The organism is Streptomyces sp. NPDC048269 (genome assembly GCF_040652395.1).
GTDB lineage: Bacteria > Actinomycetota > Actinomycetes > Streptomycetales > Streptomycetaceae > Streptomyces.
Map to the genome: position 1 here is coordinate 1 of NZ_JBEZLW010000002.1, position 225,254 is coordinate 225,254.

General features: G+C 72.0%; 205 protein-coding genes, 1 tRNA gene, 5 pseudogenes and 1 riboswitch (1 of these 212 running past the window's edge). Of the genes and pseudogenes, 97 read left to right on the forward strand and 114 right to left on the reverse strand.

From position 1 onward, the window contains the following. Positions 1-557: 557 nt before the first annotated feature. Positions 558-1,199 carry a DNA-3-methyladenine glycosylase gene (locus tag AB0D48_RS02110; protein WP_362389801.1) on the reverse strand — a complete coding sequence of 214 codons (642 nt, stop codon included), beginning with the start codon at positions 1,197-1,199 and terminating at the stop codon, positions 558-560. Between the two features lie 108 nt (positions 1,200-1,307). On the opposite strand from AB0D48_RS02110, the gene AB0D48_RS02115 reads away from it, so the two are divergent. From AB0D48_RS02115 to AB0D48_RS02125, 3 genes are all read left to right on the forward strand, one after another. Continuing rightward, positions 1,308-2,090, forward strand: coding sequence for a sporulation protein (locus tag AB0D48_RS02115; RefSeq protein ID WP_362389803.1), 783 nt, complete (start codon positions 1,308-1,310; stop codon positions 2,088-2,090). A 52-nt stretch (positions 2,091-2,142) separates the two neighbouring features. Then, the gene (locus tag AB0D48_RS02120; protein WP_362389805.1) at positions 2,143-2,676 is read left to right on the forward strand and encodes a YbhB/YbcL family Raf kinase inhibitor-like protein; all 534 of its coding nucleotides are present in this window, start codon (positions 2,143-2,145) and stop codon (positions 2,674-2,676) included. A 150-nt stretch (positions 2,677-2,826) separates the two neighbouring features. Beyond that, positions 2,827-3,330: an HNH endonuclease gene (locus AB0D48_RS02125; RefSeq protein ID WP_362389807.1), complete on the forward strand. Its 504-nt coding sequence runs from the start codon at positions 2,827-2,829 to the stop codon at positions 3,328-3,330. A 70-nt stretch (positions 3,331-3,400) separates the two neighbouring features. On the opposite strand, the gene AB0D48_RS02130 is transcribed toward AB0D48_RS02125, so the two are convergent. The 4 genes from AB0D48_RS02130 to AB0D48_RS02145 form a co-directional block, all read right to left on the reverse strand. Next, a complete protein-coding gene (locus AB0D48_RS02130) occupies positions 3,401-4,171 on the reverse strand; it encodes a sulfite exporter TauE/SafE family protein (RefSeq protein WP_362389809.1) in 771 nt (256 codons plus the stop codon). A gap of 90 nt (positions 4,172-4,261) precedes the next feature. Beyond that, complete coding sequence (locus AB0D48_RS02135) at positions 4,262-5,239, reverse strand: SPFH domain-containing protein (protein ID WP_362389811.1); 978 nt, start codon at positions 5,237-5,239, stop codon at positions 4,262-4,264. A gap of 84 nt (positions 5,240-5,323) precedes the next feature. Then, complete coding sequence (locus AB0D48_RS02140; protein WP_362389813.1) at positions 5,324-5,755, reverse strand: NfeD family protein; 432 nt, start codon at positions 5,753-5,755, stop codon at positions 5,324-5,326. Between the two features lie 54 nt (positions 5,756-5,809). Then, complete coding sequence (locus AB0D48_RS02145; RefSeq protein WP_362389815.1) at positions 5,810-6,604, reverse strand: ABC transporter ATP-binding protein; 795 nt, start codon at positions 6,602-6,604, stop codon at positions 5,810-5,812. Between the two features lie 133 nt (positions 6,605-6,737). Here AB0D48_RS02145 and AB0D48_RS02150 point away from each other — a divergent pair, with 133 nt between their 5' ends. Further along, complete coding sequence (locus AB0D48_RS02150; protein WP_362389817.1) at positions 6,738-7,523, forward strand: hypothetical protein; 786 nt, start codon at positions 6,738-6,740, stop codon at positions 7,521-7,523. 280 nt (positions 7,524-7,803) lie between these two features. Here AB0D48_RS02150 and AB0D48_RS02155 read toward each other — a convergent pair whose 3' ends face one another. From AB0D48_RS02155 to AB0D48_RS02165, 3 genes and pseudogenes are all read right to left on the reverse strand, one after another. Continuing rightward, complete coding sequence (locus tag AB0D48_RS02155) at positions 7,804-8,049, reverse strand: chaplin (protein ID WP_362390436.1); 246 nt, start codon at positions 8,047-8,049, stop codon at positions 7,804-7,806. 152 nt (positions 8,050-8,201) lie between these two features. Then, positions 8,202-8,846 (reverse strand): annotated as a pseudogene (locus tag AB0D48_RS02160) (response regulator transcription factor); the annotation flags it as partial. Then, positions 8,839-9,972 (reverse strand): GAF domain-containing sensor histidine kinase, encoded by a 1,134-nt coding sequence (locus AB0D48_RS02165; protein ID WP_362390438.1) that lies wholly within the window; start codon positions 9,970-9,972, stop codon positions 8,839-8,841. The gene AB0D48_RS02165 and the pseudogene AB0D48_RS02160, both read right to left, overlap by 8 nt. Positions 9,973-10,156: 184 nt before the next feature. Between AB0D48_RS02165 and AB0D48_RS02170 the strand changes: the two genes are divergently transcribed. From AB0D48_RS02170 to AB0D48_RS02180, 3 genes and pseudogenes are all read left to right on the forward strand, one after another. Further along, on the forward strand, positions 10,157-10,882 hold the full coding sequence (locus AB0D48_RS02170; protein ID WP_362390440.1) for an SDR family oxidoreductase: 726 nt from the start codon (positions 10,157-10,159) through the stop codon (positions 10,880-10,882). 95 nt (positions 10,883-10,977) lie between these two features. Beyond that, positions 10,978-12,047 (forward strand): annotated as a pseudogene (locus AB0D48_RS02175) (S-adenosylmethionine:tRNA ribosyltransferase-isomerase). Positions 12,048-12,356: 309 nt separating this feature from the next. Beyond that, complete coding sequence (locus tag AB0D48_RS02180) at positions 12,357-13,028, forward strand: transglycosylase SLT domain-containing protein (protein WP_362389819.1); 672 nt, start codon at positions 12,357-12,359, stop codon at positions 13,026-13,028. 116 nt (positions 13,029-13,144) lie between these two features. Here the strand turns inward: AB0D48_RS02180 and AB0D48_RS02185 are convergent, their stop codons facing one another. Further along, the gene (locus AB0D48_RS02185; protein ID WP_362390442.1) at positions 13,145-15,661 is read right to left on the reverse strand and encodes an FHA domain-containing protein; all 2,517 of its coding nucleotides are present in this window, start codon (positions 15,659-15,661) and stop codon (positions 13,145-13,147) included. A 269-nt stretch (positions 15,662-15,930) separates the two neighbouring features. On the opposite strand from AB0D48_RS02185, the gene AB0D48_RS02190 reads away from it, so the two are divergent. The 3 genes from AB0D48_RS02190 (at position 15,931) to serB (ending at position 18,457) form a co-directional block, all read left to right on the forward strand. After that, the gene (locus AB0D48_RS02190; RefSeq protein WP_362389821.1) at positions 15,931-16,071 is read left to right on the forward strand and encodes a hypothetical protein; all 141 of its coding nucleotides are present in this window, start codon (positions 15,931-15,933) and stop codon (positions 16,069-16,071) included. Next, positions 16,068-16,970 carry a streptophobe family protein gene (locus AB0D48_RS02195; RefSeq protein WP_362389823.1) on the forward strand — a complete coding sequence of 301 codons (903 nt, stop codon included), beginning with the start codon at positions 16,068-16,070 and terminating at the stop codon, positions 16,968-16,970. Before AB0D48_RS02190 ends, AB0D48_RS02195 begins: the two co-directional genes overlap by 4 nt. 287 nt (positions 16,971-17,257) lie before the next feature. Beyond that, entirely contained in the window at positions 17,258-18,457 is a 1,200-nt protein-coding gene (serB, locus tag AB0D48_RS02200) for a phosphoserine phosphatase SerB (protein WP_362389825.1), read from the forward strand. Positions 18,458-18,532: 75 nt separating this feature from the next. On the opposite strand, the gene AB0D48_RS02205 is transcribed toward serB, so the two are convergent. The 4 genes from AB0D48_RS02205 to AB0D48_RS02220 all read right to left on the reverse strand — a co-directional run bounded on the left by AB0D48_RS02205 (position 18,533) and on the right by AB0D48_RS02220 (position 20,992). Beyond that, positions 18,533-19,054, reverse strand: a complete 522-nt coding sequence (locus AB0D48_RS02205) for a histidine phosphatase family protein (protein WP_362389828.1) — start codon at positions 19,052-19,054, stop codon at positions 18,533-18,535. Positions 19,055-19,174: 120 nt separating this feature from the next. Further along, positions 19,175-19,414, reverse strand: a complete 240-nt coding sequence (locus AB0D48_RS02210) for a hypothetical protein (RefSeq protein WP_362389830.1) — start codon at positions 19,412-19,414, stop codon at positions 19,175-19,177. 145 nt (positions 19,415-19,559) lie between these two features. Further along, on the reverse strand, positions 19,560-19,679 hold the full coding sequence (locus tag AB0D48_RS02215) for an SGM_5486 family transporter-associated protein (RefSeq protein ID WP_362389832.1): 120 nt from the start codon (positions 19,677-19,679) through the stop codon (positions 19,560-19,562). 5 nt (positions 19,680-19,684) lie between these two features. Then, positions 19,685-20,992, reverse strand: a complete 1,308-nt coding sequence (locus AB0D48_RS02220) for an MFS transporter (RefSeq protein ID WP_362389834.1) — start codon at positions 20,990-20,992, stop codon at positions 19,685-19,687. 125 nt (positions 20,993-21,117) lie between these two features. Here AB0D48_RS02220 and AB0D48_RS02225 point away from each other — a divergent pair, with 125 nt between their 5' ends. Further along, positions 21,118-21,795 (forward strand): FadR/GntR family transcriptional regulator, encoded by a 678-nt coding sequence (locus AB0D48_RS02225; RefSeq protein ID WP_362389836.1) that lies wholly within the window; start codon positions 21,118-21,120, stop codon positions 21,793-21,795. Between the two features lie 7 nt (positions 21,796-21,802). Here AB0D48_RS02225 and AB0D48_RS02230 read toward each other — a convergent pair whose 3' ends face one another. From AB0D48_RS02230 to fabG, 3 genes are all read right to left on the reverse strand, one after another. Further along, positions 21,803-22,081 carry a hypothetical protein gene (locus AB0D48_RS02230; RefSeq protein ID WP_362390444.1) on the reverse strand — a complete coding sequence of 93 codons (279 nt, stop codon included), beginning with the start codon at positions 22,079-22,081 and terminating at the stop codon, positions 21,803-21,805. Between the two features lie 407 nt (positions 22,082-22,488). After that, a complete protein-coding gene (gene fabI, locus AB0D48_RS02235) occupies positions 22,489-23,259 on the reverse strand; it encodes an enoyl-ACP reductase FabI (RefSeq protein WP_362389838.1) in 771 nt (256 codons plus the stop codon). 4 nt (positions 23,260-23,263) lie between these two features. Beyond that, on the reverse strand, positions 23,264-23,983 hold the full coding sequence (gene fabG / locus AB0D48_RS02240; RefSeq protein ID WP_362389840.1) for a 3-oxoacyl-[acyl-carrier-protein] reductase: 720 nt from the start codon (positions 23,981-23,983) through the stop codon (positions 23,264-23,266). 184 nt (positions 23,984-24,167) lie between these two features. Here fabG and AB0D48_RS02245 point away from each other — a divergent pair, with 184 nt between their 5' ends. From AB0D48_RS02245 to tyrS, 3 genes are read left to right on the forward strand one after another with little or no spacing between them, the layout of a single operon-like run. Continuing rightward, positions 24,168-25,691, forward strand: a complete 1,524-nt coding sequence (locus AB0D48_RS02245; protein WP_362389842.1) for a TldD/PmbA family protein — start codon at positions 24,168-24,170, stop codon at positions 25,689-25,691. Beyond that, complete coding sequence (locus AB0D48_RS02250) at positions 25,688-27,091, forward strand: metallopeptidase TldD-related protein (protein ID WP_362389844.1); 1,404 nt, start codon at positions 25,688-25,690, stop codon at positions 27,089-27,091. Before AB0D48_RS02245 ends, AB0D48_RS02250 begins: the two co-directional genes overlap by 4 nt. A 52-nt stretch (positions 27,092-27,143) precedes the next feature. Further along, positions 27,144-28,412: a tyrosine--tRNA ligase gene (gene tyrS / locus AB0D48_RS02255; RefSeq protein ID WP_362389846.1), complete on the forward strand. Its 1,269-nt coding sequence runs from the start codon at positions 27,144-27,146 to the stop codon at positions 28,410-28,412. 100 nt (positions 28,413-28,512) lie between these two features. On the opposite strand, the gene AB0D48_RS02260 is transcribed toward tyrS, so the two are convergent. Further along, positions 28,513-28,791, reverse strand: a complete 279-nt coding sequence (locus tag AB0D48_RS02260; protein WP_362389848.1) for a GlsB/YeaQ/YmgE family stress response membrane protein — start codon at positions 28,789-28,791, stop codon at positions 28,513-28,515. Between the two features lie 177 nt (positions 28,792-28,968). On the opposite strand from AB0D48_RS02260, the gene AB0D48_RS02265 reads away from it, so the two are divergent. Together AB0D48_RS02265 and AB0D48_RS02270 are read left to right on the forward strand one after the other, a co-directional pair. Further along, the gene (locus AB0D48_RS02265) at positions 28,969-29,310 is read left to right on the forward strand and encodes a DUF3099 domain-containing protein (RefSeq protein ID WP_362389850.1); all 342 of its coding nucleotides are present in this window, start codon (positions 28,969-28,971) and stop codon (positions 29,308-29,310) included. Between the two features lie 133 nt (positions 29,311-29,443). Next, on the forward strand, positions 29,444-29,683 hold the full coding sequence (locus AB0D48_RS02270) for a hypothetical protein (RefSeq protein WP_362389852.1): 240 nt from the start codon (positions 29,444-29,446) through the stop codon (positions 29,681-29,683). A 21-nt stretch (positions 29,684-29,704) separates the two neighbouring features. Here AB0D48_RS02270 and moaA read toward each other — a convergent pair whose 3' ends face one another. The 3 genes from moaA to AB0D48_RS02285 all read right to left on the reverse strand — a co-directional run bounded on the left by moaA (position 29,705) and on the right by AB0D48_RS02285 (position 32,849). Continuing rightward, complete coding sequence (gene moaA, locus AB0D48_RS02275; protein ID WP_362389854.1) at positions 29,705-30,694, reverse strand: GTP 3',8-cyclase MoaA; 990 nt, start codon at positions 30,692-30,694, stop codon at positions 29,705-29,707. A 164-nt stretch (positions 30,695-30,858) separates the two neighbouring features. Continuing rightward, entirely contained in the window at positions 30,859-32,487 is a 1,629-nt protein-coding gene (locus tag AB0D48_RS02280; protein ID WP_362389856.1) for a cation acetate symporter, read from the reverse strand. Next, positions 32,484-32,849, reverse strand: a complete 366-nt coding sequence (locus tag AB0D48_RS02285) for a DUF485 domain-containing protein (RefSeq protein WP_362389858.1) — start codon at positions 32,847-32,849, stop codon at positions 32,484-32,486. Before AB0D48_RS02285 ends, AB0D48_RS02280 begins: the two co-directional genes overlap by 4 nt. Before the next feature lie 258 nt (positions 32,850-33,107). Here AB0D48_RS02285 and AB0D48_RS02290 point away from each other — a divergent pair, with 258 nt between their 5' ends. After that, positions 33,108-34,664: a S8 family serine peptidase gene (locus tag AB0D48_RS02290; protein WP_362389860.1), complete on the forward strand. Its 1,557-nt coding sequence runs from the start codon at positions 33,108-33,110 to the stop codon at positions 34,662-34,664. Between the two features lie 94 nt (positions 34,665-34,758). Here the strand turns inward: AB0D48_RS02290 and AB0D48_RS02295 are convergent, their stop codons facing one another. From AB0D48_RS02295 to AB0D48_RS02305, 3 genes are all read right to left on the reverse strand, one after another. After that, positions 34,759-35,802 (reverse strand): zinc-dependent alcohol dehydrogenase family protein, encoded by a 1,044-nt coding sequence (locus tag AB0D48_RS02295; protein ID WP_362389862.1) that lies wholly within the window; start codon positions 35,800-35,802, stop codon positions 34,759-34,761. Positions 35,803-35,832: 30 nt separating this feature from the next. Continuing rightward, a complete protein-coding gene (locus tag AB0D48_RS02300) occupies positions 35,833-36,468 on the reverse strand; it encodes a lysoplasmalogenase (protein WP_362390446.1) in 636 nt (211 codons plus the stop codon). Positions 36,469-36,539: 71 nt separating this feature from the next. After that, the gene (locus AB0D48_RS02305) at positions 36,540-37,484 is read right to left on the reverse strand and encodes a sterol desaturase family protein (RefSeq protein WP_362389864.1); all 945 of its coding nucleotides are present in this window, start codon (positions 37,482-37,484) and stop codon (positions 36,540-36,542) included. Positions 37,485-37,577: 93 nt separating this feature from the next. Here AB0D48_RS02305 and AB0D48_RS02310 point away from each other — a divergent pair, with 93 nt between their 5' ends. Beyond that, positions 37,578-40,655: an NACHT domain-containing protein gene (locus AB0D48_RS02310; RefSeq protein ID WP_362389866.1), complete on the forward strand. Its 3,078-nt coding sequence runs from the start codon at positions 37,578-37,580 to the stop codon at positions 40,653-40,655. 22 nt (positions 40,656-40,677) lie between these two features. Here the strand turns inward: AB0D48_RS02310 and AB0D48_RS02315 are convergent, their stop codons facing one another. The 4 genes from AB0D48_RS02315 to AB0D48_RS02330 are packed head-to-tail and all read right to left on the reverse strand — an operon-like array spanning position 40,678 to position 44,888. Beyond that, positions 40,678-41,898 (reverse strand): amidohydrolase family protein, encoded by a 1,221-nt coding sequence (locus AB0D48_RS02315; protein ID WP_362389868.1) that lies wholly within the window; start codon positions 41,896-41,898, stop codon positions 40,678-40,680. After that, complete coding sequence (locus AB0D48_RS02320) at positions 41,895-43,193, reverse strand: amidohydrolase family protein (RefSeq protein WP_362389870.1); 1,299 nt, start codon at positions 43,191-43,193, stop codon at positions 41,895-41,897. The genes AB0D48_RS02315 and AB0D48_RS02320 overlap by 4 nt, the downstream gene beginning before the upstream one ends. Before the next feature lie 11 nt (positions 43,194-43,204). Beyond that, entirely contained in the window at positions 43,205-44,089 is an 885-nt protein-coding gene (locus AB0D48_RS02325; protein ID WP_362389872.1) for an SDR family NAD(P)-dependent oxidoreductase, read from the reverse strand. Between the two features lies 1 nt (position 44,090). Continuing rightward, the gene (locus tag AB0D48_RS02330) at positions 44,091-44,888 is read right to left on the reverse strand and encodes an acetoacetate decarboxylase family protein (protein WP_362389874.1); all 798 of its coding nucleotides are present in this window, start codon (positions 44,886-44,888) and stop codon (positions 44,091-44,093) included. Positions 44,889-45,024: 136 nt separating this feature from the next. Here AB0D48_RS02330 and AB0D48_RS02335 point away from each other — a divergent pair, with 136 nt between their 5' ends. The 6 genes from AB0D48_RS02335 to AB0D48_RS02360 all read left to right on the forward strand — a co-directional run bounded on the left by AB0D48_RS02335 (position 45,025) and on the right by AB0D48_RS02360 (position 51,588). Further along, a complete protein-coding gene (locus AB0D48_RS02335) occupies positions 45,025-45,717 on the forward strand; it encodes a TetR family transcriptional regulator (RefSeq protein WP_362389876.1) in 693 nt (230 codons plus the stop codon). A gap of 145 nt (positions 45,718-45,862) precedes the next feature. Next, positions 45,863-48,508, forward strand: a complete 2,646-nt coding sequence (locus AB0D48_RS02340) for an MXAN_6230/SCO0854 family RING domain-containing protein (protein ID WP_362389878.1) — start codon at positions 45,863-45,865, stop codon at positions 48,506-48,508. Positions 48,509-48,552: 44 nt separating this feature from the next. Continuing rightward, on the forward strand, positions 48,553-49,548 hold the full coding sequence (locus tag AB0D48_RS02345) for a DEDDh family exonuclease (protein ID WP_362389880.1): 996 nt from the start codon (positions 48,553-48,555) through the stop codon (positions 49,546-49,548). A gap of 125 nt (positions 49,549-49,673) precedes the next feature. Beyond that, a complete protein-coding gene (locus tag AB0D48_RS02350; protein WP_328925016.1) occupies positions 49,674-49,907 on the forward strand; it encodes a hypothetical protein in 234 nt (77 codons plus the stop codon). 106 nt (positions 49,908-50,013) lie between these two features. After that, positions 50,014-50,823 carry an SURF1 family protein gene (locus AB0D48_RS02355; protein ID WP_362389882.1) on the forward strand — a complete coding sequence of 270 codons (810 nt, stop codon included), beginning with the start codon at positions 50,014-50,016 and terminating at the stop codon, positions 50,821-50,823. A gap of 9 nt (positions 50,824-50,832) precedes the next feature. After that, positions 50,833-51,588: an SDR family oxidoreductase gene (locus AB0D48_RS02360; RefSeq protein ID WP_362389884.1), complete on the forward strand. Its 756-nt coding sequence runs from the start codon at positions 50,833-50,835 to the stop codon at positions 51,586-51,588. An 18-nt stretch (positions 51,589-51,606) separates the two neighbouring features. Here the strand turns inward: AB0D48_RS02360 and amaP are convergent, their stop codons facing one another. The 8 genes from amaP to AB0D48_RS02400 form a co-directional block, all read right to left on the reverse strand. Next, positions 51,607-52,173: an alkaline shock response membrane anchor protein AmaP gene (amaP, locus tag AB0D48_RS02365; RefSeq protein ID WP_362389886.1), complete on the reverse strand. Its 567-nt coding sequence runs from the start codon at positions 52,171-52,173 to the stop codon at positions 51,607-51,609. Then, a complete protein-coding gene (locus AB0D48_RS02370; protein WP_362389888.1) occupies positions 52,170-52,763 on the reverse strand; it encodes a DUF6286 domain-containing protein in 594 nt (197 codons plus the stop codon). The genes amaP and AB0D48_RS02370 overlap by 4 nt, the downstream gene beginning before the upstream one ends. After that, on the reverse strand, positions 52,760-53,134 hold the full coding sequence (locus AB0D48_RS02375; protein WP_362389890.1) for a hypothetical protein: 375 nt from the start codon (positions 53,132-53,134) through the stop codon (positions 52,760-52,762). Before AB0D48_RS02375 ends, AB0D48_RS02370 begins: the two co-directional genes overlap by 4 nt. A gap of 7 nt (positions 53,135-53,141) precedes the next feature. Continuing rightward, positions 53,142-53,327, reverse strand: coding sequence for a hypothetical protein (locus tag AB0D48_RS02380; RefSeq protein WP_362389892.1), 186 nt, complete (start codon positions 53,325-53,327; stop codon positions 53,142-53,144). A gap of 17 nt (positions 53,328-53,344) precedes the next feature. Then, on the reverse strand, positions 53,345-53,776 hold the full coding sequence (locus AB0D48_RS02385) for an Asp23/Gls24 family envelope stress response protein (RefSeq protein ID WP_362389894.1): 432 nt from the start codon (positions 53,774-53,776) through the stop codon (positions 53,345-53,347). 332 nt (positions 53,777-54,108) lie between these two features. Beyond that, entirely contained in the window at positions 54,109-54,888 is a 780-nt protein-coding gene (locus AB0D48_RS02390) for an enoyl-CoA hydratase/isomerase family protein (protein ID WP_362389896.1), read from the reverse strand. A 168-nt stretch (positions 54,889-55,056) separates the two neighbouring features. After that, on the reverse strand, positions 55,057-55,278 hold the full coding sequence (locus tag AB0D48_RS02395) for a helix-turn-helix domain-containing protein (protein WP_030010789.1): 222 nt from the start codon (positions 55,276-55,278) through the stop codon (positions 55,057-55,059). 335 nt (positions 55,279-55,613) lie between these two features. Beyond that, positions 55,614-57,212, reverse strand: a complete 1,599-nt coding sequence (locus AB0D48_RS02400) for an ABC-F family ATP-binding cassette domain-containing protein (RefSeq protein WP_362389899.1) — start codon at positions 57,210-57,212, stop codon at positions 55,614-55,616. A gap of 276 nt (positions 57,213-57,488) precedes the next feature. On the opposite strand from AB0D48_RS02400, the gene AB0D48_RS02405 reads away from it, so the two are divergent. Beyond that, positions 57,489-58,379 carry a neutral zinc metallopeptidase gene (locus AB0D48_RS02405; protein WP_362389901.1) on the forward strand — a complete coding sequence of 297 codons (891 nt, stop codon included), beginning with the start codon at positions 57,489-57,491 and terminating at the stop codon, positions 58,377-58,379. A gap of 60 nt (positions 58,380-58,439) precedes the next feature. After that, a complete protein-coding gene (locus tag AB0D48_RS02410) occupies positions 58,440-58,835 on the forward strand; it encodes a VOC family protein (RefSeq protein WP_362389903.1) in 396 nt (131 codons plus the stop codon). Between the two features lie 44 nt (positions 58,836-58,879). On the opposite strand, the gene AB0D48_RS02415 is transcribed toward AB0D48_RS02410, so the two are convergent. Beyond that, positions 58,880-60,280 carry a hypothetical protein gene (locus AB0D48_RS02415; protein ID WP_362390448.1) on the reverse strand — a complete coding sequence of 467 codons (1,401 nt, stop codon included), beginning with the start codon at positions 60,278-60,280 and terminating at the stop codon, positions 58,880-58,882. Positions 60,281-60,531: 251 nt separating this feature from the next. Beyond that, complete coding sequence (locus tag AB0D48_RS02420; protein WP_362389905.1) at positions 60,532-61,662, reverse strand: alpha/beta fold hydrolase; 1,131 nt, start codon at positions 61,660-61,662, stop codon at positions 60,532-60,534. 310 nt (positions 61,663-61,972) lie between these two features. On the opposite strand from AB0D48_RS02420, the gene AB0D48_RS02425 reads away from it, so the two are divergent. From AB0D48_RS02425 to AB0D48_RS02455, 7 genes are all read left to right on the forward strand, one after another. Next, positions 61,973-63,244, forward strand: a complete 1,272-nt coding sequence (locus AB0D48_RS02425) for an inorganic phosphate transporter (protein ID WP_362389907.1) — start codon at positions 61,973-61,975, stop codon at positions 63,242-63,244. A gap of 25 nt (positions 63,245-63,269) precedes the next feature. Beyond that, positions 63,270-63,491, forward strand: coding sequence for a hypothetical protein (locus AB0D48_RS02430; RefSeq protein ID WP_362389909.1), 222 nt, complete (start codon positions 63,270-63,272; stop codon positions 63,489-63,491). Between the two features lie 169 nt (positions 63,492-63,660). Beyond that, positions 63,661-63,744: riboswitch (cobalamin riboswitch) on the forward strand. A gap of 58 nt (positions 63,745-63,802) precedes the next feature. Next, positions 63,803-64,774 (forward strand): cobalamin biosynthesis protein, encoded by a 972-nt coding sequence (locus tag AB0D48_RS02435; protein WP_362389911.1) that lies wholly within the window; start codon positions 63,803-63,805, stop codon positions 64,772-64,774. Beyond that, the gene (locus tag AB0D48_RS02440; protein ID WP_362389913.1) at positions 64,771-66,291 is read left to right on the forward strand and encodes a cobyric acid synthase; all 1,521 of its coding nucleotides are present in this window, start codon (positions 64,771-64,773) and stop codon (positions 66,289-66,291) included. Before AB0D48_RS02435 ends, AB0D48_RS02440 begins: the two co-directional genes overlap by 4 nt. Positions 66,292-66,517: 226 nt before the next feature. Continuing rightward, a complete protein-coding gene (locus AB0D48_RS02445; RefSeq protein ID WP_362389915.1) occupies positions 66,518-68,626 on the forward strand; it encodes a putative cobaltochelatase in 2,109 nt (702 codons plus the stop codon). Further along, complete coding sequence (gene cobO, locus AB0D48_RS02450) at positions 68,626-69,225, forward strand: cob(I)yrinic acid a,c-diamide adenosyltransferase (RefSeq protein ID WP_362389917.1); 600 nt, start codon at positions 68,626-68,628, stop codon at positions 69,223-69,225. Before AB0D48_RS02445 ends, cobO begins: the two co-directional genes overlap by 1 nt. Next, complete coding sequence (locus tag AB0D48_RS02455) at positions 69,219-70,709, forward strand: cobyrinate a,c-diamide synthase (protein ID WP_362389919.1); 1,491 nt, start codon at positions 69,219-69,221, stop codon at positions 70,707-70,709. Before cobO ends, AB0D48_RS02455 begins: the two co-directional genes overlap by 7 nt. A 2-nt stretch (positions 70,710-70,711) precedes the next feature. Here AB0D48_RS02455 and AB0D48_RS02460 read toward each other — a convergent pair whose 3' ends face one another. Then, entirely contained in the window at positions 70,712-71,446 is a 735-nt protein-coding gene (locus tag AB0D48_RS02460) for a ZIP family metal transporter (protein WP_362389921.1), read from the reverse strand. 97 nt (positions 71,447-71,543) lie between these two features. On the opposite strand from AB0D48_RS02460, the gene cobC reads away from it, so the two are divergent. Together cobC and AB0D48_RS02470 are read left to right on the forward strand one after the other, a co-directional pair. Beyond that, entirely contained in the window at positions 71,544-72,995 is a 1,452-nt protein-coding gene (cobC, locus tag AB0D48_RS02465; protein WP_362389923.1) for an Rv2231c family pyridoxal phosphate-dependent protein CobC, read from the forward strand. 225 nt (positions 72,996-73,220) lie between these two features. Next, a complete protein-coding gene (locus AB0D48_RS02470) occupies positions 73,221-74,447 on the forward strand; it encodes a CapA family protein (protein WP_362389925.1) in 1,227 nt (408 codons plus the stop codon). 149 nt (positions 74,448-74,596) lie between these two features. On the opposite strand, the gene AB0D48_RS02475 is transcribed toward AB0D48_RS02470, so the two are convergent. After that, positions 74,597-75,508, reverse strand: coding sequence for an SCO1860 family LAETG-anchored protein (locus tag AB0D48_RS02475; RefSeq protein WP_362389927.1), 912 nt, complete (start codon positions 75,506-75,508; stop codon positions 74,597-74,599). A gap of 272 nt (positions 75,509-75,780) precedes the next feature. Further along, entirely contained in the window at positions 75,781-76,866 is a 1,086-nt protein-coding gene (locus AB0D48_RS02480) for an amidohydrolase family protein (RefSeq protein ID WP_362389929.1), read from the reverse strand. Positions 76,867-76,930: 64 nt separating this feature from the next. Between AB0D48_RS02480 and AB0D48_RS02485 the strand changes: the two genes are divergently transcribed. After that, complete coding sequence (locus tag AB0D48_RS02485) at positions 76,931-78,013, forward strand: aminotransferase class V-fold PLP-dependent enzyme (RefSeq protein ID WP_362389931.1); 1,083 nt, start codon at positions 76,931-76,933, stop codon at positions 78,011-78,013. A gap of 76 nt (positions 78,014-78,089) precedes the next feature. On the opposite strand, the gene AB0D48_RS02490 is transcribed toward AB0D48_RS02485, so the two are convergent. The 3 genes and pseudogenes from AB0D48_RS02490 to AB0D48_RS02500 form a co-directional block, all read right to left on the reverse strand. Further along, positions 78,090-79,142 (reverse strand): aminotransferase class V-fold PLP-dependent enzyme, encoded by a 1,053-nt coding sequence (locus tag AB0D48_RS02490; RefSeq protein ID WP_362389933.1) that lies wholly within the window; start codon positions 79,140-79,142, stop codon positions 78,090-78,092. A gap of 69 nt (positions 79,143-79,211) precedes the next feature. Further along, positions 79,212-79,803 (reverse strand): annotated as a pseudogene (locus AB0D48_RS02495) (DsbA family oxidoreductase); the annotation flags it as partial. 97 nt (positions 79,804-79,900) lie between these two features. Beyond that, positions 79,901-80,104 (reverse strand): antitoxin, encoded by a 204-nt coding sequence (locus AB0D48_RS02500; protein ID WP_362389935.1) that lies wholly within the window; start codon positions 80,102-80,104, stop codon positions 79,901-79,903. A 172-nt stretch (positions 80,105-80,276) separates the two neighbouring features. Here AB0D48_RS02500 and AB0D48_RS02505 point away from each other — a divergent pair. After that, positions 80,277-80,354, forward strand: a pseudogene (locus tag AB0D48_RS02505) (DNA-binding protein); the annotation flags it as partial. Between the two features lie 241 nt (positions 80,355-80,595). On the opposite strand, the gene AB0D48_RS02510 reads toward AB0D48_RS02505, so the two are convergent. The 6 genes from AB0D48_RS02510 to AB0D48_RS02535 all read right to left on the reverse strand — a co-directional run bounded on the left by AB0D48_RS02510 (position 80,596) and on the right by AB0D48_RS02535 (position 86,792). Beyond that, on the reverse strand, positions 80,596-81,087 hold the full coding sequence (locus AB0D48_RS02510) for a GNAT family N-acetyltransferase (RefSeq protein ID WP_362389937.1): 492 nt from the start codon (positions 81,085-81,087) through the stop codon (positions 80,596-80,598). Positions 81,088-81,149: 62 nt separating this feature from the next. Continuing rightward, the gene (locus tag AB0D48_RS02515) at positions 81,150-82,598 is read right to left on the reverse strand and encodes a penicillin-binding protein 2 (RefSeq protein WP_362389939.1); all 1,449 of its coding nucleotides are present in this window, start codon (positions 82,596-82,598) and stop codon (positions 81,150-81,152) included. A gap of 62 nt (positions 82,599-82,660) precedes the next feature. Continuing rightward, positions 82,661-83,305: a response regulator transcription factor gene (locus AB0D48_RS02520; protein WP_362390450.1), complete on the reverse strand. Its 645-nt coding sequence runs from the start codon at positions 83,303-83,305 to the stop codon at positions 82,661-82,663. A gap of 218 nt (positions 83,306-83,523) precedes the next feature. Beyond that, a complete protein-coding gene (locus AB0D48_RS02525) occupies positions 83,524-84,798 on the reverse strand; it encodes a histidine kinase (RefSeq protein WP_362389941.1) in 1,275 nt (424 codons plus the stop codon). Then, positions 84,795-85,778: a hypothetical protein gene (locus AB0D48_RS02530; protein ID WP_362389943.1), complete on the reverse strand. Its 984-nt coding sequence runs from the start codon at positions 85,776-85,778 to the stop codon at positions 84,795-84,797. The genes AB0D48_RS02525 and AB0D48_RS02530 overlap by 4 nt, the downstream gene beginning before the upstream one ends. 231 nt (positions 85,779-86,009) lie before the next feature. Continuing rightward, the gene (locus AB0D48_RS02535) at positions 86,010-86,792 is read right to left on the reverse strand and encodes an IclR family transcriptional regulator (RefSeq protein ID WP_362389945.1); all 783 of its coding nucleotides are present in this window, start codon (positions 86,790-86,792) and stop codon (positions 86,010-86,012) included. Positions 86,793-86,919: 127 nt separating this feature from the next. Between AB0D48_RS02535 and AB0D48_RS02540 the strand changes: the two genes are divergently transcribed. From AB0D48_RS02540 to AB0D48_RS02555, 4 genes are all read left to right on the forward strand, one after another. Continuing rightward, the gene (locus AB0D48_RS02540; protein ID WP_362389947.1) at positions 86,920-88,452 is read left to right on the forward strand and encodes an aldehyde dehydrogenase (NADP(+)); all 1,533 of its coding nucleotides are present in this window, start codon (positions 86,920-86,922) and stop codon (positions 88,450-88,452) included. Positions 88,453-88,586: 134 nt separating this feature from the next. Beyond that, entirely contained in the window at positions 88,587-88,808 is a 222-nt protein-coding gene (locus AB0D48_RS02545) for a hypothetical protein (RefSeq protein ID WP_362389949.1), read from the forward strand. 89 nt (positions 88,809-88,897) lie between these two features. Then, complete coding sequence (locus tag AB0D48_RS02550; protein WP_362389951.1) at positions 88,898-90,157, forward strand: TerD family protein; 1,260 nt, start codon at positions 88,898-88,900, stop codon at positions 90,155-90,157. 104 nt (positions 90,158-90,261) lie between these two features. Continuing rightward, positions 90,262-90,438: a hypothetical protein gene (locus tag AB0D48_RS02555; protein ID WP_362389953.1), complete on the forward strand. Its 177-nt coding sequence runs from the start codon at positions 90,262-90,264 to the stop codon at positions 90,436-90,438. A 164-nt stretch (positions 90,439-90,602) separates the two neighbouring features. Here AB0D48_RS02555 and AB0D48_RS02560 read toward each other — a convergent pair whose 3' ends face one another. Both AB0D48_RS02560 and AB0D48_RS02565 read right to left on the reverse strand, forming a co-directional pair. Continuing rightward, a complete protein-coding gene (locus tag AB0D48_RS02560; protein WP_362389955.1) occupies positions 90,603-92,042 on the reverse strand; it encodes an alkaline phosphatase PhoX in 1,440 nt (479 codons plus the stop codon). Positions 92,043-92,361: 319 nt separating this feature from the next. Further along, positions 92,362-93,894 carry a hypothetical protein gene (locus tag AB0D48_RS02565; protein WP_362389957.1) on the reverse strand — a complete coding sequence of 511 codons (1,533 nt, stop codon included), beginning with the start codon at positions 93,892-93,894 and terminating at the stop codon, positions 92,362-92,364. Positions 93,895-94,294: 400 nt separating this feature from the next. Between AB0D48_RS02565 and AB0D48_RS02570 the strand changes: the two genes are divergently transcribed. The 3 genes from AB0D48_RS02570 (at position 94,295) to AB0D48_RS02580 (ending at position 97,102) form a co-directional block, all read left to right on the forward strand. Further along, on the forward strand, positions 94,295-96,133 hold the full coding sequence (locus tag AB0D48_RS02570; protein WP_362389959.1) for an endonuclease/exonuclease/phosphatase family protein: 1,839 nt from the start codon (positions 94,295-94,297) through the stop codon (positions 96,131-96,133). A 102-nt stretch (positions 96,134-96,235) separates the two neighbouring features. Continuing rightward, positions 96,236-96,691, forward strand: a complete 456-nt coding sequence (locus AB0D48_RS02575; protein WP_362389961.1) for a GNAT family N-acetyltransferase — start codon at positions 96,236-96,238, stop codon at positions 96,689-96,691. A 156-nt stretch (positions 96,692-96,847) separates the two neighbouring features. Further along, on the forward strand, positions 96,848-97,102 hold the full coding sequence (locus AB0D48_RS02580) for a hypothetical protein (RefSeq protein WP_362389963.1): 255 nt from the start codon (positions 96,848-96,850) through the stop codon (positions 97,100-97,102). A gap of 78 nt (positions 97,103-97,180) precedes the next feature. Here AB0D48_RS02580 and dapD read toward each other — a convergent pair whose 3' ends face one another. Together dapD and AB0D48_RS02590 are read right to left on the reverse strand one after the other, a co-directional pair. Then, complete coding sequence (gene dapD, locus AB0D48_RS02585; protein WP_362389965.1) at positions 97,181-98,161, reverse strand: 2,3,4,5-tetrahydropyridine-2,6-dicarboxylate N-succinyltransferase; 981 nt, start codon at positions 98,159-98,161, stop codon at positions 97,181-97,183. Between the two features lie 126 nt (positions 98,162-98,287). Then, entirely contained in the window at positions 98,288-99,541 is a 1,254-nt protein-coding gene (locus AB0D48_RS02590) for an MFS transporter (RefSeq protein ID WP_362389967.1), read from the reverse strand. Positions 99,542-99,635: 94 nt separating this feature from the next. Here AB0D48_RS02590 and AB0D48_RS02595 point away from each other — a divergent pair, with 94 nt between their 5' ends. Continuing rightward, a complete protein-coding gene (locus tag AB0D48_RS02595; protein ID WP_362389969.1) occupies positions 99,636-100,514 on the forward strand; it encodes a winged helix-turn-helix transcriptional regulator in 879 nt (292 codons plus the stop codon). A 101-nt stretch (positions 100,515-100,615) separates the two neighbouring features. Here AB0D48_RS02595 and AB0D48_RS02600 read toward each other — a convergent pair whose 3' ends face one another. Then, entirely contained in the window at positions 100,616-101,155 is a 540-nt protein-coding gene (locus AB0D48_RS02600; protein WP_362389971.1) for a TetR family transcriptional regulator, read from the reverse strand. Then, entirely contained in the window at positions 101,155-101,475 is a 321-nt protein-coding gene (locus AB0D48_RS02605) for a multidrug efflux SMR transporter (protein WP_362389973.1), read from the reverse strand. The genes AB0D48_RS02600 and AB0D48_RS02605 overlap by 1 nt, the downstream gene beginning before the upstream one ends. Positions 101,476-101,607: 132 nt before the next feature. Between AB0D48_RS02605 and AB0D48_RS02610 the strand changes: the two genes are divergently transcribed. Continuing rightward, entirely contained in the window at positions 101,608-102,420 is an 813-nt protein-coding gene (locus AB0D48_RS02610) for a hypothetical protein (protein ID WP_362389975.1), read from the forward strand. On the opposite strand, the pseudogene AB0D48_RS02615 reads toward AB0D48_RS02610, so the two are convergent. The 9 genes and pseudogenes from AB0D48_RS02615 to AB0D48_RS02655 form a co-directional block, all read right to left on the reverse strand. Then, positions 102,407-102,721 (reverse strand): annotated as a pseudogene (locus AB0D48_RS02615) (hypothetical protein); the annotation flags it as partial. The gene AB0D48_RS02610 and the pseudogene AB0D48_RS02615 sit on opposite strands and share 14 nt — an antisense overlap. A 189-nt stretch (positions 102,722-102,910) precedes the next feature. Continuing rightward, positions 102,911-103,255 carry a metal-sulfur cluster assembly factor gene (locus AB0D48_RS02620; RefSeq protein WP_030009139.1) on the reverse strand — a complete coding sequence of 115 codons (345 nt, stop codon included), beginning with the start codon at positions 103,253-103,255 and terminating at the stop codon, positions 102,911-102,913. Then, positions 103,252-103,713, reverse strand: coding sequence for a Fe-S cluster assembly sulfur transfer protein SufU (sufU, locus tag AB0D48_RS02625; RefSeq protein WP_362389978.1), 462 nt, complete (start codon positions 103,711-103,713; stop codon positions 103,252-103,254). The genes AB0D48_RS02620 and sufU overlap by 4 nt, the downstream gene beginning before the upstream one ends. A 26-nt stretch (positions 103,714-103,739) precedes the next feature. Then, complete coding sequence (locus AB0D48_RS02630; RefSeq protein WP_362389980.1) at positions 103,740-104,996, reverse strand: cysteine desulfurase; 1,257 nt, start codon at positions 104,994-104,996, stop codon at positions 103,740-103,742. Continuing rightward, entirely contained in the window at positions 104,993-105,760 is a 768-nt protein-coding gene (gene sufC, locus AB0D48_RS02635; protein ID WP_266577883.1) for a Fe-S cluster assembly ATPase SufC, read from the reverse strand. Before sufC ends, AB0D48_RS02630 begins: the two co-directional genes overlap by 4 nt. A 7-nt stretch (positions 105,761-105,767) precedes the next feature. Further along, the gene (locus tag AB0D48_RS02640) at positions 105,768-106,085 is read right to left on the reverse strand and encodes a bifunctional 3-phenylpropionate/cinnamic acid dioxygenase ferredoxin subunit (RefSeq protein ID WP_362389983.1); all 318 of its coding nucleotides are present in this window, start codon (positions 106,083-106,085) and stop codon (positions 105,768-105,770) included. Next, positions 106,085-107,263 carry a Fe-S cluster assembly protein SufD gene (gene sufD / locus AB0D48_RS02645; RefSeq protein WP_362389985.1) on the reverse strand — a complete coding sequence of 393 codons (1,179 nt, stop codon included), beginning with the start codon at positions 107,261-107,263 and terminating at the stop codon, positions 106,085-106,087. The genes AB0D48_RS02640 and sufD overlap by 1 nt, the downstream gene beginning before the upstream one ends. Before the next feature lie 63 nt (positions 107,264-107,326). Beyond that, positions 107,327-108,742, reverse strand: coding sequence for a Fe-S cluster assembly protein SufB (gene sufB, locus AB0D48_RS02650; RefSeq protein ID WP_214930288.1), 1,416 nt, complete (start codon positions 108,740-108,742; stop codon positions 107,327-107,329). Beyond that, positions 108,739-109,500: a metalloregulator ArsR/SmtB family transcription factor gene (locus AB0D48_RS02655; RefSeq protein ID WP_362389988.1), complete on the reverse strand. Its 762-nt coding sequence runs from the start codon at positions 109,498-109,500 to the stop codon at positions 108,739-108,741. Before AB0D48_RS02655 ends, sufB begins: the two co-directional genes overlap by 4 nt. Before the next feature lie 368 nt (positions 109,501-109,868). Here AB0D48_RS02655 and AB0D48_RS02660 point away from each other — a divergent pair, with 368 nt between their 5' ends. Genes AB0D48_RS02660 through AB0D48_RS02675 form a run of 4 tightly spaced genes read left to right on the forward strand, consistent with a single transcriptional unit; the run spans position 109,869 to position 113,769 of the window. After that, entirely contained in the window at positions 109,869-110,795 is a 927-nt protein-coding gene (locus AB0D48_RS02660; protein WP_362389990.1) for an ABC transporter ATP-binding protein, read from the forward strand. Continuing rightward, positions 110,792-111,574 (forward strand): ABC transporter permease, encoded by a 783-nt coding sequence (locus AB0D48_RS02665; RefSeq protein WP_362389993.1) that lies wholly within the window; start codon positions 110,792-110,794, stop codon positions 111,572-111,574. The genes AB0D48_RS02660 and AB0D48_RS02665 overlap by 4 nt, the downstream gene beginning before the upstream one ends. A gap of 49 nt (positions 111,575-111,623) precedes the next feature. Next, a complete protein-coding gene (locus AB0D48_RS02670; RefSeq protein ID WP_362389995.1) occupies positions 111,624-112,775 on the forward strand; it encodes a hypothetical protein in 1,152 nt (383 codons plus the stop codon). Between the two features lie 25 nt (positions 112,776-112,800). Beyond that, complete coding sequence (locus AB0D48_RS02675) at positions 112,801-113,769, forward strand: COX15/CtaA family protein (RefSeq protein ID WP_362390452.1); 969 nt, start codon at positions 112,801-112,803, stop codon at positions 113,767-113,769. Between the two features lie 234 nt (positions 113,770-114,003). On the opposite strand, the gene AB0D48_RS02680 is transcribed toward AB0D48_RS02675, so the two are convergent. The 3 genes from AB0D48_RS02680 to AB0D48_RS02690 all read right to left on the reverse strand — a co-directional run bounded on the left by AB0D48_RS02680 (position 114,004) and on the right by AB0D48_RS02690 (position 116,592). Further along, a complete protein-coding gene (locus tag AB0D48_RS02680; RefSeq protein ID WP_362389997.1) occupies positions 114,004-115,098 on the reverse strand; it encodes an amidohydrolase family protein in 1,095 nt (364 codons plus the stop codon). 192 nt (positions 115,099-115,290) lie between these two features. Beyond that, positions 115,291-115,626, reverse strand: coding sequence for a hypothetical protein (locus tag AB0D48_RS02685; RefSeq protein ID WP_362389999.1), 336 nt, complete (start codon positions 115,624-115,626; stop codon positions 115,291-115,293). A 24-nt stretch (positions 115,627-115,650) separates the two neighbouring features. Continuing rightward, entirely contained in the window at positions 115,651-116,592 is a 942-nt protein-coding gene (locus AB0D48_RS02690; protein WP_362390001.1) for a heme o synthase, read from the reverse strand. A 298-nt stretch (positions 116,593-116,890) separates the two neighbouring features. On the opposite strand from AB0D48_RS02690, the gene tkt reads away from it, so the two are divergent. The 5 genes from tkt (at position 116,891) to pgl (ending at position 123,718) form a co-directional block, all read left to right on the forward strand. After that, positions 116,891-118,978, forward strand: coding sequence for a transketolase (tkt, locus tag AB0D48_RS02695; protein ID WP_362390003.1), 2,088 nt, complete (start codon positions 116,891-116,893; stop codon positions 118,976-118,978). 34 nt (positions 118,979-119,012) lie between these two features. Further along, positions 119,013-120,131, forward strand: coding sequence for a transaldolase (gene tal / locus AB0D48_RS02700; RefSeq protein ID WP_362390005.1), 1,119 nt, complete (start codon positions 119,013-119,015; stop codon positions 120,129-120,131). A 5-nt stretch (positions 120,132-120,136) separates the two neighbouring features. Next, on the forward strand, positions 120,137-121,663 hold the full coding sequence (gene zwf / locus AB0D48_RS02705; RefSeq protein ID WP_362390007.1) for a glucose-6-phosphate dehydrogenase: 1,527 nt from the start codon (positions 120,137-120,139) through the stop codon (positions 121,661-121,663). Continuing rightward, entirely contained in the window at positions 121,660-122,694 is a 1,035-nt protein-coding gene (gene opcA / locus AB0D48_RS02710) for a glucose-6-phosphate dehydrogenase assembly protein OpcA (protein ID WP_362390009.1), read from the forward strand. The genes zwf and opcA overlap by 4 nt, the downstream gene beginning before the upstream one ends. Positions 122,695-122,938: 244 nt before the next feature. Continuing rightward, on the forward strand, positions 122,939-123,718 hold the full coding sequence (gene pgl, locus AB0D48_RS02715; RefSeq protein ID WP_362390454.1) for a 6-phosphogluconolactonase: 780 nt from the start codon (positions 122,939-122,941) through the stop codon (positions 123,716-123,718). Positions 123,719-123,783: 65 nt separating this feature from the next. Here pgl and pgi read toward each other — a convergent pair whose 3' ends face one another. From pgi to AB0D48_RS02780, 13 genes are all read right to left on the reverse strand, one after another. Next, positions 123,784-125,439: a glucose-6-phosphate isomerase gene (pgi, locus tag AB0D48_RS02720; protein WP_362390456.1), complete on the reverse strand. Its 1,656-nt coding sequence runs from the start codon at positions 125,437-125,439 to the stop codon at positions 123,784-123,786. Positions 125,440-125,590: 151 nt separating this feature from the next. After that, positions 125,591-125,878 (reverse strand): RNA polymerase-binding protein RbpA, encoded by a 288-nt coding sequence (locus tag AB0D48_RS02725; RefSeq protein ID WP_030197743.1) that lies wholly within the window; start codon positions 125,876-125,878, stop codon positions 125,591-125,593. Positions 125,879-126,106: 228 nt separating this feature from the next. Then, the gene (secG, locus tag AB0D48_RS02730; protein ID WP_150522109.1) at positions 126,107-126,337 is read right to left on the reverse strand and encodes a preprotein translocase subunit SecG; all 231 of its coding nucleotides are present in this window, start codon (positions 126,335-126,337) and stop codon (positions 126,107-126,109) included. Positions 126,338-126,478: 141 nt separating this feature from the next. Continuing rightward, complete coding sequence (gene tpiA / locus AB0D48_RS02735) at positions 126,479-127,267, reverse strand: triose-phosphate isomerase (protein ID WP_362390011.1); 789 nt, start codon at positions 127,265-127,267, stop codon at positions 126,479-126,481. A 6-nt stretch (positions 127,268-127,273) separates the two neighbouring features. After that, the gene (locus AB0D48_RS02740; protein WP_362390013.1) at positions 127,274-128,485 is read right to left on the reverse strand and encodes a phosphoglycerate kinase; all 1,212 of its coding nucleotides are present in this window, start codon (positions 128,483-128,485) and stop codon (positions 127,274-127,276) included. A gap of 138 nt (positions 128,486-128,623) precedes the next feature. Then, positions 128,624-129,631: a type I glyceraldehyde-3-phosphate dehydrogenase gene (gene gap / locus AB0D48_RS02745; protein ID WP_362390015.1), complete on the reverse strand. Its 1,008-nt coding sequence runs from the start codon at positions 129,629-129,631 to the stop codon at positions 128,624-128,626. A gap of 208 nt (positions 129,632-129,839) precedes the next feature. Then, positions 129,840-132,815 carry a M14 family zinc carboxypeptidase gene (locus AB0D48_RS02750; protein WP_362390017.1) on the reverse strand — a complete coding sequence of 992 codons (2,976 nt, stop codon included), beginning with the start codon at positions 132,813-132,815 and terminating at the stop codon, positions 129,840-129,842. 142 nt (positions 132,816-132,957) lie between these two features. Then, positions 132,958-133,953, reverse strand: coding sequence for a DNA-binding protein WhiA (whiA, locus tag AB0D48_RS02755; protein ID WP_030009075.1), 996 nt, complete (start codon positions 133,951-133,953; stop codon positions 132,958-132,960). Next, positions 133,944-134,999 carry a uridine diphosphate-N-acetylglucosamine-binding protein YvcK gene (yvcK, locus tag AB0D48_RS02760; protein ID WP_362390019.1) on the reverse strand — a complete coding sequence of 352 codons (1,056 nt, stop codon included), beginning with the start codon at positions 134,997-134,999 and terminating at the stop codon, positions 133,944-133,946. Before yvcK ends, whiA begins: the two co-directional genes overlap by 10 nt. Further along, on the reverse strand, positions 134,996-135,943 hold the full coding sequence (gene rapZ, locus AB0D48_RS02765) for an RNase adapter RapZ (RefSeq protein ID WP_030720410.1): 948 nt from the start codon (positions 135,941-135,943) through the stop codon (positions 134,996-134,998). Before rapZ ends, yvcK begins: the two co-directional genes overlap by 4 nt. 33 nt (positions 135,944-135,976) lie before the next feature. Beyond that, positions 135,977-137,974 carry an excinuclease ABC subunit UvrC gene (gene uvrC, locus AB0D48_RS02770; RefSeq protein ID WP_362390022.1) on the reverse strand — a complete coding sequence of 666 codons (1,998 nt, stop codon included), beginning with the start codon at positions 137,972-137,974 and terminating at the stop codon, positions 135,977-135,979. Between the two features lie 779 nt (positions 137,975-138,753). After that, positions 138,754-139,533: a hypothetical protein gene (locus AB0D48_RS02775; RefSeq protein WP_362390459.1), complete on the reverse strand. Its 780-nt coding sequence runs from the start codon at positions 139,531-139,533 to the stop codon at positions 138,754-138,756. Between the two features lie 5 nt (positions 139,534-139,538). Continuing rightward, complete coding sequence (locus tag AB0D48_RS02780) at positions 139,539-140,174, reverse strand: papain-like cysteine protease family protein (RefSeq protein WP_362390024.1); 636 nt, start codon at positions 140,172-140,174, stop codon at positions 139,539-139,541. Between the two features lie 229 nt (positions 140,175-140,403). Here AB0D48_RS02780 and AB0D48_RS02785 point away from each other — a divergent pair, with 229 nt between their 5' ends. Beyond that, positions 140,404-141,336 (forward strand): hypothetical protein, encoded by a 933-nt coding sequence (locus AB0D48_RS02785; protein ID WP_362390026.1) that lies wholly within the window; start codon positions 140,404-140,406, stop codon positions 141,334-141,336. A gap of 79 nt (positions 141,337-141,415) precedes the next feature. Here AB0D48_RS02785 and AB0D48_RS02790 read toward each other — a convergent pair whose 3' ends face one another. Then, positions 141,416-141,847 carry a Rieske (2Fe-2S) protein gene (locus tag AB0D48_RS02790; protein WP_362390028.1) on the reverse strand — a complete coding sequence of 144 codons (432 nt, stop codon included), beginning with the start codon at positions 141,845-141,847 and terminating at the stop codon, positions 141,416-141,418. 75 nt (positions 141,848-141,922) lie between these two features. On the opposite strand from AB0D48_RS02790, the gene AB0D48_RS02795 reads away from it, so the two are divergent. Continuing rightward, a complete protein-coding gene (locus AB0D48_RS02795) occupies positions 141,923-142,798 on the forward strand; it encodes a carbohydrate kinase (protein ID WP_362390030.1) in 876 nt (291 codons plus the stop codon). 3 nt (positions 142,799-142,801) lie between these two features. Here the strand turns inward: AB0D48_RS02795 and AB0D48_RS02800 are convergent, their stop codons facing one another. Next, the gene (locus AB0D48_RS02800) at positions 142,802-143,428 is read right to left on the reverse strand and encodes a helix-turn-helix domain-containing protein (protein ID WP_362390032.1); all 627 of its coding nucleotides are present in this window, start codon (positions 143,426-143,428) and stop codon (positions 142,802-142,804) included. A 68-nt stretch (positions 143,429-143,496) separates the two neighbouring features. Between AB0D48_RS02800 and AB0D48_RS02805 the strand changes: the two genes are divergently transcribed. Then, positions 143,497-144,147: an NAD(P)H-binding protein gene (locus tag AB0D48_RS02805; RefSeq protein WP_362390034.1), complete on the forward strand. Its 651-nt coding sequence runs from the start codon at positions 143,497-143,499 to the stop codon at positions 144,145-144,147. 238 nt (positions 144,148-144,385) lie between these two features. Here AB0D48_RS02805 and uvrA read toward each other — a convergent pair whose 3' ends face one another. Beyond that, positions 144,386-147,385 (reverse strand): excinuclease ABC subunit UvrA, encoded by a 3,000-nt coding sequence (uvrA, locus tag AB0D48_RS02810; RefSeq protein ID WP_362390036.1) that lies wholly within the window; start codon positions 147,383-147,385, stop codon positions 144,386-144,388. Between the two features lie 190 nt (positions 147,386-147,575). On the opposite strand from uvrA, the gene AB0D48_RS02815 reads away from it, so the two are divergent. The 3 genes from AB0D48_RS02815 to AB0D48_RS02825 all read left to right on the forward strand — a co-directional run bounded on the left by AB0D48_RS02815 (position 147,576) and on the right by AB0D48_RS02825 (position 150,440). After that, positions 147,576-148,265, forward strand: coding sequence for a maleylpyruvate isomerase family mycothiol-dependent enzyme (locus AB0D48_RS02815; RefSeq protein WP_362390039.1), 690 nt, complete (start codon positions 147,576-147,578; stop codon positions 148,263-148,265). 10 nt (positions 148,266-148,275) lie between these two features. Then, positions 148,276-148,932, forward strand: coding sequence for an MBL fold metallo-hydrolase (locus AB0D48_RS02820; protein ID WP_362390041.1), 657 nt, complete (start codon positions 148,276-148,278; stop codon positions 148,930-148,932). A 194-nt stretch (positions 148,933-149,126) separates the two neighbouring features. Next, entirely contained in the window at positions 149,127-150,440 is a 1,314-nt protein-coding gene (locus tag AB0D48_RS02825; RefSeq protein ID WP_362390461.1) for an MFS transporter, read from the forward strand. A gap of 46 nt (positions 150,441-150,486) precedes the next feature. Here the strand turns inward: AB0D48_RS02825 and AB0D48_RS02830 are convergent, their stop codons facing one another. The 4 genes from AB0D48_RS02830 to uvrB all read right to left on the reverse strand — a co-directional run bounded on the left by AB0D48_RS02830 (position 150,487) and on the right by uvrB (position 156,696). Continuing rightward, positions 150,487-151,479, reverse strand: coding sequence for a TerC family protein (locus AB0D48_RS02830; protein ID WP_362390043.1), 993 nt, complete (start codon positions 151,477-151,479; stop codon positions 150,487-150,489). Between the two features lie 270 nt (positions 151,480-151,749). Further along, entirely contained in the window at positions 151,750-153,744 is a 1,995-nt protein-coding gene (locus AB0D48_RS02835) for a TerD family protein (protein ID WP_362390045.1), read from the reverse strand. Positions 153,745-153,879: 135 nt separating this feature from the next. Then, entirely contained in the window at positions 153,880-154,458 is a 579-nt protein-coding gene (locus tag AB0D48_RS02840) for a TerD family protein (protein ID WP_030010820.1), read from the reverse strand. 87 nt (positions 154,459-154,545) lie between these two features. Continuing rightward, complete coding sequence (gene uvrB, locus AB0D48_RS02845; RefSeq protein ID WP_362390048.1) at positions 154,546-156,696, reverse strand: excinuclease ABC subunit UvrB; 2,151 nt, start codon at positions 156,694-156,696, stop codon at positions 154,546-154,548. A 279-nt stretch (positions 156,697-156,975) separates the two neighbouring features. Between uvrB and AB0D48_RS02850 the strand changes: the two genes are divergently transcribed. The 3 genes from AB0D48_RS02850 (at position 156,976) to AB0D48_RS02860 (ending at position 160,086) form a co-directional block, all read left to right on the forward strand. Continuing rightward, entirely contained in the window at positions 156,976-157,881 is a 906-nt protein-coding gene (locus tag AB0D48_RS02850) for a glycerophosphodiester phosphodiesterase family protein (RefSeq protein ID WP_362390050.1), read from the forward strand. 121 nt (positions 157,882-158,002) lie between these two features. Next, positions 158,003-158,575 carry a methylated-DNA--[protein]-cysteine S-methyltransferase gene (locus tag AB0D48_RS02855; protein WP_362390052.1) on the forward strand — a complete coding sequence of 191 codons (573 nt, stop codon included), beginning with the start codon at positions 158,003-158,005 and terminating at the stop codon, positions 158,573-158,575. 215 nt (positions 158,576-158,790) lie between these two features. Continuing rightward, the gene (locus AB0D48_RS02860) at positions 158,791-160,086 is read left to right on the forward strand and encodes an MFS transporter (RefSeq protein WP_362390054.1); all 1,296 of its coding nucleotides are present in this window, start codon (positions 158,791-158,793) and stop codon (positions 160,084-160,086) included. Here the strand turns inward: AB0D48_RS02860 and AB0D48_RS02865 are convergent. Continuing rightward, complete coding sequence (locus AB0D48_RS02865; protein WP_362390056.1) at positions 160,076-160,453, reverse strand: cupin domain-containing protein; 378 nt, start codon at positions 160,451-160,453, stop codon at positions 160,076-160,078. The genes AB0D48_RS02860 and AB0D48_RS02865 overlap by 11 nt on opposite strands. Positions 160,454-160,630: 177 nt before the next feature. Here AB0D48_RS02865 and AB0D48_RS02870 point away from each other — a divergent pair, with 177 nt between their 5' ends. Further along, the gene (locus tag AB0D48_RS02870) at positions 160,631-161,575 is read left to right on the forward strand and encodes a pseudouridine-5'-phosphate glycosidase (RefSeq protein ID WP_362390058.1); all 945 of its coding nucleotides are present in this window, start codon (positions 160,631-160,633) and stop codon (positions 161,573-161,575) included. Beyond that, a complete protein-coding gene (locus AB0D48_RS02875; protein WP_362390060.1) occupies positions 161,572-162,486 on the forward strand; it encodes a PfkB family carbohydrate kinase in 915 nt (304 codons plus the stop codon). The genes AB0D48_RS02870 and AB0D48_RS02875 overlap by 4 nt, the downstream gene beginning before the upstream one ends. Before the next feature lie 43 nt (positions 162,487-162,529). Here the strand turns inward: AB0D48_RS02875 and AB0D48_RS02880 are convergent, their stop codons facing one another. After that, positions 162,530-163,177, reverse strand: coding sequence for a uridine kinase (locus AB0D48_RS02880; RefSeq protein ID WP_362390062.1), 648 nt, complete (start codon positions 163,175-163,177; stop codon positions 162,530-162,532). Between the two features lie 10 nt (positions 163,178-163,187). Beyond that, a complete protein-coding gene (locus AB0D48_RS02885; RefSeq protein ID WP_362390463.1) occupies positions 163,188-163,568 on the reverse strand; it encodes a cupin domain-containing protein in 381 nt (126 codons plus the stop codon). Positions 163,569-163,718: 150 nt separating this feature from the next. Here AB0D48_RS02885 and AB0D48_RS02890 point away from each other — a divergent pair, with 150 nt between their 5' ends. Further along, on the forward strand, positions 163,719-164,375 hold the full coding sequence (locus AB0D48_RS02890) for a DUF2293 domain-containing protein (RefSeq protein WP_362390064.1): 657 nt from the start codon (positions 163,719-163,721) through the stop codon (positions 164,373-164,375). Here the strand turns inward: AB0D48_RS02890 and AB0D48_RS02895 are convergent. Then, a complete protein-coding gene (locus AB0D48_RS02895) occupies positions 164,368-165,186 on the reverse strand; it encodes a chaplin (protein WP_362390066.1) in 819 nt (272 codons plus the stop codon). The genes AB0D48_RS02890 and AB0D48_RS02895 overlap by 8 nt on opposite strands. A gap of 34 nt (positions 165,187-165,220) precedes the next feature. On the opposite strand from AB0D48_RS02895, the gene AB0D48_RS02900 reads away from it, so the two are divergent. The 4 genes from AB0D48_RS02900 to AB0D48_RS02915 all read left to right on the forward strand — a co-directional run bounded on the left by AB0D48_RS02900 (position 165,221) and on the right by AB0D48_RS02915 (position 169,866). Continuing rightward, positions 165,221-165,760, forward strand: coding sequence for a hypothetical protein (locus AB0D48_RS02900; protein WP_362390068.1), 540 nt, complete (start codon positions 165,221-165,223; stop codon positions 165,758-165,760). Between the two features lie 153 nt (positions 165,761-165,913). Then, complete coding sequence (locus AB0D48_RS02905) at positions 165,914-166,750, forward strand: vWA domain-containing protein (RefSeq protein WP_362390070.1); 837 nt, start codon at positions 165,914-165,916, stop codon at positions 166,748-166,750. Next, positions 166,747-167,655 carry a hypothetical protein gene (locus AB0D48_RS02910; RefSeq protein WP_362390072.1) on the forward strand — a complete coding sequence of 303 codons (909 nt, stop codon included), beginning with the start codon at positions 166,747-166,749 and terminating at the stop codon, positions 167,653-167,655. Before AB0D48_RS02905 ends, AB0D48_RS02910 begins: the two co-directional genes overlap by 4 nt. Before the next feature lie 3 nt (positions 167,656-167,658). Further along, a complete protein-coding gene (locus AB0D48_RS02915) occupies positions 167,659-169,866 on the forward strand; it encodes a hypothetical protein (protein ID WP_362390074.1) in 2,208 nt (735 codons plus the stop codon). A 7-nt stretch (positions 169,867-169,873) separates the two neighbouring features. Here the strand turns inward: AB0D48_RS02915 and AB0D48_RS02920 are convergent, their stop codons facing one another. The 3 genes from AB0D48_RS02920 to AB0D48_RS02930 all read right to left on the reverse strand — a co-directional run bounded on the left by AB0D48_RS02920 (position 169,874) and on the right by AB0D48_RS02930 (position 175,375). Beyond that, on the reverse strand, positions 169,874-171,079 hold the full coding sequence (locus AB0D48_RS02920) for an SWIM zinc finger family protein (protein WP_362390076.1): 1,206 nt from the start codon (positions 171,077-171,079) through the stop codon (positions 169,874-169,876). Next, positions 171,076-173,916 carry a DEAD/DEAH box helicase gene (locus AB0D48_RS02925; protein ID WP_362390078.1) on the reverse strand — a complete coding sequence of 947 codons (2,841 nt, stop codon included), beginning with the start codon at positions 173,914-173,916 and terminating at the stop codon, positions 171,076-171,078. The genes AB0D48_RS02920 and AB0D48_RS02925 overlap by 4 nt, the downstream gene beginning before the upstream one ends. A gap of 88 nt (positions 173,917-174,004) precedes the next feature. Further along, on the reverse strand, positions 174,005-175,375 hold the full coding sequence (locus AB0D48_RS02930; protein ID WP_362390080.1) for a helix-turn-helix transcriptional regulator: 1,371 nt from the start codon (positions 175,373-175,375) through the stop codon (positions 174,005-174,007). Positions 175,376-175,578: 203 nt separating this feature from the next. Here AB0D48_RS02930 and AB0D48_RS02935 point away from each other — a divergent pair, with 203 nt between their 5' ends. After that, entirely contained in the window at positions 175,579-176,196 is a 618-nt protein-coding gene (locus AB0D48_RS02935) for a hypothetical protein (RefSeq protein ID WP_362390082.1), read from the forward strand. Positions 176,197-176,253: 57 nt separating this feature from the next. Further along, positions 176,254-176,514 (forward strand): DUF6343 family protein, encoded by a 261-nt coding sequence (locus tag AB0D48_RS02940; protein ID WP_362390084.1) that lies wholly within the window; start codon positions 176,254-176,256, stop codon positions 176,512-176,514. Between the two features lie 2 nt (positions 176,515-176,516). On the opposite strand, the gene AB0D48_RS02945 is transcribed toward AB0D48_RS02940, so the two are convergent. From AB0D48_RS02945 to rpsA, 4 genes are all read right to left on the reverse strand, one after another. After that, positions 176,517-176,918, reverse strand: a complete 402-nt coding sequence (locus tag AB0D48_RS02945; protein ID WP_362390086.1) for a tetratricopeptide repeat protein — start codon at positions 176,916-176,918, stop codon at positions 176,517-176,519. Positions 176,919-176,968: 50 nt separating this feature from the next. Further along, complete coding sequence (gene coaE / locus AB0D48_RS02950) at positions 176,969-177,634, reverse strand: dephospho-CoA kinase (protein WP_362390088.1); 666 nt, start codon at positions 177,632-177,634, stop codon at positions 176,969-176,971. A 79-nt stretch (positions 177,635-177,713) separates the two neighbouring features. Further along, positions 177,714-178,652 carry a PAC2 family protein gene (locus AB0D48_RS02955; protein WP_362390090.1) on the reverse strand — a complete coding sequence of 313 codons (939 nt, stop codon included), beginning with the start codon at positions 178,650-178,652 and terminating at the stop codon, positions 177,714-177,716. A gap of 178 nt (positions 178,653-178,830) precedes the next feature. Continuing rightward, complete coding sequence (rpsA, locus tag AB0D48_RS02960; RefSeq protein ID WP_030010959.1) at positions 178,831-180,339, reverse strand: 30S ribosomal protein S1; 1,509 nt, start codon at positions 180,337-180,339, stop codon at positions 178,831-178,833. Positions 180,340-180,691: 352 nt separating this feature from the next. Between rpsA and AB0D48_RS02965 the strand changes: the two genes are divergently transcribed. After that, entirely contained in the window at positions 180,692-181,540 is an 849-nt protein-coding gene (locus AB0D48_RS02965) for a class I SAM-dependent methyltransferase (protein WP_362390093.1), read from the forward strand. Between the two features lies 1 nt (position 181,541). After that, a complete protein-coding gene (locus AB0D48_RS02970; protein ID WP_362390095.1) occupies positions 181,542-184,532 on the forward strand; it encodes an ATP-dependent helicase C-terminal domain-containing protein in 2,991 nt (996 codons plus the stop codon). On the opposite strand, the gene AB0D48_RS02975 is transcribed toward AB0D48_RS02970, so the two are convergent. From AB0D48_RS02975 to AB0D48_RS02985, 3 genes are all read right to left on the reverse strand, one after another. Then, on the reverse strand, positions 184,522-185,508 hold the full coding sequence (locus AB0D48_RS02975; protein WP_362390097.1) for a DUF3068 domain-containing protein: 987 nt from the start codon (positions 185,506-185,508) through the stop codon (positions 184,522-184,524). The genes AB0D48_RS02970 and AB0D48_RS02975 overlap by 11 nt on opposite strands. 14 nt (positions 185,509-185,522) lie before the next feature. Then, positions 185,523-185,663: an SPW_0924 family protein gene (locus AB0D48_RS02980; RefSeq protein WP_215149930.1), complete on the reverse strand. Its 141-nt coding sequence runs from the start codon at positions 185,661-185,663 to the stop codon at positions 185,523-185,525. Positions 185,664-185,740: 77 nt separating this feature from the next. After that, positions 185,741-187,003, reverse strand: a complete 1,263-nt coding sequence (locus AB0D48_RS02985; protein WP_362390100.1) for a lytic transglycosylase domain-containing protein — start codon at positions 187,001-187,003, stop codon at positions 185,741-185,743. 110 nt (positions 187,004-187,113) lie between these two features. Between AB0D48_RS02985 and AB0D48_RS02990 the strand changes: the two genes are divergently transcribed. Continuing rightward, positions 187,114-187,968, forward strand: a complete 855-nt coding sequence (locus AB0D48_RS02990; protein ID WP_362390102.1) for a DUF4184 family protein — start codon at positions 187,114-187,116, stop codon at positions 187,966-187,968. Positions 187,969-188,012: 44 nt separating this feature from the next. On the opposite strand, the gene polA is transcribed toward AB0D48_RS02990, so the two are convergent. Next, positions 188,013-190,736: a DNA polymerase I gene (polA, locus tag AB0D48_RS02995; protein WP_362390104.1), complete on the reverse strand. Its 2,724-nt coding sequence runs from the start codon at positions 190,734-190,736 to the stop codon at positions 188,013-188,015. Between the two features lie 131 nt (positions 190,737-190,867). Here polA and AB0D48_RS03000 point away from each other — a divergent pair, with 131 nt between their 5' ends. From AB0D48_RS03000 to AB0D48_RS03040, 9 genes are all read left to right on the forward strand, one after another. Then, on the forward strand, positions 190,868-193,153 hold the full coding sequence (locus tag AB0D48_RS03000) for an FdhF/YdeP family oxidoreductase (RefSeq protein WP_362390106.1): 2,286 nt from the start codon (positions 190,868-190,870) through the stop codon (positions 193,151-193,153). Between the two features lie 54 nt (positions 193,154-193,207). Then, on the forward strand, positions 193,208-193,666 hold the full coding sequence (locus AB0D48_RS03005; protein ID WP_362390108.1) for a hotdog fold thioesterase: 459 nt from the start codon (positions 193,208-193,210) through the stop codon (positions 193,664-193,666). Positions 193,667-193,722: 56 nt separating this feature from the next. Further along, entirely contained in the window at positions 193,723-194,139 is a 417-nt protein-coding gene (locus AB0D48_RS03010; protein WP_362390110.1) for a hypothetical protein, read from the forward strand. A 128-nt stretch (positions 194,140-194,267) separates the two neighbouring features. Continuing rightward, positions 194,268-194,768, forward strand: coding sequence for a Tat pathway signal sequence domain protein (locus tag AB0D48_RS03015; RefSeq protein WP_362390112.1), 501 nt, complete (start codon positions 194,268-194,270; stop codon positions 194,766-194,768). A 299-nt stretch (positions 194,769-195,067) separates the two neighbouring features. Then, a complete protein-coding gene (locus AB0D48_RS03020; RefSeq protein WP_362390114.1) occupies positions 195,068-196,300 on the forward strand; it encodes a branched-chain amino acid ABC transporter substrate-binding protein in 1,233 nt (410 codons plus the stop codon). A 117-nt stretch (positions 196,301-196,417) separates the two neighbouring features. Further along, positions 196,418-197,347, forward strand: a complete 930-nt coding sequence (locus tag AB0D48_RS03025; protein WP_362390116.1) for a branched-chain amino acid ABC transporter permease — start codon at positions 196,418-196,420, stop codon at positions 197,345-197,347. 5 nt (positions 197,348-197,352) lie between these two features. Beyond that, a complete protein-coding gene (locus tag AB0D48_RS03030; protein ID WP_362390118.1) occupies positions 197,353-199,176 on the forward strand; it encodes a branched-chain amino acid ABC transporter permease in 1,824 nt (607 codons plus the stop codon). Between the two features lie 3 nt (positions 199,177-199,179). Then, positions 199,180-200,163, forward strand: a complete 984-nt coding sequence (locus AB0D48_RS03035; protein WP_362390120.1) for an ABC transporter ATP-binding protein — start codon at positions 199,180-199,182, stop codon at positions 200,161-200,163. Beyond that, positions 200,160-200,876, forward strand: a complete 717-nt coding sequence (locus AB0D48_RS03040; RefSeq protein WP_362390122.1) for an ABC transporter ATP-binding protein — start codon at positions 200,160-200,162, stop codon at positions 200,874-200,876. Before AB0D48_RS03035 ends, AB0D48_RS03040 begins: the two co-directional genes overlap by 4 nt. Positions 200,877-200,941: 65 nt before the next feature. Here AB0D48_RS03040 and AB0D48_RS03045 read toward each other — a convergent pair whose 3' ends face one another. Next, a complete protein-coding gene (locus AB0D48_RS03045) occupies positions 200,942-201,595 on the reverse strand; it encodes a response regulator (protein ID WP_362390124.1) in 654 nt (217 codons plus the stop codon). Positions 201,596-201,693: 98 nt separating this feature from the next. Between AB0D48_RS03045 and AB0D48_RS03050 the strand changes: the two genes are divergently transcribed. The 3 genes from AB0D48_RS03050 (at position 201,694) to AB0D48_RS03060 (ending at position 202,954) form a co-directional block, all read left to right on the forward strand. Continuing rightward, positions 201,694-201,768: transfer RNA gene (locus tag AB0D48_RS03050), tRNA-Leu, on the forward strand. Between the two features lie 110 nt (positions 201,769-201,878). Continuing rightward, complete coding sequence (locus tag AB0D48_RS03055; protein WP_362390126.1) at positions 201,879-202,640, forward strand: transcriptional regulator; 762 nt, start codon at positions 201,879-201,881, stop codon at positions 202,638-202,640. A gap of 62 nt (positions 202,641-202,702) precedes the next feature. Beyond that, the gene (locus AB0D48_RS03060; protein WP_362390128.1) at positions 202,703-202,954 is read left to right on the forward strand and encodes an EF-hand domain-containing protein; all 252 of its coding nucleotides are present in this window, start codon (positions 202,703-202,705) and stop codon (positions 202,952-202,954) included. Positions 202,955-203,080: 126 nt separating this feature from the next. Here the strand turns inward: AB0D48_RS03060 and pyk are convergent, their stop codons facing one another. Beyond that, the gene (gene pyk / locus AB0D48_RS03065) at positions 203,081-204,508 is read right to left on the reverse strand and encodes a pyruvate kinase (protein WP_362390130.1); all 1,428 of its coding nucleotides are present in this window, start codon (positions 204,506-204,508) and stop codon (positions 203,081-203,083) included. A 156-nt stretch (positions 204,509-204,664) separates the two neighbouring features. Then, on the reverse strand, positions 204,665-205,366 hold the full coding sequence (locus AB0D48_RS03070; RefSeq protein WP_362390132.1) for an SIMPL domain-containing protein: 702 nt from the start codon (positions 205,364-205,366) through the stop codon (positions 204,665-204,667). A gap of 128 nt (positions 205,367-205,494) precedes the next feature. Between AB0D48_RS03070 and AB0D48_RS03075 the strand changes: the two genes are divergently transcribed. Next, entirely contained in the window at positions 205,495-207,279 is a 1,785-nt protein-coding gene (locus tag AB0D48_RS03075; RefSeq protein WP_362390134.1) for a 5'-nucleotidase C-terminal domain-containing protein, read from the forward strand. A 96-nt stretch (positions 207,280-207,375) separates the two neighbouring features. Continuing rightward, positions 207,376-207,810 (forward strand): nuclear transport factor 2 family protein, encoded by a 435-nt coding sequence (locus AB0D48_RS03080; RefSeq protein WP_362390136.1) that lies wholly within the window; start codon positions 207,376-207,378, stop codon positions 207,808-207,810. A 6-nt stretch (positions 207,811-207,816) separates the two neighbouring features. On the opposite strand, the gene AB0D48_RS03085 is transcribed toward AB0D48_RS03080, so the two are convergent. From AB0D48_RS03085 to AB0D48_RS03110, 6 genes are all read right to left on the reverse strand, one after another. Continuing rightward, the gene (locus AB0D48_RS03085; protein ID WP_362390138.1) at positions 207,817-209,226 is read right to left on the reverse strand and encodes a SidA/IucD/PvdA family monooxygenase; all 1,410 of its coding nucleotides are present in this window, start codon (positions 209,224-209,226) and stop codon (positions 207,817-207,819) included. Further along, positions 209,223-210,620 carry an aminotransferase class V-fold PLP-dependent enzyme gene (locus AB0D48_RS03090; RefSeq protein WP_362390140.1) on the reverse strand — a complete coding sequence of 466 codons (1,398 nt, stop codon included), beginning with the start codon at positions 210,618-210,620 and terminating at the stop codon, positions 209,223-209,225. Before AB0D48_RS03090 ends, AB0D48_RS03085 begins: the two co-directional genes overlap by 4 nt. Positions 210,621-211,159: 539 nt before the next feature. Further along, entirely contained in the window at positions 211,160-213,676 is a 2,517-nt protein-coding gene (gene pepN, locus AB0D48_RS03095) for an aminopeptidase N (RefSeq protein WP_362390142.1), read from the reverse strand. 40 nt (positions 213,677-213,716) lie between these two features. Then, the gene (locus tag AB0D48_RS03100; RefSeq protein ID WP_362390144.1) at positions 213,717-214,040 is read right to left on the reverse strand and encodes a chorismate mutase; all 324 of its coding nucleotides are present in this window, start codon (positions 214,038-214,040) and stop codon (positions 213,717-213,719) included. A gap of 300 nt (positions 214,041-214,340) precedes the next feature. Continuing rightward, the gene (locus AB0D48_RS03105) at positions 214,341-214,529 is read right to left on the reverse strand and encodes a hypothetical protein (RefSeq protein WP_362390146.1); all 189 of its coding nucleotides are present in this window, start codon (positions 214,527-214,529) and stop codon (positions 214,341-214,343) included. Between the two features lie 232 nt (positions 214,530-214,761). Beyond that, positions 214,762-215,514, reverse strand: a complete 753-nt coding sequence (locus AB0D48_RS03110; protein ID WP_362390148.1) for a serine protease — start codon at positions 215,512-215,514, stop codon at positions 214,762-214,764. 152 nt (positions 215,515-215,666) lie between these two features. Here AB0D48_RS03110 and AB0D48_RS03115 point away from each other — a divergent pair, with 152 nt between their 5' ends. Together AB0D48_RS03115 and AB0D48_RS03120 are read left to right on the forward strand one after the other, a co-directional pair. Further along, positions 215,667-216,563, forward strand: a complete 897-nt coding sequence (locus AB0D48_RS03115) for a hypothetical protein (RefSeq protein ID WP_362390150.1) — start codon at positions 215,667-215,669, stop codon at positions 216,561-216,563. 185 nt (positions 216,564-216,748) lie between these two features. Beyond that, positions 216,749-217,426 (forward strand): HAD family acid phosphatase, encoded by a 678-nt coding sequence (locus tag AB0D48_RS03120; protein ID WP_362390152.1) that lies wholly within the window; start codon positions 216,749-216,751, stop codon positions 217,424-217,426. 194 nt (positions 217,427-217,620) lie between these two features. On the opposite strand, the gene AB0D48_RS03125 is transcribed toward AB0D48_RS03120, so the two are convergent. After that, on the reverse strand, positions 217,621-219,036 hold the full coding sequence (locus AB0D48_RS03125; RefSeq protein WP_362390154.1) for an MFS transporter: 1,416 nt from the start codon (positions 219,034-219,036) through the stop codon (positions 217,621-217,623). 109 nt (positions 219,037-219,145) lie between these two features. Here AB0D48_RS03125 and AB0D48_RS03130 point away from each other — a divergent pair, with 109 nt between their 5' ends. Beyond that, on the forward strand, positions 219,146-219,619 hold the full coding sequence (locus AB0D48_RS03130) for a MarR family transcriptional regulator (protein ID WP_362390156.1): 474 nt from the start codon (positions 219,146-219,148) through the stop codon (positions 219,617-219,619). Positions 219,620-220,091: 472 nt separating this feature from the next. On the opposite strand, the gene AB0D48_RS03135 is transcribed toward AB0D48_RS03130, so the two are convergent. Together AB0D48_RS03135 and AB0D48_RS03140 are read right to left on the reverse strand one after the other, a co-directional pair. Continuing rightward, positions 220,092-221,003, reverse strand: a complete 912-nt coding sequence (locus AB0D48_RS03135; protein WP_362390159.1) for an SDR family oxidoreductase — start codon at positions 221,001-221,003, stop codon at positions 220,092-220,094. Between the two features lies 1 nt (position 221,004). Then, entirely contained in the window at positions 221,005-221,775 is a 771-nt protein-coding gene (locus tag AB0D48_RS03140) for an SDR family oxidoreductase (protein ID WP_362390161.1), read from the reverse strand. Positions 221,776-221,831: 56 nt separating this feature from the next. On the opposite strand from AB0D48_RS03140, the gene AB0D48_RS03145 reads away from it, so the two are divergent. The 4 genes in view from AB0D48_RS03145 to AB0D48_RS03160 are tightly spaced (at most 3 nt apart) and all read left to right on the forward strand, a layout consistent with a single transcriptional unit that may run on beyond the window. Next, the gene (locus AB0D48_RS03145) at positions 221,832-222,581 is read left to right on the forward strand and encodes an enoyl-CoA hydratase family protein (RefSeq protein WP_362390163.1); all 750 of its coding nucleotides are present in this window, start codon (positions 221,832-221,834) and stop codon (positions 222,579-222,581) included. Next, entirely contained in the window at positions 222,578-223,447 is an 870-nt protein-coding gene (locus tag AB0D48_RS03150; protein WP_362390165.1) for a CoA-transferase, read from the forward strand. The genes AB0D48_RS03145 and AB0D48_RS03150 overlap by 4 nt, the downstream gene beginning before the upstream one ends. Beyond that, positions 223,444-224,178, forward strand: coding sequence for a CoA-transferase (locus AB0D48_RS03155; protein WP_362390167.1), 735 nt, complete (start codon positions 223,444-223,446; stop codon positions 224,176-224,178). The genes AB0D48_RS03150 and AB0D48_RS03155 overlap by 4 nt, the downstream gene beginning before the upstream one ends. 3 nt (positions 224,179-224,181) lie before the next feature. Continuing rightward, a protein-coding gene (locus AB0D48_RS03160) for a nitronate monooxygenase (protein WP_362390169.1) crosses the window boundary here: on the forward strand, positions 224,182-225,254 show its 5' portion. The gene runs 1 nt beyond the window's last position; 1,073 of the gene's 1,074 nt are visible here — the first part of the coding sequence; the start codon lies at positions 224,182-224,184; its stop codon straddles the right edge of the window (only 2 of its three bases are visible, at positions 225,253-225,254).

Genomic DNA, 225,254 nt, shown 5'->3' on the forward strand with positions numbered 1-225,254 from the left:
CCATGAATGTTTACCCGTAATCGGGTGCACACATCACTTAGAGCGGGCACGTCATGTCGGAATAAGACCGACGCGCCACAACGTCCTCGCTGTGTAATTGCCTGCAAGTGCTCCACGAGGAAGCCTCACAGGTCTTTTTCAAAGGAACCTCATCCACCGAAGTGGACGGGGTATCAACTTCTGGCGTTGATTTTTGGCACGCTGTTGAGTTCTCAAGGAACGGACGCTTCCTTTGTACTCACCCTCTCGGGCTTTCCTCCGGGCTTTCGTTCTGTGTTCTTGCGTTTCCGACTCTACCAGATCATTTCCGCGCCGTTTACCGGACTTGGATTTGAATTCAGTGACCGTTGGGGGTCTTTGCCTTTCGGCGCTCCACCACATTAGCGCTTATCCCTTGCGGCTCATAATCGAGCCACTGGCCAGGAATTCGGACATGCCGAATGGAACCCCGCCAGGGGTAAGTCGTAGTGAGTTGGGGTTGGCCGCTCCGGGGGGCTGCTGATGGCAGTGCCCCGTTCAAGCGGCTCGGGCTACGTTAGGCGTCCGCCAGGGGCGAGTCAAGTTGAGCGGCGGCGTGGCGCGTGGGCGCGGTACGGGCTCACCGTCGGGTCGTGGGTGATCCAGAAGCGGAACGGGTGGGTGGCGCCGGCGCCGCCCACTCCCGTGCGCGGGCCGCTGCTGACCTGGTCGGGCGAGGTGGGGGTGCCCGTGAGGAGGGAGAGTGGGGAATCGGGGCCCCCGCAGAGGTCGGTGCCGTCTAGGGAGCGGTCCACGTCCAGGGCGGTGGCCAGACGGGCCGGGCCCTTGGCCAGTTCTCTCGGATATCTGGCGGAAAGTCGCCGTTTGGCAGCCAGGTCGGCGCCCACCGTGATCTCGCCGGCGCGCACCAGGACCCCGCTCGCGTGGTCGGGCGGGCCGCACACCAGGTTGAGGCTGAACCACATGCCGTAGATGAAGTAGACGTACGCGTGTCCGGGCGGACCGAACATCGACGCGTTGCGTGCCGTGCGGCCGCGGTAGGCGTGGGAGCCCGGGTCGGACTCCCCTTCGTACGCCTCCACCTCCGTGATGCGCAGTTCGATGGGGCCGTCCGGCGTACGGCGCACCAGGGTGCGGCCCAGGAGGTCCGGGGCCACGGCAAGGACCGGGCGGTCGAAGAAGCTCCGGGGCAGGGGCGTACGGTCGGGGCGCGCGCTCATCCGGTCGAGCGTAGTGGAACGCGCGCACCTGCAACCGGGGCCTAAGGTTCCGCGTATGTAAGGGGTAGTCGCGGCGTAGTCGCCAGATCCTTCAAGGGGAGTTTGAGCATGGGGTTCAAGAAGCTGTTCGCGAGCCTGGGTGCCGGTGGTGCTTCGGTGGACACGATCATCACAGAGCCGAACGTCGTGCCGGGCGGGATCGTCCAGGGCGAGGTCCGGATCCAGGGCGGCTCCGTGGAGCAGCAGATCGAGGGGCTGTCCATCGGGCTGCAGGCGCGTGTGGAGGTGGAAGGCGGTGACCAGGAGTACAAGCAGGACGTCGTCTTCACCAAGCAGCGCCTCGGCGGTGCGTTCCAGGTACAGGCCGGCGCGCTGCACGTGGTGCCTTTCGGGCTGGAGATCCCCTGGGAGACGCCGATCACCCACTTCGGGGGTCAGCACCTGCACGGGATGAACATCGGGGTCAGCACCGAGCTGGAGATCGCGCGCGCGGTCGACGCGGGCGACCTCGACCCGATCAACGTGCACCCGGTGCCGGCGCAGCAGGCGATCCTCGACGCGTTCCGCCAGCTGGGCTTCTCGTTCCGCAGTGCGGACATGGAGCGCGGGCACATCCGGGGGACGCGGCAGACGCTGCCCTTCTACCAGGAGATCGAGTTCCTGCCGCCCTCGCAGTACCGGGGTCTGAACCAGGTCGAGCTGACCTTCGTCTCGGACGGCCGGGAGATGGACGTCGTCCTGGAGATGGACAAGAAGCCGGGGCTGTTCAGCGAGGGCAGCGACACCTACCGCTGCTTCCAGGTGGGCCTGCAGTCGTACCAGGGCACCGACTGGGCGGCGTACCTGAACCAGTGGATCGCGTCCGTCGGTTCCCAGCGCAACTGGTTCTAGGCTCCTAGGCTCGGAGCGGTACACGTATCCGATCCGAGCAGGAGGGTCAGCAGTGACCGAGCAGAACAGGGCTCCTCTTCCGCACGACTTCCACCCCGAGGTGCACGAGTTCACCGTGACCAGCACGGATCTCGCGCCCGGCGCCGATCTGGGCGACGCCCAGGTGAAAGCGGGCGGGAACGTCTCGCCGCAGCTGCGGTGGGAGGGGTTCCCGGAGGGGACGAAGAGCTTCGCAGTGACGTGCTTCGACCCGGACGCGCCCACGGGCAGCGGGTTCTGGCACTGGGTGCTCTTCGATCTGCCGGCCTCGGTCACGGAGCTGCCGGCCGGGGCGGGCGGCGGGAAGTTCGAGGGGCTGCCCCCCGGGGCCGTGCACGTGCGGAACGACTACGGGACCAAGGACTTCGGCGGGGCGGCTCCGCCGGCCGGGGAGCGGCACCGGTACGTCTTCACCGTGTACGCGGTGGATCAGGAGAAGCTCGGCCCCGGCGAGGACGTCTCCCCCGCCGCGGTCGGGTTCAACCTGCGGTTCCACACGCTCGGACGGGCCCAGCTCATCGGTGAGTACGAGTCCCCCGCGCGCTGATCTCTTCTCCCGCTGTTTGCCCGGTCCTGGTCTAAAGAAGGCCAGGACCGGGCATTTTTATTGCGTTGTCCCGCGTGGCGCGCCCGGCCAGAGTGGTCGCGGGCCCTGCCGCAAGGGTGGTCGCGGGCCTGCACACGGGAGGTGGGCGAGATGCGGGACACGCTGGTGCTGAATGCGAGCTTCGAGCCGCTGTCGACGGTGACGCTGAACCGGGCGGTGGTCCTGGTGCTCCAGGACAAGGCCGTGGTCGAACAGTCGCATCCCGAGTTGCGCGTGCGCGCGGCCACCATGGAGCTTCCGATGCCGCGGGTGATCAGGCTCTGCAGGTACGTCCGGGTGCCCTTCCGAAGACATGCTCCCTGGTCGCGGAGGGGGGTGTTGGTCCGGGACCAACACCGGTGCGCGTACTGCGGGAAGCGCGCGACGACCGTGGACCACGTGCTGCCGAGGGCCCAGGGGGGTGGGGACACCTGGCTGAACACGGTGGCCTCCTGCGCCGAGGACAACCACCGCAAGGCGGCCCGGACTCCGGAGGAGGCGGGGATGCCGCTCCTCCGGAAGCCCTTCGTGCCGTCTCCGGCGGACGCCATGCTGCTCGCCCTGGGGGTGGCCGGGCGCGAGGCGCTGCCGGAGTGGCTGGAGCGCTCCGCGTAGTCGTGTGCCCGGGCTGCCCCCGGTTATCGCGTAGCCGGGGGCGCTGGGCGGCGTAACTCTGCTACGTCGCTCAGCGGACCAGCAGCTGGACGATGGCGATGACGCCGACCGTGACGATGACCGCGCGCAGGGCGGTCGGCGGGAGACGCCGGCCGACCTTGGCGCCGATCTGGCCGCCGATGGTGGAGCCGACGGCGATGAGGACGACGGCCGTCCAGTCGAATTCGGCGACGAACAGGAACAGGACGGCCGCGATGCCGTTCACCAGGGCGGCGATGACGTTCTTCACGGCGTTGATCCGCTGCAGGTCATCACGGAGCAGCAGGCCCATCAGGCCGAGGTAGAGCACGCCCTGGGCCGCCCCGAAGTAGCCTCCGTACGCGCTGGAGAGCAGCATGCCGGACAACAGCGCGGGTCCGCCGTCGGGGTGGCCGGTGTCGCCGCCCGCGGCCTCCTGGCGCCGGCGCAGGGCGGCGGCGAGGCGGGGCTGGAGGACGACGAGCACGAGGGCGAGTCCGATGAGGACGGGCACGATCGTGTCGAAGGAGTCGGACGGCAGGGTGAGGAGCAGGACGGCGCCCGCGAGCCCGCCGAGGAGCGACACCGAGCCGAGCCGGATGATGCGGGCGCGCTGGCCCTGGAGCTCCTTGCGGTAGCCGATGGCTCCGCTGATGGAACCGGGCACCAGGCCGAGGGTGTTGGACACGTTGGCGGTGACGGGCGGCAGGCCGGTGGCGAGCAGCACCGGGAAGGTGATCAGGGTGCCGGAGCCGACGATGGTGTTGATGGTGCCGGCGCCGATGCCGGCGGCGAAGACCGCGAGTGATTCCCAGATGGACATGGACTGGGCCATCCCCTTTGCATGAGTGAGTCGCCTCCCCGCCATGAAGGTCGAGGGGCCTCACTGATCATGCAGGAGGGGATGGGCCGTTCAGTCGATGGGGGGCTGTTCGCGGCGGCCCGCGCCGCCCTTGTCCGTCACGTTGCCGCCGTCCTTGCCGGAGTTCTGCGGGTTGAAGCCGGAACCGCCGCCCATGGGACCGAAGTTGCCCATGGCGCCGGAGAGGCCCTTGAGGGCGTCGCCGATCTCGCTCGGCACGATCCAGAGCTTGTTGGCGTCGCCTTCGGCGATCTTGGGGAGCATCTGGAGGTACTGGTAGGCGAGGAGCTTCTGGTCGGCGTCGCCGGCGTGGATGGACTCGAACACCGTACGGATGGCCTGGGCTTCACCCTCGGCGCGCAGGGCGGCGGCCTTGGCCTCGCCTTCGGCGCGGAGGATGGAGGACTGCTTCTCGCCCTCGGCGCGCAGGATCTCGGACTGGCGGACACCTTCGGCCTGGAGGATCGCGGCGCGCTTGTCGCGGTCGGCGCGCATCTGCTTCTCCATCGAGTCCTGGATGGAGGTCGGCGGCTCGATGGCCTTGAGCTCGACGCGGTTGACGCGGATGCCCCACTTGCCGGTGGCTTCGTCGAGGACCCCGCGCAGGGCGGCGTTGATCTCCTCGCGGGACGTGAGGGTCCGCTCCAGGTCCATGCCGCCGATGATGTTGCGCAGCGTGGTGACGGTGAGCTGCTCGATGGCCTGGATGTAGCTGGCCACTTCGTACGTCGCGGCGCGGGCGTCGGTCACCTGGTAGTAGATGACGGTGTCGATGTTGACGACCAGGTTGTCCTGGGTGATGACCGGCTGCGGCGGGAAGGGGACGACCTGCTCGCGGAGGTCGATCCGGTTGCGGATCGAGTCGATGAACGGGACGACGATGTTGAGGCCCGCGTTGAGGGTGCGGGTGTAGCGGCCGAACCGCTCGACGATGGCGGCGCTGGCCTGCGGGATCACCTGGATCGTCTTGACCAGTGCGATGAAGACCAGAACCACCAGAATGATCAGGACGATGATGATCGGTTGCATGCGGTTCCCCGTGCCCTTCCGGCTGTCTGTGCTGCCCCGTTGAACGGAGTCTCGCAGACCCGCGGGCTGCGAGCAGGCTGCTTGTCACATGACGACGGCGGTCGCCCCGTCGATCTCCACGACGTCGACGGACTGGCCGGGTTCGAAAGTGCTGTACGCGTCGAGGGTGCGCGCGGACCAGATCTCGCCGGCGAGCTTGATGCGGCCGCCACTGCTGTCGACGCGTTCGAGGACGACGGCGCTGCGGCCCTTCAACGCGTCGATTCCGCTGCGGTGTTGGGGCCGCTGGTCGCGGTGCCGGTTGGCGATCGGCCGGACGACGGCGATGAGCGCGACCGACACGATCACGAAGACCAGGACCTGGGCCACCATTCCCCCGCCGACGGCCGCGGTGACGGCCGCCGCCACCGCTCCGACGGCGAACATGCCGAACTCGGGCATCGCCGTCAGGACGAGGGGGATGCCCAGTCCGACCGCTCCGACGAGCCACCACACCCATGCGTCGATGTCGTCCACATGGTCATGGTAGGTCCGGTGGGCGCGGTCGGGACAGGGTGCGGGGGGCTCGCACTAGCCGAGGGGAAGGCCCTGGGCGGTCCAGCGGTCGTTGTCGTTGCGCTCGACGACCAGCGGGAGGCCGAAGCAGAGCGACAGGTTACGGGAGGTCAGTTCGAGGTCGATCGGGCCCGCGGTGACGACCTTGCCCTGGCGGATCATCAGGACGTGGGTGAATCCGGGGGCGATCTCCTCGACGTGGTGCGTGACCATGGCCATGGAGGGCGCGAGCGGGTCGCGGGCGAGGCGGCCGAGGCGGCGTACGAGGTCCTCGCGGCCACCGAGGTCCAGGCCGGCGGCGGGCTCGTCGAGGAGCAGCAGCTCGGGGTCGGTCATCAGGGCGCGGGCGATCAGCGTGCGCTTGCGCTCGCCCTCGGAGAGGGTGCCGAACTTCCGGTCGAGGTAGTCCGTCATGCCGAGGCGGTCGAGGAAGGCGCGGGCGCGCTGCTCGTCGACGTCCTCGTACTCCTCCTGCCAGGTCGCCGTCATGCCGTATGCGGCGGTGAGGACGGTCTGCAGGACGGTCTGCCGCTTGGGCAGCTTGTCGGCCATCGCGATACCGGCGATGCCGATGCGGGGGCGCAGCTCGAAGACGTCCACCTTGCCGAGGGTGCTGCCGAGGATGGTGGCGGCGCCCTTGGTCGGGAAGAGGTAGCTGGAGGCGAGGTTCAGCAGCGTGGTCTTGCCGGCGCCGTTGGGGCCGAGGATCACCCAGCGCTCCCCCTCCTTCACCGACCAGGAGACCTGGTCCACCAGAGCCCGGCCCTCGCGGACCACGGATACGTCCACCAGCTCCAGAACATCGCTCATGAGCGTGTTGTCACCCCTTGCAGTCACGGTTCTCTGTGCGCCGGCAGGCGCAGCCCCAGGGGAAAACCTACGCCACTCGCGGAGGGGTCCGGGGCCGGGGCCGGGCCAGAGGGCGGGTCCGTAGAGTTGGGGGATGCTTTTCGAACCACGTTCAGGGCGGCTGGCCGCCTGGGGGAACGCGCTGCTGGCCGGTCTGGTCTCGCCCGACGAGGCCGTGTTGTCGATCGTGGGCGAGGACGCCGTGCACCGGGTGGCCGGGCTGCCCGGGGAATCGGGTCCGGTGGGTCTCACGCTGGCGCTGGGGCGGATGCGGGCGCTGGGGGTGTCGGGGCTGCGGGTGGCGCTGCCGGCTCCGGGGCATCCGCTGGGGCTGAGCGGGCCGCCGGAGTTCAACGCGCGGGCGCTGGACGCGGAGGAGGCGGTCGTCGCGGTGGGTGCGGCGCTGGGTCTGGTGCCGGAGGTGTACGAGGCCGGGCCGGCCGGGGACGTGCACGTGTCGGTGACCTGGCACTGCCTGCCGGTACGGGAGGCCCCGCCGGCGGACGTGCCGTCGCTGGGCGAGGCGGAGCGGGAGCTGGCGGAGGCGCTGCGCGAGGCGACCGTGGTGCTGACGCGGCTGGACGTGGCGGGGTCGGGCCCGGCGGCGGAGGCAGCCCTGTCGGCGTACCGGGCGCGGGCGGAGGCGGGGCGGGAGGTGCTGGCTCCGGGCTATCCGGCGCGGGCGGTACGGGTGCTGGCGCTGGCGCAGCGGGTGGACCTGATGGTGTCGCTGGCGTACGAGAACGGGCACGGGGGTGCGGTGGCCGCCTCGGAGATGGCGGCGCGGGCCGAGGCCTTGCGGCCGGTGGAGCGGGTGGCCCGGCGGGCCCTTGTCGCGGCGTACAACTCTGCCGTCGAGGAGCGCGAGCGGGGGCGCTAGCGGGGGCGCTAGCGGGGCTCCTGTGCCGGGGCTCCTGGGGCTCCGCCCGGGACCCCGCGCCTCGATCGCCGGCGAGGCGATGTGGCCGGGCGGCGCCGGAATGCCGGACCGCGGCTGCGCCCGGCAGCTGGGGGCTCCGCCCCTGACCCCCGCGCCTCACTCCCCCAGCTTCCGCTGGGAGGTGCCCCCACGGGGGCTGAACGTGCGCCCGGCGCAGGAACGGCGGCGGCCCCGCTTCCCGGGGAGAGGGGGGAAGCGGGGCCGCGGTGTCGGGCCGGGGTCAGGCGTTCACGCCGGTGTTGCCGAAGGCCGGGTTGAGCAGGCCGATCACGGTGACCGAGTTGCCGACCACGTTCACGGGGACGTGGACGGGGACCTGGAGCAGGTTCCCGGAGGCCACGCCGGGCGAGTTCAGGGCCTCGCCCTCCGCCGACGCACCGCCGTGCGCCGAGGAGACACCGGCGCCGGCGGCCACGAGGCTGCCCGCGATCATGGTGACGGCTGCGGCCTTCTTGAAGTTCTTCACGTTCTCGTCCTCCAGTACGTCTGCCACGACCAGCCGTCGCGGCACGCCATGGAGAACGGTCACCCGGCGATCGGGATACGCCATGTGGGCTACATACACCCGACCGTATGAATCTCAGACCGGAACGAGCTGGTCCGATTCTTGCGCCGCTCGGCGATTCCGTGCCTGACCGCCCACAACGCCGCCTGCGTCCGGTCGGACAGGTCCAGCTTCATCAGGATGTTCGAGACGTGGGTCTTGACCGTCTTCTCGGAGAGGACCAGGGCGCGGGCGATCTCCCGGTTCGACCGGCCGTCGGCGATGAGGCCCAGGACCTCGCGCTCGCGGTCGGTCAGTGAGCCCGGCCGGCCGGCGGAGGGGGTCTGGTCCTCCTGGGAGAGCAGGGTCACCGCCACCTCCGGCTGGAGGAGGACGTGGCCGGCGTGGACGGAGCGGATGGCTCCGGCGAGGGCGTCGGGGTCGATGTCCTTGTAGACGTACCCCGCCGCGCCGGCCCGCAGGGCGGGGACCACGGTCCGCTGCTCCGTGAAGCTGGTGACGACCAGCACCCGCGCGGGGTTCGTGAGCTCGCGCAGCCGGCGCAACGCCTCGATGCCGTCGGTGCCCGGCATCTTGACGTCCATGAGGATCACGTCGGGCCGCAGCTCCTCGGCGCGGGCGATGCCCTCCTCGCCGTCGGAGGCCTCTCCGACCACCTCGATGTCGTCCTGGACCTCCAGGAACGTGCGCAGGCCCCGGCGGACCACCTGGTGGTCGTCGACCAGCAGTACGCGGATCCGGCCGGGGGTATCAGCCACCGGGGACCTCCATCTCGATCGTGGTGCCCTTGCCGGGCTCCGAGTGCACGGTGAGCCGGCCCCCGACGCCGCCGGCGCGGTCCCGCATGGAGACCAGGCCCAGGTGGCGGCCGGCGCTGCGGACGGCCCGGGGGTCGAAGCCCTTGCCCGAGTCGACGACCGTGAGGACCGCTCCCCCGGCCGGGCTCTTGGCCAGGGTGACCTCGACCCGGTCCGCCCCCGAGTGGCGCAGGGCGTTGTGGAGGGCCTCCTGGGCGACGCGCAGGAGGGCTTCCTCCTGGGTCGAGGGGAGGGCCCGTACGCCGTCACAGGTGAAGGTGACGTGGGCGGTGTGCGCGCGGTCCAGTACGTGGACGTGGGTCCTGAGGGTGGCGACCAGGCCGTCCTCGTCCAGCGCGGCCGGGCGGAGCTCGGTCACGGCGGCGCGCAGCTCGTCGGCGGCCTCCGCCGCCAGTACGGCGACCTGCTGGAGCTCGTCCTTGGCGCGGGCCGGGTCGCGGTCCACGAGGGCGGCGGCGGCCTGGGCGGTGAGGCGCAGTGAGAAGAGCTTCTGGCTGACGGCGTCGTGCAGCTCATGGGCGAGGCGGGAGCGTTCCTCGGCGATGGTGAGCTCGCGGCTGCGCTCGTAGAGCCGGGCGTTGGTGAGGGCTATCGCGGCGTGCTGGGCGAGGAGGGAGAGGAGTTCCTCGTCCTCGTCGGTGAAGCCGCGCGAGCCCTTCTTGTTGGCGAGGAAGAGGGCGCCGAGGGTCTCCTCGCCGTCCCGGACGGGCAGGCCGAGGAAGTCGGACATCTCGGGGTGGGCGGCGGGCCAGCCCTCGAAGCGCGGGTCCTGGCGTACGTCGGCCAGCCGCTCGGGGCCGTCCTGGTGGAGCATCGCGGCGAGGATGCCGTGCTGGCGGGGCAGTGGGCCGATGCGGCGCCACTGCTCGGCGCTGATGCCGTCCACGACGAACTGGGCGAAACCGCCGTGGTCGTCCGGGACGCCCAGGGCCGCGTACTCGGCGTCCAGGAGCTCTCGGGCCGAGACGACGATCGTGCGCAGGACGTCGCGGGCCTCCAGGCGGCGGCTCATGGCGAGCAGCGCGGTGCTCACGGCGGCCAGGCCGCTGCGGGGTCCGCCGTACATGGGACTACCGGTCATGGCCTCACCGTACCGGCGGCCGTGACCTGCGGGATCGGGCGATGGGCGGAGCGGTGGACGTAGGTCCAACGGACCGGTACGGGTGGGCCGCGCGACCGACGCGGCGGCGGGTGCGGACTTCCTAGGTTGGGGGCATCTGCTGATCGGTACGGAAGGCGAGGGTGCGGTCATGTCGGTGGCGGTGGTGACGGGGGCGTCGAGGGGGCTGGGCCGGGCACTGGCCGGGGAGCTGGCGGAGCGCGGCTGGGACCTGGTGCTGAGCGCGAGGGGCGCGGCGGCGCTGAAGGAGGCTGCGGCCGGGCTGGAGCGGACGGCCGGGGTGCGGGTTGTGGCGGTGGCGGGGGACGTGTCCTCGGGGGAGCACCGGGCGGCGCTGCTGGCGGCGGCGCGGGAGCTGGGCGGGCTGGACCTGCTGGTGAACAACGCGGGGGTGCTGGGGGCGGAGCCGCTGGTGCCGCTGGCGGTCCATCCGCTGGAGGGGCTGCGGGAGGCCTTCGAGGTCAATGTGGTCGGGCCGCTGGGCCTGGTCCAGGAGGGGCTGCCGCTGCTGCGCGCCTCGGCGGCCGGGGCGGTGCTGAACATCAGCTCGGACGCCGCGGTGGTCCCGTACGCCACGTGGGGTGCGTACGGGGCCACCAAGGCGGCCGGGGATCTGCTGTCGGCGGTACTGGCGGTCGAGGAGCCGGGGCTGCGGGTGTGGTGGGCGGATCCGGGCTCGATGCGGACGCGGATGATGGCGGCGGCCGAGCCCGGGGAGGACCTGGCGGGGCTGCCGGCGCCGGAGGAGGTGGCTCCGATGCTGCTGCGGCTGGTGGCGGACGGGCTGCCGAGCGGGCGGTACACGGCCGAGGGGCTGGCGGCGGGGGCCGGCGCGGGAGCGGGAGCGGGGCGGTGAGCGGGGCCGTGAGCGGAGCCGTGAGCGGAGCCGTGAGCGGAGCCGTGAGCGGAGCCGTGAGCGGGCGTCCGGCACTACGGCAGAAGAGTCCCTATATAAGGGACATTCCGCCCGACCTGCTGGCCCGCGTACCGGCCGAGCAACGCGGGCCCGGGCTGGGCCGGGACGCGGTGCGGCTGCTGGCCTCACGGGGCAGTAGCGAGGTGTCGCTGCACGCCTTCCGGGAGCTGCCGGAGCTGCTGCGGGCCGGGGACGTGCTGGTGGTCAACACCTCGGCCACGCTGGCGGCCGCCGTGGACGCCCGGCTGGGCGGCGCGGCGGCAAGGGCGGCGAGGCACTGGTGGTGCACTTCTCGACCCGGGGCGCCGGGGGCCGGTGGTCGGTGGAGCTGCGGACCCCGGCCGGGCGGGGCACGACCGGGCCGCGTGCCGGGGGGCCGGCCGGTGCGGTGGTGGAGCTGCCGGGCGGACATCACCTCGTACTGGAGGAGCCCCTCGCGGCGGGCGCGGACCGGCTGTGGTGGGCGCGGCCCTCGACGGATGACGTGCCCGGCCTGCTGCGGGCGTACGGGCGGCCGATCCGGTACGCGTACACGGAGCGGGACCAGCCGCTGTCGGCGTATCAGACGGTGTTCGCGGTGCCGAGGACCGACGGGGCGGGATCGGCGGAGATGCCGAGCGCCGGGCGGCCCTTCACCGCCGAGCTGGTGGCGCGGCTGGTGAGCCGGGGGGTGCAGTTCGCCCCGCTGACCCTGCACGCGGGCGTGGCCTCGCAGGAGGCGCACGAGCCGCCGTACCCGGAGCGGTACGAAGTGCCGGCGAGCACGGCGCGGCTGGTGAACGCCGCGCGGGCGGCGGGCGGGAGGGTGATCGCGGTGGGGACGACGGCGGTACGGGCCCTGGAGTCGGCCGCGGACGCGCGGGGCGTGGTGCGCCGGGCCGTCGGCTGGACGGACCTGGTGGTGACGCCGGAGCGCGGGGTGCGGGTCGTGGACGGGCTGCTGACCGGGCTGCACGAGCCGGAGGCGTCCCATCTGCTGATGCTGGAAGCGGTCGCGGGGCGTGCCGCCGTACAGCTCGGGTATGCGGAGGCGGTGGCCCGTCGCTGCCTCTGGCACGAGTTCGGGGACGTGCACCTGCTACTCAAGGAGGAGGCCGATCACTGAGTGCGTTGCTTCAGCAACGGATGGTGAGACTGTTACGTGCTCGATGTGAGCCCGCACATAGGACCCACATCACTTACGAAGCTCCCTAGTGGAGGGGTAAAGGTCCTGTCAGCACGGGCGCACGTAGCGCCGAGGCCGGAAATCGGGCCTCGGCGCCCGCCCGTGATCCACTAAGCGGGATCGTACGTCACACCTTTGCCACAGGATTTTGCCGCCGCTAAGAATTGCTCTCGCCGCACAGCGCCGCGGATCCCCGGATCCCAGCGGCGCTTTCCTGCGGCTCCCGCGATTCGAAGAGGTTGCCCCGCCATGTCTGCTTCCAGCACTTCCGGTCACAGTCGTCTGACGAAGGCACACAAGCTGTCCATTGCCGGCGTCGCCACGTTCAGTGCCGCCGCTCTCGCCTTCTCCCTCGTCCCGGCCGACACCGCCGAGGCCGAGACGGTCGCCGTCGCCCCCGTCGCCTGGTCCCAGGTCGTCGCCGGCGCGCAGACGAAGGCAGTACAGCAGCACCTCTCCGTGCAGCAGGTCGTCGCCGACAAGGCGGCGAAGGAGGCCAAGGCCAAGGCCGACGCCGCCGCCAAGGCCAAGGCCGCCGCGAAGAAGGACCGCGAGCAGAAGGCGGCCGCGAGCCGCTCCGCCGCCCGCACCCCCGTCTTCGCGAACAACCTGGACGGCTGGATCAAGGAAGCCCTCTTCATCATGAAGAAGGAAGGCATTCCGGGCACCTACGCCGGTATCCACCGCAACATCATGCGTGAGTCCAGCGGCAACCCGATGGCGATCAACAACTGGGACATCAACGCCCAGAACGGCATCCCCAGCAAGGGTCTGCTCCAGGTCATCTACCCGACCTTCAAGACGTACCACGTCAAGGGCACCAAGTTCGACCAGTACGACCCGGTCGCCAACATCGTCGCCGCCTGCAACTACGCGGCCGACCGCTACGGCTCGATGGACAACGTCAACAGCGCCTACTAGGACGCCGACGGCATCAAGACCCCCCATGCGCCTCAGGGCGGCCCCCGGAGTACCGGGTGCCGCCCTGAGGCGTTCGTGCGTACGGCCGGCGCCAGGGCCGGACCACTACGGCAGGACTACTTGCCGGCCCGCATGACCTCGGGCTCGTGGCGGCGCAGCAGGCGCTGTACCGCGAAGCCGCAGGCGATGCCGAGGAGCAGCAGGATGGTGATGTTCAGGCTCCACTGGCCGACCGTGGCGTCCCAGAGCGGGTCGGTGTTGGTCGGGTTGTCGGCGTCCCACGGCGGCATGAGCTTGCCGAGGTTCAGGGTGGTGCCGGCGGCGGCGATGGCCCAGCGGGACGGCATCAGCCAGGCGAACTGCTCCAGGCCCGGGGAGTCGTACACCTGGAAGAGGATGCCGGTGAAGACGACCTGGACGATCGCGAACATCACGAGCAGCGGCATGGTCTTCTCGGCGGTCTTCACCAGCGAGGAGATCACCAGGCCGAACATCATCGAGGTGAAGCCGAGCGCGATGACCGACAGGCAGATCTCGACGGCCGGCGGCATGACCAGGCCCTCGGTGGGCAGGTCGCGCGGGGTGAAGCCGATGGCGCAGATGATCACGCCCTGGACGGCCGTGATGATGCCGAGGACGATCACCTTCGACATGAGGTACGCCGACCGGGACAGGCCGGTCGCGCGCTCCCGCTCGTAGATGACCCGTTCCTTGATCAGCTCGCGGACCGAGTTGGCGGCGCCCGAGAAGCACATGCCGACCGCGAGGATCAGCATGATCGTGCCGGCGTCGCCGTTGAAGCGGGACGGCGCCACGGGGGGCGCGAGGCCGAACTTGGCGGGGATGACCGTCGAGACCACGCCCAGGACCGCCGGCAGGATCAGCATCAGGCCGATGAAGCCCTTGTCGGATCCGATCACCGAGAGGTAGCGGCGGATCAGCGTCCACAGCTGCGAGCCCCAGGCCTGCGGCTTGGGAGGCATCATCTGCTGCGCGGACGGCATCGCGACGGACTGCGGGGCGACCGCGTCGAGGTCGGCGGCGTACAGCTGGTAGTGCTGCGAGCCCTTCCAGCGGCCGGCCCAGTCGTAGTCGCGGTAGTTCTCGAACGCCGAGAAGACGTCGGCCCACGTGGTGTAGCCGAAGAAGTTCAGCGCCTCGTCCGGCGGGCCGAAGTAGGCGACCGACCCACCCGGGGCCATGACCAGCAGCTTGTCGCAGATGGCCAGCTCGGCGACCGAGTGGGTGACCACCAGGACCGTGCGGCCGTCGTCGGCGAGGCCGCGCAGCAGCTGCATGACATCGCGGTCCATGCCCGGGTCGAGGCCGGAGGTCGGCTCGTCCAGGAAGATCAGCGACGGCTTGGTGAGCAGCTCCAGGGCCACGGACACGCGCTTGCGCTGACCACCCGAGAGCGAGGTGATCTTCTTGTCCTTGTGGATGTCGAGCTTGAGCTCCCGCAGCACCTCGTTGATCCGGGCCTCGCGCTCGGACTCGGCGGTGTCACCCGGGAAGCGGAGCTTGGCCGCGTACTTCAGGGCGGTGCTGACCTTGAGTTCCTTGTGCAGGATGTCGTCCTGCGGGACCAGGCCGATGCGCTGGCGGAGCTCCGCGAACTGCTTGTACAGGTTGCGGTTGTCGTAGAGGACGTCACCCTGGTCCGCGGGCCGGTAACCGGTCAGCGCCTTGAGCAGCGTCGACTTTCCGGAGCCGGAGGGGCCGATGACGCCGATCAGCGACTTCTCCGGGACGCCGAAGGTGACGTCCTTGAGGATCTGCTTGCCGCCGTCGACCGTGACCGTGAGGTGGCGGGCCGAGAAGGAGACCTCGCCGGTGTCGACGAACTCCTCGAGGCGGTCGCCGACGATCCGGAACGTCGAGTGGCCGACGCCGACGATGTCGTTCGGGCCGAGCAGCGCGGTGCCGGACTTGGCCAGCGGCTGACCGTTGACGTAGGTGCCGTTGTGGCTGCCGAGGTCGTGGATCTCGAACCGGCCGCCGGGCATCGAGCGGAACTCGGCGTGGTGGCGCGAGACCTGGAGGTCGGAGACCACCAGCTCGTTCTCCAGCGCACGGCCGATCCGCATGACGTGACCCAGCGAGAGCTGGTGGAACGTCGTCGGGCTGCGGTCGCCTCCGTGGTGCGGGGCGGCGCCCTGCGCCGGGCGGGCCGCGGCGGGGCCGCCCTGCTGGTGCGGGAGGTGCGGCTGCTGCTGCTGCGCGTGCTGCTGCTGTTGCTGCTGTGCCCAGGCCTGCTGCTGGGACTGCTGCTGCGGGGCCTGGTACGCGGGCGCCTGCGGCTGGGCGTACGCCTGAGCCGGGGCCTGCTGGGCCTGCTGGGCCACGGCCGGCTGGGGCGCCGCGGCACCGACGGGATTCAGCCTCGGGCCGTCTGTGGCGTTGCCCAGGTGGACCGGCGTCCCGGGTACGAGTTCGGCCTGCTGCACCCGAGCCCCGTGCACGTAGGTGCCGTTGGTGCTGCCGTGGTCCTCGATGCCCCAACCACGGCCGTTCCAGCTGATGGTGGCGTGCCGCCAGGACACCCGGGCGTCATCGATCACCACATCTCCCTGGGGATCACGCCCCAGCGAGTACGACCTGGACGGATCGAGCGTCCAGGTCCTTCCATTCAATTCCAGTACGAGTTCCGGCACTCCAGCCCCACTTAAGTCCCCCGAGAATCCCCCATGACGTCAGGGAGTCTAGGGATGGCGAACATCCGGGGGAACTATTTCAGGCCCAGGGCCACATGTGGAATCCGGGCCTTGCCAGGGTGTCTACGCCTGCCCGTTGACGGGGGTGAAAGTCACCCGGAGAGTGAGATACGGGACTTCTCGCCCGGCCGTCCGCTCCGGCCGTCCCGCTCCGACCGCTCCGCTCGGCTCGCATCGGGGGACCGCTCATGCGCCGCATCCGTTGGGGAGACGTCCTGCTGTGCGGGATCGCCACCGTGGGCTGGTCGCTGGTGGTGATGGCGGGGGTCGCGGCGCTCGGGCTGCACCTGCTGGGTGCCGGCCGGACGGGAGGCCCCCGGGGGCGATGACCGCGGCGGTGGTCGTGCTGGCCGTGGGCGGCACCGTGACCCCGTCGGGCGATCTGTCGGTCTTCGGCGTGGCCGGGGCGGGCGCCGAGACCTCGCTGGACGTCGTACCGCTCGGGGTGGGACTGGCCGGGGCCCTGGTACTGGCCCGGCTGTTCCTTCGCTCGGTACGCGCCGGGGCGGCGCCCGGTGAGACGGTCGCGCGGATGGTGGTCGTCGTGGCGCTGCTCGTCGGCGCGGCGGGCGCGCCGGCGTGGGTCGGGCACGACGTGGTCACCCTTGACGGGGCCGTGCTGCCGGCGGATCCCGCGAAGGCCGGGCTCCCCGGTGTCGGGGACATCGGCGGGCTGCTCCCCGACCGCATCGGGGACCGGATCGAGACACGGGCCCGGGTGGGGTTCTCGGTGGAGCCGGGGCCGACACTGCTGGGGGCGGGGCTGTGGGCGGCGGCGGTACTGGCGCCGGCCCTGCTGGCCTCACGGCGCGGGCCCGCGTCGCTCGCGCGGCTGCGGCCGGCCGTCTCGGCGGTGGTGGCGATGCTGCTGGCCGCGGCCGCGGCCGGGCTGGCGGCGGCCGTGTGGGCGGCAGAGGGCGACGAGCACCCCGGGCGGGTGGTGGGCGCGGCGCTGCTGGGCGCACCGAACGGGGCCTGGGCGGGCGTGCTCCTCGGGCTCTTCGTCCCGCTGAGCGGCCGGGTCTCGGGTGCGCCGGCCCGGCTGCTGCCGGATCCGCTGGACGCGCTGCTGACGGGCTCGGTGACCCTCGGCACGGGGCCGCTGCGCGGGGCTCCTCCCCGCCCTGCCCTTCCACCGTTCCCCGGGGCGCCGCCCCGGACCCCCGCGCCTCAAGCGCCGGCGGGGCTGGATTGCCCGGAGGGCGATTCCAGCCCGCCCGGCGTTTGAGGGCCGGGTCCGGGCAGAGCCCGGTTTCGGGAAAGGGGCGGGGCGGGGCGGGGGAAGCCCCGCAGGACCCCGGCCCCGGCCCCGGCCACGGCGCAGGGGGGTGCCGGGCTCCGCCCCCGGATTCGACGGACGGAGTCCGGTGCAGCGGCGCGAAGGACAGGCGCGGGGCCGAGCCGTGCGAGCGGCGCGTCGAGAGGGGCCCGCCGGGCCGAGCCGTGCGAGCGGCGCGTTCACGTGGTGGGACGGGGGTCCTGTCCTGCGGGGCGGGAAGATACGGTGAGGGGACCATGAGCGCTTCGCAGACCTCCGACGTCCCCACCCTCCTCGTCAAGATCTTCGGCAAGGACCGTCCCGGGATCACCGCCGGGCTGTTCGACACCCTCGCCGCCTACTCCGTCGACGTCGTCGACATCGAGCAGGTCGTCACCCGTGGCCGCATCGTCCTGTGCGCCCTCGTCACCAAGCCCGCCGACGGAGGCGAAGGCGAGCTGCGGGCCACCGTCCACAGCTGGGCCGAGTCGCTCAAGCTGCAGGCCGAGATCCTTTCCGGTACCGGTGACAACCGTCCGCGCGGCAGCGGCCGGTCCCACGTGACCGTGCTCGGGCACCCGCTCACCGCCGAGTCCACGGCGGCCATAGCGGCCAGGATCACCGCAACCGGCGGCAACATCGACCGCATCTTCCGGCTCGCCAAGTACCCGGTGACCGCAGTGGAGTTCGCCGTCTCCGGCACCGAGACCGAGCCCCTGCGCACCGCGCTGGCCACAGCATCCGCGCAGATCGGCGTGGACGTGGCCGTGGTGTCGGCCGGGCTGCACCGCCGAGCCCAGCGCCTGGTCGTCATGGACGTGGACTCGACCCTGATCCAGGACGAGGTCATCGAGCTCTTCGCCGCGCACGCCGGGTGCGAGGCCGAGGTCGCCGAGGTCACCGAGCGCGCGATGCGCGGCGAGCTGGACTTCGAGCAGTCGCTGCACGCCCGCGTGGCGCTGCTGGCGGGGCTGGACGCCTCCGTCGTCGACAAGGTCCGCGCCGAGGTGCAGCTGACCCCGGGCGCCCGGACCCTGATCCGTACGCTCAAGCGGCTCGGCTACCAGGTGGGCGTGGTCTCCGGTGGTTTCACCCAGGTGACGGACGACCTGCGGGAGCGGCTGGGGCTGGACTTCGCCGCTGCCAACACCCTGGAGATCGTCGACGGGAAGCTGACCGGCAAGGTGACCGGCGAGATCGTGGACCGGGCGGGCAAGGCCCGGCTGCTGCGCCGCTTCGCCGCGGAGGCCGACGTACCGCTGTCCCAGACGGTGGCCATCGGCGACGGCGCCAACGACCTGGACATGCTGAACGCCGCCGGACTGGGCGTGGCCTTCAACGCCAAGCCGGTGGTCCGCGAGGCCGCGCACACCGCGGTGAACGTGCCGTTCATCGACGCGGTGCTGTACCTGCTCGGGATCACCCGTGAGGAGATCGAAGCCGCCGACCTGGCCTGACCCATAACCACGGCGCGAGAGGGCCCCGGCAGCCGCAACGGCCGCCGGGGCCCTCTTCCGGTCCGTGCTCCTCGGTCAGTGGTCCTTGGGGGTCCAGAAGTCGACCAGCGTGCCCACGCCGTGTTCCAGGGACTTCCACGAGCCGGTGAAGGAGACGACGGCGAGCGCCGCGGTGGGGAATCCGGTACGGGTCATCCGTGCCAGGGTGTCGCCCTGCGCGCGCCCGGAGAGGGCGTCGGCGAGGGCGTGCATGCCGGGGTTGTGGCCGATGACGATGAGGTCGGTGACCTCGTCGGAGGTCTCGTTCAGCAGGGCGATGAGCTCGCCCGGCGAGGCGTCGTAGAGCCTCTCCTCGTACGTGGTCTTCGGCCGGTGCGGCATCTCGTGGACGGCGAGCTTCCAGGTCTCACGGGTGCGGGCGGCGGTGGAGCAGAGGGCCAGGTCGAAGGCGATGCCGGTGTCGGCGAGCTTCAGACCCACGGCCGGTGCGTCCTTGCGGCCCCGTTCCGCCAGCGGACGGTCGTGGTCGGACACCTCAGGCCAGTCGGCCTTGGCGTGCCGGAGGAGGGCGATCCTGCGGGTTGTGTCGGCGCTCATGGCTCCCAGCTTCGCATGAAACGGGCCACGGGGCGCAGGGTGTTGAAGGCCCTCATACGGTGGTGGGGGAGCCCCGGCGGCGCACCCCGGCGTACGCGGACGTACGCGGACGTACGCGGTTCAGCCGACGACGCGCAGGAGCTGTTGGGTGACGTGGATCAGCCCGGTGGCCTCGCCGGTGGCGGCATGGGCCCCGCCGGATCCCGCCAGCAGGATCAGCAGGAGACCGAAGGCGAGGGCGGGCAGGGCCAGCGCCCACCAGTGCAGGCGGGCGTCGGCGCCGTGCCGGGCGCCGACGGCGCCCCGGGCGCCGGCTCGGGGGCCGGACGGGAACGTGCGGGTGTGCGTGGGGGCCGTCATGGCCGCCTCCGGGGTGCTGACGGGACTGGCTCGCTCCTTCGAATCTATGGATTCGAGGGGGCCGCTCCCATCCGGGGCGCACCCCAGTTCACCCTGACCCTGGCCCCCTAGGGGTTGGGGGGGATAACCCCACCCGACCTCCCCGTCAGGGGGCGGCGATCGTCGCGATGACGGAGATGATCACGGAAACGACGAGCATCGCGCCGAGCACGAGGCCGAGCTTCTTGTGGCCGTTCTGCGGGTTCGGTTCAAGTACGGGCGACATGCCGCTCAGTCTCGCATGACGCATTCGTCCTCGATCGTGCGGTCCCGTCCGGCCAGGACGCCGAACGCGATCTGCGGGAGGAGGAGTCCTGCCATCAGGCCGAGGGGGAGGTCCCAGCCGCCGCTGTGCTGGTAGAGGGTGCCGATGACCAGGGGTCCGGGGAGGGAGATGAGGTAGCCGGTGCTCTGGGCGAAGGCGGAGAGCTTGACGACGCCGGCCGGGGACTTGGCCCGCAGTCCGATCATCGTGATGACGAGGGGAAAGGCGCAGTTGGAGACGCCGAGGAGGAGCGCCCAGGCCCACGCGCCCGCCGCCGGGGCGAAGTAGAGCCCGAGGTAGCCCGCGAGGCCGAAGAGGCCGAGGGTGACGGCGATGGGGCCCTGGTTCCGCATCCGGCCGGCCAGGCCGGGGATGACGAAGGCGAGCGGGACGCCCATGACCATGGTGACGGCGAGCAGTACGCCGGCGGTGGAGGCGGAGACTCCGGCGTCGCGGAATATCTGCGGAAGCCAGCCCATGGTGACGTACGCGCCGGTGGCCTGGAGGCCGAAGTAGCAGGCCAGGGCCCAGGCGGTGCGGCTGCGGACCACCCGGGGGCCGGTGTCGGCCCGTACGGCCGTCCCCTCGCCGGAACCGGCGGCCGCCTCGGCCCGTGCGGCGCGGCGGGAGGCGCGGGCGATGGGAAGCCAGGGCAGTACGGCGGCCAGTGCGAGCACGGCCCAGATCAGCAGGCCGCTGCGCCAGTTGCCACCGAGGGCTCCGGTCAGCGGGACGGTCGCGGCGGCGGCGAGCGAGGTGCCGGCGGCCAGCGCCATCGAGTACAGGCCGGTCATGGTGCCGACCCGGTCGGGGAAGTAGCGCTTGACGATCACCGGGAGCAGGACGTTGGTCAGGGCTATGCCGGCCAGGGACAGCGCGCTCGCGGCGAGGAAAGCGGCGGCGTTGCTCGCGAAGGGGCGGATCAGCAGGCCCGCGGCGACGGCGGCCATGCCGGCGCAGACGACGGCGGCCGGCCCGAAGCGACGGGAGAGCCGGGGCGCGGTGACGCCGAAGACGGCGAAGCAGAGGGCGGGGACGGAGGTGATCAGTCCGGCCACGGTGCCGCTCATGCCGAGCCCCGTGCGGGTCTCCTCGAAGACGGCGCCGAGGCTGGTGATGGCGGGCCGAAGGTTGAGGGCGGCCAGCACGATCCCGACGATGAGCACCGGACCCAGCCACGTGGGGGCGACGTGGACGGGGGCGGAAAGAGCCTGGTCAGGGGTGGCGCGTACGACCGGCGGGCGGTTCATGGTCTGGATTTCTTCGTCGGACATTCAACCATCATAGAATCATGGGATGATTGGGTGTCCAGTCGGCGGCGGGTCCCGGTGGGCGGGTGTCCCAGTCACCGCCCTCGGCCCTCGCCCTATCCGTCTCACCCCCAGAACGAAGAGGAACAATGCCGCTGACCTCGCCACGGCGCTCCGCGCTCGTCGACCAGGTGATCGCCCAGCTGCGAAACCAGATCACCTCCGGCGAGTGGCCGGTCGGCGCCCGCATCCCCACCGAGCCGGAGCTGGTGGAGCTGCTCGGCGTCGCCCGGAACACGGTGCGCGAGGCCGTGCGGGCGCTCGCGCACAACGGACTGCTGGACATCCGGCAGGGCTCGGGTACGTACGTCATCGCCACCAGCGAGCTGGCCGGCGTGATGCACCGGCGATTCGCCGGGGCCGAGCCGCGGCACATCGCGGAGCTGCGCTCCACCCTGGAGTCCTCGGCGGCCCGGCTGGCGGCGGAACGGCGGACCGAGCGGGACCTCGTACAGCTGGACGCGCTGCTGGCGCGGCGCGAGGAGGCGTGGGCGAGCGGGGACGCGGAGCTGTTCGTGGCGGCGGACGTCAGTCTGCACATGGCGGTGGTCACGGCCTCGCACAACGACGTGCTGGTCGAGCTGTACGCGGACCTCGGCGACCTGGTCGCGGACTGGCTGCGCGCGGACGTCGGGACCGAACTGCACCCCTCCGCCCATCTGGACCACTCGCGGCTGATCGAGGCGATCCGGCGGGGCGACGGTGACGCGGCCGCCTCGGAGGCGGCGGGCTACCCCTTCGTCTGCCTCGGCAAGGGCACCGCCTGAGGGTGGATCACGGCCGCTCGTGGCTGACCCAGGCGGAGCGGACCTCCTTCCAGCAGCGGCTGACGAGTTCGACGCGCCCGGCCGGGCCGACGGCCACGGCCGCGCCGTCGCCGTCCACGTCCCACCAGCGGTCGCACTCGACGTGCAGCCGCACCAGGTCGGTCTCCGGGTAGCCGTTGTGGCAGTGCGCCGTCACCTGCGAGCCGTTGATCTCGGTGTCGCAGTCGGCGCCGAAGAGATCCCGGGCGGCGGGCCGCGCGGGCTGTACGGGTGGTTCGGCGGGGATGTCGGCGAGGTCGACCACGGCGGGGCCGACCGCTTCGGGGGCGACCGCCTCGAGGCCGGGCACCTCGGGGGCGACCGCCTCGGGGCCGGGCGCCGCTTCGCCGCCCGCGGGCTGCGCGAACGCGCCGGGGCCCAGGAGTCCGGTGAGGATCGCCGAGGTGAACAGCAGCGCCAGCGTTCGGCTCGGTCTCGCGCGCACTCCCGTACCTCCTCCCCGCAGGAGCCGGGAAGATCCCGACTTGGCCAGTTTGCAGGCATCTGTCCCGGTTTTCGACTCGGGAAGATCCAGTCAGACGGCGAACATCCGATCGAGTGCGCCGCCGCAGGCCGCTCATAGGGCACGCAAACGGCGGCGGCCGCGCCTCCCGGGAGGGAAGCGCGGCCGCCGCCGTACGGAGTCAGGGGCCGTCAGGCACCCATCGCGTGCAGGCCGCCGTCCACGTGGACGATCTCGCCGGTGGTCTTCGGGAACCAGTCCGACAGCAGGGCCACGACGCCCTTGCCCGCCGGCTCCGGGTCGCTCATGTCCCACTCCAGCATGGAGCGGGAGTTCCAGACGTCGGCCAGCTCCGAGAAGCCCGGGATGGACTTCGCGGCCATCGAGCCGATCGGACCGGCCGAGACCAGGTTGCAGCGGATGTTCTCCTTGCCCAGGTCACGGGCGAGGTAGCGGCTGGTGGCCTCCAGCGCTGCCTTGGCCGGGCCCATCCAGTCGTACTGCGGCCATGCGTACTGCGCGTCGAAGGTGAGGCCGACGACGGCCGCGCCCTCTGCCGGGAACAGCGGCTTGCAGGCCATGGTCAGCGACTTCAGCGAGAACGCCGAGACGTGCATGGCGGTGGCGACCGACTCGAACGGGGTGTTCAGGAAGTTGCCGCCCAGGGCGTCCTGCGGGGCGAAGCCGATGGAGTGCACGACCCCGTCGAGGCCGCCGAGCTCGTCGCGGACGAGGTCTTCCAGGCGGGCCAGGTGCTCGTCGTTGGTGACGTCGAGCTCGATCACCTTGACCGGCTTGGGCAGCTTCTTGGCGATGCGCTCGGTCAGCGTCGGGCGCGGGAACGCGGTGAGGATGACCTCGGCGCCCTGCTCCTGGGCCAGCTTGGCGGTGTGGAAAGCGATGGACGACTCCATCAGCACCCCGGTGATGAGGATGCGCTTGCCCTCGAGAATTCCGCTCATGTGATCAGTGACCCATGCCCAATCCGCCGTCAACGGGAATGACGGCTCCTGTGATGTACGCGGCGTCGTCGGACGCCAGGAAGCTCACGGCTGCCGCGATCTCCTCGGGCTGCGCGTAACGGCCGAGCGGCACCTGGCCCACGATGCCCGCGCGCTGCTCGTCGGTGAGCACCTTAGTCATGTCCGTGTCGACGAAGCCGGGGGCGACCACGTTGAACGTGATGTTGCGGGAGCCCAGCTCGCGGGCGAGCGAGCGGGCGAAGCCGACCAGCGCGGCCTTGGAGGCGGCGTAGTTGGCCTGACCCGCCGAGCCCAGCAGTCCGACGACCGAGGAGATCAGGACGACGCGGCCCTTCTTGGCACGGAGCATGCCACGGTTCGCGCGCTTGACCACCCGGAACGTGCCGGTGAGGTTGGTGTCGACGACCGAGGAGAAGTCCTCCTCGGACATCCGCATCAGCAGCGTGTCCTTGGTGATGCCGGCGTTGGCCACCAGCACCTCGACCGCGCCGTGCGTGTCCTCGATCTGCTTGTAGGCCTGCTCCACCTGCTCGGAGTCGGTGATGTCGCAGCGGACCGCCAGGACACCGAGCGAGGTCAGCGCCTCCGGCGGCTCGCCGGACCGGTACGTGATCGCGACCTTGTCTCCGGCCTCCACGAAGGCACGGGCGATGGCGAGGCCGATGCCCCGGTTTCCTCCGGTGACGAGAACCGAGCGGCTCAACGGATCACCCTTTCGCTAGCGGTCTGAATGCCAAAAACCTATAGGTCGTGTCCCTCGTACGGAGAATCGACCTCCGACAGGGCCTTGCGGCGGGCTCTGTCGAGTCCCTACAGAAAGATGTAGGCACAAGAGCCCCGAGCGCGACATGATCGGGGCGACCGGCTCCGACCCCGGGAGGACTTCCGTGCCCCATTCCATCGACGCGGCCTTCACCGCGCTTCCCTTGCGGGCGCTCGCCGACGCGGCGCTCGCCCGGGCGCGCGCGCTGGGCGCCGAGCATGCCGACTTCCGGCTGGAGCGGATCCGCAGCGCCTCCTGGCGGCTGCGGGACGCCAAGCCCTCCGGCGGGTCCGACACCACCGACCTCGGCTTCGCGGTCCGTGTGGTGCACGGAGGCAGCTGGGGGTTCGCCTCCGGTGTGGACCTGACCATGGACGCCGCCGCCAAGGTGGCCTCACAGGCCGTGGCCATGGCCAAGCTGTCGGCCCAGGTGATCAAGGCCGCCGGCTCCGACGAGCGGGTGGAACTGGCCGAGGAGCCGGTGCACGCGGAGCGGACCTGGATCTCCGCCTACGACGTGAACCCCTTCGAGGTTCCCGACGCGGACAAGGCGGCGCTGCTCGCCGACTGGAGCTCGCGGCTGCTGGCGGCCGACGGTGTCGCGCACGTGGACGCCTCGCTGCTCGCCGTGCACGAGAACAAGTTCTACGCCGACACCGCGGGCACCGTGACCACCCAGCAGCGGGTCCGGATCCACCCGCAGCTCACGGCGGTCGCCGTGAACGCCACCACCGGCGAGTTCGACTCCATGCGCACGATCGCCCCGCCGGCCGGGCGCGGCTGGGAGTACCTGACCGGCACCGGCTGGGACTGGAACGCCGAGCTGGAGCAGATCCCCGGCCTGCTCGCCGAGAAGATGCGGGCGCCGAGCGTGGAGGCCGGGCGCTACGACCTGGTGGTGGACCCGTCCAACCTGTGGCTCACCATCCACGAGTCCATCGGCCACGCCACCGAGCTCGACCGGGCGCTGGGTTACGAGGCGGCGTACGCGGGGACCTCCTTCGCCACCTTCGACCAGCTCGGCAAGCTCAAGTACGGCTCCTCGATCATGAACGTGACGGGTGACCGTACCGCCGAACACGGGCTGGCCACGGTCGGTTTCGACGACGAGGGCGTCGAGGCGCAGAGCTGGGACCTGGTCAAGGACGGCACGCTGGTCGGCTACCAGCTGGACCGGCGGATCGCGAAGCTGACCGGTCTCGGCCGCTCCAACGGCTGCGCGTACGCCGACTCCCCCGGGCACGTGCCCGTGCAGCGCATGGCGAACGTGTCGCTCCAGCCGGATCCGGGCGGCCTGTCCACCGAGGACCTCATCGGCGGGGTGGAACGCGGGATCTACGTGGTCGGCGACCGTTCCTGGTCGATCGACATGCAGCGCTACAACTTCCAGTTCACCGGGCAGCGGTTCTTCCGGATCGAGAACGGCAAGCTGGCCGGGCAGCTGCGCGACGTGGCGTACCAGGCCACGACCACCGATTTCTGGGGTTCGATGGAGAAGGTCGGCGGCCCGCAGACGTACGTCCTGGGTGGCGCCTTCAACTGCGGCAAGGCCCAGCCGGGCCAGGTGGCCTCCGTCTCGCACGGTTGCCCGTCCGCGCTGTTCCGCGACGTGAACATCCTGAACACCACGCAGGAGGCCGGCCGATGAGCACGCTTTCGAACGGACGCAGCAAGCCCCACGAGATCGTCGAGCGGGCGCTGGAGCTGTCCACCGCCGACGGCTGCGTCGTCATCGCCGACGAGGAGTCGAGCGCCAATCTGCGCTGGGCGGGCAACGCCCTGACGACGAACGGCGTCACCCGCGGCCGCACGCTCACCGTCATCGCCACGGTCGACGGCAAGGAGGGCACGGCCTCGGGGGTCGTCTCGCGCTCCGCCGTCACCGCCGCGGACCTGGAGCCGCTGGTCCGGGCCGCAGAGGCGGCCGCACGTGGGGCCGGGCCCGCCGAGGACGCCCAGCCGCTGGTGACCGGGACCCCGGCCTCGCCCGACTTCACGGACTCCCCCGCCGAGACCTCCTCGGCGGTGTTCACGGACTTCGCCCCGGCCCTGGGCGAGGCCTTCGCCCGGGCCCGCGCGGGCGGCCGGGAGCTGTACGGCTTCGCGAACCACGAGGTGGTCTCCACGTACGTCGGCACCTCGACGGGCCTGCGGCTGCGCCACGACCAGCCCAACGGCACCCTGGAGCTCAACGCCAAGTCCCCCGACCGGCTGCGCTCGGCCTGGGCCGGCCGCTCCACCCGGGACTTCAAGGACGTGGACCCGACCGTGCTGGACGCGGAGCTCGCCGTACGCCTGGGCTGGGCGGAGCGGAAGATCGAGCTGCCCGCCGGACGGTACGAGACCTTGCTGCCGCCGACCGCCGTGGCCGACCTGCTGATCTACCAGATGTGGTCGGCGGCGGCCCGGGACGCGGTGGAGGGCCGTACGGTCTTCTCCAAGCCCGGGGGCGGCACCCGGGTCGGCGAGAAGCTGTCGCAGCTCCCGCTGACCCTGCGCAGCGACCCGGCCGCGCCGGGCCTGGAGTCCGCGCCGTTCGTGATCGCGCACAGTTCCGGGGACGACGCCTCGGTGTTCGACAACGGCCTGCCGGTCCCGGCGACCGAGTGGATCCGGGACGGGGAGCTGGCCCGGCTGACCACGACCCGGCACACCGCCGGGCTGACCGGCCTGCCGTTGTCCCCGGCCTTCGGGAACCTGCTCCTGGAGGGCGGCGGCGACAAGTCGCTGGAGGAGATGGTGGCGGGCACCGAGAGGGGCCTGCTGCTGACCTGCCTCTGGTACATCCGCGAGGTCGACCCGGCCACCCTGCTGCTCACGGGCCTGACCCGGGACGGCGTCTACCTGGTGGAGAACGGGCAGGTCGTCGGCGAGGTCAACAACTTCCGGTTCAACGAGTCCCCCGTGGACCTGCTGTCGCGGGCCTCGGAGGCCGGCCGGACCGAGCAGACCCTGCCGCGCGAGTGGGGCGACTGGTTCACCCGGGCCGCGATGCCGGCGCTGCGCATCCCGGACTTCAACATGAGCTCGGTCAGCAAGGGGGTCTGACCCACCTAGACTGGGCTTCGTATTTCCCTACACCAAAGGAGTCGAGAGAACCGTGACGGACATCGTCGACGAACTGAAGTGGCGCGGGCTCTTCGCCCAGTCCACCGACGAAGAAGCGCTGCGCAAGGCGTTCGCGGACGGTCCTGTCACGTTCTATTGCGGCTACGACCCGACCGCCGCCTCGCTGCACGTGGGGCACCTGGTGCAGGTGCTCACCATGCGCCGGCTCCAGCTGGCCGGGAACCGGCCGCTCGCGCTGGTCGGCGGGGCCACCGGCCAGATCGGTGACCCCCGCCCGACCGCCGAGCGGACCCTGAACGATCCCGCGGTCATCGCGGAGTGGGTGAACCGGCTGCGCTCGCAGATCGAGCCGTTCCTGTCCTTCGAGGGCGAGAACGCGGCGGTCCTGGTGAACAACCTGGACTGGACGGCGGGCATGTCCGCGATCGAGTTCCTGCGGGACATCGGCAAGCACTTCCGCGTCAACAAGATGCTGACGAAGGACTCGGTCGCCAAGCGGCTGGAATCCGACCAGGGCATCAGCTACACGGAGTTCAGCTACCAGCTGCTCCAGGGCATGGACTTCCTGGAGCTGTACCGTCGCCACGGCTGCGTGCTCCAGCAGGGCGGCTCCGACCAGTGGGGCAACCTGACGGCCGGCCTCGACCTGATCCACCGGGTCGAGCCGGGCGCGGTCGTGCACGCGATGGCGACCCCGCTGATGGTCAAGGCGGACGGCACCAAGTTCGGCAAGACCGAGGGCGGGGCCGTCTGGCTGGACCCGGAGATGACCACGCCGTACGCGTTCTACCAGTTCTGGCTGAACGTGGACGACCGGGACATCTCCACCTACATGCGGATCCTGTCCTTCAAGAGCCGTGAGGAGCTGGAGGCACTGGAGGCGCAGACCGCCGAGCGGCCGCAGGCGCGCGCCGCGCAGCGGGCGCTGGCGGAGGAGCTGACCACGCTGGTGCACGGCGCCGGCCAGTGTGCCGCCGTGATCGCCGCGTCGAAGGCGCTGTTCGGTCAGGGCGACCTGGCCGAGCTGGACGGCGCCACGCTGGCCGCGGCCCTGTCCGAGCTGCCGCACGCCCGGGTGGCGGAACTCGGCCTGGTGGTGGACCTGATGGCGGAGACCGGTCTGGTCGCGAGCAAGTCGGCCGGCCGCCGGACCGTGAAGGAGGGCGGGGCCTACGTGAACAACGTGAAGGTCACCGCCGAGGACGCGGTCCCCGCCAAGGAGGATCTCCTGCACGGGCGGTGGCTGGTGCTGCGCCGCGGCAAGAAGAGCCTGGCCGCGGTCGAGGTCACCGGCTCCTGACGCCTGACAACGCCTCGCGGGGCGGCACGACACGAGCACGGCGGAGGGGCCGGTTCGGACATCACGTCCGGCCGGCCCCTCCGTCATGCCCGGGGCCCGACTAGGCCGTCCGCCGCCTGTTGCCCCGGAGCGAGGCGTAGACCATCTCGCCGAGACCTACGATCACGATCGCTCCGGCAAGCTGCAGCAGGTGCCGGATCCAGTCGATGCCCCTGGTCTCCTCGACGCCGATCCAGCTGGCAACGGCATTGCCGAGGACGGCGCCGATGATGCCGAAGATCGTGGTCAGCCAGAGGGGCTGGTGCTGCTTGCCAGGCAGGATGGCCCGGGCTATCAGGCCCAGCACGAAACCGACGATGATCGCCCACAACCAAGACATGTCGAGCCTCCTCCTGGCGCGTTGTGCGCACGTGCGCCCAGTCTCGGCCCGTGCGACGTACCGCGCATTTCGGGCACCCCGTTCGGAGGACACCCCCTCTCCTCGCGGTCCGGGCGGCGGCGTACGGTGGGAGGGTCCGGGCCGGGGAGCGTCCGGCGGGTGATCGGGTGGTGGAGCATGGAGCGGACGAAGCGACAGAAGCGGAACGGGACCGAGGTCTTCCGGATCACCGGCGCGCGGATGGGTCTCGCCGAGGATGTGCGGGGCCGTCAGCGACGTTACGTGGTCTCGATGGTCATCAGAACCCTGTCGGTCATCGCGACCGTGCTCTTGTGGAACGTGCAGCGCCCGGTGGCGGTCGTGACGCTGATCGCGGGCGCCCTGCTGCCCTACGTCGCCGTGGTCATCGCCAACGCGGGGCGCGAGTCGGCTCCCTCGCTGCCCTCGCACTTCATCCCGGCTCCCGTGAGGCCCGCGCTGGAGGCGGGAAACCTCAAGAAAAGCTCAGATCAATCATGAAGTTCCAGTGCACCGTACCGGGTCCTGCGTGACATACTGCCTACGCGCTCCGCATCCCCCGTCGGAGCGACGGACCGACGCCGGGCAGCTCCCCCCGTGGCTGCTCGGCGTCGCCTTTCCGTAGGGTTGAGGCGTGACCTCCCCTGATACCGAGACCCCCACATGCTCCGCCAAGGGCTGCCGCGACGCGGCCGTCTGGGTGCTGGCGTGGAACAACCCGAAGCTGCACACGCCGGAACGGCGCAAGACCTGGCTGGCATGCGAGGAACACCGCGAACACCTCTCCCAGTTCCTGGGGGTCCGCGGTTTCCTCAAGGACGTCGTGAAGCTCGACGAGTGGGTTCAGCCGGAAGGCTCGGAGCGCGAGCGCTAGCGCCGACGGCAGCGCTACCCCTTAGCCCCCGATCGCCGACATCGGGCGGTCGGGCTGCAGGAAGGACGGGTCGTCGAGACCGGACCCGGCCTTCTTGCCCCACATCGCCACCTTCCAGAGCCGGGCGATCTCTTCGTCCGGGGCGCTCGAGCGCAGGGCGGCGCGCAGGTCCGACTCCTCGGTGGCGAACAGGCAGGTGCGCACCTGGCCGTCGGCCGTGAGCCTCGTACGGTCGCAGGCTCCGCAGAACGGGCGGGTGACGGAGGCGATGACGCCGACGGTGGCCGGGCCGCCGTCGACCACCCAGCGCTCGGCCGGCGCGGAGCCGCGTTCTTCGGCGCCCTCCTCGGTGAGCGTGAAGCGGGTGCGCAGGGACTGCAGGATGTCACCGGCGGTGATCATGCCGTCGCGCTTCCAGCCGTGCTGGGCGTCGAGCGGCATCTGCTCGATGAAGCGGAGCTCGTACTCGTTCTCCACGGCCCAGGCCAGCAGGTCGGGGGCCTCGTCGTCGTTGAGTCCCGGCATGAGGACCGCGTTGACCTTGACGGGGGTGAGGCCGGCCTCGCGGGCCGCGGCCATGCCGTCTATGACGTCCTTGTGGCGGTCACGGCGGGTGAGGGTCTTGAAGACCTCGGGCCGCAGGGTGTCCAGGGAAACGTTCACCCTGTCCAGGCCGGCGGCCTTCAGGGCCTGCGCGGTGCGCTTGAGGCCGATGCCGTTGGTGGTCAGGGACATCTTGGGCCGGGGCTCCAGGGCCGCGCACTGCTCGACGATCCCGACAAGGCCGGGGCGGAGCAGCGGCTCGCCGCCGGTGAAACGGACCTCGGTGATCCCGAGCCGGGTGACCGCGATGCGGATCAGCCGCACGATCTCCTCGTCGCTCAGCAGATCGGACTTGCCGAGCCACTGCAGGCCCTCCTCGGGCATGCAGTAGGTGCAGCGCAGATTGCACCGGTCGGTGAGCGAGACGCGCAGGTCAGTCGCCACGCGGCCGTACGTGTCGAGAAGCACTGTGGGCCCCCTCCCCTGTCCGGAGCTGTAGAGGTTCGATAAATCGAGCCTACGCGACGCCTGTGTCATGAAGGGGTCCCCAAATGAACGAGACGTAACGCGGCCGCGTCGTAGGGAAGTACGACGCGGCCACGCACGGTGTTCGGCCGAACTCATAGAGCCCGCTAGTGAGCCCCTGTGCCCGTGAGGGAGCGGACTTCCAGCTCGGCGAACTTCTGGGGGTCCGCCTTCTCCTTGGACAGGACGGTCCCGAGCCAGCCCAGCAGGAAGCCGAGCGGGATGGAGATGATGCCCGGGTTCTCCAGCGGGAACCAGTAGAAGTCCGCGTCCTTGAACATCGAGGTGGGCTTCCCGGAGACCACCGGGGAGAACAGCACGAGGCCGACCGCCGAGATCAGGCCGCCGTAGATGGACCACAGCGCTCCCTGGGTGCTGAAGCGCTTCCAGAAGAGGCTGTAGAGGATCGTCGGCAGGTTGGCGGAGGCGGCGACCGCGAAGGCGAGGGCGACCAGTCCGGCGACGTTCAGGTCGCGGGCGAGGGCGCCCAGGCCGATGGCGACGGCTCCGATGACCACGGTCGACCAGCGGGCCGCGCGCACCTCCTCCTGCTCGGTGGCCTTGCCCTTGCGGATCACGTTCACGTAGAGGTCGTGCGCGAAGGACGAGGAGGAGGCCAGGGTGAGGCCGGCGACCACCGCGAGGATGGTGGCGAAGGCGACCGCGGAGATCACGGCGAGCAGGATGGCGCCGCCGGTGGAGCCGGCGCCGCCGCCGATCTCCTGGGCGAGCAGCGGTGCCGCGGTGTTGCCGGCCTTGTTGGAGGCCAGGATGTCGGCGCGCTTCAGCAGGGCGGCGGCGCCGAAGCCGAGGGCGATGGTCATCAGGTAGAAGGCGCCGATGATGCCGATGGCCCAGTTCACGGACTTGCGGGCGGCCTTGGCGGTGGGCACGGTGTAGAACCGGATCAGGATGTGCGGCAGTCCGGCGGTGCCCAGGACCAGCGCGATGCCCAGCGAGATGAAGTCCAGCTTCGTGGTCGCGTCCTTGCCGTACTTCAGCCCGGGTTCCAGGAACTTGGCGCCCTGGCCGCTGTTCTCGGCGGCCTTGCCCAGCAGGTCGGAGATGTTGAAGTTGAACTTCAGCAGCACCAGGAAGGTGATCAGCAGGGCGCCGGCGATCAGCAGGACGGCCTTGATCATCTGGACCCAGGTGGTGCCCTTCATACCGCCGATGGTCACGTAGACGATCATCAGGACGCCGACGAGGGCGACGACGGCGACCTTGCCGCCGTCGCTGGTGATGCCCAGGAGCAGCGAGACGAGCACGCCGGCGCCGGCCATCTGGGCGAGCAGGTAGAAGATCGAGACGACGATGGTGGAGGTGCCGGCGGCGGTGCGGACGGGCCGCTGGCGCATCCGGTACGCGAGGACGTCGCCCATCGTGTAGCGGCCGGAGTTGCGCAGCGGCTCGGCGACGAGCAGCAGGGCGACCAGCCAGGCGACGAGGAAGCCGATGGAGTAGAGGAAGCCGTCGTAGCCGAAGAGGGCGATGGCACCGGCGATGCCGAGGAAGGACGCGGCGGACATGTAGTCGCCGGAGATGGCCAGGCCGTTCTGGAAACCGGTGAACTGGCGGCCGCCCGCGTAGAAGTCGGCGGCGTCCTTGGTCTGCCGGCCGGCCCAGATCGTGATGATCAGGGTGGCGACGACGAACAGGCCGAAGAGGGTGATGATCAGCGGGCGGTGCTCGGTGGCGCCGGCGGCGACCGTCGTCAGGTGGAGCGAGCCGCTCATTCGCCGGCCTCCATCCTCGCCTTGATGGCAGCGGCCTTGGGATCGAGCTTGGTGGCGGCGTGCCGCGAGTACAGCCAGGCGATCAGGAAGGTCGTCGCGAACTGGGCGAGGCCGAGCACGAGGGCGACGTTGATGTTGCCGAAGAGCTTGGTCCCCATGAAGCCGCCCGCGTAGTTGGACAGCAGTACGTAGAGCAGGTACCAGGCGATGAAGGCCACGGTCAGCGGGAAGGCGAAGGAACGGTAGGAGCGGCGCAGTTCGGCGAATTCGGCGCTCTGCTGGACGTGTCCGAAATCTTCGGCCGTGGGGACCGCCGGGGGCGTTCCCGCGCTGCCCGGTGGCGGCGCTGCTTCGGTGGTCACGGGGGGTTCTCCTTGCGATGCGGGCGCGGTGGGGACGACGGACATGACAACCTCCGTGTGGGGGGACGGTGGTGCTGAGCCCCCCTGTCAACGGCACGGCCGGCGCGTCGGGACGGTTCAACACCCGTTGTTGCTTCAGAGACTGATTTCTCGAACTGATGGCGGAGAGGCGAACGCCGGCACTAGGTTCCACATGTCATGAACCCGTCCGTCGTGACCACGACCGGACGGCTTTTTCAAGGATGATGTGGAGAACCCATGGCGCATCTGGGGTCGCGTTCCGACCGGAAGCACAGCCGAGCTCTCGCCGTTCCGGTCGGCCTGGCACTCACCGCCTCGCTCGCCTTCCTGCCCTCGGTCGCGGCCTACGCCGCTCCGCTGGGCAACACGGCGGACGCGGCCACGGCCTCCAAGGCCGAGACCACCGGGCCCAAGCTGTCGTACGTGGCGAACCTGAACTCGTACGCCACCGTGAAGGCCGCGAAAAAGGCCGTCGAACGCGCCGGTGGAACGGTGGTGACGGCGCATGAGCAGATCGGCGTCATCGTCGCGCACTCCCAGAACCCGGAGTTCGCCAAGCAGCTGCGGGCCCAGCGCGGACTGTTCGTGTCCGTCGGCGCCACCCGGACGGCCCCCCTGCAGACGGTGCAGACCACCGAGGAGGGCACCACGCAGAAGCTCAGCGCGGCGGACGCCGCAAAGGCGGCGGCGAACGCGGCACCGGACCAGGAGCCGCTGGAGTCCAACCAGTGGGACCTGCGCGCGATCAAGGCCGATCAGGCTCACAAGATCAACGATGGCAGCCCCGACGTCACGGTGGGCATCATCGACACGGGTGTGGACGACACCCACCCGGATCTCGCCGCGAACTTCTCCAAGGAGCAGTCGGCCAACTGCGTCGGCGGCGTCGCGGACACCTCCGAGGGCGCCTGGCGCCCGTACGTGGACGGCAGCGACCACGGCACGCACGTGGCCGGCACCATCGGGGCTCCGCGCAACGGCGTGGGCGTCAGCGGTGTCGCGCCGGGTGTGAAGCTCGCCGCGATCAAGGTGAGCGAGCCCGGGACCAGCCTGTTCTACACCGAGGCGGTCGTCTGCGGCTTCATGTTCGCCGCCGAGAAGGGGATCGAGGTGACCAACAACAGCTACTACGTCGACCCCTGGTACTTCAACTGCAAGACGGACGACGACCAGAAGGCGCTGGTGGAGGCCCTCACCCGGGCGAGCAACTACGCCCAGCGCAAGGGCGTGCTGAACGTCGCCGCGGCGGGCAACGAGAACTTCGACCTGGCGTCCGACTCGATCGTCGACGAGACCAGTCCGAACGACACCACCCCGTCGCCGCGCACCATCGACCCGCGCGTCTGCCTGGACGTGCCGACCCAGCTGCCGGGTGTGGTCACGGTGACCGCGACCGGCGACAAGGGCTTCAAGTCGTACTACTCCAGCTTCGGCCTGGGTGTGGCGGACGTCGCGGCCCCCGGCGGCGACAAGTGGCAGATCCCGGCCACCCCGGACGCCAACGGCCGCGTGCTGTCCACCGTCCCGGGCGGCGGCTACGGCTACAAGCAGGGCACCTCGATGGCCACCCCGCACGTCGCGGGCGTCGCGGCCCTGCTCAAGAGCGCGCACCCGTCGGCCACGCCGTCGCAGCTCCAGGCGATGCTCAAGGGCCAGGCCACCAAGACGGCCTGCCCGGCGCAGGTCTACGACGCGACCGGCGCTCTGATAAACGCCACCACCTGCGTGAGCAAGTGGGGCCAGACCGGCTACTACGGCTACGGCGTGGTCGACGCGCTCGGGGCCGTGAAGTAACTGGCATGTGAGAGGGCCGGGCGGGGGTCATCCCCGCCCGGCCCTCTCAGCTGTCCGGTGCCCCGCTGTCAGGGCGTGATCAGCACCCTCGCCGTCAGGGCTTGATCAGCACCTTGAGCGCGCTGCGGTCGTCCATCGCGCGGTAGCCGTCCGGGACCTCGTCGAGGGAGACGGCCCGGTCGAAGACCGGCGCGGGGTCGATGGCGCCGCTGAGGATGTCCTCCAGCAGCTCCGGGATGTACGCCCGGACGGGGGCGACGCCGCCGCGCAGGGTGATGTTGCGGTCGAACATGACGCCGAGGTCAAGACCGGTGCCGCTGCCGTGCGGGACGCCGACGTAGCCGATGGCCCCGCCGTCGCGGGTGATGTTCACGGCCGTACGCATGGACTGCTCGGTGCCGACCGCCTCGATGACCGCGTGGGCGCCCTGCCCGCCGGTGAGCTCGCGGACGGCCGCCTCGGCGGCCTCCCCGCGCTCGGCGACGACGTCGGTCGCCCCGAAGAGCTTGGCGATGTCCGTACGGACGGCGTGGCGGCCCAGTGCGATGATCCGCTCGGCGCCCAGCCGCTTGGCGGCGAGGACGCCGCACAGGCCGACCGCGCCGTCACCGACGACGGCGACGGTGGAGCCCTTGCGCACGCCCGCGCCCAGCGCCGCGTGGTGGCCGGTGCCCATGACGTCGGAGAGCGCGAGGAGCCCGGTCAGCAGGTGGTCGTCGGAGACGGCCGCGGCGGGCAGCTTCACCAGGGTGCCGTCGGCGTGCGGTACGCGGACCGCCTCGCCCTGGCCGCCGTCGTGGCCGACCGAGCCCCAGAAGCCGCCGTGCACGCAGGAGGTGTACAGGCCCTCGGAGCAGTAGTCGCAGGTGCCGTCGGACCACATGAAGGGGGCGACGACGAGGTCGCCGGCCTTGAGGCCGGACACGGCGGAGCCGGTCTCCTCGACGACGCCGAGGAACTCGTGGCCGATGCGCTGGCCGGGCTGACGCTCGGCCTCGCCGCGGTAGGCCCACAGGTCGCTGCCGCAGATACAGGCACGCAGGACGCGGACGACGGCGTCCTCGGGGCGCTGGATCGCAGCGTCGGGCACCTCCTCCACGCGGATGTCGTGCGGGGCGTGGATGACGGTGGCGCGCATGGTGGTGCAGTCCTCCGGCTCGGGGATCGTTCAGTCGTGGTCGTGCTGCCCTTGTGGGGCTCCCCTACCGTACGCCTGTTCGTGGGCGGGGCTGCCGGTGGCCAGGAGGTACTGCGCGGCCAGATAGGTGGCCATGATCCAGAAGTCCGGCCGGGGCAGCTGGGGCCACTCGGCGACGCCGGTGGCGATGAGCGTGTCCGAGAGCAGGAACAGCGCCCCGCCGGCCCCGGCCCGCAGGCCGAGGGCGCTGGAGCGGTAGGCCATGGCGGTGAGCAGCAGGCTGTAGCCGGCGACGGGGATGCGCAGGCCGGCCGGGAGGTCGCCCCAGAGGAACGCGACGGTCCCGATGAGCGCGAGGGCGTACGCGCCCCCGAGCAGGGCGTTGGTGCCGCGCCGGCCGAAGAGCACGAGGTAGCACACGTGCCCGGCGGCGAAGGAGCCCATGCCGATCAGGAAGGCGGGCTCGGCGTCGAAGAGCAGGGCGAGGTCCCCGCCCCAGCCGAAGAGCAGGGCGGCGACCAGCAGGCGGGGGGCGCCTCGGGTGACCACGTACGCCACCAGCAGCGGCATCAGCAGCGGCTTGGCGAGGACGTGCCCGAGGTGCCAGCCGGCGAGCAGCGAGCCGAGGTCCAGGGCGGTGGCCGCGGCGAAGGCGCCGATCAGCACGCGGCTCGCGAGGCCGCCGGCGGCGGGAGCGGTGCGGGCCGCCCAGGACGGCGTACGGGATTCGGTGGCGCTCACGCGGCGTGTTCCGCGGCGGCCGCGTCGGCCTTCGGGGTCGCGGCGGCGGACTCTGGCTTCGGGCCCGCGGCGGCGGGCTCGGCCTTCGGGCCCGCGGCGGCGGGGACAGGGGCGGCGGGCTGCCAGCCCGGTCCGCGGAAGACCCGGCCGGCGCGCTCGCGCCAGCTCGTGGCCGCCCGAACGTCACGGGCGATGGCCGCGTACTCGTGGGTGGCGACGCGCAGCGGGTTGTGGGTGCCGATGTTCTTGGTGAGTCCGTAGACGGGGCGCTCCGTCTCCCCGACCCAGGAGCCGAACATCCGGTCCCAGATGATCAGGATCCCCCCGAAGTTGCGGTCCAGGTAGCCGCCCTGGGAGGCGTGGTGGACGCGGTGGTGGGAGGGGGTGTTGAAGACGTACTCGTAGGCGCGGGGCAGCTTCCCGATGCGTTCGGTGTGGACCCAGAACTGGTACAGGAGGTTGATCCCGTAGCAGAACGGGATCGCCGCGGGGTGGACGCCGAGGGCCACCATCGGGAGGTAGAACCACCAGGTCGTGGCGCTGGTCCAGGGCTGGCGCAGGGCGGTGGTGAGGTTGAACCGCCGGCTGCTGTGGTGGACCACGTGGCAGGCCCACAGGATGCGGCTGACGTGGTGGAGCCGGTGCTGCCAGTAGTAGAGGAAGTCCTGGGCGAGCAGCATCAGCAGGGCGGTCCACCACAGGAACGGCACCCGCAGCGGGGTGAGTTCGTAGACCGCGGTGAAGACCGCGACGACCGGGATCTTCCACAGCAGGTCGAAGCCGATGCTGCCGAGCCCCATGGTGACGCTCGTGACCGCGTCCTTGGTGTCGTACCCGGCTGCGTCCTCGTCGGGATGGAGCCGGTAGCTCACCAGCTCGATGACGGTGAGCAGCACGAAGGCGGGTATGGACCACAGCACGACATCGGGCAGGTTCGGCATGTCCGCACCATAGAGGCGGCTCCCGGGATGCCGCTAGAGGTTGTTACCGATCGGTATCCATCTGGGTTACCGACGGTTCGGGGAGGGTGGGGAATGACGGGTTTCGAGACGGTTCTCTTACGCGTGGCGGGTACGGCGACGGGCGCGCTGGTGAAGTCACTCCTCGGGCGGACCCCGGGGGCGGGACTGGCGGCCGACCCGGCCCGGCCGGCCCCGCGATGGCGCCGCCCGGCGGAACTGGGCGACGACGAGGTCCGGCGCCTGACCGAGACCCTGGCGGCCCGCCTGGGCGAGGCCACCGCCCGCCTCCCGGAGCACGAACGCCTGGCGGCGGTGGAGGCGGTCGGCGACGCCTTCGCCGCGCTGGGCTCCCTGGACGCGGAGGCCCTGTTCGCCGCGGACCTGGACCCGACGGCGCTGGCGTCGACCGTGCCGGCTCCCCCGCCGGGCCTCGGCGAGGGCGCCCAGGCCCTCTACCGGCGGCTGGTACGGCTGTGCTGCGCGCACGCGGTGGAGTACGTGACGACCCTGCCGGGCTTCGGGGCCCGGGCGGACGTGGAACTGGTCCGCCGGACGGGTGAGCTGACACGCTCCCTGAGCCGGCTCGGCTCCGCCGGGGGCGGGGCCGCGTACGCCTTCGAGGAGCGGTACGCGCGGTACGTCGCCGAGACGCACGGCCGCCTCCAGCTCTTCGGCATCACCCTCAGCCGGCCCCGGCAGGAATGGCCTCTGGATGTTGCCTACATCAGCCTGTCCGTGAGCGGTGAGCAGCAGCCGATGCCCGGCGAGCCCGGCATGCACCAGACCTCCGTCCGGGCCGAGCAGGCGCTCGGCGCGGCCGACCGGGTGCTGCTGCGCGGCCCGGCGGGGTCCGGCAAGAGCACGCTGGTCCAGTGGCTGGCCCTGAACGCGGCCCGGCAGGCCGACGGGCCGTGGAGCACGTGCGTGCCGTTCGTGCTGCGGCTGCGGTCCTTCACGTCCGCGGAGAGCCTGCCGCTGCCGGAGGAGTTCCTGCGGACCTCTGGCGTCCCGCTGTCGGCCCCCGCCGGATGGGTCGAGGAACTCATGGCCTCGGGCCGGGCGTTGGTCCTGGTGGACGGTGTCGACGAGGTCCCCCAGCGGCTGCGCACCCGCACCGAGACCTGGCTGCGCTCGCTGATCTCCGCCTTCCCGAGGGCGCGGTACGTCGTGACGACCCGCCCGTCGGCCGTGCCGGAGGACTGGCTCGCCGGGCAGGGTTTCACGCCGCACTCCCTGCTGCCGATGGAACGGGACGACATCCGGGCCTTCGTCACGCACTGGCATGCGGCGGCGCGCGCGGACGCCGGCCCCACCGGGGAGGGTCTCGCCCCGTACGAAGCCTCGCTCCTGAAAGCGGTGCGGTCCCGCCGGGACCTGGCCCGGCTGGCCACCAACCCCCTGATGTGCGCCCTTCTCTGCGCCCTGAACCGGGACCGGCGGATGCAGCTGCCGCGAGCGCGCAAGGAGCTGTACGACGCGGCGCTGGACATGCTTCTGGTCCGGCGCGACACGGAACGGGAGATCAGCGGGGTCGAGGGCGTCTACCTCACCCGGGACGAACAGATCCTCCTGCTGCAGCGCTTCGCGTACTGGCTCATCAGGAACGGCCAGGTGGAGGCGAGCCGGGACGAGGCCGTCGAAATGGTCGGCGAGTGGCTGGGCGCGATGCCGCAGATCCGCGAGCAGGGCAGCGCCGAGCAGGTCTTCACTCACCTGCTGATCCGCAGTGGCCTGCTGCGCGAGCCGGTGAAGGGATCCGTGGACTTCGTCCACCGAACCTTCCAGGACTACCTGGGGGCGAAGGCGGCGGTCGAGTCCCGCGACTTCGGCGTGCTGGTGAGGAACGCGCACGACGACACGTGGGACGACGTGGTCCGCATGGCGGTGGGCCACGCCCGTCCTGACGAGCGCACCCGCATCCTGCGGGGCATCCTCCGACGGGCCGACAAGATCAAGGGGGCCCGCAGCCGCCTGGTCCTCCTGGCGGCCACCTGCCTGGAACACGCCCCGGAACTGGACCCGGACCTCCGCTCGGACGTCCAGACGCGTACGGGCGAGCTGCTGCCGCCCCGCAGCATGCGGCAGGGCACCGAACTGGCCAAGGCCGGCGAACTGGTACTGGAGCTGCTGCCGGACCCGGCCGGGCCGAACGACGCGGAAGCGGCGGCGACCCTCCACGTCGCTGCGCTGGTCGGCGGGCCCCGGGCCCTCGGGATGCTGGCCGGATCACGGGAGGACACGCGCTTCTCGGTCTGCCACGAACTGGCAGCCGCGTGGGGCCGGTTCGACGCGAAGACCTACGTGGACGAGGTGCTGAGCGGTGCCTCGCTGGGGGACGAGGCCTTTCTCCCCGTCCACACACGGGAGCAGCTCGCGCTGCTGGGCCGTTTGCGCCACCGGCGCATCCGGTTGGAGGGCGACTACGGCGTCCCTCCGGAGCTGCTCGCCCGGCCGGATCTGGAACGGATCTACTTCGGCCTGAACCACCGGCTCTCCGACCTCGGGGCCTTGTCCACGCTGCCCGAGCTGCGATTGCTGGGCCTGGAAAAGTGTCGCGGCGTACGCCTCGACGGACTGCGCCACCTCGCTCTGGAGACCCTGTACCTGTATCGGCTCGACGCGACGGACCTGCGGCCGCTGGCGGACCTGGGAGCGCTGCGGCACCTCGGGCTGGACCTGCCACCCGGTCAGCGCTCGGTCGCCGATCTGCCGGTGGGCGGAACGTTGTCCGGACTCGGACTCTACGAGCGGGCGGCAGGGGTGAGCCTGGACGGGCTGGAACGGTGGCCGGATCTCTCCTGGCTGACCGTCTCCGGCACCACGCAGACATCGCAGCTGGGACGCATGCCCGTGCCACCGCCACTGGTCGTCCTGCAGATGCTCGCGCAGCCGGAGCTGGACCTGACCAGCCTGGTGCGTTACCAGGGGCTGAAGGAGCTCTACCTCGGTTCCTGCGAGCTGGCGGGCGGGGTCGAGCCGCTGCGTGAACTGCCTGAGCTGACGCACGTGAGCCTGGCCGACTGCCGACCGGTCGTGGACGTCGGGCCGCTGGCCGACCTGCCCGGTCTGCGCGTCGTCACGGCGGGCACCACCCGGCTGACCGGCACGGAGGGGTTCCCGCCGGAACGGCTCACGGCCTACGACGCCTGAACCGCCCGGCGGGAGCCGGGCGTCACCAGACCCGGACCGACCCCCCTCGGGCGAAGGCCGGGCTGGTGGCTTCCGGGGGGACCTCCGTCAGGGGCTCGGCGATCTCGGAGACCAGGGGACCGTGCTTCGCCGCCACCGCGTCCAGCATCCGCAGGTCGAAGCCGTAGACGCGGGCCGCGTTGCCGCCGACCATCGCGGCGACCTCCTCCGGCGGGAGGCCCGCGTAGGCGATGCGCAGGCCTTCGCGGGAAAACGGCGTGGTGCCCTCGTCGTGGGGGTAGTCGCTGCCCCACATGATCTTGTCGAGGCCGATCCGCTCCCGCAGCGGGACCTCGTGGGGGCGCATGAAGCTCGCTCCCACGAAGCAGTTGTCCCGCCAGACTTCGCCCGGCCCCTTGCCCATGGACTCCGCCAGGCCCGCACCGAACTTGGACTCGGCCGTCGAGGAGGCCGCGACCAGCCGGCCGTGGTAGTAGTCCAGCATCTCCATCACGCCCGGGATCCAGCCGGAGCCCTGCTCCGTCAGGACCAGCTTGAGCCCCGGGTGGCGGCGGAAGGCGCCGCCGAAGATGAGGTGCCACAGGGCGCGGTGCGAGAACCAGGTCGTCTCCACCATGAACACGGCGCGGGCCGCCGGTTCGTCGCCGAGCGGCGGGGACGCCGAGCCGCCGTGGTGGTTGACCGGTACGTCCAGCTCGTCGCACACCGCCCAGATCGGGTCGTACGCGGCCGAGTAGAGCTCCGGGACCGTCGAGCCGGGCGGGACTCCGGGCAGCAGGATGCCGCCCGTCAGGCCGGCCTCCTTCGTACGGCGGATCTCCTTCACCGCCGCGTCCACGTCGTTCAGCAGGATCTGGACCACGCCCGCGCGGCGGCCCGGCGCGTCCGCGCAGAAGTCCGCCAGCCAGCGGTTGTGGGCCTGCAGCCCCGCCCAGCGCATCGCGTACTCCGCGGCGGTCGGTTGCTGCGCCATCAGGGAGGCCTTGGGGAAGAACGGCGGGATGGTGTTGGGGAAGACGACTTCCGCGACGATGCCGTCCGCTTCGAGCTCGGCGAGGCGGCGCGCCGAATTCCAGTTCCGGTCCGCCGTGTCCGCGAGGAGGTCCTCGTACGGGTTCACGTAGGTGGCGGCCCAGGCGTCGAAGTCGTCGTGGTACCGCTTCTCCAGGTACGGCTTGTAGTCCAGCAGGTCGGCGCCCGCGTGGCAGTCCGCCGAGATCACGGTGTACCGGTCGCCGGTCATTCCGAGACCCCCAGGACCGGGAAGTCGTGCTCCGTCAGCCAGTGCCGGCCCACCTCGCGGGAGCGCGCCCAGGAGGCCTCCACCGCCGCCTGGTCCGGGGACTGGCCCAGCTCGGCCGGGGTGGGGCCGATCCGGCGGGCGATCGGTGCCAGTTTCTCCGTGTCGAAGCCGAAGACCTCGGCCGCGGCCAGGCCGAGCATGCGGCGGGTCTCCTCCACCGGGATGTCGTGGAAGGTCTTCTTCAGCCAGTTCCGGGTGGCCGGCCAGGTGCCCTCGGGGTGCGGGAAGTCCGAGCCCCACAGGATGTTGTCCACGCCGATCTCGTAGCGCTGGGCCAGTTCGCGCCGCTTGGTGTTCGTCGCGCAGATGAAGACCTGCCGGTCCAGGTACTCGCTCGGCGGGCGCTTCAGCTCCTCGAACGGCGAGAGCTTCTTGCCGCCGTGCGCCCCGAGGTAGAGGCGGTCCATGAACCAGAGCTGGTTCGGCAGCCACCAGCAGCCCGACTCCGCCACGCCGAACCTGAGGCCGGGGTGCCGCTCGAAGACCCCCGACCAGAGCAGGAACCACAGCGGGCGGGCCGGCCACCAGGTGACCTCGGAGACGAAGATGCCCAGGTGGTCGCCGTACTCGTGGCGCGGCGAGGACCCGGAGTGCGTGACGATCGGCATCCGCGTCTCGGCCGCAGCCGCCCACACGGGGTCGTAGCGCCGGTCGTGGTAGGGCGCCTTGTCCACCCACATCGCCGGGATCATCAGCGCGCCCAGCCCGGACTCCTTGGCCCGGTGGATCTCCGCGACGACCTCTCTCGGCTCACCCGTGATGGGGAGCAGGGCGACCCCGCAGTGGCGTGCTGCGTTCTCGGCGTTCCCGTCGGCGACGAACTCCGCCAGCCAGCGGTTGTGCGCCTGCGCGCCCGCCATGCCGAGCTCGGGGTCCTGGTCGCCGGAGAGCCCCAGGCCCACCCCGAAGGGGGCCGCGGTCTGGCTGTCGACGGCGTCCGCGTCGGGGAAGACGACCTCGCCGGCCACGCCGTCGCCGTCGAGTTCCTTCAGCCGCTGTCCGGTGTCCCAGCCGCCCTTGAGGCCTTCCTCGTGGTCGTGGAACCACTTCTCGGCGAAGGCTTCGTTGCGGACGCCCAGGCGGGTGGCCTCCGCGCGGCGGGCGTCGCGCTCGCCGAGGAACTCGTCGAACTGGCGGTGGAATCGGGAGTCGAGGTAGGGCCGGTACTGCTCCGTGGGGAGGCCCGCGTGGCAGTCGGAGGAGATGATCAGGTACGGGTCTTCGTACGCACTCACTACAACGCCCCTCAGTCGAGGATGAAGCTTTCCAGGTAGGCGGGGTTGGCCCGGTCGAGCATCGACTGCGACCGGGCGCGGATCTGCCGGTCGCTGTGCTCGCTCGCCGGGAGCATCCAGAACCGGTCGGCGCGGATGCCGTCGACGACGTGCTCGGCGACCTCCTCGACCGGGGTGAAGTTCACCTCGTGGCCGGCCTGCCGCATCGCGGCCTCGTACTGGTCGAGGCTGCGGTACGGGGACTTGCGCGGGCGCTGCTTCGCGTACCGCTCGGGCCGGTTGCGGTGGGACTCCCACAGTCCGGTGCGCAGCATGTGCGGTCCCGGGAAGAGGACAGAGGCGCCGACGGCCGCGCCCTCCGCCTTGAGGTGGGCGTACAGGGACTCGGTCATGGTGACCACGGCCGCCTTGGTGACGGCGTAGACGGAGGCGGTGGGCAAGGGGGCGATGCCGCCGTCTCCGGAGGAGGTGTTGACGACGTGGCCGGGGGCGCCGGAGGCGATCATGCGGGGGACGAAGGCCTGGATGCCGTGGAACACGCCCCACACGTTGACGGAGAAGGCCCACTTCCAGTCGTTGGGCTCGTGCTCCCACATCCGGCCCTCGGCGCCCGAGCCGACGCCCGCGTTGTTGCAGAGCACGTGCACGGCGCCGAAGGTCTCGTACGCGGCGTCGGCGAGCGAGACCACCGAGTCGCGGTCGCTGACGTCGACGGCCTTGGCGAGCACCTGGGCGCCGTCCGCGGCGAGCTCGTCGGCGGCCTTGCGCAGGGCGGCTTCCTCGACGTCGGCGAGGACGACCTTCATCCCCTCGGCGGCGAAGCGGCGGCCCATGGCGAGGCCGATGCCGCTGGCGGCGCCGGTGACGACGGCGACCTGTCCCGGTTCGAGTCGCACGTCACACACTCCCCTCGGGCGGCCCGTCGAGGATCTGCATCGGGTCGTCGTAGCGCTGGTGGACGTACGGGAGCAGGGCCTGGGCGCTGACCCGCTCGACCACCCTGCCCTTCTGGTCGGTGGTCTTCTCGCCGATGGTGATCTCCACGAGCCGGCGTACGGGGAGGTCGGCCACGGGGTCGAACATCGACTCGCGCAGCACCACGTCCCCGGTGATGTGCTCCAGCTTGCGGACCTTCTCGTTGCGCGTGCAGTGCACGAGGACCGGATCGGCGTCGAAGCCCGAACCGTCCACGGCGGGCAGGAACTTGAAGTAGAAGTCGGTCTTCTGGGTGGGCTCGGGCACCGGCAGTTCGCGGTCGACCGCCCCGCGCACCTCCACGAAGGCGATACCGTGCCGGGCCAGCGAGGCCCGTACGACCAGCCCCTCGCGCTCGACGGTGACCTCGCCCAGCTTCTTCGGCTCGCCGAAGACCTCGCGGCCGCCGATCAGGGCGCGCTCGTGGGTCATCGGCATGACCAGCGGGTACCAGCCCTCGACCCCGCCGTGCTGGGCGGCGACGGCCACCGAGCCCGCGCCGAGGGGGTAGCCGGGCAGGTCGACCTTGCTGATGTTGGCCCGCACCAGGGGCCGGTCGGCGGGCTTGAGCGGCGGTGGCAGGACCGCCGCCACCACGTCCGGGTCGCTCTCCCAGACGGCCACCACGCCGGTGGACCAGATGTCGGGAAGCTTGGAACTCTTCTCGCGCGACGCCGCGATCTCGGCCTCGGTGCGCGCTCCGTACCGTACGCGTGCCATGTCTCGCACCACCCTTCTGGGCCCCTCCCAGCGGTAGCGGGGGAGGTTCTGTAACACAGTTACACCGACGCCGATGAAGGGTAAAGACCCCTGCACCCACCAGAACTGACGTTCCGACAGATTGGCGGCCGCCGACATGGCCAGATCCACGCTGACCCGCCCGGAGGTGCTCGACGCCGCCGCGTCCCTGGTCAAGCGGCACGGTCCGGCAGCCCTGACCATGCGCAAACTCGCCGCGGAGCTGGGCACCGCCGTGACGTCCATCTACTGGCACGTCGGAAACCGCGAATCACTGCTCGACGCCCTCGTGGAGCGGACCGTCGAGGAGATGGGCGCCATCCGCCCCACCGGCCGTACCCCCGGCGACCGGATCCTGTCGGTGGCCCGGACGCTGCGCCGCGAACTGCGCGAACGCCCGCACCTGATCGCGATGGTCCACGAACGCGGTCTCACCGACCGGATGTTCCTGCCGGCGCAGCAGGCCCTCGTGCACGAGGTGCAGGCCGCGGGTCTGCGCGGCGCCCAGGCGGCCGACGCCGTGCGCGCGATCCAGTTCCAGATCGTCGGCTTCCTCCTGGTCGAGCGCAATCGCGAACGCTCGCCCGCCCAGTCCCCGGCCGAGAGTGAACTCTGGGATCCGGCCGCCGCCCCCCACGACCCGGCGCTCGCCCGCGCGCTCGCCCGCCCGGCAGATCCGGAGCGGATCTTCCTGATCGCCGTACGGGCCCTGACGGCCGCCCTGCTGAAACCCGGCGGCCAGGGGCTGTCCGGCGGACCAGGACCGGGCCGGCCCGCCCTGTCCGACCCCGACCCGCAGGACAGCCCCTAATCGGCTTGCCCCTGCTCGCGGGCCCGTGATGGGATCAGCCGTGCGGGGGCGGCTCCGCGGCGTGCATCCTTCTCATCCTTTATGAAAAGAACCCGCGCGCCCACTCTCCGCCCCCGCTTTGTCGTTCGCGGAGGGGAATCCACCAGTGTCTGCCATCGAGTCCATCCTGCTGCGCCGGCTCCGGACCGTGTACGTCGACCAGCCGCCGGCGGCCGCGTCGCCCGGCCGCGAAGGGGTGCGGCCCCTGGAGGGCGAGCTCCTGGAGCGCGGCCACGGGCTGAGCCCGGAACTGCACGCGGCGCTCTCGGTCCTTGCGCCGACCGACCTCGCCGAGGAGCGGCTGCGGCTGCTCGCCCTGGTGGACGAGCCGATGGGCGCCGACCGGGTGCACAAGCCGCTCTTCCGCCGCTTCCCCTTCTCGATCCCGCACGACACCGAGCGCTGGTACGTCAGGCGTGTCTTCGCCCTGCTGCTCCAGGAACCCGAGCAGCCGTGCGTACTGTGCGGCGAGACCCGCACGGTCCACCCCGTCGCCCCCTGCGCCCACCTCGTCTGCCGGGCCTGCTGGGACGGCGCCGACTACACCGGCTGCCCCGTCTGCCACCGGCGCGTCGATCCCGCCGACCCCTTCCTGCGCCCGGACCCCGACGAGCACACCGCCCGGTCCGACCGCACCACGCGGGGCGCCCGCAAGGTCAAGGGCCTGCCGTCGGGCCCGCTGCGGCTGCTCCGGCTCGGCACCGACCTCCCGGACGACTGCGCCCGGGTGGTCGCCTCGCTGCTCGCCCGGCAGACCCCGCTGTCCCCCGAGGACCGCGACGACCTGGCCGTGCTGCTCCCCGCCGCCCCGGCCGGCCTCGGCTGGCTCCCCGAGGAGATCCCCGTACGGGAGACCAAGGCGCAGGTGCTCGGCACGCTGCTGGGCAACCGGCGGACCCAGGACGCGACGCGTTCCCTCCTCGCCGGGCGCCTCACCACGGCCACCGACGTGCTTCGGCTGCTCGCCGTGATCTCGGGCGGGGATGCGGGCCTGCTGCCGCTCCCCCGGTTCGCGAACATCGACCGGCCGCTGCGCCGGGAACTCCTCAGCGTGCTCGACGCGTTGAACCCGGAGTACCTGGTCGAGGACCTGCTGCGGCACCCCGTCGCCTGGAAGCGGGTCGCGGAGCGCATGCACCCCTTCGAGCGGCACACCCGGCACCCGAGGGCCGCGCTCGCCTTCGCCGTGCTGCGGGGCACCACCGTGTCCGCCGCCACACCCCTCGGTGCCGCGCTGCTGGGGACGGCCGCCGCGCACCCGGGGGCCGTCCGCGTGGACGGGGACCGGATCCGGCCCGCCACCTGGGCCGGCCGGGTCGAAGAGGCCCTGGCGCAGGGGGACGCGGGGGCGGCCGCCGCGCTGGCCGGGCAGCGGCCGGGTGAACTCGTACGCCGCCTCGACCATCTGCTGCGCCTGCATCCGGGCGAGGACCTCGTCCCCGGGCTGGACGAAGCACTCGCGCGCGGGCTGCCCTCGGTCGGCGCGGGCCCGCTGCTGTCCGCGCTCGGCGCGCTGCGCGTGCGCGCCGAGGACCGCACCGGAAGCCGGCGCGTGTTCTTCCCGCGCGGCCAGGTGGCGTCCGCGCAGTCCGTCACCGAGGCCCGCCCGCCGCTGCCCGCGCCGCTCGTCGCGGCGGTGGTGGCCCGGCTGGAGGAGGAGGTGCTGCGGCGGTTCGGCGCCGCCGGGGAGGAGCCGTACGACCTGGCCGTCCTCGATTCCGGGCTGGCCGACCTCACCGTGCCCTTCGGCGAGCGCACCGCCGCCAAGGCGCTGGTGGCCGTCCCCCGTGGCAGCACGCAGACGCTGCCCGAGGGCGAGGTGCTGCGGCTGTTCCTGCACTGGACGGAGCCCGCGGGAAACCGCACCGACCTCGACCTGTCCGTCGCCTTCTTCGACGCCGACTGGAAGTTCACCGGTCTGTGCGACTACACCAGCCTCCGGCACGGGCCGCGCGGGGCCGCCACCCACTCGGGCGACCTCACCTCGGCGCCCGCGCCGGACGGCGCCACCGAGTACGTGGACCTCGACCTGGCCGCTCTGACGAAGAACGGCGACGCGTACGCGGTCCCGCTGGTCTTCAGCTACAACAACGTGCCCTTCGACGAGCTGCCGGACGCCTTCGCGGGCTTCATGGCCCTGGCGGCGGACGGGCCGCGCGACTCCTCGTACGACCCGCGCACCGTCCGCCAGCGCTTCGACCTCGCCGGGCAGTCACGGGTGTGCCTGCCGATGGTGGTGGACCTCACCTCCCGCCGGTCCCTGTGGGCGGACGTCCACCTGCCTGCGTCGGGCGGCTTCCAGAGCGTGGCCTCGCACGGGGAGCGGCTGGCGGCCGTGGCCCGCGACGTGTGGGAGCACTTCGGCTCCGGCGCCCGTACGAGCCTGTGGGACCTGGCGGTGTGGCGGGCCGCGGCCCGCTGCCGCGAAGTGGCCGTCATACGCCGGGCCGCGCGTCCGGCGCTGCCCGACGAGCTGTGGCTGTACCGGGCCGGGGACGGCGAGCCGGTGGCCGTCTTCGCCGCCCGGGTCTCGGCCCTGGCGCCGCCGCAGGAGCGGCGCGAGGCGGCGGACGCCGACGCGGACGCCGCCGAAGTGGCGGCGGGGAAGCGGGTGTTCCTCGCCCTGGTCCACGAGAGCGTGGCCCCGCCCGGGGCTTCGGGGACGGCGTACCGGCTGTTCCCGGGGCCGGTCGAACTGCCCGGGGACTTCGACCGGGTGAACGCCGGGGAGCTGGTGGCGGAGCTGGGCTGAGCGGGCATCGCGGCCACGGCTGTCAGTCGGGGCCGATATCCTCTGTGACCATGCTCGACGACCGTACGACCGCAGAGACGATGTGGCCGACCGCGTACCCACAGGGGTACGCGGTCGTCGACGTGGAGACCACCGGGCTCGCTCGCGACGACCGGATAGTCTCCGCCGCCGTCTACCGGCTCGACGCGCAGGGCAACGTGGAGGACCACTGGTACACCCTGGTCAACCCGCAGCGGGATCCGGGTCCGGTGTGGATCCACGGGCTGACGACCGAGGTGCTCGCCGACGCGCCACTGTTCAAGGACATCGCCGGGGAGTTCGCCGGCCGGCTCGCGGACCGGGTGCTGGTCGCGCACAACGCCATCTTCGACTGGCAGATGATCGCCCGGGAGTACGCGCGGGCCGCCGAGACCGCGCCGGTCCGTCAGCGGCTGTGCACCATCGCCCTGTCGAAGGAACTGAACCTCCCGCTGCCCAACCACAAGCTGGAGTCGCTCGCCGCGCACTTCGGCGTGGTCCAGCAGCGCGCGCACCACGCGCTCGACGACGCCCGGGTGCTGGCGGAGGCGTTCCGTCCGTCCCTGCACGCGGCCGCGCGCGACGGCGTACGGCTGCCCCTGCTGGAGTGCCGGCCGCTGACGGAGTGGTCGGACTCCCCCGTCACCCCGCGCGTCGGGTACCAGGCCTCGTACGGGAGCGGCAGCTGGCGGCCCTCGCGCAAGCGGCCGCCGTGCCCGTACCCGAACCCGGGGCGCTTCGAGGACGGCGAGCCGCTGAAGCAGGGCATGCGGATCGCCTTCTCCGGCGACACCTCGGTGGACCGGGAGCTGCTGGAGGACCGCGCGGTCGAGGCGGGCCTGCACGTCGCGACGAGTGTCTCGCGCCTCACCAGCCTGCTGGTGACGAACGACCCCGACTCGGCGACCTCGAAGACGGTAAAGGCGAAGTCGTTCGGCACTCCGGTCGTCGACGAGGCGGCCTTCACCCAGCTGCTGCGGGACGTGGCGGCGGCCGAGGACCAGGCCGGGTCCGACGGCTGAGCACGGGCTGAGCCCGACCCCGAGCACGGGCCCTAGGCCCGGACGTTGCGCCGGGCGGGTGCCGGCGCGGCGACTCACCCCGGTGGATCTTGTTCCGGTCCCCCGTCGTGCGGAGCATGCGGCGCATGGCACGTTGTGAGGTCTGCGGAAACGATTACGGCATGTCGTTCGAAGTGCACGCGCAGGGCGCCGTGCACGTCTTCGACTGCTTCTCCTGCGCCATTCACCGCATGGCGCCCATCTGCGAGCACTGCCGCGTCCAGATCATCGGACAGGGCGTCGAGGTCGAGGGGCAGTGGTTCTGCGGGGCGCACTGCGCCCGCGCGGAAGGGAAGGTGGGCATCAAGGACCACGCCTGACGACCACGCCCGGCACCGCGTCCCCGTACCCCGTGACCCCGTACCCGTGACTCCGGACGGCCACCCGGCCGTCCGGGGCCGATCCGCTGGGGGTACCGTCGTGGGCGTGTACCGCTTTGTGCTGACCCGGCAGTGGGTGTGCCTCACCCTCATCGCCCTCGTCCTCATCCCCGCGATGATCAAGCTGGGGTTCTGGCAGTTCCACCGCCATGAGCACCGGGTCGCCCAGAACGAGCTGATCGCCGCGAACCTGTCGGCGAAGCCGGTACCCGTGACCGAGGTCACCTCCCCCGGCCACCAGGTCCCCCGCGCGGACTTCTGGCGGACGGTCACCGCGACCGGCACGTACGACACCGCGCACGAAGTGGTCGTACGGATGCGGACCTCGGCGGACGACAAGGTCGGCTTCCACGTCGTGACCCCGCTCGTCCTGGCCGACGGCCGGGCGGTGCTCGTGAACCGCGGCTGGGTGCCGGGCGGCGACGACCCCCGCGCGTACCCGCCGGTGCCGGCCGCCCCCTCGGGCCAGCTCACGGTCACCGGCCGGCTGAAGGCCGACGAGACCAGCGGCGGCAGCGGCATCAAGGACCGCAAGGGCCTGCCGGACCGCCAGGTGATGCTGATCAACAGCGCGCAGCAGGCGGAGTACCTGGGCAGGCCCGTCCTCGGCGGCTATCTCGAACTCGACCGCCCGGCCGCCCCCGACGGCAGCCCGGAGCCCATCGCCGAGCCCGACCACGACTCGATCGGCCCCCACATGGCCTACGCCGTCCAGTGGTGGCTGTTCACGGCCGCGGTCCCGGTGGGCTGGCTGGTCCTCGTACGGCGGGAGAAGCGCGAGCGCGAGGAGGCGGCGGCGTCGGGAGAGACGGCCGGCCCCGGATCCGGGGCCGACCGGGAACCGGCGACGGCGTAGCGTGTCGGCATGGATCTTGGACTGAAGGACCGTGTCTACATCGTCACCGGGGCCACGCGCGGCCTCGGATTCGCCTCCGCCCGGGAACTGACCGCCGACGGCGCGAAGGTCGTCGTGACCGGCCGGGACGAGGAGCGGGCGGCCGACGCCGCCGCCTCGCTCGGCCCGAACGCGGTCGCAGTGGTGGCCGACAACGCCGACCCGTCGGCGGCCGGGCGCCTCATCGAGACCGCGCGCGAGCGCTTCGGACGCTTCGACGGCATCCTCATCAGCGTCGGCGGCCCGGCCCCGGGCCTCGCGGCCGACAACACCGACGAGCAGTGGGCGGCCGCCTTCGAGTCGGTCTTCCTGGGCGCGGTCCGCCTCGCGCGGGCGGCCGCCGCCGATCTGGGCGAGGGTGGGGTCATCGGCTTCGTCCTGTCGGGCTCGGTCCACGAGCCGATCCCCGGCCTGACCATCTCGAACGGCCTGCGCCCGGGCCTGGCCGGCTTCGCCAAGTCCCTCTCGGTGGATCTCGGCCCGCGCGGGATCCGGGTCGTCGGCCTGCTCCCCGGGCGGATCGACACCGACCGCGTGCGCGAGCTCGACGAGCTGTCCGGGGACGCGGAGGCGGCGCGGGCCGGGAGCGAGTCCCGCATCCCGCTGCGGCGTTACGGCACTCCGCAGGAGTTCGGCCGCACCGCGGCGTTCGTGCTCTCCCCGGCGGCCTCGTACCTGACGGGCGTCATGGTCCCGGTCGACGGCGGCTCCCGGCACGGTTTCTGAGCCGCCGTCCCCCTACGCCTACGTCACCCGCCGGGCCGGGTGCGACGTCACCTTCAGGCGTGCCTCCATCGGCAGTCCGGCGAGGCCGGCGGAGGTGCGGGCGTGGGTCAGGACCGGGCCCGAGAGCGCGGCCAGGGCGTCGGCCGGGACGGCGTGGGGTTCGAGTTCCAGCGCGACCCGCAGCGCGGGCGACCCCCGCCTGCCGCGCAGCGCGACCCGGCAGCGGGCGACGCCGTCCAGGGCGCCGGCCTCCGCGGCCACCGCCTGCTCCAGTGCGTGGCCCCGCAGCAGGGCGAACGCCCCGTCCCCGGTGTCGACGGCCACCGCCCGCAGCCGCGAACGCCTCAGCTGGGCCAGCAGCCACCACAGTGCCAGCAGCACGCACAGCGCGAGGCCGGCGAGCACCGCCCACCACCACCAGCCCTCGGCGTGCCAGTTCCGGCGCCGGGCCGCCGCCGTCAGCAGCGGGGCGTGCCGGCCGCCGAGGGGCCAGGACGCCGTGAGCACCGCGGCCCCGGCCGCCATCAGGGCCAGGCCGGCCAGCGCCAGCAGGACCCGGTTCACCACCCCGAGCATGCCGCTCACCTCCTGACCCGTACGCGCGGCCGCGGTGGGTGCGCGAGGCCCAGTTCCTCGATGCCGACGGCGACCACCGCGTCCAGGTCGGCCCGTACCTCGTCCAGCTCGCGGAAGTGCGAGGTGGCCCGTACCCCGATGCGGGATCGGCCCACCTTGACCCGGACCGTCCGCACCCCGGACACCTCCATGGCCCGGTCCCGCAGTACCTGCGCGGCGTCCTTGCGACCGAGCCCGGCACGTACCCCGGCGGCCTGGTCCGGGGGCAGCATCGGGAGGATCCCGCGCTTCCCGGGGGCCAGCGCCAGCAGCAGGAGCACTGCCCCGGCCACCGCGAGGGCCCCGCCGCCCAGCATCACGCCCAGGTCGGCCGGGGTGTGCCGGGCCAGCTGGTCGGCGAGTTCGCGGCGCCACCGCATGCCGGGCCGGCCGGCCCGTACGGCGGCCAGGTCGTACAGGAACAGCCCCGCCACTCCCAGTACGGCGAGGGCGGTGAGGGCTGCCGGGACGCGGCGGGCGGAACGGAACCGGTGCGCCCGGGGCGCGCGGGGCGGCCGGTGGGCCTGGGGGGCCTGGGGGGCCTGGGGGTCGTCGGTCACCGCAGCCGCCGGTCCCGCCCGGCGGTGGTGGGCCGGACGTGCGTGGAGTGCAGGTGCTCGATGTCGATGTCCACTTCTGGTACGGACATCCCGGCGTACTCCTCGACGCGGAGGGCGACCTGACGGCGTACGGCCGCGCACTGGGCGGCGAGGTCGGAGGGGTAGTCGAGCTCCAGACTCACCCGTACCCGGGCGATGTCGTGGTGCACGGTGACCGTGGCGTGCGGGGCGGCCGCCTGCTCGGGCCGCGCGACGAGCGCCTCCCGGGCCGACTGCGCGGCGATCTTGGCGACGACCCGGTCTGCGATACGGGTGGCCCCCCGGTCGGCGGGCGCCACCCGGGGCGGGGTGGCCCGGGGCGACGTGCTCACCGGCGCCTCACCCGCGCCGGTCGTCACGGCGACGGATCAGGTCACCGGGTTCCAGGTCCCCGTCCAGGAGCCGGCCGACGACGAAGCCGACGGCTCCGAGCGCCGCCACCAGCAGGAAGGCTCCGAAGCCGCCGAAATACCCGGCGAACGCCAGGGCCATGCCGGCGAACAGGCCGGCGACCGCCATGCTCATTGCGGGGCTCCTCTCGGCTACTGGAGCCGCGACTCCGGCTCCTCGTCGGGCTCATCGGGCAGCTTGACGTCGCTGACCGCGATGTTGACCTCGACGACCTCCAGGCTGGTCATCCGCTCGACCGCCGAGATGACGTTCTCACGGACAGCCCGTGCCACGTCCCGGATCGACACGCCGTAATCGACGACGATCTCCAGGTCGAGGGCGGTCTGTGTCTCGCCGACCTCCGCCTTGACGCCGCGGCTGACGGAGGCCTTCGCGCCGCCGGGGACGCGTTCGCGGACGGCGCCGAAGGTACGGGAGAGTCCGCTGCCGCTGCCCATGGCGTGTACGCCGACCACCTCACGGGCGGCCAGCCCGGCGATCTTCTCGACCACGCCGTCGGCGATGCTCGTGCGGCCCCGGTCGGCGGGCGCCTTGCCGGCGCTGCCCGATGCGGATTCGGTCATCGCATGTCCCTTCGCGCGTACGGACTCCCTCCGCACCACGGTAAGCGCGCGAAGCCGCCGCCGCCCCGGGACTGCGCCGCTCGGCCGGAACCGTTTCCCGGGCTCCGCCCGCACCCGCGCGTCAATCGCCGGCGGGGCTGAAAGACCTGGGGCTCCGCCCCACAGACCCCGCGCCCCTCGAACGCCGGCGGGGCTGGATTTGGCTGATGCCGCCCGCCTCGCGGCTGGATGGCCCCCAGGGCAATTTCAGCCTTGCCGGGGTACGTCCCAGCCCCGCCGGCGTTCGAGGCGCGGGGCGCCGGGGGCGGATCCCCCGGCAGTGGCGCCGTGGGTTAGTCGGACAGGCCTGCCAGGTCGCGCAGGCGGCGGGCCTGGGCGGCGCGCTCGGCGGCACGCTGGTCGTCGTACGGCCGCGACTGCGCGTCACGCAGCAGCGCCTTGGTCTCGACGACGGCGTCCCGCGCCGGAGCCAGCAGCGCCGTGGTCAGGTCCTGGACTGCCGCGTCGAGCTCGTCCGCGGGAACCACGAGGTTGGCGAGGCCGACCCGCTCGGCCTCCTCGGCATGCACGAAGCGGCCCGTGGCGCAGATTTCCAGCGCGCGGGCGTACCCGACCAGCGAGGTGAGGGGCTGGGTGCCCGCCAGGTCGGGGACCAGCCCGAGGCTGGTCTCGCGCATGGCGAACTGGACGTCGTCCGCGACCACGCGCAGGTCGCACGCGAGCGCGAGCTGGAAGCCGGCGCCGATCGCGTGCCCCTGTACGGCGGCGACGGAGACGATGTCGTTACGCCGCCACCAGGTGAATGCCTCCTGGTACTCGGCAATGGTGGAGTCGAGCAGTTCGTCCGAACCGCGTGCCAGATCGAGGAAGGACGGCTCGCCCTCGAAACCCTCGGGGGTGAACGCCTGCCGGTCGAGCCCTGCGGAGAAGGACTTGCCCTCACCGCGCAGCACGACGACCCGGACGGTGCCCGGCAACGACCTTCCGGCCTCCGCCAAAGCCCGCCAGAGCGCGGGGGATTGGGCATTTCGCTTGGCCGGATTGGTCAGTGTCACCGTGGCGACCGCGTCGTCGACGGTGAGTCGTACGCCGTCCTTGTCGAGCAGAGTCATCCGTATGCCTCCGGTGTGCAGTCGGCCGCGAACCCGGCCTAAGTGACTGCACAGTAACCACCCAGCCGACCGCAAGGCCGACCGGGGGTCACCGAAGGAACCGTTTGACCATGTTGAAGCCTTTTGACGCCTTGAAGCATTCAACCGTTGGAACCGATGGGACCGGGGTCAGGCCGTAGCCGCCTTCTTGCCGCGTGTCGCGCCACCGCGACCGCGCAGCGAGACCCCGGACTCACTTAGCATCCGGTGGACGAATCCGTAGGACCGGCCGGTCTCTTCGGCCAGCGCCCGGATACTCGCACCGGAGTCGTACTTCTTCTTCAGGTCTGCCGCGAGCTTGTCGCGCGCGGCGCCGGTTACCCGGCTGCCCTTCTTCAGAGTCTCGGCCACCCGTGCCTCCTCGTGGGAAGTGCGCTCTGGACTTCTCATGATCACCCCTCCCACGCTTCCTGGCCACCCATTCAGCAAGGTCGGTACGGCGGCATTTCCCGAGGGGTGGACACCCGCGCAGAACGGAATCTCCTCTTCCGCCACATGACGTCCGTCACACTTCGCCGCCCTCACCGGAAATCACCAGGTCAGGGGCAGGGCGACGGAAAACGGGCGGCCCCGGTCACGCCCCCTCGGGGGCGCGGCCGGGGCCGCCGTACGACGCGCAACGGTACGAGACCGTCTCACTCAGATGATGGATCACCCCTGAGCCGAATGATCCATAAGGAATTGGATCAGGCGAGGGCGACCAGGTCCCGGTAGTCCGGGCCCCACAGATCCTCGACGCCGTCCGGGAGCAGGATGATCCGCTCCGGCTCCAGCGCCTCGACGGCGCCCTCGTCGTGCGTGACGAGGATGACCGCACCCTTGTAGGTGCGCAGTGCGCCCAGGATCTCCTCGCGGCTGGCCGGGTCGAGGTTGTTCGTGGGCTCGTCGAGCAGCAGCACGTTCGCCGAGGAGACGACCAGCGTGGCCAGGGCCAGGCGGGTCTTCTCGCCGCCGGAGAGCACCCCGGCGGGCTTGTCGACGTCGTCCCCGGAGAAGAGGAAGGAGCCGAGCGTCTTGCGCACGGCCACCAGGTCCAGGTCGGGCGCGGAGGACCGCATGTTCTCCAGGACCGTGCGCTCGGGGTCCAGGGTCTCGTGCTCCTGGGCGTAGTAGCCGAGCTTGAGGCCGTGGCCGGGGGTCACGACGCCGGTGTCCGGCTTCTCGGTGCCCGACAGCAGACGCAGCAGGGTGGTCTTGCCGGCGCCGTTGAGGCCGAGGATGACGACCCGGGAGCCCTTGTCGATGGCCAGGTCGACGTCGGTGAAGATCTCCAGCGAGCCGTACGACTTCGAGAGGCCCTCGGCGGTCAGCGGGGTCTTGCCGCAGGGCGCCGGGTCCGGGAAGCGGAGCTTGGCGACCTTGTCGGAGACGCGGACGGCCTCCAGGCCGGACAGGAGCCGCTCGGCACGCTTGGCCATGTTCTGCGCGGCGACGGTCTTGGTGGCCTTGGCGCGCATCTTGTCGGCCTGCGAGTTCAGGGCCGCGGCCTTCTTCTCCGCGTTCTGGCGCTCGCGCTTGCGGCGCTTCTCGTCGGCCTCGCGCTGCTGCTGGTAGAGCTTCCAGCCCATGTTGTAGACGTCGATCTGGGCGCGGTTGGCGTCCAGGTAGAAGACCTTGTTGACGACGGTCTCGACCAGGTCGACGTCGTGGGAGATCACGACGAAGCCGCCGCGGTAGTTCTTCAGGTAGTCCCGCAGCCAGACGATCGAGTCGGCGTCGAGGTGGTTCGTCGGCTCGTCGAGGAGCAGGGTGTCCGCGTCCGAGAACAGGATCCGGGCGAGCTCGACCCGGCGGCGCTGACCGCCGGAGAGGGTGTGCAGCGGCTGGCCGAGCACCCGGTCGGGCAGGCCGAGGGCGGCCGAGATGGTGGCGGCCTCGGACTCGGCCGCGTACCCGCCCTTGGTGAGGAACTCGGTCTCCTGGCGCTCGTACTGCCGCAGTGCCTTCTCCCGGGTGGCGCCGGAGCCGCTGGAGATGCGCTCCTCGTTCATCCGCATCTTCTTGAGCAGGACGTCGAGGCCGCGCGCCGACAGGATCCGGTCGCTGGCCAGGACGTCGAGGTCGCCGGTGCGCGGGTCCTGCGGGAGGTAGCCGACCTCGCCCGAGCGAGTGATGGCACCGGCGGCGGGCTGTCCCTCGCCCGCGAGGCACTTGGTGAGGGTGGTCTTGCCGGCTCCGTTGCGGCCGACGAGGCCGATGCGGTCGCCCTTGGCGATGCGGAAGGAGGCGGACTCGATGAGGACGCGGGCGCCGGCGCGCAGCTCGACGCCGGTGGCGGTGATCACGGAAATACTCCAGGGCGGGGGGACGGCGGAAGGGGGGCAGGACGCGATGCTTCGACGCCGCTAATCCGCGAGGAGATTTGCCATGGGAGTCATTCTACCGGGGGTGCGCAACTACTTATCGGGCCGCCGGTCGGCCGGGCCGCCCACTCCCCCGTCCCCCGTTCGGCTCATGGCCGTACCGGCGGGCCCCGGGCACGTATCAGGATGAACGGGTTGATACTCGCCGCAGGGACGGACACGTGGGCCCCTGGCTTCACGGATTGAGGGCGGTGCGGGATGCAGTTCGACGACGACGCCAATCTGGACACTTCCGAGGTCGAGGACCGGCGCGGCAGCCGCGTCCCCGGCGGGCGGGCCACCATCGGCGGCGGCATCGTCGGGCTGATCGCACTGGTCATGGGCCTGCTGTTCGGGGTGGGGCCCGAGCAGCTGGGGCTGTCCGACGGAGACCAGGAGCCGACGCCGGTCTCGTCGTCCGTCGACGAGGTGAAGCGGGCCTGCACGACGGGGCGGGCGGCGAACGCCCGGGAGGACTGCCGGCTGGTCGCGGTGGTGAACAGCACCCAGGACTTCTGGAGGCAGGAGTTCACCAGGCGGGGCGGCACCTACACCCCGGCGTCGACGGTCTTCTTCACCGGCCGCGTGAACACCGCCTGCGGGGCGGCCACCTCGGCGGTCGGCCCCTTCTACTGCCCCGCCGACCGGAAGGTCTACCTGGACCTGGACTTCTTCGAGGACCTGCGGACGAAGTTCGGCGCGAGCGGCGGCCCCTTCGCGCAGGCCTACGTCGTCGCCCACGAGTACGGGCACCACATCCAGAACCTGACCGGGACCCTCGAGCGCGCCCAGGACGGGCAGCAGGGCGCGAACAGCAACGCCGTCAAGGTCGAGCTGCAGGCCGACTGCTACGCCGGGGTGTGGGCGCACAACGCGACCAGGACCCCGGACGAGTCCACCGGCCGGCCGCTGATCACCAGCCTCACCGACCAGGACATCAGGGACGGGCTGGACGCGGCGGCGGCGGTCGGCGACGACCGGATCCAGGAGAAGTTCCAGGGCAGGGTGACCCCGGAATCCTGGACCCACGGGTCGGCAGAGCAGCGCCAGCAGTGGTTCTACCAGGGCTACCGGACGGGCGACATGGCCCAGTGCAACACCTTCCGCTGACTGTCGGCGGCGCCTGCCATGCTGTGACGTGGGTCACCGTCACGAGAGGGAGTGATCGTCATGGCAGGCGTTCCGTCCATCTGTCCCACCCTGGTCTACCGCGACGCGAAGGCGGCCATCAAGCTGCTGACGGAGGCCTTCGGCTTCAGTCAGGTCGCGGTGTACGAGGGTGAGAACGGCTCGGTGGTGCACGCGGAGCTGGCCTACGGCAACGGCCTGGTGATGCTGGGGAGCAAGGGCACCGGCGGGGTGTTCGACAAGGCCATGGGCGACGCGGGACCGGCGGGGGTCTATGTCGTGGTCGAGGACGTGGACGCCCACCACCGGCGGGCCGCCGAGCACGGTGCGGAGATCCTCATGGAGCCCACCGACCAGGACTACGGCTCCCGCGACTACATGGCCCGGGACGGCGAGGGCAACATCTGGAGCTTCGGGACGTACGCGCCGCAGGTCTGAGGCCCCCGGCGGGTAGTCCGCGTACGTCCGCGTACGTACGGGGGCTACGCGCCGCCGGTGTGGACCTGGAAGGCTGCCCGGCGGACCGCCTTGGCCAGGGCCGGGTCGGGGTGGGCGGCTGCCAGCGCGACCAGCACCTGCACGGTGCGCGGGTGGCCCACCGCCCTGACCTCGTCCAGCAGCCGCGGGACGGTGGTGCGGACGGCCGAGTCGAGGTGGCGGGCCAGCAGGTCGGCTTCGCCGTGGTCGGCGATGGCGGCCGCGGTGTCCACCCAGAGCCAGGTCGACTCCTCGGCGGTGAGGACGTCCTGCGCCTCGTCGGGGTCGACCCCGTCGTGCTCGGCGAGCCAGAGCAGGGCGTAGGGACGCAGGGCGGGCTCGCGTACGGCGGCGCGCACCTCGGCCTCGGCGGGGGCGCCGACCACGCGCAGCGCCTCGAAGGCGAGGCCGCGCAGCAGGGCGTCCTCGCCGCGGGCGGCGTGCAGCAGCTCGGCCACGGCGTGGCCGACGGGCCGGGCGGCGAGCCAGGCCTGGTACTCGGCGCGGGCCGGGCCGGGGGTGAGCCGGGCGCAGCCGTGCAGCATGGCGGCGGCGGACTGCTCGATGTTCCCGGCGGGGCTCTGCGCGGCGACGCAGATCTGCTCCAGCTTGACCCAGACCGCCCAGCTGCCGAGCGGGGTGAGCGCGGCCTGCGCGGGGCCGAGGGTGACGGCGTCCACGGCGGCGAGTCCGCCGAGCGCCCAGCGCAGCAGCCGGGCGAGCGGGACGGGCGGCGCGGGGGCGGTCGCCTGCGGGGCGGCCGGCTGCGCGGCGGACGTCGGCTGTGCGCTCGCGGCTGACGTCGGCCGTGCGCTCGCGGCGTCGTGCGGGGCGTCTTCCTGCGGGCCGCCGTAGGGGACCTCGCAGCGCTCGTCGCGCAGTTCGGTGACGCGCTGCCCGAGCAGGTCGAGGAGGTCGGGGACGGTGACCGGGCCTGCGGACAACTGGAGGAGGGAGAGGAGTTGGGGCATCGCCTCGACGACCTCGGCGACGACCGCGGGCGCGATGTCGGCGGGGGCGGGGTGGACGAGGGACCAGGCGTCGAAGAGGGCGACCCAGCCGCGCAGTACGGCGGTGTCGTCGCGGTCCCAGGCGCGCAGCCGCCAGCCGGGCCGGGCGTGGCCGCCGTGGACCTCGACGAGTCCGGCGAGCCGGGCGCGGTCCCAGCCGACTCTGATCTGGCCGTGCGTCAGGTTCAGCTCCGCGGCGGCGCGTTCGACGTCGGTGGCGGGCAGGGCGCCCGCGGGGGCGGGCCGGCCCCCGTCCCCGGCACCGAGGTGGAGTTCGGCCCAGCGGGTCAGGCGTACGGCGTCGGCGAGCGAGGCCCGGGCCCGGTTCGCGAGGTCGGCCGTGGCGGGGGTGCCCGCCGGAGGCCTCGCGGCGGGCCGGGTGCGCCGGTCCGTCACCGCTTTGCGGGCCGTGGCCACGGAACGCGGGGAGACGAGTCGGAGTCTGGAGTCGCGAGCCAACTGCTCATCAGGCTTTCGGGACGTCACGGAAGCAGTCTCGCCCGTCACTGGCCGAAAGCCCAAACGGAACCGTCGGTTACCACGGCGCCCCGGGGTGCAGACCAGGGCAAGTCACCCGGAGGACTCACCCTGCCCCATCCCTTTCCCGTGACAGGGCCTCACCTCAGGCCGTTTCAGGTCGTCTCAGGTCACATGAGGGGCGTGAGGAAGCGGCGCAGGGATTCCTCATAGCCGGCCGGGTCGGCGTTCCACATCGCCCCGTGGCCGGCCCCGCGCACGGTGTGCAGGGTGACGAGGTCGGGGCGGGCGGCGGCGAGCCTGCGGGAGGGTGCCCAGGGGGCGAGCGTGTCGTCCGGCCCGTGGAAGATCAGTACGGGGACGCGCAGCGCGCCCGGGTCCGAGCCGGGCGCCCGGTGATCGGCGCGCAGCCCCGCGCGGCCCTCGGCGGCCCGGACCGCGAGCGGCAGCACCGCGGCCGGGGTACGGCGTGCGGCGGCGAGCGCCCGCAGGGTGGTGTGCCAGTCGAGCACGGGCGAGTCCAGTACGAGCCCGGAGATCCGGTCGGCGAGCGCCGAGCGCTCGGCGGCGCGCAGGGCCATGGTCGCTCCGGTGGACCAGCCGTGCAGGACCACGCGCCGGGCGCCGTAGCGCAGGGCGTAGCGGATGGCGGCGTCCAGGTCGCGCCATTCCGATTCGCCGAGGTGGCCCAGACCGTCGGGGGAGGCGGGCGCGCCGAGGTCGCCGCGGTAGGCGAGGTCCAGGACGGGCAGCCGGTGCCGGTGCATGAAGGGCATGACGGCCATCGGGTGCTCCCGGCTGCTGCCGAGCCCGTGCACGGTGATCACCCACGTGTCGCGGGCCGCGGGCACGAACCAGGCGGGCAGGGGGCCGAGCTCCCCGGGGACGTCCACGTCGGCGTGGTCGAGCCCGAGGGCGGTGCGCGGGTTGCCGAGGTGGACCTGGGGGGTGAGGGTGACCCTGGTGCCGGGGTCGAGGCTGCCGTGGGTGACGGCGAGCAGCCTGCGCACGACGGTGTCCGGGTCGTGCGCGACGTCCGGGAGGACGGGGCCGACGACGGCGTGCACCCCCGGGGCGTCGAGTCCGTACGTACCGGGGCGCAGGGAGCCGAGGGAGCGCGTCAGCGCGACCCGGCCGTCGGCGGCGGAGTGGACGCTGAGGCGCGGTCCGCCGGGCAGCGGGTGCCCGGGCCGGGGCCGCAGGGCCGCGTCGGCGGCGTACCGGCCGGCCGCGACCGCGGCCGCGGCCGCCCCCAGGAGGGTCGTGGTGACGGCCATTGCCGTCGCTGTCGCGGTACGCACCGCTCCAGTGTCGAGGCGCGAGCTGCGGCGGGCCACCGGAGCAGATCGTTCCACCTGCGGTGCGGAGGGGGTGATCTAGGTCACTTTCGGTGCTGCGGAGCGGTGGGCCGGCAGGCCGGGAGTCCCCGGCGGAGTGGTCCGTTCACCCGACTTTGACGTGCATTAATCGATATATCTACGACAGAATCGGGACGAATGACCTGATCGCATGCCGCGCCAGGACACCGGTCCGCCCGAGCCAGTTCACCTTCCGTTCATCCAGATTGCCTACGGTCGCCGAGCCACTGACGTCAAACAGAAGCCTGGGTAAATGGAGCACATAACGCTTCTCCTCGGGATCGTGATCATCACCGCTCTCGTGTTCGACTTCACGAACGGTTTCCACGACACGGCCAACGCGATGGCCACCACCATCTCGACCGGCGCCCTCAAGCCCAAGACGGCGGTGGCCATGTCCGCCGTGCTCAACCTCGTCGGCGCGTTCATGTCCGTGGAGGTCGCCAAGACGATCTCCAAGGGTCTGATCAACGAAGAGGGCATCCAGCCAGAAGTGATCTTCGCCGCCCTGGTCGGCGCGATCCTCTGGAACCTCGTCACCTGGCTGGTCGGCCTCCCCTCCAGCTCCTCCCACGCCCTGATGGGCGGCCTGATCGGTGCCGCGGTCGCCTCGGCCGGCATCGGCGCGGTCAACGGCAGCGTCGTCGTCACCAAGGTGCTGATCCCCGCGATCGCCGCTCCGATCGTGGCGGGTGTGGCCGCGATGCTGGCCGCCAAGGTCACGTACAAGCTCGGCAACAAGGTCGGCGAGAAGACCTCCACCAAGGGTTACCGCGCCGGCCAGATCGCCTCGGCGAGTCTCGTCTCCCTCGCGCACGGCACCAACGACGCGCAGAAGACGATGGGCATCATCACCCTGGCGCTCATCGCGGGCGGCGCGCTGCAGTCGGGTGCCAACCCGCCGGTCTGGGTCATCGTCTCCGCCGGCATGGCCATCGCGATGGGCACCTACCTGGGCGGCTGGCGCATCATCCGCACCATGGGCAAGGGCCTGACCGACCTGCAGCCGCAGCAGGGCTTCGCCGCCCAGACCTCGGCCGCCAGCGTCATCCTGGCCTCCTCCTCCCTCGGCTTCTCCCTCTCCACCACCCACGCGTGCTCCGGCGCCGTCATGGGTGCGGGCCTGGGACGCAAGGGCGGCGTGGTCCGCTGGTCCACCGCCACCCGCATGTTCATCGCGTGGGGCCTGACCCTGCCGGCCGCCGCCCTGGTCTCCGCGGGCGCCGAGCTGGTCATGCGCTCCGGTGACGTCGGTGTCGCCGCCGTCGCGGTCTTCCTGGTCGGCGCCTGCTTCGCCATCTGGGTCATCTCGCGCCGCCAGGTCGTCGACCACCACAACGTCAACGACGTGCAGCCGGCCGGCGCCGAGGAGCCGGGTGTCGTCACCACGGCCATGGCCGCCGTCACCGTCCCGCCGACGGCCTCCGCCGCGGCCGGTACGACCGCCGCGGTCACGGACGACGCCCTCAAGGCCACCATCCCGGCCGCGACGACCACCCCGGCGGCTCCGGCCGCCGCGGTCTGACCGAGACATACAGAGGAACGGCAGTATGAAGATCGACTGGGAAGCACTCGGCTCCGTCTTCGGGGTCAGCCTCTCCGCCACCGTCGCCCTCGTGGCCCTGTTCACCCTGGGCCTGGTGGGCCTGTCCAAGCACGAGGCCGCCACCGAGCAGGGCGGGACCGCCACCCTGGCCCGCAGCGGTGCGTACGCCTGCTTCGCGCTCGTCACGGCGGCCGTGGCGTACGGGATCTACCTGATCGTCTCCTGACGCCCGGGACACCACGTGCGAAAGCTCCCCCCGGGTTTCCCGGGGGGAGCTTTCGCACGTCCGGGCGCTGCCCCGGCGCTGCCCGGGCACTGCCCCGACGCAGGTCAACGGCGAGTTGACGGGCGTTCTCGGTGCGTGGTGGACTGCCCGAGCCAATACGGCGGCATGGAGAGGAAGTCCGGTGCGAATCCGGCGCGGTCCCGCCACTGTCACCGGGGCACTCGGCCGAGTGCCACCCGGGAGCCAGGAACTCTCGCCGCCGGACACGTCGAACCAGGGCGCGGACCCTGAGTGAGGACATACCTGCCACCATGCGTGCCGATCGCGTCTTCGCGTACGGCGCCACGGCGGGCCTGATCGGCGACCGGATCCTCGGGGATCCGCGCCGAGGGCACCCCGTGGCCGCCTTCGGACGAGCCGCCGCCGCCGTCGAGCGCGCCCTGTGGCGCGACGACCGCGCCCGGGGCATCCTGCACACTCTGGTGTGCGCCGGGGGCGCGGCCGCCGTCGGCGCGCTGGGCGCCCGCGCCGTGCGCTCCCGGCCCGCGGTCGCCCGTATCGCCCTGACCGCCGCCGCCACCTGGGCCGTCGTCGGCGGCACCTCGCTGGGCCGGGAGGCCCGCGCCATCGGCGGCGCCCTCGCCGCCGGGGACGCCGAGGTGGCCCGTGAGCGGCTGCCACACCTCTGCGGACGCGACCCGCACTCCCTGGACGAGCAGCAGATGGCCCGCGCCGTCGTGGAGTCGGTCGCGGAGAACACCTCCGACGCGGTGGTCGGCGCCCTGGTCTGGGGCGCCGTCGCCGGGGTCCCCGGGCTGCTGGCCTTCCGCGCCGTGAACACCCTGGACGCGATGGTCGGCCACAAGTCCCCCCGCTACCTGCGCTACGGCTGGGCCTCCGCCCGGCTCGACGACGTGGCGGGCTGGCCCGGGGCCCGGCTGACCGCGCTGGCGGCCGTGGTCGCGGGCCCGGACCGCCGGGGGGCGGCCCGGGCCTGGCGCGCGGACGCCGCCAAGCACCCGAGCCCCAACGCCGGGCCCGTGGAGGCCTCCTTCGCGGGGGCGCTCGGCGTCCGGCTGGGCGGGACCCTCGCGTACGGCGGCCGGGTCGAGCACCGGGCGGTGCTGAACGGCGAGACGGGGCGGCCCGTCGAGGTCGCGGACATCGAGCGGGCGGTCCGGCTGTCGCGGCAGGTGACCTGGCTGACGCTGGGCGCCTGTGTCGCGGCCCGGCTGCTGGTCGCCCGTACATCAGCGCGTACAACACGGAAGGGGCGCGCATGAGCGGCTCGAAGCGCGGCGGCGGGCTGCTCGTCGCGGGCACCACGTCGGATGCCGGCAAGAGCGTGGTCACGGCCGGCATCTGCCGGTGGCTGGCCCGTCAGGGCGTGAAGGTGGCGCCCTTCAAGGCGCAGAACATGTCGCTGAACTCGTTCGTCACGCGCGAGGGCGCCGAGATCGGGCGCGCCCAGGCCATGCAGGCCCAGGCGGCCCGGGTGGAGCCGACCGCGCTGATGAACCCCGTGCTCCTCAAGCCGGGGAGCGACCGCAGCAGCCAGGTCGTGCTGCTGGGCAAGCCGGTGGGCGAGATGAGTGCCCGTGGCTACCACGGCGGGAGGCAGGAGCAGCTCCTCGGCATCGTCACGGACTGCCTGGAGCAGCTGCGGGGCACGTATGACGCCGTGATCTGCGAGGGGGCGGGAAGTCCGGCCGAGATCAACCTGCGCCGGACCGACATCGTGAACATGGGCATCGCGCGGGCCGCGCGGTTCCCGGTGGTCGTGGTCGGGGACATCGACCGGGGCGGGGTCTTCGCGTCCTTCTTCGGCACGACGGCGCTGCTGTCGCCCGCGGACCAGTCGCTGATCGCGGGATACCTGGTCAACAAGTTCCGCGGGGACGTCTCGCTGCTGGAGCCCGGCATGGAAATGCTGCGCGGTCTGACCGGCCGTGCCACGTACGGGGTGCTGCCCTTCCAGCACGGGCTCGGCATCGACGAGGAGGACGGCCTGCGGGTCTCGCTGCGGGGCGCGGTACGGGAATCCGTGGTGGCGCCGCCGGTCGGTGAGGACGTGCTGCGGGTCGCCGTGTGCGCGGTGCCGCTGATGTCGAACTTCACGGACGTCGACGCGCTCGCGGCGGAGCCGGGGGTCGTGGTGCGGTTCGTGGACCGGGCCGAGGAACTGGCCGACGCGGACCTGGTCGTCGTACCGGGTACGCGCGGCACGGTGAAGGCGCTGGAGTGGCTGCGCGAGCGCCGGCTGGCGGACGCGCTGGTACGCCGGGCCGCGGAGGGCCGCCCGGTCCTGGGCATCTGCGGCGGGTTCCAGGTGCTGGGCGAGCACATCGAGGACCACGTCGAATCGCGGGCCGGTTCGGTGGACGGCCTGGGGCTGCTGCCGGTGCGGGTGCGCTTCGCCGCGGAGAAGACCCTGGCCCGGCCGGTGGGTTCGGCGCTGGGTGAGCCGGTCGAGGGCTACGAGATCCACCACGGGGTGGCCGAAGTCCTGGGCGGCGAGCCGTTCCTGGACGGCTGCCGGGCCGGGTCGGTGTGGGGCACCCACTGGCACGGCTCGCTGGAGTCGGACGGCTTCCGCCGGGCGTTCCTGAGGGAGGTGGCCTCGGCTGCGGGCCGCCGGTTCGTTCCGGCGCCGGACACGTCGTTCGCCTCCCTGCGGGAGGAACAGCTTGACCTGCTGGGCGACTTGATCGAGGAGCACGCGGATACGGATGCGCTGCTCCGGCTGATCGAGTCCGGCGCCCCGACGGGTGTCCCGTTCCTCCCCCCGGGCGCACCGTGACGGGCCTGGCCCTGCGGGGCTGTCCCCCACCCACCCCCTTCCCGAAACCGGGGCTGGGGGGCGGAGCCCCGGGGAACGACGGAAGGGCGGGCAGGGGACAGCCCCGCGCAGCGGCAATCCGCCGCGGGCCCGCACACCACGCCCGGCCCGCGGCCGCCCCGCACGCCCGTAACAGCCCGCGCACGCACACCCACACCCGCGCCCGTACAGAAGGAGTTGGCTAGGCATGAGCACGCCCTATCCGTTCACCGCAGTCGTCGGCCAGACCGACCTGCGGCTGGCGCTCCTGCTCAACGCCGTGAGCCCGGCGGTCGGCGGCGTCCTCGTGCGCGGCGAGAAGGGGACCGCCAAGTCCACCGCCGTGCGCGCGCTGTCCGCGCTGCTGCCGCAGGTCGACGTCGTCCCCGGCTGCCGGTTCTCGTGCGCGCCGACCGCGCCGGACCCGGCCTGCCCGGACGGCCCGCACGAGCCCGGCCCGGGCAGTGCCCGGCCCGCCCGCATGGTGGAGCTGCCCGTCGGCGCTTCCGAGGACCGCCTCGTCGGGGCCCTCGACATCGAACGGGCCCTGGCGGAAGGCGTGAAGGCCTTCGAGCCCGGTCTGCTCGCCGACGCGCACCGCGGGATCCTGTACGTCGACGAGGTCAATCTGCTCCACGACCACCTGATCGACCTGCTGCTGGACGCCGCCGCGATGGGCGCCTCGTACGTCGAGCGCGAGGGCGTCTCCGTCCGGCATGCCGCCCGCTTCCTGCTCGTCGGCACGATGAACCCCGAGGAGGGCGAGCTGCGGCCGCAGCTCCTCGACCGGTTCGGGCTGACCGTCGAGGTCGCCGCCTCCCGCGAGCCCGCCCAGCGGGTGGAGGTCGTACGCCGCCGGCTCGCCTACGAGGACGACCCGGCCGGTTTCGCTACGCGCTGGGCCGATGACGAACGGGACGTACGGGCCCGGGTGGTGGCCGCGCGGGCCCTGCTGCCGAAGGTGGCGCTCGGCGACAACGCCCTGCTCCAGATCGCCGCGGCCTGCGCCGCCTTCGAGGTCGACGGGATGCGGGCCGACATCGTGATGGCCCGGACCGCGACGGCGCTTGCCGCCTGGGCGGGGCGGACCACCGTGCTGAAGGAGGACGTGCGGCAGGCCGCGCTGCTGGCCCTCCCCCACCGGCGGCGGCGCAACCCGTTCGACGCGCCGGGCCTGGACGAGGACAAGCTGGACGAGATCCTGGACCAGTTCGAGGACGAGGACCCGCAACCGGAGAACGAACCCGACCCGGAGCCCGACCCCGAGGGCCCGGACGACGGCGGCCCCGACGGCGGGGGCGGCGGCGTGCCCCCGCAGGGTGACGGGCCCGAGGGCCCCGAGACCCCCGAGGCATCGCCCGAAGCCCCGTCGGAAGTCCCCGAGGCTCCCGAGGCCCCCGAGGCCCCCGAGCCGCAGCCCGCCCGGGGCGACGGCGGAGCCGGCGGGCCCGAGCAGGCCGCCGTACGGGCCGCCGAGCCGTTCCGGACCAAGATGCTGAGCGTGCCGGGGCTCGGCGAGGGCGCCGCCGGGCGGCGTTCGCGCGCCCGCACCGCCCACGGCCGGACCACCGGGGCCCAGCGCCCCCGGGGCCAGCTGACGAAGCTGCACCTGGCGGCCACCGTGCACGCGGCCGCCCCGCACCAGAAGGCGCGCGGGCGCAGCGGGCCCGGCCTGGTGATCCGCAAGGACGACCTGCGCCAGGCCACGCGGGAGGGCCGCGAGGGCAACCTCGTCCTCTTCGTCGTCGACGCCTCCGGCTCGATGGCCGCCCGGCAGCGCATGAGCGCGGTCAAGGGCGCCGTGCTGTCGCTGCTCCTGGACGCCTACCAGCGCCGGGACAAGGTCGGCCTGATCACCTTCCGGGGGGCGACCGCCGAACTGGCGCTGCCCCCCACCTCCTCGGTGGACGCGGCCGCGGCCCGGCTGGAGCAGCTGCCGACCGGTGGCCGCACCCCGCTGGCCGCCGGGCTGCTGAAGGCCCACGAGGTACTGCGGATCGAGCGGCTGCGGGATCCGAGCCGGCGCCCGCTGCTGGTGGTCGTCACCGACGGGCGGGCCACCTCGGCCGGCGGCGTGGTCGGCGACCCGAGGGAGCTCGCCGGGCGCAGCGCCCGGCTGCTGCAGGCCGGGGGCGTCGCGTCCGTGGTCGTGGACTGCGAGTCGGGGCCGGTCCGGCTGGGACTGGCCGGGGTACTGGCCACCGACCTCGGCGGGCCCGCCGTCACCCTCGACGGGCTGCGGGCCGACTCGCTGGCCGGGCTCGTGAAGAACGTACGTACCGCAGTGACATCCGAAACCCACAGGAGGGCCGCGTAATGCCTCAGGGACAGCCGACCGTCGTTCCGGACGACGGGCTCACGACGCGCCAGCGCCGCAACCGTCCGCTCGTCTTCGTCCACACCGGTCCCGGCAAGGGCAAGTCCACGGCGGCCTTCGGGCTGGCACTGCGCGCCTGGAACCAGGGCTGGCCCATCGGGGTGTTCCAGTTCGTCAAGTCGGCGAAGTGGAAGGTCGGCGAGGAGAACGCGCTCAAGGTCCTCGGCGCCTCCGGCGAGGGCGGCTCCGTCGTCTGGCACAAGATGGGCGAGGGCTGGTCCTGGGTGCAGCGGGACGCGCAGCTCGACAACGAGCAGGCTGCCAAGGAGGGCTGGGAACAGGTCAAGCGCGATCTGGCCGCCGAGACGCACAAGCTGTACGTTCTCGACGAGTTCGCTTACCCCATGCACTGGGGGTGGATCGACGTCGACGAGGTCATCGAAGTGCTGCGCGACCGTCCCGGCACCCAGCACGTGGTGATCACGGGGCGCAACGCGCCGGAGAAGCTGGTGGAGTTCGCGGATCTCGTCACCGAGATGACCAAGGTCAAGCACCCGATGGACGCAGGCCAGAAGGGCCAGAGGGGCATCGAGTGGTGACGTCGTTCAACGTTCCCCGGCTGGTCGTCGCCGCACCGTCGTCCGGCAGCGGCAAGACCACCGTCGCCACGGGCCTGATGGCGGCCTTCTCGGAGCGCGGCCTCGCCGTGTCCCCGCACAAGGCCGGGCCCGACTACATCGACCCCGGCTACCACGCGCTGGCCACGGGCCGCCCGGGGCGCAACCTGGACGCCTTCATGTGCGGGCCGGAGCTGGTTGCTCCGCTGTTCGCGCACGGGGCGGCCGGGTGCGACCTCGCCGTGGTCGAGGGCGTGATGGGCTTGTACGACGGGGCCGCGGGCCGGGGTGAGCTGGCGTCGACGGCGCAGGTCGCGAAGCTGCTGCGGGCGCCGGTGGTGCTGGTCGTCGACGCCTCGTCGCAGTCGCGGTCGGTGGCGGCGCTGGTGCACGGCTTCGCCTCGTTCGACCCGCAGGTGCGGCTGGGCGGGGTGATCCTGAACAAGGTCGGCTCCGACCGGCACGAGGTGATGCTGCGGGAGGCGCTGGAGGAGGCGGGGATGCCGGTGCTCGGCGTCCTGCGGCGGGCCCCGCAGGTCGCCGCGCCGTCGCGGCACCTGGGGCTGGTGCCGGTGGCCGAGCGGCGCGCCGATGCGCTGGCCGCGGTGGCGGCCCTGGCCGACCAGGTCCGGGCCGGCTGCGACCTGGACGCCCTGATGGCCCTGGCCCGCACGGCCCCGGCGCTGGCTTGCGAAGCCTGGGCTCCGGAGCGTGCCCTGACGGGCACTCGGGGCTCCGCCCCGAACTCCAGCCCGCCAGGCGGACGGCAGCAGCAGCCAAATCAAGCCTCGCCGGCGCTTGAGGCGCGGGGTCCCGGGCGGAGCCACGGCAACGGCGCCGCACCCGCGGACCTCGGCCGGCGGCCGGTCGTCGCCGTCGCGGGGGGACCGGCGTTCACGTTCTCGTACGCCGAGCACGCCGAGCTGCTGACCGCGGCCGGTGCCGACGTCGTCACCTTCGACCCCCTCAGGGACGAGGCGCTGCCCGAGGGAACCACCGGGCTGGTGATCGGCGGAGGCTTCCCGGAGGTGTACGCGCCCGAGCTGTCCGCCAACGAACCGCTCCGCAAGGCCGTGGCCGCCTTCGCCGCGGGCGGCGGCCCGGTGGCCGCCGAGTGCGCCGGGCTGCTGTACCTCGCACGGTCCCTGGACGGGAAGCCCATGTGCGGGGTGCTCGACGCCGACGCGCGGATGTCGGAGCGCCTCACGCTGGGCTACCGGGAGGCGGTGGCGGTGTCCGACAGCGCGCTCGCGCCCACCGGCACCCGGCTGCGCGGCCATGAGTTCCACCGGACGGTGATCGAGCCGGGCGCCGGAGCGTCGCCGGCGTGGGGGTTCACGCACCCGGAACGCCGCGTCGAGGGCTTCGTACAGCAGGGTGTGCACGCCAGCTACCTGCACACGCACTGGGCGGCGGAGCCGTCCGTGGCGCTCCGGTTCACGGAAGCCGCGGCTGCGGGGCGGTGAGCTCAGTCCGCGATCCCCACCACGAGCCAGATCCCGGCCACTCCGGCCACCGTGCACATCAGCGTGGACAGGGCGGGGTGTTCGTGGTGCGCCTCGGGCAGGATCTCGGCGGCCGCCAGGTACAGCAGGACCCCGCCGAAGAAGCCGAGGTAGGCGCCGAGCGGTTCCTCCGGAAGGGTGAACAGCAGAGTGGACGCCGCGCCCACGACGGGGGCGGCGGCATCCGCGAAGAGCATCATCAGGGCCTTGCGGCGGTCGTTCCCGTAGAGGCTGGTGAGGGTGTACGTGTTGAACCCGTCGGCGAAGTCGTGGGTGATGACGGCCAGTGCCACGGCCACCCCCATCCCCCCGCCGACCTGGAACGCCGCGCCCAGGGCCACGCCGTCGGCGAGGCTGTGGCCGACCATCGCGGCGGCCGCGGTGAGGCCGACCTGCGGGGCGCGGGCGGCGTCGTCCGCGCCGTGCGCGGCCTGGCGTACCGCGAGGAGGCGTTCCACGACGTGCGCCACCAGGAATCCGCCCACGAAGAGCAGCAGGGCGAGCGGCACGCCGAATACGTCCTGCTCGGGGCCTCCCGCCGCGTGCAGGGCCTCCGGGAGCAGGTCGAGGCCGACGACGCCGAGCATCAGCCCGCCCGCCAGGCCCAGCACGAGGTGGCGGCGGTCGGTGACGCGTTGCGCCGTCCATCCGCCCGCCAGGGTCATGAGGAACGCGCCCAGCGCCACGATCACGGCCATGTGCCCCTGAATACCGATTCCCCGCCCCGCGCGCACTTCCGCGCGCGGGTGCCGGGTGGCGGACTGTTGACGACTGACCGGTGGCGGTGACGTACCGATGACGGTGACTACGGAGGGAGGACCCCCGGTGGGCGGGTACGCGACGCAGCTGGTGGTCGGGGTCGGCGGACGCGCGGGCGTTTCCGTGGCGGAGGTCTGTGCCCTGGTCGAGGAGACGCTGCGGGGGGCCGGTCTGGCCTCGGCGGCGGTGACGGCGCTGGCCACGGTGGAGTCGAAGGCGGCCGAGGCGGGGATAACGGGCGCGGCGGAACGTTTCGGCGTGCCCCTCATCGCCTACCCCGCCGACCGGCTGGCCGAGATCACCGTGCCGCACCCGTCGGAGGCGGCGCGCACCGCCGCCGGGACGGCCTCGGTGGCGGAGGCCGCGGCGCTCGCGGGCGGGGGGGAACTCCTCGTGCCGAAGCGGCGGTCGGTGGCCGCGACCTGCGCGGTGGCCACGGCGCATGCGCACGACCTGCGTCACCACGGCGACGCGGAGGTGAGGGACGCGGGCTCCGCCGTGGTGGACCTCGCGGTCAACGTACGGGCCGACACGCCGCCGGAGTGGCTCAAGCAGCGGATCGCCGCCTCCCTCGGAGACCTCGCCGCGTACCCCGACGGCCGGGCCGCCCGCGCGGCGGTGGCGGACCGGCACGGGCTGCCGGTCGAGCGGGTGCTCCTGACCGCCGGGGCCGCGGAGGCCTTCGTGCTGATCGCCCGGGCGCTGGGCGCCGTACGGCCGGTCGTGGTGCATCCGCAGTTCACCGAGCCGGAGGCGGCCCTGCGGGACGCGGGGCACCAGGTGGAGCGGGTGGTGCTGCGGGCGGCGGACGGGTTCCGGCTGGACCCGGCGGTGGTGCCCGAGGACGCGGACCTGGTGGTGATCGGCAACCCGACCAACCCGACGTCGGTCCTGCACCCGGCGGCGACGCTGGCCGCGCTGGCCCGCCCGGGCCGGATCCTGGTGGTGGACGAGGCGTTCATGGACGCCGTCCCGGGCGAGCGGGAGGCCCTGGCCGGGCGGACGGACGTCCCCGGGCTGGTGGTGCTGCGGAGCCTGACGAAGACGTGGGGGCTGGCGGGGCTGCGGATCGGCTACGTACTGGCCGAGCCGCAGGTGATCGCGAAGCTGGCGGCCGCCCAGCCGCTGTGGCCGGTGTCGACCCCGGCTCTGGTGGCGGCCGAGGCCTGTGTGACCCCGGCGGCGCTGGCCGAGGCGGAGGAGGCGGCGCGGCGGATCGCGGTCGACCGGGCCCACCTGCTGGCCGGACTGACGGAGTTCGACGAGGTCACGGTCGCCGGGGTGGCGCAAGGACCGTTCGTCCTGATCCGGGTGGCGGACGGCGCGGAGGTACGCACCCGGCTGCGCGCCCTCGGCTTCGCCGTCCGCCGCGGGGACACCTTCCCGGGGCTGGACCGCTCCTGGCTCCGGCTGGCGGTCCGCGACCGGGTGACGACGGGGCGCCTCCTCCAGGCCCTGGACCACGCCCTCGCCCTGGCCGCGCGCTGAGGTGAGGAACCGGGCCTGAGCGGACGGGGGCCGGCGGCGCAGCCGCCGCGGCCGCCCCAGGACGAGGCCGCGGCTGCGGGCGCCGGGCGGCCGCCGCTTCACGGGCGGATCGTGTCGGCCGGCCCGTCCCGGAGGGCGCGCCCGGGGCAGCGCGCCTACGATGACGCCTGCGGGCGGCGTACGCGAAGGGACCGCATCAACGGGGTATGACCACAGGGGGCATTGATGAAGGCATCCGCGCGGATAGGGGCGGCCGTGGCCGGGCTGGCCGTCGTGGGCGGGGGGATCCTCGTCGTACCGGGACTGCTCGGCAGAGGCGCCGCGCCGACGACGGAGCAGCGGCTCCAGGGCAAGCCCGGCACCGGGCCCGTCGAGCCGGGCGGCGCGGCCCCGGCCGGGCGGCCGTTCACGCTGGTGGCGACCGGCGACATCATCCCGTACCCGTCGATCATCCAGCGGTCGGCGGACGACGCCGACCGGGCCGGGGAGCACGACTTCCGGAAGATACTCGCCGGGGTCAAACCCCTGGTGTCCGCCGCCGACCTGGCGATATGCCATCACGAGATACCGTACGGGCGGCCCGGCGGCCCCTACACCGGTTACCCGACCTTCAAGGCCCCGCACCAGCTGGCCGACGCGCTCAAGGACGCCGGGTACGACAGCTGTTCCACCGCCTCGAACCACACCCTGGACGACGGGTACGACGGCCTCGCCCGCACCCTCGAACACCTCGACCGCGTCGGCATCCCGCACGTCGGCTCGGCCCGCAGCGCGGAGGAGGCCAAGGCCCCGGCCCTGCTGTCGGCCGGCGGCGCGAAGGTCGCCCAGCTGGACTACACGTACGGCACGAACGGCATTCCGCTCCCCGAGGGCAAGCCGTGGGCCGTCAACCTGATCGACAAGGACCGGATCATCGCCGACGCCCGCGCCGCCCGGGCCTCCGGCGCGAACGTGGTGGTGCTCAGCGTCCACTGGGGCACCGAGTGGCAGACCGCGCCCGATGAGCAGCAGCGCGAGCTGGCGCAGGCGCTGACCGCCTCCCGCTCGGCCGACGGCCTCGCGGACATCGATCTGATCATCGGCACGCACAACCACGTGCCGCAGCCCTACGAGAAGATCAACGGCACCTGGGTGGTCTTCGGCATGGGCGACCAGGTCGCCAGCTTCGTACCGGCCGACAAGCTGCGCGGGAACCAGTCGTCGGTCCCCCGGTTCACCTTCGCCCCGGCGGCGGCCCACACGGGCCGCTGGGAGGTGGTGAAGGCCGAATTCCTCACGCAGTACTCGGACATGGGGCCGCCGTTCCGCGTGGTCTGCGCCTCGTGCGCGGCCTCCGACGACACGCTCCCGGCCGCCAAGCGCAGCGAGTACGCCCGGATCGACGAGCAGGTCACCGAGGCCGTGCTGTCACGCGGGGCGGGCGGGCAGGGCCTGGAGCACGCCGCGCGCTGAGCACTTCCCGTCGCTGAGCACTCCTGCTCACCGAGCACTGCTCACCGGGCAGGCCAGCTGCCGAGACTCCCAGCCGCCGAGCACGCCACCCGCTGAGCACTCCCCTCCGTGTGCTCCTCGGGCGGCGTCGCCCCGCGTCCCCGTGGGCGCTACGAGGCCCTGCCCCGCCGGGTCACGAGGAGCGCGCCCCCGCCGATCGCGAGCAGGATCAGGGCTCCACCCGCGACATAGGGGGTCAGTGAACCGCCGCCGGTCTCGGCCAGGTTGGCGTCGGTGGTGACGGCTGCGCCGGCCCCCTTCCCCGTCCCGGTCTGGAGCTTGACGTCCGGCTTCGCGGACGGGGCCGGCGCGGGGGCCGCCGGGGACTCGCAGTGCGCCTCGGCGAGCACGAACTCGCCCTCCACCTGCGCCACGTTCAGGTTCAGCGGGTTGACCGACACCTTGAGGCGCAGCGCGGCCGCGGCGGCCGTGGTGGAGGTGGTCTGCGTACCGGACAGTTCGAGGCTGACCAGGCCCACGCCCGGCACCTCCAGCTTGGTGGGGCCACCAGCCGTCAGGGTGACGCGCTTGCCGAGCGCGGTCACCGTCCCGAGCACGTTCGCGCTGGCCACCGGCTGCTTGCCCGCCTCGCAGACGGCCTTGGAGGTGACCTTCTCCACCTCGATGAGCGGGAGCGCCGGCAGCCCGGGCACGTGCACGCGGGCCTTGGCGAGGTTGGCCTCCGCCTCGGCCCGGCTCTTGTCCGCGGTCGCCTTGGAGGTGGCCACGTCGGCGCGGAGCACGCTGATCGGCGCACCGCCCTCGGCGCCGTCCAGCTTGACCGTCAGCGCCGTCTTCTCGGCCGTCGCCGGGGCACTGACCTCGTTGAGGGAGGTCTTCAGCGGGACGTGCACGGAATTGTTGAGCAGGCCCACGTCCAGGGTGGTGCGCAGGACCACGGCGCCGGCCTTGCCCTCGCCCCCGCCGCCGCCCGTGGCGGAGGCGGGCGGAGCGGAGAGCAGGGCCACCGCTCCCGTGGCGAGCAGGACGGCCGCGGGCATGCGGAAGGTGTTGCTGTTCAAGGTGGTGGAACCCCCGGGGAGATGGGTGCCGTCGCGGCGCCAATGGGGGACATCGCGCGCGCCGACGGCTTCGACCCCGGAATCTTTACGCACTCTGAGTGAACGGGCTGCCACCTGAAGTGAGTTCACCCCAATGGGTGGTTTCCACGCATTCTTTCGAATAACTACGCCTCAGAAAGAACGCGAGTTCTCTCCTTTCGCAGACACGCGGCGGACGCAGCCTTCTCCAACGACGACGGGACCCTCGATGTCACGCGGCGTCAACACGCCGGTCAGGCACGGACCTTGCCGTTCACGACGACGCGCAGCGGCCGGGCGAGCGCGCGTACGTCGGCCCGCGGGTCGGCGGCGTAGACCACGAGGTCCGCCGGCGCCCCCTCGGTCAGACCTGGCCTGCCGAGCCACTCGCGGGCCGCCCAGGTCGTCGCCGAGAGCGCGTCCAGCGGCGGGATCCCGGCCTTCACCAGCTCCTCGACCTCGGCCGCGACCAGGCCGTGCGGCAGGGAACCCCCCGCGTCGGTGCCGACGTACACCGCGATGCCCGCGTCGTAGGCGGCCCGCACGGTGTCGTAGCGCCGCTCGTGGAGCCGGCGCATGTGCGCCGACCACTGGGGGAACTTCGCCTCGCCGCCCGCCGCCAGCTTCGGGAACGTCGCGATGTTCACGAGGGTCGGGACGATCGCGACCCCCCGCTCCGCGAACAGCGGGATCGTGTCCTCGGTCAGGCCGGTGGCGTGTTCGATGCAGTCGATGCCCGCCTCGACCAGATCGCGCAGCGAGTCCTCGGCGAAGCAGTGCGCCGTGACCCGGGCGCCCAGCCGGTGCGCCTCGGCGATGGCCGCCTCGACCTCGGCGCGCGGCCAGCAGGCCGTCAGGTCCCCGGCCTCGCGCTCGATCCAGTCGCCGACCAGCTTCACCCAGCCGTCGCCGCGCACCGCCTCGCGGCCCACGTACTCGACCAGATCGGCGGGCTCGATCTCATGGGCGTAGTTGCGGATGTAGCGGCGGGTGCGCGCGATGTGCCGACCCGCCCGGATGATCTTCGGCAGGTCCTCGCGGTCGTCGATCCAGCGGGTGTCGGAGGGCGACCCGGCGTCGCGGATCAGCAGGGTGCCGGCGTCGCGGTCGGTGAGCGCCTGCCGCTCGGAGGTCGCGGCGTCGACCGGGCCGTGGGCGTCCAGCCCCACGTGGCAGTGCGCGTCGACCAGCCCCGGCAGGGCCCAGCCGGTCACCGAGGTGACCTCCCGGGCGGCGCTCGGACGCTCGTAGGAGATCCGGCCCCCGACCACCCAGAGCTCGTCGCGGACCTCGTGGGGCCCGACCAGCACCCGCCCCTTCACGTGCAGCACATCGCTCATGTCGGCACTGTAACGGCGGCCTCGATAGGCTCGTGCGGTAGCCCCGGACGAAGAGAGCACCACCGTGACCCACCCCTTCCTGGACCTCCCGCCGCTCACCGCCGAGCGTTTCGCGTCGATCGAGCAGCGGGTCGCGGACCTGCTCGGCACCCGGCAGGACGTGGTGATCACCCAGGGCGAGGCGCTGCTGCCGCTGGAGGGATGCATCCGGTCGGGCGCGCGGCCCGGCTCGACCGCGCTGAACGTGGTCACCGGGCCGTACGGGACCACCTTCGGCAACTGGCTGCGCCACTGCGGGGCGACGGTGGTGGACCTGGAGGTGCCCTTCGACACGGCGGTGACGGCAGGGCAGGTGGCCCGGGCGCTGGCCGAGCACCCGGAGACCGACTTCGTCTCGCTGGTCCACGCGGAGGCCGCGACCGGCAACACGAACCCGGTCGCGGAGATCGGCGAGGCCGTACGGGCCCACGGGGCGCTGTTCATGCTGGACGCGGTGGCGTCGGTGGGCGCGGAGCCGCTGCTGCCTGACGCGTGGGGAGTGGACCTGTGCGTGATCGGCGCGCAGAAGGCGATGGGCGGCCCGGCGGGCGTCTCCGCGGTGTCGGTCTCGGACCGCGCGTGGACCCGTTTCGCGCAGAACCCGGCGGCTCCGCGCCGCTCCTACCTCTCGCTCCTGGACTGGAAGGAGCGCTGGATCGACGGCGGTCGCAAGGCGCTGCCGCACGCTCCGGCGCAGTTGGAGATGCTGGCGCTGGAGGCCTGCCTCGACCGGATCGCGGGCGAGGGCCTGGCCTCGGTGACGGCCCGGCACGCGGCCGCCGCGGCGGCGGTCCGGGCGGGTGCGGCGGAGCTCGGGGTGGCCCCGTACGTGGGCCGGGCGGCGGAGGCGGCGCCGGTGGCCACCACCTTGCGGGTCGCGGACGCCTCGCTGGTGGTGGCCAAGGCCCTGGCCTCGGATCCGGCGGCTCCGCTCGCCTCGGGCGGCGGCGCGCTGGCGCGGGAGATGGTGCGGGTCAACCACTACGGCTCCGCGGCCTCACTGCCCGTGGTCCAGGGCTCCCTGACGGCGCTCGCGACCGCCCTGGGGGCCGGTTCCGCCGCGGCCGTCGCCGCGGCGGAGTCGGCCTGGGCGGCGGCCCTGCGCTGACGCGTCGCTCAGCCCTGGGCGGCGGCCCTGCGCTGACGCCTCACTCAGCCCTGGGCGGCGGCCCTGCGCTGACGCCTCAGTCGAGGGCGTTCAGCAGCCGGTCCACGTCCGCCTCGGTGGCGTAGAGGTGGAACGAGGCGCGCAGGGCGCCCGCGCGGGCGGAGGTGACGATGCCGGCGGCCAGGAGTGCCTGCTGCCGGTGGGCGAGGCCCGGCACCGAGACGATGGCCGCCTCACCGGGGACCGGCTCGTGGCCGAGGCGGGCGAGACCGGCCCGGTAGCGGGCGGCCAGGGCGGTGTCGTGTTCGTGGACGGCGTCGATGCCGATCCGGTCCAGCAGCGCGAGCGAGGCCTCGGCCGCGTGGTAGGCGAGGAACGCGGGGGACTCGTCGAACCGGCGGGCCCCGTCGGCCAGTTGCGGCATGGGCCCGTAGGTGGCGTCCCACATGGACTCGGCCGCCACCCACCCGGCGTGCAGCGGGGTCAAGGTGTCCTGGGCCTCCTCCGACACGGTCAGGTACGAGGCTCCGCGGGCGCCGAGCAGCCACTTGTAGCCGCCTGTGACCGTGTACTCGTACGGTGACGCGTCGAAGGGCAGCCAGCCCGCCGCCTGCGTCGCGTCCACCAGCATGCGGGCCCCGTGCGCGGTCGTCGCCGCCCGCACCGCGGCCAGGTCGGCCGCCCGCCCGTCCGCGGACTGTACGGCGCTCAGCGACACCAGCGCGGTGTCCGGGCCGACGGCTTCGGCGAGGGATTCCAACGGCGCGAAGCGGACCTTGAGGTCGCCCCGCACCACGAAGGGGTTGATCACGGAAGCGAAGTCGCCCTCCGGGCACAGGACTTCGGCCCCGGCGGGGAGGGAGGCCGAGACCAGGCCGACGTGGGTGGCCACGCCCGAGCCGACGGCGACCCTGTCGGCACCGACTCCGACCAGCCGGGCGAAGGCGGCCCGGACCCGGTTCACCCGGTCGAAGTCGCCGAATCCGGCGGGGATCCCGGCCCCCGCGGCCTCGGCCAGCTCCCGTACGGCCATGACGGCGGAACGAGGGAGCACCCCGTAGTTGGCGGTGTTGAGGTAGGCGGTGGACTGGGCGAACTCGGCGCTTGCCACTTCGGCGAGAAGATCCATGCGACCACTCTGCGCCGAGTCCGACCCAAAGTCCATTACCTGTTTTTATGTGTCAACCTCAAGACATCCTTATACCTGAGGGGCGGCGCACGCCCCGTCGGGCTCGCACGCCTCGGCCGGCAGACGGTTCCTCGACCTCACGCCCGACCCAAGCCTGCTCCAGGGCGCGGGTGAAAACCTCGGCCGGCTGGCCACCGGAGACCCCGTAGCGGTGGTCGAGGACGAAGAACGGCACGGCGTTCGCCCCCAGTTCGGCGGCTTCGCGCTCCGTCGGCGCGGACCTCGTCGGCGTAGGCGGAGTCGACGGCGAGGACGGCACGGGCCTCGGCGTCGGCCAGCCCGGCCTCGACGGCGAGCGCGACCAGCACCTCGGGGTCGAATACGGACCGCTCCTCGCCGAAGTTGGCCCGGTAGGCGAGGTCGAGCAGCTCCTCCTGGCGGCCGCGGGCGGCGGCCAGGAGGAGAGGCGGTGGATGTCGAAGGTGTTGCCGCGGTCGCGCCCCTCGGTGCGGTACGTCAGCCCCTCGGCACGGGCGCTGGCCGCGACGTGCTCCTCCATGCCGCGCGCCTCGTCGAGGGTGCGGCCGTACTTGGCGAGCACCTCCACGACCGCGGTGACGGCCTTGGCGCCGTTCGGGTCGAGCTCGAAGGACCGGAAGACGCCCATCGGGCTGACTGCCCAACACGAGGCAAGTGTGCAGTCCCCCGGGCGACCGGACCGGACTGCGACCTCGGCATGTAGGTCCGGAAGCTCATTTTTAGCGCTGGGGCGGACGCCCCTCCCCGGAAGTGGGGGGCTCGTTGCCGATCTGCTCGCTGAGCTTCTGCTGTGCCGTGTCGACCTGGCTTTGGTACTTGTTCCCAGTCCTCGCGTCGAAGGCATCTCCGGCCTTCTCGACTCCTTGGCGGGCCTGGTCAGGGTGTCCCTTGATCAGACCTTTGAGCTTGTCGAGCATGGACATGAGCCGTCCTCTCTACGGAATGCCTGTCGCTTCCAGCTTCTCCGCAAAGACCGGTGTCCGCACCCGGGGCGTCCACAGGTCCCGGTTCGAGTCCCGGGGCGGGCACGGTGAAGCGGAACCTCATCCGGATGTCCTGCATCCAGGGAACAGTCGTCTTCGGCGTGATGCAGCAGACCGGAACGTGGTAACCGGGTCGTGGGTCGAGCAGACGGCAGCGGACGGCTACTACAACGGCGCCCGGTACCACGGTTGGAGCGGTACAGCAGCCCGCCCGAGTGAGACACCGCCGCACATGACAGCCCCGTCCCTGCTTCCCGCAGGGTGGCGGGGCCTTCTGCTGTCCCCAACTCCCGGACCATAAAAGCAGGTCAGAGCCTCGCGATAACCTGTGGTTCCGTCGGTTCACGGGCAGGCGCCGATTCGCGAATGACGTGAATGGCGTGAACGGCGTGGATGGAACAGTTCCTGCTTCAACGAACCGGGGCGGCGTCTCATTCCCCGGACTGCGAGGCCACCGTCAGCCAGAGGACGAGGTGGGAGCCGGAGCCGGTGGGCTGCGGCTCCGGGAGCCAGCCGTGGGTGGCGTAGAAGGCCTGGGCGCGGAGGTTGTGCTCGTAGACCTCCAGGCGGACCCGGCGGATGCCGGCGCGGCGCCACGCGTCGAGGCACGCCGCGTGCAGGGCGGCCCCGGTGCCCCGGCGCCAGTGGACCGGGTCGACGTGGAGCTGGGTGAGGGTGGTCTCGCCGTCCGCGGTGCGGAAGGCGGCGACGCCGGTGAGCTCTCCGTCCTGTTCTGCGCACAGGACACCGCCGTCGGCGGCGGCGCGGGCGACTGCCCGGGACCAGCCCTCGCGGGTGCGGGCGAGCTCTGCCTCGCCGCCGTAGGCCTCCTCGGGGATGCGGCCCCGGTAGTAGGTGGCGCGGGCCCGGGTGTGGAGGGCCGCAATGGCGTCGAGGTCGGCGGGACGCGCGGTTCTGATCATGAGAAAGGGAACGCGCCGGGAACCGGTGCGGTTCCCGGCGCGCCGCACGCGCTGCCGGCGTGCTACTTCTTCAGCCACGCCTCCATCATCTTCTGGGCGATGGGCGCGGCCAGCTTGCCGCCGCCGATCTCGGAGCGGTCGGTGTCCGAGTTCTCGACCACCACCGCCACGGCGATCTGCTTGCCGTTCATCTTGCCGTACGAGGTGAACCAGGCCAGCGGCGCGAGGCTGTTGTTGACTCCGCGCTGGGCGGTGCCCGTCTTGCCGCCCACCTCGGCGCCCGTCACCTGGGCCGGCTTGCCGCCTCCCTCGGTGGCGACCGTCCGCATGGCGTCCCGGATCATCGAAGCCGTCTTCTCGCCCATGACCTGCTGGGACTTGGGGTCCTTGAAGCTCTCCAGCACGTTGCCGTTGGCGTCGGTGACCTCGGAGACCATGTGCGGGGCGACGAGCTTGCCGCCGTTCTCGATCGCCGCCGTGACCATGGCCATCTGGAGCGGGGTGGCCTGGACGTCGAACTGGCCGATACCCGTCTGCGCGACCTGGTCGACCGACATCTTCTTCGACGGGTACTTGCTCGGCGGGCTGGTGCGGACCGGGGTGTCGATCTGCACGTTGAACCCGAGCTTCTCCGCCGTCGCGCGCATCTTGTCCTGGCCGAGCTTGGACGCGAGCTCCGCGAAGACGTTGTTGCAGGACAGCCGCAGGGCGGTGCGCACCGAGACGTTGTTGCAGGCGGCGGAGCCCGCCTCGCTGGGCAGCAGGGTGCGGGTGCCGGGGATGGTGTACGGGTCGGGGATGCCGGTCTGCTGGTCGAGGCTGGTGACGAGGCCGTTCTCGATCGCCGCGGCGAGGGTGACGAGCTTGAAGGTGGAGCCGGGTGCCTGGGGTTTGCGCAGGGCCACGTTCTCCATGGCCCTGCCCTTGTCGGCGGAGAGTTCCGTCCAGGCCTGCGCGTCGTTCGCGCCGGTGATGCGGCCCGGGTCGAAGGAGGGGTTGTTCACCACCGCGAGGATCTGGCCGGTCGCGGGGTCGATGGCCACGGCGGCGCCCTGCTTGCCCTGGAGCGCGTCGTAGCCGGCCTTCTGCACGTCCTTGTCGATGGTGGTCAGGACGTCACCCGGGGCGGCGCGCTTGTTGGTGAGCATGTCCATCACGGTCTTCAGGCGGCTGTCGGAGCCGTTGAGGACGTTCTTGTAGATGCCCTCCAGCATGGTGGTGCCGTAGGCCTGGGAACTGTATCCGGTGATCGGCGCGTAGAGCGGACCGTCGGCGTACGTCCGCTTGTAGCCGAAGTCCTTGCCGCCCGTCTTCACCGAGCCGGTGATCGCCTCCCCGCCCACGATGATGTTGCCCAGCGGGTTCTCGTACTGCCCGATGAGGTTCCGCCGGTTGTGCTCGTCGTCTGCGAGGGCCTGGCCTTGGTATGCCTGCACCCAGGTGACGCGGACCAGCAGGGCCAGCACCAGAAGCAGACAGAAGACCGACGCGCGCCTGATCGTCTTGTTCATCCCCCAGAAGGACGTCCCAGCCGTCGCGGGCGTTCCGCTCTGCCCCGATTGTGTCGGGGTTCTCAGCTTTTCTTCATGAAGCCGCCCTCGTAGGCCGCGATGACCGCATGGGTGCGGTCCCGGGCCCCGGTCTTGGCGAGGACGGACGCGACGTGGGTCTTGACCGTCTGCGGACCGACCCCGAGGCGCTCGCTCATCTCGTGGTTGGACAGTCCGGTGGCCATCAGACGCAGGACGTCGGCCTCGCGGTCGGTGAGCCGGGCCACCCAGGGCGCGGCGGGCGGGGCGGCGGCAGTGTGCGCCGCGGCGAGGGAGCGGACGGCGGCCGGGAAGAGCAGCGAATCGCCGCGGGCGACGAGGCGGACCGCGCCGATCAGCTCGTCGGGGTCGGCCCGCTTGAGCAGGAACCCGGCGGCTCCCGCGCGCAGCGCCCCGTAGACGTAGGAGTCGTTCTCGAAGGTGGTGACGACCACGATGCGGGGCGGCTCGGCCATGGTGGCGAGGATCTGCTCGGTGGCCCGGATCCCGTCGATCTCGGGCATCCGGACGTCCATCAGCACCACGTCGGGGGCGAGGGAGCGGACCAGCGGGACGGCCTCCGCCCCCGTGGCCGCCTCGCCGACGACCACCAGGTCGGGTTCGGCTTCGAGGATGACCCGCAGCGCGGTGCGGACCATCCGCTCGTCGTCACAGAGCACGATGCGCAGCGCCGGGCGCCCCGCCGGAGCCGCGGTCGGCGTCCGGAGCGACGCGGCCGCGGGCAGGGCCGCGAGCGGGGCCGGGCGCACGGCCGAGGTCGCGGGCTCGGGCGCGGGCACGAGCTCGGTCGGCGTCCGGGGCCCGACCGAGGGCGGAGCCGGAGCCGGGGCCGGGGCCGGGGCCGGCGCCGATGGAGAGGCCGGGGGCGGGGGCGGGGTTGGCTCGGTCATCGGGGGCCTCCGGCGAGGGGCAGGACGGCCCGCAGCCGCCAACGGTCCTCGTGCGGGCCGGCCTCCACCCTGCCGCCGAGCAGCGCGGCCCGTTCTGCGGCGCCGCGCAGGCCGCGGCCGCCGGTGGTGCGGGGCTCCCGGCCTTCCGGCGCGGCGGGCGGATTGGTCATGGTGATCTCCAATTCACGGTGTCCGGTCTCAGTCCCGGCGTGTACGCGTATCCGCAGTTCGACGGGGCCCGCGCCGTGGCGCAGCGCGTTGCTGAGGCCCTCCTGCACGATGCGGTACGCCTCGCGGGAGGCGATCGCCGGAAGCCGCCCCCAGTCCCCGACGGGGCCGGGATCCTGGCGGGCGGTGAGGGGGGTGCCCGAGGCCCGGGTGCGGGCCAGCAGCCCGTCGAGGTCGGCGGCCAGGGTCGGCGCGGGTGCGGCGTCCTGCCGGGCCGCGTCGCCGTCCCGCAACAGACCCAGTACGGCGTCCAGCTCGCCCACCGTCCGCCGGGTGGTGTCCTCGATCGCGGCCAGCGCCTCCCGTACGAAATCGGGATCGCGCTCCAGCACCCGCCGGGCGGCGCTCGCCTGGAGGGTGACGGCGCTCAGCGCGTGCCCGACCGCGTCGTGCAGCTCCCGGGCCAGCCGGTTGCGCACGGCCAGGTCGGCGGCCCGCTCCTCGGCCGCGGCCAGCCGGTCCGCCGCGGTCGGCCCGAGCAGTACGGGCGCCAGCCGCGCCAGCAGTGCCCCGGCCCCGGCGGCGCAGAGGACGACCCCGGCCAGCACGCCCACCCCGAGCAGGAGCGACACGTGGCGGTCGACTCCGCCCCCGAACCAGAACACCGCGCCCTCGGATTCGCGCAGGGTGCTCGAGAACGGCTGCACCAGGAGCACCACCCCCATCGGCGGCAGCGCGAGGCTCATCGCACTGACCACCGCGCCGAGCCCCAGGTGCAGGGTCCACCAGACGGAGGCTCTCCACCGGGCCGCCCAGGACCGGGCCAGCCCGTCGGCCAGCCCCTCTCCCGGCACCCCGCACATGGCCCGTACGGCGAACACCGACAGCGGCCTGACCAGCCCGAACACCGCGGTGGCGGCGGCCAGCGGCAGGGCTGCGGCATAGGCGACGAGGGTCAGCGGGAAGGAGGACAGGGTATTGACCCCGCCGGCTGCCATGCCGACCACCACCTGGGTCAGCAGGAGGTACGGCATCAGCAGGGCCCCGCCGAGTATCAGGTGGACCCAGCGCAGCCGGGCCCGCGCCCCGAACAGCCTGTTCACGCCGAACGGCGGGAGCCGAGGAACCGGGTGAGGACGGCGGCTGCGAGCAATCCGGTGATCATCTGGCCAGAGTAGGTCAGGTGGACCAGGCCCGAAGACTGTTCTCCCTGACCGAAGTCCGGGCCCAGCAGGGCTATCACCATCCACGCCCCCCAGCTCAGCGTCGCCGCCGAGCCGATCCATGCCAAGCCCAGCGGCCACCCCGCCCGGCGCTCCCCGCCCCGGGCCAGCAGCAGTGCCCCGGCGGCGGCCAGGAGGGCGCACATCCCATGGATCACCGAGACCGTGCCCCGCTCCGCGGAGTGCGACGCGGCCGCCGCCGCGCTCAGCCCGGCCGAGCCCCCGAAGCCCCAGTACAGGAACACACCACCCACCGCCGTGCCGACCGCCGCAGCGGCTCCCGCCACCACCCCCGTGGATGACGGGAGCCGCTGCCCCAGCACGCCCCGCCAGAGCCGGCCCCAGCGCTCCCGCGCATAGGGCACGAACAACCCGGCCAGGGCGAGTCCTTGGATCGTGAAACCGGCATAGACGACGTTGAACACCCACGGGTCCAGGAAAGGCTCCTGGGCGGCCTCCGTGGCCCCGTCCACCCCGAAGCCCAGCGCCCGGACGAGCAGTTGGCCCGGGAACCCGAGGAGGATCGGGGTCAGCAGTCCGGTGGCGACGAAGACCGGGACGGTCAGCGCCCAGGCCGGGACCCGTATGCCCCAGGGCCGGGTGAGTACCAGCACGAGCAGGATCACGCAGGCGTCCATGGCCAGCGTGACGGAGTTGGCCACGGTGAAGAACACCCCGGGCTCACTGAGCACGCTGCCGTCCGGTATCCCGACCTGACTCCCGGCCAGCCAGGCGGTCTTGAGCGTGAGGTACGGCACGGTGGCGGCCAGGGCCACCGCCCGCAGGATGCGCCGCCCGGCCCCCAGGGCGGGGGCCGACGGCTGCGTCGCGTACGTCGTGGGAACAGCTCGTGTGGTCATGACCCCACGGTCCCGTGCGTGCCGCCCCGCCGCCTCCCCCTCGAAGGGGAACCGCCTCCCCCGGGCGGGGGAGGGACCGCCCCCTCCGCCACCTCACAGCGCCACCTCACAGCGCCGCCTCACGCCGCCCCGCGCGCCAGCCGTACAGGCGCCGCCCCATGCACGCCCCGCCCCGCATGAGCCGCCTCACGCCGCCCCGCACGCCTCGCCCCACACAGGCGCCGCCCCGCCTCACATGCGCCGCGTCACCACCGACAACCGGTCCCGCGCCTCGAACAGCGCCGCCTTGATGGCCTGCTCGTGCCCGTCCGTCAGCCGGGCCACCGGTACCGAGCAGCTCACCGCGTCCCGCGCCGGCGTCCGGTACGGCACCGCCACCCCGAAACAGCGCAGCCCGAGCGTGTTCTCCTCCCGGTCCACCGCGTACCCCTGCTCCCGCACCAGGGCCAGCTCCTCGATGAGCCGCTCCCGGTCGGTGAGGGTGTGCTCGGTGACCGGCTCCAGCCGCCGCGGCAGCAGGGCCCGTACCTCTTCGTCGGTGTGCGTGGCCAGCAAGGCCTTGCCGAGCGCCGTCGAGTGGACGGGCAGCCGCCGCCCGACCCGCGTGAAGGGCCGCAGGTAGTGCTGGGACTGGCGGGTCGCGAGGTAGACCACGCTCGTCCCGTCCATCCGGGCCAGATGGATGGTCTCCGTCGTGTCGTCGGAGAGCCGGTCCAGGGTGGGCCGGGCGGCGGCGACCACCTCGTCGCCGTCGATGTACGAGCTGCCGACCAGCAGCGCCCGGACCCCGATGCCGTACCGCGTGCCCGTCGCGTCCGTCTCCACCCACCCCAGGTTCACCAGGGTGCGCAGCAGCATGTACAGGCTGGACTTGGGCAAGGAGAGGTCGTTCTGGATGTCGGCGAGGCTGTGCAGCCCCGGCCGCGCCGCGAAGTGCTCCAGCAACAGGACCGTCCGCACCGCCGATTTGACCGGCGATGCCGGGGCCGCACTTCCCGACTCGGTCGTCGTCATACGCCTGCTTCCCCTCTGGTCGCCTCTTGTCACGCCGAGGACGCGGAAATAGAGTCCGCAGCAGATGTGATCATTCATCCACCGGAACGGCGTTCAGAATACTGAACGATCCAGGAGGCAGTGGGCCATGACAACGACACCAGTCTGGAGTGTGGACCCCCGCACCGGGAAGCAGCGCGAGCAGGTTGCGGTGGAAGCCACACCCCGGGAGGTGGAGGAAGCCGTACGGGCCGCCCACGCGGCCCGTGGCGCACTCGCCGACGCCGCCGCCCGCGCCGCCTTCCTGCGCACGGCGGCCACCCTGCTCGACGAGGCCGCCGCACACGTCATCGAGGCCGCCGACGCCGAGACCGCGCTCGGCCCGGGCCGGCTCACCGGCGAACTGGCCCGCACCACCGGCCAGCTGCGCGCCTTCGCCGACGCCGTGGACGAGGGCGCCTACCTCGACATCCGGATCGACCGCGCCGACCCCACGCTCAGCCCTCCGCGCCCCGAACTGCGCCGCTACAAGGTGCCGCTGGGCGTGGTCGCGGTCTACGCCGCCTCCAACTTCCCGCTCGCCTTCTCGGTCCCCGGCGGGGACACCGCGAGCGCGCTGGCCGCCGGCTGCCCGGTGGTCGTCAAGGCGCATCCCGACCACCCGGCCACCTCCGAGCTGTGTGCCTCACTGCTGCGCCGGGCGGCCGTCGCCGCCGGGCTCCCGGCCGAAGTGGTCACCGTGGTCCACGGGTTCGACGCCGGACTGGCGCTGATCCGCCACCCGCTGGTGTCCGCCGCCGGATTCACCGGTTCCATCCGGGGCGGGCGGGCCCTGTTCGACGCGGCCGCCGCCCGGCCCGTGCCCATCCCCTTCCACGGCGAACTCGGCTCCCTCAACCCCGTCGTGGTCACCCCGGCCGCGGCCGCCGAGCGCGCCGAGGAGATCGGCAGCGGGCTCGCGGGCTCGGTCACCCTCGGGGTCGGCCAGTTCTGTGTGAAGCCCGGCCTGGTCCTGGTCCCCGACGGTGCGGCGGGCGACCGTCTGGCCGGTGCGCTCACCAAGGCGCTCGGGGAGACCGAGCCGGGGGTGCTGCTCGACCACCGGATGCGGGAGAACTTCGTCTCCGGGGTCCGCGAGCGGGCCGCGCTGCCCGGCGTCGAGGCGCCCGTCACGCCGGGCTCCGGCGGGGAGCACACGGTCGGCGCGGGCTACCTGACCGTGCCGGCCGCCCGCCTCCTCGACAGCGCTCCGGACGCGGGGTACGAGGTGCTGCTGGAGGAGTGCTTCGGTCCGGTGACCGTCGTCGTGCGGTACGCCGACCAGCGCGAGGCCGGCGCGGTGCTCGGGCGGCTCGCCGGGAACCTGAGCGCCACCCTCCAGCTGTCGCAGGCCGAGACCGAGGGGGAGCCGGGTCCGGCCTCCGAGCTGATCGGGCAGGTCACGGGGCTGGCGGGCCGGATCGTGGTGAACGGCTGGCCGACCGGGGTCGCCGTGGCCCCGGCCCAGCACCACGGCGGCCCCTACCCGGCGGCCACCTCGCACTCGACCTCCGTCGGCGGGACGGCCATCGAGCGCTGGCTGCGGCCGGTGGCGTACCAGTCGGTGCCGGACCCGCTCCTTCCGCCCGAGCTGCGCGAGGCCAACCCGCTGGGGCTGCCGCGCCGCGTGACGGGGGCCTGAGCCGCGTGAGGGGAGCCTGAGGAGACGGCCGGGCGGATCGCCGGGCGGATCGCCGGGCGGGCCGCCGGGCGCATTGCCGGGCGGGCCGGTAAATCCGTTGCCCGCCCCGCCCGCGGCGGGGCAGGCTGCGGCTCATGCCGAAGCCGCACGGGTTCTCGTACCGACAGCAGCAGGACGACTCCGTCGTCATCACCCATCAGGGCCGCACCGCGGCGACCCTGCGCGGGGGCCGGGCCGACAAGTTCCTGGCCGAGGTGGGCTCCGGCGACGCGCAGCTCGTCATGGCCCGCTGGACCGGCGCGTACAAGTTCGGCAACGAGCGCACGGCGAAGAACCACCCCCGCAACCGGCGCTGACCGCGGCCGGGCGGTCTGCCGCCGGCCACGCCGGAAATCTCCCGCGAGAGTAAGGGAACGGCAAAGCGCCTCCGGTCGTTCTCCAGGGCATGACCGCTATGACCCCTGGATCCAATCTGCCGCTCAATGCCGTCCGTGTGACGGTGGACGTGGCTGCCCCGGTGCGGCTCGACGTCTCGGGACTCCTCCTCACGGCGGACGGCAAGGTGCGCTCCGACGCCGACTTCATCTTCTACAACCAGCCCTCCGGGCCCGGTGTCGGATACCGGTCCGGCGGCGGCGCGGCACCGGACTCGATCACCGTGGACACCGGCGCGCTGCCCCCGGGCATCGAGCGGATCGTGGTCACGGCCAGCCCCGACGCGGCCGGGCAGACCTTCCAGGGCGTCGAGCCCACCGCCACCGTGCGCAACGCGGACGGCGGCGCGGTGATCGCCACCTTCACCCCGCCGCAGCTGGGAACGGAGACGGCGCTCGTCGTCGTCGAGATCTACCAGCGCGGCGGCCTGTGGAAGGTGCGTGCGGTCGGCCAGGGGTATGCGAACGGCCTCGCCGGGATCGCCACCGACTTCGGGGTCTCCGTGGACGACGAGCCGGCCGCCGCACCCGTCCCCGCGCCCGCACCCGTCGCCCCGCCCGCGCCTCCGGCACCGCCCGCCCCGCCGGTGTCCTACCCGGCCTCCCCCTGGCTCGGCGGTCCCACGACGCCCGCCGCCCCGCCGGTCCCCGTGGCTCCCGCTCCGGCGCCGGCCGCCGCCCCGCCCGCCGGCGGGAAGATCAACCTCGACAAGGGCCGGGTCAGCCTCCAGAAGAACCAGACGGTCTCCCTGGTCAAGGGCGGCCGCCCGCTGCTCTCCCAGGTCAAGATGGGCCTCGGCTGGGAGCCCGCCTTCCGCGGCCGGGACATCGACCTCGACGCCTCCGTCATCGCGTACGGCCCCCAGCGCAACCACATCGACAGCTGCTACTTCGGCAAGCTGTCCATCCTCGGCGGCGCGATCAAGCACTCGGGCGACAACCTGACGGGCGAGGGGGCGGGCGACGACGAGGTGATCGTCGTGGACCTGGGCCGGCTCCCCGCCGACGCCACGGGGCTGGTCTTCACGGTCAACTCCTTCTCCGGCCAGAAGTTCACCGAAGTGGCCAAGGCCTACTGCCGGTTGATCGACGCGGCGAGTGGTGAGGAGCTGGTGCGCTTCGACCTCACAGGCGCCGAGCCGCAGACCGGGGTCATGATGGCGAAGCTGATCAAACAGTTCACCGGCGAGTGGGAGATGACGGCCATCGGCGACTTTGTGAAGTCCCGCACAGTGCGCGGCATGGTCAAACCCGCCTCGCAGGCCCTCTGAGCAGGTGGGCGGGCACACGGGCAGCCAGGGGGCCGGAGCGCGGGTGATGGATGCCACGCGTAATCCGGAGGTGGCTGTCAGTGCCCGCCCGTAGCCTTGAACTCATGCATCAGTCACTCACCCCCACGGGGCCCGCCCGCCCGTCCGCCGCCGAGGCGAACGAGGCGATACGGCTCCTTGTCGAGACCCGGGTGGACGGCGAGTGGCCCTCTGAGGCGTACGAGTTCCTTCTCCTCGAATGGGCCGCGGCCTCCCGCGCGGAGGTTTCCGCGGCCCAGTAGGCGCGGCCCCGGAGCGGCCGACGGCCCCGGAGCCCCGCTGGTCCCGCAACCCCGCGAGCCCCGCAACCCCGCCGGTCCCGGGCCCCTCCCGACCGCGCCCGTCCCCGACCGCGCCCGTCCCCGACCGCGCCGGTCCCGGACCCCGCCGGCCGCGTGCGCAGGCCTCAGCGCGCGCGGCGCCATGGCCCGGTGATGGCCAGCATGATCCCCGGGTCCTGGATGTTGGCGAACAGCGTGCGCCCGTCCGGGGAGAAGCAGACACCGGTGAACTCGGAGTACTCCGGGTCCTCGGCGGTCCCGATGTTCAGCTCGTTGCGCGCCAGCGGGTAGATGCGGCCCGATTCGGTCGCGCCGAGCAGGTGCTGCAGGCCCGAGCCGTCCTCGGCGATGACCAGGCCGCCGTACGGCGACACGGTGATGTTGTCGGGGCCGTCGTAGCCGCCGTCCGCCGCCGGGTCCGCGTTGACCCCGATCAGCACGTTCAGCCGGATCGTGCGCCGCTTGGGGTCGTAGAACCACACCTGGCCGTCGTGCGCCGCGCCCGGGCTCTCCTCACGGGCGTAGGAGGAGACGAAGTACGCGCCGCCGTCGGCCCACCACATGCCCTCCAGCTTGCGCCCCCGCGTCACGACACCGTCCGCGAACTGCTTGCGCACCGGCACCGTCCGCGCGTCGCGGTCCGCCACGTCCACCCAGTCGACCCCGTAGACGGTGCCGGTCTTCGTGGCGCGCGAGAGGTCGTCGACGAACCGGCCCGAGCTGTCGATGCACTTGGCGGCCTGGAGCACGCCGGCGTCGGCCGCAAGCGTACGGAGCTTGCCGCGCCCGTGACGGAAGCCGGCCGGCGGGGTCCAGCGGTAGAGCAGCCCGTTGGGGCCGGAGGCGTCCTCGGTGAGGTAGGCGTGGCCCTGGCGCGGGTCGATGACCACGGCCTCGTGCGCGTACCGCCCGAACGCCTTGACGGGCCGCGGGTCGCGGTTGGCGCGGCGGTCGTGCGGGTCGACCTCGAAGACGTAGCCGTGGTCCTTGGTCATGCCGTTCTTGCCGGCCAGGTCCTCGGTCTCCTCACAGGTGAGCCAGGTGTCCCAGGGGGTGGAGCCACCCGCGCAGTTGGTCGACGTACCGGCGACGCCGACCCACTCGGCGACCTCGCCGCCGCGCCGGACCTCGACGACCGTGCAGCCGCCGGCCGCGGCCGGATCGTAGACCAGGCCCTCGGTGAGCGGGACGGGGTGGGCCCAGCTTTCCCGCTTGCCCTTGAGCTCGTGGTTGTTGACGAGGAGGGTGACCCCGCGGTGGCCCTCGAAGGCGGCGGTCCCGTCGTGGTTGGACGGGGTGATCTCGCCGGAGTCCAGCTTGGTGACGCCGCTGTGCGTGATCACGCGGTACGTGAATCCGGCGGGGAGGGCGAGGAGGCCGGCCGGGTCGGCGACGAGCGGGCCGTAGCCGGGCTCGCAGGGCCGTCCGTGCTCGTCGCGGCGAATACCGTCCTCGGCCGCCAGCGCGCCCGGGGCGGTGGCCAGCGCGCCGACCGTACCGGTGAGCGCGACTCCCGCGCCGGCGATGACGGTGCGGGCGGTGAAGTCTCTACGGCTGAGCGGCATCGGATCTCCAGGGGTGGGGAGGTGGGTGCGCCTGTCGTGCGGTCGTCGGCGCACACGCTCCCGCCCGCACGTGAACGGCGGCTGAACTACCCACGAATGCGAACGGACCCCTTGCCGGTGGGCGGAATGGCCAACTCCGGCCGAGGAACGGCTCGTTCCGATCCGCCCCTCCACCGCTCTGCCGGCCGCCCCCGCCACTCCCCTGCCGCCCGTCCCGCCACCGCCCCGCCGCCTGCCCCGGGTGACGGGGCGAAGTCGGGCCTCGCCCTCTCCGCTACCGCCCTGCCGCCCTCCCCGTCACCTGTTGCGGCCCGCTTCCTCACGGCCGTCGGGAGCGTGCCTTGAACGCGGCCTTTCGGGCCTCCTTCGCCGCCTTCTTGTCCGGGTGCAGGCGCCCCATCGCCTCCAGGACGTACGCCGTCGCCGGATGCTCCACCCGCCACACCTGCTCGAAGAACCCCGTGTGATGGGCGGTCAGGGTCTCCATCAGCAGCGGCAGCTCCTCGGTCTCCCCGTCGGCGGCCAGTTGCGCAGCGATCGTGTCGACCGTCAGCCAGAACACCATCGCCCCGTCCGGCGCCGGTACGTCCGCCGCTCCGCGCTCGGCCAGCCAGACCCGGGCGAGGCCGCCCAGCTCCGGGTCCCCCAGCACCGCGCGGACCGCGGGCTCGGCCTCCGGCCCGGCGGGTGCGAGGGCCAGCTGGCAGCGCAGCCGGCGCAGCGGGGCGCCTTCGTCGTCACCGCGCGCGGCGTCCAGCAGTTCGGCGGCGGCCGCGGGCAGGTCACGGCCGGCCAGCCACGCCTCGATCTCGGCCTCGGCGGCGCTCTCGGAGTAGGAGGAAACGGCGTCGAGCAGCGCGTCCGCGCCCTTGCCGGCCAGTTCGCCGACGGCGGGGGCCTCGACCCCGGCCTCCAGCATCCGGGCGCGGACCCCGTATAGCCCGAGCGGGGTCAGGCGGACCATCCCGTAACGGGAAACGTCCTCGTCGGCGTCGTCCCGGCCGACGGCGGCGCCGGAGGCGATCCGATCGTCGTCCGCTTCCGCCATCAGCTCCTCGTCGACGGGGCGGAACTCGACCAGCCCGATGGGTTCCAACTGCCGGAACTGGTCGTCGAGCCGCATCATCGCGTCGGAGACCTGCTCCAGCACGGCATCGGTCGGGTCGCCCATGCCCTCGGGCACCACCATGGACGCGGCGAGCACGGGCAGCGGAACCGGACGGTCCGCCGCCCCGCCCTCGGAGACGGTGAGCAGGTAGAGGTTGGCGAGCACCCCGTCGAGGAAGTCCGCCTCGCGCCGCGGGTTCCAGTCCAGCTGGTCGAAGTCGATCTCGCCGCCCGCGTCCAGCGCTTCGACCAGATCGTCGAGATCGGGCACGGCCGCGTCGGCCAGTACGGTGTCCAGCGCGGCCAGCCACAGGTCGAGCACGTCGCCGGGCGCGCCGCTCGTCACCAGCGCCAGGTCCTCACCGGGCACGGCGGTACCGGACAGCTCCTCGCCGCCTTCACCGCCCTCGCCTCCCTCGCCGTCCTCGGTTGCTCGGCCGCCCTCGCCAGGCTCCTCCTCCGGCTCGGTGACGTCGACCAGCCCGGTGTCCACGGCCACGCGCCAGGCCTGGCTCGCGTAGACCGCGGAGTCCGGGTCGGCGGTGTCGAGGCCGAGCGCCGCGACGGCCTCGGGAAGCTGGGCGGCGACGAGTTCGCCGCCGATGTCGACGCGGGTGTCGGGCCCGGCCCAGCGGGCCAGCCGTACGGCGCGGGCGAACAGCGGGGCGACGAGGGCGTCGCGGGCCAGTTCCGCATCGGAGTGCAGCCGTACCGGCGGCAGCGTGGGGTGCGGCTCTGCGGACATGGGGCGGTTCTCCTCGCGGACGCGGTGGGGCGGGGGTGGGGCACGGGTGGAGCAGGGTGGCACGGGGCCGTGACGGCCGCCGGCCGGACGGACGGTCGGGGTCGGTCGGACAGACCGACACAGTCGACCGACTGACAGACGGACCGCCGAACTGACGGACTGACGGTCGGCCGGCCCGGCCTTGCCAGGCGACCCAGCGTAGACGCATTTCGGGCGGGCCCGGCGGGTCATCCCCTTTGGTTCATCCCACAGTCAGCTGCCGTATTCCCTGGAGGCCTTGACAACTTTGGCGGCCACACAGGAAATTGACGCGCGTAGATGTTTCGGGAGCCGCAAGTCTCCCGCAGATCGCCTGCCGCAACACCGCCGTCTCCCTCATCCCACACCGGAGTTCCCGCTCATGCGTTCCTCGCATCCCCGTTCCGCCGCCGTCTCGGCCCTCGTCGCCACCGCGCTGGCCACCGGCCTGCTGGCGGGCTCCGCCGACGCGGCCGAAGGCTCTGCCGCCGGCCAGGTACGCGTCCACGACATCCAGGGCACCACCCGGATATCCCCGCTCGTCGGCAAGCAGGTCACCGACGTCGAGGGCATCGTGACGGGCGTGCGGACGTACGGCTCGCGCGGCTTCTGGATCCAGGACCCCGACGCCGACGACAACGCCGCCACCAGCGAGGGCGTGTTCGTCTTCACCAGCTCGGTCCCGACCGTCGCGGTGGGCGACGCGGTCAAGGTCTCCGGCACGGTCGGCGAGTACGTCCCGGGCGGCCTCAACTCGGGCAACCAGTCCGTGACCCAGATATCCAAGCCGGTCGTCACGGTGGTCTCCTCGGGCAACGCGCTGCCCGAGGCCACCGCGATCAACGAGTACACGGTGCCCGCCGAGTACGCCCCGGCCGGCGACCCGGCCGCCGCCGGCAGCATCAACGGCCTGGCCCTGGACCCCTCCCGCTACGCCCTGGACCTCTACGAGTCCCTCGAGGGCATGAACGTCAAGATCGGCACCTCGCGCGTGGTCGGCGCCACCGACCCGTACGCGGAGCTGTGGGTCACCGTGAAGGGCTGGGAGAACGCCGCCAAGCGCGGCGGGACGATCTACGGCTCCTACGAGTCCCAGAACACGGGCCGCCTGCAGATCCAGCAGCTCGCGCCCCTCGCGCAGCAGCCCTTCCCGGTGGCCAACGTCGGCGACAAGCTGACGGGCGACACCGAAGGCCCGCTGGACTTCAACCAGTTCGGCGGCTACACCCTGGTGGCCCGCACCCTCGGCACCGTCAAGGCGGGCACCCTCGCCCCCGAGAAGACCAAGGCGCAGGCCGCGCAGGAGCTCGCGGTGGCCACGTACAACGTCGAGAACCTCGACCCGACCGACCCGCAGGCGAAGTTCGACGCGCTGGCGAAGGCGGTCGTCGAGAACCTGTCCTCCCCCGACATCCTCGCCCTGGAAGAGATCCAGGACGACAACGGTGCCAAGAACGACGGCACGGTCTCGGCCGAGCAGACGCTGACGAAGTTCACCGCGGCGATCGCGGCGGCGGGCGGCCCGGCCTACCAGTGGCGGACGGTCAACCCGGAGGACAAGAAGGACGGCGGCGAGCCCGGCGGCAACATCCGCCAGGTGTTCCTGTTCAACCCGGAGCGCGTCTCCTTCACCGAGCGCGCCCCGGGCGACGCGGTGACGGCGACCGGCGTGGCGAAGGACAACGGCAAGGCCGCCCTGACCCACTCCCCCGGCCGGATCGACCCCGCGAACCCGGCCTGGGCCGACAGCCGCAAGCCCCTCGCCGGCGAGTTCGTCTTCCGCGGCAAGACGGTCTTCGTGATTGCCAACCACTTCGGCTCCAAGGGCGGCGACGAGGGCCTGACCTCGCACCACCAGCCGCCGGTCCGCTCCTCGGAGGCCAAGCGGCTGCTCCAGGCACAGGCCGTGAACGGCTTCGTGAAGGAGATCCTGGCGGCGGAGAAGAACGCGAACGTCCTCGTCCTCGGTGACATCAACGACTTCGAGTTCTCGGCGACGACGAACGCGCTGGCCGACGGCGGGGCGCTGTACCCGGCGATCAAGTCGCTGCCGAAGGCGGAGCGGTACTCGTACGTGTTCCAGGGCAACGCGCAGGTGCTGGACCAGATCCTGACGAGCCCGGCGATCAAGCACTTCACGTACGACAGCGTGCACATCAACGCCGAGTTCGCGGACCAGAACAGCGACCACGACCCGCAGGTGCTGCGCTTCAAGCCGTAGCCGTAGCCGTGGTGGTGGCCGTGGTGGTGGCCGTACGTCACCCCTGAGACCGCAGAGGGCCCGGACGCCGTCCCGTCCGGGCCCTCTGCCACACTCCAGGCCATGATCTTCCGTACAGCCACGCGCGAGGACCTGCCCGCCGTACTCGCCCTGCTGGCCGACGAGGACCGGGTCGTGGACCCGGCTTCGATCATCGTCGACGAAGCGCGGGAGCGGGCCTTCGCCGCCATCGGGGCGGACGCCCGCAACGAGATGCTGGTCCTGACGGACGACGACGGCGCGGCGGTACTGGGCTGCCTCCAGTTGACGTACATCCCGGGCCTGGGGCAGAACGGCCGGGACCGGGCGCTGGTGGAGGCGGTACGGATCCGCGCGGACCGGCGGGGCGGGGGGCTGGGGGCCGAGCTGATGAAACTGGCCGCGGAGCGGGCCCGCGAGCGCGGCTGCGCCCTGATCCAGCTGACCAGCAACAAGCGGCGCACGGCCGCCCACCGCTTCTACGAGCGGCTGGGCTTCGCGCGCAGCCACGAGGGATTCAAGCTGCACCTGGAGCCTTAGGGGCTTCGCCGGGCGGGGCCGTTCCCGGACAAGGTGGGGGCTTTCGACCCTGGCGTGACGCTCGCCACATCTCTACCGAATCGACCTCTTGTGGTGTTGAGTGTCTGCACGCCCGATCTTGTGCCGCCTCGTACCCCGCACTCGCCGGAGGACCGCATGTTCCCCTCCATCTCCCTCGCCCAGGAAATCGGCCTCGCCGTCCTGTTCGTCGCCGCGCTCGTCTGGGTCGTCGGCCTCGGCCACATGCTGTGGGACAGCCGCTTCCACCACCCGGAGCCGGCCGCGTACGAGGGCCTGCCGATGATCCCCGGCCAGCGCACCGCCGCCGCGCATCCGATGGAGTCGGTGGAGCTGACCGAGGCGGAGCAGCAGGCCTTCGCGGGCCTGATCCGCACGTTCCCGCCGCGCTGACCCCGCACTGACCCGCGCGAACGCCCTCCCACCCCGGCCGGGGTGGGAGGGCGTTTCGGCTGACCGGCCCGCTGGGCGTCAGTTGTGGCTGTGCAGGACCTCGTTCAGGCCGCCCCAGGCCGCCTTGTACGGGCGGGCCTCGACGGTGCCGGTGACCGAGTTCCGGCGGAAGAGGATGTTGTTGGCGCCCGAGAGCTCCAGGGCCTTGACGATCTGGCCGTCCGGGAGGGTGACGCGGGTGCCCGCGGTCACGTAGAGGCCGGCCTCGACGACGCACTCGTCGCCGAGCGCGATGCCGACGCCCGCCTCGGCACCGATCAGGGTGCGCTCGCCGATCGAGATGATCTGCTTGCCGCCGCCCGAGAGGGTGCCCATGGTGGAGGCGCCGCCGCCGATGTCCGAGCCGTCGCCGACCACGACACCCGCGGAGATGCGGCCCTCGACCATGGAGGTGCCCAGGGTGCCGGCGTTGAAGTTGACGAAGCCCTCGTGCATGACGGTGGTGCCCTCGGCGAGGTGCGCGCCGAGGCGGACGCGGTCCGCGTCGGCGATGCGCACGCCCTTGGGGGCGACGTAGTCCGTCATGCGGGGGAACTTGTCGATCGAGGTGACCTGGAGGTGGAGGCCCTCGGCGCGCGCGTTGAGGCGGACGGTCTCGACCTGGTCGATCGCGACCGGGCCCAGCGAGGTCCAGGCGACGTTGGCCAGCAGGCCGAAGACGCCGTCGAGGTTCTGGCCGTGCGGCTTGACCAGGCGGTGGCTGAGCAGGTGCAGGCGCAGGTACGCGTCGTGCGCGTCCAGCGGCTTGTCCTCCAGGGAGGAGATCACCGTACGGACGGCCACGACCTCGACGCCGCGGACCGCGTCCTGGCGGACCGCCTTCGACGCGGCGCCGCCCAGCAGCTCCACGGCCTGTTCGGCGGTGAGGCGCTCGGTGCCGGCCGGGCCGGGCTCGGCGACCAGCTCGGGGGCGGGGAACCAGGTGTCGAGGACGGTGCCGTCGGCGGTGATGGTGGCAAGTCCGGCGGCGACGGCGCCGGTGGTACGTGTAGCAGTCATGCCAGAAACCTAACCGGCGACGGCCCGCGGTCGCGAACCGGTCTCATGTGCCGGTCGCGCCGCGTGTCGCGCTGCCTGCCGCTCCGCCCGTCGCGCCGCGTGTCGCGCATCCTGTCGCTCCGCCCGTCACGCCGCGTGCCGCGCACCCTGCCGGGCCGCGTGCCGCGCATCCTGCCGGGCCGTCTGTCGCCCCGCCCGTCGCGCCTGCCGGGCCCCCGCCCAGAGCACCGCTCCGCCCGCCCCCGCCGCGAGCCCCGCGCACAGCGGCCACAGCAACCCGGGCGCGGCGGCGTACACGGCTCCGCCCAGTGGCGGACCGAGGACGACCCCGCTGACCGAGACCCCCGCGTACAGGCTCTGGAACCGGCCGATGGCGTGGTCGGGCGCCTGGTCGGCCACGTAGGCGGTGGCGGTGGTCTTGTACAGGATCTCCCCGAGGCTCAGCAGGACCATCATCGCCACGGCGCTCGCGATCCCGGCGCCGAGCAGCAGCGCCGCGTACCCGGCTCCCACCAGCACCAGCCCGGTGCCGATGACCGGCAGCGCCGGCCGCTCGCGCAGCGCGACGGCGGCGGGCAGTTCCAGCAGCAGGATCACCCCGCCGTTGAGGGCGATGACGAGGCCGAAGGCGCGCGCGTCCAGACCGTGATCGGCGAGGAAGACGGGGAAGGCCGAGTACTGCTGGCGGTAGACGAGGTCGGTGACCAGGATCGCGCCGAGCAGCACCAGCAGGGCCGGCCGGGCCCGCAGTTCGTCCCACAGCCCGCGGCCGTGGCCGCGGCCACCGTCGGGGACCGCTGCGGGGGTTCGGGAGGCGCCGCGCGCCGGGACGACGCGGGCGGTCCAGAGGGCGAAGAAGAGGGTGCCGAGGCCGTCGCCGACGAAGAGCCAGTCGTACGAGAGTCCGGTCGCGACCAGGGCGCCCAGGGGCGGGCCGAGGGTGAACCCGCCGTTCGAGACGCAGCGCACGACGGCGAAGGCCTGGCGGCGGGCCCCCTCCGGGACGGTGACGGCGACCAGCGCGGAGTTGGCGGCCCGCACCACCCCGGAGGCGTACTGGGCCAGCGGCAGGGCCGCGTACAGCAGCGGGGTGGGCAGCAGCGGGAACGTCATCAGGGCGACCCCGCCCAAGGTGGACGCGGCGAGCAGCACCCGGCGGTGGCCGAAGCGGTCGCCGTACCAGCCGCCGGTGAAGTTGCCGGCGACCAGGCCGATCCCGCCGATACCGGTGACCAGGCCCGCCTGGGCGGTGCCGAGGCCGCGCGGGCCGGTCAGGTAGAGGAAGACGAAGACGAACGTGAAGCTGACGACGGCGTTGACGAAGACCCCCGCAGCCAGCAGCCACACAGTCCTCGGTACGTCCTTGAACCCCTGCAGCACACCCGTGTCCCCCGTATCCCGAAGCGAGTTAGTTCCCTTTGGGAACGGACTATGTCAGCATGACAGCCTTGGGTCAACGGACAAAGGAGTTCCCATGGCCCAGCGAACGCACCTCGGCGACGCGGACTGCTCCATCGCTCAGGCCCTCGACGTGGTGGGCGACTGGTGGACGCTGCTGATCGTGCGCGACACCGCGCGCGGTCTGCACCGCTTCGACGAGCTCCAGCGCGAGCTGGGGATGTCCCGGAAGGTCCTGGCCGAGCGGCTGAAGCTGCTGGTCGAGGCCGGGGTGCTGACGCGCGAGCCGTACCAGGAACGTCCGGTGCGGCACGAGTACCGGCTGACCCCGCGCGGGCGGGGCCTGCTGCCGGTACTGGTGGCCCTCCAGGACTGGGGGGACAGCTGGATCCTGGGAGAGGGAGAGATGACGGCGACGACCACCGAGGCCTCGCGGGAAGCGGAACGGGTGCACGCGCTGCGCGGCACCCGGCTGCCCGAGCTGGTCCTGCCGGACCGATTCGGCGAGCTCCGCGACCCGGTGGCGGACAGCGCGTTCACGGTCCTGTACTGCTTCCCCGGCGCGTACGCCCGCGCCGAGTCCTATCCGCCCGGCTGGGCCGGCATCCCGGGCGCCAAGGGCTGCACGTTCGAGTCGTGCACCTACCGCGACCAGCTGGCGGAGTTCACCGCGGCCGGCGCCGCCGTGCACGGGGTGTCGACCCAGCGCCCGGACGAGCAGCGGGAGTTCGCGGAGCGGGAGCGGCTGCGCTTCCCGCTCCTCTCGGACGCGGATCTCGCCCTGACCGTGGCGCTGCGGCTGCCGACGTTCCGCGCGGCGGGCGTGACCCGGATCAAGCGGCTGACCCTGGTCCTGGACCGCGACCGCACCGTGCGCGAGGTCTTCTATCCGATCCAGGACATCGAGGCGAGCGTTCAGGCGGCCTTGGCGGCGGTCCGCGCGGGCCGGCCGTAACCCGGGCTCCTGCGCGCAGACTTCTCCGCCACCCCGCCCCTCTGCCCGGACCCGGCCCTCACACGCCGGACGGGCCGAGAACCCGCCCGTCGGCCAACGGCCTAGCCGGGACGCCGCAGGACCCGGCTCAGGATCTCGCGGGCGTACGGCTCGTCGTACCCGGTGTCCGTCAGGAGGACCTGGAGGCTGATGCCGTCCATGACGGCCACCAGGGCGCGGGCCGTCACCGGGTCGGTCCACGGCTCCAGGGCCGCCGCGACGGACTCGCACCAATCCGCCGCCACCGGCCGCAGCGCCGGCCGGCGCAGGGCGGCCAGGTAGAGCTCGTACTCCAGCTCGGCCGGCCCCCGGTCGGCCGACAGGGTCTCCCCCAGCAGCCGCGCCAGCGCACCCGCGAGGTCCTCGCCGTCCCGCACGGCCACGGCCGGGGCGAAGGCCCCGCAGGCCTGCCGCAGGGCCGCGACCAGCAGGTCGTCCAGGGTCTTGAAGTGGTACGTGGTCGACCCGAGCGGTACGTCGGCCTCCGCGGCCGCGCTGCGGTGACTCAGCCCGGCGATGCCCTTGGCGGCCACCACCCGGATCGCCGCGTCGATGATCCGCTGCCGCCGCTCGGGGTCGTACCTGCGCACGCCGGGGGCCATCAGTGCGCGCCGCCCAGGTTCAGCAGCACCACGCCGCCGATCACGAGCGCGATCCCGGCGATCTTCGCGGCGGTGGCCGCCTCCCCCATGAACACCATCCCTATGGCGGCGATCGCGGCGGTCCCGACCCCGGCCCAGATGGCGTACGCCGTGCCCACCGACATCGTCTTCAGCGTCTGCGCGAGCAGGGTGAAGGCGATGGCGTATCCCAGCAGCGTGCCGAGCGAGGGCCACAGCTTCGTGAAGCCGTCGCTGTACTTCATGGCGGTGGTCCCGGCGACCTCGGCCGCGATGGCCGCGGCAAGCAGTGCGTAAGGCATGTGTACAAGGGTACACAACGATGTGTACGACCGTACACATGCAGCACCCGGGACTCCTGCGGCCTCCGGCGCTACCCTGTCCGCCCTCCAGGGAGGCGTCCCGGGAGCTCCCGGCAGACGGAGGGCCCACGCATGGCACAGCACTGGACCCATCGCGGCGGCGGCTGGCTGCCCCCGCGCTCGCCACGGCCCGGGGTGATACCCCTGCGCCCACTGGGACCGCGGGACATCCTCGACGGGACCCTCGCCACCCTGGGCCGGTACGGCGGCCGGCTGCTCGGCGCACTGCTGCTGGGCCAGCTTGGCGGGCTGCTCCTGCTCGCCGCCGTCGCCGGGGCGGCCACCCTCGCCTCCCTCACCCGCACCGCCGGCAGCCGGGTGTTCGTCTACACGCTCGCCCCCGCCCTCGCGCTGTTCCTGCTGTTCTGCCGGGCGCTGGCCACGGCCCTGGCCGCGGCGCTGCTCCGGCCGGCCGTGCTCGGCCGGCCCGTCACCACGCTCGGGCTGCTGCGGGCCGCCGCGCCCCGGATCCCGGCCGTGTCCGGGGCCCGGCTGCTGGCCCTGCTCGCCGCCGCGGGCCCCGGCGCGGCCGCCCTCGGCGCGGGCCTCCCGCCGCTCGCGCTGCTGCCCCTCGCCCCCGTCGCCCTCTGGCTCTGGGTCCTCTTCGCCCTTGCGCCCACGGCCGCCGGGTACGAGGGGCTCGGCCCGGTGGCGGCCCTGCGCCGCTCGGCCCGCCTGGTGCGGGGGGCCTGGTGGCGGACCTTCGCCATCACGGTCCCGGCCGGGGCGCTCGCGCTGGGCGCCGCTTACGCCGTCCCGCTCCGGTTCGGCGTCCTGGGCGCCCTGTTCGCCCCGGCCCTGCTGCTGACCGTCCCGCAGCCGGCGTCCGGCCTGCTCTACATGGACCGGCTGCTGCGCAGCGAACCGGGGATCACCGCAGGGTGAACCAGGCCGCGCGGGCCTTCTTCCACTCGGGGTGCGTCAGGTCCTCGGCCTCGACGCCGTCCCCGTACAGGTGCGCGGAACCGCTGTCGGTGATCAGCTGCACGCGCGCGCCCGGCGCCGACAGGTCGGGCACCTCCACGACGGCCTCCCAGCCGCCGGGGTCGGTGGTCGGAACGTCGGCCCGCTTGACCGGGGCGTGGCCGGGGACGCCGTCCCACTGGTAGAGGGCGTACGGGTCCGAGTTGTCGTCGGCGGCCCACGAGCCGGCCAGGACGAGGTACTGGTTCGCCGCGTTCTTGCGGCCTCTCCTGGTCTGCGTCACGCCATGACGGCCGTCGAGGAGATTCGGCCACCACGGCCAACTCCGCGCGCACGTCATCCGTCCACCCGGAGAACAGCGGACCAGCAGACAGCGGACCGCACGACAGCCCGGCGGAAAACAGGGAGGGCCCCCGGCACGACCGTGCCGGGGGCCCTCACCTGCGTGTGATCAGACGTTGAAGCCGAGCGCGCGGAGCTGCTCACGACCGTCGTCCGTGATCTTGTCCGGGCCCCACGGGGGCATCCAGACCCAGTTGATGCGAAGTTCGCTGACGATGCCGTCCGTCGCCGACTTCGCCTGGTCCTCGATGACGTCCGTCAGCGGGCAGGCCGCCGAGGTCAGCGTCATGTCGAGGGTGGCGATGTTCGCGTCGTCGATGTGGATGCCGTAGATCAGGCCCAGGTTCACGACGTCGATGCCCAGCTCGGGGTCGACCACGTCGTAGAGGGCCTCGCGGACCTCTTCCTCGGTGGCCGGCTTGATCGACGCCTCGGGCGTCGCGTTCTCGGTCATGCCGTCTTCCTCTCCGCGTCGCCCAGTGCCTGGGCGGTCGCGTCCTTCCACGCCATCCAGCTCAGCAGAGCACACTTCACACGCGCCGGGTACTTGGAGACGCCGACGAACGCGACCGCGTCCTCCAGCACCTCCTCCATCTCCTCCGTCGGCTCCAGCTTGCCCTTGGACTGCATCAGCTCCAGGAACACGCCCTGGATCTTCTGCGCCTCGGCCAGCTGCTTGCCGACGAGCAGCTCGTTCAGTACGGACGCGCTGGCCTGGCTGATGGAGCAGCCCTGGCCCTCGTACGAGACATCGGTCAGCGTCTCGCCGTCGTACTTCACGCGCAGCGTGATCTCGTCACCGCACGTCGGGTTGACGTGGTGCACCTCGGCGTCGCCGTCGCGCAGGCCACGTCCGTGCGGGTGCTTGTAGTGGTCCAGGATCAGTTCCTGGTACATCGAATCCAGCTTCACAGCGTCCTCGTCCTCGTCGCCCTCGGTCAGCCGAAGAAGTTCCGTACGTGCTCCAGCCCGTCGATCAGCGCGTCGACATCGGACGGAGAGGAGTACAGGTAGAAAGACGCTCGCGTCGTCGCCGGAATTCCGTAGCGCAGGCAGACCGGGCGTGCGCAGTGGTGTCCCACGCGGACCGCGATGCCCTGCTCGTCCAGCACCTGACCGACGTCGTGCGGGTGGATGTCGCCGAGTACGAAGGAGATCGCGGCGCCGCGGTCCTCGGCCGTGGTGGGGCCGATGATCCGCAGGTCGGGCACCTCCGCGAGGCGTTTGATCGCGTACTCGGTGATCGCGTGCTCGTGCGCGGCGATCTTGTCCATGCCGATCGCGGTCAGGTAGTCCACGGCCGCGCCGAGGCCGACGGCCTGGGCGATCGGGGGCGTACCCGCCTCGAACTTGTGGGGTGCCGGAGCGTACGTCGAGGCGTGCATCGACACGGTCTCGATCATCTCGCCGCCGCCGAGGAACGGAGGCAGGTCCTCCAGCAGCTCCTGGCGGCCCCAGAGGACGCCGATGCCGGTCGGGCCGCACATCTTGTGACCGGTGAAGGCCACGAAGTCGGCGCCGAGCGCCTGCACGTCCATCGGCATGTGCGGGGCGGCCTGGGAGGCGTCGATCAGCACCAGGGCGCCGACGTCCTGGGCGCGCCGGACGATCGCTTCGACCGGGTTGACCGTGCCCATGATGTTGGAGACCAGCGTGAAGGAGACGATCTTCGTCTTCTCCGTGATGACCTCTTCGATGTTGGACAGGTCGAGCCGGCCGTCGTCGGTGAGGCCGAACCACTTCAGCTTCGCGCCGGTGCGCTGCGAGAGCAGCTGCCACGGCACGATGTTGGAGTGGTGCTCCATCTCCGTGATGGCGATCTCGGTCTCGCTGTCCACCCGGTAGGGCTCGTCCGCCCAGCCGAGCATGTTCGCGACCAGGTTGAGCGACTCCGAGGCGTTCTTGGTGAAGATCACCTCGTCGCGGCTCGGTGCGTTGATGAAGGCGGCGACCTTGTCGCGAGCGCCCTCGTACAGCGCCGTGGCCTCCTCGGCGAGCACGTGCACGCCGCGGTGGACGTTGGCGTTGTGCTGCTCGTAGTACTCGTTCAGCGCGTCGAGCACCTGGCGCGGCTTCTGCGAGGTCGCCGCGTTGTCCAGGTAAACGATCTTCTTCCCGTCGTGGACCACACGATCCAGCAGGGGGAAGTCCTTGCGGATCGCCTCGATGTCGAGGAGGCCAGGCAACTGTGTCACGCGGTCGCGCCACCCTTCGTGCTGTACGCCTCGTAGCCTTCCGCCTCCAGCTTGTCGGCGAGCTCGGCGCCGCCGGACTCGACGATGCGGCCTTCCGAGAAGACGTGGACGAAGTCGGGCTTGATGTAGCGGAGGATCCGCGTGTAGTGCGTGATCAGCAGCGTGCCGACCTCGCCGGTCGCGCGGACGCGGTTGACGCCCTCGGAGACCTGGCGCAGCGCGTCGACGTCGAGGCCGGAGTCGGTCTCGTCGAGGATCGCGATCTTCGGCTTCAGGAGCTCCAGCTGCAGGATCTCGTGGCGCTTCTTCTCACCGCCGGAGAAGCCCTCGTTGACGTTGCGCTCGGCGAAGGCCGGGTCCATCTGGAGCTGCTCCATCGCGGACTTGACCTCCTTCACCCAGGTACGCAGCTTCGGGGCCTCGCCGCGGATGGCGGTGGCCGAGGTGCGCAGGAAGTTGGAGACCGAGACGCCGGGGACCTCTACCGGGTACTGCATGGCGAGGAAGACGCCGGCGCGGGCGCGCTCGTCGACGGTCATCTCCAGGACGTCTTCGCCGTCGAGGGTCACGGTGCCACCGGTGATGGTGTACTTCGGGTGACCGGCGAGGGAGTACGCCAGGGTGGACTTGCCGGAGCCGTTCGGACCCATGATGGCGTGCGTCTCACCCTGCTTGACGGTGAGGTCGACGCCCTTGAGGATCTCGCGGGCGCCGTTCTCGGCCTCGACGGAGACGTGCAGGTCGTGGATTTCAAGCGTTGCCATGGATACCTCAGGACTCCTGGGTGAGGGAGACGAGCACGTCGTCCCCTTCGATCTTTACGGGGTATACGGGTACGGGGCGCGTCGCGGGCAGGCCCGAGGGCTTGCCGGTGCGCAGGTCGAAGGAAGATCCGTGCAGCCAGCACTCGATCATGCAGTCCTCGACCTCGCCCTCCGAGAGCGAGACGTTCGCGTGCGAGCAGATGTCGTTGATCGCGAACACCTCGCCCTCGGTGGAGACGATGGAAACCGGCGTGCCGTCGAGTTCCACCCGCTTGGGGGAGTTCTCCTCCAGCTCGCTCAGCGCACAGGCCTTGACGTAATTCATCAGACGGAGCCCTGGAGCTCGGTCTCGATCTTGGCGAGCAGGCGCTCCTCGATGTCGTCGACACCGATCTGCTGGACGAGCTCGGCGAAGAAGCCGCGCACGACCAGGCGGCGGGCATCGTCGGCCGTGATGCCACGGGCCTGCAGGTAGAAGAGCTGCTCGTCGTCGAAACGGCCGGTCGCGGAGGCGTGGCCGGCGCCGACGATCTCGCCGGTCTCGATCTCCAGGTTCGGCACCGAGTCGACCCGCGCGCCGTCCGTGAGGACGAGGTTGCGGTTCATCTCGTAGGTGTCGGTGCCCTCGGCGGTCTTCTCGATGAGCACGTCACCGATCCAGACGGCGTGGGCGTCCTGGCCCTGGAGCGCGCCCTTGTAGACCACGTTCGACTTGCAGTGCGGGGCGTCGTGCGTGACCAGGAGGCGGTGCTCCTGGTGCTGGCCGGCGTCCGTGAAGTACAGGCCGAAGAGCTCGGCCTCGCCACCGGGGCCGGCGTAGCTGACCCGCGGGTGCAGGCGTACGACGTCGCCGCCGAAGGTGACCACGATCGACTTGAAGGTCGCGTCTCGGCCGACCAGCGCGTTGTGCTGGGAGACGTGGACGGCGGTGTCGTCCCAGTCCTGCACGGACACGACGGTGAGCTTGGCGCCGTCGCCGATCAGGAAGTCGACGTTGGCGGCGCGCACGCCGTCACCGGTGTGGTCGATGACGACGACGGCCTCGGCGAAGGCCTGCACGTCGAAGACGGTGTGGCCGAAGGTCGTGCCGCCCTCGCCGTGCAGCGTGACGCGCACCGGCTCGGTCAGGACGGCCTCCTTGGGCACGGTGACGACCGTGGCCTTGGCGAAGGACGAGAACGCCTGGGCGGCGATCCGGTCCACCGGGGTGCCGGCCTTGCCGATGCGCGCGTCGCCGCGCTCCACCGACTCGACCGTGACGCCCTCGGGCGCGTCGATCTGGGCCTTCATGGTGCCGTTGGCGACCGCGGTGCCGTCGTGGAGACCACGCAGGCGGGCGAGCGGGGTGAACCGCCACTCCTCCTCGCGGCCGTGGGGCACGGGGAAGTCCGCCACGTCGAAGGACGGGGGCGCACTCATCCGGGTGGCGACGGTCGACTCGGCGGCCACCGCGATCGCGCCGGCGGTGGTCGAACCCGCCGGAATGTTCTGAGCCTCAGCCATGGCTGTCGTCTTGCTCTCTTCCTACGTCAACAAGGGATGTGCGGAGATGCCGGGCGGTCGGGACTAACCGACCGAACCCTCCATCTGCAGCTCGATCAGCCGGTTCAGCTCCAGGGCGTACTCCATGGGCAGCTCGCGCGCGATGGGCTCGACGAAGCCGCGCACGATCATGGCCATCGCCTCGAACTCCGTCAGACCGCGGCTCATCAGGTAGAAGAGCTGGTCGTCGGAGACCTTGGAGACGGTGGCCTCGTGGCCCATGGAGACGTCGTCCTCACGGACGTCCACGTACGGGTACGTGTCCGAACGGGAGATCGTGTCGACCAGGAGCGCGTCACACAGCACGTTGGACTTCGAGCCGTGGGCCCCCTCGCCGATCTCGACCAGGCCTCGGTACGAGGTACGGCCGCCGCCTCGGGCCACCGACTTCGAGACGATGTTCGAGGAGGTGTTCGGCGCCATGTGGACCATCTTGGAGCCGGCGTCCTGGTGCTGGCCCTCGCCCGCGAAGGCGATCGACAGGGTCTCGCCCTTGGCGTGCTCGCCCATCAGGTAGACGGCCGGGTACTTCATGGTGACCTTGGAACCGATGTTGCCGTCGATCCACTCCATGGTCGCGCCCTCGTACGCCACGGCGCGCTTGGTGACCAGGTTGTAGACGTTGTTCGACCAGTTCTGGATCGTCGTGTAGCGGCAGCGGCCGCCCTTCTTCACGATGATCTCGACCACGGCGCTGTGCAGCGAGTCCGAGGAGTAGATCGGGGCGGTGCAGCCCTCGACGTAGTGGACGTAGGCGTCCTCGTCGACGATGATCAGCGTCCGCTCGAACTGGCCCATGTTCTCCGTGTTGATACGGAAGTAGGCCTGGAGCGGGATGTCGACCTTGACGCCCTTGGGCACGTAGATGAACGAGCCGCCGGACCACACCGCGGTGTTCAGCGACGCGAACTTGTTGTCGCCGACCGGGATGACCGTGCCGAAGTACTCCTGGAAGAGCTCCGGGTGCTCCTTCAGCGCGGTGTCCGTGTCGAGGAAGATGACGCCCTGCTCCTCCAGGTCCTCGCGGATCTGGTGGTAGACGACCTCGGACTCGTACTGGGCCGCGACACCGGCGACGAGGCGCTGCTTCTCCGCCTCCGGGATGCCGAGCTTGTCGTACGTGTTCTTGATGTCCTCCGGCAGGTCCTCCCAGGAAGCGGCCTGCTTCTCGGTGGAACGCACGAAGTACTTGATGTTGTCGAAGTCGATGCCGGAGAGGTCGGAGCCCCAGTTCGGCATGGGCTTCTTGTCGAACAGCTTGAGACCCTTGAGGCGGAGCTTCAGCATCCACTCCGGCTCGGACTTCTTCGCCGAGATGTCGCGCACGACATCTTCGGACAGACCCCGCTTGGCAGCGGCGCCGGCCGCGTCGGAGTCGGCCCAGCCGTATTCGTAGGTGCCCAGGCCATCGAGCTCAGGGTGAGCAGTCTCCGTGGTCATGCGGGGTTCCTCCCGGCCGTACTTGCAGATACTGAGGTGTCGGTCTGTGTGGTGCTCGCGCTACGCGGAATGAACGTCGTGCACACCCCGTCGCCGTGGGCGATCGTGGCGAGGCGCTGCACATGGGTCCCGAGCAGGCGGGAGAAGACCTCGGTCTCCGCCTCGCAGAGCTGCGGGAACTGCTCGGCGACGTGTGCGACCGGGCAGTGGTGCTGGCAGAGCTGTTCACCGCTGTGCGGACCGGGAGCGCTCTTCGCCGTAGCAGCGTACCCGTCCACGGTCAACGCCCTGGCAAGGGCCTCCGTGCGCTCCTCCGGGGCGGCCGCGTCGACGGCTTCCCGGTAGGTCGTCGCCTGCTCTTCCATCCGCGACCGGGCAAAGGCGGCGACGGCCGCCTCTCCGCGCTCTCCGCCGCCGACGGACTGCGCGATCCAGCGCAGGGCGTCCGCGGCGAGGGTGTCGTAGGACTGGTCGAAGGCGTCGCGACCGCAGTCGGTGAGCGCGAAGACCTTGGCGGGCCGGCCCCGGGTGCGCGCGCCGTATACGCGCTGCTCACGGGGGGCGACCACGTCATCGGCGACAAGCGCGTCGAGGTGGCGGCGGACGGCGGCCTGGGTGAGGCCGAGGCGCTGGGCGAGATCGGCGACGGTGGACGGACCGTGCTCCAGGATGGACCGCGCGACCCGGTTGCGGGTGGACCGCTCCCCGGTCGCGAGCTCCCCCTGGGGGGTCTCGATCTGCCGTTCGCCGTATTTCACAACGCCATTGTTGCGTAATTAACCGGGCGGCGACAAGCCGTGATGGAGGCCACCCCTGGTGGCCTCCATCACTAAGGGTTACCTAATTTACCGACGCGGAGTTATTCGGAGTAGAACGCTCCGCATTCTCGCGGGGAGCCCCCGGAGAGCCGGTGCACCGCTCCCACCAGCAATCCCCCGCCGACGACCCTTACCGGCGCGGTGACCGTCGGATTCCGGAAAAGATCACTCACCGGCGCTGAGCCATTCAGGATCACAAGCCGAAAACAGCAATGATCGCGACGCGGTGTTCGCATGCGACGGCGACGGAATCGGCCACCGCCCCCGGGATCCGGGACCCCTCCACCGGCTCCGTAGACTCAACCCCCATGAGCAACGACCCCGCCGTGGAGATCCGCGGACTGGTGAAGCGGTACGGCACCAAGACAGCGGTGGACGGCCTGGACCTCACCGTCCGGAGGGCCTCCGTCACCGCGGTCCTCGGTCCCAACGGCGCGGGCAAGACGACCACGGTGGAGACGTGCGAGGGCTACCGGCGTCCCGACGCCGGCACCGTCCGCGTCCTCGGCCTCGACCCGGTAGCCCAGGCCGGGGCGCTGCGCCCGCGGATCGGAGTGATGCTCCAGTCCGGAGGCGTCTACTCCGGGGCCCGCGCGGTCGAGATGCTGCGTCACATGGCCACCCTGTACGCCGACCCCCTCGACGTCGGGCCCCTGGTGGAACGCCTCGGCCTCGGCACCTGCGGCCGCACCCCCTACCGCCGGCTCTCCGGCGGCCAGCAGCAGCGCCTGGCCCTCGCCATGGCCGTCGTGGGCCGCCCCGAGCTGGTCTTCCTGGACGAGCCCACCTCCGGGCTGGACCCGCAGGCCCGCCGGGCAACCTGGGACCTCGTACGGGAGCTGCGCGCCGACGGGGCCACCGTCGTGCTCACCACCCACCACATGGACGAGGCCGAGCAGCTCGCGGACGAGGTCGCCATCGTGGACGCCGGCCGGGTCATCGCCCACGGCAGCCCCGAGCAGCTGTGCCGGGGCGGCGCCGAGAACACCCTCCGCTTCACCGGCCGGCCCGCCCTGGACCTCGCCTCGCTGCTGAAGGCGCTGCCCGACGGCACCCAGGCCGCCGAGCTCACCCCCGGCGCCTACCGGGTCACCGGCGACGTCCACCCCCAGCTGCTCGCCACCGTCGCCTCCTGGTGCGCACAGCACGGCGTCATGCCGGACAGCCTCTCGGTGGAGCGGCACACCCTGGAGGACGTCTTCCTGGAGCTGACCGGTAAGGAGCTGCGCCGATGAGCGCCGGCACGTTCACCCCCAATCCGGGGGCGGCCCCCGTCTCCCGCATGATCCTCGCGCAGACGGCACTGGAGACCCGGATGCTGCTGCGCAACGGGGAGCAGCTGCTGCTGACCGTGATCATCCCGGCGCTGCTGTTGACCCTCTTCTCGACCGTGGACATCGTGACCGTGCCCACTCAGGAGGGGGGCGCCGGGAAGTCCGTCGACTTCCTCGCCCCCGGGGTCCTGGCGCTCGCCGTGATGTCCACCGCGTTCACCGGCCAGGCCATCGCCACCGGCTTCGACCGCCGCTACGGGGTCCTCAAGCGCCTCGGGGCCTCCCCGCTGCCGCGCTGGGCCCTGATGGCCGCCAAGACCCTGTCCGTCCTGGTCACCGAGGTGCTCCAGATCGCCCTGCTGACGGTGATCGCCCTCGCTCTGGGCTGGTCCCCGCACGGGAACCCGCTGTCGGTGGCCGCGCTGATCCTGCTCGGCACCGCCGCGTTCTCGGGGCTGGGGCTGCTGATGGCGGGCACCCTCAAGGCCGAGATGACCCTGGCCGCCGCCAACCTGGTGTTCCTGCTCCTGCTGGTCGGCGGCGGGGTGATCGTGCCGCTGGAGAAGTTCCCGGACGCCGTTCAGTCCGTCCTCGGGCTGCTGCCCATCTCGGCACTGTCCGACGGACTGCGCGAGGTGCTCCAGCAGGGGGCCGCGCTGCCGTGGGGCGACGTGGCCGTGCTGGCGGCCTGGGCCGTACTCGGTCTGGGCGCCGCGGCGCGGCTCTTCCGCTGGGAATGAAACCCTTCCCCTCCCGGCGGCATTGCCGCGAGGATGGGCGCCTCCACACATGAGCCGGGGGGCGGACATGGTGCAGCGGGAGGCCGTTCTACGACTGGACGACCAATGGGCACGCGTGCGGTCGGGGGCCGCGCACGCGGAGCCGGCGGAGCGCGAGCGGCTGCTCGACGAGCTGATCGGGGCCCTGCGCACCCGTCCGGACGACCCCGACTGCACCGCGCTGCTGGGACTGCGCCTCGCCGACCGGGCGGCCCTGCGCTTCGCCGAGGGGGACCGCGCGTCCGCCCTCGCCCTGATCGAGGAGGGGCTGCGCAGCTCCGAGCGCGCGGCCGCGTACTCCCCCGAGTTCACCCGCTGGTACGCCCGCGGGCTGATCAACCACGGCGTGTGGCTGGCCTGGCCGCTGAGCGACGAGGACCGGCTGCCGAGGCATCCGCTGGGCCGGACCGCCACTGAGGGGCCGAGCGCCATGGAGCGGGCGGCCGGTGAACGCGCCCGCGATCTGACCCGGACGGCGGTCGGGGTGTGGGCGGGCCTGGACCAGCGGGACCCGGTCAACCGCCTGGGCCTCGCCCAGGCCAAGGTGTTCCTCGGGGACCGGCTCGCGGAGCTGGGACACACCGAGGACGCGGTGGCCTGGGCCGTGGACGCGGAATCGGACTTCCGGCAGCTGATGCTCGCGGACCACGGCTCGGAGGAGGCCGAGGAGGCCGAGGAGGCCCTCGACCACATCGGCCGCCAGCTGGAACTGCGCCTGCGCTTCCTGGCCTTCGATTCACTGGTGCGCGCGCGCGCCGAGCGGCTGCTGCCCGAACGGCTGCTGCCCCAGGCCGTGGTGGCCGCCCGCGTCCAGGGGATCGCGGAGTCCGAGATCGCGGCCCGGTTGCGGCTCGGCGCCGAACAAGTGCGCACGATGCTGGAGGTCACGCCGTGGCTCGCGGTGTGGCGCGTCGAGGTGCGCGGTCCTGACGGACTGTGGAACGTACTGGAACATCCGTGGCACAGTTCCGCAGAAGTGAGAAACAGGACAGCCGAGGATGTAGGGGCTGAATTAGTGCGGTGGTTCACGGACTCGGCGGACCACCCCGGCGACAGCGGCCACTGGCGCGTCCTCCTGTGGTGGCACGCGGAGGGCGACCCGGCCGGAGTGCGGTTCCGGCTGACCGTCGGCCCCGACGCCCCTGCGGGCACCCCCTCGTGAAACTTTGCACAAGGCTCCGCTTACGATAGGGGCCGTGTTGAACCCTTTCGCATACATCGCCAGTCGCTGGACGCCGTCACCCCGGATCGTCCGGCGGGCCGCGGCCGCCGCGCTCCTCATGAGCGTGGTCATCGTCGTCACCGGCGGCGCGGTGCGGCTGACCGGATCCGGACTCGGCTGTGACACCTGGCCCAAGTGCACCGACGACAGCCTGGTCGCGACGCCGGCCCAGGGCTTCCACGGTGCCATCGAGTTCGGCAACCGGATGCTGACGTACGTGCTCAGCGCGGCCGTCGGCTGGGTCATCCTCGCGGCCCGCTCGGCCAAGCCCTGGCGCGCGGCGCTGACGAAGCTCGGCTGGGTCCAGTTCGTCATCGTGATGGCCAACGCCGTACTCGGCGGCATCACCGTCATGACGGGTCTCAACCCGTACAGCGTGGCCGGGCACTTCCTGCTCGCCACCGCGCTGATCACCGTGACCACGGTGACCTGGCAGCGCACCCGGGAGGGCGACAGCGCCCCCCGGCCGCGCGTGCCCGGCCCGGTGCGCAAGCTCGCCCGGGCGATGCTCGCGGTGACCTTCGTACTGATCGCGGCGGGCACGGTCGTCACCGGTTCCGGACCGCACGCCGGCGACCGCAGCGAGATCAGGCGGATGCCGTTCGACTGGTCGGCCACCGCCCACGTGCACGCCGTCGCCGCCTGGGTGGTGTGCGCGCTGGCCGTGGCGATGTGGCTGGTGCTGCGCGTGGTCGACGCCCCCGCCGACACCCGGGCCCGCGCCCGTGACCTGCTGATCGTGCTGCTGGCGCAGGGTGGCATCGGCTACGTGCAGTTCTTCACCGAGCTGCCCGAGCTCCTCGTCGCCGCCCACATGCTGGGCTCCTGCCTGGTGTGGATCTCGGTGCTCCGGGTCGTGCTGAGCCTGCGCGAGCGGCCGGCCGGGCAGGCGGAGATCCCGGCCCAGGGCGACCCCCAGCTCTCCACCGTCTGACGCCCGGGCCTGGTCCAAGGGCTGTCCCCTCATCCCCGGCGGGTGCACGAGGCCGGCTATGGCACCACGCTGCGTCGCCGGAACGCCCGAATACTGGCCGGGCACGCGCGGCCGGGGGGCGCTGTCGCCCTCCCGGGTGCGCTGCCAAGTCACCAGTACGGGGACGCCCCTCCGCCGTGCGATGTACCGCACCTGACGCCGTGCGCCGACCCACCGGGGATCACGGGACGGCCCTCACACCCGCTCGTCCAGCCGGTAGACGCGGCGGGCATTGCCCGCCGCGACCATGGCGGCCACCCGCCCCGCGTCCCGCCAGGACCAGGACCCGTCGCCGACCCAGCCGCCCAGCACCCGGCCCAGCGCCTCCCGGAACACCAGGGCGCCCACCGCGTGCAGCTCGGGCAGCTGCCGCCCGCCGCTGGAGAACAGCAGCTTCCCGAACGGGGCGACTTCCAGCAGCTCGGCCAGGACCGCCGCGGCCCGCGCCCCGGTCTGCCCGAGGGCCGCGCCGGCGTCGGCGTAGACGTGCGGGAAGGCAGCGGCCAGCTGCGCCGCGTGCCGGTGGTAGGGGTATCCGCCGAGCAGCATCAGGCGCGTTCCCAGACCCGCGGTGGCCCGTACGAACCCGGTCAGCGGCGCCGGGTCCCCCGCTCCGGTGTGCAGCTGGAGCGGCAGCCCGGAGGCGACCGCGCTCCACACCAGGTGCCGCAGGAGTACGGGGTCGCGCACGGGCTCGCCCCTGGTCCGCCCCTCCAGCCACCGTCCGGCCGCCCCGCGCACCTCCCCGGGATCGGGCGGGCCGGGCGCGTCGGCCAGAACGGACGGGTGGTCGACGGCAGCGCCGCAGGTGAAGGCCACGGCCCCGGCGGCGGCGTGGTGCACGGCCCCGGCGAGGTTGGCGAGGAAGGCGGCCACCGTGCCGGAGGTGTCGGCCACCTGCTCGGCCAGCAGCTCCAGCCGGACCGCCTCGAAGGTCTCGGCGTCCCCGGCGAGGGCCAGCTCTTTTGGACCGGTCAGGTCCCCGGGCACGCCGGTGTCGACCAGGTAGGCGCCGATCCCGGAGCCCCGCAGCAGCAGCCGCGCGGACTCGGCCGCTCCCAGCTCGCGCCGCCGGGCCAGATAGCGGGCGGGGGCGCAGTGCGGCTCCAGCCCGAGCAGCGGAGGGCACCAGCGCCGCACGGCGAAGCCGGTCTGCGTGTCGAAGAAGGTGGTGCCCGCGGCGGGTGGGCCGGCGGAGCGGACCAGCTGGGCCTCGAAGGTGCCCAGGCCCAGCTCCGTACGGAGGACTCCGTAGCAGTACTGGTCCACCAGGGGCGGCGTTTCGATCATCCGGGCATCCCGTTGCGGACGTGAGGAAGGGGCTTCCACACGTCCTAACGGGTGAGCGGGGCGCGAGGTGTTGCTCGCGCTGTTGACCGAGCCGCCACTCCGGGCCCCGGACGGCGTCCGGGGGAGGCTGGGCCGCCGGCAGGGCCGTCTCTTTCGGATCTTGCCGGCCGACAAGATCCGGAAAGGACTGCCCTAGGCCGCCGGGTTCTGGCTGCCGCCGAGCTGGATGCCGGCCATCCGCGTCCACTCGTACGGGCCGGTGTGCACGCGAGCGGCGAACTCGCCGTCGAACTCCTCGTGGAGGGTCAGTCCGGCCTTCTCGACGGCCAGCTGGGCCACCGCGAAGGTCGGGGCGACCAGGTCGCCCCATCCGCCGTCCGTGCCCACGAGCACGATCCGGGTGCCGGCCTGGCCGATGTGGGCGAGGTGACCCTCGGCGCCGCCGTGCTGCCCGGCGAACGCGCCGATCTGCTTGGCCAGCTTCGCCGCCGTGCGGTCCTGCTTCTTGTCTGCGGTGGTGTCTGCCATGGACGGCATGCTACCGGTGAGTAATCAACGGAGGAAGGGATCCACGGCGACCGCCACGAAGAGCAGCGACACATAGGTGATGGACCAGTGGAACAGGCGCATCTCCTTGAGCTTCGCGCCCGTCACGCCGGCCTTGGCCCGGGCGTTCAGCCCGTGCGCCTCCCACAGCCACCAGCCGCCCGCGACCAGCGCGACCGCCGTGTAGAACCAGCCGGTGTACCCCAGCGGGGTCAGCAGCAGCGAGACGGCCACCATCACCCAGCTGTAGAGGACGATCTGCCGGGCCACGACCTTGTTCCCCGCCACGACGGGAAGCATCGGCACGCCGACACGCGCGTAGTCGTCCTTCACCTTCATGGACAGCGGCCAGTAGTGCGGCGGCGTCCAGAAGAAGATGACGAGGAAGAGGATGACCGCGGCCCAGGAGACCTCGTCCTTGACCGCGGACCAGCCGATGAGCACCGGCATGCAGCCCGCGATGCCGCCCCAGACGATGTTCTGGGCGGTGCGCCGCTTCAGCATCATCGTGTAGACGACGACGTAGAAGAGGAGCGCGCCGAGAGCGAGGGCCGCCGACAGCCAGTTGATCAGCAGGCCGAAGAAGAGGGTGGAGACCACCCCGAGGGTGATGCCGAAGACCAGGCACTCGCGCGGGCTGACCATGCCGGTCACCAGCGGGCGCTGCGAGGTCCGGTCCATCAGCGCGTCGATGTCGCGGTCGATGTACATGTTCAGCGCGTTGGCGCCGCCCGCGGACAGATAGCCGCCGAAGCAGGTCGCGAGGACCAGCCACAGCGACGGCACACCCTGCTCGGCGAGGAACATCACCGGCACTGTGGTGATCAGCAGAAGTTCGATGATCCGCGGCTTGGTCAATGCCACGAAAGCCATGACCCGGGCCCCGAACGGCCGGTGGACGGGGCTCGTCCCGAGCACCCCCGCTGGACGGGATTCGACGGCCGTCACACGCACCCCTGAGAGAGAATCCAGCAAGCCCCGACCCGCACCGTTCAGTAGATGAAGGGGTGGTGGAGGCTTGCGCGTACCACGCCACTCTAGACGTTGCGCTTACGTCGCCCTGCGCGGGGGTCGCTTCGTGTTGGGCCGATCGGACGGGGCGGGGAGGTGAACACCGGCCACCGGCGTGGTGACGGACTGTGGGCACTCGAATAGCTGCACGCCGTTGCGGGGGTAGGCTCGGAATCGCGCCGGTGCGACCGTTCGTCACCGGGAACAGACATGTGGAGAGGAGCCCTGACCAACGGTGAGCACCAAGCCGACCACCACAGAGCTCGAGTGGACCGAACTGGACCAGCGGGCCGTCGACACCGCCCGCATCCTGGCCGCTGACGCGGTCCAGAAGGTCGGAAACGGCCACCCCGGTACGGCGATGAGCCTGGCCCCCGCCGCGTACACCCTCTTCCAGAAGGTGATGCGGCACGACCCGGCGGACCATGAGTGGGTCGGCCGCGACCGCTTCGTGCTCTCCGCGGGGCACTCGTCCCTCACCCTTTACACCCAGCTCTACCTCGGTGGCTTCGGCCTGGAGCTGGACGACCTCAAGGCGTTCCGCACCTGGGGCTCCAAGACCCCCGGGCACCCGGAGTACGGCCACACGGCCGCCGTCGAGACCACCACCGGCCCGCTGGGCCAGGGCATCGCCAACGCGGTGGGCATGGCCATGGCCGCCCGCTACGAGCGCGGCCTGTTCGACCCGGAGGCCGCCCAGGGCGCCTCCCCGTTCGATCACATGATCTACGCGATCGCGGGCGACGGCTGCCTCCAGGAGGGCATCTCCCACGAGGCGTCCGCGCTGGCCGGCCACCAGAAGCTCGGCAACCTGGTGCTGCTGTGGGACGACAACCACATCTCCATCGAAGGTGACACCGAGACGGCAGTCTCCGAGGACACCCTCAAGCGTTACGAGGCGTACGGCTGGCACGTCCAGCGCGTCGCCCAGCAGGAGAACGGCGACCTCGACCCGAAGGCGCTGTTCGCCGCCCTCCAGGCCGCCAAGGCCGAGACCGAGCGCCCCTCGTTCATCGCGATGCGCTCGATCATCGCCTGGCCCGCCCCGGACGCCCAGGGCACCGAGGCCGCGCACGGCTCCGCGCTCGGCGACGACGAGGTCGCGGCCACCAAGCGCGTCCTCGGATTCGACCCGGAGCAGACCTTCGAGGTCTCCGACGAGGTCATCGCCCACACCCGCAAGGCGCTCGACCGCGGCCGCGAGGCCAAGGCCGCGTGGGAGAAGGACTACTCCGCCTGGCGCACCGCCAACCCGGAGCGCGCCGCCGAGTTCGACCGCATCAACGCCAACGAGCTGCCCGCGGGCTGGGAGGACGAGCTCCCCGTCTTCGAGGCCGGCAAGGGCGTCGCCACCCGCGCCGCCTCCGGCAAGGTGCTCCAGGCGCTCGGCGCGGTCATCCCGGAGCTGTGGGGCGGCTCGGCCGACCTGGCCGGCTCCAACAACACGACCATCGACAAGGAATCCTCGTTCCTGCCGGTGGGCAACCCGCTGCCGGAGGCCGACCCGTACGGCCGCACCATCCACTTCGGCATCCGCGAGCACACCATGGCCGCGGCCATGAACGGCATCGCCCTGCACGGCCACACCCGCATCTACGGCGGCACCTTCCTGGTGTTCTCCGACTACATGCGCAACGCCGTCCGCCTCTCCGCGCTGATGCACGTCCCGGTGACGTACGTGTGGACGCACGACTCCATCGGTCTCGGCGAGGACGGCCCGACCCACCAGCCGGTGGAGCACCTGGCCTCGCTGCGCGCCATCCCGGGCCTGAACGTCGTCCGCCCGGCCGACGCGAACGAGACCGCCATCGCCTGGCGCGAGATCCTGCGGCGCCACACCAAGGTGTTCGGCAAGGGCGCCCCGCACGGTCTGGCGCTCACCCGCCAGGGCGTGCCGACCTACGAGCGCAACGAGGACGCCGCCAAGGGCGGTTACGTGATGTTCGAGGCCGAGGGCGGTCCCGCCGAGGTCGTCCTCATCGGCACCGGCTCCGAGGTGCACCTGGCCGTCGAGGCCCGCGAGCAGCTGCAGGCCGAGGGCGTCCCCACCCGGGTCGTCTCCATGCCGTCCGTCGAGTGGTTCGAGGAGCAGGCCCAGGAGTACAAGGACAGCGTCCTGCCGTCCTCGGTCAAGGCCCGCGTCGCGGTCGAGGCCGGCATCGGTCTGACCTGGCACCGGTACGTCGGCGACGCCGGCCGGATCGTGTCACTGGAGCACTTCGGCGCCTCCGCCGACGCGAAGGTGCTGTTCCGCGAGTTCGGCTTCACCGCCGAGGCCGTGACCGCCGCCGCCAAGGACTCTCTCGCCGCAGCCGCGCGCTGACGCCCGTACAAGACCAGTAGGAGATGCAATTCCCATGACAGACGCACTCAAGCGCCTCTCCGACGAGGGCGTGGCGATCTGGCTGGACGACCTGTCCCGCAAGCGCATCACGTCCGGCAACCTGGCTGAGCTCATCGACCAGTCGCACGTGGTCGGTGTCACCACCAACCCGGCGATCTTCCAGAAGGCGATCAGCGGCGGCGAGGGCTACGAGCAGCAGCTCACCGACCTCGCGACCCGCAAGGTCACCGTGGACGAGGCCCTGCGCATGATCACGACGGCGGACGTCCGTGACGCCGCCGACATCCTGCGCCCCGTCTACGACCGCACCGACGGCCAGGACGGCCGCGTGTCCATCGAGGTCGACCCCCGTCTGGCGCACAACACCCCGGCGACCATCGCCGAGGCCAAGCAGCTGGCCTGGCTGGTGGACCGCCCGAACACGCTCATCAAGATCCCGGCGACCAAGGCCGGCCTGCCGGCGATCACCGAGGTCATCGGCAAGGGCATCAGCGTCAACGTCACGCTGATCTTCTCGCTGGAGCGCTACCGCGAGGTCATGGACGCGTACCTGGCGGGTCTGGAGAAGGCCAAGGCCGCCGGCCTGGACCTCTCCCTGATCCACTCGGTCGCCTCGTTCTTCGTGTCCCGCGTGGACAGCGAGATCGACAAGCGCCTGGACGCCGTCGGCACCGACGAGGCCAAGGCCCTCAAGGGCAAGGCGGCGCTCGCCAACGCCCGTCTGGCCTACCAGGCGTACGAGGAGGTCTTCTCCTCCGACCGGTGGAACGCCCTGGAGCGTGTCGGCGCCAACAAGCAGCGTCCGCTGTGGGCCTCGACGGGCGTCAAGGACCCGGCGTACAAGGACACCCTGTACGTGGACGACCTGGTCGCCCCGAACACGGTGAACACCATGCCGGAGGCCACGCTGGATGCCACCGCCGACCACGGCCGGATCACCGGCGACACCGTGCGCGGCAGCTACGAGCAGGCGCGCGCCGAGCTCGACGCGGTCGCGAAGCTGGGCATCTCGTACGACGATGTGGTGCAGCTGCTCGAGGACGAGGGCGTCGAGAAGTTCGAGGCGTCCTGGAACGACCTGCTGAAGTCGACCGAGGCGGAGCTTGAGCGCCTCGCCCCCACGGAGGCCTGAACACCTTGTCTGTAAACGGAGCGAACCCGCTTCGTGACGCACAGGACCGGCGGCTCCCGCGCATCGCGGGGCCGTCCGGCCTGGTCATTTTCGGCGTTACGGGTGACCTGTCGCGCAAGAAGCTGATGCCTGCCGTCTACGACCTGGCCAATCGCGGGCTGCTCCCGCCGGGCTTCTCGCTGATCGGCTTCGCCCGCCGGGAGTGGGAGCACGAGGACTTCGCCCAGGAGGTGTACGAGGCCGTCAAGGAGCACTCGCGCACGCCGTTCCGGGAGGAGGTCTGGCAGCAGCTGGTGCAGGGCTGCCGGTTCGTGCAGGGCGACTTCGACGACGACGCGGCCTTCGAGACCCTGAAGGCGACGATCGAGGACCTCGACAAGGCGCAGGGCACGGGCGGCAACTTCGCCTTCTACCTGTCCGTCCCGCCGAAGTTCTTCCCCAAGGTGGTCCAGCAGCTCAAGGACCACGGTCTGGCGCAGAAGGACGGCTCCTGGCGGCGCGCCGTCATCGAGAAGCCCTTCGGCCACGACCTGAAGAGCGCCGAGGAACTCAACAAGGTCGTCCACGAGGTCTTCCCCCGTGACGAGGTCTTCCGGATCGACCACTACCTCGGCAAGGAGACCGTCCAGAACATCCTGGCGCTCCGCTTCGCCAACACCATGTTCGAGCCGATCTGGAACCGGTCCTACGTCGACCACGTGCAGATCACCATGGCCGAGGACATCGGCATCGGCGGCCGGGCCGGCTACTACGACGGCATCGGCGCGGCCCGTGACGTCATCCAGAACCACCTGCTGCAGCTGCTCGCGCTGACGGCGATGGAGGAGCCGGGCACCTTCCACCCCAAGGCGCTGGTGGCGGAGAAGCTCAAGGTACTGACCGCCGTGGAGCTGCCCGAGGACCTGGGCAAGCACACCGTGCGCGGCCAGTACTCGGCGGCCTGGCAGGGCGGCGAGAAGGTCGTCGGGTACCTCGAAGAGGACGGCATCGACCCCAAGTCGAAGACCGACACCTACGCGGCCATCCGCCTGGAGATCAACAACCGCCGCTGGGCGGGCGTCCCGTTCTACCTGCGGACCGGCAAGCGCCTGGGCCGCCGGGTGACGGAGATCGCGGTGGTCTTCAAGCGGGCCCCGTACCTCCCGTTCGAGTCGGGCGCGACCGAGGAGCTGGGGCAGAACGCCCTGGTCATCCGGGTCCAGCCGGACGAGGGCGTGACGGTCCGCTTCGGCTCCAAGGTTCCGGGCACCTCCATGGAGGTCCGGGACGTCACGATGGACTTCGCCTACGGCGAGTCCTTCACGGAGTCGAGCCCCGAAGCGTACGAGCGGCTCATCCTCGACGTGCTCCTCGGCGACGCGAACCTCTTCCCGCGTCACCAGGAGGTCGAACTCTCCTGGAACATCCTCGACCCGATCGAGGAGTACTGGGACAAGCACGGCAAGCCCGCGCAGTACCCGGCGGGCACCTGGGGTCCGGTCGAGGCGGACGAGATGCTCGCACGAGACGGACGGAGCTGGCGCCGGCCATGAAGATCGACCTGACGGAGACCAACTCCAGCAAGATCAATGCCGCGTTGGTGAAGGCGCGCCGGGACATCGGCACGCCGGCCATCGGCATGGTCCTCACGCTGGTGATCGTGACCGACGAGGAGAACGCGTACGACGCGCTCAAGTCGGCGAACGACGCGTCCCACGAACACCCCTCGCGGATCGTCGTCGTCGTCAAGCGGGTCAGCCGTTCGCCGCGCAGCCGCCAGGGCGCCCGTCTCGACGCGGAAGTCCGCGTCGGGGCGGACTCCGGCACCGGCGAGACGGTGGTGCTCCGCCTTCACGGCGAACTGGTCGACCACGCCCAGTCGGTGGTTCTCCCTCTTCTGCTGCCGGACGCCCCCGTGGTGGTCTGGTGGCCGGACGGCGCCCCCACGGACCTGGCGGGCGACCCGCTGGGTGCGCTGGGGCAGCGCCGGATCACGGACACGTACGCCTGCGAGGACCCGATCGGGGCCCTCGGCACGCGGGCCGCGGCGTACGCGCCCGGGGACACGGACCTGTCCTGGACCCGGATCACGCCGTGGCGCTCCATGCTGGCGGCCGCGCTGGACCAGCAGAACCTGTCGGTCACCTCGGCGACCGTCGAGGGCGAGGCCGATAACCCGAGTTGCGAGCTGCTGGCCATGTGGCTGGCGGACCGGCTCCAGGTTCCCGTCACGCGCACGCTGTCGTCGGGCCCCGGCCTCACGGCCGTGCGCCTGGAGACCAAGGACGGCGCGATCGTCCTGGACCGGGCGGACGGGGCGCTGGCCACGCTGTGCATGCCGGGACAGCCGGACCGTGCGGTGGCGCTCAAGCGCCGTGACACGGCCGAGCTCCTGGCCGAGGAGCTGCGCCGGCTGGACCCGGACAACACGTACGAGGCCTCACTGAAGTTCGGCGTGTCGAAGCTCCGGTCCGCGGATGGCGCCCCGGCGAAGCCCGAGGCCGAGTCCGGGGCCCCGGTCGAGGCGGCGCCCGCCGAGGCCGCCCCGAAGCCGAAGCCGGCCAGGAAGACCGCGGCCAAGTAGCCCGTCCCCTGCGGGTCCCCTGCTGGGGCTCCGCCCCGGACCCCGCGCCTCGAACGCCGGCGGGCTGAATGTTCCCGGCGAGGCTGGATTGCGCGGAGCGCAATTTCAGCCTCGCCGGTGTTTGAGGCGCGGGGTCCGGGGCGGAGCCCGGGAAACGGAGAAAGGGCGGGGCGGGCACCAGCTCCGCGCAGCGCACCCGCACCCGCACCCACCCTCACTACCAAGAAGGCGGCAGCACATGGGTATGACGACTCCCCAGGTCGTCGTCCACCGGGACAAGGAGCTGATGGCCCAGGCCACGGCGGCCCGGCTCATCACGAAGATCGTGGACGCACAGACGGCCCGCGGCACCGCGTCCGTCGTCCTCACCGGCGGCCGCAACGGCAACGGCCTCCTCGCGGCGCTCGCCGTTGCCCCCGCCCGCGACGCGGTCGACTGGTCGCGGCTGGACATCTGGTGGGGCGACGAGCGCTACGTCCCCGCCGACGACCCCGAACGCAACCACACCCAGGCCCGTGCGGCCCTCCTGGACTCCGTCCCGGTGGATCCCGCCCGGGTACACGTCATGCCGGCCTCGGACGGCCCGTACGGGGACGACGTGGACGCCGCGGCGGAGGCGTACGCGGCCGAGCTGGCGGCGGCGGCCCGCCCGGAGGACCACGGCCCGGTCCCCGGCTTCGACGTGCTCATGCTGGGCGTCGGCCCGGACACCCATGTGGCCTCGCTCTTCCCGGAACACCCGGCGACCCGCGAGACCGAGCGCACAGTCGTCGGGGTCCACGGCGCCCCGAAGCCCCCGCCCACCCGGATCTCACTGACGCTCCCGGCGATCCGGGCGGCGCGCGAGGTCTGGCTCCTCGCGGCGGGCGAGGACAAGGCGGGCGCGGTGTCGATCGCCCTCGGCGGCGCCGGGGACTTCCAGGCTCCGGCCGCGGCCGCCCACGGCCGCTCCCGCACCCTGTGGCTCCTGGACCGCGCGGCGGCCGCGAAGCTCCCCTCCGGGATGTACCCGCCGGCCTCCTGACGTACGGCGAAGCGCCCCGCACCGGCCGGTGCGGGGCGCTTCGGCGTTTCCGGCTCCGTCAGCCCTCAGCCGCGGCCGCGCAGCTCGCGGTAGACCGCCACCAGGGCCTTCGTGGAGGCGTCCAGGCCCGGTACGTCCGCGCCCTCCGTCAGCGCGGGCTCGACCCGCTTGGCGAGGACCTTGCCGAGCTCCACGCCCCACTGGTCGAAGGAGTCGATGTTCCACACCGCGCCCTGGACGAACACCTTGTGCTCGTACAGCGCGATCAGCTGCCCCAGCACCGCCGGGGTGAGCTCGGTGGCCAGGATGGTGGTCGTCGGGTGGTTCCCGTGGAAGGTCTTGTGCGGAACCAGCGACTCGGGGGCGCCCTCCGCCCGCACCTCGTCGGCCGTCTTGCCGAAGGCCAGCGCCTGGGTCTGCGCGAAGAAGTTCGCCATCAGCAGGTCGTGCTGCGCCGCGAACGAGGATCCCAGCTCCGCCACCGGGCGCGCGAAGCCGATGAAGTCCGCGGGGATCATCTTCGTCCCCTGGTGGATCAGCTGGTAGTACGCGTGCTGTCCGTTGGTGCCGGGCGTGCCCCACACCACCGGACCCGTCTGCCACTGCACCGGATTGCCCTCGCGGTCCACCGACTTGCCGTTGGACTCCATGTCCAGCTGCTGCAAGTAGGCGGTGAAACGGGAGAGGTAGTGGCTGTACGGGAGCACCGCGTGCGACTGCGCGTCGAAGAAGTTGCCGTACCAGATGCCCAACAGGCCGAGCAGCAGCGGGGCGTTCTCCTCCGGCGGCGCCGTGCGGAAGTGCCGGTCCATGGTGTGGAAGCCGCCGAGCAGCTCGCGGAACGCGTCCGGGCCGATCGCGATCATCAGGGAGAGGCCGATGGCCGAGTCGAAGGAGTAGCGGCCGCCGACCCAGTCCCAGAAGCCGAACATGTTGGCCGGATCGATGCCGAACTCGGTGACCTTCTCGGCGTTGGTCGACAGCGCCACGAAGTGCCGCGCCACGGCAGCCTGGTCACCGCCGAGCCCCGCCAACAGCCACTCCCGCGCCGAAGTGGCGTTGGTGATGGTCTCGATGGTGGTGAACGTCTTGGAGGCGATGATGAACAGCGTCTCGGCCGGGTCCAGGTCCCGGACGGCCTCGTGCAGGTCCGCACCGTCCACGTTGGACACGAAGCGCACGGTCAGAGCGCGGTCGGCGAAGGCGCGCAGCGCCTCGTACGCCATCGCGGGACCCAGGTCGGAGCCGCCGATGCCGATGTTGACGACGTTCCTGATGCGCTTGCCGGTGAAGCCGGTCCACTGCCCCGACCTGACCTGGCCGGAGAAGGCGGTCATCTTGTCGAGGACGGCGTGCACCTCGGGGACGACGTCCTCGTCGTCCACCTCGATGACGGCGTCCGCCGGGGCGCGCAGCGCGGTGTGCAGGACCGCCCGGCCCTCGGTCACGTTGATCTTCTCGCCGCGGAACATCGCCTCGCGCAGCTCGGCCACGCCGGTCGCCGCCGCCAGTTCGCGCAGCAGCGTCAGCGTCTCGTCGGTCACGAGGTGCTTCGAGTAGTCGATGTGCAGGTCCCCGACGCGCAGGGTGTAGTCGGCGCCGCGGCCCGGATTCTCCTCGAACAGCTCCCGCAGATGCGTCTGTCCGAGCTCTTCTCGGTGCTTGCCGAGTGCGAGCCACTCCGGCGTCCGGTTGAGCTTCGTACGGCTCTCTGCGTTCATTTCGGACATCAACCCACTTCTTCCGTCCTGTCGTGCCCCGCCGGGCTCCAACTTAAGGGATCCGAAGCGGCACAACCCACACAAAGAGGCCCGGTCACGCAGGAGAAGTTCCCTGCGTGACCGGGCCTCATGTCGCATGTCTGCGGGTTGTTCAGATCTCGCCGCGGAGTTTGGCGAGGGCCTCGGCGAGGATCGCCTCGCCGTCGGCGTCCGTGCGCCGCTCCCGTACGTACGCCAGGTGCGTCTTGTACGGCTCGGTGCGCGGCGGTGCCGGCGGGTTGTCCCTGTCCTGGCCGGCCGGGAACCCGCAGCGCGGGCAGTCCCAGGTGTCCGGCACCTGGGCGTCGCTGGCGAAGCTCGGCTGCGTCTCGTGCCCGTTCGAGCACCAGAAGGAGATGCGCAGGCGGGGCGCGGACTCGCCGCGCTCGGCCTCACCCATCGGCCCCGCGCCGACCCGGCTACCACGGATCGCGTTGCCACTTGCCACGGTCGTAACTCCCTGCGTGATGGTGCCGCGGAGCGTGAGTGGAATTTCCGCCGCGGGCGCCCAAGTCTACGTAAGGCCCAACGCACGTCCAGTGAGCGGAGTTACTGGTTCCACGCCTGGACGCCGGACCTCATGATAGGCCGGACGGGACCGACCGGACTGCCGGAACGGCCAGAACGGTCAGCTGCTCGACTTCATCAGGAGGCCGAGCGCCATGATGCACGCGAACCACAGCAGACCGACCACGACGGTGATGCGGTCCAGGTTGCGCTCCGCCACGGAGGAACCGCCGACGGACGACTGCATGCCACCGCCGAACATGTCGGAAAGGCCGCCGCCCTTGCCCTTGTGCATCAGCACGAGCAGCATCAGCAGGGCGCTGAAGACGATCAGGGCGATCGAGAACCCCATAATCACGGCTGATTCCTACTTTCTGGCTTTTCTGGCTTTCCGGCTGTGCTGGATGTGCGCGGGGGCCAGTGGCTGGTGTCCAGCCCCCTGGCCCCCGCAAGGGTACGACGGATCCGCCCTACCGCATACTCACAGCGTTGCCTACTGGTCGCGGAAGCGGACGATCTTCACGAACTCGTCCGCGTCCAGCGCCGCGCCGCCGATCAGGGCGCCGTCGACGTCGGGCTGGGCCATGATCGCCGCGATGTTCCCGGACTTGACGGAGCCGCCGTACTGGATGCGGACCTTGTCGGCCAGCTCCTGCGAGTACAGCTCCGCGAGACGGCCGCGGATCGCCCCGCAGACCTCCTGGGCGTCCTCGGGGGTGGCGACCTCGCCGGTCCCGATGGCCCAGACGGGCTCGTACGCGATCACGATGGACTCGACCTGCTCGGCCGGGATGTCCTTGAGGCCGCCGTCGACCTGGTTCAGCGTGTACGGGACCTGCTGGCCGGCCTTGCGGATGTCCAGCCCCTCGCCGACGCACAGGATCGGGGTGAGCCCGTGGCGGTAGGCGGCCTTGACCTTGGCGTTGCAGACCTCGTCGGTCTCGGCGTGGTACTGGCGGCGCTCGCTGTGGCCGACGGCCACGTACGTGCACTTCAGCTTCGCGAGCATGGAGCCGGAGATCTCGCCCGTGTAGGCGCCGGAGTCATGCGCGGAGATGTCCTGGGCGCCGTACTTGATCTTCAGCTTGTCGCCTTCGACCAGGGTCTGGACCGAGCGGAGGTCGACGAAGGGCGGCAGGACCGCGACCTCGACGGCGTCGTAGTCCTTGTCGGCGAGTGCGAAGGCGAGCTTCTGGGTGTGGGCGATGGCCTCGAGGTGGTTGAGGTTCATCTTCCAGTTGCCCGCCATCAGCGGGGTGCGGCCGTTCTCAACTGCGGTCATTACGGGTCAGCCCTCCAGGGCGGCGAGACCGGGGAGCGTCTTGCCCTCGAGGTATTCGAGGGAAGCGCCGCCACCGGTGGAAATGTGGCCGAAAGCCTTCTCGTCGAAGCCGAGCGTACGCACGGCCGCGGCCGAGTCGCCGCCGCCGACGACGGTGAAGGCGCTGCTGTCGACCAGAGCCTGCGCGATGGCGGTGGTGCCGCCCGCGTAGTCCGGGTGCTCGAAGACGCCGACCGGGCCGTTCCAGAAGACGGTCGCGGCATCGGCGATCTTGGACGCGTAGAGCTCGCGCGTCTTGGGGCCGATGTCCAGGCCCTCCTTGTCGGACGGGATGCCGTCCGCGTCGACGGTCGTGAAGTCCGCCGGGGTCTTGCCCTTGAGGTCCGGGAAGTCCTTGGAGACCAGAACGTCGACCGGGAGCACCAGCTCGACGCCGGTGTCCTTCGCGCGCTGCATGTACTCCTTGACCTTCGGGATCTGGTCCTCCTGGAGGAGGGAGATGCCGACCTCGTGGCCGAGGGCCTTGAGGAAGGTGTACGCCATGCCACCGCCGATGAGGATGCGGTCGGCCTTGCCGAGCAGCTGGTCGATCACGGCGAGCTTGTCGGAGACCTTGGCGCCGCCGAGGACGACGACGTAGGGGCGCTTGACGTCGTCGGTCAGCTTCTTCAGGACTCCGACCTCGGTGGCGATGAGGTAGCCGGCCGCGTGCGGGAGGCGCGCGGGGAGGTCGAAGACGGAGGCGTGCTTGCGGTGGACGGCGCCGAAGCCGTCGCCGACGTAGACGTCGGCGAGCTCCGCGAGCTGGTCCGCGAAGGCGCCGCGTTCGGCGTCGTCCTTCGCGGTCTCACCGGCGTTGAAGCGCAGGTTCTCGATGACGGCGACCTGGCCGTCGGTGAGGGCGGCGACGGTCTCCTTGGCGGAGTCGCCGACGGTGTCGGTGGCGAACGCGACGTCCGCCCCGAGCAGTTCGCCGAGCCGCGCGGCGGCCGGGGCCAGCGAGAACGCCGGGTCCGGGGCGCCCTTGGGGCGGCCCAGGTGCGAGGCCACGATGACGCGGGCGCCGGAGGCGGCGAGCTTCGCGATCGTGGGCTGGACGGCGCGGATGCGGCCGTCGTCGGTGATGGTGCCCTCGGCCAGCGGGACGTTGAGGTCCGCGCGGACGAAGACCCGCTTCCCCTTGACGCCTTCGGCGAGCAGTTCGTCGATCGTCTTCATGTGTTTCTACTCCTTTGTGCCCTTCGCTCGAAGGGCGAGGAAGGGAGAACGAGGCAAGCAACAGGGCCCGTGCGGCGCTTCGTCGCGCTGCCGGACCCTGTGCTCACACCGTGGTGCCTTACCTAGAACCGGGCGACCTCAGAGCTGGCCACCGACGAAGACCGTGAGGTCGACGAGACGGTTGGAGTAGCCCCACTCGTTGTCGTACCAGCCGACGACCTTAACCTGCGTGCCGTCCTGGACCATCGTCAGGGAGGAGTCGAAGGTGCAGGACGCGGGCCAGTTCACGATGTCGGAAGAGACGATCGCGTCCTCGGTGTAGTCGAGGATGCCCTTCAGCTGGCCCTCCGAGGCCTTCTGGAAGGCGGCGTTGATCTCTTCCACGGTGGTCTCGCGGGAGAGCTCCAGGACCAGGTCCGTGACCGAGCCGGTCGGGACCGGGACGCGCATGGCGATGCCGTCCAGCTTGCCCTTGAGCTGCGGGAGGACCAGCGCGGTGGCCTTGGCGGCACCGGTCGAGGTCGGGATGATGTTCTCGGCGGCGGCGCGGGCGCGGCGCAGGTCCGAGTGCGGGAAGTCCAGGATGCGCTGGTCGTTCGTGTACGCGTGGACCGTCGTCATCATGCCCTTGACGATGCCGAAGTTCTCGTCGAGGACCTTGGCCATCGGCGCCACGCAGTTGGTGGTGCAGGAGGCGTTGGAGATGACGTGGTGGTTGGCCGCGTCGTACTTGTCCTGGTTGACGCCCATCACGATCGTGATGTCCTCGTCCTTGGCCGGAGCCGAGATGAGGACCTTCTTCGCGCCGGCGGCGATGTGCTTCGCGGCGTCGGCCTTCTTGGTGAAGATGCCGGTCGACTCGATGACGATGTCGGCGCCCAGCTCACCCCAGGGGAGGTTCGCGGGGTCACGCTCGGCGAAGGTCTTGAAGGTGTTGCCGCCGACCGTGATGGTGTCGGCGGTGTGGGAGACCTCGTGCTTGAGGCGGCCCAGGATCGTGTCGTACTTGAGCAGGTGCACCAGAGTGGCGTTGTCAGTCAGGTCGTTGACACCGACGATCTCGATGTCCGCTCCCTGCTCAAGGAGCGCCCGGAAGTAGTTGCGGCCAATTCGGCCAAAACCGTTGATGCCTACGCGGATCGTCACGAACCGATCTCCTCGTTGGTGCGCCGGTAAGTGCGCCGGCGAGCTGTATGGGATGTCCCCGACCGCTTACGACCCTACCTCTCCGTGAGCTTCGGAGTGACATCGGCCGGGGCCTGACACGCCCCGAGGCCCGGTGCCGGAAGCTCCGGTACGGGACCTCGGGACCTCGTGCCCCGTCACTCAGGGTGAGTGCCGGGAGGGCCGCTGATCAGCGGTTCAGCGCTCGCAGCGCCTTACCGACGAGTAGCGCGCGGTCCGCGGGGACCGACAGGTGTTCCAGGCCGAAGCCGAGGAGCACGGTGTCACCCGTAGTGACCGCGGCATAGGACTTGAAGAGCTCTCCGGTCCGGGCCCAGTCGCCGGGAACTTCGGGGCTTCCGGCAGGCGCGCCCTGAGCGGTCCAGGCACCGAGGGAGGTCTCGAATCCCTCCACGGCCTGGTCCGCGCCGCCGGTGTTCAGACGAGCCTCGTCCGCGAAGACGCCGCGACCGCCGGAGCCGCCGTCGGTGATGTAGGAGAGCGAGAGCTCGACGGTCTTGCCCGCGTACGCGCTCAGGTCGAAGGAGACTTGCTTCCAGCCGCCGGAGGAGCCGGTGAAGCTGTTCCACGCGCCACTGGTGCCCTTGGGGGTGCAGCCGCCGCCGTCCAGGGTGAGGTAGTGGCGCAGGAACGGGTGCCCGTTCACGAAGAACCCGGCCCCGCATTCCTCGGGAACGGTCGTGCTGGTCAGGCCGCCCGCGTCCGGCAGGGTGGTCCAGTCGTCCGCGCCGGCCGTGTGTGCCTCCAGCACGGCGTGGTCGTAGGCCTGCTCGGTGTTCCAGCTCAGGGCGAGCTTCAACTGCGGCTTGTCGGCTGCTGTGACCTGGGTGAGGTCGATCGTGCGGACGAGCCGCTTCCAGTCGTCGTCCTCGTGGACGGCCGAGGCCATCGACGTGCCGGCGTAGGGGGCGTACGGGTTCACGACTCCGGTGAACTTGCCGGCCTGTGCGCTCTTGAACTGCGGGAACTGCGCGGGGGCCAGGGTCTCGGACGTCACGGTGTAGGAGCCGGGGGCGTTCAGCGGGTTGCCCGCCGCGTCGCCGAGGCCGCCCTTAGCGCCGGTCAGGGAACCGGCTCCGGTGAAGCCGGTGGCACCGGCGGTGCTCGTACGGCCGTAGGCGCCGAGCCAGTACTGGCTGAAGTCGTTGGTCACGGCGCGGCCGACCTGGGCGTTGCCGCCCGCCAGCTCACCGGTCTCGATCAGCTTGCCGCCCTCGTTCAGGAAGTCGCGCACCGCCAGTTGCGTGTCGCCGCCCGGGGTCTGGGCGCCGGTGTAGTGGACGGCCGTACGGAAGTGGGAGAGCACGCCGAGGCGGTGCGGGGTGCCCTGGGTGGCGACGTCCCAGACGGCGGCGGACCTGCCGTTGGCGCGCAGGGCGTCGACGTAGGTCTGGGCGTACTGGGCCTTGGCGCCCTCCTCCGCGATCACCAGTACGTCCGCGCGCGGCCGCTCGGCCACCGTGTACGTGAAGTGCTCGCTGGAGACCTTCTTGCCGGAGCGGTCGCGGCCGGTGAACCAGACCTCGACCTTGTCACCGGGCCTGGCGCCGTCCACCTTGCCCCGGTACTCGTCGAACCAGTTGTTGTCGTCGCCGCCGTAGACGTCGCCGCCCTTCCAGGCCTTGAGGTCCTCGTCGTGCGTGCGGCCGCCGTTGATCCTGAAGTTGAGTTCCTTGTCCTTCAGCGCCTTGCGGGCCGTGACGGCGACCGTCTGGTCCTCGCCGCGGGCGACGTAGGAGGTGGTGAAGGGGTCCAGGGTGAAGTCGGCGGCGGTCAGGCCCACCGAGGACGCCGGCCGGTCCGGGTGCGCGGCGCTCTCGCCGACCGAGAGGGCGAAGGAGACGTTCTTGGCGAATTCCGCCTGGATGAGCTTCTCGTCGTCCGGGAAGTTGAAGCCGGAGGGGCAGTCCTCGGGCTTCCACTTGTCGTTCGGGTCGCTCGCGGAGGCCGTCTGGCAGGTGGTCATCTCCGGCGTGAACATCATGACGCCGTTGACGTTGGAGGCGTGGCCGTCGGCCTCGCCGTTGGTGGTGTAGAGCTCGGAGGAGACCTGGGGGTAGTAGCCGGGGACGGCGGGGTTCTCCGGGGTGCCGGCGAGCGCCTTGTAGGCGATGTCGTCGGGGGTGGGAGTGGCCACCTGCCAGCCCACGCCGTAGAGCAGCAGCTCGGCGGCGGAGTGGTAGTTGACGGCGTACTCGAAGCCGATGCGCTTCTCGAAGGCGTCGAGGGCGACGGTCTCGGGCTCGGAGGAGGCCTTGGGGCCGCGGTAGGTCTCGCTCGCCTGCCTGGGCGAGGAACCCTCGTTGTCGTAGCCCCACTTGAAGGCGAAGTTCCGGTTCAGGTCGACGCCGTCGCCGGTGGTGATCTTGCCGTCGCCGTTGCTGTCCCGCAGGTTCTTGCGCCACAGCCGCTCGCCGTCGGGCGCGTGCGTGAAGTCGTATCCGTCGGGGTTGGCCGAGAGCAGGAACCACAGCTCCGTGGTGTCCACCAGGCTGGTGATCCGCGGGTCCTTGCCGTAGTTGTCGAGGGTGTGGTGCATCAGCCGCCGGGTCATCTCGGGGGTGATCCACTCGCGGGCGTGCTGGTTGGACATGTAGAGCACGGACGGCTTGTCGCCGTCCTTGGTCTTCTTGGCGTTCTTGCTGACCTTGAGGGCGAGGATGTCCTTGCCCTGGACGGTCTTGCCGACGGAGACGACCTTGGTGAGCGCGGGGTTCTGCTGGGCGGTGCGGAGGATCTCCTCCTGGAGGCCGCCCTTGCCGCTGTACGGGCGGAACACGCCGTCCCCGGCGGCCTTGGCGCGGGCCAGGCCCTCGGCCGGGACCTTGTGTTCGGCGAGCTTGACGCCCTGGGCGGCAAGCTCCTTGGCCTGGGCTCCGGTGAGGAAGAGCTCGACCTCGGCGGTGCCGGTCTCCGGCGCGTGCTCGGTGAGCTCGTGGGCGTCCTGGCCGGCGGCGAGGACGAGCGGGACCTGTTCCCGGCTGATGTGGGCGTCGTAGACCCGCACTTCCTCATCCGATGCGGCGCCGGACGCGGCGGCCGGCCCGGATCCCGGTTCGGCCTGGGCCGCGCCGGGCAGTACGGCGAGTGTGGTTCCGAAGACGAGTGCGCTTGCGGCGAGGATCGATCTCGCGCGGTGCCTCATGTGCCCCCCTGGGCGTCGTCAGCCACGAAAGCGTTCGGACGCCAGCCTCAAGACCGGCCCATGCTCATGTCAATGGGGCCTACGGGAAAGGGACCCGCGCGGGTGATCGCGCGAGCCCCTTTGCCGTACGCGCGCGGTGCGGTCAGCCGGCCATGTTGTCGGCCATCTCCTCGCTGAGGTCGAGGTTGGACTCCGTACCCGGGATGCCGAGGTCCTGGGCCCGCTTGTCGGCCATCGCCAGCAGGCGGCGGATCCGGCCCGCGACGGCGTCCTTGGTCAGCGGCGGGTCCGCGAGCGCGCCGAGCTCCTCCAGGGAGGCCTGCTTGTGCTCCATGCGCAGCCGGCCGGCCGCGGCGAGGTGCTCGGGGACCTCTTCGCCGAGGATCTCCAGCGCGCGCTGGACGCGTGCCCCGGCGGCCACCGCGGCCCGGGCCGAGCGGCGCAGGTTGGCGTCGTCGAAGTTGGCGAGGCGGTTGGCGGTGGCGCGCACCTCGCGCCGCATCCGCCGCTCCTCCCAGGCCAGCACCGACTCGTGGGCGCCGAGCCTGGTCAGCAGCGCCCCGATCGCGTCGCCGTCGCGGACCACGACCCGGTCGACGCCGCGCACCTCGCGCGCCTTGGCGGCGATGGAGAGCCTGCGGGCGGCGCCCACCAGGGCCAGGGCGGCCTCCGGACCGGGGCAGGTGACCTCCAGCGAGGAGGACCGGCCCGGCTCGGTGAGCGAGCCGTGGGCCAGGAAGGCGCCGCGCCAGGCCGCCTCGGCGTCACAGGTGGCCCCGGAGACGACCTGGGGCGGGAGACCCCGGATGGGGCGTCCGCGGCCGTCCACGAGGCCCGTCTGGCGCGCCAGCTGGTCACCGCCGGCCACGACGCGGACCACGTAGCGGCTGCCGCGGCGCAGTCCGCCGGGGGCCATGACCACCAGGTCCGAGGAATGGCCGAAGATCTCCAGGATGTCCTTGCGCAGGCGTCTGGCGGCGATCCCGGTGTCCAGCTCCGCTTCGATGACGATGCGCCCGCTCACCAGGTGCAGCCCGCCCGCGAACCGAAGGATCGCCGAGACCTCCGCTTTCCTGCAGCAGGTCCGGGTGACGGGCAGGCGGGAGATCTCATCCTTCACCGCAGGCGTCATCGCCATGGGCCGATCCTTCCATGCATCCGAAAAATACGGTCGTACGCGGCGGCGAGCAGCTCCGGATCATGCTTCGGAGAGCCGTCCTGCCTGGCCACCGGCGCCAGCTCGACCGCGGCACCGAACCGTTTTGCGGCATCGGCGAGGGACTCGCGGTCGGGCACGGCGGCCTCGTCGGCCAGCACCACGTCCAGGGCGAGTTTAGGGGCGTGTCGGGCCAAAACCTCCAAATGACGCTGCGGAGAGAAGCCCTCTGTTTCGCCGGGCTGCGGCGCGAGGTTCAGCGAGAGGACCCGGCGGGCCTTCGTCTCGACCAGCGCGTCGAGCAGTTCGGGCACCAGGAGGTGGGGAATCACGGAGGAGAACCAGGACCCCGGACCGAGCACCACCCAGTCGGCGTCCAGGACCGCCGCGACGGCCTCCGGTACGGCCGGCGGGTCGCCGGGCACGACCTGTACGGAGAGCACCTCGCCCGGGGTGAGGGCCACCGTGGCCTGCCCCCGGACGGTGTCGACGTCCTCGGGGCGCGCCGGGTCGTGGCCCCTGACCAGGGCCTGGAGTTCCAGGGGCACGGCCGACATCGGCAGGACCCGGCCTTGCGCGCCGAGCAGCCTGCCGACCAGGTCGAGGGCCTGGACGGGGTCGCCGAGCTGTTCCCACAGGGCGACGATGAGCAGATTGCCGACGGCGTGTCCGTGAAGGTCGCCCTCGGACTGGAAGCGGTGCTGGATGACGCGGGCCCAGGTCTGGCCCCAGTCGTCGTCCCCGCACAGCGCGGCCAGCGCCTTGCGCAGGTCGCCGGGCGGCAGCACGCCGAGCTCCTCGCGGAGCCGGCCGCTGGAGCCGCCGTCGTCGGCGACGGTGACCACGGCGGTGAGGTCACCGGTGATCCGGCGCAGGGCGGTGAGGGAGGCCGACAGGCCCTGGCCGCCGCCCAGCGCGACCACCTTGGGCGCGGTGCCGCGCCGGCGGCCGGAGCGGCGTGCGCCGTCCTCGTCCCGGGAGGGGGCGAGGCGGCGCAGGCGGCTCAGCCGCGGGGTCCGTCCGGTCACTCGCGCCCCATGTCCCGGTGGACTACGACGGTCTCGACTCCCTCGGAGGCGAGGCGGGCGGCGAGCTTCTCGGACATGGCCACGCTGCGGTGCTTGCCGCCCGTGCACCCGACCGCGATGGTCACGTACCGCTTGCCCTCGCGGCGGTAGCCGGTGGCGATGAGCTGGAGCAGCTCGGTGTACCGGTCGAGGAACTCCTTGGCGCCGGGCTGGCTGAAGACGTACCCCGACACCTCCTCGTTGAGCCCGGTGAACGGGCGCAGCTCCGGCACCCAGTGCGGGTTGGGGATGAAGCGGCAGTCGACGACGAGGTCGGCGTCGACGGGGAGGCCGTACTTGTAGCCGAAGGACATGACGGTGGCCCGCAGCTCGGGCTCCTCGTCCCCGGCGAACTGGGCGTCCATCTTGGCGCGCAGCTCGTGCACGTTCAGGCTGGAGGTGTCGATCACCAGGTCGGCGTCGCCGCGCAGCTCGCGCAGCAGGTCGCGCTCGGCGGCGATGCCGTCGGTGATGCGCCCGTCGCCCTGGAGGGGGTGCGGGCGGCGGACCGATTCGAAGCGGCGGACCAGCGCGTCGTCGGAGGATTCCAGGAAGACGATGCGGCGGGTGACGCCCTTGCTGTCGAGGTCGGCGAGGGACTCGCGCAGGGCGTCGAAGAACTGGCGGCCGCGTACGTCGACGACGACGGCGATGCGCGCCACGTTGCCCTGGGAGCGGGCGCCGAGCTCCACCATGGTGGGGATCAGTGCCGGCGGGAGGTTGTCGACGACGAACCAGCCGAGGTCCTCCAGACACTTGGCCGCCGTGCTGCGGCCTGCCCCGGACATCCCGGAGATGATCACCAGCTCGGGGATGGCCGCCTCGGCGGTCTCGCCGGGCTCCACTGTCGTGCCCGTACTCACCTGTGCTCCGTCTCGGTCGTGCGTGGTCTCGTGCTCGGTCATTGCTCGGTCCCCCGTTCGGACGATGTCCCCCAGCTACGGCTGGGGGGTGCCCCCACCCGCGGGGGCGGGGTTCTCATCCTCAATGATCTCTCCTGTGGCCATGTTGACGGCAGGACCGGCGGGAACCGCCCGGACGAGGGCCGCGGCCACGGTCTCGGCCGTCTTGCGGCCTATGCCCGGGACCTCGCAGATCTGGTCGATTGTCGCCTGTCTCAGCTTCTTCACCGAACCGAAGTGCTTGACCAGGGCCTGCTTGCGCGTCTCGCCCAGCCCGGGCACCTCGTCGAGCGGGCCGGCCTTGAGCCGCTTGCCGCGCTTGTTGCGCTGGTACTGGATGGCGAACCGGTGGGCTTCGTCACGGACCCGCTGGAGCAGGTAGAGGCCCTCGCTGGTGCGGGGCAGCACCACAGGGTCGTCCTCGCCGGGCAGCCACACCTCCTCCAGCCGCTTGGCCAGGCCGCACACGGCCACGTCGTCGACCCCGAGCTCCTCCAGGGCCCGCTTGGCCGCGGCGACCTGCGGCTGGCCGCCGTCGACCACGACGAGCTGCGGGGGGTACGCGAAGCGCCTGGGCCGCCCGTCGTCCTCGGGCGACTCGCCGTCGCCGTCCGGTTCCCACTCCCCGGTCTTCAGCTTCTCCTGGAGGTAGCGGCGGAAGCGGCGGGAGACCACCTCGTGCATGGAGCGGACGTCGTCCTGCCCCTCGAAGGATTTGATCTGGAAGCGCCGGTACTCGCCCTTCCGCGCCAGGCCGTCCTCGAAGACGACCATGGAGGCGACGACGTCGTCGCCCTGCAGGTGCGAGATGTCGAAACACTCGATGCGCAGCGGGGCGCTGTCCAGCTCCAGGGCCTCGGCGATCTCCTCCAGGGCCCGGGAGCGGGTGGTCAGGTCGCTGGCGCGCTTGGTCTTGTGCAGGGCGAGGGACTGCTGCGCGTTGCGGTGGACGGTCTCCATGAGCGCCTTCTTGTCGCCGCGCTGCGGTATGCGCAGGCTGACCTGCGACCCGCGCCGCTCGGCGAGCCACTGGCTCAGTGCGGGCGTGTCCTCGGGGAGTGCCGGGACGAGCACCTCCTTGGGCACGGCCTCGCCCTTCTCCTCTCCGTACAGCTGCTGGAGCGCGTGCTCGACGAGGCCGGCGGTGTCGACGGCCTCGACCTTGTCGGTGACCCAGCCGCGCTGGCCGCGGACCCGGCCGCCACGCACGTGGAAGATCTGCACGGCGGCTTCGAGCTCGTCCTCGGCGACCGCGATGAGGTCGGCGTCGGTGGCGTCGGCGAGGACGACGGCGTTCTTCTCCATGGCGCGGCGCAGCGCCCCTATGTCGTCGCGCAGCCGGGCGGCCTTCTCGTACTCCATCTCCTCGGCCGCCTCGTGCATCTCCTTCTCCAGGCGGGAGAGGTAGGTCCCGGTCCGTCCCGCCATGAAGTCGCAGAAGTCCTCGGCCAGTTCGCGGTGCTCCTCGGGGGTGACCCGGCCGACGCAGGGCGCGGAGCACTTGCCGATGTAGCCGAGCAGGCAGGGCCGGCCGATCTGCGCGGAGCGCTTGAACACGCCGGCGGAGCAGGTCCGCACCGGGAACACCCGCAGCATGAGGTCGACGGTCTCGCGGATGGCCCAGGCGTGCCCGTACGGACCGAAGTAGCGCACGCCCTTCTTCTTGGGCCCGCGCATGACCTGGACCCGCGGGTATTCCTCATTGAGGGTGACGGCGAGGGAGGGGTAGCTCTTGTCGTCGCGGTACTTGACGTTGAACCGCGGGTCGTACTCCTTGATCCAGGAGTACTCCAGCTGGAGCGCCTCGACCTCGGTGGAGACGACCGTCCACTCGACGGAGGCGGCGGTGGTCACCATGGTGGCGGTACGGGGGTGAAGCCCGGCGAGGTCCTGGAAGTAACTGGCCAGGCGCTGGCGCAGGCTCTTGGCCTTCCCGACGTAGATCACCCTGCGGTGCTCGTCGCGGAATCTGTACACCCCCGGGGAGTCGGGGATCTGTCCCGGCTGGGGGCGGTAGCTGGAAGGGTCGGCCATGCCAACCACCCTACTTGCGCGGGCTGACAACGGGCCGAACGCCTCCGGCGCGGTGGGCGGGCGGCACGGCTGCGCGGGCACTCGGGGCTCGGGGGCTCGGGGGCTCGGGGGCTCGGGGCTCGGGGGCTCGGGGCTCGGGGGCTCGGGGCTCGGGGGCTCGGGCGCGGCCCCGCGCCTCAAGCGCCGGCCAGGCTGCCCGCCACCCCCGGGCTCCGTCCCGGCCCCGGCGCCTCCGGCCGGCTACGCCCTCAAACGCCGGGCGGACCGGATCCGCCCTCGTCACGAACCAGCCCCACCAGGCGGCCGGCCCCAGCCAATCCAGCCCCTGCGGGCGTTCGAAGCGCGGGGCGGCCCCGACGTCCAGTCCCGCCGGCGATTGAGGCGCAGGGTCCGGGGCGCAGCCACGGCCTTCCAGGCCCGCCGGCGTTCGAGGCACAAGCCCGGGGCCGGAGCCACGGCCTTTCAGCCCCGCCGGCCTTTGAGGCGCGGGGTCCGGGGCGGAGCCACGGCCTTCCAGACCCACCGGAGTTTGAGGCACAGGGCCGGGGCCGGAGCCACGGCCTTTCAGCCCCGCCGGCGTTTGAGGCGCGGGGCCCGGGGCGGAGCCCCGATCTTCCAGCCCCGCCGGCTTTCGAAGCGCAGAGCGCGAGGCGGAGCCCCGATCTTCCAGCCCCGCCGGCGATTGAGGCGCGGGGCCCGGGGCCGGAGCCACGGCGGCGGGGGGCGGCAGAGCGCAGGGCCTGGCCCCTGGCGGAGGTCAGGCCCTGCGGGCGAGGGGGCTACGCCTCGGCGACGGCGCGGCGACGGCGCAGCGCCAGCGCCCCGGCCCCGCCCAGCGCCAGCGCCCCGGCGGCCCCGGCCATCACCGTCCCCGTCCCCGTGGCCGTCGCGTCAGGTTCCGCGAAGCCACCGGCCGCACCCGCCTCCGCATAGGCCGAGCCGGGCAGCTTGTCCCCGTACGCCTTGGCGACCCGCGCCCGGTACGCACCCAGGCTCGTCCCCCCGGCGCCGACGGCCCGCACCGCGTCCTCGTCCAGCGGCAGCACCCGGCTGCCCTCGGCCACGTACCAGGCGTCGATCTGTGGCTCCCGGAACACGGTCCCGCCGGGCAGCTTCGCGGCGCCCAGCTGCGCGTAGCGGAATTCGTCGTCGCCGGTGGCGATGTTCACGACCTGCCAGCCGGCCTCGGTCCGCGCGGTCCACAGGGCGGCCTGCTGCCCGTCGGAGGAGACCGCCTTGCTGGCGAGGAACTCCAGGCGGGCGACCGGTGCCCCCGCCTTGCCCGCGACGAACTCCGGGGAGAGGTAGCTCACCGGTATCGCCTCCCCCTCGATCCTGGGCCGTGCGGCGGTCAGCGAGACCTTGCCCTCCCGGGCGAAGAAGCGGGAGAGCGTGGCCAGGGTCTCGGGGGCGGCGGCCGCTTGCGCGGCGGCGGCCCGGTTCTCGGCCGTGGCCGCCTGGGGCTGCGGCACGGGGGCGGCGGCGACGGCCTGCGGGGCGAGGCCGAGGAGGGCGGTGGCCGCGAGGACCACGGCGGCGGAGGTGGCGCGCAGCGTCATGGCGGTCACGCCCCGATCCGGTAGAGGGAGTGGGTCCAGGAGAAGGTGCCGTTGTCGACGTACCAGGCGTGCGAGGCCCAGTTGTAGCGGTCGCTGGAGGGCCACGGGTCGCCCCAGTAGACCCAGCTGCTGGCGGTGTCGTAGCCGTAGATCACGTGCATGTGGCCGCCGCCGTTGGACCACTGGATCCGGGTCTCGATGGGACGGTTGTTGTTGATCTCGGTCTGGACGGTGGAGTACTGGAGCCAGCCGGTCACGTAGGAGCCCGAGTTGATGCCCGCCCAGCGCAGGCCGGTCTGGACGTTGCCGAGGGTGGCCTGGTTGTTGGGGCAGTCGTAGCCCTGCTGGCGGTTGAAGGCGGCGTTGCAGAACTGGTTCTGGCTGTAGTTGCGGCCGAACCAGGTGGCGATGGTGTTGCCGCTCGCGGCCCAGCACCAGTTGGTCTTCTGCTGTGCCTGCATGGTGATGTTCAGGCGCTTGTACGCGAGGGCCGCACCGCCGGTGTCGGCGGCGGCATCGGTGGCGGTGGCGGTGGCGGTGGCGGCATCGGCGGCGGTGGCGGTGCCGGCGCCGAGTGGCAGGGCGAGGAGCAGGGCGGAGATGAAGGCGGCGAGGGGTAGCCGCCGGTTTCTGTTGCGCATCGCGTTCCTCCCGAGGCGGGGATGTGGGGGTGGAGGAGCGCGTCCGGACGCTGTGGAGGAGCATCGGGGTGTTGTCGCGATCAGGTCAACACGCTTCAATACGCGGTGACATTGCAGTGTGAACAGTGGGGCTGCGGGTGTGAACGGTTGCTGTCGTTCCACCTGGTCCGCCAGAGCCCCGGCGCGCTCCCCCGGTCCGGCGGGCGTGAATGTTCACAGAGGAGGCGCCATGCGGACGACCGGAGACCCGGCAGAACTCGGCCAACTGCTGCGCGGCGGCCCCTTCCACCTCGCCCTGCGCGCCGCCCTCGCCGCGCGCGGACTGCCCCTGCACCGGGTGCAGCACCGGCTCGCGGCGCGGGGGATCAAGGTCGGTGTCACCAGCCTCAGCTACTGGCAGCAGGGCGCCCGGCGGCCGCGGCACGCGGAATCCCTGCGGGCCGTGACCGCCCTGGAGGAGATCCTGGAGCTGCCCGACGGCGCCCTCGTCCGGCTGCTCCTCACCCCGGGACCGGCACCCGGACCCGCCCGCCCGGCCGCCCGCCCGTACCGGGCCCTGTTCAGTGTCGGCGGGACGGTGGAGCAGCTACTGGACGGGATGGAGCTCCCGTCCGACGGCGGACTGCACACGCTCACCCACCACGAGCGGGTCCGCATCGGTCCGGCGGGCGAGATGCTGGCCCGCGAGTCGCAGCAGATCGTCCGGGCGCACCGGGACGGGGTCGACCGCTACCTCGCCGTCCACCACGGTGATCCGGGCTGCGACGTGTCCAGGATGCGCGTGACGGCGTACGAGAACTGCCGCACGGGCCGGGTGCGGTGCCACCCGGAGGCCGGGGTGGTGGTCGCGGAGCTGCTCTTCGACGCCCGGCTGCGGCGCGGGGACACGTACGTCTTCGGCTACGGCGTCGAGGACGGCACGGGCGCCCGCAGCGGCGAGTACGTGCGCGGCTTCAGCTACGCGGGCGGCCAGTACATGCTCCAGGTCCGCTTCGACGAGTCCGCCCTGCCGGTGCGCTGCCGCCGCTTCGCCCGCACGGGGCCCGAGGCCCCGCGCACCGGCCTCGCGGACCTCACGCCGAGCGGCCGCCACCGGGCGGTGCACCTGGTGGAGCAGGCGGTACGGCGAGGGATCCTCGGGATCGCCTGGGACTGGGACTGACCTTCGGGCCGACCGGCTGAGTGGCCGACCGACTGACTGCCCGACCGACTGAGTGGCCGACCGACGCCCGGCTCTTGGGTCAGCCCGCGACGAGCTTGCCGTTCTCCGCTTTGACCGGGACCGCGGGCAGCGGGTCGGTGGCCGGCCCGCGCAGCACCTTGCCGGTCGCCACGTCGAAGCGGCTGCCGTGGCAGGGGCAGTTGCCCTCACCCTCGACGATCTTGTCCAGTACGCAGCCGGCGTGCGTGCACTGGGCGCTGAACGCCTTGTACTGGCCCTCCGCCGGGCAGCTGACGATGAGCTTCCGCTCCCGGTACAGCTTCGCGCCGCCGACCGGGACCTCGGCCGCGGCCCCCAGTTCCACCGGGGCTGTGGGGGTCGCGGGGGTGTTCCCGCCGCTGTTGCTCTCCGGGGCACAGGCCGCGAGAGCCGCTCCGGCGCCGGCCGCTCCCGCGAGCGCGGCGGCGCCCCTGAGCACGGTACGGCGGGCGGGGGACGGCGACGCGGACATGGAAGTCTCCTGGGCGAGCGGGCGGGGCACGGTGCACCCGACGATACCGCCGTCCGATGGGGTACCTTCCCCCGCGTGATCGTCGTCGGCGGAGAAGCCCTCATCGACCTGGTGCCCGTGGCACGGCCGCCGGGCGCCCTGCTGCCCCGGCCGGGCGGCGGACCCTACAACACCGCGCTCGCGCTCGGACGCCTCGGCGCCGAGGTGGCCTTCTGCTCCCGGGTCTCGGCCGACGGCTTCGGCGAGAGCCTGCTGACGGGGCTGCGGGCGGCCGGCGTGGACCTGTCACTGGTACAGCGCGGGCCGGAGCCGACCACCCTCGCCGTGCCCTCGCTGGCCCCGGACGGCTCGGCCTCGTACGGCTTCTACGTCGAGGGCACCGCGGACCGGCTGTTCACCCTGCCGCCCGCCCTCCCGGCCGCCGTACGGGCCCTCGCGCTCGGGACCTGCTCGCTGGTCCTGGAGCCGGGCGCGAGCGCGTACGAGGCCCTGCTGCGACGGGAGTCGCGGCGGGGGCTGCTTACCTTGCTGGACCCCAACATCCGGCCGGCGCTGATCGCGGACCCGGCGGCCTACCGTGCCCGGTTCCTGACCCGGCTGCTGCCGTACGCGTCCGTCCTCAAGCTGTCGGAGGAGGACGCGTTCTGGCTGGGGGGCCGACCGCGCGACTGGCTGGCGGCGGGTCCGTCGGCCGTGGTCCTGACCCGCGGCGCGGCGGGGCTGACGGTCTGGACGCGGGAGGGCGCGGAGCACTCGGTGGCGGCCCGCCGGGTGGCCGTGGTGGACACGATCGGAGCGGGCGACACCGTCAACGCCGCCTTGCTGCACCGGCTCCCGGGTGCGCCGGACGGGCCGGTGGACTGGCCCGACGTGCTGGCCTACGCCGCGCACGCGGCGGCCCTGACCTGTACCCGGGCGGGCGCGGAGCCTCCGTACGCGGCGGACCTCTGACCCTCAGGGGCGCAGCGCGGCCCAGACGGTCCGGGCCACGGCGGGGGCGAACTCCTCCACCGGCTGGACCACGTCCGCACCGGAGAAGTGCAGGAAGAAGGCCCGCTGGAAGCAGGCGCCGAGCAGCAGGGCCGCGGCGGCCCGCGGATCGGCGTCGGGGCGCAGCCGGCCGGCGTCGAGCTCGCGCCGCAGCCGCCCGGCCAGGGCGTCGAGGACCACGTGCGGCCCGGCGCCGACCTTCCGCACGCCGTCGCGGTGGCGGGTGAGCAGGACGGGGTCGGCGAAGAGCGAGGCGGCCATGGGCATCGCGTCGGCGTAGAAGAGCGAGGCGTGCCGGGCGATGGCGGCGAGCGCCTCCTCGCCCCGGTCCCCGCCCTCGGCCCCGTCCTCGGCCGGCTCGGCCTGCAGGGCGGCCATCAGCGGGCCCGCGTTGGGCGTGCGCTCCATCAGCACCCGCACGAACAGCTCTTCCTTGTTCGCGAAGTGCTTGTAGAGCGCGGCCTCCGAGCAGCCGGCCTCGCGCGCGATGGCCTTGGTGGTGGCACCGGCCAGCCCGACGGTGCGCATGAGGGTCTCGGCCGCGTCGAGGAGCCGCTCGGGCGTGGGACGGCTTGACTTCGGAGTGAGCATTCACTCACCATAACGGAAGCAGGGGTGAGTAAATACTCACCCACCCTCTTCGGTGCGGGAGTACGACGATGAAGCTCACAGTTTTCGGAGCCACCGGCGGCGTCGGCCGCGAGGTCGTCCGACAGGCCCTCGAAGCGGGCCATGAGGTGACGGCGGTGGTCCGCGACCCCGCCCGCCTGGACGTACCCGCCCACGGCCGGCTCCGGGTGGCCGTGGTCGCCGACGTGACGGACGAGGAGGCGCTGGTCCCGGTGCTGACGGGGAGCGAGGCGGTCGTCTCGGCCCTCGGGCCCACGAACAACAAGCAGGCCCGGCTGACGCCGATCGCCGGGCCGGCGCTGCGGTCGATCGTTTCCGCGATGGACCGGGCAGGGGTGCGGCGGCTGTCGGCGGTCAGCGCCGCGCCGGTGGCCCCGGACACTCCGGAGGACGGGGCGCTCACACGGGTGGTGGTCTACCCGATCCTGCGGCGGCTGCTGCGGGACCTGTACGCGGATCTCGCGGTCATGGAGGCGGCCATCAGCGCCAGCACGACCGAATGGACGGTCATCCGCCCGCCGCGGCTGCTGAACCGGCCGCGCACGGGCACCTACCGCCGGGCCGTCGACGGGAACGTCCCGGGCGGCAAGGTCATCGCCCGGGCGGACGTCGCGGACGCCCTCCTGACGGCCCTGACCGACCCCTCGGCCACCGGCCACACCATCGGCGTAGCCGCGTAGCCGCCGCAGGGGTACCTCCGCCCACAAGGAGGATCGGGAGCCGCGCAGCAGGGCCCCGACGGCGCCGCAGCAGCCGAACCCCGCCCCCGCTCCCGGCCCCGGAGTCCGGACTTTCAGCCCCGCCGGCGTTTGAGGCGCGGGGGTCCGGGGGCGGAGCCCACGGCCATGGCGCCGCACCGGACGGCGAAGGGCCCGGCCGCCAGGCCGAGCCCTTCGCCACCACAGCCCAGCGCAGCGGCTAGGCCTTGCGGGCCCGCACCGCCGCCTTCTTCGCCGGGGCCGCCGCCTTCTTCGCGGGGGCCGCCGCCTTCTTCGCGGGGGCCGCCGTCGCCTTCTTCCTGGCCGGGGCCTTCTTCGCCGCGACCCCCGCCGGAGACGACACCGCGTCGGAGACCCGGTCCGCCCCCAGGATGTCCCGCAGGAACTTGCCCGTGTGGCTCGCCCCCACCGACGCGATCTGCTCCGGCGTGCCCTCGGCCACCACCAGGCCGCCGCCGTAACCGCCCTCGGGGCCCATGTCGATGACCCAGTCCGCGGTCTTGATGACGTCCAGGTTGTGCTCGATGACGATCACCGAGTTGCCCTTGTCCACCAGCCCCGACAGCACCTTGATCAGCTTCGAGATGTCCTCGAAGTGAAGCCCCGTCGTCGGCTCGTCCAGCACGTACACCGTCCGGCCCGTCGACCGCTTCTGCAGCTCCGACGCCAGCTTCACGCGCTGCGCCTCACCACCCGACAGCGTCGGCGCGGACTGGCCGAGGCGGACGTAGCCCAGCCCCACCTCGTTCAGCGTCCGCAGGTGCCGCGAGATCGTCGGCACCGCCTCGAAGAAGTCCAGCGCCTCCTCGATCGGCATGTTGAGGACTTCCGCGATGGACTTGCCCTTGTAGTGGACCTCCAGCGTCTCCCGGTTGTACCGGTCGCCGTGGCACACCTCGCACGGGACGTAGACGTCCGGCAGGAAGTTCATCTCGATCTTGATCGTGCCGTCGCCGGAGCAGTTCTCGCACCGGCCGCCCTTCACGTTGAAGGAGAAGCGGCCCGGCAGGTAGCCGCGCACCTTCGCCTCCATCGTCTCCGCGAACAGCTTGCGCACGTGGTCGAAGACACCCGTGTACGTCGCCGGGTTGGAGCGCGGGGTCCGGCCGATCGGCGACTGGTCGACGTGCACGACCTTGTCGACGAGGTCGTCGCCGTCCACCCGGGTGTGCCGCCCGGGCACCGACCGGGCGCCGTTCAGCTCGCGCGCCAGGTGCGTGTAGAGGATGTCGTTGACCAGCGTCGACTTGCCCGAACCCGACACACCGGTCACGGCCGTGAGCACGCCCAGCGGGAAGGCGACGTCGATGTCCTGGAGGTTGTTCTCCTTGGCGCCGTGGACGGTCAGCTTCCGCTCGCCGTTCACGGGCCGGCGTACGTCCGGGATCGCGATGGACCGCTTGCCGGACAGGTACTGCCCGGTCACGGAGTCGGTGTTCTTCAGCAGCTCCTTCAGCGAACCGCTGTGCACCACCTTGCCGCCGTGCTCGCCCGCACCCGGGCCGATGTCCACGACCCAGTCGGCCACCTTGATGGTGTCCTCGTCGTGCTCGACCACGATGAGCGTGTTGCCCATGTCCCGCAGCCGCACCAGCGTCTCGATCAGCCGGTGGTTGTCGCGCTGGTGCAGGCCGATGGAGGGTTCGTCCAGTACGTACAGCACGCCGACCAGGCCGGAACCGATCTGTGTGGCGAGGCGGATGCGCTGGGCCTCGCCGCCGGACAGGGTGCCGGCGGCGCGGTTCAGCGAGAGGTAGTCCAGACCCACGTCGACGAGGAAGCGGAGCCGCTCGTTGACCTCCTTGAGGACCCGCTCGGCGATCTTCTTGTCGCGGGCGTCGAGCCGCATCCGGCCGAGGAAGTCCGCGCACTCGCTGATCGACATCGCGGCGACCTCGGCGATGGACTTCTCCATCACCGTCACGGCGAGCACGATCGGCTTCAGACGGGTGCCCTCACAGGTCGGGCAGGGCACCTCGCGCATGTAGCCCTCGAAGCGCTCGCGGCTGGCGTCGCTCTCGGACTCCGCGTGCCGCCGCTTGACGAAGGGCACGGCGCCCTCGAAGGCCGTGGTGTACGCCCGCTCCCGCCCGTACCGGTTGCGGTAGCGGACCTCGATCTGCGTCCTGTGCCCGTAGAGCAGGGCCTTCTTCGCGCGCGCCGGCAGCCCGGCCCACGGGATGTCCGTCCGGAAGCCCAGCTCCCCGGCGAGCGCGCCGATCAGCCGCTGGAAGTAGTCCTTGGTGTGGCCGAGCGACCAGGGTGAGACCGCTCCCTCCTCCAGGGACTTCTCCTCGTCCGGAATGATCAGCTCCGGGTCCACCTCCATGCGCGTACCGATGCCGGTGCACTCGGGGCAGGCGCCGAAGGGGGAGTTGAAGGAGAAGGAGCGCGGCTCCAGCTCCTCGAAGGACAGGTCGTCGTATGGGCAGTAGAGGTGCTCGGAGTACATCCGCTCACGCTCGGGGTCGTCCTCGGCGAGGTCGACGAAGTCGAGGATGACCATGCCGCCGGAGAGGCCCAGCGCGGTCTCCACCGAGTCGGTGAGCCGGCGCTTGGCGCTGTCCTTGACGGTGAGGCGGTCGATGACCACCTCGATGGTGTGCTTCTCCTGCTTCTTCAGCGTCGGCGGCTCGGAGAGCTGGATGGTCTCCCCGTCCACCCGCGCCCGGCTGTAGCCCTTGGTCTGCAGGTCGGAGAAGAGGTCGACGAACTCGCCCTTGCGCTCGCGCACCAGCGGCGACAGCACCTGGAAGCGGCTGCCCTCGGGGAGCGCGAGCACCTTGTCGACGATCGCCTGCGGCGACTGCCGGGAGATCGGGCGGCGGCACTCGGGGCAGTGCGGCTTGCCGATGCGGGCGAAGAGGAGGCGGAGGTAGTCGTAGACCTCGGTGATGGTGCCCACGGTCGAGCGCGGGTTGCGCGAGGTCGACTTCTGGTCGATGGAGACGGCCGGGGAGAGGCCCTCGATGAAGTCGACGTCGGGCTTGTCCATCTGCCCGAGGAACTGGCGGGCGTACGACGAGAGCGACTCGACGTAGCGGCGCTGACCCTCGGCGAAGATCGTGTCGAAGGCCAGGGAGGACTTGCCCGAACCGGAGAGTCCGGTGAAGACGATGAGTGAGTCGCGGGGCAGGTCGAGCGAGACGTTCTTGAGGTTGTGCTCGCGAGCGCCACGAACGATGAGACGGTCGGTCACGCCGGTCCGCACCTTTCTTGAGAGAGCGGGGGGCACGGGGCCCCCGTCCCAGGGTATGGGGGGCGCCTCTGCGATGGACTTGCTGTCTTGGACTTCCGAGCGTATAGCACGCACATTCGATTTACGGCACTCCGCAGGCCGCTTCACCCGATCGTGTGGCCGCGGGCCCGCGACCACTAGGCTCGGCTTCATGACTGATCATGTGCACGACCTGCGATCTGTACGTGAAGCGACCGACCGGCTCCTCGCCGCGGTCGCGAAGCTGGACAACGCCGCCCTGGCCGAGGAGTCACTGCTCCCCGGCTGGACCCGCGGCCACGTCCTGGCCCACCTCGCACGCAACGCGGACGCCCTCGTCAACGTCTTCGAGGGCCGCCCCATGTACGAGAGCGCCTCGGCGCGCGACGAGGACATCGAGCGCGACGCCGGCCGGCCTCTGGAAGAACACCTGGCGGACCTCCGTGATTCCGGGGCCCGCTTCCTCGCCACCACCGAGCCCGACCAGGACTGGTCCCGTACCGTCGAGCTGCGCAACGGCATCACCGACCTCGCCGCCAACGTGCCGTTCCGCCGGTGGGTCGAGGTCGACCTGCACCACGTCGACCTGAACATCGGCTACGAGCTCTCCGACCTCCCGGACGAGTTCACCGACCGCGAGATCACCTTCCTCGCCGACCGCTGGTCGGGCCGGCCGGAGGTGCCGCCGACCGCCCTCGCCGCGGGCGGCGGACGCGGCTGGCGCACGGGCTCCGCCGGGGACCCGGCCGTCACCGTGTCCGGCACCCCCGCCGAGCTGCTGGCCTGGCTGGCCGGCCGCGGTGACAAGGGCGCCTCCCTGACTACCGCCGGTGGCCCCCTCCCCGAGCTCCCCCCGCTCTAGGATCGAAGACATGACGTACACCGGAGAGGTCAAGGTCGGCGGTCCTGCCGACGTGCACGAACTCGCGGACCTGATGATTTCCAAGGTCGCGGTGGGCCCGATGAACAACAACGCCTACCTGCTGCGCTGCCGGGCCACCGACGAGCAGCTGCTGATCGACGCGGCCGCCGACGCGGACACGCTGCTGAGCCTGATCGGCGACGACGGCATCGCGTCCGTCGTCACCACCCACCAGCACGGCGACCACTGGGGCGCCCTCCAGGCCGTGGTCGACGCGACGGGGGCGACCACGTACGCGGGCGCCTTCGACGCCGAGGGCATCCCGGTGGCGACCGACGTCCTGGTGGCGGACGGGGACACCGTGCGCGTCGGACGGGTCGAGCTCACCGCGCGCCACCTCGTCGGGCACACCCCCGGCTCGATCGCCCTGATCTACGACGACCCGCACGGGCACCCGCACGTCTTCACCGGCGACTGCCTCTTCCCCGGCGGCGTCGGCAACACGTGGGGCGACCCGAAGGCCTTCGAGCGGCTGATCGACGACGTCCAGCACAAGATCTTCGCGCAGCTGCCGGACGAGGCCTGGGTGTACCCGGGGCACGGCAACGACACCACGCTCGGCGCCGAGCGTCCGCACCTCACCGAGTGGCGCGAGCGCGGCTGGTAGACCCGCATTCCGTCAACTTCGGTACGCGGTGCACTCCTTCCGGTCGATGATGGCCGAACTCACGTCCTGAGGGACGGGGAGGGGGTACTTGGTGCACCATGCATCAAGACCCCTCCCCGTCCCTCTCCTCGTCTCCTGCCGCGCCCCCACCGTCCTCGGCTCCCTCGCCGTCCCCGTCCCGGCCCTCCCCGTCGATGCTGCGCCTCGCCTCGGCCTCGCTCGCCGGGACCGCCATCGAGTTCTACGACTTCTTCGTCTACGGGACGGCCGCCGCGCTCGTGCTCGGCCCGCTCTTCTTCCCGTCCTTCTCCCCGCTCGCCGGGACGCTCGCCGCCTTCGGCACCTTCGGCGTCGGCTTCCTCGCCCGCCCGCTGGGTTCGGCGCTCTTCGGCCACATCGGCGACCGCTACGGCCGGCGCCCGGTGCTCCTCGCCTCCCTGCTGCTCACCGGCGTCGCCACCGTCGCCGTCGGCTGCGTGCCGACGTTCTCCAGCATCGGCGTGGCCGCTCCGGCGCTCCTGCTCGTGCTGCGCTTCCTGCAGGGCCTCGGGCTCGGCGGCGAATGGGGAGGCGCGGTCCTGCTGACCGCCGAGCACGCCCCCGAGGGGCGGCGCGGCCTGTGGTCGAGCTTCCCGCAGATCGGCCCCGCGGTGGGCTTCCTGCTGGCCAACGGCCTGATGCTGGGCCTGTCCGCCGCCCTCACCGACGGGCAGTTCCAGACCTGGGGCTGGCGGGTGCCGTTCTGGGCGGCCGGGCTGCTGGCACTGGCCGGGCTGTGGCTGCGCCGCTCCGTGGAGGAGACCCCGCAGTTCCGCGCGCTCACCGAGACCGGCCGCCGGGCCGAGGCCCCGCTGGCGGAGGTCGTACGGGGCCACTGGCGGCTGCTCCTGCTCACCGGCGGGGCGCTCGCGGTGGGGTACGCCGTCTTCTACTCGGTCACCACCTGGTCCCTCGCGTACGCCACCGAGCACCTGGGGGTGCACCGCACGGTGATGCTCTCCTGCATCATGGCCGCGGTCGCCCTCAAGGGGCTGGTGACCCCGCTGGTGGCACTGCTCGGGGACCGCTACGGCCGGCGCCCCCTGTGCCTGATCGGCTGCGCGGTCTGCGCGCTGTGGATGTTCCCGTTCGTGGCGCTGCTGCGCACGGCGGATCCGCTGCTGATGACGCTGGGCGCGGTCGGAGCGCTGTTCGGCATGGTGACGATGTTCGCGGTGGTGGGCGCGTACCTGCCGGAGCTGTACGCACCGCGCATCCGCTGTACGGGCGCGGCCGTCGGCTACAACCTGGGCGGCGTGCTGGGCGGGGCGCTGACCCCCATCGTGGCGACCGCGCTGGCGGACGGCTCCGGTCCGCCGTGGGGCGTCGCGGTGTACCTGACCGGGATCGCCCTCGTCTCGCTGGCCTGCTTCGCGTTGCTGCCCGAGACGAATCCGGTGGTCGTGGGGGCCCGGAAGGCGGCCCCGGATACGGAGACGGGGACGGCCGAAGCGGCCGCCCCCGCGTAGACCCGTGGACCCGCAGGCCCGTAGGCCCGTAGGCCCGTAGGCCCGCTTACGCGTCGATGCTCTCCGAGCGGGCGGCGGCTTCGGCCGCCGCCTGCTTCTTCGAGGCCATCAGGCTGGTGATCGTGGTGACGACCAGGACACCGCAGATGACGCCCAGGGAGACGGGGATCGAGATCACCGGGACGTGCACCTCGGACTCGTGCAGCGCGTGCAGCACCAGTTTGACGCCGATGAAGCCCAGGATGATCGACAGGCCGTAGCTGAGGTGGACCAGCTTCTTGAGCAGGCCGCCGATGAGGAAGTACAGCTGGCGCAGACCCATCAGGGCGAAGGCGTTGGCGGTGAAGACGATGTACGGGTCCTGGGTGAGGCCGAAGATCGCGGGGATCGAGTCCAGCGCGAAGAGCACGTCGGTGGTACCGATGGCGAGCATGACGACCATCAGCGGGGTCAGGACGCGCTTGCCGTTGTTCTGGATGAAGAGCTTGGTGCCGTGGTACCTGTCGGCCACGCCGAACTTCTTCTCGACGGACTTGAGGAGGCGGTTCTCCTCGAACGCTTCCTCTTCGGCGGAGCCCTCGTCCTTGCGGGCCTCCTGGATCAGCTTCCACGCGGTGTAGATCAGGAACGCGCCGAAGAGGTAGAAGACCCAGGAGAAGCTGGCGATGATCGCCGCGCCGGCGGCGATGAAGATCGCGCGCAGGACCAGGGCGATCAGCACGCCCACGAGCAGTACGCGCTGCTGGAGGTGGGAGGGCACCGCGAACTTCGCCATGATCAGGACGAAGACGAAGAGGTTGTCCACGCTCAGGGACTTCTCGGTGATGAAGCCCGCGAAGAACTCCTGCGAGGCCTGGCCGTTGCCGAAGAACCACAGGCCGAGGCCGAAGAGCCCCGCAAGGACGATCCAGACGACCGTCCAGGTGCCCGCTTCCTTGATCGATACGTCGTGCGGTTTGCGGCCGATGAAGAAATCGGCGCCGATGAGGAGGGACAGACCAAGGATGGTCAGCGCCCACAGGGTCCAGGAAACTTCCACGGTAAACACGCCTCCGGCGGATGGCTCAGCACTTCGTCAGCGTCATCGCTGCCGGAGGTCTCTTCCACCCGGGCGGCCTGGAGGCCGTGGGCCGGCGCCCCGGGACCGACTGGCTTCACATACCGAAGTGGTCCGTATTGACGGGTACGCCGTAGCAGGAAAGCAGGAATACTCCCCTCCGCGCTCACCAGGGTACCCGCCCGAGGCCGAAAAGGTAAAGGGAATCCCAAGAATTGGTCAGCGACAGGTCATCGACCTGCCGCCGACCCCTCACGGGCGGGCGCGCCGGCGGGCCTCCGCCACCCGGTCCAAAGCCTGTTCGAGGACCCGGCTGCCCTGCGGGGGCAGGTCCGGCTCGAAGGTCCAGGCGTGGTGGACCCAGGGGTCGGAAAGATGGTTGTCCGGCACCGGCGAGAGCCGCATGAGCGAGCGCCACAGCGGGTCCAGCAGCGGCCCGTAGGCCGAGGCCTCGTCACGGTCCGCGACCATCAGCAGGTGCACGCCGACCGCCGGACCCTCGTCGGCGAGGTAGCGGAGCTGGGTGACGGCCCGGTCGTCGAATCCGTGCGGGAAGTCGTGCACGAGGAGCAGCTGGTCGGCCGTGTCCACGTCCGGCGGCAGGTCCTCGGGCGCACCGGCCCGCACCGCCATCTGTACGAGGTCCACCCGCCGGGTCAGCCGCGCCAGGGTCTCGTTGACCCCGGCGGCGCCGGCGGCGGGCGGGAACGCGAGCACACCGGCACGGACCAGCGGAGCCAGTGAGGCGGCTCCGGCTCCGGCCGCGTCGATGACGTGGACGGAGAACCGGTCACCGGGGTGGACCGCGAGCAGCCGCGCCGCGTGCGCGACGGCCATGTCCATGGCGGCCCGGCGCAGCCGGTCGGTGTCCATGGCCATGGCGGACTCGGAGCCGGTGCGGCCGTTGTCGATCCAGATGCCGCGCTCCAGCGGGAGCCGCATCAGCATCGGGATGCGCAGATCGGGCCGCTCGGGCAGGTGCAGGTTCCCCAGGCGCAGTGCCAGGGGGTTCTCGTCGGGCAGCCCGTTCGACCGGTCGTCGTGCCAGACCGGGTTGTCCCAGCGGGCGTACGCGGCCGGCAGTGCGGGTTCGACGACCTCCGACTCGGCGATCAGCTGGGCGAGGTCCCGGTCGAGCACGGCCTGGGCCTGGGTGACGAGCTCCTCGCGGCGCGCCCGGGCGGTGTCGCGGGCGGCGTTCCCGGAGCCACCGAGGCGGTGGCGCGGGTCGGAAAGGGCCTCGTCGAGCTCCCGGTCCATACGGGAGTCGGCGAAGTCGACGGCGCTGCGGTACGCGGCGACCGTGCGGGCCAGGTCCTCGAACATGCCCCAGACCTGGTTGTAGAGCCGCTCCTCCATGGACCAGCCGCTGGCGTCCCCGGCGACGGGCCGCGGGTACTGCCCGGGCTCGGCCGGCGGGGCGGCCTGCGGCGCGGGCTCGGGCGGCTCGGTGCTTGTACGGCGGCGCCGCGGGTGCGCGTAGCTGATGGTGGGCGGGGAGCCCCCGGTGTCGCCGCCGGGCGCGGGACGCGGCGCGGGGCCGGGCGTACCGGCGTACGGGACCCGGGAGACGGGGACCGGGTCCGGCGGCTCGGGAGTGGGCGCGGGGGCCTGGACGGTGGCCCCGGCCGGTGTCTGCGGGGCGCGAAGATCGGCGGCCAGGCTCGGCCGGCTGGTGCGCGCGCCGTCGGCCTGGCCGGTCGGCGCGGCCGTGGCCAGTGCGGCGGCGGCGAGCGCGGTGGCCTCCGGTGCGGCCAGTCCGCCGTCGGCCAGCAGGGCACCGAGGCCGTCGGCGTACCCCTGGCCCACGGCCCGGACCTTCCAGGCGCCCTGACGGCGGTACAGCTCCAGGGCCACGACGGCCGTCTCGGCGTCCAGCCCGGTCAGGGTGTATCCGGCGAGTTCGGCACCGTCCGGCTCGGCCACGGCCACGTAGGAGGCCGGGACCGCGCCGAAGCGCACCGGGCCGCCGGGCGGCAGGACGAGCAGGACCCCGACCCGGTGGACCTCCGCCGCGACCGCGTCGAGGTCGACGGCGAAGGTGTGCCGCTCGGCGACCTCACCCGGCGCGCGGACCCCCGGAAGGGTCCGGGCGCCCGGGTGCGCCAGTGTCCCGGGGCCTTGGAGCCGGCCCTGTTCGTCGGCGAGCGAGGCCAGGGCGAGCACGGGTGTGCCCGCCGAGACCCTGATCTCCACCCGGCTCTGGGACACGGGGTGGTTCTGCCCCCGGACCAGTTCGGCCGTCATCGTGCAGCCCTCCCCCGTGCCTTCTTCTCTTGTCGCGTACTGCCCTTTGCGTACTGCTCTTACTGCCTACTGCTTGTGCTGCCTACTGCTTGTGCTGCCTACTGCTCTTGTTGCGCAGTGCCCGAGGCGGTCCTGCTACAGGTGCGGCAGGATCGCCGGCATCAGGTCCTGGAACGTACGGCCGTTGGCCGGGTTGCCGAGGGCCGTCATCTGCCAGCCCGCGCCCGAGCGCGACACCTTCGCCATGATCTGCGCCGTGTACTGGCCGCCGCCGTCGAGGGTGTAGCGGGCCAGCTCCTGGCCGTTGGTCTCGTCGACGATGCGGCAGAACGCGTTCTGCACTTCCTGGAACGTCTGGCCGGTGAAGGAGTTCACCGTGAAGACGATCTGGTCGATGTGCACCGGCACGCGCTGGAGGTCGACGAGGATCGCTTCGTCGTCCCCGCCCTGGCCGACGCCGCCGACGAGGTTGTCACCGGTGTGCCGTACCGAGCCGTCGTCGCTCTGCAGGTGCCGGAAGAAGACGACGTCCACCGGCTGCTTGTCGGCGAAGAGTACCGCCGACGCGTCCAGGTCGATCTCCCGGGTCCGCGAGCCGAACAGCCCGCGGCGCTTGGCCGCCTGCCAGCCGAGGCCCATCCGGACCGCGGTCAGCGTGCCCCCGTCCGCCTTCTGCAGACTGATGGCCTGACCCTTGGTCATGTTGACCGTCACGCGCTGTCCCCTCTCCTAGCCCGCCCCGATTACGGGAGCGCAGCGTGTACCTGCGGCTGAGACCCAACCCTACTGACAGGCTCCGGGTCAGGCGAGGCCCGCTTCCTTCATCTGCCGCAGCTCCTTCTTCAGCTCGCCCACCTCGTCCCGGATCCGGGCCGCGACCTCGAACTGCAGCTCCGCGGCCGCCCCGCGCATCCGCTCGGTCATCTGCTCGATGAGCGAGGCCAGTTCTGCGGCCGGCCGATCGGTGAGCACCTCGCTCTTGGCCGCGGCCTTCGCACCCTTGCCGCCTGCCTTGCCCTTGACGGCCGTCTTGCCGCCGAGCGCCGGCACCGGAGCCTTGGCCCCCTTGCCGTCCGCCGCCTGCCGGTACCCGGTGCCGAGGAGCTGCTCGGTGTCGAGCTCCTCGCGGGCGATGGTGGCGACGATGTCGTTGATCTTCTTGCGCAGCGGCTGCGGGTCGATCCCGTTGGCCGTGTTGTAGGCGACCTGCTTCTCCCGGCGGCGATTTGTCTCGTCGATCGCCTGCGCCATCGCCGGGGTGATGCTGTCCGCGTACATGTGGACCTGGCCCGACACGTTGCGCGCCGCGCGGCCGATGGTCTGGATCAGGGAGGTCCCGGAGCGCAGGAAGCCCTGCTTGTCGGCGTCGAGGATCGCCACCAGCGACACCTCGGGCAGGTCGAGGCCCTCGCGCAGCAGGTTGATGCCGACCAAGACGTCGTACTCGCCGGACCTGAGCTCGCGCAGCAGCTCGATGCGGCGCAGCGTGTCCACGTCGCTGTGCAGGTAGCGGACCTGGATGCCGAGCTCCAGGAAGTAGTCCGTGAGGTCCTCGGCCATCTTCTTGGTGAGGGTGGTGACCAGGACCCGCTCGTCCTTCTCCACCCGCTCGCGGATCTCGTGCACCAGGTCGTCGATCTGCCCCTCGGTGGGCTTGACCACGACTTCGGGGTCGATGAGGCCGGTGGGACGGATGATCTGCTCGACGAATCCGTCGCCGCGGGAGAGCTCGTACTTGCCGGGGGTCGCCGACAGGTAGACGGTCTGGCCGATGCGCTCCTGGAACTCTTCCCACTTCAGCGGCCGGTTGTCGAGCGCGGACGGCAGCCGGAATCCGTGGTCGACCAGGGTCCGCTTGCGCGAGGCGTCGCCCTCGTACATGGCGCCGATCTGCGGCACGGTGACGTGCGATTCGTCGATGACCAGGAGGAAGTCCTCCGGGAAGTAGTCGATGAGGGTGTTGGGCGCGGAGCCCGGTTCGCGGTCGTCCATGTGCAGCGAGTAGTTCTCGATGCCGGAGCAGGACCCGATCTGCCGCATCATCTCCAGGTCGTACGTGGTGCGCATGCGCAGCCGCTGGGCCTCCAGCATCTTGCCCTGCTTCTCCAGCTCGGCGAGGCGCTGGGCCAGCTCGGCCTCGATGCCGCGGACCGCCTTCTCCATGCGCTCGGGGCCGGCGACGTAGTGGCTGGCGGGGAAGACGTACAGCTCGCGGTCCTCGCTGATGACCTCGCCGGTCAGCGGGTGCAGGGTGGACAGGGCCTCGATCTCGTCACCGAACATCTCGATGCGGACGGCCAGTTCCTCGTAGACCGGGAAGATCTCGATGGTGTCACCGCGCACCCGGAAGGTGCCGCGGGTGAAGGCCACGTCGTTGCGGGTGTACTGGATGTCGACGAAGCGGCGCAGCAGCTGGTCCCGGTCGAGCTCCTCGCCCACCTTGAGGGAGACCATCCGGTCGACGTACTCCTGCGGGGTACCGAGGCCGTAGATGCAGGACACGGAGGCGACGACGATGACGTCGCGCCGCGTGAGGAGGGAGTTGGTGGCGGAGTGGCGCAGCCGCTCCACCTCCTCGTTGATCGAGGAGTCCTTCTCGATGTAGGTGTCCGACTGCGGAACGTAGGCCTCGGGCTGGTAGTAGTCGTAGTACGACACGAAGTACTCGACGGCGTTGTTCGGCAGGAGCTCGCGGAACTCGTTCGCCAGCTGGGCGGCGAGGGTCTTGTTCGGCGCCATCACCAGGGTGGGGCGCTGGAGCCTCTCGATCATCCACGCGGTGGTCGCCGACTTGCCGGTGCCGGTCGCGCCCAGCAGGACGACATCCTTCTCACCTGCGCGGATGCGCTTCTCCAGGTCGGCGATGGCCGTCGGCTGGTCGCCACTGGGCTGGTAGGGGCTGACGACCTCGAAAGGCGCCACCGTGCGTTCGATCTTCGATACGGGCCGCATGACTCAACCGTACGACCCCCCACTGACACTCACGTGACACGGACCCGCCTCCCCACGCGTCCGCGCGGGTCGCCGCCCGTCCGCGGCGCGCTCGGGCGCGTCTGCCCGGCCGGACCCCTCTCACACGTTCTGGTCCGTTTGTCGTAGTTCGGTGGCGGCCCGGTGATCTTCAACCCCATGATCGCGGTGAAGGCCCGCCGAGAAGTACATCGCCACAACGTCTGGCGCACCGCACCCGTCTGACGCAGGACCAGGGCTCCCGACCAGAGGAGAACGCACATGTACGTCCGACCCGCCGCCGCGGCCGCCGCCGCATTCCTCGGCTTCACCCTCACCCTGCTGGGCGGGGCGGCCCCGTCCGCCGCCGCCGGCCCCGACTCCCCCGCGACCGGCAGGGCAGCGCTGGGAGGACCCGTCGTGTACGCCCACCGGGGGGCTTCGGCGTACGCCCCGGAGAACACCCTCGACGCGATCGACCTGGCGATGCGGCTGGGCTTCGAATGGGTCGAGAACGACGTGCAGCGCACGCGGGACGGCGAGCTGGTGGTCATCCACGACGACACGCTGGCCCGGACCACCGACGTCGAGCAGGTCTTCCCCGACCGCCAGCCGTGGCGGGTCAAGGACTTCACGGCGGCGGAGATCGCCCAGCTGGACGCGGGCAGCTGGTTCGACGAGGAGTACGAGGGTGCCCGGGTGCCGACCCTGCGGGAGTACCTCGACCGGGTAAGGCGCAACCAGCAGCGGCTGCTGCTGGAGATCAAGAAGCCGGAGCTCTACCCCGGGATCGAGGAGCAGACCCTGGACGTACTGGGAGAGGCCGGCTGGCTCGACGAGCGCCACGTGACGCAGCGGCTGGTGGTGCAGAGCTTCAGTGCCGACAGCGTCCGCATCGTGCACGGGCTGCGCCCGGACCTCGTGACGGCCTTCCTGGGCACCCCGGCGGTGGCGGACCTGCCGCGGTACGCACAGTTCACCGACAGGATCAACCCGTGGCACACCACGATCTCGGCCGACTGGGTCTCGGCGGTGCACGGCCTGCTCGGAGCCCACGGCAGGGCCATGGAGGTGGACACGTGGATCGTGGACGACGCCCTGACCGCGCGGAAGGTCCAGGCGATGGGCGTGGACGGGATCATCACCAACGCGCCGGACGTCGTCCAGGAGGCGGTGGGCGGGTACTGAGCCGGGGCCCCTCGTCGGCGCTGCCGGTCTCGTCGGCGCTGATGGCCTTGCCGGCGGTGCCGGCGGTGCCGGCATTGTCGGCGCTGCCTGCGTTGTCAGTCGGGCGCCGTACCGTGGACGCGTGGACAGCACCGAGCGGCCCCGCGGGCCGCACCTCGAATGGACCGTCGTCGCCAGCGACCCCGTCGGCATCGGGCCCCTGCTCCTGGCCGCGACCCCGGAGGGGCTGGTCCGGGTCGAGTTCCATGCCGTCCCGGACCGGGTCGACGCCATGATCGGTTCGCTCGTCTCCCGGCTCGGCGCCGACGCCCGGCGGCCCGCTCCGGGCGAGGAGGTGCTGCTGGCCGAGCCCGTACGCCAGCTGGCCGCGTACTTCTCCGGTTCGCTGCGGCGCTTCGAGCTGCCGCTGGACTGGCGCCTCAGCTCCGGCTTCAACCGGCAGGTGCTCCAGGAACTGGACCGTTCCGTGCCGTACGGAGCGGTCGTCGGCTACGGGGAACTGGCCGCCCGCGTCGGCCAGCCCGGCGCCGCCCAGGCCGTGGGCAACGCCATGGGGTCGAACCCGCTGCCGCTGGTCGTGGCCTGCCACCGGGTCGTGGAGAACGACGGGGGCATCGGGGGCTTCGGGGGCGGGGTCGAGACCAAGCGGCAGCTGCTCGCGCTGGAAGGCGTCCTCCCGCAGCCGCTGTTCTGAGCGCGGGTGCCGCCACGAAGGGGCGGCCCCGGGCCGGGCCGGACCCGGGTGCCGCCACGACCGGCGGACGCGGGCCGGTCTCCGGACCCGCGATACCCGGTTCCGTCGCACGGTAAGGGGTGGCACACTGCCGCGGTGACTACTCCTGCCGCCGCACCCGGTCTCACCGCGCCTTCCCGCGCCCCGCACCCGTGCCCGCGAAGGGGGTGCCCGGCGTGACCGCCTCGCCCGGCACGGACCGGCCCGCAGCCTCGGCCACCCGCCCGGAACTGACCCGGCTGCAGCGCCGTACCACCGGGGTGCTCATCGCGAGCCAGATCCTCGGCGGGCTCGGCGTGCCCATCAGCATCGCGCTGGCCCCCGTACTCGCGACCGAGGTCAGCGGCACCGAGGCGCTGTCCGGCCTCGCCTCCACGGCCGCGGTGATCGGCACGGCCCTGGTCTCCCTGCCGCTCGCCGCCCTGATGACCGCCCGCGGCCGGCGCCCGGGGCTCGTCCTCGCGTACGCGATCGGCGCGACCGGAGCGGGCCTCGTCGTGCTCGCCGCCGCCGTCAAGAACTTCCCGCTGCTGATGCTCGGCATGGCCGCCTTCGGCGCCGCCTCCTCCGCCAACCTGCAGGCCCGGTTCGCCGCCGCCGACCTCGCCGCCCCGGACCGCCGGGCCCGGGCGATCTCCGTCGTCGTGTGGGCGTCCACCATCGGCGCGGTGCTCGGCCCCAACCTGTCCGCCCCGGCCAGCCGCAGCTTCGCCGGGACCTCCATACCCGAGACGGCGGGCCCCTTCGTGTGGGCCGCCGCCGTCTTCCTCCTCACCGGCACACTGATCGGCGTACTCCTGCGGCCGGACCCGCTGCTGACGGCCCGTGCGCTGGCCGCGCCCGCGGAGCAGACCCGAGAGGGCCGCTCCCTGCGGGCCGGAATCGCCGCAGTCAAGGCCTCCCCGCGGGCCCGGCTCGCCCTCGTCACCGTCGCCGTGTCCCACACCACCATGGTCTCGATCATGGTGATGACCCCGATGGACCTGGGCCACCACGGCGCCGGGCTGGAACTCATCGGCCTGGTGATCAGCGGTCACATCGCGGGCATGTTCGCCTTCTCGCCCCTGATGGGGTGGCTCGCGGACCGGCTCGGGCGGCTGTCCGTGATCGGCCTGGCGGCCGGGCTGCTCTCGGTCGCCGCCCTGCTCGCCGGCACGGCCGGGCCGCACCACGGCCAGAGCGCGGCCGGCCTGTTCCTGCTCGGCCTGGGCTGGTCCGCCGGGATGGTGTCCGGCTCGGCGCTGCTGACCGACTCGGTGCCGCAGCCCGCGCGAGCCGCCGTACAGGGCCTGAGCGACCTGACGATGAACACGGCCGCGGGTGTGGGCGGCGCCGCCGCCGGCCTGGTCATGTCCCAGGCGAGCTACGGCTGGCTCAACGCCATCGGCGCCTGCCTGCTGCTGCCGATGGCAGCGCTGGCGCTGTTCACCGCGCGCCGCCACCCCGCCCCCGGGAAGGGCGTCAGCAGCTGATGTGGTAGGCCTTGCGGAGCGTCTCGTGCACGGTCCAGGTCGTCTTGTCGCCCTCCCGGAGCACGCAGGCGGAACCGGGGCCCACCTCCAGGGTCTCGCCGCCCTCGACCTCGATGGTGGCGCGGCCGCTGACCACGACGAACAGCTCGCCGGCCTCGGTGTCGGTGACCACGCCGGGGGTGATCTGCCAGATTCCCCGCACCTGCTTGCCGTCCGCCGACTCCCAGAGCACCTTGCCCGTCACGACGGGATCGCCGGAGACGATCTGCCGGGGGTCGAGGTCTTCGGCCTCCAGTTCGGCGTCCGGTACGAAGACGGCGAAGGAAGCGGGGGCGGCGGGGGTCGCGGACTGGTCGCTGGAGCTCATGGCGCGCCAGCCTAATCCGGCCCCGCCGCGCGGCGCGGTGACCAGAGCGTCCAGGAACCACCGGGCCCACGGGTCACCCTGTCCAGTCAGGCCGCCGGGGAACGCTACTCGGACAGGTTGTGACGGGTGGGGCGGGAGCGCGTTTGGGGCTGTGGATCCCGTGCCATGGATGGGGACATGTCACAGCACACAGCAACTGCATCCCTGCCCGGCGGACCGGTCCTGTCGGAAGAGGTACGCGAGGCGCTCGCCCGGCACCGGCCCGTCGTGGCCCTGGAGTCGACGATCATCGCGCACGGCCTGCCGCGCCCCCGCAATCTGGCGGTGGGGCTCGAACTGGAGGCGCTGGTCCGCTCGGAGGGCGCGGTTCCGGCGACGATCGCCGTCCTGGACGGGGTGGCGTACGCGGGTCTGGACAAGGCGCAGCTGGAGCGGATCGCGGGCGGCGAGGGCGTGCGCAAGCTCGGCCACCGGGATCTGGCGCCCGCGCTCGCGGCGGGGGCCACGGGGGCGACCACGGTGTCAGCCACCGCCTTCCTGGCGGCTCGGGCGGGCCTGCGGGTCTTCGCCACCGGTGGGCTGGGCGGCGTGCACCGCGAATGGGCGCAGACGCAGGACGAGTCGGCGGACCTGTCGCTGCTGGCGCGGACGCGGATCACGGTGGTGTGCGCGGGGGTGAAGTCGATCCTGGACGTGCCGGCCACGCTGCAGCGGCTGGAGACCCTGGGGGTGGGGGTGCTCGGTTACCGGACCGGGCGGTTCCCCGGCTTCTACCTGGCGGATTCCGGCGAGCCGGTGGACTGGACCGTGGAGGATCCGGAGGGGGTCGCGGCGGTGATGGCCGCTCAGGACGCCCTGGGGGGCGTGGAGTCGGCGCTGCTGGTGGCCAATCCGGTGGCGGAGGCGGAGCAGCTGGATCCCGAGCTGCACGACCGGGTGCTGGCCGAGGCGCTCGCGGAGTGCCGGGAGCGCGGGATCACGGGGCAGGCGGTGACGCCGTTCCTGCTGGGGTTCCTGGTACGGGCGACTGGCGGAGCCTCGCTGGAGGCGAACCTGGCGGCGGTACGGGGGAACGTGCGGCTCGGGGCCGAGATCGCGGGGGCCTGGGCGGCACGCGCATGACCGCGGCGGGACCGGCCGTTCCGGGGGCGCTGCTGATCGTCGGGGACGTGGTCACCGATGTCGTGGCGGTGCATCCGGAACCGCTGGCTCCGGCCACCGACACGGCCGCCCGGATCCGGACCCTGCCGGGTGGCGCAGGGGCCAACGCGGCCTGCTGGGCGGCCCTGACGGGGCCTGCGGAGGTACGGCTGCTGGCGCGGGTGGGTGCCGAGTCGGCGCGGTGGCACGAGCGGGCGCTGGTGGACGCGGGGGTGCGGCCACGGCTGGTGATCGACCGGGAGGAGCCCACCGGGACGGTGGTCGCGCTGGTCGGCAAGGACGCGGAGCGGACCTTCCTGACCGACAGCGGGGCCGCGCTGAGGCTGTGCCCCGCCGACTGGACGCCGTCCCTGCTGGACGGGGTGGCCCATCTCCACCTCTCCGGGTACCTGTTCTTCGCCGACAGCAGCCGGGAGCTGGCCCTGGTCGCGCTGCGGGCGGCCCGGGCCCGGGGCGTGGCGGTGAGCGTGGATCCCGCCTCGGCCGGATTCCTGGCCGCGCTGGGCCCGCGGCGGTTCCTCGACGCGGTGGCGGGGGCCGACGTACTGCTGCCGAACGAGGACGAGGCACGGCTGCTGGCCGGGCTGCCCGAGCCGGCCGGGGTGGCCCGGGCCGCGGCGCAGCTGAGCCGCCGGGTGCCGCTGGTGGTGGTGACCCGGGGAGCGGCCGGGGCGCTGGTCGCCGAGCGGGGCCGGATCACCGCCGAGGTCACGGCGGAACCGGCCGATGCGGTGGACTCGACGGGGGCGGGCGACGCGTTCACCGGAGGGTTCCTGGCGGCGCGGCTGGCGGGGGCGGATCCGGTGGAGGCGGCCCGGGCGGGCTGCCGGACGGCGGCGCTGGCGGTCACCCGGCTGGGCGGGAGGCCGTAGCCCTGGGAATGCCCGGCCGGGAGCTCGGCCCGGGCCGGGCCGCTCAGCGGGCGCGGACGTCCGTCCAGGCGGGGTGGCGGGGGTCGTCGGCCCTGACCAGTGCGTCGGCCTGGGCCGCCGGGTCGGTCTCGGCCTCGTAGCGGGCGAAGGCCGGGAGGGTCCAGCGCGCGGATTCCTCGGTGCGGCGGGCGAGCGCGCCCGGGGAGAGGCGGATGTGGACGCTCAGGTCGAAGGGGAACCAGTGGCCCAGCAGCAGCGGGCCGTGCACGATCACCACGCCGCCGGGCGGGAGTTCGACGTACGCGCTGCGCGTGGCCCGGTCGGTCACCGGGTCCCAGAGGTCGGGCAGTACCCGCCCCGTGCCACCGGGGTCGGTCGGGCCGAACACCTCCCGCCAGAGCGCGGCCGTGTCGTACCAGCCGCCGAGGTACGAGTCCACGTCCTGGCGGCCGAACTCGAAGCGCAGGGACGCCGGCCGCAGGAAGCCCTCGGCCGGTACCACCAGGACCGGCCGTCCGCGCATCCGCAGCGCCTCGGCGAGGTGTCCCGCGAGTACGCCCGTCCCGGCGGCCGGAGCTCCGTCGATGCCGACCCGCTGCCGGCTCTCCCGCCCGTGGGCGCTCTCGCTGTCGTCGAGGTGACCGGCGAGCCGCTCGGCCATCCGCTGCCATGTGATCGCTTCCAGCTGCACCGGCCCATTGTCACGCGGCGTGCGCCCGGCAGACGGCGGGGGTGATGCCGGCCGGGGCCGGAGCGGGTATGGCGAAGGGGGTCAGGGCGGTCCCCGCGGGAAGCGCCGGGGTCACGTGGATCACGACCGGTTCACTGCCGAGGTTGTGGCCCAGGTGGATGTGCCGGATGCCGGCGGGCTCCACGAAGGCGGTCCCGGCGCGGTGCACCTCGACCGTGTGGTCGTGCAGGACGCGGGTCAGCGTCCCCGCGAGCACGACGGCGTTCAGCCGCACCCGGTGGTAGTGCCAGCCGGTGCAGCCGCCCGGAGGTATGACGACCTCCCTCGCCGCGGGGGCCGCGGCTGTGCGTGCCCTCGTCGGCCGAATCGTCGTCGTCCGCAGTCCCAGCATGTGTTGCACGTGCCCTCCCCGGTGGACCGGCCGCCGTCCACTCGGGCCTCACCGTAGAAGGAGGGCAGGCCATGGAGGAAGAGATGATCAAACATCAACCGCCGCTCTCCACCAGGTGATATGAGGCCCCCGCGGCGGTATCACACCCGTATGAGCCTGGTCGTCTTCGAGTCCGCGAAGCAGATCCACTGTGCCGAGTGCCGGCAGGGCCCGCTCCGGCACCTCGTGCGCGAGGCGGGCGTGCCGCGCTGCCTGGACTGCGCCGACCTCGGGCATCTCGTCTACCTCCCGCGCGGGGACGCGGCACTCACCCGCCGCTCCCGCGAGGCGAGTTCGCTGTCCGCCGTCGTCGTCCGCTTCAACAGGCGCCGGCGCCGATACGAGCGCCAGGGGATCCTCGTCGAGGACGCCGCCCTGGCGGGCGCGGAGCGCGCCTGCCTGGCGGACGCCGAGGCGCGGGCCCGGCGCCGGGAGCGCGACCGGCTGCGTCGCGCCGCGGAGGACACCCGGTTCACGGCTGCCTTCGCGGCCGAGATAGTACGGCTGTTCCCCGGCTGCCCCGCCGACCGGGCCGTGGCGATCGCCACCCACGCCTCGGTGCGCGGAAGCGGCCGGGTGGGGCGCAGCGCGGCCGGCCGGGCCCTCGACGAACTGGCGGTGTCGTACGCGGTACGGGCGGCGGTGCGGCACACCGACACCGAGTACGACGCCCTGTTGATGGCGGGGGTCCCGCGGTTCGCGGCCCGGGCCCGGCTGGCGGCCCGCATCGAAGCCGTCCTGGACGGGTGGCGTACGGCGCCTAGTTGAGGCGGGAGCGGCGGTAGAGGAGCACCCCGCCGAGCAGCAGCGCTCCCCCGCCCGGCAGCAGGTAGCCGACGGCTCCGACCCCGGTGTGGGCGAGCGCCCCGGTCTGCTGGGGCGGTGCGGGCGGGGTCACGGGGCGCGCGGCGGCGGGCGGCTGGGCGGCGGGCGGCTGGGTTGCGGGCGGCTGGGCGGCGGGCGGATGGGCGGCGGGCGGCTGGACTGGCTTGCCTTCGCCGGGCGTCCGGCCGTTGACGGAGGTGTTGTCGTGGGAGCTGTTGCCGACGCCGACGACGCTCACGGAGTTGCCGCTGAGGTTCAGCGGCAGGTCGACCGGGAGCTGGAGCCCGTTGCCGGACAGCACCCCCGGCGAATCCTTTCCGCGCCCCTCGGCGGTGGCACCTCCGCTGTTTCCGGCTCCGGTTTTCGACGGATGTGAGGGCCTTGGGTCCGGATTCCCTCCGCCACCCCCCGGCGCCTGGTTGGCACAACGGTTCCCGGCGGCCGAGTTGAGTACGCCGACCACGCTCACGGTGTTCCCGCACACGTTCACCGGAACGTGTACGGGCAGCTGCACCAGGTTCCCGGACAGCAGCCCCGGGGAGCCTTCGGCCCGACCGGCTGCGTCCGCATCGGCGTAGGCGAATCCGCTCACACCCGCGACCGCCAGCCCGCCTCCCGCGACCACCGCCGCGATCAAGCCATTCCGACGACTGTGACGCATCAGTTTTCCTGCCTTCCGGAGAGGTTCACGGGCGCTGCACCCGCACCGGAAACAACGCCCTGAACCCATTCGGGTTATAGGGCCAGTGCGCATTTCACTCCATCGTGTACTGGGTAGTCCCTACCTCATGACTGCTCGCCCGCTGCTCCTCCTCGACGTGGACGGCCCGCTCAACCCCTTCCGGTCGCCCCTCGCCGGACTGCGCGGCTACCGTAGCCACCGGATGCGACCGGACGTCTGGCTCGCCTACCGGGACCCGGAATCCCGCAGTGCCCGGCGGGGCGCACGGGTGCGCCTCCACCCGTCCCACGGCGCCCGGTTGCTGGCCCTGCCCTTCGAACTCACCTGGGCCACCGCCTGGACGCACCAGGCCAACACGTTGATCGCCCCGCACATCGGACTTCCCGGTGATCTTCCTGTTGTCGAATGGCCGGAACTCTTCGCCCGCGACCCGGACGGCCTCTCGTGGAAGACCCGTCCCCTGCTCGACTGGGCGGCCGGCCGCCCGTTCGCCTGGGTCGACGACATGATCACCCCCCGCGACCGCGCCTGGGTCTCCGTCCACCACCCGGCCCCGGCCCTGCTCCTGCGCATCCACCCCCGCCGCGGCCTCCGGGACCGCGACTTCACCACATTGACCCACTGGGCGGCCCAACTGGCCGAATAGAGCAGGCGTTTACCAGAAGATCAGGATTCGCCCCTGCCGGTCCCGGCCCTCGCCCTAACATCACCCGTGGGGGATCTCGGTATGCGTGTGCCGGTCAGTTCTGTCGTCGGGTCCTCCGTCGGACCGACCCCTTCGCCGCGTCAGGAGTTCCAGGTGCCGTACACCGCCGAGATCAGCCGCAGCAATCCGACGAGCATCGTCTTCCTGGTCGACCAGTCGACGTCGATGAGCGATCCCATCGGCGGCGAGGTTCCCCAGCAGAAGGCCGACGTCGTCGCCGACGCGATCAACCGGCTGCTGACGGAGCTGGCCGTCAAGTGCGCCAAGGAAGAAGGCGTGCGCGACTACTTCCACGTCGCGGTGATCGGCTACGGCGCGAACGTCGGCTCGGCCTTCGCCGGCTCGCTGGCGGGCCGGGACATCGTGCCGCTGAGCGAGGTCGCGGACCATCCCGCTCGCATCGACGTGCGCAGCAAGAAGGTGCCGGACGGCGCCGGCGGGCTCGTCGAGACCAGCGTCAGCTTCCCGCTGTGGATGGACCCGGTCGCCCACGGCGGCACCCCCATGAACCGCGCCCTGAAGTACGCCGAGAACCTCGTAGCCGGCTGGACCGAGCGTTACCCCGCGAGCTTCCCGCCCATCGTCATCAACCTGACGGACGGCGAATCGACCGACGGCGACCCCTCGGCGGCCGCCGAAGCCATCACCTCGCACGCCACGGCCGACGGCGCCGCCCTGCTGTTCAACCTGCACGTCTCGGCTGCGGGCGGGACGCCGACCGCGTTCCCGGACAGCGCCGACGGTCTCCCCGACAGTTACGCCCGCACTCTCTTCGGCATGTCGAGCCCGCTGCCGAGCCACATGCGCTCGTACGCCGCCTCGCAGGGGCAGCGGGTGAGCGAGACGACCCGCGGTTTCGTGTACAACGCGGACATCACCACGATCGTCCAGTTCCTCGACATCGGCACCCGCGCCACCGAGCTGCGGTGAGCATTCCGCCCTGCGTGTACGTCACGCGCTTGGTGGCGCCCAAGCACGGGAGCTCGGAAGCGGAATGCGAGGACGCCGTCGCCGTGCTCCCGGCCTGTACCCATGTCGACATGCTCCGGGAGCCGTTGACCGTCGGTGTCTGCGACGGCGCCACGGAGAGCGTGCTGGCCAAGGACTGGGCCCGGCTGCTGTCCGGGGCGGCGGCCGCGGCGGCCATGGACCGGCCCGAGGTCATGGCGGGCGGGCCGGCGTACGAGGAGTTCACGGCGGACGCCGTCGCGCGGTGGGAGCCGTGGCTGGAGTCGTACACACGGGCACGTGCCGAGGAAGGCCGGCCGTTGAAGTGGTACGAGCAGGCCAAGTTGGACGCGGGGGCCTTCACGACGCTGCTGGTCGTCCGCGTCGACCCCACGCCCCCTCCCGAACCCGACCCCGAACCCGGCCCCGAACCCGGACCCGAGCCCGGACCCGAGCCCGGCTCCGAGCACGGCCCCGAGCCCGGACCGGCCTGGCGCTGGCGCGCGGCCGCCCTCGGCGACAGCTGCCTCTTCCACGTACGCGGTGACCGGCTGATGGGCTCGTTCCCGGTGCAGCGGCCGGAGGAGTTCGGCACCACCCCCGACCTGTTCGGCAGCCGCAACCACGACACCGGGCTGCTGGAGGAACGCACCCGGTTCACGGCGGGCGACGCCCTGCCCGGAGACCGGCTGCTGCTGATGACCGACGCCCTCGCGGCCTGGTTCCTCTCCTGCCCGGACCCGACCTCCGCCCTCCACGAACTGCTGGACTTCTCGGGGCCTGACGACCTGGGAGCCTTCGCCCAGTGGCTCACCGGGCTTCGCGAGCGGCAGGTCCTTCGCAACGACGACGTGGCCGTCGTACGGATCGACTTCGAAGGGCGGTGAACCGTGGGCGCGCCCACCGGTCCGCACCGGCAGTTCCCCAGCGGCGCGGCGTACGCGGAAGCCCTGCAGCACACGGAGCTGTGCTTCCGGCACCCCGAGCTGAAGGGCGCCAGGCCCGAACTCACCAAGCTCGGCCTGCCCCGCGCCATCTCGGGTGCCTTCGCCAGCGTGTTCTCCCTGACCTCCGCCGCGTCCGGACGGCGCTACGCCGTCAAGTGCTTCACCCGGCACGTCCCGGACCAGGAACTGCGCTACCGGGAGATCAGCTCCGAGCTCGCCGGGCTCGACCTCGGCAAGCTGTCGCAGCCGTGGAAGCTCGGCTTCGAGTACCTCCCGGACGCCGTCCGGGTGGGCGGGGACCTCTTCCCCGTCCTGAAGATGGACTGGATCGAGGCCGTCACCCTCTCCGCCTGGCTGGACACCCACCACGGCCACAGCGCCGCCGTCGACCGACTCGCGGGCCGCTTCGCGGAGTTGACCGCGGACCTCGCCGCCCATGGGATCGCCCATGGGGACCTCCAGCACGGCAACCTCCTCGTCGCCGGCGACGGCACCTTCCGTCTCGTGGACTACGACGGGATGTACGTGCCCGCGCTGGCCGGTCACGGCGGGACGGAACGGGGTCACCGGAACTATCAGTCGCCCGCCCGCGGCAACGACGACTTCGGGGCCGACCTCGACCGGTTCTCCTCGTGGGTCATCTTCCTCGCGCTGAAGGCCGTCGCCGCCGATCCCGGTCTGTGGGTGCGCCTGCACGAGCCGAGCGGCGAGTTCCTGCTGCTCACCGAGGAGGACTTCAAGAGCCCTTCGACGTCGGGCAATCTGCTGAGCCTGCTCACCCATCCCGACCGGACCGTGAGCGGTCTCGCCGATCATGTGAGGTCGCTCGCGTACCAGCCGCTCTCGGCCCTGCCCCCGCTCGCCCCGGCCGTCCCGGCGCAGGTCACCGCCGCCGGGGTCAACGCGGCCCGGGCCGGCGCGGCCACGGCCCAGGTGCCGCCCGCCCGGTCCGCCGGTACGGGCCCGCTCCCCAGCTGGATGGCCGACCATCTCGCCGCGACCGCGACCGCGACCGGGCCCGCCGCGGCCGGGGCCGGGGCCGGGGCACTGCCGGGCGGGTTCCTCGGTCGCCGGCTGCTGGACGTGGTGAGCGCCGTCCTGCTGCCGCTCTCGCTCGTCGGCTCCGTGCTGATGGTGTTCGCGGACCTTCTCGTGCCGACGGGAGTCCAGGCGGCGCCGCTCGCCCTCGCCGCGCTGGTCTCTGCCTCCGCCCGGCGCCGCCGCGGGGAGACGAAGGTGACCCACGCGGTCCTGGCGGGCCTGAACAGCCGCATGAGGCAGCTCGACAGTCCGGAGAAGAGCGCCGAGAAGCTCCGCAAGGAGCGGGCTCGGTTCGACTCCGCCGAGGCGAACCGGAAGGTCCGGCTCCCGCAGGATCAGCAGGCGCTGACCGCCCGCTACCACAAGGAGCTGAAGTCGGCGGAAGAGACCAAGGTGAGGACTGAGCGCGACATCGACCGGAGGATCGCCGCCCTCGACGGCGACCTGCGCAAAGCCCTCGCCAGGGCGCTCACCACCCGGCAGGCGGACTTCGTGCGGGACCGGCTGAGCCACAGGACGATCGCCCACGCGCGGGTACGCGGCATCGGGGAGGGCCTCACCCGGCAGCTGGCCGTGGCGGGCATCCGCACGGCCGCGGACTTCACCGACTACCGCACCTTCCAGAACACCAGGTACAACACGGTCGGTGCGGCGCTCGTCCTGCCGGGCGGCGACGCGGTGAAGATCCCCGGCATCGGCGAGGCCAAGGCCAGGGCCCTGGTCGCCTGGCGCCAGGCCGAGGCCTCAGCCGCCACCGCCAGCCGGCCCACCGGGCTCACCCTCGCCGAACGCACCACGATCGAGCAGGACTTCGAGCGCCGGCGCACCTTGCTGGCCGGCCAGCGCAAGGCGGCGGAGGGCGTGGCCGACACCGAGCGGGCGCAGGCCAAGCGCCGCCTGGAAGACGGCCGTACGCGGCTCGCGCAGGACGACGCGGCCGCCCACGCGCGTGCCCAGCGGCAGCGGCAGGAGTTCAGCCGCCGGACAGTCCAGCTCCAGGAGGACAAGGTCCGCTACGAGGCGCTGCGCGATTCCCTGGACGAGGCGCAGCGCCACAGCCGCGAGCTCTCGTACACCCGCTATCTCCGGTTCCTCTACCTCGGCCGCTGACCCGTACTCAGCCCAGCAGGGCCGCGACCGGATCCGGGGAGGGGCGGCCCGTGGGCCACCAGTCGTCGTCGTCCGGGCGGGACTCGTAGGCGTACCACAGGGCGTCACGGCCCAGGCGGAGCTGTCGGGTGGGGGACGTGAGGCGGTTGAGGTCGGGACGGAAGGAGCCCTGCGCGGCGGCGAGGAGGGCCGGGCGTGCCCGGTCGAAGGGCCCGGCCGGCGGATCCCAGGGCTCTTCGAGGGCGGCGAGCGCGGCGCGGCCACCCTGCCGCCAGGCCGCCGCGGCCCGGGCGAGGTCGGTGGTGGTACGGCCGGTGGCGCGGGCCAGGTCGCGGTACAGGGCGCGGGCGGTGCCGGTGAGCCCGGCCGTGGGGTGCGCGGAGGCCAGCCGGACGGCGTCCTGCCACAGGCTGAGCCCCGCGATCGGGTCCTCGCCGGTGGTGAGGAGCGCCAGCGCGCGGGCGGCGGCGTCCGAGGCGAGCTGGTCGAGGGCGAGCGGGTCCGGCGCCGCCGGGTCGGCCGGGTAGGCGGGCGGGAGTCCCGTGGCGGCGGGCGCGGGCAGCGGCGCGGGCAGCAGCGGCAGGCTGGTGCGGGCGAGCGCCGCCCGGGCCGGGACCCCGGGGAAGTCAGGTGTGGTGCCGGGCTGTTCGCGTGCGGCGTGCGCGGCATTGCGGCGGGCCAGCTCGTCGAGGAGCTCCCGCTCGCCGCGGCCGCGCAGGAGCAACAGCACGAAGGGGTCCTCGTCCAGGAGCCGGGCCGCCCGGTAGCAGAGGGCCGCTGCGTGCTTGCACGGCGGACGCGTGACGTCCGGGCAGGAGCAGCGCGGCAGGAGCTCGCCGGCGCCGGGCAGGATCGCCGCGGCGAGCGACTGCGGGACCTCCCGCTCCAGCAGCGCGGCGAGCGCCGCCGGATCGGCCGCGACCGCCTCCAGCAGCTCCTCCCACTCCGCGTCCGCGAAGGCGGGCAGCGCCAGCTCGGTGCGGTACGGGCGGGGCCGGCTGCCCCGGACGTACGCCACGATCCGGCCGGGGGTGAGCGTGACGGCGTCGACGTGGCCTTCGGCAGCGTACGTACGGCCCCGGGCCAGCCGGGCCGGGTCCCGGGACACCGATTCGAGGGCCGACACCCAGGCCCGGCCCCACCAGCTCACCGCCTCCGCTCCGGCGGGCACGGTCTCGAAGGTGCGGCGGCGGTCGTCCCGCGCGGTGATCACGCCGGCCTCCGCAGGGAGACGAGGTCGGCCAGTTCACGGTCGGTCAGCTCGGTCAGCGCCGCCTCGCCGGAGCCGAGGACGGCATCGGCCAGCGCCCGCTTCGCCTCCAGCATCTCGGCGATCCGGTCCTCCACGGTCCCCTCGGCGATGATCCGGTGCACCTGCACGGGCTGTGTCTGGCCGATCCGGTAGGCGCGGTCGGTGGCCTGTTCCTCGACGGCCGGGTTCCACCAGCGGTCGAAGTGGATGACGTGACCGGCCCGCGTCAGATTCAGTCCCGTGCCCGCCGCCTTCAAGGAGAGGAGGAAGACCGGGACTTCGCCCGCCTGGAAACGGTCGACGAGCTCCTCGCGGCGCGGGACCGGCGTCCCGCCGTGCAGCAGCTGGTGGGCGATCCCCCGGGCCGAGAGGTGCCGCTCGATGAGCCGGGCCATCGTCACGTACTGGGTGAAGACCAGCACCGAACCGCCCTCGGCGAGGATCGTGTCCAGCAGCTCGTCCAGCAGGGCGAGCTTGCCCGAACGGTGCGGGATCCGCGGCTGCTCCTCCTTCAGGTACTGCGCCGGGTGGTTGCAGATCTGCTTGAGCGAGGCCAGCAACTTCATGATCATGCCGCGTCGCTCGATGCCCTCGCTCGACTCGATCACCGCCATCGCCTCGTCCACCGCGGCCTGGTAGAGCGAAGCCTGCTCGCGGGTCAGGGACACGGGGTGGTCGGTCTCCGTCTTCGGCGGCAGCTCGGGCGCGATGCCCGGATCGGACTTCTTGCGCCGCAGCAGGAACGGCCGGACCAGCGCGGACAGCCGGGCCACCGCCGCCTCGTTGCCGCCGTCCTCCTCCTGCTGGTGCTCCACCGGACGGGCATGGCGGGCCCGGAAGGCGGTGAGCGGGCCCAGCAGCCCGGGCGTCGTCCAGTCGAGCAGCGCCCACAGTTCGGAGAGGTTGTTCTCCACCGGGGTGCCGGTCAGCGCCACCCGGGCGGGCGCCGGGACGGTGCGCAGTGCCTTGGCTGTCGCCGAATGCGGGTTCTTGACGTGCTGTGCCTCATCAGCGACGACCATGCCCCAGCTCTGTGCGGCGAGGAGCGGGGCGCTGGCGCGCATCGTCCCGTACGTGGTGAGCACGAACCCGCCGGCGGCGGACTCCAGGTCGTCGAGGCTGCGGCTGCCGCCGTGGAAGCGGCGCACGGGCGTGCCGGGGGCGAACTTCTCGATCTCCCGCTGCCAGTTTCCCAGCAGCGACGCGGGACACACCACGAGCGTCGGCTCGGGGCGGTCGCGGTGCAGGTGCAGCGCGATCAGGGTGACGGTCTTGCCGAGACCCATGTCGTCCGCGAGGCAGCCGCCGAGGCCGAGGGAGGTCATCAGGTCCAGCCAGGCGAGGCCGCGGCCCTGGTAGTCGCGCAGGGTGGCCTTGAGCGCGGCCGGCTGCGGAAGCGGCGCGAGCTCCCCCGTCAGCCGTTCCCGCAGCGCGGCGAGCGCCCCGACCGGAACCGCCTCGACGGGCTGCCCGTCGACCTCGGCCGTCCCCGACAGCACGGTCGCCAGCGCGTCCACCGGGTCCAGCAGGCCGAGCTCCCGCTTGCGCGCCTTGCGCACCAGCTCCGGATCGACCCGCACCCACTGGTCCCGCAGCCGCACCACGGGCCGGTGCGCCTGCGCGAGCGCGTCCATCTCCCCCGGGGTGAGCCGGTCACCGCCCAGCGCCAGCTCCCAGGAGAAGGCGAAGAGGTGCGCGGCGTCGAAGAACGCGGTGCCGTCGGTGGCGGACCCGGGCGCGGTGGACCGTACGACGGCGGTCGCGGACAGGGTACGGGCCAACTCGCGCGGCCAGTGGACCAGGACTCCCGCGGCCGCCAGCCTCGTCGCGGCCACGCCCAGCAGGTCTTCGAGCTCAGGGTCCGACAGGGCAAGGGCGTCGGGGACCGGCTGGTCGAGCAGGCGCAGCAGGGGCGGCCAGACCCGCGCGGCCCGGCGCAGCGCGAGCACGGCGTCGATCCGGGCGCGCGGTCCGAAGCCGGCGGCGGCCGCTCCCGCCCACAGCTGTGCGGCGTCGGTGACGAGGGTCGGGTCGGCGAGGCTGTGCACCTGGACCACGGCGGCCCCGGCGCGGTGGACGTCCTCGTCCTCCGCCTCGTCGAAGAGGCGGAAGGAGGACAGGTCGAGCCGGAGCGAGATCCCCACGCCGGTGTCCGCTCCGGCCGCGACCTGCGCGGCCCAGTCCTGTATGCCCGGCACCCGCTGGGCATCCCTGGCGGCGAACGGCCGCCCGGCCGCGACCGGCGCGGCCGGGGTGCGGGGCAGACTGTCGGCGACGGCGTCGAGGAAGGCGCGGACCAGCGCCTCCGGTTCGGGCAGCTGGAGGGGGCGGCGGCCGGCCAGCGGGGTCGCGTACCCCTCGTGGGGCAGCGCGGAGGCGATCGCCCGCAGGTGGTCGACATCGGCGGCGTCGAGCGGCCCGGCGCGCCAGGCGTCGATGCCCTCGGGGGTGAGCCCGGGGAGCAGACGACCCCGGGCGACCAGGGTGAGCGCCTGGGTGGCGGCGGTGCCCCATGCACGGGTGGCGGGGTGCGAGGCCGGGCTGCGGGGTGCCCGGGCGAGCAGGGGCAGCGCGGCGGTGACGGAGAAGGCCACGGCGGGCACGGTCCGGCTGCGGACCCCGTCGCCGTGCGGGCGGGCGACGGTGACCTGCGTCGGCGTACCGGCCTCGGGCAGGGCGTCCCCGTCGGGCGCCCAGAAGACGACGCGCCCCTGCCGGGGAACGGCGGCGGGCAGGAACACGGCCGCGTGGCGCAGCAGCGCTGATGGCTGCGGCTGCGGCTGCGGCTGCGCTGTCACGGCGTCCTCCCTCCCCGGTCGGTGTCCACACGGACCCCTCTGCCGACGAGTTTAGGCGCGGCCACTGACAACGCCTCTGACCTGCGGTTCAGCGTCCCCAGCGGCCCATTTCCGCGGCGTATCCGTACACGGGTCGGCCAGTGGCCGCACTGGTCCGCAGCGGCCGTCCGCCGTCGTCGATCCGGAGGGTGCCGGAGCCCGACGGACCGGTCCAGCGCAGGTCGAGGTACCAGTCGCAGTCACAGCCCGTGGTGGCGGCCTCCACCCGCAGGACGACCGGCTCGGACGCCGAGACGCGCAGCGGGAAGGTGGGGGCCGGGAGGGAGCTGCCGGCGTCGTTCCCGGCGACGGACCGGGCGACGGGCCGGGGCGCGTCCAGGTTGACGGCGAAGGCCGCCGGGGTGAGGGCGCCGCCGCAGCCCTGGGACATCTGGTAGACGTTCCAGGCCGGCGGGGTGCGCCGCGCGGCCACCCGTACCTCCAGGTCCTCCAGGACGACGCTGCCCGTGCCCGTGCCGTGCAGGGTGACCTCCACGATCTGGGCCCCGGCGTGTACGGCACGCTGCGCCGCGGCCCAGGCGGGCGCGTCCGCCTCGACGGGCGGCGGGGGCACGGAGCCCGGTCCCTGCTCGGCCAGGTAGGCGTGATCGCAGCCGAAGGCCCACACGTGCGACCGTACCGCCGCCGTCAGCGGTACCGGCGCCGGCTTCGGCGACGGCTGTGACGGCGGCGCCGGAGGCGGGGCGGGCGCGGACGCAGGGTCGTCCGGTGCCGGCGGGGATGACGGCTGCGACCACGGCCCCGGCGCGGGCGTCCCGGCCGCTTCCGACGGCCCGGAGGACACGGCCGGGGTGGCTGCCCGCGGGGCCCCCGTCGCCCCGGCCCCGACCGGCGGCGTCTCCCGGTCCGGCAGGGACGCCGCCAGGGCAGCCACGGCCACCGCGCCCGCGGTCAGCCCGGCGGCGACGACGGCGGCTGTCCGCCGCCGGTACCGAGGGATCCGGACGACGGGCCCCAGCGCCGGATCCGGAGCCGGAGCCGGAGCGGGGTCCGGACCCGGAGTGGGCACGACAGCTGGTCCGGTGCCAGGTTCCGGGGCGACTCCGGCGGCAGGGTCCGGGACGGCTCCGGCGGCAGGGTCCGGGACGGCTCCGGCGGCAGGTTCCGGGACGGTTTCCGGTTCGGCCCTCGCCGCCGCGCGCCTGCGCGCGTCCGCCAGCAACCACGCCCGGTGCAGGTCCACCGCCTCCCCCGGCAAGGCCCCGCAGGCCCGCGCGAAACGGTCCACCACCGCGAACTCCGTCGGGACGGCCTCCCCGTTGCAGTAGCGGTGCAGGGTCGACGTACTCGTGTGCAGTCTGCGCGCCAGTGCCCCGTAACTCAGCCCGGCGCGCTCCTTCAGCTCCCGCATCAGCCGCGCGAACCGCTCCGCCTCGTCCACGGCGTTCCCCCGTCCCACGACCGCGTTCCATGCAGGGGGTGTTCCCCCAGGTGACAGCACGTACGGCCATTCCAGTGTCCCGAATCCGCAGCGATCCGTCGTCCGACACCCCGGCCCGGGGAAAGCCTGTCCACGTACGCGGTCGCACCGCTCAGCGCCGCCGAGCACCACGAAGACCACGAAGACCACCAAGACCATGACGACCACGGGGAGTACCGACCATGTTCCGACGCTCCGGCACCGCCGCCACCCTCACCACCGCCCTCCTCGCGGCGGCCACCGCTCTCGTCCTCACCGCCCCGGCCCCTGCCACGGCGGCCACCGCACCGGGGTTCATCAAGGGCACCGACCTGCCGCCGCACCCCACCTCGCCCTGGTACGCGGGCGAGGTCACCAAGGGGCTGCCCGAGTCCACTCCGTTCTGCCTGGAGGGCGCACTCCCGGCAGCGGGCAGCTGGCACCGCAGCTTCGGCACGGAGTTCGACACCGGCGCCGTGCAGGTCTCCGTACGGGCGGCCTCGCCTTCCGCGGCCGCAGAGCTCGCCGGCACCCTGGAGCGCAAGGTCGCGGCCTGCGCCGCCGACTGGCTGCGCACGACCCCGGGCGGCACGGCCTCCTGGCAGGACTACGGGAAGCTCACCGTCGAGGAGGGCGCGCACGTCTACGGCGTGCACACCTCGATCCCCGATTCCGAGCCCGGCGTGCACCTCTACGGAATCGGACGCGACGGGTCCACTGTCACGGTGGTGAAGTGGGGCCAGATGGGAGACCTGTCCGACGCCCCGGTCGCCGGTTTCAAGAAGACGACGAGGGCGGCCGTGAACAAGCTCAACCCGTAGCGCCGCCGCCCGGCCGTCCACCGACCGGAGTGGGACCATGGACATGAGGCGATGGCCATGCGTTCCGGAAATGAGCCGGTGACCGCCCGCAGTCCGCTGCGGCTGCGGTTCTGGCTGAGTCTGTGGGGGCTGATCTGGGCCGCCGCCGGGACGGCCCTCTTCTCGCTGGCCGGCCGTCCCGGGTGGGCGGCGGCCTGCGGTGCGGTCGTGCTGCTGGCGGCCGTGGACCTGGCGGTGGTCGTCCATCACATTCACCAGGGCCCGCATTACCAGCCCGGCCCCGACATCCCGCCGTACGAACCGCCCCGGGACGGGTGAGTTCAGTCCTCGAAGCGGGCCGCCGCCAGGTACTCCGGCTGCGGGTCCAGCGCGGCGGCCAGCCGGAAGTGTCTGCGCGCCTGCTCGGGCCGGCCGGAGCGCTGGTGTGTGCGGGCCAGTGCGAAGTGGGCGAAGGCGTTGTCCGGCTCCCGCTCCAGCACCAGCTCGAACTCAAGCTCCGCCGGGCGCAGTTGGGCGGCGGCGAAGAAGGCCCGGGCACGCAGCAGCCGGGCCGCCGTGTTCTCGGGGTGGGCCGCTATGACCGAGTCGAGCAGCTTGACCGCACCGCGCGGGTCGCGTGCGGCGAGCAGGTGCTCGGCTGCCCGGTAATCGATGACGTGCGTCTCCGGGCTCGCCGGACCGGACGAGGACGACGGCGAGGAGTGCGGCGTGGTGTCGGACACGTTGAGTTCCTTCCCTCTACGGGCGCGTTCAACGCCCGCCCCCGCAGCCGCTATTCCGCCGCCCGCGTCTCGGTGGCACGCGCTTCCGCCGCCCGCTCCTCTGCGGCTGCGGCACGCGCTTCCCCGGCCCGCGCCGTGAGCTCCGTCCACACCTTGCGCACCTGCGGCTCCAGCGCCTCCAGCGGCCCGTCGTTGTCGATCACGCAGGTCGCCACGGCGAGCCGTTGCTCCCGCGTGGCCTGCGCGGCCATCCGGGCCCGCGCCTCCTCCTCGGCCATCCCGCGCAGCGCGGTCAGCCGTGCCAGCTGCGTCTGCGGCGCCGCGTCCACCACGACCACCAGGTCGTACAGCGGCGCCAGACCGTTCTCCGCGAGCAGCGGTACGTCGTGCACCACGATCGCGTCGGCCCCCGCGGCGGCCTCCAGCTCGGCCGACCGGGCGCCGACCAGCGGGTGCACGATCGCGTTGAGGGTCTGGAGCTTCGCCGGGTCGGCGAACACGATCGACCCGAGTTTCGGCCGGTCCAGTGCCCCCTCCGCGGTCAGGACCGCCTCCCCGAAGGCCGCCACGACGGCCGCGAGCCCCGATGTACCGGGCTCGACGACCTCCCGCGCGATCCGGTCGGCGTCCACGATGACCGCCCCGTACTCAGCCAGCAGCCGCGAGACCTCGCTCTTGCCGGCACCGATCCCGCCCGTCAGGCCCACTTTCAGCATGCCCGCAGCCTAGCCCCCGCCCTCACCCGAGCCCTAGGCCCCCGGCTGCCCAGCCCAGTCGGCCCGGCCGGCCCTGCCCTCAGCCTTCGCCCTCGCGCTCCGCGAGGAACCGCTCGAACTCGCGGCCGATCTCATCGGCCGACGGGATCTCCGCGGGCTCTGCGATCATGTTCCCCCGGCTCTCGGCGCCGGCGGCAGCGTCGTACTGGTGCTCCAGCCCCTGCACCAGGCTGACCAGCTCCTCGTCGCCCTCCCGGATCTGCCGGTCGATCTCCGTCTGGGTGCGGTGGGCCTCCGTACGCAGGGCGTGCGCCACCGCGGGCAGGACAAGCCCGGTCGCCGCCGTGATGGCCTCCAGCACCGTCAGCGCGGCGTCCGGGTACGGGGAACGCGCGACGTAGTGCGGTACGTGCGCGGCGACACCGAGCACGTCGTGCCCGGCCTGCGCCAGACGGAACTCGACCAGCGACTCCGCGCTGCCCGGCACCTGCGCCTCGTCGAACGGGCTGCGGTGGCCCGGCATGAGGTCGGTCCGGTTGCCGTGCGGGGTGATGCCGACGGGCCGCGTGTGCGGGACGCCCATGGGAATGCCGTGGAAGTTGACCGAGAGCCGGACGCCGAGGCGCTCGACGATCTGCCGGACGGCGACGCTGAAGCGCTCCCACTCCACGTCCGGCTCGGGGCCGGACAGCAGCAGGAACGGCGCTCCGGTGGCGTCCTGGACGAGCCGGACCTCCAGCCGGGGCTCCTCGAACTCCGTCCAGCGGTCGCGCTGGAAGGTCAGCAGCGGGCGGCGGGCCCGGTAGTCCACCAGCCGGTCGGCGTCGAAGCGCGCCACCACCTGGTGGGGCAGGGTGTCCAGGAGCCGCTCGACGATCTGCTCCCCGGTCTCACCCGCGTCGATGTACCCCTCGAAGTGGTAGAGCATGACCAGCCCGGCCGAGTCCTGGGCGAGCGCCAGGTCGGCCACCGCCAGGCCCTTGGCGTCCCATTCGTACAGACCCTGTGGATCAAGCACCGTCACCACTCCTCCCTCGTCGCGTTCTCTGCAATGAACGTCCAAGGAGGCGCCACCATTCCCCAGTTGGCCAAACGGATCAGCGGGAAACGCGGTGAGGCCCGCCCCCCGAAGGGGACGGGCCTCACCGTTCAGCTCAACCAGCTCGGCTCACACCGGGGTGTGATGCGCGCTGCGATCAGCTCTGGCCGCCGGCCAGCTTCTCGCGGAGCGCGGCCAGGGCCTCGTCCGACGCCAGGGCGCCGGAGGTCTCGTCCGACTCCGAGGAGTACGAACCACCCGAGATGCCCGCACCGGCGTTGCCACCGGCGGCCGGGGCGGCAGCGCCCTCGGCGGCAGCGGCCTCGTCGGCCTCGCGGCTCTTGATGACCTGAGCCTGGTGCTGCTCGAAGCGCTGCTGCGCCTCGGCGTACTGGGTCTCCCAGGCCTCGCGCTGCTTGTCGAAGCCCTCGAGCCAGTCGTTGGTCTCGGGGTCGAAGCCCTCGGGGTAGATGTAGTTGCCCTGGTCGTCGTACGACGCGGCCATGCCGTACAGGGTCGGGTCGAACTCGACCGACGCCGGGTCGGCACCGAAGGACTCGTTGGCCTGCTTCAGCGACAGCGAGATCCGGCGACGCTCGAGGTCGATGTCGATGACCTTGACGAAGATCTCGTCGTTGACCTGGACGACCTGCTCCGGGATCTCCACGTGGCGCTCGGCCAGCTCGGAGATGTGGACCAGACCCTCGATGCCCTCGTCCACGCGGACGAACGCACCGAACGGAACCAGCTTGGTGACCTTACCCGGGACGACCTGACCGATCTGGTGGGTCCGGGCGAACTGCTGCCACGGGTCCTCCTGCGTCGCCTTCAGCGACAGGGAGACGCGCTCGCGGTCCATGTCGACGTCGAGGACCTCGACGGTGACCTCCTGGCCGACCTCGACAACCTCGGACGGGTGGTCGATGTGCTTCCAGGACAGCTCGGAGACGTGGACGAGACCGTCGACGCCACCCAGGTCCACGAAGGCACCGAAGTTGACGATCGAGGAAACGACGCCGGAGCGGACCTGACCCTTCTGCAGGGTGGTGAGGAACGTCTGGCGAACCTCGGACTGGGTCTGCTCGAGCCAGGCGCGGCGGGACAGGACCACGTTGTTGCGGTTCTTGTCCAGCTCGATGATCTTCGCCTCGAGCTCCTTGCCCACGTAGGGCTGGAGGTCGCGGACGCGACGCATCTCGACGAGGGAGGCCGGCAGGAAGCCGCGGAGGCCGATGTCGAGGATGAGACCACCCTTGACGACCTCGATGACGGTACCGGTGACGATGCCGTCTTCTTCCTTGATCTTCTCGATCGTGCCCCAGGCACGCTCGTACTGAGCGCGCTTCTTGGACAGGATCAGACGGCCTTCCTTGTCCTCCTTCTGGAGAACAAGGGCCTCGATCTCGTCGCCGACCTTGACGACCTCGTTCGGGTCGACGTCGTGCTTGATCGAGAGCTCACGGCTCGGGATCACGCCTTCGGTCTTGTAACCGATGTCGAGCAGGACCTCGTCCCGGTCGACCTTCACGATGACGCCGTCGACGATGTCGCCGTCGTTGAAGTACTTGATCGTCTCGTCGATCGCGGCGAGGAAGGCTTCCTCGTTACCGATGTCGTTGACCGCTACCTGCGGAGTGGTAGAGGTGGTCTCGGTGCTGCTCGTCATGTGGGAAAGGGCTCCGGTTACGGACAGAAAGTCGTAGGTACTGCTACGCCGGGAGCCCTTATCGGCATCTGCCGAAGCCGGACAGCCAAGGAAGCCCTGATCCGCGAGAAGCGGGAAGGGCCTCGAAAACCGAGGGGACATCAACAAATGCAAGCGCAGCCTGCTAGGTCTGAGGAGCACAGGCTCGCAGCGCAACTTGTAGCATACGGGGGCAGCCGGACACGGTCAATGCGCGAAGGCGGACACCCCCGGCGGATCGCCGTATAACCGGCACAATTCGTGGGCGGGGAGGCCGTCATGCCACGTCCCTGCTCCGCTCCGCAGACATTCGCAGACTACGACGACGGGCCCCATGAACCAAGAGGACTACGCCCCCGAAGACGCTTACGAGGCAGATTCCGCCTCCGGGGACGACGCCGAGGCCACCCGGCGTGACGCCGGTGAAGCGGAGAGCAGCCGGGCGAGCCGCGGCTGGTGGGACCGCAACGCCGACGAGTACCAGAGCGAGCACGGCGCCTTCCTCGGCGACGACCGCTTCGTGTGGGGGCCGGAAGGCCTGGACGAGGCGGAGGCGGCCCTCCTGGGCCCCGCCGCCTCCCTCAAGAACAAGGACGTCCTGGAGATCGGCGCCGGCGCCGCGCAGTGCTCGCGCTGGCTGGCCGCGCAGGGCGCCCGCCCCGTCGCCCTCGACCTCTCCCACCGCCAGCTCCAGCACGCCCTGCGCATCGGCGAGGACGTCCCGCTCGTCGAGGCCGACGCCGGCCGGCTGCCCTTCCGCGACGCGTCCTTCGACCTCGCCTGCTCCGCCTACGGGGCCGTCCCGTTCGTCGCCGACCCGGTGAACGTGATGCGCGAGGTACGCCGCGTACTGCGTCCCGGCGGCCGCTGGGTCTTCTCCGTCACCCACCCCATCCGCTGGGCCTTCCCCGACGAGCCCGGTCCCGAGGGCCTCTCCGTCGCCGCGTCCTACTTCGACCGGACCCCGTACGTGGAACAGGACGAGCAGGGCCGCGCCGTGTACGTCGAGCACCACCGCACGATCGGCGACCGGGTCCGCGACGTGGTGGCGGGCGGCTTCCGCCTGGTCGACCTGGTCGAGCCCGAGTGGCCGGAGTGGAACAGCCAGGAGTGGGGCGGCTGGTCCCCGCTGCGCGGCAACCTGATCCCGGGCACCGCGATCTTCGTCTGCGAGCGCGACTGACGTGATCCGTACCGCCGCAATCGACACCCTTCCCGTACGGGAGGCGGTGCCCGCGCTCGTCTCGGCGCTGGACGGCCACGGCACCGCCGTGCTCTGCGCACCGCCGGGCACGGGCAAGACCACGCTGGTGCCGCTGGTGCTGGCGGGGCTGGTGGGCGGCGGGCCCCGGCGCCGGGTCGTGGTCGCCGAGCCGCGGCGGATCGCCGCCCGGGCGGCGGCGCGGCGCATGGCCTGGCTGCTCGGCGAGGCCGTCGGCGGCGCGGTGGGCTTCACGGTGCGCGGCGAGCGGGTGACGGGCCCCGGCACGGTGGTCGAGGTGGTCACCACCGGTGTCCTGCTCCAGCGGCTCCAGCGCGACCAGGAGCTGGCCGGCGTGGACCTGGTGATCCTGGACGAGTGCCACGAGCGGCACCTGGACGCCGACACGGTCGCCGCCTTCCTCCTGGACGTACGGGAGACACTGCGCCCGGATCTGCGTCTGGTGGCGGCTTCGGCGACGACCGACGCGGCCGGGTGGTCGCGCGCGCTCGGTCGTGGCGGTCCCGGCGACGCGCCGGTGGTGGAGGCGGCCGGGGTCTCGTACCCGGTGGAGACGGTCTGGGCTCCGCCGGCCCGGCCGGTGCGGCCGCCGCACGGGATGCGGGTGGACCCGGCGCAGCTGACGCACGTGGCCTCGGTGGTACGACGGGCGCTGGCGGAACGTTCCGGCGATGTCCTGTGCTTCCTGCCCGGCGTCGGGGAGATCGCCCGGGTGGCCGGGCAGCTGGGCGGGGTGGACGCGGAGGTGCTCCAGATCCACGGGCGGGCCCCGGCTGCCGTGCAGGACGCGGCGCTGACGGCTTCCGACCACCGCCGGGTGATCCTTTCCACCGCCGTGGCGGAGTCCAGCCTGACCGTGCCGGGCGTACGCGTGGTGGTGGACTCCGGGCTGGCCCGCGAGCCCCGGATGGACCACGCGCGGGGGCTGGGCGCGCTGGCGACCGTACGGGCATCCCGCGCGGCCGGGCGCCAGCGGGCGGGGCGGGCCGGGCGCGAGGCGCCGGGCGCGGTGTACCGCTGCTGGACCGAGGCGGAGGACGGACGCCTGCCCGCGTTCCCCTCCCCCGAGATCCGCATCGCCGACCTGGCGCAGTTCGCCCTGCAGGCGGCGTGCTGGGGCGATCCGGACGCGTCCGGGCTGGCGCTGCTGGACCCGCCGCCGGCCGGGGCGATGGCCGCGGCGCGGGAGGTCCTGCGGGCCGTGGGCGCGGTGGACGGCGCGGGCCGTCCGACTCCGCGGGGTCTGCGGATGGCCCGGCTGGGCCTGCACCCCCGGCTGGCCCGCGCCCTGCTGGACGGCTCCGCGGCCCTCGGCTCCCGCCGGGCCGCGGAGGTGGTGGCACTGCTGAGCGAGGAACCGCCGCGGGAGTACGGGGACGACCTGGCCGCGGCCTGGCGCTCCGCCCGGCGGGGCGGCGACGCCTACGCGGCCCGGTGGCGCGCGGAGTCCCGCCGCCTGGAGCGAGCCGCGGGTCCGGCTCCCACCGGGGCCGGATCATCGGACGCCGGGCTGCCGGCCGGCCCCGCCGATGCGGGCGCCGCTGCGCGGGGCTCTTCCCCCACCCCGCCCCTTCCCGAAACCGGGGCCGGCGACCCCGGCCGCCGCACTCGGGGCTCCGCCCCGGGCCCCCAGCCGGGCTCTGCCCGGACCCGCGCCTCAAACGCCGGCGGGGCTGAAATGGCGCTCCGCGCCATCCAGGCGCCGCAGGTGCAGGGCGCAGCCCCTGCACCTGCCGGCGCGGACGGGGCAGATTCAGCCCCGCCGGCGTTTGAGGCGCGGGGGTCCGGGGGCGGAGCCCCCGCCGGGTCCGGGGCGGAGCCCCTGGAACGGGAACTCGGGACGCAGCCCCTGGAACGGGGACGCGGGGCGGAGCCCCGGGAACGGGGACGCGGGGCGGAGCCCCGGGAACGGGGACGCGGGGCGGAGCCCCGCGTTTCGGGAAGGGGCGGGGTGGGGGGCGACTCCCTGTCCGACGACGCCGCCGCCGGGCTCGTCGCCGCCCTCGCGTTTCCCGAGCGCGTAGCGAAGGCCAAGGGAGAGGGCGCCTTCCTCATGGCGTCCGGGACCGCGGCCGAGCTCGCCGACGGCTCACCGCTGCGCCGCGCGCCCTGGCTCGCCCTCGCCGTCGCGGACCGGGCCCCGCACTCCGCCTCGGCCCGCGTCCGGCTGGCCGCCGTCATCGACGAGGAGACCGCCCTGGCCGCAGCCGCGCATCTGCGCAGCCAGGGTGAAGAGGTGCGCTGGGAGGACGGGGACCTCGTCGCCCGGGCGGCGGACCGGCTGGGAGCGATCGAGCTCGCCGTACGCCCTCTGCGGAACCCCGACCCCGCCCTCGTACGGGCCGCCCTGCTCGACGGGCTCCGTACCGAGGGGCTCGGCCTGCTGCGCTGGTCCGCGGACGCGGAAGGGCTCCGGGCCAGGCTGGGCTTCCTGCACCGGACGCTCGGTGGCGCGTGGCCCGACGTGGCGGACGACGGCGCGCTGCTGGACCGCGCCGACGACTGGCTGGAGCCGGAGCTGTCCCGCGCCCGGCGCCGGGCGGACCTCGGGCGGATCGACGCCGGGCAGGCCCTGAACCGGCTCCTGCCCTGGGCCACCGGCGAGGCCGCACGGCTGGACGAGCTGGCTCCGGAACGGCTCGAGGTCCCCAGCGGATCCCGGATCCGGGTGGACTACTCCGCCGAGCACGGGCAGCCGGTGCTGGCCGTGAAGCTCCAGGAGCTGTTCGGGCTGGCCGAGACGCCCCGGGTGTCCGGGGTGGCCGTACTCGTCCATCTGCTGTCGCCCGCCGGACGGCCCGCCGCCGTCACCGCCGACCTGGCCTCGTTCTGGCAGGGCGGCTACCGCGCCGTCCGCGCCGAGCTCCGTGGCCGCTACCCCAAACACCCCTGGCCGGAGGACCCCGCCACCGCCGAGCCCACTCGCCACACCAACGCCCGCTTCAGGCGCTGAGCTCCGCCTCCGGCCGTGGTCCCGGCTCCCGGCGGCTCCTCGCCTCCAGCCACAGCGCCACCGCGAGGAGCGCCAGCCCGCCGGCCGCCAGGCCGATCGGCGCGTAGGTGTGCAGCGCGAGGACCTTCGTACGGTTCGAGGCGACCAGGTCGAGGGTGTACTTCGCGTAGTCCTCGCGCATCTTCACGTGCCCGGCGAAGGCGGTGAGCTTGCCGTCGGGGCCGCCCGCCGCGATGCCGCCGCGCATCTCCTGCTGGATCACCTGCTCCGCGTTGACCGGCGCCCCGGTCACCGGGTCGACCCAGAACATCGCCTTCGTCGTGTACCAGAGGGTGGTGCCGGTGGTCGCCTCGATCGTCGCCGGGTCGATGCCCTCGATCGGCATCTTCTTCGGCATGGCGACCTTGGTCCACGGGACGGTCTGCTCGAAGTAGTAGACGTCCATGCCGCGGTACGTGCGCGGGCCGACGTAGTGGATCGGCGAGGAGGTACGGGTCTGCGCGTCGAAGTACAGGTAGTCGCGCGGCTCCGTGAAGAACGGCCACTTGAACTCGATGCCCTCGCGTTCGACGGCGTCCCCGTCGACCATCTCGCCGGTGGCGTGCACCGGGTCCTGGGTGTGGGCGTCGAAGATGTAGCGCTCGGGGATCTGGGAGACCGTCTTCCCTTCCGGGTCGATGATGTGCGTCAGCGTGTCCCAGACGACGACGTCTTTGCCCGCGCTGGCCTCGATCTCCTTCGACGCCTCCACGTTGCCCTTGAGGGTCTGGACGATCGTGACCTTGTCGACCTTCTTGGGCTGCATGCCGTTGAAGTAGTCGAGGAGGGTCGCGTCCTTCGCCTCCAGGACCATCTCCTGGTACTGGTTCGGCGGGATCTTGGCGAGTCGCGGGTACGCGTACCAGCGCAGCAGCGGTGCGAGGGCCGCGCAGAACACGGCGAGGGCCAGCAGGACGAGGCTCGCTCTGCGTCGCATGGCCGGGCCCTCCTCTACTTTCCGGGCGCGGGGGGCGCGGTGGTGAGCAGGGGCTTGGGTGAGGTCTTGCCTTCGGGCGCCCCGAGCGCCGTGATGGCGAGGACGAGGAGCACCGCGAGGACGAGCCCGCTGGCGGCGGCGATGAATGCGCGCATGCCGGGCCTCCGGAATCTGATAGGGCGTCAGGGCGGAGGCACCGTAGCAATGCGGACGCGAGATGAGAACCGTTCGACTACGGGGTTTCCCCCAGGCCGGTCGCCTCCGGCGGGGGAGACGGGAACGCGGACCGGGACGCGGACGGGGATGGGGACGCGGACGGGGACGGAGACTGCGAGGGCTTGGGCCCGGGCTTCACCGTCGGGGTCGGGGTGGGCGTGGGCTTGGGGCTCGGCGTGGGCGGGGCCGTAGGCGTCGGGGTGGGGGTCGGCGTCGGGGTGGGCGTGGGGGTCGGGGTGGGCGTCGGGGTCGGGGTGGGCGTCGGGGTCGGGGTGGGCGTGGGGGTAGGCGTGGGGGTAGGCGTAGGCGTCGGCGAGGGCGTCGGCGAGGGCGTCGGGTCCGGTGAGGGCGAGGGCGTAGGAGTGGGTGCGGGGCTCGGCTTCGGGTCCGGCTTCGGCGGTGTCACCGCGGGCGCGCCCGCGCCCCCGTTGTCCGGGACCTCGTGCGTCCCCTTGAGGTAGTAGGTGAACCAGGACCGCACCGTCCTCAGGTACTCGGCGGACTGGTTGTACGAGAGCACCGCCCGGTCCAGGTCCGCGTCCACCCGCAGGTCCCGGTTCCCCGCGCACAGGTACCGCCCGGCCGCGAGGGCCGCGTCGTACACGTTGTTCGGGTTGCGCCGGCCGTCGCCGTCCGCGTCCTGCCCCCACGCCGCCCACGTGGAGGGGATGAACTGCATGGGCCCGACCGCCCGGTCGTACCTGGCGTCCCCGTCGTACGCCCCGCCGTCCGTGTCCGGGATGTCGGCGAAGCCGTTGCCGTCGAGCACCGGTCCCAGGATCGGGCGCAGCGTGGTGCCGGCCGCGTCCACCCGGCCGCCGCGCGCCTGCCCGGACTCGACCTTGCCGATCGCCGCGAGGAGCTGCCAGCGCAGTCCGCAGCGGGCGTCGCTCTCCCCCACCACCTTCTCCGCCCGCAGGTACGCGGCGAGCACGCTCGCCGGTATCCCCTGCGCGCCCTCACCCGCGCCTGCGACCACGGGCCCGGATTCGGCCGCCGCGTGTTCCCCCGGCGTCGTCGGCGTGCCGCCCTCCGGCAGCAGCAGGGCCGGCGGCTCGGGGCTAGCCGGCGGCGGCAGTTCGGTGAAGTAGGAGGAGTCCCCTCCGGTTCCGGCCGCCAGCGGCGGGGGTGGAGCACCCCCCTCGCCGACCGCGGAGATCCGGTCCGCCGGCCCGCCGGCCGGGCCTTGGGAAGCGGTCACCGCGGCGACCACCAGCGCGCAGACCAGGGCGGCCGCCCCGCCCCTGCGCAGCCTGCGTCCGTATATTCGAGCCGACATGAGCCGGACCCCTCCCCCTCGACGTCGGGCGCGACCATACGTCAGCACCCTGCAGAGGGCCCGTACTGTGTACGGGAATTCACGACATCCCCACGTCGACGAGAGGCGCCATGCCGTTCACCCTCAGCCATGCGGCCGCCGTACTTCCGGCCGTCCGCCGGACCGGGCGCGCGCGGGGGCCGCTGGTCGCCTCGGCGCTGGTCCTCGGATCGTTCGCACCGGACACGTTCTACTTCGCCGACGCGGTCGTCGAAGGGGTCATGTCGTACGGCGACTTCACGCATTCGCTGCCGGGCGTGCTCACCGCGGACGCCGTGCTCACCGCCGCCCTGGTGGGATGCTGGCTGCTGTTGCGGGAGCCGCTGATCGCGCTCCTGCCGCGCGGCTGGCGCGGTCGCGTCCACGCCTTCGTGCGCGGCGAACGCTGGCGGGGGCGCCAGCCGTCCGCGCTCGCGCTCCGGTTCTACGTCTCGGCGGTCGTGGGGTCCCTCACGCACGTGGTGTGGGACAGCTTCACGCACCTGGACCGCTGGGGGACGAATGCCCTGCCGGCGCTCGGTGAGCCGCTCGCCTTCGGCCTGCCGCTCTACACGTACCTGCAGTACGGCAGTTCGGCGGCCGCGGCCTGCGCTCTGCTCTGGTTCACGGCGACCGCCCTGCGGCGGCTGTCCGCCCCGCCGGTTCCGGCGTCCGTGCCGGTGCTGACCCGCGCCGAGCTGGGGGGTGCGCTCGCGCTGGTCGTGGTGTGCGTGGCGGCCGGCATCACCATGCGCGTGGTCCGCTTCTTCACGTTCTTCGACCGGATCCGCACGCCGCTCGACATCATTCCGACCGTCTGCTTCGGCGCGGGCGGCGGCCTCGCCGTGGGTCTACTGCTGTACGGGGCCCTCGTGCGCCTGCGCCACCGGCGCGGCCCGAGCCGCTCGGCCGAGGACGCGCGAACGCCCGTTCCCGCCGCCCGGTAGGCGGCGGGAACGGGCGCGGCGCGAGCCGTACGCACCTGCGCGGGTCAGTGCGCGGCGGACTCCCAGTCGGGGCCGACGCCCACCGACACGTCCAGGGCGGCCCGCAGTTCCACGGCGGCGCCCATCTCGCGGCGCACCAGCTCCTCCACCTGCTTCCGCTCGCCCGGGGCGATCTCCAGCACGATTTCGTCGTGGACCTGGAGCAGCATCCGCGACTTCAGGCCCGCCTCGGTGATCGCCTTGTCGACGCGCAGCATCGCGACCTTGACGATGTCGGCCGCGGTGCCCTGGATCGGGGCGTTGAGAGCCATCCGCTCGGCGGCCTCGCGGCGCTGGCGGTTGTCGCTGTTGAGGTCGGGCAGGTACCGGCGGCGGCCGAAGACCGTCGCCGTGTATCCGGTGGCCCGGGCCTCGTCCACGACGCGCCGCAGGTAGTCGCGCACGCCGCCGAACCGCTCGAAGTACGTCTCCATCAGGCCGCGCGCCTCGGCGGGCTCGATGTTCAGCTGCTGCGCGAGACCGAACGCGGACAGCCCGTAGGCGAGACCGTACGACATGGCCTTGATCTTGCGGCGCATCTCGGCGTCGACCTGCTCGCGCTCCACGCTGAACACCTGGGAGGCGACGGTGGTGTGCAGGTCCTCGCCGGAGGCGAACGCCTCGATCAGGCCCTCGTCCTCGGAGAGGTGGGCCATCACGCGCAGCTCGATCTGGCTGTAGTCGGCCGTCATCAGGGACTCGAAGCCCTCGCCGACGACGAAACCGCGGCGGATGGCGCGGCCCTCGTCGGTGCGCACCGGCACGTTCTGCAGGTTGGGGTCGGTGGAGGACAGGCGGCCGGTCGCGGCGACGGTCTGGCTGAAGCTGGTGTGCACCCGGCCGTCGGCGGCGACGGTCTTGACCAGGCCCTCCACGGTGACACGCAGCTTGGCCTGCTCCCGGTGCCGCAGCATGATCACCGGCAGTTCGTGGTCGGTCTGCGTGGCCAGCCAGGCCAGCGCGTCCGCGTCCGTGGTGTAGCCGGTCTTGGTCTTCTTCGTCTTCGGCAGGTCCAGCTCGCCGAAGAAGACCTCCTGGAGCTGCTTGGGCGAGCCGAGGTTGAACTCGTGGCCGACCGCCGCGTGCGCCTCCTTCACCGCCTGCTGCACCGCTCCCGCGAACTGCTGCTCCATGGCCTCCAGGTGGTCGCGGTCGGCGGCGATGCCGGCCCGCTCCATCCGGGCGAGCAGCTCGGAGGTCGGCAGCTCCATGTCGTGGAGCAGCTCGGCCGCGCCGACCTCGGCGAGCTTGCCGGTGAAGGCCTCGCCCAGGTCCAGGACGGCGCGGGCCTGCGCCATCAGCGCCTCGGCCTCGGCCGTCTCGTCCGCGCCGAAGGCCAGCTGGCCGTCGGCGGCGGCTGGCGCGAGCTCCCGGTGCAGGTACTCGTGGGACAGCACGTCCAGGGCGAAGGACCGGCGGCCCGGCTTGACCAGGTAGGCGGCGAGCGCCGTGTCCATGGTGACGCCCGCGAGGCTCCAGCCGTGCTCGGGGAAGACCCGCATCAGACCCTTGGCGTTGTGCACGACCTTCGGCTTCGCCGCATCGGCCGCCCAGGCGGCGAAGGCCCGCTCGTCCGCCTCGTCCAGCTCGGACGGCTCGAACCAGGCGGCCGGACCCGCGGCCGAGGCCAGCGCGACCTCGCTGACGTTGCCCTGACCCAGCGCCCAGCTGTCGACGGTGGACACGCCCAGCGGCGCGCCCGCGTGGGCTTCGAGCCACGGAGCGAGCTCGCCCGCACCCAGCACGGAGCCGTCCAGCTCCACGCCCGCCGCCACCGGAGCCGGGGCCTCTTCCTCGGCCGCGCCCGGGTCCACGGCCAGCAGCCGCTCGCGCAGCGAGGCGTTGCGGATCTCCAGCACGTCCAGCACCCCGGTCACCGCGGACCGGTCGTACGGGACGCGGGCCAGGTCGGCCGGGGCCTTGGACAGCTCCACGTCCTTGACCATCTCGGTCAGGACGCGGTTGAGCTTGACGGACTCCAGGTGGTCGCGCAGGTTCTGCCCGACCTTGCCCTTGACCTCCTCGGCACGCTCCACGAGCTCCGCGAACGACCCGAACTGGGTGATCCACTTGGCGGCGGTCTTCTCGCCGACACCGGGGATGCCCGGCAGGTTGTCGGACGGGTCACCGCGCAGCGCCGCGAAATCCGGGTACTGCTGGGGAGTGAGACCGTACTTCTCCTCCACCTTCTCCGGGGTGAACCGGGTCAGCTCGGAGACGCCCTTGGTCGGGTAGAGCACGGTGGTGTGCTCGGAGACGAGCTGGAAGGAGTCGCGGTCGCCGGTGACGATCAGCACGTCGAAGCCGAGGGCCTCCGCCTGCGTCGCCAGCGTCGCGATCACGTCGTCGGCCTCGAAGCCGTCGACCGCGAACCGCGGCACGCGCATCGCGTCGAGCAGCTCGCCGATCAGCTCGACCTGCCCCTTGAACTCGTCGGGAGTCTTGGAGCGGTTCGCCTTGTACTCGGGGAACTCCGTCGAACGCCACGTCTTGCGGGACACGTCGAACGCCACCGCGAAATGCGTGGGGGCCTCGTCGCGCAACGTGTTCGCCAGCATCGACGCGAAGCCGTAGATGGCGTTGGTCGGCTGGCCGGTCGCGGTCGTGAAGTTCTCCGCGGGCAGCGCGAAGAACGCCCGGTACGCCAGGGAGTGCCCGTCCATGAGCATCAGGCGGGGGCGGTCCGCTGCGGTCGTCTGGTCGGTCTTCTTCGATGCTGAATCTGCCACGCCCCCGATCCTAGGCGCCCCCACCGACAAAACCGGACGGGCTGCGGGGACCGGCAAATCCGGCGGCGGCGATGTCGGCGGGGCGTGACAGGATCGGGGGCGTACGCGCAGACAGCTCGAAGGGGAGCGACATGGCAACCAAGCCGCCCGCAGGTGATCCGGTACAGGACGCGCCGCAGGTCGCGCCCCCGAAGCAGGCGGCCGCCGGGCTGCCCGCGATCGGGCACACCCTGAAGATCGCGCAGCAGCAGATGGGCCTGGCCCGGACCGCCCGCACCCTGCTCAAGGTCAACCAGAAGGACGGCTTCGACTGTCCCGGCTGCGCCTGGCCCGAGGGCGACGAGCGGCACACCGCCGAGTTCTGCGAGAACGGCGCCAAGGCCGTCGCCGAAGAGGCCACGCTGCGCCGGGTCACCCCTGAGTTCTTCGCCGCGCACCCCCTCGCCGACCTGGCCACGCGCTCCGGCTACTGGCTGGGGCAGCAGGGCCGGATCACCCACCCCATGCTTCTGGAACGAGGGGCTCTGCCGGAGGGCGGCGACCGGTACGAGGCGATCAGCTGGGAGCGGGCCTTCGCGGTCATCGCGGAGGAGCTCACCGCGCTCGCCTCCCCCGACGAGGCCCTCTTCTACACCTCGGGCCGCACCAGCAACGAGGCCGCGTTCCTCTTCCAGCTCTTCGCCCGCGAGTTCGGCACCAACAACCTGCCCGACTGCTCCAACATGTGCCACGAGTCCTCGGGCTCCGCGCTCAACGAGACCATCGGCATCGGCAAGGGCAGCGTCTCCCTCGAAGACCTCCACCAGGCCGAACTGATCATCGTCGCCGGGCAGAACCCGGGCACCAACCACCCCCGCATGCTCTCCGCCCTCGAACGGGCCAAGTCCGCCGGCGCGAAGATCATCTCGGTGAATCCGCTGCCCGAGGCGGGAATGGAACGGTTCAAGAACCCCCAGACCCCCCTCGGCATGCTCAAGGGCACCGCCCTCAACGACCTCTTCCTGCAGATCCGCATCGGCGGCGACCAGGCCCTCTTCCGCCTCCTGAACAAGCTGGTCATCGAGGCGGGCGGAGCCACCGACGAGCAGTTCATCCGCGAACACACCCACGGCTACGAGGACTTCGCGGCCGCGGCCAAGGAAGCCGACTGGGACGAGACCCTCACCGCGACCGGCCTGACCCGGCCCGAGATCGAGCAGGCGCTGGCCCTGATCCTGGCCTCGAAGCGCACCATCGTCTGCTGGGCCATGGGCCTCACCCAGCACAAGCACGCCGTCGCCACCATCCGCGAGGTCGTCAACCTGCTCCTGCTGCGCGGCGACATCGGCCGCCCCGGCGCCGGCGTCTGCCCCGTCCGCGGCCACTCCAACGTCCAGGGCGACCGCACCATGGGGATCTTCGAGCGCCCCGCGCCCGCCTTCCTCGACGCCCTCGACCGCGAATTCGAGATCACCTCGCCGCGCCACCACGGCTTCGACGTGGTCCGCTCGATCCAGGCCCTGCGCGACGGCGAGGCCAAGGTCTTCTTCGCCATGGGCGGCAACTTCGTCGGCGCCACCCCCGACACCGAGGTCACCGAAGCCGCGATCCGCCGCGCCTCCCTGACCGTCCACGTCTCCACCAAACTCAACCGCTCCCACGCGGTCACCGGCAAGCGCGCCCTGATCCTGCCCACCCTCGGCCGCACCGACAAGGACGTCCAGGCATCGGGCAAGCAGTTCGTGACCGTCGAGGACTCCATGGGCATGGTCCACTCCTCCCGCGGCAACCTCGCCCCGGCTTCACCGCACCTGCTCTCCGAGCCCGCGATCGTGGCCCGCATGGCCCGCGCCGTCCTCGGCGAGGCCTCCAAGACCCCCTGGGAGGAGTTCGAGCGGGACTACGCGGCCATCCGCGACCGGATCTCCCGCGTCGTCCCCGGCTTCGAGGACTTCAACGCCCGCGTGGCCCGCCCGGGCGGCTTCCGGCTCCCGCACGCCCCGCGCGACGAGCGCCGCTTCCCCACCAAGACCGGCAAGGCCAACTTCACCGCCGCGCCGGTGGAGTACCCCCGGGTCCCGGCGGGCCGGCTGCTCCTGCAGACCCTGCGCAGCCACGACCAGTACAACACCACCATCTACGGCCTCGACGACCGCTACCGCGGGATCACCGGCGGCCGCCGCATCGTCATGGTCCACCCCGAGGACGCCGCCGAGCTCGGCCTCGCCGACGGCGCGTACACGGACCTGGTCAGCGAGTGGAATGACGCCGTGGAGAGGCGCGCGCCCGGCTTCCGCGTGGTGCACTACCCGACCGCCCGCGGCTGCGCCGCCGCGTACTACCCCGAGACGAACGTGCTGGTCCCGCTGGACTCCACCGCGGACACCAGCAATACCCCGGCGAGCAAGTCCGTCGTCGTCCGCTTCGAACCGGCCTGATAGAACGACGTCAGGACAAGCAGGTTAACGAGCGTTGACGAACGGAGCCGGCCCATGGGCGAGCAGCACGCAGTGAAGTTCCCGCAGGAGGTCCTCGACGAGTACGCGGCCCTGGGCATCGACCTGCCCTCGCTGTTCTCGGCGGGCCACCTCGGCGAGCGCATGGACATCAAGATCCTCGAGGCCTCGGCCGACCGGGTCGTCGCCACCATGCCGGTCGAGGGCAACACCCAGCCCTACGGACTGCTCCACGGCGGCGCCTCCGCCGTCCTCGCCGAGACCCTCGGCTCCGTCGGCGCGATGATGCACGGCGGAATCAACAAGATCGCCGTCGGCGTGGACCTGAACTGCACCCACCACCGCGGCGTCCGCTCCGGCATCGTCACCGGCGTCGCCACCCCCGTCCACCGGGGCCGCTCCACCGCCACCTACGAGGTCGTCATCAGCGACGAGCAGGACCGGCGCGTCTGCACCGCCCGGCTCACCTGCCTGCTGCGCGACACGGACTCTTAACAACGCGGCCGATACCAGCAGTTGTGCAGCCCCCGGCGCCGGTCTAGCGTTCCCGCATGGGATCCGGACCGGCGCCGCGTCGCGCCACGGCCGCACGCGCGATGACGGGAGTCCTGGCCGCCACGCTCCTCGGCTGCGCCGGCCACAGCACCCCCGCCGGCGCCACCGCCACCGCACCGCCACCCGCGCCGCACACCACCACGCCCCAGGAACTCTGCACCGCCCTGATCACCCACTGGACCGGGGTGATCCTCGACGCCGGCGAGGGCCGCGACGCCGTCCGCCTCGACTACCAGGCCATGGGCCTGTCCGGCGGCCAGAACGAGATCCTGCGCGCCGTCCTCGCCGAAGCCCGCACCGCACAGCAGACCGAGGGCCGGGAGGCCGCCCGCGAGCTCACCGCACGCGAGGCCGGACGCCGCTGCGCCGAGCGCTACCGCTCGGGCACTCCGACGGGCGGTCCCTGGCAGTGAGCGGCATCGGCCCCGTCGAGCCCGGGGAGGGCACCACGGGCCGGGAGAGGCCGCACGCGGAGCCCCGTACGCCCCGTGGCCGAGCGGTCCGGCGGATCCGGGTCCGCTATGCACGCCACCGGCGGGCCGTGCTCACCCTGGCCGCGGCGGCCGCACTGGCCGCGGCCGGCGCCCGGGTCTACGCCATCCTCCCCTCGCCGCCGGCGCCCCCGCCCCCGCCGGCCCCCTCGCAGACCGTGTCCCTCACCTACGGCGAACCGGTGGAGCCGACCCCCTCCGGCAACGCGTTCGCGTTCACTGTCCGTGTGCGAAACGGTTCCGGTCCGGGCGTCACGGTGGAGCGGATCGCCCAGCCGTCGCAGGCACTGAGCGTGACGATCCAGCCACCGCTGCCGGTCACGGTCGCGGCGGGAGAAGTCCGCGACCTCGTGGTGCTGATTCGGGCAAAGGACTGCGTGCATGTAGCACGGAATTCCGGGCTTCCATTCCTGGAAGTAACCCTCAGTAATGAAATTCAGAAAGAGGATCACAGTTACATCCCCGGTGACCGTTATGCCAGGGATCTTTCCGTGGCCCTGACCAGGGCCTGTCCCGAAGATCGAGACACCGGCAGCGCAACTCCGTCATGACCAACAGGCCCGAGAGTCCTGGCAAGACAGGACCCAAACCCGCGAATGGTCCTCACGCATCTCAGCATGCGGACAAGACGAACCGGCCTGAATTCCCCCGTTCCACCCCCAGAGATCCGCTATGCATTACGCCGTGGCATAACAAGAGAGTCACATCATTGGCCTCAGCCCTCCATATCCCCCGAAGAGCCGCCTAGAGTCACGGCCAGTTACCGCGACCGCCGGATTCCACTCAGTTCGGTTCCCGCGTTCGACTCGGCGCGTCCCAGGGGGGACGCGGCGCCAGGAAAGGACTGATCGTGCGTCATCGTTCGCTCATCGCCGTGACGGCCGCCCTCGCCGCGGGCGCCCTCACTCTCACCGCCTGCGGCTCGCGCGACGACAAGGGCGGCGCTTCCACCGACGGTGGCAACACCACGGTCGTCATCGGCGTCGACGCCCCGCTCACCGGCGACCTCTCCGCCCTCGGCCTCGGCATCAAGAACTCCGCCGACCTCGCCGCGCGCCAGGCCAACGAGAAGAAGTACGTCAAGGGCGTCACCTTCAAGATCGAAGCCCTCGACGACCAGGCACAGGCCTCCTCCGGCCAGCAGAACGCCACCAAGCTCACGGCGAACAAGGACGTCCTCGGTGTCGTCGGCCCGCTGAACTCCTCGGTCTCCGAGTCGATGCAGAAGGTCTTCGACGACGCCAAGCTCGCCCAGATCTCCCCGGCCAACACCAGCCCCTCGCTGACCCAGGGCCCCAAGTGGGCCGAGGGCACGAAGACCCGCACCTACAAGAGCTACTTCCGCACCGCCACCACGGACGCCATCCAGGGCCCGTACGCGGCGCAGTACCTCTTCAACAAGGCCGGCAAGAAGAAGGTCTTCATCATCGATGACAAGAAGACCTACGGCGCCGGCCTCGCCGGAACCTTCAAGGGCGAGTTCACCAAGCTCGGCGGCGCCGTCGCAGGCGAGGGCCACATCGACCCGGAGAGCAAGGACTTCTCCGCGATCGTGACCCAGGTCAAGAGCTCCGGCGCCGACGTCGTCTACTACGGCGGCGAATACCCGGCGGCCGGCCCCCTCAGCAAGCAGATCAAGGCCTCCGGCACCAACATCCCGCTCGTCGGCGGTGACGGCATCAAGGACAAGAAGTACGTCGAGCTGGCCGGCGCCACCGCCACCGGCGACTTCGCCACCTCCGTCGGCGCCCCCGTCGAGAGCCTGCCCTCCGCCAAGGACTTCATCGACAACTACAAGAAGGCCGGCTTCAAGGACGACTACTCCGCCTACGGCGGCTACTCGTACGACTCCGCCTGGGCCGTCATCGAGGCCGTCAAGAAGGTCGTCGAGGCCAACGACGGCAAGCTCCCCTCCGACGCCCGCGCCAAGGTCCTCGAAGCCGTCCAGGGCGTCTCCTTCGACGGTGTGACCGGCAAGGTCTCCTTCGACGAGTTCGGCGACGCCACCAACAAGCAGCTCACCGTCTACAAGGTCGAGGGCGACGACTTCAAGCCCGTCGAGTCCGGCACCCTCGCCGGCTGAACCCCACCGGCTAGCAGGCCAGCCCGCTAGCCCCCTCACCCCTCATTTGCCGCGCGGGGCGCGCACAACAGCGCCCCGCGCGGTGTCACATCCGTCGAAAGACTCGGAGGACCTGCGGTGCACGAACTGCCGCAACAGCTGGTCAACGGCCTGCTACTGGGATCCATGTACGGGCTCGTCGCCATCGGCTACACGATGGTTTATGGCATTGTCCAGCTCATCAACTTCGCCCACGGCGAGATCTTCATGACCGGCGGGTTCGGAGCCCTCACGGTCTGGCTGATGCTCCCCGGCGGCACCACCATGTGGGTCGCACTGCCCCTCATGCTCATAGGCGCGATCATCGTCGCCACCCTCATCGCTGTCGGAGCCGAACGCTTCGCCTACCGGCCCCTGCGCAGCGCACCCCGCCTCGCCCCGCTCATCACCGCCATCGGCCTCTCCATCGTCCTCCAGCAGGCGGTATGGGCCTGGTACCCCGACGCGCGGTCCTCCATCGTCTTCCCCGAGATCCCCGGGGGCCCCTTCCACCTCGGCAGCATCACCATCCAGACCGGTGACCTCTTCCTGATGATCGCCGCCCCCATCTCCATGGCCTTCCTCGGCTTCTTCGTCAAGAAGACCCGCACCGGCCGCGGCATGCAGGCGACCGCGCAGGACCCGGACACCGCCAAGCTCATGGGCATCAACACCGACCGCATCATCACGGTCGCCTTCGCCCTCGGCGCGGCCTTCGCCGCCGTCGGAGCCGTCGCCTACGGCCTCAAGTACGGCGAAGTCAACTACCGGATGGGCTTCATCCTCGGCCTCAAGGCCTTCACCGCAGCCGTCCTCGGCGGCATCGGGAACATCTACGGCGCCATGATCGGCGGACTGGTCCTCGGCCTCGCCGAAACCCTGACCACCGCCTACGTCGCCGACGTCCCCGGCATGAGCCAGCTCGGCGGCCAGTCCTGGGGTAACACCTGGGCGTTCGTACTCCTCATCCTCGTGCTCCTCTTCCGGCCCCAGGGCCTGCTGGGCGAGCGCGTGGCGGACAGGGCGTGAGACCCATGACGACCAACACCGCAGAAACCACGGACACCGTGACGACCATCGCCTCGGCCCGGGGCGCCATCGCCCTCCCCGAGAAGACGGGCCGCGCCCTCGCCACCGCCGGCGGCGCCCTCACCGTCATCTCCTGCTTCCTCGCCTGGACCTGGACCGCCGCCTTCCCCGGTGACCTCACCGTCTACGGATACCCCGGCGGCCTCCAGTGGCTCGTCCTCATCGGCGGCGCCCTCACCACCCTCCTCGGCCTCTCCTCCTACGGGGTCAAGGGCCTCGGCTGGCTCACCCCCGCCGGCGCCGACGCCGCCATCAAGCTCGCCGCGCTCGCCGCCTTCACCACCGCGTGGTACGCGATCCTCGCCATCACCACCACCCTCGGCGGCATCGTCAACCTCGAGCCCGGCGGCATCGTCGTGGCCCTGGCCACCCTCGTCACCCTCGTCGGTGCCCTCTCCCTGCCCTTCGAGCGCCCCGTCCTCGAAGGCCCCGACCCCGACGACAGTGCCTGGGAACAGCGCAAGCACCACCTGCGCAACCGCTGGACGACCGTCAAGGCCGCCCTCGCCACCGGCACCCCCCGCCCCGCCCGGCCGCTCCCCGCGTGGGTCGAGATCCTGCTGATCGCCGCCGTCCTCGCCTTCGGCCTCGGCGTCTTCACGTACGGCATCACCACCCCGTACCAGGAACTCTTCATCGGCTTCCTGATCACCGCCGGCTTCGGCTTCGGCGCCCTCAACAAGGCCGGCCTGGTGGCCCGCTTCACCGCCCTCACCACCAAGCACCGCAACGTCGCCCTCGTCGGCGCCTTCGCCGCGGCCGCCGTCTTCCCCATCACCCAGACCGACGACCAGTACGCGACCCTCGGCGTCAACATCCTCATCTTCGCCACCGTCGCCCTCGGCCTGAACATCGTCGTCGGCCTCACCGGCCTCCTCGACCTCGGCTACGTCGCGTTCCTCGGCGTCGGCGCCTACACCGCGGCCCTGGTCTCCGGCTCCCCCAACTCGCCGTTCGGCGTGCACTTCCCCTTCTGGGCCGCACTCCTCGTCGGCGCCGCCGCATCCATGGTCTTCGGCGTCCTCATCGGCGCCCCCACCCTGCGCCTGCGCGGTGACTACCTCGCCATCGTCACCCTCGGCTTCGGAGAGATCTTCCGCATCTCGATGAACAACCTCGACGGTGTCTCCGGCCCCGACATCACCAACGGCCCCAACGGCATCGCCGGCATCCCCAACGTCGACCTCTTCGGATTCGACTTCGGAGCCAGCCACACCATCGCCGGATTCACCATCGGCCGCTTCGCCAACTACTTCCTGCTGATGCTCCTGATCACCCTCATCGTGATCATGGTCTTCCGCCGCAGCGCGGAATCCCGCATCGGCCGCGCCTGGGTCGCCATCCGCGAAGACGAGACCGCCGCCGAAGCCATGGGCATCAACGGCTTCCGCGTCAAGCTCATCGCCTTCGCCCTCGGCGCCACCCTCGCCGGACTCGCCGGCGCCGTACAGGCCCACGTGAACTACACCGTCACCCCGGACCAGTACGTCTTCGCCAACGCCGTCCCCCCGAACTCGGCGTTCCTCCTCGCCGCAGTCGTCCTCGGCGGCATGGGCACCATCTCCGGCCCCCTCGTCGGCGGCGCCCTCCTCTTCATGATCCCCAACAAGCTCCAGTTCCTGGGCGAATACCAGCTCCTCGTCTTCGGCATCGCGCTCGTCATCCTCATGCGCCTGCGCCCCGAAGGCCTCATCCCCAACCGGCGCAACCAGCTCGAACTCCACAAGGACCTCGAAGCGCCCACAGTCCTCGGCAAGACAGGGGCCTGATCCATGACCACCACCACGACCGAGACGGTCCTGGACGCCCGCGGCGTCACGATGCGCTTCGGCGGCCTCACCGCCGTCAAGAACGTCGACCTGACCGTGCGCAGCGGCGAGATCGTCGGCCTCATCGGCCCCAACGGCGCCGGCAAGACCACCTTCTTCAACTGCCTGACCGGCCTCTACATCCCCACCGAGGGCGAAGTCCGGTACAAGGGCACGGTCCTGCCCCCCAAGTCCTACAAGGTCACCGCCGCCGGCATCGCCCGCACCTTCCAGAACATCCGTCTCTTCAACAACATGACGGTCCTGGAAAACGTCCTCGTAGGCCGCCACACCCGCACCAAGGAAGGCCTCTGGTCCGCCCTCCTGCGCCTCCCCAGCTTCGGCCGGGAAGAAAACGCGAGCCGCGAAAAGGCCATGGAACTCCTCGAGTTCATCGGCCTCGACCACAAGGCCGAACACCTCGCCCGCAACCTCCCCTACGGCGAACAGCGCAAGCTCGAAATCGCCCGCGCGCTGGCCAGCGACCCCGGCCTCATCCTCCTGGACGAGCCCACCGCCGGCATGAACCCGCAGGAAACCCGGACCACCGAAGAGCTCATCTTCGCCATCCGGGACAAGGGCATCGCCGTCCTCGTCATCGAGCACGACATGCGCTTCATCTTCAACCTCTGCGACCGCGTCGCCTGCCTCGTCCAGGGCGAAAAGCTCATCGAAGGCACCGCTGCCGAGGTCCAGGGCGACGAGCGCGTCATCGCCGCCTACCTCGGCGAACCCTTCGAGGGCGCCCCCGGCGCCGACGAAGTCGCCGAGGTCGAAGCCGCGGAGGCAGAGGCCGCAGAGGCAGTCGCGGAAGACGCCGCGGAGGCCGACGCCGCCGAAGCCGCGGAGGCCGACGCCGCCGAAGCCGAAGCCGCCGAGGCCGAAGCCGCGGAGGCCGAAGCCGCCGAAGCGCACAGCACCACCAGCACGGACGGAGAAGCCAAGTGACCGCCCTCCTCGAGGTCGAGGACCTCCGCGTCGCCTACGGCAAGATCGAAGCCGTCAAAGGCATCTCCTTCAGCGTCGACGAGGGCGAGATCGTCACCCTCATCGGCACCAACGGCGCCGGCAAGACCACGACCCTGCGCACCCTCTCCGGCCTGATCAAACCGCGCGGCGGCCAGATCAAGTTCCAGGGCAAGTCGCTGAAGAAGGTCCCCGCGCACAACATCGTCTCGCTCGGGCTCGCCCACTCCCCCGAGGGGCGGCACATCTTCCCGCGCATGACGATCGAGGACAACCTCCTCCTCGGTGCCTTCCTCCGCAGCGACAAGGACGGCATCCAGAAGGACGTCCAGCGCGCCTACGACCTCTTCCCCATCCTGGGAGAGCGCCGCAAGCAGGCCGCCGGCACCCTCTCGGGCGGCGAGCAGCAGATGCTGGCCATGGGACGCGCGCTCATGTCCCGGCCGAAGCTCCTCATGCTCGACGAGCCCTCCATGGGCCTCTCGCCGATCATGATGCAGAAGATCATGGCGACGATCGCCGAGCTCAAGGCGTCCGGCACCACGATCCTGCTCGTCGAGCAGAACGCCCAGGCCGCGCTGTCGCTGGCCGACCAGGGTCACGTCATGGAGATCGGCAAGGTCGTCCTGTCGGGCCCCGGCCGCGAACTCCTCGTCAACGAGGACGTCCGCAAGGCCTACCTCGGCGAGGACTGACCCCGCCCACAAACCGTGAGGCCCGCCTCCCCTCGGGGGGAGGCGGGCCTCACGCCTGTCCGCGCCTACTGGCCGGCGCTCTGCTTCTTCTCCTCGGCGTCCTCGATGACCGCCTCCGCAACCTGCTGCATGGACATACGACGGTCCATGGACGTCTTCTGGATCCACCGGAAGGCCGCGGGCTCGGTGAGCCCGTACTGGGTCTGCAGGATGCTCTTGGCCCGGTCGACGAGCTTGCGGGTCTCCAGCCGGAGCGAGAGGTCGGCGACCTCCTTCTCCAGCGCCTTCAGCTCGGCGAAGCGGGACACGGCCATCTCGATGGCCGGCACGACGTCGCTCTTGCTGAACGGCTTCACGAGGTACGCCATGGCCCCGGCGTCGCGGGCGCGCTCCACGAGGTCGCGCTGCGAGAACGCGGTCAGCATCAGCACGGGGGCGATGGACTCCTCCGCGATCTTCTCGGCGGCGGAGATCCCGTCCAGGACGGGCATCTTCACGTCGAGGATCACGAGGTCCGGGCGGTGCTCGCGGGCCAGCTCGACGGCCGTCTGGCCGTCCCCGGCCTCACCGACCACGGCGTAGCCCTCCTCCTCCAGCATCTCTTTCAGGTCGAGACGGATGAGCGCCTCGTCCTCGGCGATGACGACGCGCGTCGTCAGCGGCGGAACGTGCGACTGGTCGGCGTCGGGCGTGGGCGTCGACTCGTGCTCGGCGGTCACGGAGGCTCCTCTATACGGGGCATAACAAGCTCCCCTGAGCCTACCTAGCTACGGTAAGGTGGTCTCGCGTAGGGCTCCCCCGAGCCTTCGTTTCTTAGGCCCCAGTACTCCAACTGGTCAGAGAGGCCGCTCTCAAACAGCGGACAGTGTGGGTTCGAATCCCACCTGGGGCACTTTGCTTTGATTCCATGGTCACGCGATCTTCGCATGACCATCACTCTTTTCGGCGAAGCGCACGCGAAATGCTCCGACTGCGTGAATTTCAGGCGGAAGCGTCGACCACATGTACGACATCGCTACCCGCGTGCGCACCTTGGACCTGCTGGCCGGCGGGCGCAGCATGAATTCTGTCAGCAAGGAAACCGGGATATCCCGGGCCGCGATCCGAGCCTGGCAGTCCCGGCTGGAGCCCCTTCCTCGCCTGCGCACTCAAGCCATTCCCTGCGCAAGACCCACCGACAAGGCCTCGTACGCCTACCTCCTGGGCCTGTATCTCGGCGACGGCTGCATCAGCCCCCACCCCCGCGGAGGGCACCACCTTCGGATTGCGTGCGCCGACGCATGGCCCGGCCTCATCGAGCAGTGCCGGGCGGCAATCAGAGCCGTGCGACCCGACGACAAGGTCTACTTGCTCCAGCGGCAGGGCTGCGTCGCCGTCACCAGCTACGGGCGGCACTGGACCTGTCTGTTCCCGCAGCACGGGCCCGGCAAGAAGCACGACCGGCGGATCGTCCTGGAGGGCTGGCAGCAAGAGATCGTCGACGCCCACCCTTGGGAGTTCATCCGGGGGCTGATCCACTCGGACGGGTGCCGGATCACCAACTGGACCACGCGGATGGTCGGCGGGGTGCGCAAGCGGTACGAGTACCCCCGGTACTTCTTCACCAACAAGTCGGACGACATCCGGAGGCTCTGTACCGACACGCTCACCAAGGTCGGCGTCCAGTGGACCGCCCTGGCCCGGGGCAGCGATCCCTTCAACGTCTCCATCGCCCGGAAGGGCTCCGTGGTGCTCATGGACGCCCACATCGGGCCGAAGTACTGACGCGCCACCGTGGGACCTAGAGTCGGGTCGAGGTCAAGGCATGCGATGAAGGGGACTGTGTGATGAGCGAGAAGGCCCGCAAGCTGTTCGACGCGCTGGATCTGAACGAGGACGGGCAGCTGACCCGCGTCGAGGTGATCACGGCTCTGCGGTCGAAGGGGCCGACGCTCGCCGCCCGGGGGGATCTGCCTCTCTGGGCTGTGGGGGATGTGGATGCGTCGTCGGCGTTGTTCGATGCGGCGGACGCGAACGGTGACGAGGTTCTCTCGTTCGAGGAGTTCGCGGCTGTCGTCGACCGGCGGTTCGGCTGGTAGTCCATCGGAGCCGGGGCGGGGGTGCGGCTGACCGCGTCGGGCGGGCGCTCCCCGGGTTCGGGTGGGGGGCCTGCTGGTACTGCCCGACGCGGTGCGTCTCATACGTGAGGCGGTGTGCGGCGGCGGTCAGCGGACGGCGTCGCCGATGTGGTGGATGCGGACGAGGTTGGTGGAGCCGGTGACGCCGGGGGGTGAGCCGGCGGTGATGACGACGACGTCGCCGGGGATGCAGCGGCCGATGCGCAGGAGTTCTTCTTCGACCTGGGCGACCATGGCGTCGGTGGAGTCGACGTGGGGGCCGAGGAAGGTTTCGACGCCCCAGGTGAGGTTGAGCTGGGAGCGGGTGGCGGGGTCGGGGGTGAAGGCGAGGAGGGGGATGGGTGAGCGGTAGCGGGAAAGCCGGCGGACGGTGTCTCCGCTCTGGGTGAAGGCGACGAGGAATTTCGCGTCGAGGAAGTCGCCCATTTCGGCGGCGGCGCGGGCGACGGCTCCGCCTTGGGTGCGGGGTTTGTTGCGGTCGGTGAGGGGTGGGAGGCCCTTGGCGAGGATGTCTTCTTCGGCGGCTTCGACGATGCGTGACATGGTGCGGACGGTTTCGACGGGGTATTTGCCGACGCTGGTTTCGCCCGAAAGCATGACGGCGTCGGTGCCGTCGATGATGGCGTTGGCGACGTCGGAGGCTTCGGCGCGGGTGGGCCGGGAGTTGTCGATCATCGAGTCGAGCATTTGGGTGGCGACGATGACGGGTTTGGCGTTGCGCTTGGCGAGTTTGACGGCGCGCTTCTGGACGATGGGGACTTGTTCGAGGGGCATTTCGACGCCGAGGTCGCCGCGGGCGACCATGATGCCGTCGAAGGCGGCGACGATGTCGTCGATGTTGTCGACGGCCTGGGGCTTTTCGATCTTGGCGATGACGGGGAGGCGTCGGCCTTCTTCGTCCATGATGCGGTGGACGTCTTCGATGTCGTGGCCGCTGCGGACGAAGGAGAGGGCGATGACGTCGGCGCCGGTGCGCAGGGCCCAGCGGAGGTCTTCGATGTCCTTGTCGGAGAGGGCGGGGACGGAGACGGCGACGCCGGGGAGGTTGAGGCCTTTGTGGTCGGAGACCATGCCGCCTTCGATGACGGTGGTGTGGACGCGGGGGCCGTCGACTGCGGTGACTTCGAGGGTGACGCGGCCGTCGTCGACGAGGATGCGTTCGCCGGTGGTGACGTCGGTGGCGAGTCCTTTGTAGGTGGTGCCGCAGGTGTGGCGGTCGCCTTCGTGGTCTTCGACGGTGATGGTGAACTCGTCGCCGCGTTCAAGGAGTACGGGGCCTTCGTGGAATCGGCCGAGGCGGATCTTCGGGCCTTGAAGGTCGGCGAGGATGCCGACGCTGCGGCCGGTTTCGTCGGAGGCCTTGCGTACGCGCTGGTAGCGCTCTTCGTGTTCGGCGTAGGTGCCGTGGCTGAGATTGAGGCGGGCGATGTCCATTCCGGCTTCGACCAGGGCTTTGATCTGGTCGTATGAGTCGGTGGCGGGGCCCAGGGTACATACGATTTTCGCTCGGCGCATGGGTCGAGCGTATTCCCCTACCAGGCAGTAGGAAATTGGTTCCTGGTGTCCACTCAACAACCTTTGAGCAAAAGGTTGTTGACAACTGTTGAATGTGCATGGGGGTGCTCTGATGAGCACCCCCGGAGCGTCTGATGGTGGGCTTTCAGGGCTTTTTCAGAGCTGGGGCGGGGTCATCGTGAAGCGTGCGTTCACCTGGGCGTAGATGGTCTGCCGCTGCGGTTCGAGGTCGAGGGGCGGGGCGCCGGCTTCTTCGGAGCCGCTGAAGGCCATGGTGCGCATGGTGGCGCCGGGGGCGCCTTGGAAGGGTGCGGCGTTCTCGGCGCCGAGGTCGGCGAGTTCGACGAGGGCGGCGAGGTGGGCGCCGAGGGCTTCGGCGTATTCGCGGGCGCGCTGGACGGCTTCGAGTACGGCTTGGCGGCGGGCCTGGCCGTGGGCGGGTGAGGTGGGGCGCAGGGCCCACCAGGGGCCGTCGATCTGGGTGAGTTCGAGGTCGGCGAGGCGGGTGGTGAGTTCGCCGAGGGCGGTGAAGTCGTTGAGTTCGGCGGTGAGGTGCACGCGCCCGTGGTAGGCGCGGATGCGTTCGCCGCGGCCGTGGCGGGTGAGTTCGGGGCTGATGGAGAAGGCGCCGGTTTCGAGTTTTTCGACGGGGTCGCCGTAGCTCTTGATGAGGTCGAGGACGGCGTTGTTGCGGCGGGTGAGGTCTTCGAGGGCGGTTCGCCGGTCGGTGCCGCGGGCGCTGACGGTGATGCCGATGCGGGCGATTTCGGGGTCGACTTCGATGCGGGCTTCGCCGCGGACGGCGACGCGGGGTACTTCGGGGGTTCCGTAGGGCTGGTGCGATGCGTCCTGAGTCATGGTTTCACTCTTGCACTGTCGCTCGTACGGGTGCGGTCATCGGATCGAAACCTGGTGGGGGTGTTGCGGCTTGTTACTCGTGGGTCAGAATCTACGCGCGTTGTTCACGCCTCAAAAGGGGAGATGGCATGGCGTTCGACCGCAGGACTTTTCTGGGAACGACGGCCGCGACAGGTGCGGCCGTAGCGTTGGCGGGGGCCACGAGCACCCCGGCGGCCGCACACGCGGGTGCGCGTACGTACGCGTTCACGGTGATGGGCACGACCGACTTGCACGGGAATGTCTTCAACTGGGACTACTTCACGGACAAGGAGTTCGACGACAAGGCGCACAACGACGTCGGTCTGGCGAAGATCTCGACTCTGGTGAACGAGGTGCGTGCGGAGAAGGGGCGGTGCAACACGCTGCTGATCGACGCGGGTGACACGATCCAGGGCACGCAGCTTTCGTACTACTACGCGAAGGTGGATCCGATCACCGCGCGGCGGGGTCCGGTGCACCCGATGGCGCAGGCGATGAACGCGATCGGCTACGACGCGGCGGCGCTGGGGAACCACGAGTTCAACTACGGCATTCCGGTGCTGCGCAAGTTCGAGGAGCAGTGTGATTTTCCGCTGCTGGGTGCGAACGCGCTGGACGCGAAGACGTTGCGGCCGGCGTTCCCGCCGTACAGCATGCACCGGCTGCGGACTCCGCACGGGCCGGATGTGAGGGTGGCGGTGCTGGGGCTGACGAATCCGGGGATCGCGCTCTGGGACAAGGCCAATGTGCAGGGGAAGATGACGTTCCCGGGGCTGGAGGAGCAGGCGGCGAAGTACGTGCCGAAGCTGCGTTCGATGGGCGCCGACGTGGTCATCGTGTCCGCACATTCGGGGTCGAGCGGGACGTCGTCCTACGGGGACCAGTTGCCGTACGTGGAGAACGCGGCGGCTCTGGTGGCGGAGCAGGTGCCGGGGATCGACGCGATCCTGGTGGGGCACGCGCACACGGAGATTCCCGAGTACCGGGTGAAGAACAAGGCGACCGGCAAGGACGTGGTGCTGTCGGAGCCGTTGAAGTGGGGGCAGCGTCTGACGTTGTTCGATTTCGAGCTGACGTGGGCGAAGGGCCGCTGGTCGGTGGCGAAGGTCGCGGCGCGGGTGCTGAACTCGAACACGGCCGTGGAGGACCCGAAGATCACCGGGTTGCTGTCGGACGAGCACCGCAAGGTCGTGGCGTACGTGAACCAGGTGATCGGCACGTCGACGCAGGCGATGTCGTCGGCGGAGGGGCCGTTCAAGGACGTGGCGATCATCGACCTGATCAGTCATGTCCAGGCGGAGACGGTGAAGGCTGCGCTGGCCGGGACGCAGTGGGCGGCGCTGCCGGTGCTGTCGCAGGCGTCGTGTTTCTCGCGGACGGCGTCGATCCCGGCGGGGCAGGTGACGATCAAGGATGCCGCGGGCTTGTACCCGTTCGAGAACACCATGGAGGCGCGGCTGCTCACCGGTGCGCAGCTGAAGGACTATCTGGAGTACTCGGCGCGGTACTACGTGCGGACGGCACCGGGTGATGTGGTGGATCCGGCGAAGCTGACCAATTCGGAGGGCACGCCGGACTACAACTACGACGCCGTGTACGGGCTGGCGTACGACATCGACATCGCGCAGCCGGTGGGTTCGCGGATCACGGGGCTGTCGTTCCAGGGGAAGCCGGTGGATCCGGCGGGGCAGTTCGTGCTGGCGGTGAACAACTACCGGGCCTCGGGTGGCGGGAACTTCCCGCATGTTCCGCAGGCCAGGCAGTTGTGGGCGAATTCGGACGAGATCCGTAACACGATCATCCAATGGGTGAAGGCGAAGGGGACGGTGGATCCGGCGCAGTTCGCTTCGGTGGACTGGCGTCTGACGCGGGCCGGGGTGCCGGTCTTCTGAGGCCTGTTGTGTGGGTGCCGGCTGCAAGGGCTGCAAGGGCACCTCTATGTCGGATTGCCGCCAGCGTGATCTGTATCCGCTGATCACACTGGCGGCATGACGATTTCACCCATTACCGACTCCGTAACCGTGTTGACCGCCATGTATGCGGCGGAGGCGGAGTACCTGGCGGCCGGGGGCCCGGGCGAGGCCCCGTTCGATCTGCTCGCCCCCTTCTTCGCTCCCGACGTCGTACTGCATCAGGCCGCCGCTCTGCCCTATGGCGGGGTCTGGAGTGGACACGTCGGCTTGGAGCGTTTCTTCCTCGCGATGAGCCGGGTGTGGGAATCGTTCGACCTGGTGGAGCAGGAATTCCTCGCCACGGGTGAGACTGCGGTGGTCCTCACGCAGGTCCGTGCCCGCGCTCGTGCCACCGGCCGCGAGCTCGCCTTCCCGATCCTGCAGACGATCAGGGTCAAGGACTCCCGGATCGTCGAGGTCCGCCCCTTCTACTGGGACACCTCGGCGATCGCCGGTGTCTGCGCGATGTGACACGCCCTAGGGATGTTCGACCAGTGGGAGCAGTTCGCCGGCGGGTTGCGGGCGGGTGTGCTCCCGCTGTTCGAGGCCGAAGGTGGTGAAGGCGGTCCGTAGGGGCTGGGGGTAGGGGTCCTTGCCGGTGAGGGTGTTCAGGATGGCGGCGCTGCGCCAGGCGGCGAGGCCGAGGTCGGGGGCTCCGACGCCGTGGCTGTGGCGTTCGCCGTTCTGGACGAAGATGCTGCCGGTGACGGCGGGGTCGGTGATCATCCGGTAGTGGTCGTCGATGCGGGGGCGGCCGGAGGAGTCTTTGCGCAGGTAAGGGTCGAGGCCTGCGAGGAGGCGGCCGAGGGGGCGTTCGCGGTAGCCGGTGGCGAGGATGACGGCGTCGGTGGTGAGGCGGGAGCGGGTGCCCTGCTCGATGTGTTCGAGGTGGAGTTCCACTTTGGTGGTGGCGACGCGGCCGGCGGTGCGGACGCTGACTCCGGGGGTGAGGACGGCGTCGGGCCAGCCGCCGTGGAGGGTGCGCCGGTAGAGCTCGTCGTGGATGGCGGCGATGGTGTCGGCGTCGATGCCTTTGTGGAGTTGCCATTGGGAGGGGACGAGGCGGTCGCGGACGGGTTCGGGCAGGGCGTGGAAGTAGCGGGTGTAGTCGGGGGTGAAGTGTTCCAGCCCGAGCTTGGAGTACTCCATGGGGGCGAAGGAGGGGGTGCGGGCGAGCCAGGTGAGGCGTTCGAGGCCGGTGGGGCGGGCGCGGAGGAGGTCGAGGAAGACTTCGGCGCCGGACTGGCCTGATCCGATGACGGTGACGTGTTCGGCGCCGAGGATGCGCTGGCGGTGGTCGAGGTAGTCGGCGGAGTGGATGACGGGGACGGTGGGTGCTTCGGCGAGGGGTCGCAGGGGTTCGGGGATGTAGGGGGCGGTGCCGACGCCGAGGGCGAGGTTGCGGGTGTAGGTGCGGCCGAGGGCTTCGGCTTCGCCGTCGGTGTCGAGTTGGGTGAAGTCGACTTCGAAGAGGTCGCGTTCGGGGTTCCAGCGGACGGCGTCGACTTGGTGGCCGAAGTGGAGTCCGGGGACGCGGTCGGCGACCCAGCGGCAGTAGGCGTCGTATTCGGCGCGTTGGATGTGGAACTGCTCGGCGAAGTAGAAGGGGAAGAGCCGTTCTTTGTGTTTGAGGTAGTTGAGGAAGCTCCAGGGGCTGGCCGGGTCGGCGAGGGTGACCAGGTCGGCGAGGAAGGGGACTTGGAGGGTGGCTCCGTCGAGGAGGAGTCCGGGGTGCCAGCGGAAGTCGCGGCGCTGGTCGTAGAAGGCGGTGGCGAGTTCGCCGGCCCCTTGGTGCGGCAGGCCGTGGGCGAGGGCCGCGAGGGACAGGTTGAAGGGGCCGATGCCGATTCCGACGAGGTCGTGGGGGGCATCGAGCTGGGCGGTCATCGGTGGGTGCTGCCTTCCAGGAGGGCGATGAGGGTGTCCAGGTCCCCCGTGGTGGTGTGGGGGTTGAGCAGGGTGGCTTTGAGCCACAGACGGCCGTCGGCGTGGGTGCGGCCGAGGACGGCGCGGCCGTCGTGCAGGAGGGTGCGGCGCAGGGTGGCGACCTGGGTGTCATCGGCGTGGGTGGGCCGGAAGAGCACGGTGGTGAGGGTGGGGGCGGCGTGGAGTTCGAAGCCGGGGTGGGCGTCGAGGAGTGCGGCGAGGTGGTGGGCGAGTTCGCAGGTGTGGTCGATGAGGCGGATGAGGCCGTCGCGGCCGAGTGAGCGCAGGGTGGTGGCGATCTTGAGGGCGTCGGGGCGCCGGGTGGTGCGCAGGGAGCGGCCGAGGAGGTCGGGCAGGCCGGCTTCGGTGTCGTCGGTGGCGTTGAGGTAGTCGGCCTGGTGGGCGAGGGGGGCGAGGAGGGCGGTGTCGGGGACGGCGAGGAGTCCGGCGGCGACGGGCTGCCAGCCGAGTTTGTGCAGGTCGATGGTGAGGGACGCGGCTCGTGAGAGTCCGGCGAGGCGGTGGCGGTGGCGGGGGCTGAGGGCGAGGAGTCCCCCGTACGCGGCGTCGATGTGGAGGTCGGCGCCGTAGCGGTCGCAGAGGTCGGCGATGTGGTGGAGGGGGTCGATGAGTCCGGCGTCGGTGGTGCCGGCGGTGGCGGTGACGAGGGTGGGGCCGGGGGTGGCGGCGAGGGTTTCGGCGAGGCGGGCGGGGTCGAGGGTGCCGTGGGGGGTGGCGATGGCCACGGCGGGGGGCAGGCCGAGGAGCCAGGCGGCGCGGGGGACGGAGTGGTGGGCGTTTTCGCCGTGCAGGACGGTGAGTCCGGGTCCGTGGCGTTCGCGGGCGAGGAGGAGCGCCAGTTGGTTGGCTTCGGTGCCGCCGGTGGTGATGAGGGCGTCGGCGTGGGGGGTGTCGTAGAACTCGGCGGCGAGGGCGCGGGTGAGGAGGGCCTCGATCACGGAGGCGGCCGGTGCCTGGTCCCAGGAGTCGAGGGAGGGGTTGAGGGCGCTGGCGGCGAGGTCGGCGGCGGCCGCGACGGCGAGGGGCGGGCAGTGCAGGTGGGCTGCGCAGAGGGGGTCGGCGGGGTCGGCGGCGCCGGCCGCGAGGGTGTGCACGAGGGTCCGGAGTGCCTCGTGGTCGCCGGTGCCGTGTGGGGGGAGTACGTCGCCCAGTGCGGCCTGGACGCGGGCCGAGAGGTCGTCCGGCCCGCCGGCCGGCAGCGGCCCGCCGCGGGCCTGGGCTCCGCTGTGCAGTGCGTCGAGGACCGTGTCGAGGAGGGGCCGCATGGCTTCGGCGCCGCCGGGGCCGCCGGCGAGGGGTGGCGGCGGGGTCGGTGTACCGGGCGGCGCGGTCATCCGGGTCCTCCGGGGCGTTGGTCCGTGGCGGGGTGGTGGGCACCCGGCCGGTACAACGATCCGACCCGTATGGGGTAACCGCCGGGGTTTGTCCGGGGTCGATTTCCAGCCGTTTCCCTGGCGGGGCCTGGTGGTTGCCGCTGCGCGGAGCGCCTCTCCCCGCCCCGTCCTTTCCCCGTTTCCCGGGGCTCCGCCCGGACCCGAACGCCGGCGGGGCGGGACTGGGACGGGGACGGGGTGGGGTGTTGGCCGGGACGTAAAACGTGATGTGTGGCGCGTGCCAGGCCCGTAAGGACCGAAGCAAGACCCAGGGCGCCATAAATCATGCAGTCCCGGCCGACACCCCACCCCGGCACCGGCCCCGCGAAGCCCGGCCAGGAGACTGCCGAGCACCGTCCCGCGCCGGCGGAGCCGAGCCTCGCCCCTGCCGAGCACCCGGCGGCGGCGCAGCCGGCCCGCCAGGCCCCGGCACGGCGCAGCCGAGGCCTGGCCCGCCGAGCCCCCGGCAGGGGCGCGGCAGGGGCGCGGCAGGGGTCCGGCTATGCCGTGCGGACGCGTAGGGCTCGGGCCAGGTCGTCCAGCTGGTCGATCAGCTTGCGGCGCAGGAGGGGGAGGATGTCCGGGGTGGCGAGGCAGGCGTGGCCGGCCTTGAGGTTGGCCTCGTCCACGGCGTACGCCGGGAAGGCCCAGCGCCCGATCGCCTCGCCGATGGCCGGTCCGCGGCGGGCGGCGAGGGCGACGGCGTCCGGGTAGAACCGCGGCACGTACTCCCGTACGAGATCGGCCTGTTCGGGCTGCCAGAACCCCTGCGCGGTGGCGCTGAAGAGGTAGTTGGACAGGCTGTCGTCGTGGAAGAGCCGGTCCCAGGCGGCGGCCTTGGCCTGCGGCGTGGGGAGCGCGGCGCGGCAGCGGGCCGCGCCTTCCTCGCCGGTGGCGCTGGGATCGGCGGCGAGCGCGGCGTCGATCTCGGTCTCTCCCACGGCTCCGAGGACGGCCAGCCGGGCGAGGATGCGCCAGCGCAGCTCGGGGTCGAGTTCGGGGCCGCCGGGGACGGAGTCGTCGGCGAGCCAGGCGGCCACGGTGTCGGGCTGGGTGGCGCTGTCGATGAGGGCGCGTACGGCGGTCAGCCGCAGTCCGGGGTCCGAGCCGTCCTCGGTCCGCCGGAGCAGGTCGCGGCCGATGGAGTGGAGGGCGGCCAGCGCCGCGGTGCGCTGTTCGGGGGCGACGTAGCGGGTGGCGATCTGGGTGCGGGCGAAGGTGAGGACGCCCTGGACGATGGCCAGGTCGCGTTCCTCGGGCAGGTGCGCCGTGGCGGTGGCCAGGTAGTCGCCGGGGTCGAGTTCGCCGTCGCGGACCATGTCCCGCAGGGAGTTCCATACGACGGCGCGGGTGAGCGGGTCGGGGATGCCGGAGAGGCAGCGCAGGACCGTTTCGACAGAGGTCTCGTCGAGCCGGACCTTGGCGTAGGTGAGGTCGGCGTCGTTGAGGACGAGCAGTGCGGGGCGCGGCCCGCTCACAGACACGACCTCGTGGGAGGGGACGTCGAGGTCGAGGAGCTCGCGCAGTTCCAGGATGTGCCCGTTGACGGGGTCGTGGTCGTAGACGCCTGCGGCGATGCGGTGGGGGCGGCTGCCGTGGCGGTCGACGGTGAGGGTCCAGCCGGGGGTGCCGTCGGTGCTCTCCTCGATCTGCGGGGTGAGGGTGTCGATGCCGGTGGTGCGCAGCCAGATTTCGGCCCAGGCGTGGACGTCGCGGTCGGTGTGGGCGGCGAGGGAGTCGACGAAGTCGGCGAGGGAGGCGTTGGCGAACTTGTGGCGGGCGAAGTGGGTGTTGATTCCGGCGAGGAAGTCCTTCTCGCCGAGCCAGGCGACGAGCTGGCGCAGGGCGGAGGCTCCCTTGGCGTAGGAGATGCCGTCGAAGTTGAGGAGGGCGGAGGCGGTGTCGGGGACGTCGTCGGGGCCGGGGGCGACGGGGTGGGTGGAGGGGCGCTGGTCGGCGTCGTAGCCCCATGCCTTGCGGGTGACGCCGAATTCGGTCCAGGTGCCGGTGAAGCGGGTGGCTTCGGTGAGGGTCTGGTAGCCCATGTATTCGGCGAAGGACTCGTTGAGCCAGATGTCGTCGAACCAGGCGAGGGTGACGAGGTCGCCGAACCACATGTGGGCCATTTCGTGGGCGATGACCATGGCGCGGGTCTGGCGTTCGGTGTCGGTGACGGCGGAGCGGTAGATGAACTCGTCGCGGAAGGTGACGAGGCCCGGGTTCTCCATGGCTCCGGCGTTGAACTCGGGCACGAAGGCCTGGTCGTAGGAGTCGAAGGGGTAGGGCTCGGTGAACTTCTGCTGGTAGCGGTCGAAACAGTCCTTGGTGATGGACAGGATTTCGTCGGCGTCGGCGTCCATGTGGGGGGCGAGGGACTGGCGGCAGTGGATGCCGAAGGGCAGTCCGGCGTGCTCGGTGGTCACGCTGTGCCAGGGGCCGGCGGCGACGGCGGCGAGGTAGGTGGAGATGACGGGGGTGGGGGCGGAGTGCCAGATGCCGGCGCCGTCGCTCTCCCGGTCGCCGGTGCGGGTGGTGACGCCGTTGGCGAGGACCGTCCAGTGGGCGGGGGCGGTGACGGTGAACTCGAAGACGGCCTTGAGGTCGGGCTGGTCGAAGGCCGGGAAGACGCGCTGGACGTCGTCCATGAACATCTGGCTGTAGACGTACGTCTGTCCGTCCGCGGGGTCGGTGAAGCGGTGCAGGCCTTCGCCGGTGCGGGAGTAGCGCATGGCCGTGTCGAGGCGCAGCTCGTGGGGGCCCTCGGTGAGGCCGGTGAGGGGGAGGCGGTTGCCGTCGAGGGTGGCCGGGTCGAGGGGGTGGCCGTCGAGGGCCGCGGAGCGCAGTTCGTCCGGTTTCAGCTCCAGGAAGGTGTCTCCGGCGGTGCGGGCGGTGAACCGGATGACGGTGGTGGAGTCGAAGGTGTCGTCGCCGCCGGTGAGGTCGAGGGTGACGGTGTAGTGGTGGACGTCGAGGAGCTGGGCTCGGAGCTGCGCTTCGTTGCGCGTCAGTGCGGACATGGGCCCATGCTGCCTGACGGCGGCGCCGGGCCCCAGGGTTCTACTCTTCGCCCGCAGCGATCGTCTCGTGGTGGCGGATGACCTCGGCGATGATGAAGTTGAGGAGTTTCTCTGCGAAGGCTGGGTCGAGCTTGGCGTTCTCGGCGAGCTGGCGGAGCCGGGCGATCTGGCTGGCCTCGCGGCCGGGGTCGGCCGGGGGCAGCTGGTGCCGGGCCTTGAGGTGGCCGACCTGCTGGGTGCACTTGAAGCGCTCGGCGAGCATGTGGACCACGGCCGCGTCGATGTTGTCGATGCTGTCCCGCAGGCGGGCGAGTTCGGCGGCGACGTACTTGTCGGTCCCGTTGTCGATGTCGCTGTTGTTCATGGTTCCCGAGAATACGTGGCGGACGCGGGTGGTTCCTCGGGCAATCGGTCAGTGAGACGGGTACCGGCCACGTGGGCGCGGGTTCCGGCCATGCCGGGAACGGGATGGGTTCCGGTGACGGCGGGACGGGCCGGTGACGGCGGGACGGGCCGCTGACGGCGGGACGGGCCGCTGACGGGCGACCGGGGTCCGGGGGCCATGTCGCGCATCGGGCGGACCGTGCGAGCGGGCGGGACGGGGGAGTCGCCGACGGCTGCGGCCCCGTACCGCTTCAACCAGTACGGCCGGGCCGGCGTCTCTTCAGGAGGAGGCCGGCTGCCGCCCGTGGAGCGCCGTGTGGACGTCCTCGTCGAGGTCGAAGGTGGTGACGATGACGATGACGACGCGCGGTCCGTCCTGGCCGGAGGGGCGCCGGGTGATGTGGAGGCCGTCGGCTCCGGCATCCGGAATCCGGGCCCTGCCCGTGTCCTGGTCGGCCGCGATGACCACGCTGACCGCAGTGCGCCGCCCGCCCCGGTGTCGCCCGCTGCCGTTTCCTTCCCATGGGGCCGGTGCGGGCGTGGGCCCGCGACCGCACACGGGGCCATCGGGCGGTACGCGGGTCGGCGATGTGTACGTGCGGGGGGTGGGGCCTCGTCCTTCCGGCCGGTCCGGGCCCGGCCGGAAGGACGAGGGGCGAGTGCTGCCCGTGCCGGTACCGGAACGGGCACGGGCTCCGGTACTACAGGGTTGCCGCGGCGCTCTTGATCGCGGCGGCGAAGGTGGAGACCTCGGTGTAGACGCCGGGGTAGTCGGGCCGGGCGCAGCCTTCGCCCCAGCTGACTATGCCGACCTGGATCCAGGCGTTCGCGCTGTCGCGGCGGAACATGGGGCCGCCGGAGTCGCCCTGGCAGGTGTCGACGCCGCCCTCGTCGAAGCCGGCGCAGATTTCCTCGGCCGGGACGAGGGAGCTGCCGTACGAGGCCTGGCAGCTGGCGTCGGAGACGAAGGGGACGGTGGCCTTGCGCAGGTAGCGCTGCTGGGCGCCGCCCTCGCGGGTGGCGCCCCAGCCGGCGACGGTGAAGGTGCCGTTGTCGTACTGCTTGGTCTCGGCGATCTTGAGGGTGGGCAGGTTGATGGGCTTGGCGAGCTTGATCAGGGCCCAGTCCTTGCCGGTGCCGTTGTAGCCGGGGGCCTGGAGGACCTTGGTGGACTTGACCTTGATGGCGCTGGAGCTGTTGAGGTCGACGACTCCGGCGGTGGCGGTGATGGAGGTGTTGTTGCCGGACCCGTTCACGCAGTGGGCGGCGGTGAGGACGATCTGCTGGGTGTAGAGGGCGCCGCCGCAGCCCATGGAGAGGCGCACCATGAAGGGGAACTCTCCCTGGGCGGCGCGGGTGCCGCCGACGACCGGCGCGGTGGAGGCTCCGGCGCTGGCGGGCTGGAGGCTGACGGCGGCGAGGGCGACGGCGCCGATCGCGAGGGTTCGTTTCATGAATCGCACAAGGGTGCTCACAGTCAACACACTGCCTTTCGTGGGGGGTTGGGCCGTGCGTGCCATCGGGTGAATGACGAGTCCATGACACATCTGAGGTATGGCGGGCATCAAGAACGTGTTTTCGGACAACTTCCGGCCCTGGGGACGGTATGACGCAGAACAGCAGGCACAGCAGCCCGGTCGAGCACGGATTTCCGCACCTGGAAACGGTCCGCGCGGCGATCACGGCACTGTTCCGCCGGTTGTCCCCCGACGGGATCCGGGCCTACGACACGAGCCTCGCCCCCGCCGACGCGGCCTTCGGCGCCGACGACGACCTGCACCTGGGAGCCCATCGGCTGGCCTCAGCCATGGTCAGGGCGCTGCGGCTGCCGGACGCGCGCGTGGTGGTCGCGTTCCGGCCGATGCAGGACGCGGCCTCGGTGGAACTGGCCGCGGGCCCCGAGTACTTCCTCGAAGTCAGCGACCGCTTCCGCACGCACCGGCGCGACCTTGCCGCCGCCCTGGCCCACGAGGTCACCCACGTCCTGCTGCACCGGCTGGACCTGGGCTTCCCCACCACGGCCGAGAACGAGATCCTCACCGACACCGCCGCCGCCTACCTCGGCGCCGGCTGGCTGCTGCTCGACGCCTTCCGCGAGGACGCGCTCACCCACCAGAAGCTCGGCTACCTCACCCCGGAGGAGTTCGGCTACGTCCTCGCCCGCCGCGCCGCCCTGTTCGGCGAGGACCCCTCCACGTGGTTCACCAGTCCGCAGGCGTACGAGGCGTACGTGCGCGGCCGCGCCCTGGCCGAGCGGGAGCAGCGCCGGGCCCCGCTCGCGGCCGCCGGAGCGCCGGCACGGCGGCGGTACGCGAAGGCGCGGCGCACCGGGGCACTCCCGGCGGACGGATCGGCGTACCGCTTCGAGCCGGACGGCGCCGGGCCGGGGTTGCGGGTGAGCTTCCCCTGTCCGGTGTGCGGGCAGCGGCTGCGGGTCCCGGTGCGCGGGCGCCTCCGGGCCCGGTGCGGGCTGTGCCGCACGGTGCTGGAGTGCGATACGTAGGGCGCATCCACGGCCAATCTCCCGCGTTCCACGGCGAATCGACCGCGAATCCCCCGCGCAGCACCAAGATCGACGGGGATTCATCGCCCGGCCACGAAAAGTTTCCTACCGGCCAGTAGACATGGGGTCGAATCTGGCCAACCCTGGTCGCGTACATGCCAATGCGTGACCGAGGAGCGTCCCCCATGCGCAGCACCCGCCGCACCCGCACGACCCGTACCGCCGCCGCCGGCGCGGCCGTCGCGGCCGCCGTCCTGACCCTGCTGCCCGCCAGCGCGGCCGAGGCGGCCCCGGTCACCGCGACCACCACGGCCTCCGCCTCCGCGACCGCCTCCGCGCCCGGCGGGAACGCGGCGATCCTGGGCATCGACTACGCCACCTGGCAGCGGGACGTCGCCGCCGTGGTCGACGCGGCCCGCCCCGCCATCGAGCGGCGCATCGCGGCCTCCCCCGCCGGGGAGAAGCCCGCGATCGTGCTCGACATCGACAACACCTCGCTGGAGACGGACTTCCACTGGTTCTGGACCTTCCCGACCCCCGCGATCGCCAAGGTCCGCGAGCTGACCCGGTACGCGAACGACCGCGGGGTGGCGGTCTTCTTCGTCACGGCCCGCCCCGGAATCGTGTATTCCCTCACCGAGCGCAACCTCAAGGCCGTCGGCTACCCGGTCTCGGGGCTCTACGTCCGCGATCTGCCCGACCTGTTCGGCGAGGTGAGCGCGTACAAGTCGGGCAAGCGCGCCGAGATCGAGGCCCGCGGCTACACGATCATCGCCAACATCGGCAACAACCAGAGCGACCTGGTCGGCGGCCACGCCGAGCTCACGGTCAAGCTGCCGGACTACGACGGCAAGCTGTCCTGACCCCCGGCCGCATCCGTCGCCTCGAATCGCGTCGGCCGTAATGGTCGCAACATGAGGGGCCCGACGCGGTTCGGCAAGTGGGTGTAGTGGGTAGTCATATCCCATCGCACGGGTGACGGAGCCGGGCCCGACCCCTCGCCAGGGGGCCGGGCCCGCTTCGTTCCTCCGTCCGATACGCCGCTACAGGCCGTCCGCTACGCCGCTACGGGCACGGGGGACACCGCCGTGCGGGGCAGCGCCAGGCACAGCACCGCGCTGAGCAGGAATCCGGCGCTCACCCAGGGCATCGCGGTGGTCAGGGCGTGGGTCGGGCCGCCGTCGGCGAGGGCGCCGAAGAAGACCGAGCCGATGACGGCCGCGCCGAGAGCGCCGCCGAACTGCTGGGCGGTGGAGAAGATCCCGGAGGCGCCGCCGGCGATGTCGGCGGGGACGGCGGACAGCACCACGTTCACCAGGGGCACTACGAGGAAGCCGAGCCCGGCGCCGGCGACGAGCAGACCGGGGACGAGCGGCCAGGCACCGGCGGGCGTGGAGCCCGCGTGGGCCACGGCGTACCAGACCCCGGCGAAACCGCCCGCCATCATCAGCGCGCCGATGGCGAGGACAAGGCGGCCGAAGCGCACGGCCAGGGCGTCGGCGGCCGGGGCGGTGAGGAAGCCGCCGGCGGAGAAGGCGACGGTGACGAGGCCCGCCTGCATGGGGGTGTAGCGCTCGGCGCCCTGGAGCCAGATCGCGAAGACCAGGAAGAAGCCCTGCATGCCGACGGCGAAGAGGAGTTGGACGGCGAGGCCGACGGAGAAGGCGGGCAGCCGGAACGCGCGGGCGGGCAGCAGCGGTACGGTCGCCCCGCGCCGCCGGGCTTCGAGGATGCCGAGGCCGGTGACCGCGAGCAGCCCGGCGGCCAGGCACAGCCAGCCCCACAGCGGCCAGCCGTTGGCCTCGCCCTGGACGAGCGGCAGCACGATGGCGATCAGACCGGCGGCGAGGACGAGGCTGCCGAGCAGGTCGGGCCGGCCGGCGCCGCGCTCGCGGGTGGCGGGGACCAGGACCGCGCCGGCGGCGAGGGTGGCCAGCGCGACGGGCACGTTGACGAGGAAGACGGAGCGCCAGCCCCAGCCGAAGAGGTCGGCGTCGGTGAGCAGGCCGCCGAGCAGCAGCCCGACGGCGGAGGCGAAGCCGGCGACGGCTCCGTACACCCCGAAGACGGCGCCGCGCTCCTTGCCGTGGAAGAGGGTGCGGAAGGAGCCGAGCACCTGGGGCATCAACAGGGCGGCCATGACGCCTTGGGCGGCGCGGGCGGCGATGAGCTGGCCCGGGCTCTGGGCGACGCCGCAGGCGAGGGAGGCGAGGCCGAAGCCCGCTGTCCCGGCAAGGAAGAGCGCTTTGCGGCCGTACCGGTCGCCGAGGTGGCCGGAGACGATCAGGGTGGCGGCGAAGCCGAGCAGGTAGGCCGAGACGAGCCACTGCAGGGCGCTCTGCGAGGCGTGCAGGTCGCGGCCGATGGAGGGGATGGCGACGTTGACGATGGTGACGTCGAGCAGGTCCATGAGCGCGGCGACCATCATGACGACGGCGGCGGCCCAGCGGCGTGGATAGGGGGTCGGGGTCATTGACGGCCTCCAGAACTCTTTCGTTCGGACGAACGAAAGAGTTGCACGTGGACAGGCGTGATCGCAAGTCTTTCGTTTGTCCGAACGAAATACTTGATAGGCTGGCCCCATGGGCGAAGAGGTGGACGCGCGACGCGCGAAGGTTCTGGAGGAGCTCAACCGGACCGGCCGGGAGACCAGCGCAGCGACGGTGGTGTTCCACGAGGCGGCGGCCGCGAAGCAGGGTCTGAGCGCGACGGAGACGAAGACGCTGGACCTGCTGCAGCGGCGGGGACCCCTGACGGCGAAGGAGCTGTCCCAGCTGTCGGGGCTGGCCCCGGCGTCGGTGACGGGTCTGGTCGACCGGCTGGAACACAAGGGATTCGTCCGCCGGGCCGAACACCCCACGGACAAGCGGCGCGTCCTGGTGGAGGCCCGGCCGGAGCGGCTGGACGCGATTCGGCCGGTGTTCGAGGACTGGGCGCGGGAGGTGGCGGAGCTGTGCGCCGAGTTCACGACGGACGAGCTGGAGACGGTGATCCGCTTCCTCCGGGGCTCCAACACCCGCCAACTCCGCGCGGCGGCCCGCCTATCGGACTCCTGACCCGCCCCCACCCGGCCCCCGGGGCTCCGCCCCGCCCCCTTCCGGGCCGCCCGGACCCGCGCCTCGATCGCCGGCGGGGCTGGATCCGCTGATGCCGTCCGGGCGACGGTGCCGCTACCGCTGGGCCCGGGCGGGGCTCAATGATCCGGGGCTCCGCCCCGCACCCCGCTCCTCGAACGCCGGAGGGGCTGGATCCGGCTCACGCCGTCCACCTCCCGTCGGCTCCATGGCGCTCCACGCCAAGACGGGGCCCGATCCCCCGCCCCGCCGGACACGACCCAGCCCTGCCGTTTGAGGCGGGGTCCGGGGCGGAGTCCCAGCAACGGCGCCGCACCCGTCCGCGTCCGGCGGGGCCAGATCCTGGCGCCGCACCTGGCGGGACCGGCGGAGCCGGCCCGCAGCGCCACACCATCGGGCCCGGCCGGGCCGACCCTGGTTGCGGACCCTGCAGACCCGACGGAGCCGGACGGCGTCAGCGGGAGCCGTACACCGGCTGAGGAGCCTCCGCCGCGGCGAGGAGCTTCGCCGCGGCCTCCCCCGCCTCCGACGGAGTCCACCGCGCGCCGCGGTCCGCCGTAGGACCCGGTCGCCAGCCCTCCATCACCGTGATCCGTCCGCCCTCCGCCTCGAAGACCCGCCCCGTCACCCCGGCGGAGGCATCCGCTCCGAGCCACACCACCAGCGGCGACACGTTCTCCGGCGCCATCGCGTCGAACACCCCGGCGGCCGGTGCGGCCATGCTCTGCGCGAAGGCCCGTTCCGTCATCCGGGTCCGCGCCGCCGGGGCGATCGCGTTGACCTGCACCCCGTACCGCCCCATCTCCGCGGCGGCGACCATCGTGAGCCCCAGGATCCCCGCCTTGGCCGCGCTGTAGTTGCCCTGGCCGACCGAGCCCAGCAGCCCGGCCCCCGACGAGGTGTTGACGACCCGGGCGGCCACAGGCCGCCCCGCCTTCGCCTCCGCCCGCCACCACGCGGCCGCGGACCGCAGCGGGAGGAAGTGCCCCTTCAGGTGCACCCGCACGACCGCGTCCCAGTCGTCCTCGTCCAGGTTCACCAGCATCCGGTCCCGCAGGAACCCGGCGTTGTTGACCAGCGTGTCGATTCGTCCGAACGCGGAGAGGGCGCAGTCCACCAGCGCGTCGGCGCCCCCGCCCGTTGCGACGTCCCCGCCGTGCGCCACCGCCTCCCCGCCGAGCGCCTCGATCTCCGCGACCACGCGCGCCGCCGGGGAATCCGGTCCCGGCAGCCCGTCGAGCCCCACCCCCAGGTCGTTGACGACGACCTTCGCCCCCTCCGCCGCGAAGGCCAGCGCGTGGGCCCGACCCAAGCCCCGCCCCGCGCCCGTCACGATCACGACCCGGCCCTCGCACAGTCCCGTCATCTCAGCTCTCCTTGTTGACAGTTGCCGCATCCAGAAACGCCGGGCGCTCCCCGCCCCCGTGCACGAGCAGGCTCGCCCCGCTCACGTACCCCGCCCGCCCGGAGGCCAGGAACACCGCCGCCTCCCCCACGTCCGAGGGTTCCGCCAGCCGTCCCAGCGGTACGGTCGCGCCCACCGCCGCGATCCCGGCCGCGTCCCCGTAGTGCAGGTGCGACAGCTCGGTCCGCACCATGCCCAGGACCAGCGAGTTCACCCGCACCTCCGGGGCCCACTCCACGGCCATGGAGCGGGCCAGGTTCTCCAGCCCCGCCTTCGCCGCCCCGTACGCCGCCGTCCCCGGTGACGGCCGGGTCCCGCTGACGCTGCCGATCATCACCACCGAGCCTCGCGCCTGCCGCAGCCACGGGTAGGCGGCGAGCGAGGCCGTCATCGGTGCCACCAGGTTCAGCGCGACGACCCGCGCGTGCCGCTCCGCCTCGCCCTCGCCTTCGCCCAGCCGCCGGTACGGGGTCCCGCCCGCGTTGTTGACCAGGCAGTCGAGCCGCCCGTACCGGTCCGCGACCGAGCCGAAGAAGTCCTGCACCGCCGCCGGATCGCGCAGGTCCAGCGCCGCGAACGACGCCTTCCGGCCGTCCGCCGCCACCGGTTGGGCGGGCGGCCGCCGTGCGCAGACGACGACCCGCGCGCCCGCCGCGAGGAACGACCGGGCGATCCCGGCGCCGACGCCCCGGGTTCCGCCGGTGACGACGACCACCCTCCCGTCGAGCTCCATAGGCTGCTACCTTCCTCACCTAACAAATGTTTGGTGGAAAGGTAGCTGATCCTCTCATGGGTGTCTCCACCGCAAGCCCCGGCAAGGGCATCGCACTTGTCACCGTCGACTTCCCGCCCGTCAACGCCCTTCCCGTGCAGGGGTGGTACGACCTCGCCGGCGCCCTGCGCGCAGCCGGACGCGACCCCGAGGTCCGGTGCGTCGTCCTGGCCGCCGAGGGCCGGGGCTTCAACGCCGGGGTCGACATCAAGGAGATGCAGCGCGAGACCGGCCACGCCTCCCTCATCGGCGCCAACCGGGGCTGCTACGAGGCCTTCGCCGCCGTGTACGAGTGCGAGGTGCCGGTCGTCGCGGCCGTACAGGGGTTCTGTCTCGGCGGCGGGATCGGTCTCGTCGGCAACGCGGACGCGATCGTGGCGAGCGACGACGCGACCTTCGGCCTGCCCGAGCTGGACCGGGGCGCGCTCGGCGCCGCCACGCACCTGGCCCGCCTGGTCCCCCAGCACCTGATGCGCACCCTCTACTACACCTCGCGCACCGCGACCGCCGCCGAACTGCACGCGCACGGCTCGGTCTGGAAGGTGGTCCCGCGCGAGGAACTACGCAGTGCCGCCCTGGAGTTGGCCGCCGAGATCGCGAGGAAGGACGGTTACCTGCTGCGGCTGGCCAAGGCCGCCATCAACGGCATCGACCCCGTCGACGTGCGCCGCAGCTACCGCTTCGAGCAGGGCTTCACCTTCGAGGCCAACCTCAGCGGGGTCGCCGACCGCGTCCGCGACACCTTCGGGAAGGAGCAGCGCTCATGACCGCCACGACAGGACAGACCGACAAGACCATGACCCCGGAAGAGGTCGTCGGGCAGCTGCACAGCGGGATGACCCTGGGCATCGGCGGCTGGGGGTCGCGGCGCAAGCCCATGGCGCTCGTGCGAGCGCTGCTCCGTTCCGAGATCACCGATCTCACCGTGATCTCCTACGGCGGGCCCGACGTCGGCCTGCTGGCCGCCGCCGGCCGTATCGGCAGGCTGGTCGCCCCCTTCGCCACGCTCGACTCGATCCCACTGGAGCCCCACTTCCGGGCCGCCCGCGAGCGCGCCGCCTTCCCCCTCACCGAGCTCGACGAGGCCATGTTCATGTGGGGTCTGCACGCCGCCGCCAACCGGCTCCCCTTCCTCCCCGTCCGGGCCGGCCTCGGCTCCGACGTGATGCGGGTCAACCCGGAGCTGCGGACCGTCACCTCCCCCTACGCCGACGGCGAGGAGCTCGTCGCCGTCCCCGCCCTGCGCATGGACGCCGCGCTGGTCCACATGAACCGCGCCGACCGCCTCGGCAACGCCCAGTACCTGGGCCCGGACCCGTACTTCGACGACCTCTTCTGTGAGGCAGCCGACGCCGCGTACGTCTCCTGCGAGCAACTGGTCGAGACCGCCGAGCTCACCAAGGCCGGTCCCCCGCAGTCCCTCCTCGTCAGCCGCCACTCGGTCACCGGGGTCGTCGAGACCCCGAACGGCGCGCACTTCACCTCCTGCGTCCCCGACCACGAGCGCGACGAGGCCTTCCAGAAGCTCTACGCGTCCACCCCCTGGCCCGAGTTCGCCGCCCGCTTCCTCTCCGGCGGGAGCGAAAGCGACTACCAGTCCGCCGTCCGGACCTGGCACGAGGAGCAGCAGTGACCACCGCGACCACCACCCGCGCCGAATACTGTGTGATCGCCTGCGCCGAGGCCTGGCGCGACAACGGCGAGGTGCTCGCCAGCCCGATGGGCCTGATCCCCTCGTTCGGGGCCCGGCTCGCGAAGCGGACCTTCGCCCCCGACCTGCTCCTGACCGACGGCGAAGCGATGCTCGTCGGCCTCGACGGCACGGTCGAGGGCTGGCTCCCGTACCGGCGCCATCTGACCATGGTCACCGGGGGCAGGCGGCACGTGATGATGGGCGCCAGCCAGATCGACCGGTACGGCAACCAGAACATCTCTTGCATCGGCGACTGGGCACGGCCGGCCCGCCAGCTCCTGGGCGTGCGCGGCGCACCCGTCAACACCTTGAACAACCCGGTGAGTTACTGGATCCCCCGGCACTCGACCCGGGTGTTCGTCGAACGCGTCGACATGGTCAGCGGCGTCGGTTACGACCGCGCGGAGGCGGCCGGGGTGACCCGCTACCACCGCCTCCCCCGGGTGGTCAGTGATCTCGGCGTCTTCGACTTCACCGGTCCCGGCCGCTCGATGCGCCTGGCCTCCCTCCACCCGGGGGTCGGCGTCGAGCGGGTCCGGGAGGCCACCGGCTTCGAGCTCGCGATCGCGGACGAGGTCCCGTACACCCGGGAGCCGACCGCCGAGGAGCTGCGGCTGATCCGCGAGGTCGTCGACCCCAGGGGCCTGCGCGACCGCGAAGTGCGGGTCTGATCCATGGAGACGGCATTGACCAAGCTGGTCGGGGTGGAGCACCCGATCGTGCAGACGGGCATGGGCTGGGTCGCGGGACCGCGTCTGGTGTCGGGCGCGGCAAACGCGGGGGCCCTCGGGATCCTGGCGTCGGCGACGATGACCGTGGACCAGCTGCGGTCGGCGGTCCACGAGGTCAAGTCCCGCATCCCGGAAGGCACTCCCTTCGGGGTCAACCTGCGCGCGGACGCCGGGGACGCGGCGGAACGCGCCCAGCTGATCATCGACGAGGGGGTACGGGTCGCCTCCTTCGCCCTCGCGCCGTCCCGGGAGCTGATCGCGCGGCTCAAGGACGCGGGCGTGGTCGTCATCCCGAGCATCGGGGCCCGCCGGCACGCCGAGAAGGTGGCCGCGTGGGGCGCGGACGCGGTGATCGTGCAGGGCGGTGAGGGCGGCGGGCACACCGGGGACGTGGCCACGACGGTGCTGTTGCCGCAGGTCGTCGACGCCGTGGACATCCCGGTGGTCGCGGCGGGCGGTTTCAGCGACGGCCGCGGCCTGGTCGCCGCCCTGTCCTACGGGGCCGCGGGCATCGCCATGGGCACCCGCTTCCTGCTGACCTCGGACTCCACCGTCCCGGACGCCGTGAAGGCCGAGTACCTGAAGGCCACCGTCAAGGACGTCACCGTGACCACGGCCGTCGACGGTCTGCCGCACCGGATGCTGCGCACCGGGCTGGTCGACTCCCTGGAGCGGGCGGGCCGCGCCGGGGCGCTGGTCAGGGCGGTGCGGCACGCGGCGGGCTTCCGCAGGCTCTCCGGCCTGAGCTGGCCGCAGATGGTGCGCGACGGCCTCGCGATGAAACACGGCAGGGACCTGTCCTGGAGCCAGGTCCTGCTCGCCGCGAACACCCCCATGCTCCTGAGGGCGTCCATGGTCGAGGGCCGTACGGACCTCGGTGTCATGGCATCGGGTCAGGTCGCGGGGGTGATCGACGATCTCCCGTCCTGTGCGGAGCTCGTGTCCCGCGTCATGGCCGAAGCACAGCAGGTACTCGCGTCACTGCACTCGCTCCGCGCCCTGCCACCACCAGGGTG

Bases quoted from the DNA above. Each gene is read 5' to 3' on its own strand.
- AB0D48_RS02110 (WP_362389801.1), bottom strand. From the start codon at position 1,199: ATGAGCGCGCGCCCCGACCGTACGCCCCTGCCCCGGAGCTTCTTCGAC.
- AB0D48_RS02115 (WP_362389803.1), top strand. From the start codon at position 1,308: ATGGGGTTCAAGAAGCTGTTCGCGAGCCTGGGTGCCGGTGGTGCTTCG.
- AB0D48_RS02125 (WP_362389807.1), top strand. From the start codon at position 2,827: ATGCGGGACACGCTGGTGCTGAATGCGAGCTTCGAGCCGCTGTCGACG.
- AB0D48_RS02130 (WP_362389809.1), bottom strand. From the start codon at position 4,171: ATGTCCATCTGGGAATCACTCGCGGTCTTCGCCGCCGGCATCGGCGCC.
- AB0D48_RS02135 (WP_362389811.1), bottom strand. From the start codon at position 5,239: ATGCAACCGATCATCATCGTCCTGATCATTCTGGTGGTTCTGGTCTTC.
- AB0D48_RS02145 (WP_362389815.1), bottom strand. From the start codon at position 6,604: ATGAGCGATGTTCTGGAGCTGGTGGACGTATCCGTGGTCCGCGAGGGC.
- AB0D48_RS02150 (WP_362389817.1), top strand. From the start codon at position 6,738: ATGCTTTTCGAACCACGTTCAGGGCGGCTGGCCGCCTGGGGGAACGCG.
- AB0D48_RS02165 (WP_362390438.1), bottom strand. From the start codon at position 9,972: ATGTACGGCGGACCCCGCAGCGGCCTGGCCGCCGTGAGCACCGCGCTG.
- AB0D48_RS02170 (WP_362390440.1), top strand. From the start codon at position 10,157: ATGTCGGTGGCGGTGGTGACGGGGGCGTCGAGGGGGCTGGGCCGGGCA.
- AB0D48_RS02180 (WP_362389819.1), top strand. From the start codon at position 12,357: ATGTCTGCTTCCAGCACTTCCGGTCACAGTCGTCTGACGAAGGCACAC.
- AB0D48_RS02190 (WP_362389821.1), top strand. From the start codon at position 15,931: ATGCGCCGCATCCGTTGGGGAGACGTCCTGCTGTGCGGGATCGCCACC.
- AB0D48_RS02195 (WP_362389823.1), top strand. From the start codon at position 16,068: ATGACCGCGGCGGTGGTCGTGCTGGCCGTGGGCGGCACCGTGACCCCG.
- serB (WP_362389825.1), top strand. From the start codon at position 17,258: ATGAGCGCTTCGCAGACCTCCGACGTCCCCACCCTCCTCGTCAAGATC.
- AB0D48_RS02205 (WP_362389828.1), bottom strand. From the start codon at position 19,054: ATGAGCGCCGACACAACCCGCAGGATCGCCCTCCTCCGGCACGCCAAG.
- AB0D48_RS02210 (WP_362389830.1), bottom strand. From the start codon at position 19,414: ATGACGGCCCCCACGCACACCCGCACGTTCCCGTCCGGCCCCCGAGCC.
- AB0D48_RS02215 (WP_362389832.1), bottom strand. From the start codon at position 19,679: ATGTCGCCCGTACTTGAACCGAACCCGCAGAACGGCCACAAGAAGCTC.
- AB0D48_RS02220 (WP_362389834.1), bottom strand. From the start codon at position 20,992: ATGTCCGACGAAGAAATCCAGACCATGAACCGCCCGCCGGTCGTACGC.
- AB0D48_RS02225 (WP_362389836.1), top strand. From the start codon at position 21,118: ATGCCGCTGACCTCGCCACGGCGCTCCGCGCTCGTCGACCAGGTGATC.
- fabI (WP_362389838.1), bottom strand. From the start codon at position 23,259: ATGAGCGGAATTCTCGAGGGCAAGCGCATCCTCATCACCGGGGTGCTG.
- AB0D48_RS02250 (WP_362389844.1), top strand. From the start codon at position 25,688: ATGAGCACGCTTTCGAACGGACGCAGCAAGCCCCACGAGATCGTCGAG.
- AB0D48_RS02260 (WP_362389848.1), bottom strand. From the start codon at position 28,791: ATGTCTTGGTTGTGGGCGATCATCGTCGGTTTCGTGCTGGGCCTGATA.
- AB0D48_RS02265 (WP_362389850.1), top strand. From the start codon at position 28,969: ATGGAGCGGACGAAGCGACAGAAGCGGAACGGGACCGAGGTCTTCCGG.
- AB0D48_RS02280 (WP_362389856.1), bottom strand. From the start codon at position 32,487: ATGAGCGGCTCGCTCCACCTGACGACGGTCGCCGCCGGCGCCACCGAG.
- AB0D48_RS02290 (WP_362389860.1), top strand. From the start codon at position 33,108: ATGGCGCATCTGGGGTCGCGTTCCGACCGGAAGCACAGCCGAGCTCTC.
- AB0D48_RS02295 (WP_362389862.1), bottom strand. From the start codon at position 35,802: ATGCGCGCCACCGTCATCCACGCCCCGCACGACATCCGCGTGGAGGAG.
- AB0D48_RS02305 (WP_362389864.1), bottom strand. From the start codon at position 37,484: ATGCCGAACCTGCCCGATGTCGTGCTGTGGTCCATACCCGCCTTCGTG.
- AB0D48_RS02310 (WP_362389866.1), top strand. From the start codon at position 37,578: ATGACGGGTTTCGAGACGGTTCTCTTACGCGTGGCGGGTACGGCGACG.
- AB0D48_RS02315 (WP_362389868.1), bottom strand. From the start codon at position 41,898: ATGACCGGCGACCGGTACACCGTGATCTCGGCGGACTGCCACGCGGGC.
- AB0D48_RS02330 (WP_362389874.1), bottom strand. From the start codon at position 44,888: ATGGCACGCGTACGGTACGGAGCGCGCACCGAGGCCGAGATCGCGGCG.
- AB0D48_RS02335 (WP_362389876.1), top strand. From the start codon at position 45,025: ATGGCCAGATCCACGCTGACCCGCCCGGAGGTGCTCGACGCCGCCGCG.
- AB0D48_RS02350 (WP_328925016.1), top strand. From the start codon at position 49,674: ATGGCACGTTGTGAGGTCTGCGGAAACGATTACGGCATGTCGTTCGAA.
- AB0D48_RS02360 (WP_362389884.1), top strand. From the start codon at position 50,833: ATGGATCTTGGACTGAAGGACCGTGTCTACATCGTCACCGGGGCCACG.
- AB0D48_RS02380 (WP_362389892.1), bottom strand. From the start codon at position 53,327: ATGAGCATGGCGGTCGCCGGCCTGTTCGCCGGCATGGCCCTGGCGTTC.
- AB0D48_RS02385 (WP_362389894.1), bottom strand. From the start codon at position 53,776: ATGACCGAATCCGCATCGGGCAGCGCCGGCAAGGCGCCCGCCGACCGG.
- AB0D48_RS02390 (WP_362389896.1), bottom strand. From the start codon at position 54,888: ATGACTCTGCTCGACAAGGACGGCGTACGACTCACCGTCGACGACGCG.
- AB0D48_RS02405 (WP_362389901.1), top strand. From the start codon at position 57,489: ATGCAGTTCGACGACGACGCCAATCTGGACACTTCCGAGGTCGAGGAC.
- AB0D48_RS02410 (WP_362389903.1), top strand. From the start codon at position 58,440: ATGGCAGGCGTTCCGTCCATCTGTCCCACCCTGGTCTACCGCGACGCG.
- AB0D48_RS02425 (WP_362389907.1), top strand. From the start codon at position 61,973: ATGGAGCACATAACGCTTCTCCTCGGGATCGTGATCATCACCGCTCTC.
- AB0D48_RS02430 (WP_362389909.1), top strand. From the start codon at position 63,270: ATGAAGATCGACTGGGAAGCACTCGGCTCCGTCTTCGGGGTCAGCCTC.
- AB0D48_RS02435 (WP_362389911.1), top strand. From the start codon at position 63,803: ATGCGTGCCGATCGCGTCTTCGCGTACGGCGCCACGGCGGGCCTGATC.
- AB0D48_RS02440 (WP_362389913.1), top strand. From the start codon at position 64,771: ATGAGCGGCTCGAAGCGCGGCGGCGGGCTGCTCGTCGCGGGCACCACG.
- AB0D48_RS02445 (WP_362389915.1), top strand. From the start codon at position 66,518: ATGAGCACGCCCTATCCGTTCACCGCAGTCGTCGGCCAGACCGACCTG.
- cobO (WP_362389917.1), top strand. From the start codon at position 68,626: ATGCCTCAGGGACAGCCGACCGTCGTTCCGGACGACGGGCTCACGACG.
- AB0D48_RS02460 (WP_362389921.1), bottom strand. From the start codon at position 71,446: ATGGCCGTGATCGTGGCGCTGGGCGCGTTCCTCATGACCCTGGCGGGC.
- cobC (WP_362389923.1), top strand. From the start codon at position 71,544: ATGACGGTGACTACGGAGGGAGGACCCCCGGTGGGCGGGTACGCGACG.
- AB0D48_RS02470 (WP_362389925.1), top strand. From the start codon at position 73,221: ATGAAGGCATCCGCGCGGATAGGGGCGGCCGTGGCCGGGCTGGCCGTC.
- AB0D48_RS02480 (WP_362389929.1), bottom strand. From the start codon at position 76,866: ATGAGCGATGTGCTGCACGTGAAGGGGCGGGTGCTGGTCGGGCCCCAC.
- AB0D48_RS02490 (WP_362389933.1), bottom strand. From the start codon at position 79,142: ATGGATCTTCTCGCCGAAGTGGCAAGCGCCGAGTTCGCCCAGTCCACC.
- AB0D48_RS02500 (WP_362389935.1), bottom strand. From the start codon at position 80,104: ATGTCCATGCTCGACAAGCTCAAAGGTCTGATCAAGGGACACCCTGAC.
- AB0D48_RS02510 (WP_362389937.1), bottom strand. From the start codon at position 81,087: ATGATCAGAACCGCGCGTCCCGCCGACCTCGACGCCATTGCGGCCCTC.
- AB0D48_RS02515 (WP_362389939.1), bottom strand. From the start codon at position 82,598: ATGAACAAGACGATCAGGCGCGCGTCGGTCTTCTGTCTGCTTCTGGTG.
- AB0D48_RS02530 (WP_362389943.1), bottom strand. From the start codon at position 85,778: ATGACCACACGAGCTGTTCCCACGACGTACGCGACGCAGCCGTCGGCC.
- AB0D48_RS02535 (WP_362389945.1), bottom strand. From the start codon at position 86,792: ATGACGACGACCGAGTCGGGAAGTGCGGCCCCGGCATCGCCGGTCAAA.
- AB0D48_RS02540 (WP_362389947.1), top strand. From the start codon at position 86,920: ATGACAACGACACCAGTCTGGAGTGTGGACCCCCGCACCGGGAAGCAG.
- AB0D48_RS02545 (WP_362389949.1), top strand. From the start codon at position 88,587: ATGCCGAAGCCGCACGGGTTCTCGTACCGACAGCAGCAGGACGACTCC.
- AB0D48_RS02550 (WP_362389951.1), top strand. From the start codon at position 88,898: ATGACCGCTATGACCCCTGGATCCAATCTGCCGCTCAATGCCGTCCGT.
- AB0D48_RS02555 (WP_362389953.1), top strand. From the start codon at position 90,262: ATGCATCAGTCACTCACCCCCACGGGGCCCGCCCGCCCGTCCGCCGCC.
- AB0D48_RS02560 (WP_362389955.1), bottom strand. From the start codon at position 92,042: ATGCCGCTCAGCCGTAGAGACTTCACCGCCCGCACCGTCATCGCCGGC.
- AB0D48_RS02565 (WP_362389957.1), bottom strand. From the start codon at position 93,894: ATGTCCGCAGAGCCGCACCCCACGCTGCCGCCGGTACGGCTGCACTCC.
- AB0D48_RS02570 (WP_362389959.1), top strand. From the start codon at position 94,295: ATGCGTTCCTCGCATCCCCGTTCCGCCGCCGTCTCGGCCCTCGTCGCC.
- AB0D48_RS02575 (WP_362389961.1), top strand. From the start codon at position 96,236: ATGATCTTCCGTACAGCCACGCGCGAGGACCTGCCCGCCGTACTCGCC.
- AB0D48_RS02580 (WP_362389963.1), top strand. From the start codon at position 96,848: ATGTTCCCCTCCATCTCCCTCGCCCAGGAAATCGGCCTCGCCGTCCTG.
- dapD (WP_362389965.1), bottom strand. From the start codon at position 98,161: ATGACTGCTACACGTACCACCGGCGCCGTCGCCGCCGGACTTGCCACC.
- AB0D48_RS02595 (WP_362389969.1), top strand. From the start codon at position 99,636: ATGGCCCAGCGAACGCACCTCGGCGACGCGGACTGCTCCATCGCTCAG.
- AB0D48_RS02600 (WP_362389971.1), bottom strand. From the start codon at position 101,155: ATGGCCCCCGGCGTGCGCAGGTACGACCCCGAGCGGCGGCAGCGGATC.
- AB0D48_RS02605 (WP_362389973.1), bottom strand. From the start codon at position 101,475: ATGCCTTACGCACTGCTTGCCGCGGCCATCGCGGCCGAGGTCGCCGGG.
- AB0D48_RS02610 (WP_362389975.1), top strand. From the start codon at position 101,608: ATGGCACAGCACTGGACCCATCGCGGCGGCGGCTGGCTGCCCCCGCGC.
- AB0D48_RS02620 (WP_030009139.1), bottom strand. From the start codon at position 103,255: ATGACCGAGAACGCGACGCCCGAGGCGTCGATCAAGCCGGCCACCGAG.
- sufC (WP_266577883.1), bottom strand. From the start codon at position 105,760: ATGGCAACGCTTGAAATCCACGACCTGCACGTCTCCGTCGAGGCCGAG.
- AB0D48_RS02640 (WP_362389983.1), bottom strand. From the start codon at position 106,085: ATGAATTACGTCAAGGCCTGTGCGCTGAGCGAGCTGGAGGAGAACTCC.
- sufD (WP_362389985.1), bottom strand. From the start codon at position 107,263: ATGGCTGAGGCTCAGAACATTCCGGCGGGTTCGACCACCGCCGGCGCG.
- sufB (WP_214930288.1), bottom strand. From the start codon at position 108,742: ATGACCACGGAGACTGCTCACCCTGAGCTCGATGGCCTGGGCACCTAC.
- AB0D48_RS02660 (WP_362389990.1), top strand. From the start codon at position 109,869: ATGAGCAACGACCCCGCCGTGGAGATCCGCGGACTGGTGAAGCGGTAC.
- AB0D48_RS02665 (WP_362389993.1), top strand. From the start codon at position 110,792: ATGAGCGCCGGCACGTTCACCCCCAATCCGGGGGCGGCCCCCGTCTCC.
- AB0D48_RS02670 (WP_362389995.1), top strand. From the start codon at position 111,624: ATGAGCCGGGGGGCGGACATGGTGCAGCGGGAGGCCGTTCTACGACTG.
- AB0D48_RS02680 (WP_362389997.1), bottom strand. From the start codon at position 115,098: ATGATCGAAACGCCGCCCCTGGTGGACCAGTACTGCTACGGAGTCCTC.
- AB0D48_RS02685 (WP_362389999.1), bottom strand. From the start codon at position 115,626: ATGGCAGACACCACCGCAGACAAGAAGCAGGACCGCACGGCGGCGAAG.
- tal (WP_362390005.1), top strand. From the start codon at position 119,013: ATGACAGACGCACTCAAGCGCCTCTCCGACGAGGGCGTGGCGATCTGG.
- opcA (WP_362390009.1), top strand. From the start codon at position 121,660: ATGAAGATCGACCTGACGGAGACCAACTCCAGCAAGATCAATGCCGCG.
- pgl (WP_362390454.1), top strand. From the start codon at position 122,939: ATGACGACTCCCCAGGTCGTCGTCCACCGGGACAAGGAGCTGATGGCC.
- pgi (WP_362390456.1), bottom strand. From the start codon at position 125,439: ATGAACGCAGAGAGCCGTACGAAGCTCAACCGGACGCCGGAGTGGCTC.
- AB0D48_RS02725 (WP_030197743.1), bottom strand. From the start codon at position 125,878: ATGGGTGAGGCCGAGCGCGGCGAGTCCGCGCCCCGCCTGCGCATCTCC.
- secG (WP_150522109.1), bottom strand. From the start codon at position 126,337: ATGGGGTTCTCGATCGCCCTGATCGTCTTCAGCGCCCTGCTGATGCTG.
- tpiA (WP_362390011.1), bottom strand. From the start codon at position 127,267: ATGACCGCAGTTGAGAACGGCCGCACCCCGCTGATGGCGGGCAACTGG.
- AB0D48_RS02740 (WP_362390013.1), bottom strand. From the start codon at position 128,485: ATGAAGACGATCGACGAACTGCTCGCCGAAGGCGTCAAGGGGAAGCGG.
- AB0D48_RS02750 (WP_362390017.1), bottom strand. From the start codon at position 132,815: ATGAGGCACCGCGCGAGATCGATCCTCGCCGCAAGCGCACTCGTCTTC.
- whiA (WP_030009075.1), bottom strand. From the start codon at position 133,953: ATGGCGATGACGCCTGCGGTGAAGGATGAGATCTCCCGCCTGCCCGTC.
- rapZ (WP_030720410.1), bottom strand. From the start codon at position 135,943: ATGACCGAGCACGAGACCACGCACGACCGAGACGGAGCACAGGTGAGT.
- uvrC (WP_362390022.1), bottom strand. From the start codon at position 137,974: ATGGCCGACCCTTCCAGCTACCGCCCCCAGCCGGGACAGATCCCCGAC.
- AB0D48_RS02775 (WP_362390459.1), bottom strand. From the start codon at position 139,533: ATGACGCTGCGCGCCACCTCCGCCGCCGTGGTCCTCGCGGCCACCGCC.
- AB0D48_RS02780 (WP_362390024.1), bottom strand. From the start codon at position 140,174: ATGCGCAACAGAAACCGGCGGCTACCCCTCGCCGCCTTCATCTCCGCC.
- AB0D48_RS02785 (WP_362390026.1), top strand. From the start codon at position 140,404: ATGCGGACGACCGGAGACCCGGCAGAACTCGGCCAACTGCTGCGCGGC.
- AB0D48_RS02790 (WP_362390028.1), bottom strand. From the start codon at position 141,847: ATGTCCGCGTCGCCGTCCCCCGCCCGCCGTACCGTGCTCAGGGGCGCC.
- AB0D48_RS02800 (WP_362390032.1), bottom strand. From the start codon at position 143,428: ATGCTCACTCCGAAGTCAAGCCGTCCCACGCCCGAGCGGCTCCTCGAC.
- AB0D48_RS02805 (WP_362390034.1), top strand. From the start codon at position 143,497: ATGAAGCTCACAGTTTTCGGAGCCACCGGCGGCGTCGGCCGCGAGGTC.
- AB0D48_RS02815 (WP_362390039.1), top strand. From the start codon at position 147,576: ATGACTGATCATGTGCACGACCTGCGATCTGTACGTGAAGCGACCGAC.
- AB0D48_RS02820 (WP_362390041.1), top strand. From the start codon at position 148,276: ATGACGTACACCGGAGAGGTCAAGGTCGGCGGTCCTGCCGACGTGCAC.
- AB0D48_RS02825 (WP_362390461.1), top strand. From the start codon at position 149,127: ATGCTGCGCCTCGCCTCGGCCTCGCTCGCCGGGACCGCCATCGAGTTC.
- AB0D48_RS02835 (WP_362390045.1), bottom strand. From the start codon at position 153,744: ATGACGGCCGAACTGGTCCGGGGGCAGAACCACCCCGTGTCCCAGAGC.
- uvrB (WP_362390048.1), bottom strand. From the start codon at position 156,696: ATGCGGCCCGTATCGAAGATCGAACGCACGGTGGCGCCTTTCGAGGTC.
- AB0D48_RS02850 (WP_362390050.1), top strand. From the start codon at position 156,976: ATGTACGTCCGACCCGCCGCCGCGGCCGCCGCCGCATTCCTCGGCTTC.
- AB0D48_RS02865 (WP_362390056.1), bottom strand. From the start codon at position 160,453: ATGAGCTCCAGCGACCAGTCCGCGACCCCCGCCGCCCCCGCTTCCTTC.
- AB0D48_RS02870 (WP_362390058.1), top strand. From the start codon at position 160,631: ATGTCACAGCACACAGCAACTGCATCCCTGCCCGGCGGACCGGTCCTG.
- AB0D48_RS02875 (WP_362390060.1), top strand. From the start codon at position 161,572: ATGACCGCGGCGGGACCGGCCGTTCCGGGGGCGCTGCTGATCGTCGGG.
- AB0D48_RS02885 (WP_362390463.1), bottom strand. From the start codon at position 163,568: ATGCTGGGACTGCGGACGACGACGATTCGGCCGACGAGGGCACGCACA.
- AB0D48_RS02890 (WP_362390064.1), top strand. From the start codon at position 163,719: ATGAGCCTGGTCGTCTTCGAGTCCGCGAAGCAGATCCACTGTGCCGAG.
- AB0D48_RS02895 (WP_362390066.1), bottom strand. From the start codon at position 165,186: ATGCGCACTGGCCCTATAACCCGAATGGGTTCAGGGCGTTGTTTCCGG.
- AB0D48_RS02900 (WP_362390068.1), top strand. From the start codon at position 165,221: ATGACTGCTCGCCCGCTGCTCCTCCTCGACGTGGACGGCCCGCTCAAC.
- AB0D48_RS02935 (WP_362390082.1), top strand. From the start codon at position 175,579: ATGTTCCGACGCTCCGGCACCGCCGCCACCCTCACCACCGCCCTCCTC.
- AB0D48_RS02940 (WP_362390084.1), top strand. From the start codon at position 176,254: ATGCGTTCCGGAAATGAGCCGGTGACCGCCCGCAGTCCGCTGCGGCTG.
- coaE (WP_362390088.1), bottom strand. From the start codon at position 177,634: ATGCTGAAAGTGGGCCTGACGGGCGGGATCGGTGCCGGCAAGAGCGAG.
- rpsA (WP_030010959.1), bottom strand. From the start codon at position 180,339: ATGACGAGCAGCACCGAGACCACCTCTACCACTCCGCAGGTAGCGGTC.
- AB0D48_RS02965 (WP_362390093.1), top strand. From the start codon at position 180,692: ATGAACCAAGAGGACTACGCCCCCGAAGACGCTTACGAGGCAGATTCC.
- AB0D48_RS02975 (WP_362390097.1), bottom strand. From the start codon at position 185,508: ATGCGACGCAGAGCGAGCCTCGTCCTGCTGGCCCTCGCCGTGTTCTGC.
- AB0D48_RS02980 (WP_215149930.1), bottom strand. From the start codon at position 185,663: ATGCGCGCATTCATCGCCGCCGCCAGCGGGCTCGTCCTCGCGGTGCTC.
- AB0D48_RS02985 (WP_362390100.1), bottom strand. From the start codon at position 187,003: ATGTCGGCTCGAATATACGGACGCAGGCTGCGCAGGGGCGGGGCGGCC.
- AB0D48_RS02990 (WP_362390102.1), top strand. From the start codon at position 187,114: ATGCCGTTCACCCTCAGCCATGCGGCCGCCGTACTTCCGGCCGTCCGC.
- AB0D48_RS03000 (WP_362390106.1), top strand. From the start codon at position 190,868: ATGGCAACCAAGCCGCCCGCAGGTGATCCGGTACAGGACGCGCCGCAG.
- AB0D48_RS03005 (WP_362390108.1), top strand. From the start codon at position 193,208: ATGGGCGAGCAGCACGCAGTGAAGTTCCCGCAGGAGGTCCTCGACGAG.
- AB0D48_RS03010 (WP_362390110.1), top strand. From the start codon at position 193,723: ATGGGATCCGGACCGGCGCCGCGTCGCGCCACGGCCGCACGCGCGATG.
- AB0D48_RS03030 (WP_362390118.1), top strand. From the start codon at position 197,353: ATGACGACCAACACCGCAGAAACCACGGACACCGTGACGACCATCGCC.
- AB0D48_RS03035 (WP_362390120.1), top strand. From the start codon at position 199,180: ATGACCACCACCACGACCGAGACGGTCCTGGACGCCCGCGGCGTCACG.
- AB0D48_RS03055 (WP_362390126.1), top strand. From the start codon at position 201,879: ATGTACGACATCGCTACCCGCGTGCGCACCTTGGACCTGCTGGCCGGC.
- AB0D48_RS03060 (WP_362390128.1), top strand. From the start codon at position 202,703: ATGAGCGAGAAGGCCCGCAAGCTGTTCGACGCGCTGGATCTGAACGAG.
- pyk (WP_362390130.1), bottom strand. From the start codon at position 204,508: ATGCGCCGAGCGAAAATCGTATGTACCCTGGGCCCCGCCACCGACTCA.
- AB0D48_RS03070 (WP_362390132.1), bottom strand. From the start codon at position 205,366: ATGACTCAGGACGCATCGCACCAGCCCTACGGAACCCCCGAAGTACCC.
- AB0D48_RS03075 (WP_362390134.1), top strand. From the start codon at position 205,495: ATGGCGTTCGACCGCAGGACTTTTCTGGGAACGACGGCCGCGACAGGT.
- AB0D48_RS03080 (WP_362390136.1), top strand. From the start codon at position 207,376: ATGACGATTTCACCCATTACCGACTCCGTAACCGTGTTGACCGCCATG.
- AB0D48_RS03085 (WP_362390138.1), bottom strand. From the start codon at position 209,226: ATGACCGCCCAGCTCGATGCCCCCCACGACCTCGTCGGAATCGGCATC.
- AB0D48_RS03090 (WP_362390140.1), bottom strand. From the start codon at position 210,620: ATGACCGCGCCGCCCGGTACACCGACCCCGCCGCCACCCCTCGCCGGC.
- pepN (WP_362390142.1), bottom strand. From the start codon at position 213,676: ATGTCCGCACTGACGCGCAACGAAGCGCAGCTCCGAGCCCAGCTCCTC.
- AB0D48_RS03100 (WP_362390144.1), bottom strand. From the start codon at position 214,040: ATGAACAACAGCGACATCGACAACGGGACCGACAAGTACGTCGCCGCC.
- AB0D48_RS03110 (WP_362390148.1), bottom strand. From the start codon at position 215,514: ATGAAACGAACCCTCGCGATCGGCGCCGTCGCCCTCGCCGCCGTCAGC.
- AB0D48_RS03115 (WP_362390150.1), top strand. From the start codon at position 215,667: ATGACGCAGAACAGCAGGCACAGCAGCCCGGTCGAGCACGGATTTCCG.
- AB0D48_RS03120 (WP_362390152.1), top strand. From the start codon at position 216,749: ATGCGCAGCACCCGCCGCACCCGCACGACCCGTACCGCCGCCGCCGGC.
- AB0D48_RS03125 (WP_362390154.1), bottom strand. From the start codon at position 219,036: ATGACCCCGACCCCCTATCCACGCCGCTGGGCCGCCGCCGTCGTCATG.
- AB0D48_RS03130 (WP_362390156.1), top strand. From the start codon at position 219,146: ATGGGCGAAGAGGTGGACGCGCGACGCGCGAAGGTTCTGGAGGAGCTC.
- AB0D48_RS03135 (WP_362390159.1), bottom strand. From the start codon at position 221,003: ATGACGGGACTGTGCGAGGGCCGGGTCGTGATCGTGACGGGCGCGGGG.
- AB0D48_RS03140 (WP_362390161.1), bottom strand. From the start codon at position 221,775: ATGGAGCTCGACGGGAGGGTGGTCGTCGTCACCGGCGGAACCCGGGGC.
- AB0D48_RS03145 (WP_362390163.1), top strand. From the start codon at position 221,832: ATGGGTGTCTCCACCGCAAGCCCCGGCAAGGGCATCGCACTTGTCACC.
- AB0D48_RS03150 (WP_362390165.1), top strand. From the start codon at position 222,578: ATGACCGCCACGACAGGACAGACCGACAAGACCATGACCCCGGAAGAG.